This window comes from Micromonospora sp. NPDC092111, assembly GCF_044755745.1.
In the GTDB taxonomy this organism is placed as follows: Bacteria; Actinomycetota; Actinomycetes; order Mycobacteriales; family Micromonosporaceae; genus Micromonospora.
In genome coordinates, this window is record NZ_JBIVRQ010000001.1 from 1,044,005 (window position 1) to 1,268,841 (window position 224,837).

Consider the following 224,837-nt stretch of genomic DNA (forward strand, 5'->3'; position numbering starts at 1 on the left):
GTGCCCGGGCCGGCCTGGACCAGGACTTCCTGCTCGCCCGCCTCAAGGAGGACGCGCACGCCGCGTACGACCGGCGCGAGGAGACCCTCGGCGAGGAGGCCACCCGCCAGTTGGAGCGGATGGTGCTGCTCCAGGTCATCGACCGCAAGTGGCGCGAGCACCTCTACGAGATGGACTACCTCCAGGAGGGCATCAGCCTGCGGGCGTACGCCCAGCGCGACCCGGTCATCGAGTACCAGCGCGAGGGCTTCGACATGTTCGCCACCATGATGGACGGCATCAAGGAGGAGACGGTCGGCTTCCTCTACAACCTGGAGGTGCAGGTCCAGGAGCCGGAGGCCGAGGAGGTCCAGCTCCTGGAGAAGCCGGTCGAGATCCGTGCCAAGGGTCTCAACCGCGCGCCGCAGCAGCAGGGCCTGCAATACTCCGCCCCCACCATCGACGGCGAGGCCGGTGCGGGTGCGGTGGCGGTGGAGCGGCCCGAGCAGGAGGCGCCCGCTCTCGGCGTCGGGCGGGGGCAGACCCAGGCGCGGCCGGCCACCACGCCGCGCCGGCCGGCTGCCGCCGGGGCGAGCGGCCAGGCCGCCGCGGCCAGCACCGCCGGGCGTACCGCCCCGGCCGACCGGGCCGAGGCCGGCAACGGACCGTCCCGTAACGCGCCCTGCCCGTGCGGCTCCGGCCGCAAGTACAAGCGGTGCCACGGCGCGCCCAACGGCGGCGCCTGATCCGATCGCCGGGGTCGAGTGCCCCGGCCGGACGACATGACGTTGAGCCGCGGTCCCGCCCGGGACCGCGGCTCACGCCGTCCCCGTCCCCGTCCCCGTCCCGTCCCCGTCCCCGTCCCGGTCGGGGGTGATCGACTCCGATTCGGCGATGTGGCGGTGTCCACGTCGGTTCGATGCCGCCATGTCGCCGATGCGGAGTCGATCATGCCCCGCAGTCCGGTGAGAGCGGATCGGATGCCGACCGGAGGTGGTGTCGACGGCCCCGCCGGGGCGGGGCGGGACGGCCTGGGGCGAGGTGGCGACGGCCCGGGCCATGGCGTGGCGGCCCGGGGCGGGGCGTCGACGACACGGGGCAGGGCGTCGACGGCCCGGGCCAGGGCGTGGCGGCCCGGGGCGAGGCGTCGACGGCCTGAAACGTGGCGGCCCAGGGGGAAGGCGGTGGCGGCCTGGGGGGCGGGACGGCCTGGGACGTGCCGGCCTGGGGACGGTGGCGGCCTGGGGGCGGGACGGCCGGGGGCCTGGGGGCGTGGCGGCCTGGGGCGGGGCGGTGGTGGCCTGGGTCGGCTGGGTCAAATGACCTGGAGGGTCGTGCAGAGCCAGTTGCCCCGCCGGTGCTCCAGGCGCAGTGCCATCGCCCAGCACCGGCCCGCGCCAGCGACCACGGCGGCCACCTCGACTGCGGCGGGGCGGGGCTCGCAGACCCGGATCCGGCGCAGGTGTACGGCGGGCCGGGTCGAGCGGCGGCGTACCGGCCCGGTGCGGGCGGCGGCGCGGGCGAGCTGCTCGGTCACCTCGACGGTGCTCCCCGGCTCGACCAGGGCCCGGATCTGTGCGGGTGGCCGGTAGCCGTTGAGGATCTCCAGGCAGGTGCCGACGAACCGGTGTGCCGCGCGGGTCGCCTCCGGGGTGACGGTGGCCGAGGCGGGCAACGGCGGGGCGGGTGGACGCCCCGGGCCGGGCCGGGGGTCGTGCCGTCGGCCGGCCGGTCGACCGACGGGCGGCTGCCCCGCGCCGAACAGGTCGAGGGCGAGCTGCCCGGGTGGCCGGGGCCAGAGATCCGGTGCCTCGTCGAGGTAGGGCGGGTCGCTCACCGGCGCCGGACGCAACCGGATCGGCGGCCGGGACGGCCCCGGACGGCGAGAGTCGGCCATCAACGCACCCCTGATTCCCTTGCGTTTACCTTCGTTTGCCTCCGACAGCAACGATTGTCCGGCATGGCGCTGCCCAGGGTCAATGGCTCAGTGGTGCCGGTCGGTCACTCCGGGTCGCGGTCGATGAGCGGGTTCCCGCGTACCCACTCGGCCGTCTCGGCGTACTTGCGCTGGATGTACTCCTCCAGCCGGGCGCGCTCGACTCGCCACTGGCCCCGCCCGCCAATCTTGATCGCGGGCAGCTCGCCGCTGCGGACCATGTGGTAGACCTGCGAGTCCGACACGTTCAGCTCGGCGGCCACGTCGGAGAGCAGGAGAAACCTCGACTCCACGGAAACCCCCGGGGTTGGCATCGTTTGACTCAGTTTGCCACCGACCGGCACGCCGGCCCAGCATCGGCCGCCACTCCGGCGCCACTCCGGCCCCAGCATCGGCTGGCGCTCCGGCCCGGCACCCGGCCGTCATCCCGGCCCAGTCCGGTCTAGGCCCACAAGACGCCGGAGCACCGGGCCTCAGGGTGGGTGCGCCGTCCGCCCCGACCGCCGGCGTCGGCCCGCCGGTGGCGGCCCCAGCATTGGCCGGCACTCCGGCCCGGCCCCGGCTGGCCCTCAGCCCGGCACCGCCCGGCACCGACTGGCACCGACCGGTACCGCCCCAGCACCGCCCAGCACCGACCGGTACCGCCCAGCACCGACCGGTACCGCCCAGCACCGACCGATACCGCCCCAGCACCGCCCAGCACCGACCGGTACCGCCCCAGCACCGACCGGTACCGCCCCAGCACCGCCCAGCACCGACCGGTACCGCCCCAGCACCGCCCAGCACCGCCCGACACCGGCCGGCACTCCGGCCCGGCGCAAGCCGGCACCCCGCTCCGCGCCGGTCGGGTCCGAGGGCTGATCCGGGGCCGGGCGGCGGTCCGGGCCCGGTGCCGGCCGGGCCGGCGTACGGTGCGGCAGCTTCCACCGGGGCGGGTGCGGGGTGTATGACGGTCTCGGCGTACGGCATGATCGGCGCCCGGGACCGGCCCGCCGGCCGGTCCCCGAACGATCGGGGGAGACGACGGTGAGCGACGAGCTGGTCCGGGTGTACGTGCCGGCGACCGTGCCGATGCTGGCCCGGCTGCGGGAACAGGGGTTGCCGGCCACCGGCGCGCACGCGGTCACCCCCGCCCTGCGCGAGTGGTACGCCGAGGGCGACGAGGAGGAGTTGGAGTACGTCGCCTTCACCCGCGCCGCCCAGGACGCCCTGTACCTGCTGCGCGAGGACCCGGCCGCGCCCCGCCGCCGGGTGGTGATCTCGGTGGACCTGCCTGCCACGGCGGTCGGTCGGGGCGACGGCGAGCTCGGCTCCAGCGCGGTACGGCTCGACGGGCCGGTGCCGGTGCCGGCGGTGGCCGCGCTGCACGTGGACGGGGCCGAGGCGGTCGAGGACGTGGCCGCCGCCGCCGACGTGGTGGCCGAGGCGGTCGACGGTGACCCGGACGCCCAGTTCACCGTCGACGGGGCGGAGGACCACGAGCTGGAGTGGTACGACCCCTCCGAGCTGGAACTGCTGCTCCGCGCGGCCTCCTGACCGACGGTCGCCCGGCGGCCGGTGCCGGAGGTGGTGGGGCTCAGCCCTCGACGGGGTCGGGCTCGTCGTCGTCGCGCGGGGTGGGGCCGAGGGTGCGGCCGAACAGGATGAGCGCGGTCAGCGCGCCGACGAAGAGCACCCAGATGCCGTTGTCGACCCGCGAGGTGCCCATGCTGGTCTGGGCCACCGCGTCCGCCTCGCTCAGCGCGCCGGCCAGGTCCAGCAGGGTCCGGCCGCCGATCCGGATGATCACCTCGGCGAGCAGCAGGAGCAGGCCGGGGCCGGCCCCGGCGAGCAGGTACCCGGGCCAGCGCGGGGCCGGCGTGGCCGGGTCCTGGCGGACGGCCCGGCGGCGGGCCCAGGTGAGGTAGCCGAAGGCGAGCAGCCCGGCGACCAGGCCGGCGAGCAGCGACTCGGTGCGGGAGACCCACTTGGCGGCACCGACCAGCGATGCCTGGGAACCGTCGGAGCCGAACAGGTCGAAGAGCGGGTCGCGGGCCCGGCTGAACGCCACCACGAAGACCAGGGTGCCGAGGGCGGCGGTGACGACGGCACCGACCGGCCCCGGAGTGCGTGCTCCGGCGATCGCCCCGCCGATGATGGCCGCCGCCGCGCTGGTGCCGGCGATGGTGTTGGTGGTGGCGTTGTCGGCGTACGTCAGGTTGATCGTGATGGCGGTGCCGAGGCCGGTCAGCATGCCCGCGCCGATCGCCGCCGCGAAGCGGAGCGAGGCGCGGTCGCCGAGCCGGCGGGCGGCCAGCTCGCTCGCCGCCAGCGCGACGGCCGCCCCGGCGACCAGCGCGGCGGAGATCACCCCGGGGAGGGCGAAGGCGGAGAGGCTGATCGCGGTGAGGCCGGCCGCCGCGGAGTGGATCGCCTCCCGGGTCGACCAGAGCATCGCGGCCAGCCAGCCGACCGCCAGCAGGGCCAGCACCGGTGCCGCCGGGGCGTGCGCCGCCGACGTTGCCGGCCCGGTGGCGGTGTCGTCCCCGGCCGGGTCGGTGATCGCCGGCTGGTCCGGCTCCGCAGCCGTGGAGCTGCCGGGCTGGTTGCTCATCGTCTCCCCTTCGACCCCGCGCCCGTCCCGGCGTCGGGACGGGGCCTCCCATCGGCAACCCAGGGTACGCGGGCGCGCGGGACCGGCACCTATCGCAACGGCTCCGTCCTGCGGGCGATCCCAGGGTACGCGGGCGCGCGGGACCGGCCCCGCGCGCCGGGCGGCCCGGTCCCTCCGCGCCGGGCGGGGCCGGCCGGGTCGGCCGACGGACGCCGTGCGCCGGCTCGGGGCCGCGCCGCCGGTGCCGGCGGGCCCGATCGCGGTGACGGCCGGCGACGAGGCCGACTCCTGGGTTTCTTCGGCAGAACGGCGCATCAGGGTACGGATCAGTGCCGAACGGGCGTCCCCGCTTCTTGATCAATGGCGCGCGGCGGGCGGGGCGCGAGCCGGCCGGAACGGGCGTGGGAGAATCCCCGGAGGTCCCGCCGCCGCGACGGTCCGCCGCGCGGCGCCCGGCGTCCGGCCGTCCGGTCGGTGCCTGCGGGTCCGATTTCGCCACCGCCGTCGAGATCGCACAGGAGCCTGTGATGGACGCCGTGTTCTCCGTACCCGAGCCGCACAACGAGCCGGTACGCACCTACGAGCCGGGCAGCGCCGACCGGGATCGGCTCCAGCGGCGGCTGACCGAGCTGGCCGCCGAGCGGATCGACCTGCCGATGACCATCGCCGGCGAGCAGCGGATGGCCGGCGGCGACCCGATCGAGGTGGTCCAGCCGCACCGGCACGCGCACGTACTCGGTGTCACCGGCCACGCCACCCACGACGACGCCCGCGCCGCGGTCAGGGCCGCCCGGGACGCCGCCCCGATGTGGCGGGCGCTGCCGTTCGAGGAGCGGGCCGCGATCTTCCTGCGCGCCGCCGAACTGCTGGCCGGCCCGTGGCGGGACACCCTCAACGCGGCCACCATGCTCGGCCAGTCCAAGACCGCCGTCCAGGCGGAGATCGACGCGGCCTGCGAGTTCATCGACTTCCTCCGGTTCAACGTGCACTTCGCCCGGGAGCTGCTGGAGGCGCAGCCGAAGTCGTCGCCGGGGGTGTGGAACCGGTTCGACCACCGTCCCCTGGAGGGCTTCGTCTACGCGGTCACCCCGTTCAACTTCACCGCGATCGCCGGCAACCTGCCCTCCGCGCCGGCCCTGCTCGGCAACACCGTGGTCTGGAAGCCGGGCCCGACCCAGCAGTTCGCCGCGCACTTCACCATGCGGCTGTTCGAGGCGGCCGGCCTGCCGCCGGGCGTGATCAACATGGTCACCGGTCGGGGCGAGGAGGTCTCCGACGTGGTGCTCGCCGACCCGGACCTGGCCGGCATCCACTTCACCGGCTCGACCAAGGTGTTCCAGTCGCTGTGGCGCACCGTCGGCGAGAACATCGCCTCCTACCGGGGTTACCCCCGGCTGGTCGGCGAGACCGGCGGCAAGGACTTCGTCGTGGCGCACCCCAGTGCCGACGCGGACGCCCTGCACACCGCGTTGATCCGGGGGGCCTACGAGTACCAGGGCCAGAAGTGCTCGGCCGCGTCCCGGGCGTATGTGCCCCGGTCGCTCTGGGAGGGCGGGCTGCGTGACCGGCTGGCCGCCACCGCCGACTCGCTGACCTACGGCGACGTCACCGACTTCCGCAACTTCGGCGGCGCGGTGATCGACGACAGGGCGTTCGCCCGGCACACCGCCGCACTGGAGCTGATCAACTCGGACGACGCCTGCCGGCTGATCGCCGGCGGCACCGCCGACGACTCGGTTGGCTACTTCGTCCGGCCGACCCTCTTCGAGTGCTCGGACCTGGCGCACGAGACCTTCACCACCGAGTACTTCGGCCCGATCCTCGGCGTGCACGTCTTCGACGACGCCCGCTTCGACGAGGTGGTGACCCAGGCCGAGTCGATCGCCCCGTACGCGCTGACCGGTTCGATCTTCGCCACCGACCGCCGGGTGGTCGACGCGGTGGCCGAGAAGATGCGGTACGCGGCGGGCAACTTCTACATCAACGACAAGCCGACCGGCGCGGTGGTCGGGCAGCAGCCCTTCGGCGGGGCCCGGGCCAGCGGCACCAACGACAAGGCGGGCTCCTGGCACAACCTGGTCCGCTGGATGTCGCCCCGGACGATCAAGGAGACGTTCGTGCCGCCGACCGACCACACGTACCCGCACATGGGCTGAACCGGCGACGGCCGCCGGTGGCGCGACCCCGCGTCACCGGCGGCCCACCCCGGCCCGTGCCGGTCGGGCCCACCCCGGCCCGTGCCATCGGCGGTGCCGGCCCGCGCCGGCCGTGCCCTGGGCGGTGTCGGGACCGGGTCGGGACGCCCGTTCGGTGGGCGGGGTGCGCTGGTGGGGTGCCCACCGGGACGGGTGGCGGCGGGCCTGGTCGGCCGTCCGGCCGGGCCGGCGACGCCGTCCGGCCGGTAGCCATCGATAGTCCTGGCGCCACTGTCGTCGGCCGACAGTGCACATTGGAAATCCTCCCGGGTGGCAAATCCGGAAATCCTGGACGCCGCGACGGCAAAGTGGCAGCTTAGAGGGCATGGCGGATTCCGGAGTCAACCCCACCGCGGCGGCCCTGTTGGGGCTGCTGCACGAGGGGCCGATGACAGGCGGCCAGTTGATGGCCGCCGCTGAGCGCCGACTGGCGCCGTACTGGTCGATGACCCGCAGTCAGGTCTACCGCGAGTTGCCGGTGCTGGCCGAGCGGGGTTTCGTGCGGCTGGGCAAGCCCGGTCCGCGGATGAGCCAACCGTACGCGATCACCGCGTCCGGCAAGCGGACGTTCTCCCGCTGGCTGGCGGAGAACCCCGGCCGGGACACCATCCGCAACCCGATCGCCCTGCGCATCGCCTTCGGTAACCTGCACTCGGCCAGCCAGCTCAAGAACCTCTACGCCTCGGCGAACGACTACCACACCGAGGCCCTGGCGTACGTCCGGGAACAGGTCAAGAGCGCCAAGAAGGAGGGCGACGACTACGACGCCAGCGCGTTGGAGTTCGCCGTCGCCTACCACAAGGCCGCCCTGTCCTGGCTCAAGAGTGCCCCGGTCGGCTGATCATCCGCGCTGGTCGGTGGTGTGACGTGAGCGGACCGCCGCACGCACAGTACGCTTGTCTGTCGTGACCGCTGCCGATTACGCCGAACAGCTCAAGGAACTCGACGCGACCCTGCGCAACATCGAGTCGGTGCTCGACCTCGACCGCCTGCGGGAGGAGAAGGCCCGGCTGGAGGAGCAGGCGTCCGCGCCGGATCTCTGGGACGACCAGGCCAAGGCACAGCAGGTGACCTCGCAGCTCTCGTACGTCAACGGCGAGATCAGCAAGCTGGGCAGCCTGCGCGCCCGCCTGGACGACGCCCGGGTCCTGCTGGAGCTGGCCGAGGCCGAGAGCGACTCCGGGGTGCTGGGCGAGGTCGAGTCGGAGATCGCCGGGCTGGGCAAGGCCATCCAGGAGATGGAGGTCCGCACCCTGCTCTCCGGCGAGTACGACTCCCGGGAGGCGCTGGTCGCCATCCGGGCGGGCGCCGGTGGCGTGGACGCCGCCGACTTCGCCGAGATGCTGCTGCGGATGTACCTGCGCTGGGCCGAGCGGCACGGCTACCCGACCGAGGTCTACGAGACCTCGTACGCCGAGGAGGCCGGCCTGAAGTCCGCCACCTTCACGGTGAAGGTCCCGTACGCCTACGGCACCCTGAGCGTCGAGTCGGGCACCCACCGGCTGGTCCGGATCAGCCCGTTCGACAACCAGGGCCGCCGGCAGACCAGCTTCGCGGGGGTCGAGGTGCTGCCGGTCACCGAGCAGACCGACCACATCGACATCCCGGAGAACGAGGTCCGGGTGGACGTCTACCGCTCCTCCGGCCCCGGCGGGCAGAGCGTCAACACCACCGACTCCGCGGTGCGGCTCACCCACATCCCCACCGGCATCGTGGTGACCTGCCAGAACGAGAAGTCCCAGTTGCAGAACAAGGCCTCCGCGATGCGGGTGCTCCAGGCCCGGCTGCTGGAGCGCAAGCGGCAGGAGGAGCAGGCGAAGCTCCAGGGTCTGAAGGTCGACACCACCGGCTCGTGGGGCGACCAGATGCGCTCGTACGTGTTGCACCCGTATCAGATGGTGAAGGATCTCCGAACCGAGCAGGAGACCGGCAATCCGTCCTCGGTCTTCGACGGTGAGCTGGACAGCTTCATCGAGGCCGGTATCCGCTGGCGCAAGCAGCAGCAACTCGCCAACGACGCTGCGTGATCGACCGTGGACGGGGCGCGTCATCGATCTACGGTTGACCGGGTGAATCGATGACGCGCCTCGCTTCGGTGGGGCGTGGCACTTGGCTCTGCGGTTACACCGCGTAGACTCACCACCCGTGATTCAGCTTGAGCAAGTGACGAAGACGTACCCGAAGGCGTCCCGGCCTTCGCTCGACAACGTGTCCGTCTCGATCGAGAAGGGCGAGTTCGTCTTCTTCATCGGGCCATCCGGCTCCGGCAAGTCCACGATCATCAAGATGCTGCTGCACGAGGTCAGCCCCAACAAGGGTCGGGTCGTCGTGAACGGCAAGGACGTCACCTCGATGCGTTCCTGGAAGCGGCCCCACTTCCGGCGTTCGATCGGGTGCGTCTTCCAGGACTTCCGGCTGCTGCCGAACCGCACCGCCTACGAGAACGTGGCGTTCGCCCTGGAGGTGATCGGCAAGACCAAGGCGGTCGCCCGCCGGGTCGTGCCCGAGGTGCTGGAGTTGGTGGGTCTCGGTGGCAAGGAGCACCGTTACCCGCACGAGCTCTCCGGTGGCGAGCAGCAGCGGGTCGCGGTCGCCCGGGCGTTCGTGAACCGCCCGCTGATCCTGCTCGCGGACGAGCCGACCGGTAACCTGGACCCGGACACCTCGATCGAGATCATGCGCCTGCTGGACCGGATCAACCGCACCGGCACGACCGTCGTGATGGTCACGCACGACTCCAACATCGTGAACCAGATGCGCCGTCGCGTGGTCGAGATCGAGAGTGGCCGCATCGTGCGCGACCAGGCCCGCGGCGTCTACGGGTGAGCCGGCGCTCCACCCCTGCCGTACACCCTGACGATCACCTCACGCCGGAGAGCCGGAGGAACACCCGATGCGGATGAAGTACGTCCTGTCCGAGGTACTGGTCGGACTGTGGCGCAACGTCACCATGACCGTCGCGATGATCATCACGATGGCGGTGTCGCTGACCATGCTCGGCGCCAGTGGCCTGATGTACAAACAGGTCGGCGACATGAAGGACCTCTACTACAAGAACGTCGAGGTCTCGATCTTCCTGAAGACCGAGGTCACCGAGCAGCAGCGCACCGACCTCGACGCCAAGTTGAAGGGCGACCCCCTGGTCAAGGAGGTCATCTACGTCAACAAGGACGAGGCGTACAAGACCTTCAAGGAGATGTACCAGGACGCTCCCGACCTGGTGAACGCCGTGAAGGCGGACCTGCTCCCCGAGTCGTTCCGGCTCAAGCTGGTCGACCCGGAGCAGTACAAGGACATCTACGACCAGTACAAGGACTCCGAGGGCGTCGACGTGATCGTCGACCAGAGCCGGCTGCTGGACAAGATCTTCAACGTGCTCACCGCGATCCAGAACATCGCGCTGGCCGCGGCGGTGGTGATGGCGATCGCCGCGCTGCTGCTGGTCGCCAACACCATCCAGGTGGCCGCGTACAGCAAGCGGCGTGAGGTCGCGGTCATGAAGCTGGTCGGCGCGTCGAACTGGTTCATCCAGGCGCCGTTCGTGCTGGAGGCGGTGGTCGCCGGCCTGGTCGGGTCGCTGCTGGGCCTGGTCGCGCTGATCGGTGCGAAGCAACTCCTGTTCAACGGGTCGCTCAAGGCGCTCCAGGGGCTGCTCTCGCCGGTCCAGTGGTCGGACATCTTCCTGATGTTCCCGCTGATGGCCGGCGTCGGCGGGCTGGTCAGCGCGGTGACCGCCTGGGTCACGCTCCGCTTCTACCTGCGGGTCTAGTCACCGTAGGGCTCTCCGTCAGGACCCTCCCGTGCCGGAATAAACGGCGCGGGAGGGTCCTTGTCGTTCGGGTAGCATGATCTCCGCTCGCCGGCCGGTCGGCCGGTGCGCGTACCGGAAGGGGGGTGGCGCCGGATGCCACGGGAAAAGGGTCGCAAGGTGGTCGCCTCCAACAGGAAGGCCCGGCACGACTACGCCATCCTCGACACCTACGAGGCGGGCATGGCGTTGACCGGCACCGAGGTGAAGTCGCTGCGGGCGGGGCGGGCCTCGCTGGTGGACGCCTTCGCCCAGGAGCGTGACAACGAGCTGTACCTGCACGGGATGCACATCCCGGAGTACACCCAGGGCACCTGGACCAACCACGAGCCCCGGCGGACCCGCAAGTTGCTGCTCAAGCGCCTGGAGATCGACCGGCTGATCGGCAAGACCCGCGAGGGCGGCCTGACCATGGTGCCGTTGCAGGTCTACTTCTCCGACGGCTGGGCCAAGGTGGAGATCGCCCTGGCCAAGGGCAAGAAGTCGTACGACAAGCGACAGGACCTCGCCAAGCGGGACGCCGACCGGGAGATCGCCCGGGTGTCGGGCCGGCGCGGCAAGGGAATGGACGACTGATTCGTCCCTTTCGTCCGGGTCGGCGCGCCGGCTCGGGGCTCGGGATGAAACCCGTTGCGGGAGGCGTTAGGCTTGTCGGTGCCGCCACAGGGGCGGCCGATCGAGGGGGTGACTGGTTTCGACTTCGTACGCAGCGACAGGGGAAGCGAGCCGAGGAAGCCGACGTCGTCTCGAGAATCGTTCGTCGGAAACCAATAAGCGCCAAGAACAATCGCGCTGACTTCGCTCTCGCCGCCTGAGGCGAGTAGTGAGTCTGTCGGCCTGGGAGCGCCTTCGACCCAGTTAGCCGGCATCAGCTAGAAGGCTGGCCAACCGGACCCGGTCGCGGGGTCCGTGCGGCGAGATCAATCAGCGACTGGGCCCGTCACACCAACTCGCTCGCGTGAGCGGTGGGGCCGAGTAGAGGCATAGCGAGCTGCGCTCGGAGAAGCCCTGACAAACCGGCGAAGGACCCGGGTTCGATTCCCGGCACCTCCACCACCTCGGGTGCGCCCCGGTCCACCGGACCGGGGCGCACAGTCGTATCCGGCCCCGGTTCGCGCGCCGGCCCGGCGGGTGGCCCGCGGAACCGGCCGGCGGTGGGCGGCGTCCTACTGGCATGCGTCGACGTCTCGCCCTGCTGGGCCTGCCCCTGGTGGTCACCGCGGTCGGCTGTGCCCCGGCCGGTTCTTCGCCCGGCGGCGGCCCGGACCACCGCTGGGCGGCCTTCGACCAGCGGGCCGGCGAGGTCGCCGAGGCGTGGCGGCCCGGTCCGGCCTGGTCGACCGGGTACGTGCCGTTGCAGGATGCCACGGTGCTCGTCGGCGACCCCGGCTTCACCCCGGACACCGAGGCCGCGTTCCGCGCCGGGTGGTACCGGGAGCAGGTCGAGGTGCCGGGGGCCACCCCCGCCGACGCGGCGATCCGTTTCCCGGACGGGGCCCTGACCGTGCCGCTGGTCAGCGCGACCGAGGCGTACCGGCAGCTCGACCAGGGTGATCCGCCGACCTGCGACGGGCGGCCCCGGGAGCCGCAGCGGCCCGGCCCGGACGGCGCGACCTCCACCCAGGCCGCGCAGCCGTGCGTCCCGCTCACCGTCACCGGGGTGCGGCTCGGCAGCGCCGAGGTCCGCACCAGTCGGGGGGTGGCCGACGTGCCGGCCTGGTTGTTCACGGTGGAGGAGCTGACCGCCCCGGTCGCCCGGCTCGCGGTGGACCCGAGCGCGGTCACCGCCGTGCCCGAGCCGACCGCCCCGACCTGGCCCGCCACCAACGGCGTGGTCGGCGCCGACCAGCTCCAGCGGGTGGACGGCGCCCGGCTCACCTACACGGTCGCCATGGGTGCCTGCGACAGCGGGCCCACCGCCCTGGTGCGGGAGCGCGACGACGTGGTGGTGGTCGGCGGTGGCGTGGTCCGGGGCACCGGCGACTGCGTGGCGATGGCGGTGTTCAAGCCGGTCACCGTGACGCTGAAGGCGGCGCTCGGCGGTCGCCCGGTGCTCGACGTCGGCACCGGTGCGGTGCTGACCCAGCGGAGCCGCTGAGGATCACAGGAGCCGGGGCACGTCGGTGCTGATCGGCGCGGGCAGCACCGTCGGCCCGTCGGCGCGCAACGCCTCGGCCAGCGCGTCGCCCAGCTCGTCGAGCGGGTCGACCACCCGGGTGGCGCAGCCGTAGCCCCGGGCGATCGCGGTGATGTCCAACCCGGGCAGGTCCAGTCCGGGTACCCCGGGGGTGGCCTTCAGCTCGGCGAACGCCTTGAGGATGGCGTACTGCTGGTTGACCGGGACCAGCACGACCACCGGCAGCCGCAGCCGCGCGGCGGTCCACAGCGCCTGCACCGAGTAGTGGAACGAGCCGTCCCCGATCACCGCGACCACCGGCCGGCCCCGCCCGGTGTCCCGCTCCGCCAGGGCGATGCCGACCGCGGCCGGCAGACCGTAGCCGAGCCCGCCGCTGGCCATGGTGAAGTACGACGCCGGTCGGGTCACCGGCAGCCGGCGGCGCAGCGCGGCCAGGTTGGACGGCGACTCCTGGACCAGCACCCCGTCGGCCGGCCAGTGGGCGGCCAGCGCGGCGAAGAGCGCGTCCGCGTCCGGCGGGTCGGCCGGCTCCGGCGGCGGTGGCGCCGCCCGGGGCTGCGGCGGCGGCCGGTCGGCCGCCGGGAGCAGGTCCAGCAGGGCGGCCAGGGTCAGCCCGGCGTCGCCGAGCAGGCTGTCGCCGACCGGGGCCCGGGCCGCCTCGTCCGGGTCGTCGGTGACGTGCAGCAGCCGGGCCCCCGGCGGCAGGTGGTCGCCGGGTACGTGCGGGTAGTAGCGGAACACCGGCGCGCCGACCACCAGCACCGTGTCGTGCCCGGTCAACTTCTCGGCCAGCGGGGCGATCGCGTAGGGCAGCACCCCCCGGTAGTGCGGGTGGTGCTCCGGGAAGGCGGCCCGCTCCGGCGCCGGGGCGGACCAGACCGGCGCGGCCAGCCGCTCCGCCACCGCCGCCGCCACCGGCCACGCCGTGGCCCGGTCCACCGCCGCCCCGAGCACCAGCACCGGGTTGCGGCTGGCGGCCAGCAGCGCGGCGAACTCCCGCAGTCGCCGGGGGTCGGGGGCGAACCGGGTGGACACCGTCCGCACCTGCGGCGGCGGGTCGGCCGGCTGGTGCCAGTCGTCCAGCGGCAGGGAGAGGAAGACCGGGCCCGTCGGGGGTTGCGCCGCCGTCGCGTACGCCCGCATGAACGCCGCCGGGATGTCCTGCGCCCGGACCGGTTCGTGGCTCCACTTGACGTACGGGTGGGGCAGCTCGGTCGCCTGCCGGCTGGCCAGCCGGGGCTCCATCAGCAGCATCTCCCGGCTCTGCTGCCCGGCGGTGACGATCAGCGGGGTCCGGTTGTGCCAGGCGGTGACCAGGTTGCCCATGCCGTTGCCGGTGCCCGGTGCGGTGTGCAGGTTGACGTGCGCCGGCCGGCCGGTGGCCTGTGCGTACCCGTCGGCCATCGCCACCGCCGACGCCTCGTGCAGGGCGTGCACGTAGTGGAAGTCGGCCGGGAAGTCCTGGAGGAACGGCTCCTCGGTCGAGCCGGGGTTGCCGAAGACCGTGGTCAGGCCCAGGGCACGGAGCAGGTCGTAGGTGGTCTCCTGGACGGTCGCCATCGCCCCCCGCCTCCGTGTCGCGGCCCGTGCCGCTGCCCGCCGGACCACGGTGAGCCGTCCCCGACCTGCCGAATCTATCCAGCAAGAGGGGACGACTCGGGTGCTTTGCCGCGTACCGGGCCGGTCGGGTGCCGGCGGGCAGCCGCTCAGGGCAGCGGGAACGGGGTCCTGATGCCGTCGAGGGCGTGCCCGCACGGGCAGTCCCGATCGGTCGGCAGCGCGGCCACCGCGTCCAGCAGCACTCCGCGCAGCCGGTCGGTGTTCTCCGCGAAGACCCGGAACACCTCCTCCTGGGTGACCGACTCACCGGCCTCGACCCCGGCGTCCAGGTCGGTGACGAGCGCGATGGAGGTGTAGCAGAGGGCCAGTTCGCGGGCGAGCACCGCCTCCGGGTGGCCGGTCATGTTCACCACCGTGCCGCCCATCGAGGCGTACCAGCGGGACTCCGCACGGGTGGAGAAGCGGGGCCCCTCGACCACCACCACCGTGCCGCCGTCCACCGCCGGCACGTCCCGGCCGGCCGCCGCGCCGAGCAGGGTACGCCGCCCCACCGGGCAGTACGGGTCGCCGAACTGCACGTGCACCGCGCCCTGGTCGTAGTAGGTCTGGGTACGACCGCTGGTCCGGTCGACGAGCTGGTCGGGCACCACGAACGTGCCGGGACCCAGCTCGGGGCGGAGCCCGCCCACCGCGCACGGGGCGAGCACTTGGCGCACCCCGAGCGCGCGCAGCGCCCACAGGTTCGCCCGGTACGGGATCAGGTGCGGCGGGTGGCGGTGGTCGCGTCCGTGCCGGGGCAGGAAGGCCACCGGGCGACCGCCCACAGCGGCGATGGTGACCGTGTCGGAGGGAGCCCCGTACGGCGTCTCCAGCTCGTGCTCGGTCGGGTCGTCGAGCAGGGCGTACAGCCCCGAACCGCCGATCACCGCGATGTCTGCCGTCGGACCCATCGAGCCTCCCGCATCCGCTCTCGATCACCTGTCGGTCAGACCTTAGCCACCGCACCGGGTGCAGGCTATGGTGCCAGGCATGGCGGTGAGAGCACGGATGGTCGGTGGTGCCCGGTTGTCGGACCCGGTGCACGGCTGACGATGTCCGAGACGCAGGGGGAGGGACCGGCGATCGGCGGTCGTGCCATGGAGTCGATGACCGGGCGGCTGCTGGTCGCGGCGCCGGGCCTCAAGGATCCGAACTTCGACCGTACGGTGGTGCTGCTGGTCGCCCACGAGGCCGGCGGGGCCCTCGGCGTGGTGCTCAACCGTGCCACCGAGGTTCCGGTCGCGGACGTGCTCGGCGACTGGAGCGATCTCGCCCGCCATCCGGCGGTGCTCTTCGAGGGCGGTCCGGTGCAGCCGGACTCGGCGATCTGCCTGGCCCGGATGCGGCACCCGATGCGGCGGCTGAAGGGCTTCCAGCAGATCTCCGGCGCGGTCGGCACCGTCGACCTGTCGGCCGACCCGGAGCAGATGCGGGACGGCATCGGTGGCATCCGGGTCTTCGCCGGCTACTCCGGATGGGGCTCCGGCCAGCTCGAACAGGAGATCGAGGACGGGTCCTGGTTCGTGCTCGACGCGCTGCCCGGGGACGCCTTCGTCGACCGCCCGGACGACCTCTGGCCGATGGTGCTGCGCCGGCAGGGCGGCATGATGGCGGCGGTCGCGCATTTCCCGCCGGACGTGGCGCTGAACTGAATCCGGGGGTACCCCCGCGAGATGACCATGCCGCGCGGCGTGTGTATAGTTCTCTCCGTGCCCGGGTGACCGGGACGACCGCAAGGGGCCGTGGCGCAGCTGGTAGCGCACCACACTGGCAGTGTGGGGGTCAGGGGTTCGAGTCCCCTCGGCTCCACCTTGTGTCTGTGCAGGTCAAGCGGCATTTCTCATTGAGGGATGCCGCTTTTCTTGATCTTTTGGTCACAGATTTGGTCGCAGATGCGCCCCACACTCGCCTCCAGGCGACAAGATCGACAAAGGGGCCGGGACCACGCTCTACCTGGTGTTTCATGTGGCTCGTGGTGCAAGAGCTTGCGGGAGTGAAAATGTGGGGCGTGATCACGCCGTGAAGGTGTCAGCCGAGTCGAGTTGAGCAACCTGTGTCAGATGCGGCTTTGCCCCCTTGCTCTCGATGGGAAAAGGTCGTTCCGACCCGCTTTGGCCAGAGATAGCCGGTGCCGCGAGAAGAGACCAGCTACACGGGCCGAGGGTGCCCTCGATGTCGAGGTACTGCCGCACGGCGCCGACCACCGCAGATGACGGCACGCCGGCTCCAGCGACGTTGAGGTGCACCGGGCTGCGTCCGGCCATTGACGAGAAGGCGCTCATCCGCTGATGCCTCCCACGTTGACGGGCGTTTTCTCGTCACTGGTCCACAGGTGCCTGACCGAGCTGAGCGCGGCGACCGAGATCAGGCCGAGGGCGACGAGACCGGCTGCCAGGCCCCAGGAGACCCGTGGGTCGGTCCTCGCCATGAGCGGCAGGAACAACAGGGGAGCAAACCAACACGCCGATGTTCACGCCGGCGGCATACAGGCCGATGTTGCGCGCCTTCAAGGCGGCGGAGACCGGCACGACGGTACTGTTCGTGACCCATGACATCGACGAGGCCGTGTACCTCCCCGACCGGGTGGTCGTGCTGTCCCAGGGCCCCTCCGTCGTCGTGGCGGACCTACCGGTAACCCTCGACCAGATCGCGACCAAGCAGACCCTGCTCTTCGGTGAACTCCGCGAGCACGTCTATTCCCTGGTCAATGGCGTCGCAGTGGCGGACCTCCCTGTCGGGAGAGCCGAGCTGACCGGCCGGCCGGGCCGCGCCGGCGCGGCCGGCGGCGGGACGGGCCTCTCGGGGAGGCCCGTCCCGCCGCCGGCGTCCCTGACCAGCCCTGCCGCTCAGGACGCACCAGGACCCGCCACGCGGGAAGGTCCCCTTCAGGGCATGGGAGCCGAGGCTGAACTGCGGACGAATTGCCTGCTTGGCGATCCCCCGAGGCGTTGGGGCGATAGCTGGCGGCTGTAGACCTGGATCAGGTCGTCGGTGTTCCGGAAGATGATGATGTAGGACGTTCCGTTGGGTCCGGTCACCGGTGTCATGGTTGGATCGGTCGCTGCGTTTTCGGCTTTATCGGGGTCAGGGTTCAACTGCTGCCACTGGCCCCAGCTCGACGATCCCGGCGCCGTTTCAAAGATGTGGTACAGCGTGTTGTCAGTTCCGCGAACGGCGATGGCGGTACGGCCGGACGGTGGGTCCAGAATGGTGTCGGGTGATCCGATGGCAGTGCGGCTTCCCACCTGTTGCCAGGTTGTGGGCCAGGTGCCGTCCAGGTTCTGGAACTTGGTCGAGATGTGACCGCTAGCGTTACGGATCACGATGCGCAGGCGATGCGCGGTCGAGAGCAGCACCGCCGGAATTCCCTCTGCAGTGCCACCTAGATCGGTCCAGCTCGACAGCGCGCCATCGGCGAAATACAGGGCTGTCTTTACCGTGCCGGTGGCGCTGACCGCCACCAGCCGAGCATCCTCGCCGTCCTTGACTACGGAAACTGTGCCGGTTAGGTCAGCGTCACCGAGGCTCTTCCAGAGGGGTGCTGCTCCTTCCTGACGATAGTTCCACAGCCGCCCGTCTGTCGATGTGTTTAACTCTAGGATATTGGATTTTAGGAGAATGGATGATTGGTGATGCTTCCAGGGAATGATGCCGCGCTTGCTGAGGCGGTAGACTCTCACCTCGCTCGGGGGCCTGTTACTGATGAGGTTGCCTACGCGGTCCAGCGGCGATTCCCTGGAGCCGTCGACTCTGTGGAGCGCTGGATTCGCGTCGCGGTAGCGGCATGCGACTGGGGTAAGGTCGGGCGTTTCGCGAACTTGGGCGCGAAATTGCATGCTCCCGGTCTCGGCCGGGTGATAATGGACCTGCTTGAGGCGAACCATGCTGGCCTCAATGAGGAGGATCTTGTTGATATCCTCGGCGAGGTAAGGGTGGTCGATGCGGCAGGTGTGATATTCCGAGTCGTCAAGCGTTCCCTTGAATCTGATGCTCCCGCCTACTGGTTATGCCAGAAGGCGATACTTGCCCTGAGTGAGCTTGAATCCGATGAGGCGAATCGGTATCTGTCGGAGATGACGACTGATTCGTGGCCAAGCCCGATTCGTTGGCATGCTGCAGTGGCGCTGTGTATCGAAGATGAACTCGGTTTCGACGAAGACTCGATGATGGCGTAAGTAATCCGATGTTCTGAGTGGAAGTTGTGTTGCGCCTGACAGCTAAGGTTGGCGAACACTGCCTTGATGGTTACCGCCATCGACCAAACTGAGTCGATACATTTTCGATGCCGAATCTCCGAGAGCGCTTGGGATGTGTGTTGGTCGGGTGTGTCGCACGGTGGGTGCGATCGATGAAGTGGACTCGGTCGGTAGATGGGTATGGACCGAGTGCGGCGGTATCCGTCCGATCTGACCGATGGCGAGGTGGCTGTTGACACGAATGCTGTGACAGATGCCTTGTCTGGTGCAAAGACTACTGCAGTAGATACCGCCTTGGCGGGACGTTCCCGGTCCTCTCGCCCACTGCTCATCGCGAACTACTCGAAGGCGGTCACTCGACAGATGCGATCGGTAATTGGTTGTCGGGGCGAGGAGGACGGCTTCCACCGGTGAAGGCATTGCATCCCTACAGGCTCAACTCAGAGGGATGTGGAAGGGAAAGTTATTTAATCCGATGATTGCCGACGATGATGCTTCGGTCCTACACTCGGCGATTCAGGATGGATTGTCGATCATTACAAATGATAAGAGATTTTACAAAATATTGAAAGGCTAGGATATTCAAGCGAAAGATATTGATTGTCGCTTGACGTTTGGCATACCTGTTGCCTTCAATTCAGTTCAAGAGGTAGCTTTGGGGGGCAGATGAATGCGTGACAGTGAACTTGATGAGATCGAAGAGTTGTGCTCTGCGGCCACTCCGGGCCCTTGGTTTGTCAGGACTTTGGATGACGAATCTGCCATGAATCTTGTTGCAGTGAGCACTGCTCCCGACACTGGTGCTGCGGAGAGGTGGCCAAACTTTGACTGTCGAGAAATAGTTGCCGCTACGTTGGTGCAGCATCCGCGTTACGTTGACTCTGCTGACGAGTGCTGGGACGAAAACGCCGCCTTTATTGCTATGGCGCGGGATTCTGTGCCGCGCCTTGTGGAAGAAGTCCGGCGCCTTCGGGCTTTGCTCACGAGTAAGGATCATTTTCAATGAAGTGTTTTCCGCAGTGCGTGTCAAATTATGCGTGTGGGATGTGCCGATTTGTTGACTCGGTAGCAGGGCAGGTATATGAAGTCATTCTGCGACGGGTCCGTGCGGCAGCAACGCAGTTCTGAATTTGGCCGGTGACGGTCGGCCCGCCAAGGCAACGGCATCCGACTGCTCTCGGTGTTCTTGCACTGCGGGTGGGACGCCGTGGCCGGTGAGCTGATCGCCGTCGGCAACATAATGCTCCCGGAGCGGCTACCTCATCTCACCTGGGCCGGCAGGCTGATGGGTCGGGGTGGCTCGTTTGTCCCAACAGCTTCACGGGCGACACGAAGGTCCTGATGGCCGATGGCAGCCACAAGCCTATCCGTGATGTGAATCTCGGCGACAGGGTTCTGGCCACCGACCCCACCACGGGGCGGACCGCGCCGCGAGTAGTCACCGCTCTGATCGTCGGCAGCGGCACCAAGCAACTCGTCGACATCACCGTCACCGTGGACGGCCCCCAGGGCAGCCGCGCCGAAACGATCACCGCCACCGCCGGACATCCCTTCTGGATCGCCGACCAGCACCAATGGCGCGAAGCCAAGGACCTCAAGCCGGGTTACACCTTCGAAACCGCCGACCATCGACCAGCAGCCGTAGCGGCCACACACCACCGCACCCAACCCGAGGTGGTACACAACCTCACCGTCGACACCGTCGACACCCTCCACACGTACTATGTGCTAGCCGGCAACACGCCGGTCCTCGTCCACAACTGTGGCGAGGCGGCTGATGATTTGCTGGACTTTGCGGATGAAGCTCTGAACATGGCTCCAGAAGTGCGCCCGAATGTTGCGACTAGTATTACCTCTGCGGACGGATCGCAAGTCAGGTTCGCCTACGCAACGGATACGCGGTCCGGAGTTATGCCTCCGCAAACCGCGCGAGCTGTGGCTAACTCAGGTCATCATGGTGGGTGTGGGGAAGTTGGGTGCGCTATTCAGTTCGAGAAAGCGGGTATTCCTCTTGAAGGATCGACATTTCAGTCGGTCAGGATCGGTGGAGGTGGCAGGGGTAACGCCTACCCGCTTGAGGACCACGGTAGCCTGATTGGCCCTTGTCCAGCCTGTCAGCGGTTCTTGCCCCTTATAGGTGGAAGAGGGTAGGCAATGTCACTTCCGTCGGAGCTGCGGGCAGCGCTACAGAACTTGCGCAGGATTCGTTCAGAAAGGCCGGTTGGTGATTGTGATCCAGAATCGTATGCCGTCTGGCGAGACCGGATTGCGGATGCCCTGGAATCGCTGTCCGCTGTCCTGTTGTATGACGAAGATCGTCGCAAGGCCGTTGCCGAATCGGTCGCGGCGCGCAATGAGGCGGCGAATATTCGAGCTAAACTGAATAAGCCAGCCTGACTTGTTGGTGATTTGTTGTGAGCCGGCGTTTCGGGCCCACCAAGTGCAAGCCGGAGCGATTACGCATGGTAGTGACCGACTATCACGGGATGCTGACGGGCGCTCGGGTTGCCGTCACGTTGCCGTCACGAGCTTGGGCAGTATGCGCACGTATCGATGTCCTCGGTGGCACGGATCGTCGCTGGCACGCCTTCCGGTGGTGTGCCGCGCAGCGGTGCGGCGTCGATCTGAAGAACCGGCCGTCGTGGGTGGTTGGTGAAGGGATCGTTACGGCCTCAGCCAACTGGGTTGATCTTGCTCTTGGTCGGTGGCATGGCCTTGGTGGACGTGTGCGCGGGGCCTTAACCTCGGTCTTTCATCTCGGTCCGCCTTGATGGGCGCTCTGAACAGCAAGGTCGGGTTGGACCATGGGGCAAGCCGGTTCCTCGACGGCGCGGACGGATTTGAGGGGCTCTCGTTCTGGCCTCGGGCGCTCGGCTTCCTCGGTAGCTCATCCGACACGGCGGCCCCCACACTCTACCGCGTCACAGAAGGTGTCACAGAACAAGATCAAAAAGCCGACATCGGCCGGCAGTGTGCGATATAAGCCGGCATAGCTGTAGACCTATATCCCCACTTCCTGGCAGGATTCGGCATAGCTGGATATTGATCGTGACAAGGATCACCTTTCTGGCAGTGTGGGGGTCAGGGGTTCGAGTCCCCTCGGCTCCACTTGCGTTTCTGCAAACAAGCCGGCATCAGTCATCGACTGGTGTCGGTTTTTTGTGGCCTCTGGTCGCCGTTGTGGTCCCACGACCGCCGCACACCGGTCCCTCCGGAAGGCCGGGAGAAGTGGCGGCGAAAGGCGTCCTCCAACTGCGGATTCGGGCCGTCCGGGTCGTTTGGCTCGGCTTGGGCGAAGACGTGCGGCGTACCGGTGCCGTCGAGCGGCGCCCGTGGTCGGTGGGACAATGGGTTCATGCCCCTTGACCAGGTACGCGACCTGATCGCTCGGCACGTCAGGCCGGATCTTCGTACGGCCATGGATGACGTGCTGATCTTCAAAGCCGACAAGCCGTTTCCCCCCAAGCCAACCACATATGGGAAGGTCTTCGCATTCGTCGCTCAAGGGACGAAACGCTTCGGACTCGGTGACCAGATTTACGAGTACCGGGCGGGGCAGTACCTCGTGGTGTCGGTGGACCTGCCGGTCACGGCGCACTTCAGCGCGGCGAGCCCGGACCAACCGGGGCTCGGCGTGGGGCTGACGCTCGATCCCACCGCCATTGCCGACCTGCTGCTGCAAGCGCCGGCCGACCTCGTGCCCGGCGGCGACGAGGGCGCGCCTTCCGGGCTGGCCATCAGCACGGCCTCCACCGAGCTGCTCGACGCGGTGTTGCGGCTGTTGCGGCTGCTTGACACCCCACGCGACATTCCCGTGCTGGCGCCGATGATCAAGCGCGAGATTCTCTGGCGGCTGATCACCAGCGAACAGGGCCCGGTCATCCGGCAACTCGGGCAGCCCGACAGCATTCTGAGCCACATCACCCGCGCGGTCCGTTGGATACGCGACAACTACCGCGAGCCGTTCCGGGTCGAGATGGCGGCACAGCAGGCGGGCATGAGCGTCTCGGCGTTCTACCGCAACTTTCAGGCGCTCACCTCGTTGAGCCCGATCCAGTATCAGAAGCAGATCCGGCTCCATCAGGCCCGGCTTCTGCTCGCCTGCGACGCCACGGACATCGCGGGCACCAGCCGCCTCGTGGGTTACGACAGCCCGTCGCAGTTCAGCCGCGAGTATCGTCGCCAGTTCGGTGCGCCGCCGAGACTCGACGCGATGCGTCTGCAACAGCCCGTGCTGGCGCCACTTTCCTGACGAACCGCCCGCACCCGGCTGGGGTGGTGCAGCCTGGCGTCGCCTGCCACCGGCCGGGGCGACTGGATTAGGCAAGAACGCGAGAGGATTGCCGATTCACTCGCATGCTGGCTCGTGTTTGTCTGGGGGGCAGGCAACGTGAGGTGTGTGTGGGTGAGATCGGGCTTTACGGTCGAGATGCTGAACTAGAGCAGCTTTCGACGTTTCTGGGGGAGGCGGGGCGCGGCGGCGGCGCGCGGCTGCTGACGGGTGAGCCCGGCGTGGGCAAGTCCTCGCTCATGGCCACGGTGGCGGAACGTGCCGTCGAGGACGGCATGCAGGTGCTGCGCGCCTCGGGGTCCGAGTTCGAGGCCGATGTCAGCTACTCGGCCCTCAACCAGTTGCTGCTCTCCGTTCAGGGTGGCATCTCGCGGCTTCCCGTCGGTCCGCGGGAAGCGTTGGAGGTGGCCCTGGGCTTCGGTGCCGGTACGGCGCCGGACGCCCTGTTGGTCTGCAACGCCACCCTTCTGCTCGTGCAAAGTCTGGCCGCCGAGGCGCCGGTGCTGCTTCTGGTCGACGACGTCCACTGGATCGACCGGGCCAGCGCGGTCGTTCTCGGCTTCGTGGCTCGCCGCCTGGCGGGTTGCCGGGCCGGTCTGCTGGTGTCGACGCGAACCGGCGCGGCCAGCTACCTCGACCGGCGCGGGCTGGCCGAGATCGTGGTGGCCCCGCTGGACGAGGCCGCCGCGGAGCAGTTGGTGGATGCCGCCTTTGCCCGGCTGCCGTCGCGGATCCGGCGGCGGCTGCTGGATCTCGCCCAAGGCAATCCGTTGGCGTTGATGGAGCTGCCGTCCACGTTGACGGGTGCCGTCCAGCGGGGGGCGGCTCCGGCCGAGGTCGTTCCGCTCAACGACCGGCTACAGGCGTTGTTCGCGACGCGCATCGCGGACCTGCCGGAGCCGACCCGACGGCTGCTCCTGCTGGCCGCCTACGAGGGCGCTGGTGACGTGCGGGTGCTGCATGCCGCCTGTGCCGACCGTGGCGGGTTGGCCGACCTGGCTCCCGCCGAGCGGACGCAGCTCGTGCATGTGGACGACGCGACCGCCCGGATCGCATTCCGACATCCGCTCATCCGATCGGCGATCGTGGCGATGACGACGCACGAGGAGCGGCGCACCGCGCACGTCGCCCTGGCCCGGGTGCTGGTCGACGACGAGGAGCGCCGGGCGTGGCACCTGGCGGCAGCCGCCGTCGCGCCGGACGAGGGCGTCGCGCAACTGCTCGAAACCGCCGCGCGTCGGGTCATGCTGCGCGGCGACGCGGTCGCCGCGATCGCCACCCTGGTGCGCGCCGGTGAACTGAGCGTGACCAGCGCCGACCGGGGCCGGCGGCTCGCCGAGGCCGCCTACATCGGCGCGGAGGCGGGCGGAACGACCGCGGACGCCCGCACCCTGCTGGCCGACGCCCGCCGGGCGATGCCGGACTCGACCGGATCGCTGCACGCGGCCAACGCCGCCGCGTTCCTGATGCTCAACGGCGAGGGTGACGTGAACACCGCGCACCGCCTGCTCGTCGGGGCCATCGAGACCGGCGACCACGGGTACCGCGCCGACGATCCGGCGTTGATCGAGGCAATGCACACCCTGCTGCTGTTGAGCTGGTACGGCAGCGCGCCGCAGTACTGGGAGCCCTTCTTCCGCGCGTTGCGGCGGCTGCGGCCGACCCCGCCGCCGATCCTCGCCCTGGCCAGCAGGACCTTTCCCGACCCCGTACGCACCGGCGGGTCCGCGCTCGCCGACACGGAAGCGGTTCTGGGCGCCGCCGCCGAGGAGACCGACCCCACGCGCGTCATGCGGATCGGCACCGCCTCGGTGTATCTGGACCGGCTCGGTGACGTCCGGGAAGGGTCGTGGCGGCTGGTGCGTCAGGGACGCGACGGAGCGGCGGCTCGCCGGCACATCGGCGCGCTGATGCACCTGTGCCTGGACGACTTCCTCATCGGCCGATGGGACGAGGCGCAGGAGTTGGCCTCGGAGGGTCAGCGGATCTGCGACACCGACGGCTTTCCGTTCTTCTCCTGGTATTTCTGGTACAACAGGGCGATCGTGGCGGCCGGGCGGGGCCAGGCCGACGAGGCGGGCAAGCTGGCCGACGAGATCACCAACTGGGCGCATCCCCGTGGGGTGTCGGCCGCGGTCCTGTTCGCCCACCATCCGCGTGCCCTCGCCGCCGCCGCGGCCGGAGACTTCGACGCCGCATACGTCCACGCCGCCGCGATGAGCCCGCCGGGGACGCTCGCCCCGTTCGTGCCGCACTGCACCTGGGTGGCATTCGACCTGGTCGAGGCGGCTGTGCGCAGTGGCCGGACGGTGGAAGCCCGGGCCCACGTCGAGGCGATGCGCACGGCCCGACTGTCCCGGCTGTCCAGCCGGATGGCGCTGATCCAAGCGGGTGCCGAGACCCTGGTCTCCGACGACCCCGAGCCCGCGGAGCGGCTTGAGCAGCTACTCGGCGGCACCGCCGTCGACCGGTGGCGGTACGACGCGTCCCGCGTACGGCTGGCGTACGGGGAGAAGCTCCGGCGCGCCGGACAGGTCACGCAGGCCCGGGTCCACCTGCTCGCCGCGCGTGACGGGTTCGCCGCGATGGCGGCCGGGCCGTGGCTCGACCGCGTGCACGGCGAGCTGCGCGCCGCGAAGTACCGGCTTGCCGACGCTCCCGCGCCCGGCGTGGCCGCGTTGACGGCGCAGGAGGCGCAGATCGCTCAGCTCGCCGCCAGCGGCCTGACCAACAAGGAGATCGCCGGCCGGCTGTTCCTCTCGCACCGCACCGTCGGCGCGCACCTGTACCGGATCTTTCCCAAGCTCGGGGTGACGTCCCGGGCCGGTCTCAGGGATGCCCTCTCGTCACCTCCTGATCACCAGTGATCTGCTCGGCCGGACGGTCCGGAGCAGACTCGGCGGCGAGCACGCGAGCCTGCGCCTCCTTGGCTTCGAGCAGCCGTTCCAGCAGGCGGCGGGTGGTCGGGTCAGCGTCGCCCAGCCAGCGCACGGCCTCCTGCAGGGTCTGGACGAGGATCCGCGCCGCCACGAGATTCTGCGTCACGATCCCGGTGAGGTCGCCGGCGGCGAAGGTCTGAAAGCTGATCCGTGACCGTCCGGCAAGGTGCCGTGGATCGTGGTCGGCGGCGAACCCGAGGTCGCGGATGCGGGCCGCCAGCGTACGGGCCCCGACCCGGTCGTCGTCGGCGCAGCCGAGCAGATAGTCGGCGACCGGCTGCGTCGACAGGCCCCGCACCAACAGGGCGTGGTGTTCGTACTGGAGCGACGACACGATCACGCTCGACAGCAGGACGTTGAGCAGCCCCGCCACCGCGCTCAGGTCGGCCCGATTCGACGGCGTGATCGGCCCGTCGTCCGGGTCGTACACCGCACGGTCGCGTACCTCGCGTCTGCGCAATCCCGGTTGTCCCGTCATGCCCCCATGGTCGGTCAGCCGACCGTCGGGCACATCTGTCAAACAACCTAACGGTCGGCGCTGAGGCGTGGGCCCGGCGGTGGCGTCGCCGGTCTCCGCGCGGACGTCGTCCAGCGGGCGTCGCCGGCCGTGACGTCGTCGACGGCTAGGTAACCGGCCGCCGCCCGGCGCTGACCTTGCGGTTGTATGACAGATGTGCCGCCCCGGTGTGGCGACGAGATTGGTTCTCGTCCTGAACGAGCACGACCCACCAGGGAGCACCCACCATGACCATCGGACACGGGTTCCACGCCACCTTGACCGCCAAGCCCGGCAAGGGGGACGAGGTCGTCGACCTCCTGCTCCACGCGCCGTCGCTGGCCAACGACGACTGCGTCGTGTTCCTGGTCGGCCGGTCCGCCGCCGACCCGGAGACGATCTTCGTCACAGAGGGCTGGACCAGCCCCGAGGCCCACAGCGGCTTCTTCACCAGTACGGCCGCGCAGACCCTGGTCGCCCGGCTCCAGACACTGCTGGCGGCCGAGTCGTCCTACACCGACGAGGTTCCCGTCGGTGGCAAGGCCGATTTCTGAGAGGGACGAACTATCGTGATCACCATTACCTCGCGTCCCGGCGTCGATCCCGAACTGGCGGCGCTGCTCGCCGAGATGCCGCTGACCTCCATCCAGAACGCCGACGCCCTCGCGCAGATGCGTCCATACTCCTCGGCTCCGGTCGAGCCCCTGCTGGACGGCCGTCCCATCGACCGCAGCGAGTTCGTCACCCGCGCTGACGACGGCGTGGAGATCGCGCTGTCGGTCTTCCGCCCGACCGGTGACCGCACCGCGTCCGCGCCGTGCGTCTACTGGATCCACGGCGGCGGCATGATCATGGGTGACCGGTTCGCCAACATCGACATCCCGCTGGAATGGCTCGACCGGTTCGGTGCCGTGGTCGTCGCCGTCGAGTACCGGCTGGCTCCCGAGGCGCACGGCGCGACGCTGGTCGAGGACTGCTACCGGGGCCTGTTGTGGACGGCCGAGCACGCCGACGCGCTCGGCGTCGACCCGAGCCGCATCATCGTCGCCGGGGCCAGTGCGGGCGGCGGTCTGGCGGCCGGGGTGACGCTGCTGGCCCGCGACCGGGACACCGTCCCGATCGCCGCGCAGATCATGATCTGCCCGATGCTCGACCACCGCAACAGCACGACCTCCAGCCGCCAGTTCACCGGCGTACCCAGTGTCTGGACGGGGCAGACGAACGAGTTCGCGTGGCGGTCGGTTCTCGGCGACCGGCCCGCCGGCGTCTCCGCGTACATCTCGCCGGCACTCGCCGAGGATCTGTCCAACCTGCCGACCACCTACATCGACGCCGGTACGGCCGAGGTCTTCCGTGACGAGGACGTCGACTACGCCAGCCGGATCTGGGCTGCCGGCGGTCAGGCCGAGCTGCACGTCTGGGCGGGTGGCGTCCACGGGTTCGACGCGCTGTTCCCGCAGACGCGCATCGGCGCCATCGCCCGGCGGGCCCGTACGGAATGGTTGGCCCGCACCCTGACCGACGTGTCCGCCGAGCGCGGGGACTGACGATGACCGTCGACCATCGCAGCCGATTCCTCCGGGAGTTCATCCGGGATCCGCTTACCGTCGCGTCGGTCGCGCCGAGCAGCCAGGCACTCGCCGACGTGATCGTCGCGTCGGTTCCGCTCACCGGCGACCCCGTCGTGGTGGAGCTCGGCCCCGGCACCGGAGCGTTCACCCAGGCCATCCAGCGGCGGCTGGCCGGTCGCGGCCACCACCTGGCCGTGGAGATCAACGAACGGTTCGCCGATCTGCTCGCCGCCCGCTTCCCGGGCGTCGACGTCGCCGTCGCCGACGCCCGCGACCTCCGCGAGATCCTGACGGTACGCGGGCTCGACCGGGCCGACGTCATCGTCAGCGGGCTCCCGTGGGCGGCCTTCACCCCCGGGCGGCAGGACGACCTGCTCAGCGCGGTCACCGAGGTCCTCGCCCCGCACGGCGCCTTCACCACCTTCGCGTACGCCCACACGCGGTGGATGCCGCCGGCCCGGCGGCTCCGGCACAGCCTCGGTGCGCGGTTCGAGGAGGTGGTACGGGGCCGGACGGTGTGGGCGAACGTGCCACCCGCGTTCGTCTACTCCTGCCGCCGGCCGCACCTGCCGGCGCGCCGGATGACGGCCGGGCTGGCGCCGCACCTGTCGTGGCACCGGCCCAGCCGGACGCCGCAGATCACCCGGCCACCGAACCGCTGACCGCAGACGGGGGCCACGCGTCGACCTCGCGTGGCCCCGTCGCCTCCCGGCTCGGGACCGTGAACAGACCGGCCAGCCCCACGAACGCGCCGAGCAGCGCGGCCAGCCAGTCGGACCACATGCGCGCATCCTGTGGCCGGCGGCGGCGCGGGCGGGGACCCGACTGTCTCGTCGCGGGCGTGGGGTCTGCCGGCGGCGACCGGACATCGTGCCTGGTTGCCGGGTAAATGGTGGTAATCGGGGCAAGCTTCTTGAAACTGCTCGGGTCCGGATGTGTCGCCCGCCGAGAACGGACCCGAATTTGATGGTTCTCCATCGGTTGCATGGCGGTTGTGTGACACCTCGCAGACATCGATCGACCTCATTCGGTCGAATCGGGCGGACCGGCGGTGCGATTCATGGTTCTCCGCCCGTTACTGCCCGATCCGGAGATCGATGAAGCGCTGTTGCCTCGACGATCGTCGCGCCCGTACGGTTCTCCCGATTTCGTGGCGGAGCAACGGGGGTAGCTGCCATGCAGCACGAGCGTGCGCACATCTTCGGTCGGTTCAATTCGAGCCCGTACCTCGGCTGGCTGCGCCGGCTGAGCCTGGTGCTGGTCGTGGCGTTCGTCGTCGGGATGACCGACGTCCCATCGCCCCGGACCGCGGCGGCGGCCCCGGCCGGGCAGGCCCCGGCGGCCGGGGCGACGTGTCCGCAGGACCGGATGAACGTGGCTTCGGCGGCGGTCGCCGCGAAGCTGTGCGGCGGCCCGGTGGAGGCCGTGGGGGAGCGGACCGAGACCACCCAGGTCCTGGTCAATCCCGACGGCACCCGCACCGAGCACCGGGCGCTCGCACCGGTGCGGGTACGGTCCGGCGGTGGCTGGCAGGACGTCGACCTGACCCTGGTGCCGACCGCCGACGGCGCGGTCGAGCCGCGGGTGCACCCCCGCAACCTGCGGCTCAGCGGTGCGGCACCCGGGTCCGGCGAGCACGAGATGGTGTCGCTCGGCAGCGGTGACCAGCGGACCAGCATCTCCTGGACCGGCGCGTTGCCGGCACCGGTGCTGGACGGCCCCACCGCCACGTACCCCGAGGTGATGCCCGGCGTCGACCTCGTCATCAAGGCCCGCGGTACCGGCTACGAGCAGTACTTCGTGGCCAGGGACCGGGCGGCGCTGCGGCGGGCGGCGAAGCTGACGCTGCCGATGTCGACGGGCAAGCTGACCGCCGCCGACGACGGCATGGGCGGCCTGACGTTCACCGACGCGAAGGGCCGTGCCGTGGGGCGGGCCCAGGCGCCGGAGATGTGGGACGCGACGGTGGCGCCCCGGTCGCAGGAGCGGGTGAACCGGGCGCCGGTCGGTCTGCGTACGGTCCGCAAGGGCGCCGGCCGGGCGCTGATGGAGCTGACCGCGGACCCGGACTTCGTCGCGCGTACGGACCTGACGTTCCCGGTGACGATCGACCCGCCCGCGTCGCTGCCGGTGGCGTTCGACGCGTTCGTGCAGAACAGCTACTCCAGCGACCAGTCCGGTGCGGACGAGTTGAAGCTGGGCCACGTCCAGGACGGCGGGTCGTTCACCGCCCGGTCGTACCTGCGCTTCGGCACGTCGGGGATCTGGGGCAGCCGGATCATGTCGGCGAAGCTGCGGCTGTGGAACTTCCACTCGTACTCGTGCGCGGCCGCGTCGTGGGAGGCGTGGCGCACCGACCGGGCGGACTCGTCGACGCGGTGGACCAGCCAGCCGACCGCGCGGGAGAAGGTCGGCACCTCGACCGAGACCAAGGGCTACAACTCGTCCTGCGGTGACGGCTACGTCTACGTCGAGGTCGGCAAGGCGCTCCAGTCGGCGGCCGACAACAGGTGGAACGACGTCACGGTGATGCTGCGCGGCACCAGCGAGACCGACTCCAAGAGCTGGAAGAAGTTCGACTCGGCCGAGGGCGCGCACCCGCCGGTCGTGTCCATCACCTACAACGCCGCGCCGGGCACGCCCACCGCCCAGGCCGTCGCGCCCTGCTACTCCTCGTGCGGCGCCGGAGCGCGGACCTCCGCGGTGCGCCCGACGCTCTCCGCGAAGCTGGCCGACGGCAACGCCGGGCAGGCGCTGCGGGCCGAGTTCGAGGTGCGGAACAAGGCCACCAGCGCGGTGGTCGCCACCTCCGGTGCGCTCGTCGGCAACCCGGGCTGGACGAACGGCTCGACCGCGTCCTGGCAGGTGAACGCGAACCTGGCCAACCAGACCGGCTACCAGTGGCGGGTACGGGCGAAGGACCCGTACGACGACGGCGCGTGGACCGGCTGGACCGACCTGACCGTCGACACCGACAAGCCGCTCGTGCCGTTCGTGTCGGCGACGATCTACCTCGACGACGGTCAGCCGCACGGCGGCGCCGGGCAGTCCGACACCTTCACCTTCACGCCGGCGTCGGGCACCGACGACCTCGCCGCGTTCGTCTACCGCCTCGACACCGACGCGTCCGCGACCACGGTCGCCGCCACCGGGGCGATCACCCGCAGCATCAGCCCGCCGGACGGCCAGCGCACCCTGACCGTGCAGGCGAAGGACCGCGCCGGCAACCTGTCCAACGCCAAGGTCTACTCGTTCTCCGCCGGCAACGCCGCGCTCGCGCAGCCGCTGGCCGGCGCCACCATCGTCAAGCGCACCAGGCTGCAGATCACCACGCCGGTGGCCGGCTACACCCGGGCCTACTACGAGTACCGGCGCGGGCCGGGCGGGGCCACCCTGCCGGTGCCGTCGGCGAACCTGACCTCCGCCACCGGTGCGCCGATCACCGCCACCGCCGCGTCCCCGGTCGTCCTCGCCACCCTCGACGGGCACGCGATCTGGACCGCCTCCGACACCCTGGGCGCGGTCGGCGGCGTGGTCGAGCTGCGCGCCCGCATTTACACGGCCACCTCCACGAGCCCTGTCTACGACACGCCCTGGGTCCGGGTCACCGTCGACTCCGGCGGCGACGGCGGCGCCACCGAGGAGATCGGACCGGGGGAGGTCAACCTCCTCACCGGCGACTTCGGCCTGAACGCCACCGACGTGGACGTGCTCGGGCTCACCGTCACCCGGGCCACGTCCTCCCGGACCACCACGGACGGCTGGCTGCCGATGCCGCAGAAGCTGACCGCCAACCAGCAGCAGGTCTCCACCGACCTCACCGGTTTCACCGTGCCCGCCTCCTCGACCGCCGTCCGTTCGACCGCCCGGGGTCAGGGCGACGTCACGCCGGTGGACTCGATCGAGATCACCCCGGCCGGGTCCGGCACCAGCACCAACGACACGTACGTGGCGGTCGGCGGTGACACCGGTGGGCTGCGGCTGGGCATGCAACCGGGTAGGACGTACCGGGCGACGGGTTGGATCTTCGTGCCCGCCGCCACCACCCTCGCGCCGCACAACGTCGAGCGCGGGCTGCGGATCGTCGGTTGGTACCGGACCGGCAGCACGTACACCCCGGTGGCGTCGTCGATGGCCGCGTACACCGAGGGCTGGCAGGAGCTGTCGGTCGACATGACCGTCCCGGCCGGCGCCACCGAGGCGCTGTTCCGGTTCTACAACGGCAACCTGACCGGCAGCGGCCGGAAGGTCTACTGGGACAACATCTCGGTCACCGAGATCGTCGCGCCGTTCGGCCCGTCCTGGAACGGCGGAGCCAGCGGCGGCGCGGCCGAGAGCGACTACACCACCCTGTCGTTCCCGTCGCCGTCGGTGGCCCAGCTCAGCACGATCGACGGGGGCTGGACCACCTTCTCCCGCAACGCCGACGGCAGCTTCACCCCGGAACCCGGCAACGAGGGCATGGTGCTGAGCCGGCCGGACTCCTCGACGTACCGGGTCACCGAGATCGACGGCGCGGTCAGCGAGTTCACGCAGCAGGCCGGGGTGTGGGCGGTCAGCAGCACCTGGACCGGTGAGGACAACTCCACCACGAAGTACGTCTACGACACCGGCGGCGGACGGCTGCTGCTGAAGAAGGTCGTCAACCCGGTCGAGCCGGGCGTGGACGACGCGAACGGTTGCACCGGCGGCACCCTGCCGCGCGGTTGTCAGGTGCTGGAGTACGTGTACGCCACCAGCACCGGGGCCGGACTGAGCCAGACGGTGTTCGGCGAGCACACCGACCGGGTGTCCGCGGTGCAGGTGTGGAACTGGGACCCGCAGGCGAACGCCGTCAACGCCGTCGAGGTGGCCAGGTACGCCTACGACGACCTCGGCCGGCTGCGCGAGGTGTGGGATCCCCGGGTCACACCGGCGTTGAAGACGGCCTACGAGTACGACCCGGCCGGCCGGGTCACGAAGACCACCCCGTCGGGCGAGCTGCCGTGGATGTTCGACCACGCCAACCCCGACGTCGACGCGGCGGTCCTGCGGTGGGACCTCGACGGCACCGCCACCGACACCTCCGGCGCGAACCGCCACGGCACCGCCACCGGCGTCACCTGGGGAGAGGCGAACGACCCGGGCAATCCCGGTGACCGGGCCGCGGTCTTCACCGGCACGGGCACCGCGCAGATCGGGGCCGCCGGCACCGCGCTGTCCAACACCGCCTCGTACACCGTCTCGGCCTGGGCCCGGATCACCGACACCACTGTCAACCGCACCATCGTCTCCAAGGACGGCAGCCGCACCAGCGGCTTCTTCCTCAACTACGTGGCCGCGGAGAACAGGTGGGCGTTCTCCCGCACCACGGCCGACACCGACAGCTCCAGCGCGCTCCGGGCCACCTCCAACCTGCCGCCGGTGCTGGGCCAGTGGACCCACCTCGCGGGCGTCTACGACACCGCCGCCGGGAAGATGAAGCTGTACGTCAACGGCGTGCCGCAGACCACCACCGCGGCCACCGGCGGCTGGAACGCCACCGGCAACTACGTGGTCGGCCGGGCGAAGTGGGCCGGCGCCAACACGAACCCGTGGGCCGGGAGCATCGACGACGTCCGGGTCTACGGTACGGCGCTGACCGACGCGCAGGTCGCCACGCTCGCCGGGGACGAGAACGGCGGCCGCCTCACCAGGGTGCGGCGGGCCGGCCTCCAGCAGGGCAGCCGGACGGTCACCGACGGCGAGACCACCGCCGGGGTGGTCTACCACGTCCCGCTGACCAAGGCGGCCGGTGGCCCGTACGACCTCAGCCACGCCGCGATCTCGACCTGGGGCCAGCGGGACCTGCCGGTCGACGCGACCGCGATCTTCCATCCGGAGGAGCCGCCCACCCGGCACCGCGCGTCGCCGTCGGTGCCCGGCGTCAACGGCTACCGGTACGCCACCGTGCACTACCTCAACGCCAACGCCCAGGAGGTCAACACCGCGGTACCGGGCGGACACATCGACACCCAGGAGTACGACCGGTTCGGCAACGTGGTCCGTTCCCTGGCGGCCACCGACCGGCTGCTGGCGCTGGGCACCCTGCCGGACGCGGCGACCAGCCTGGCCGAACTGGGCCTGCTCGACTCGGATCCGGCCACCCGCGCCCTGGCCCTGTCGACGGTCCGCAGGTTCAGCAGCGACGGCACCGACGAGGTGGAGTCCGTCGGGCCGACGGTGACGATGGTGCTCGAACGCGGCCTGGCCGACCCGGATGGCGCGGGGCCGCTGGAGGCGGTACCCGCCGGGGGCACGGTCATCGGCCGGGCGGCCAGCACCAAGGCGTACGACGAGGGCAAGCCGGACGGCGCGACGTACCACCTGGTCACCACCGAGACCCAGGGTGCCCGGGTGGACGGCTACCCGGAGGCCGACCGGCGCGTCACCCGGTACGGCTTCGACGGCCACCACGGGGGCACGTCCGGCTGGAAGCTGGGCACGTACACCAGCATGACCGCCGACGCCGGGGACGGCGGCGCGCAGGTCACCGCCTCCGGCGTGTACGACGCGTCCGGCCGGGGCCTGCGCTCGTGGGGCTTCGACTCCAGCGGTGACGATGCCCGTACCCGGGTGAACGTGTACTACACGGCGGGTGCCAACCCGCAGGACGCGGCCTGCGGCAACCGTCCGGAGTGGGCCGGGCTGGCCTGCGTCAGCCGGACCGCCGGGGCCGTCACCGGGCACGACCCGGCCCGGATGAGCGGTGACCTGCCGGTGCGCCGGGTCACCCGGTACAGCCGGTTCCGCGATCCCGAGGTGACCGTGGAGAGCACCGCCGGGGCCGCCCGCACCACCACCAACGGGTACGACGCGGCGGGGCGGATCGTCTCGGCGTCGATCACCGCCGACGACGGGGTGGCCGTCCCGACCACGACCACCAGCTACGACCCGGTGACCGGTGAGGTGGCGGAGACCCGGGCGGGTGGCACCGTCATCTCCCGGACCCGGGACCTGCTCGGCCGGATGAGCAGCTACACCGACGCCGACGGCGGGGTCACCACGCACGAGTACGACCGGTTCGGCCGCCCGGTCCGGATGAGCAACCCGACCGGCACGACGACGTACGGCTACGACCGCGCCGCGGAGCCGCGCGGCCTGGTCACCAGCGTCACGGACAGCGTGGCCGGAACCTTCGGCGCCGGGTACGACGCGGACGAGAAGCTGGTCCGCCTCACCTACCCGGGTGGCCTGACCCGCACCGACCGACTCGATGCCAACCAGCAGCCGGTGGAGCGGGTCTACACCCGCGACTCCGACGGTGCGGTGATCTACTCCGAGGCGGTGGTGGAGAACAGCGCGGGGCAGACCGTGCTCAACGACTACACCGGTGGCCGGGTGGCCTACTCGTACGACCGGCTGGGACGGCTGGTGCGCTCCGAGCGGGCCACCGACGGCGATGCCGGCTGCGTCACCAGGACGTACGGCTACGACGCCCGGACCAACCGGACCGCCCGCGCGACGTTCCAGCCCGGCGCGGACGGCGGCTGCCAGGACACCACCGCGTCGACCACCGAGCAGCACACGTACGACTCGGCGGACCGGCTCACCGACGCCGGCTACCGCTACGACGCCTTCGGCCGTACCACCGGCCTGCCGGGCGGGCTGTCCCACAGCTACTTCGTCAACGACCTGGTCCAGGGCCAGACGCTGGCGGACGCGCGGCAGCGGTGGACCCTGGACCCGGCGCTACGGGCGCGCGGTTTCAGCACCGAGACGCTGGTCGACGGGGCGTGGACGCCCTCCACGTCGAGGCTGAACCACTACGGTGACGAGACCGACGAGCCGCACTGGATCGGCGAGGACGCCGAGGGCGTCGTCACCCGCATGGTCACCGGCCCGGACGGTGACCTGGTCGCCACCACGTCCGCGACCGGCGACGTGCGGCTGCAACTGGGCAACCTGCACGGCGACGTGGCCGCCACCATCGACCCGGCGATGACCGAGCCCGAGCTGCACGACTACGACGAGTTCGGGGTGCGGGCCGAGGGGCAGAACGACGAGCGGTACGGCTGGCTGGGCGCCAAGCAGCGGTCGAGTGAGGCGTTCGGCGGCGTGGTCCAGATGGGGGTGCGGTTGTACTCGCCGGCGTTGGGCCGGTTCCTCCAGGCCGACCCGGTGGACGGCGGCAACGCCAACCCCTACGACTACTGCTCCGGTGACCCGGTCAACTGCGCCGACCTCGACGGCAAGCTGTGGGGCCGGATCAAGCGGGCGGTCAAGGGCGCGGCCAGCTTCGTCCGGAACAACCCGGCGCTGGTCGCGGGTACGCTGTCCATGTTCACGCCGCCGCCGTTCAATGTGGCCTTCGGTGTGCTGGCGGTGGGCTTCTCGGCCTACTCGGCCTACAACAACATCCGGGCCAAGCGGTACGGCGCGGCGGCCTTCGACCTGCTGGGCGCGATTCCCGGCGGCGGCAGCGCCTTCCGGGGCGTCCGGGCCCTCCAGGCCGGGTCCAAGGCGAGGAAGCTGGGCCGGGGCGTCAGCAAGTTCAAGTACCAGCGTGGCGCCCGTAAGGCGAAACGCGCCCACCTGAACCGCATGCACCGGTCGCAGTCGTCGTCGAAGCAGCACTGGCGGTCGTCGAACCGCTGGGGCCGGGCGGACCGGCGGTACGCCTACCCGGCGGCGGTCAGCTACACCGCCTGCAAGTACCACCGGTCGTGCAAGCGCCGGGCGAGCTGGATCTACTAGGGACGGGGTACCGAATGGATCTGCTGTCGCTGCCGGCCCGGCTTCTCGCCAGGCCGGCAGCCGCCGCGCTCGGGGTGGAGGGGGACACGCCGCAGGAGCGTGCCGCGAACCTGCGTGCCCAGCTCAACGTCACGGCCGACGACGACCTCGACCTGACCGACCGGCACCTGGCCCGGGCCGCCCTGTGGGGGGTCACCCTGGCCGTGCTGCTCCCCCTCGCGCTGGCCGGGTCCTTCCTGCTGTCCCGGGTCGGGCTGGGCCAGTCGGTCGCGGTGCCGATCCTCTGGGGGGTCGGGTTCTTCACGTTCTGGATGGCCTGCCTGCACGGCCTCAAGGCGATCCTGGCGTACCACCTGCTCGAAGGGCGGTGGAATCCACGCTCGCGGTGGTGGCGGGTGGCCATGTTGAGTCAGACGGTGGACGTGCTGGTCGCGCTGACCATCACCGTGCTGCTGCAGGTCCTCGTCGACTGACGCCGGCCGTGGGGGGGGGGGGGGGGGGGGCGGGGGGGGGGCCCGGGGGGGGGGGGGCGGGGCGGGGGCGGGGGGGGGGGGGGGGGGGGGGGGGGGGGGGGGGGCCTGGGTTCCTCCGCGGGTGGCCGGGGGGGCGGGCGTCCCCCACCCGGGGGGGGGCGGGGGCCCCCGCCCCCCCCCCCCCCGCGGGGGGGGCCCCCCCCGCCGGGGGCCCGCCCCCCGACGGGTCAGCGCGGGGTACGACGGGTCTTCGGCAGGTCGAACTGGTCGGCGGCCTTGCAGTCCTTCTGCCCGCCGATCGCGCGCGGGCCCAGCCGGTCCAGCTCCGCGCGGGCCCGGGTGCGGCCCAGGTTCCAGGCGTACCACGGGTCCGGCTCGGCGAGGTCGTCGTCGATCCAGCTCAGCGTGCAGCGGCGGACCCGGTCCGGCAGTCCGGCCAGGGCGGGCGTGGCGTCGGCGGAGAGCGCCCGCAGGTACCAGGCGTCGATCTTGCCGGTCTGCTCGTACCGGGCGATGTTGCGGCGGGCGGCGTAGTCCTCGGGGTTGAGCACGGCCAGGCTGAGCAGCATCACCACGGCCAGACCGACGGTGGCCCCGGGGATCCACCGTCCCCGCCAGCGCAGGCCGGCGGCCAGGAGCATCAGGAAGACCGCGCCGAGCAGCAGCTCGAAGGCCATCACGAAGATCCGCTCGCCAGTGAAGCTGTACACCTTCTGGTACGTGTACAGCCGGGACAGCGCCGAAATCACGATCACCACGCTGAGCGCGCTGAGCAGCCCGAGCAGGATCCGCAGCAGGGTGCGTTCGGCCGGCGTCTCCCGCCGTGCCCAGCGGCTGACCCCACCGAGCACCGCCAGGGTCAGCAGGGTCACCACCACCAACTGCCAGAACCCGCTGCGCGCGTACTCGGCGTAGCTCAGGCCGGCGGTGCGCAGGACGTGCCGCTGGCCGCCGAAGAGCACGGTGAACTGCACCGCGACGAAGCCGACGAAGAGCACCGTCAGGGCGGCGATGGCCGGCGCCCACTCCAGGGTGCCCAGTCGCCGCCGGCCCTCCCGGTCGACGGTCGACAGGTCCGGCGGCGCGGCCAGGGTGTAGGTGGCGGCGACCGCGATCAGGCCGCCCAGGGCGGCCAGGAAGATCCAGCGGAACACCGTGCCGAGGTTGATCTCGGGCACGATCGCCCCGAGGAACTGGGAGAAGGCGGCGTCGGCGGAGGACAGGAGCGGTCCGAAGACGAGTAGCACCACGACGGTGGCGACGACCGACCCGGCGACCCGACGGACCGTCCCGCCGGCACCGGACGACGTGACGTGCCGGCGTACCCAGGGCAGCCCCCGCAGCGCCGCGAACGGGGCCGCGACCATGCTGAACAGGATCGAACGGACCTGTCGCCCACCCACGATGGCCAGCGCCGCGCAGCCCAACGCCCCCAGCACGCAGAACGTCACCAGCCACCAGGCGTTGCGGAAGGCGAGCACGGACAGCAACGCCAGGGCGGCCACCGCCCAGCCGCCCCGGATCAGCCGGTCGGTGCGGGGCAGCGCGCCGGCGCTCGGCCGGACGGCGGCGACCACCCCGACGGTGAGGATCAGCCAGCCGAGGAACCAGCCGATGCCGGTGCGGCTGAGCGGGACGAAGAACGCCACGCCCAGCGCGCCGGCCAGGACCGCGGCCGGTACCGCCCAGCCGGTGCCGGGCCGGGGACCCGGCCAGCGGGTGCTGAGGAACGACGGCTGCGCAGGGCCCGGGGTCCAGGTGACCGGCGGGCCGCCCCAGTGCGCTGCCGGCGGCCGGCCGGGCAGCGGCGCGGACCCGGCCGGTGCGGCGGGCGTGGCGCCGGGGCCGGCCGGTGCGGCGGGCTTCGCTCCGGGGCCGGTCGGCGCGGCCGGGGCCGGGTCGACAGCGGCCGGTCCGGCGCCGGTGCGGGGGGACGGGATCGTGGTCGGCTGCCCCGCCGCGCCGGCCGCCGGAGCGGCCGTCCCGGCGGGAGCGGTCCGGGGCGCATCCGGGTCGGTCCGCTCGGTGGGGGTCGCCGCGTGGCCGGTGTCCGCCACGGCGGGCCCGGTGGGGCGTCCCGGGGCCGGAGTCGGTCCGGGCGGCTCGGGCAGGTCGGCGGTCCGGGTCGGGCCGGCCGGGGTGGGGCCGGCCGCGCCGCCGGCGGTGGGGTCGTCGGCCGGCACCAGGGGCAGGAAGAGCGCGTAGCCGAGGGTGCCGGCCGGGACCCGGACCGGGATGGCCCAGGCGGGTTCGTCGTCCCCGCCGGGCCACACCAGGGGAGTCATCCCGTCGATGGTCGGCACCGCCAACAGGTACGGCGTGCCGTCGGCGGGGGGCGTCCCGGGCGGCGGTGTGGTGGCCCCGGGAGAGTCTGGCGTCGGTGGCGGCTCTGACACGGCGCGCTCCTTGATCCTGGAAAGTGCGGTCACTGTAGAGCGAAGCGACCGTCGTCCGCCGCCCCGCGCCGGCCCCTCAGCCGGAAACGTCCGCCGTCGGGCGAATCCGCCCAGTGGAAACAGTCTGTGACCGCGACGCGGGTGGGCGGCCCCGACACCACGACGGAAGACCGACAAGTTCGCGGCCGGTCCGCCCCACGGTCGAACCTTTACCGGCCCGCGTCCGTACCTGTGGCGGGAGGTCCACGAGATGACCGCACGCCGAACGCTCGCCACCCTCGCGGCCGTCGCCGCGACCGTGCTGCTCACCGGTGTACCCGCCGCCGCGCACGGCGCGCCGACCAGTCCGCTGAGCCGTTCGGCGGCCTGCGGTCCGGAAGGTCCGCACGCCTCGTCACCGGCCTGCCGGGCGGCCGTCTCGGCCGGTGCGGCGCTGCGGGAGTGGGACAACATCCGGGTCTCCGGTGTCGACGGCCGGGACCGGGAGCGCATCCCCGACGGGGAGCTGTGCAGCGGTGGGCTCTCCGCGTACCAGGGGTTGAACCTGCCGCGCGCGGACTGGCCGGCGACGGAGCTGACCGCCGGGGCGAAGTTCACCTTCCGCTACCGGGGAACCATCCCGCACCGGGGCACCTTCCGGCTCTACGCCACCCGGACGGGGTACGACCCGCGTAGCCGGCTCGGCTGGGCCGACCTCGCGGCGCGCCCGTTCCTGACGGTGACCGACCCGCCGCTGCGCGACGGGTCGTACCGGCTCCCCGGGCGGCTGCCCACGGGGCTGACCGGGCGGCACCTGATCTACACGGTGTGGCAGAACTCCGACACCCCGGACACCTACTACTCCTGCTCGGACGTGGTGTTCCGGGAGGCCGGGGCGCGGGCCGCCACCCCGACCGGTGCCGGCCCGGCCACCGCCGCCGGGGCAGCACCGGCGGCGGCCGGGTCCGCGTTGTCGGCACCGGTGGAGAGTGCCGGCGTACCGGTGGCGTCGGTGACCCGGATCGGCGGTGGCAGTCTCCGTCTGGTGCTCGGCGTGGTGGCGGCGGTGGCCGTCCTGGTGGTGGTGACGGTGGCGACCCGGCGGCGTCGGCCCGCCACCGTTCCGCCGGGTCGTCCCTGCGGGGTACGCAACCACCGCGCCGGTCGCCGCCGGATCTGGTGACGACCGGCGCGGCGCGTCAGCCGAGCAGGCGGTCGATCTCGGTCAGCTCGTCGGCGGCGAAGTCCAGGTTGCGCACCGCGGCGACGTTGCCCGCCAACTGCGCCACGCTGCTCGCGCCGATGATCAGGCTGGTCATCCGGGGGTCGCGCAGCGCCCAGGCGAGGGCGAGCTGGGCCAGCGACTGCCCCCGGTCCTCGGCCACCCGGCCCAGCCCCCGGATGGTGGCCAGCTTCTCGTCGGTGACGTCGCTCTCGTCGAGGAAGACGCTGGTGCGTACCCGGGAGTCCGCCGGGATGCCACCGAGGTAACGGTCGGTGAGCAGCCCCTGGGCCAGCGGGCTGTACGCGATGCAGCCCGCCCCGACCTCGGCCAGCGTGTCGAGCAGGCCGTCGGCCTCCGTCCAGCGGTTGAGCATCGAGTACGACGGCTGGTTGATCAGCAGCGGGGTACCCAGGTCGCGCAGGATCGCCGCGGCCCGGGCGGTCTGCTCCGAGTCGTAGTTGGAGATGCCGACGTAGAGCGCCCGGCCGGAGCGGACGATGGCGTCCAGCGCGCCCATCGTCTCCTCCAGCGGGGTGTCCGGGTCGAACCGGTGCGAGTAGAAGATGTCGACGTAGTCGAGGCCGAGCCGGCGCAGCGACTGGTCCAGTGAGGAGATCAGGGACTTGCGGGAGCCCCACTCGCCGTACGGGCCGGGCCACATCAGGTAGCCGGCCTTGCTGGACACCACCAGTTCGTCCCGGTACGGCTTGAGGTCGGTGGCGAGCATCCGGCCGAACGCCTCCTCGGCGGCGCCCGGCGGCGGGCCGTAGTTGTTGGCCAGGTCGAAGTGGGTGATGCCCAGGTCGAACGCCCGGCGGACGATCTCGCGCTGCCGCTCGAACGGCCGGTCCGGGCCGAAGTTGTGCCACAGCCCGAGCGAGATGGCGGGCAGTCGCAGGCCGCTGTGCCCGCTGCGTCGGTAGGTCATCTGGTCGTAGCGGTCGTCCGCGGCGAGGTAGGTCACGACCCTGACCCTAGCGTCGCCGCCCGGCCGGCTGGCCGTGCGTCCGCCTCGGCTCCGGTCCGGTCCGGCCTTGCCGGCCCGGGGCGGGGTGCGCCGCACCGGGCCGGCAAGGGGTTCAGGACGCGGTGCAGGTGGGGGTGGGCGCGGGGGTGGCCGGGCCGGTGCCGGTCAGGCCGAGGGTGGTGCTCGCGCCGGCGGTCAGGGTGCCGTTCCAGCCGGCGTTGCGGGCGGTGACGGCGGTGCCCGCGCTGGTCAGCGTGGTGTTCCAGGCGCTGCTGACCGCCTGGCCGGTGGCGAACGTCCAGCGGACCGTCCAGCCGGTCAGGGTGGTCGGGCCGCCGTTGCGCACGGTCACCTCGGCCTGGAATCCGCCGGGCCACTGGTTGACCAGCTTCCAGGTGGCCGTGCAGCCGCCGGTGCTGGGCGTCGGGGTCGGGGTGGGGCTGGGGCCGGTGGGCGTGGGGCTCGGGGTCGGGCCGGTGGGTGTCGGGGTCGGGCCGGTGGGCGTCGGGGTGGGGCTGGGGCCGGTCTGCTTCCAGGCGCCCAGCTCGTCGAGGGTGAGCACGTGCGGGTCGTCCCGGTAGATCCGGCGCAGGAAGTCCGACGAGTTCGACTGCCCGTCGGTGAGGAAGTCGCCGGACCAGGTGACGAACCAGCTCCAGTCCGCCCGGTAGGCCCGGGTCAGCTCCGGGTCGGGAATCGAGCCCACCTCGCCGAGTGCGACCAGCTTGCGGTCCGCGCCGAGGGCGACCAGCTTGTCGTACGAGGCGCTGACCGGGCTGTGGTCGCCGGCGGCCGGGTACGAGTCGACGCTGAGCACGTCCACCACGTCCGCGCCGGGGTACCAGTCGGGGGAGACCGAGTTCCACACCCAGATCAGGTTGGTGAGCTGGTGGTGGTTGGTGAGCCGGTCGTACATCAGCCGGTAGAGCGCCTTGGCCGGGCCGGGGCCCCTGGCGCCCCACCAGAACCAGCCGCCCTCGGCCTCGTGCAACGGCCGCCAGAGCACCGGCACCCCGGCGTCGCGCAGCCGCTTGAGCTGGACGGCGATCGCGTCGATGTCCCGTACCAGCAGCCGGTACTCGGCGGAGGCCGGGTCGGCCATCGCCTTGGCCACGTCGAAGGTGGTGGCGTCGGTGTAGAAGCCGCGCCACCACTCCTTGCCGGGGGTGTCGATCAGGCCGCTGGGGGCGTTCCAGTGCCAGCAGAGGGTGACGATGCCGCCCCGGGCGTCCCAGGCCAGCGCGTTCTCCACCTCGGTGGAGGAGGTGCCGCGTTCGACCCGGCTGGGCGAGTAGTCCATCAGGTCGAGCCCGGCGATGGCGGGGGCCTTGCCGACGTTCTGTTCCAGCCAGCGGATGCCGCTCATGTCCTGCTGGCCGGAGAGGACGTCGGTGCCGTAGTGCGCGGTGAGGTAGCGCAGCAGGGCCCGGGCCGGCGGGTCGGCGTTCGGGTTGACCGGGACGGCGGTGACCTGGTGCGGGGGCGGGGCGGCGACCGGGGTGAGCCGGATCGCGTCGATGTCGTACCAGCCCCAGTTGCTGCGGATGGTGACGGTGTTGCCGCCGGGTCGCAGCAGCACCTTCCCGGCCGGCGCGGTGGCCCAGGTGGTGCTGGCGGCCAGCACCACGTCGCCGTTGCCGGCGCCGTTGAGCAGCAGGGACGCGGTCTTCTGCCCGTTCGGGGCGCGGTAGACCACGGCCAGCTCGTGCAGTCCGCCGGGGGAGTTGGGGATCGCGATGGTGACGCTGTCGTCGGCGGCGTCGAAGCCGGTGACGTAGCCGGTGCCGGTGTAGCCGCTGGCGGCGGTGTCGACGGTGACGCCGGTCAGGGTGCCGGTCTCGGCCTCGTAGACGGTTGGCGGGGCGGCTGCGGCCGGATGCAGCGGCCCGGCGAACAGCGGGGTGAGCAGCAGGAGGGCGGCGGCCGTGGCCAGCCACCGGGTACGGGGACGGTTCATCGGGGCTCCCGGTGCGGTGGGGTTGGAAGCGCTCCCACCATCGATCATTCCGAATATCTTTGTCAAGTTGGCGGCCTGCCCGGAACGGGCGTGCCGGCCCGCCGGGCGGGGTAGCTTCGACCGCATGCGCTTCGTCCCGCTCGACACTCCCAAGCCCATCTCCAAGATCGGTCTCGGCACCTGGCAGTTCGGGTCGAGGGAGTGGGGCTACGGCCCCGACTACGAGCGGCGGGCGGCCGACATCGTCCGCCGGGCGCTCGACCTCGGGGTGACCCTCTTCGACACCGCCGAGGTCTACGGCCTCGGCCGCAGCGAGCGGATCCTCGGCCAGGCGCTCGGCGCCGACCGGGACCGGGTCGTGGTGGCCAGCAAGATACTCCCGGTGCTGCCGCTCGCCCCGGTGGTGCAGCAACGGGCGGTCGCCTCGGCGGCCCGGCTCGGCGTCCGTACCATCGACCTCTACCAGGTGCACCAGCCCAACCCGGTGGTCGCCGACACCACCACCATGCGGGGCATGCGGGCCCTGCAGGACGTCGGCCTGGTCGCCGAGGTGGGGGTGAGCAACTACAGCCTGCGCCGCTGGCGCTTCGCCGAGGCCGCCCTGGGCCGCCGGGTGCTGAGCAACCAGGTCCGCTACAGCATGGCCGACCGCGCCGCCGAGGAGGAGCTGATCCCGTACGCGCAGCAGGCCGGCCGTCTGGTCATCGCGTACAGCCCGCTCGCCCAGGGATTCCTCTCCGGCCGGTACGACGCGAGGAACCCGCCGACCGGGGCCGTCCGCCGGGCCAACCCGTTCTTCCTGCCGGAGAACCTGGCCCGCGGCACCGCGCTGATCACCACGCTGCGCGAGGTGGCTGAGGCGCACGACGCCACCCCCAGCCAGATCGCCCTGGCCTACCTGCTGCGCCACCCCAACGTGGTGGCCATCCCCGGCGCGTCCGGGGTGGAGCAGATGGAGCGCAACGCCGCCGCCGCCGAGATCGACCTGACCGACACCGAGTACGCCGCCCTCGCCACCGCCGCCCGCCAGTTCCGGCCGGTCACCGGCCTGGCGGCGGTGCCGAGGCTGATCCGCGCCCGCGCGGGGAAGTGAGCCGACCATGGACGACATCACCGCGCTGATCCTGGACGACCACGCCGCCTTCCGGCGCGGCTTCGCCCGGCTCGACGACGCCCGCGACGACGCCGAGCGGCTGGCGATCTGGGAGGCGCTCGCCCTGCACCTCGACATCCACGCCGAGGCGGAGGAGACGATCCTCTACCCGCATCTGGTGCGGCACGGCGACGACGGCGCGGAGGAGACCGAGGACGCCATCGGCGACCACAACAAGATCCGCGACGCGATCGCCGAGTCGAAGCTGCACCCGGTCGGCTCGGACGAGTGGTGGGCGGCGGTGTGGAAGGCCCGCCGGGAGAACAGCGAACACCTGGCCGAGGAGGAGGACGAGGCGCTGCCCGACTTCCGCCGGCACGCCGCCGTCGAACTCCGCGCCGAGCTGGGCGCCCGCTGGCTGACCTTCTACGGCGAGCACAAGAACGGCCGGAACCTCCGCTTCGCCGACAAGGACCCGCAGCGGTACGTGGCGGAGCACCGCTGAAAGCGGGAGCGGCGGCGTGCCGGGCCGCGCTAGCGTGGGTCGGGTGACTGCGCCCAACCAGGTTCCCCCGGTCCCGCCCGCCGACCTGCCGGGCACGCTCGGCGCGCTGCGCGCCGCCGGGCACCGGTACCGGACCGTCAAGCAGGAACTCCGTGCCAACCTGCTGGCCCGGATGCGGACCGGCGAGGACCGCTTCCCCGGCATCGTCGGCTACGACGACACCGTGCTGCCCGAGGTCGAGCGGGCGCTGCTCGCCGGCCACGACATGGTGCTGCTCGGCGAGCGCGGCCAGGGCAAGACCCGGCTGATCCGCTCGCTGGTGGCGCTGCTGGACGAGTGGACCCCGGTGATCGCCGGGTCGGTGCTCAACGAACACCCGCTGCACCCGCTCACCCCGGCCGCCCGCGCGCTGGCCGACTCCGCCGGCGACGACCTGCCGGTCGGCTGGCTGCACCGGTCGATGCGGTACGGCGAGAAACTGGCCACCCCGGACACCAGCGTCGGCGACCTGATCGGCGACGTCGACCCGATCCGGATCGCCCAGGGCCGTACCCTCGGCGACCCGGAGACGATCCACTTCGGGCTGGTGCCGCGCACCAACCGGGGGATCTTCGCGGTCAACGAGCTGCCCGATCTGGCCGAGCGGATACAGGTGGCGCTGCTCAACGTGCTGGAGGAGCGGGACATCCAGGTCCGTGGCTACCAGTTGCGGCTGCCGCTGGACCTGTTCCTGGTGGCCAGCGCCAACCCGGAGGACTACACCAACCGGGGCCGGATCATCACCCCGCTGAAGGACCGGTTCGGCGCGGAGGTCCGTACCCACTACCCGACCGATCTGGACCTGGAGCTGGCCCTGGTCCGGCAGGAGTCCGAGCTGGTCGCCGAGGTGCCGGAGCACGTGCTGGAGGTGCTGGCCCGGTTCGCCCGGGCGGTGCGCGAGTCGTCCTCGGTGGACCCCCGCTCCGGGGTCTCGGCCCGGTTCGCGATCGCCGCCGCCGAGACGGTCGCCGCCGCCGCGCTGCGCCGCTCCGGCCTACTGGCCGCCGGCTCCGCCGCGTCGCCGGCCGCCGGCGGGGGATCCGGTGCCGGCGACGCCACGGTACGCCCGGAGGCGCCGGTGGCCCGGGTCGGTGACGCGGTGTCGGTGACCTCCACCCTGCGCGGCAAGGTCGAGTTCGAGAGCGGCGAGGAGGGGCGGGAGATCGAGATCCTGGCCCACCTGCTGCGGACCGCCACCGCCGAGACGTTCCGGGCCCGGCTGGCCGGGCTGGACCTCTCCGGCTTCACCGACCTGGTCGCCGAGGACACCGTCGTCGAGACCGGTGAGCTGGTCTCCTCGGCGGAGCTGCTGCGTCAGGTCGGCACCGTGCCGGGCCTGGCCAAGGTGCTGGACCGGCTCGGGATGGGCGACGCGCCCACCCCGGAGCAGGCCGCCGCCGGGGTGGAGTTCGTGCTGGAGGGGCTGCACCTGACCCGCCGGCTCGGCAAGGACGTCACCGAGTCGGGCCGGACCGTCTACGGCGGCCGGGACTGACCATGGCCGGCAACCGGTTCCGGTACGGCCAGTGGCGCGGCGGCCCCGACCCGCTCGCCCCGCCGTACGACGTGCGCGCCGCGGTGGACGCCGTCGGCGCGGAGGTGCTGGCCGGCGGCAGCCTGCGGGAGGCGCTGCGCGACCTGCTGCGGCGCGGCCCGGCGGGCCGGGGCGGCCTGGACGACCTGGCCGCCCGGGCCCGGCGGCTGCGTCGGGAGGCGCTGCGCCGGGGCGACCTGGACGGCCCGGTGACCCGTTCCCGGGCGCTGCTCGACCAGGCCCTCGCCGCCGAGCGGGACGCGCTGCGCGGGCGCGCCGACGACGACGCGCGGTTCGCCGAGGCGGTGCTGGACAACCTGCCCCGGTCCACCGCCCGCGCGGTGCGGGAGCTGGCCGAGTACCGGTGGACCAGCGACGAGGCCCGGCAGACGTACCAGCGGATCCTCGACGGGCTGCGCGGCGAGGTGCTGGAGCAGCGGTTCGCCGGGCTGCGGGACGCCGCCCGGGCGGCCGGTGACCCGCAGGTGCAGCGGCAGCTCGCCGAGATGATGCGCGACCTCAACGACCTGCTGGCCCGGCACGCCCGGTCGGAGGACACCACCGACGCGTTCGCCGAGTTCATGCGCCGGCACGGCGAGTTCTTCCCGGAGCGGCCGAACGACGTCGACGAGCTGGTCGACGTGCTGGCCCGCCGGTCGGCCGCCGGTGAGCGGCTGATGCGGTCGCTGTCGGACCGGCAGCGCGAGGAGCTGTCCGGGCTGATGCGCCAGTCGCTCGGCGACCGGCTGTCCGGCGAGCTGTCCGCGCTCGACGCCCACCTGCGGGCCCTGCGCCCCGACCTCGACTGGCAGCGCGGCGAGCGGGTCCGGGGCGACCGGCCGTTGGGCTACGGCGAGGCGGCCGGGGCGCTGGACGAGATCGCCGAGCTGGACGAGCTGTTGGACTCCCTCGACCAGGAGCATCCGGGCGCCACCCTGGACGACGTCGACGTCGACGCGGTGGCCCGGACGCTGGGCCGGGACGCGGCCGACGACGTGCGCCGGCTGCGGGAGCTGGAACGCGAGCTGCGCCGGCAGGGCTGGGTGAGCCGGGACGCCGACGGGCTGACGCTCAGCCCGAAGGCGCTGCGCCGGCTCGCCGGCACCGCGCTGCGCCGGGTCTTCGCCGACCTGACGGCCGGCCCACGCGGCCAGCACGACCTGCGCTCCGCCGGGGCGGCCGGCGAGGTCAGCGGGGCAAGCCGGCCATGGGAGTACGGCGACGAGCAGCCGCTGGACGTGGTGCGCACCCTCACCCGGGCGGTCCGCCGGGCCGGGCCCACCGTGCCGGTGCAGCTCACCGTCGACGACTTCGAGGTGGTGGAGACCGAGCGTCGGGCGTCGGCGGCGGTGGCGCTCTGCGTCGACCTGTCGTACTCGATGATCTCGCAGGGCCGGTGGGGGCCGATGAAGCAGACGGCGCTGGCGCTGTCCCACCTGATGGCGACCCGGTTCCCGCAGGACGCGTTGCAGATCGTCGGGTTCGGCCGGGAGGCGATGCCGTTGACCCAGCAGGAGCTGGCGGCGGTGGAGCCGGACATGCAGCAGGGCACCAACCTCCAGCACGCGCTGCGGCTGGCCGGCCGGCACCTGCGCCGTCACCCGGGGGCGGAGCCGGTGGTGCTGGTGGTGACCGACGGCGAGCCGACCGCCCACCTCGACCCGGACGACGGGCAGGCGTACTTCCACTGGCCGCCGCTGCGCGAGACGGTCGAGGCGACCATCCGCGAGGTGGACCGGCTGACCCGGGCCGGTGCCACGCTCAACCTGTTCCTGCTCGGCGACGACCCCGGCCTGCGGCGTTTCATGGACGCCGTCGCCCGCCGCTCCCACGGCCGCCTCTTCACCCCCGACCTGGACGACCTCGGCGAGTACGTGGTCTCCGACTACCTCCGCTCCCGCCACGGCCGCCACTGACCCACCCCCGGCGGTGGGGTGGGACGAAAGCCGCCCGTCCGGGTGATCCGGGCACGATAACGTGCTGGTCGACGGCGCGGTGCGGGGTTGACTGAGGGTGTGGAGAGCGGGGGGTTGCGGGGGGTCTATCGGGAGGTCCTCGCCGAGCTGGAGGCGGGCGGGTTCGGGGCGGCCGGGCCGGGGGAGTGGAGCGCGGAGCAGATCGTGGCGCACCTGGTCGCCAACGACGAGCTGATGGCCGAGACCACCGAGGCGGTGCTGGCCGGGTCGCCGTTCGCCTTCTACGACCTGGCCGGCGTGCACCGGCCGGAGCTGGACGTCCTGATCGCCGAGTGCGGCGGGCTGCCCGGGCTGGCCACCCTGCTGCGGGCCACCAGCCAGCGGCTCTGCGCGCTGGTCGACCGGCTCGGCCCGGCCGCCGACACTCCCGTCGAGACGCACCTGCGTGAGGGCTTCGACCTGGTCGTCGACGAATCGCTGCCCTGGTCCCGCACGCTCGACCTGCACACCCGCGTGCACCTGCCCAAGCACCTGGCGCAGCTACGGACGCTCCGTGACCACCCCCAGCCCGCCTGACAGCCCACCCGCCTGACAGCCCACCCGCCCCGCCCGGCCTCGCCGCGACTCGCTAGGCGTCGGGGTGGCGTACCACGTCAGGGGTGTGGCGGAAGGTGCGGCGGTAGGCGGACGGGGACACCCCGATCCGGGTGTGCAGGTGCTGGCGCAGGGCGGCGGTGGTGCCGAAGCCGGCCTGGCGGGCCACCTGGTCGACGCTCAGGTCGGTGGTCTCCAGCAGCAGCCGGGCGTGGTCGGTGCGCTGCCGGAGCAGCCACTGCGCCGGACTCAGCCCGGTCTCCGAGCGGAAGTGCCGGGTGAAGGTGCGGACGCTCATCCGGGCGTGCGCGGCCAGCTCCCGCAGCGCCACCGGTTCGTGCAGCCGCTGCCGGGCCCACTCCCGGGTGGCCGCGGTGCCGCTGGCCGGGGTCCGGGGCACCGGCCGTTCGATGTACTGGGCCTGGCCGCCGTCCCGCCACGGCGGCATCACGCAGCGCCGGGCGGACCGGTTGGCCACCTCGCTGCCGTGGTCGGTGCGGATGACGTGCAGGCAGAGGTCGATCCCGGCGGCCACCCCGGCCGAGGTGAGCACCCGGTCGGAGTCGATGAAGAGCACGTCCGGGTCGAGGTCGACGTCCGGGAACAGCCGGCGGAAGCGGTCCGCGTACGCCCAGTGGGTGGTGGCCCGGTGACCGTCGAGCAGCCCGGCGGCGGCGAGCACGAACGCGCCGGTGCAGATCGACATGACCCGGGCGCCCCGCCGGTGGGCGGACCGGAGCGCCCCGGCCACCGCCGGCTCGACCGTCCCGTCCGTCATCGGCGGGCCGCCGTGCAGGCCGGGCACCACCACCGTGTCGGCGGTGGCCAGCAGATCGAGGTCGTGGTCGGGGAGGACCCGGAAGCCGGCGGTGCTGCGGACCGGGCGGCCACCGGGCGTGCAGGTGTCGACGGTGTAGAGCGATCGCCGGTCGTCGGTGCGGGCGGTGCCGAAGACCTGGGCCGGGGTGCCCAGGTCGAGGCCGACCACCTCGTCGAGGGCGAGCACGGCGATCCGGTGCGGGACGGCGGTCATGGCCCGATTATTGCGTACGATGGCTTTCCGGCCACTCGTCCGACGGGCACCCGCCGCCGAGACTCGGAGCGTGACCCGACCCCGTCGCCTCCACCCGGCCTGGACCGTGGCCGCCGTCGCCTTCGTCGCGCTGGTCGGCGCGGCCGGTTTCCGTGCCACCCCGTCGGTGCTGCTGCACCCGCTGCACGCCGAGTTCCACTGGCCGCTGGCCACCATCTCCGCCGCCGTCTCGGTCAACCTGCTGCTCTACGGCCTGACCGCGCCGTTCGCCGCCGCGCTGATGGACCGGTTCGGCATCCGCCGGGTGGTGGCCGGCGCGCTGGCGCTGGTGGCGCTCGGCAGCGGGCTCACCGTCCTCATGACGGCGAGCTGGCAGTTGATCCTGTGCTGGGGTGTCCTGGTCGGGCTGGGCACCGGGTCGATGGCGCTGGCCTTCGTGGCCACCGTCACCGGGCGCTGGTTCGTCCACCGGCGGGGGCTGGTCACCGGGGTGCTCACCGCCGGTGGGGCGGCCGGCCAGCTCGTCTTCCTGCCGCTGCTGGCCGTGCTGGTCCGCGACCACGGCTGGCGTACGGCGGCACTGGTCGTGGCCGGGGCCGCGCTGGCGGTCGTACCGCTGGTGGTCTGGCTGCTCCGGGAACATCCGGCGGACCTGGGCCTGCCCGCCTACGGGGCGACCGAGGTGACGCCGCCGGCCCGGCCGGCTGGCGGGGCGGCCGGCCGCGCCGTCGGCGCGCTCGCCACCGCCGCCCGGACCCGCCCGTTCTGGCTGCTCGCCGGGGGCTTCGCGATCTGCGGCGCGACCACCAACGGCCTGGTCGGCACCCACTTCGTGCCGGCCGCCCACGATCACGGGATGCCGGAGACCACCGCGGCGGGCCTGCTCGCCCTGGTCGGGCTCTTCGACATCGTCGGCACCATCGCCTCGGGCTGGCTCACCGACCGGGTGGACAGCCGGCTGCTGCTCGCCGCCTACTACGGGCTGCGTGGCCTGTCGCTGCTGGTGCTGCCCGGCCTCTTCGCCGGCACCGCCGAGCCGAGCATGCTGCTCTTCATCGTCTTCTACGGCCTGGACTGGGTGGCGACCGTGCCGCCGACGGTGGCGTTGTGCCGGGAGTACTTCGGCACCTCGGCGGCGGTGGTCTTCGGCTGGGTCTTCGCCGCCCACCAGTTCGGCGCGGCTGCCGCCGCGACCGGTGCCGGCCTGGTCCGGGACCAGCTCGGCGACTACGCGCTGGCCTGGTACGTCGCCGGGGCGCTGTCGATCGGCGCGGCGTTGCTGTCGCTGCGGCTGCGTCGCCGGCAGCCGGTGCCCACGCCGGCCCCGGTGCCGGCCCCCGCCGCCCCGGGGTGGAGCTACCGGGGCTGACCGGTCAGCCGACGGTCCACTGCTGGCCGGCCGCGCCGGTGCAGGTGGCCTGCACCAGGTCGTCGCCGGCCCCGGTGCCGTCGTCGCGTACCTGGGCGCACTTGCCGGACTGCACGCCGACCAGCAGGACCGGGCCGGTGCCGACCGGAGTCAGTCGCCACTGCTGGTTGGCCTGCCCGTGGCAGCCGAACTGCTGGAGCTTCGCGCCGTCGTCGCCGCTGCCGCCCTCGACGTCCAGGCACTGCCGGTGCGCCGTGTTGGTGAGCGTCACCAGGTCCGGCGCGACGGGGTTGGCCACCCACTGCTGCTCCGGCCCGCCGGTGCAGACGGCCAGCTCGGCGGCGGCCGTCTCGCCGTCGCCGTCGGTGCCGACGCAGAGGCCGGAGGTGACCGCGCGGAACACGGTCGGTCCGGCGACCGCCGCCGGGGTGGTGGCCGCCGGGGTCGGCGACGGCGGCGGGGTGGTGGCGGCCGGCTCGGTGGCCGCCGGGGTCGGCGGGGCGGCCGAGGCGGGTGTCGGCGCGGCTGCCGGCACCACCGGCTGCCCGCCGCCGCCACCGAGCACGCCGGTGGCGAAGAAGACCCCCAGCAGTACGCCGGCCAGCCCGGCGGCCAGCGCGAACCGCATCAGCGGGTCGCGGGGCAGCCCGGGGCGGGCGGCCCGGCGGGCACCGTACACGGTGCCGGACGGGTCGTGCTGCGCATCGGGGACGGCCATGGGGGAATGGTGACCCACCGGGTGGCCCGAAGGCCACCCGGCCTGCGGCGTGGTGACTCAGTCGACGACCCGGACGTCCTTCCAGAACGCCACCCGGTCGCGGACCAGCTCCGCGTCGGGCTTCGGGTCCGGGTAGTACCAGACGGCGTCCGCGCTGGTCCGATCGCCGTCCTTCAGGCTGTAGTAGGAGGCGGTGCCCTTCCACGGGCAGACCGTCTCGGTGGTCGATTCGGTGATCAGGTCGTCGCGGAGGGTGTTGCGGGGGAAGTAGTGGTTGCCCTCCACCAGGACGGTGTCGTCGCTCTCGGCGACGACGTGGTCGTTCCAGACGGCTTTCGGCATGTCATCCACGCTACGCCCCGCGCCGCGCCGGTTCCCGTCCGGTGTCGCGGGTGGTGGGTCGGCGGGTCCGTGACGTCGGCGACGGTCGCCCCGAGGGTGATCTGAAATGGCCAGTTGGACGTCCCACCAGCAGGCCGGTTCGCGCGTAAGGTGATCTCATGCGCGCGCTGCGTGATCATGATCTGGCGGTGGACGCGCTGCGGCGGTCGTATGCCGCGGTGCCTCCCGGACAACCCGTGCGTCTCGCCAAACGCACCTCCAATCTGTTCCGTCCCCGTTCGGCCACCGCCAGCCCCGGGCTGGACGTCAGCGGCCTGGGCGGCGTCCTCTCCGTCGACGCCGCCGCCCGCACCGCCGACGTGCAGGGCATGTGCACCTACGAGAACCTGGTCGACGCGACCCTCCCGCACGGGCTGATGCCGCTGGTCGTGCCGCAGTTACGCACGATCACGCTGGGCGGCGCGGTCACCGGGCTGGGCATCGAGTCGACGTCGTTCCACAACGGCCTGCCACACGAATCCGTCACCGAACTCGACATCCTCACCGGCGCCGGGGAGATCGTCACCGCCCGCCCCGAGGGTCGGCACGCCGATCTCTTCGCCGCCTTCCCCAACTCGTTGGGCAGCCTCGGCTACGCCACCCGGCTGCGCATCGAACTCCAGCCGGTACGCCGGGCGGTCGCCCTGCGCAACGTCCGCTTCACCCGGTTGGCGGAGCTGACCGACGCGATCGGCGACGTGATCGCCAAGGGTGAGTGGGAGGGGCAGCCGGTCGACGCGATGGACGGGGTGGTGTTCAGCCCCGGCGAGGCGTACCTGGTGCTCGGCTCCTTCACCGACGACGTGGAGCAGCTCAGCGACTACACCGGCCAGGACATCTACTACCGCTCGCTGCGCCGGCGGGTCCGGGACGCCCTGGGCACCTACGACTACCTGTGGCGCTGGGACACCGACTGGTTCTGGTGCTCGGCGGCGTTCGGGGTGCAGCACCCGGTGGTGCGCCGGCTCTGGCCGTCCCGCTGGCGGCGCAGCGACGTCTACCACCGGCTGGTCCGGCTGGAGCACCGGCACCAGGTGGCCGCCCGGGTCGACCGCTGGCGTGGCCGGCCCGCCCGGGAGCGGGTGGTGCAGGACGTGGAGGTCCCGTTGGAGGGGACGGCCGACTTCCTGCGCTGGTTCGACCGCAACGTGGGGATGACCCCGGTGTGGCTCTGCCCGTTGCGGCTGCGCGAGCCCGCCGGGCCGGGCTCCAGTCGGGCCTGGCCGCTGTATCCGCTCCGTCCCGGGCAGAGCTACGTCAACATCGGCTTCTGGGGAACGGTGCCGATCGCGGAGGGTGCCGCGGACGGCGACGTGAACCGCTCGATCGAGCGGGCGGTGTCGGAGGCGGGCGGGCACAAGTCGCTCTACTCCGACGCGTACTACGACCGAGCGGCCTTCGACCGGCTCTACGGCGGGGAGACCTGGCGTGCCGTGAAGGACCGCTACGACCCGGACCACCGGCTCACCGGACTCTACGAGAAGGCGGTTGCACGAGAATGAGCCTGACCGACCGAGAACCGGGGGCGGCGAGCGCCCCCGCCGACCCACCGGCGGGAGGCCGCCGTACCGGACCGACGGTCGCGGACGTCGTCCGCGCCGTCACCGACCGGGATCTCCCGGTCCGCATCGTCGGCTACGACGGCAGCGCGATCGGCCCGGCCGACGCCGGGATCACCCTCGCCATCCATACCGAGCGGGGCCTGTCGTACCTGCTCACCGCGCCGGGCGACCTGGGCATGGCGCGGGCGTACGTCAGCGGCGACCTCGGGCTGGACGGGGTGCACCCCGGCGACCCGTACGAGGCGTTGCGGGTCCTCAAGGACGACCTGCGGCTGCGCGCGCCCTCGGTCGCCGAGGGGCTGGCCCTGGTGCGCGGGCTCGGCTGGGAGCGGCTGCTGCCGCCACCGGCCCCGCCGCAGGAGGCCCAGCCGCGCTGGCGGCGGGTGCTGGGCGGGCTGCGGCACTCCCGCTCCCGGGACAGCTCGGCCATCTCGCACCACTACGACGTGTCGAACGCCTTCTACGAGAAGGTGCTGGGCGAGTCGATGACGTACACCTGCGCGGTGTTCCACAGCCCGACCGACACCCTGGAGCAGGCCCAGGCGGCCAAGTACGACCTGGTCGCCAACAAGCTGGCGCTCCGGCCGGGGATGCGCCTGCTGGACGTCGGCTGCGGGTGGGGCGGCATGGTCCGGCACGCGGCCCGGGAATACGGCGTGCGGGCGCTGGGGGTGACCCTGTCGAGGGCGCAGGCGCGGTGGGCGCAGGCGGCGATCGAGCGGGAGGGGTTGACCGGGCTGGCCGAGGTGCGCCACCTGGACTACCGGGACGCCCCGCGCGAGCAGTTCGACGCGATCTCCTCGATCGGGCTGACCGAGCACATCGGGGTGCGGAACTACCCGACGTACTTCCGGGCGCTGCGGGACCGGCTGCGCCCCGGGGGCCGGCTGCTCAACCACTGCATCACCCGGGCCGACAACCGGGCCCCGCACCGCTCCGGCGCGTTCATCGACCGGTACGTCTTCCCGGACGGTGAGCTGGCCGGGCCGGGCCGGCTGATCAGCGAGGTGCACGACGCCGGGTTCGAGGTGCACCACGAGGAGAACCTGCGCCGGCACTACGCGCTGACCCTGGCCGGTTGGGGCCGCAACCTCGTGGCGAACTGGGACTTCTGCGTGGGTGAGGTCGGTCCGGGCACGGCCCGGGTGTGGGGTCTCTACATGGCCGGGTCGCGGCTGGGCTTCGAGCGCAACGAGATCCAGTTGCACCAGGTGGTGGCGACCCGCAACGGTCCGGAGGGGACGAACGACTACCCGCTGCGGCCGGACTGGACGCCCTGACCCGTCCGACGCGACGACGGAGAGCCGCGTCGGGAACGGCGCGGCTTTCGTCGTCCTCATTGACAAACAGATTTTTTACGTACAGGATTGTTTTTGCCATGAGAGACGTCCTGTACCTGGAGCAGATCGAGCAGGCCGAGACCCTGCTCAAGCCGCAGCGCGTCGACGTGCTGCGGCAGTTGGCCGAGCCGCGCACCTGCACCGAGGTGGCGGCCCGGCTGGAGCAGACCCCGCAGCGGGTCTACTACCACGTCAAGCAGCTCGCCGCGGCCGGCCTGGTCGAGCAGGTGGCCAGCCGGAAGGTGCGCGGCATCAGCGAGGGCATCTGGCAGGCGGCGGCCCGGTCGTACTGGCTGTCGCCCCGGCTGGTCGGCCGGATCGGCGGGCTGCGCCGGGCCCGTGACGAGCTGAGCCTGGGCTACCTGCTCGACCTGATGGAGGAGGTCCAGGCCGACGTCGCCGCGCTCGACCGGGCGGCTCCGGAGCTGCCCTCGATCGGGGTCTCCGGCGAGATCCGGGTGCCGGCCGAGCGCCGGCAGGAGTTCCTGCACGACCTGCAGTCGACGCTGCGGGACCTGTTCACCCGCTACGGCGGCGTCGAGGGCGACGCCTTCAAGCTGGCCGTGGCCTGCTATCCCAAGGGGGAAGACCGTGACTGAACCGTTGACGATCGGTGCCCGACTCGCCGCCCCGGTCGAGGCCGTGTGGCGGGCGCTCACCGACCCGGCCGAGCTGCGCGTCTGGCTCACCGAACACGCCGAGGTCGAGCTGCCCGACCGGTACGAGTTCTGGGGCCGGCACACGCCGGAGGGCGACGCGCCGCACCAGCGGCTGCTGTCCGCCGACGACCACACCCTGCGCGTCGCCTGGCTGCTCGACGGCGTGGAGACCACGAGCGAGATCCGGCTCAGCCCGGAGGGGGCGGACAGCACCCTGCTGACCCTCAGCCAGAGCCACTTCGACTTCGCCGAGGCGATGGACGGCAGCAGCATCCGTGGTGTCCTGCAAACCTGGTGGAGCCTGTCGATCGCCAACCTCGCCGCCCGGCTGGAGGACCGGCCGCTGCTGCCGAGGACCGACTTCACCTCCGCCGACCTGCGCGGCGAGCTGACCATCGCGGCGTCGATGGACAAGGTCTGGCAGTCGCTGACCGACTCCGCCCAGGCCAGCGCCTGGTTCGGCTACCCGATCGGCATCGAGCCCTGGGTCGGCGGCCGGTACGCCATGGGCGGCTTCGACGCCGGGTACGCGGCCAAGGTGATCGACCTGGAGCCCGGCCGGAAGATGTCGGTGGACTGGGGGCCGACCGGGATCAGCACCTGGGAGCTGGCCGAGTCCGGCGGAAGCACGAAGCTGACCTTCGTGCAGAGCGGCTTCGACGAGAGCCACCCGCCGTACGCGGCGTGGAGCGGTTCGGTGGCCGGCCTGGCCGAGCTGCGCCGCTTCCACGAGATGGACGACTGGAAGCCGATCTGGGTGGCCGAGGAGATCCGCACCGGCGCACCGTCGGCCTGAGCCCGACGCCCGGGGCACCCTCGTCCGGGGTGCCCCGGCGTGCGCGCCGTCAGCCGGGCGGGGCGAGGTCGGCGGCGCGGCGGAGCAGCGCGCGTCGTTCGGCGTCCGAGGTGACCAGGCCGGCGGCGGCCCGGAACAGCGCGGCGGCCCGGACCGGGTCGCCGCGCCGGGCGGTCAGCTCCGCCTCCGCCGCCAGGGCCGGCGGGTAGCCGTCCAGTGCCCCACGTGAGCGGGCCTCGGCGAGCAGGGCCAGCCCGGCCGTCGGGCCGTACGCGTAGCCGTGGGCCACCGCGCGGTTCAGCCCGATCACCGGGGTGGGCCGGAGCCGGAGCAACTCGTCGTACCAGTGGGCGATGGCCGCCCAGTCGGTGCGGCCGGCGTCCGGCGCGGTGGCGTGGCAGGCGGCGATCCGGGCCTGGAGGACGTACGGGCCGGGGCGGTCGGCGCGGGCCAGCACCGCCAGGCCCTCGGCCACGGCGGCGTGGTCCCAGCGGGACCGGTCCTGCTGGTCGAGGGTGAGCAGTTCGCCGTCGGCGTCCCGGCGGGCCGCCCGGCGGGAGTGCTGGAAGAGGAACAGCGCCAGCAGGCCGGCGACCTCCGGCTCGGCCGGCATCAGCGCGTCGAGCAGCCGGGCCAGCCGGATCGCCTCGGTGGCGAAGGCGGGCTCGCCGTCCGCGTCGTACCCCCGGGTGAAGAGCAGGTAGAGCACGGCCAGGACGCCCGGCAGGCGCTCGACCAGCGCGGGCCCGGTCGGTACCCGGTAGGGGACGCCGGCCGCGGCGATCCGGACCTTGGCCCGGGTGATCCGCCGGGTCATGGTGGATTCGCCGACCAGGAAGGCGCGGGCGATGTCGGCGGTGGGCACCCCGGCCACGGTCCGCAGGGTCAGCGCCACCCGGGCCTCCAGCGAGAGCGCCGGATGGCAGCAGGTGAAGACGAGTCGCAGCCGGTCGTCCACCATGTCCCCCTCCGGGCCGGCCGGGGCCGGGTCGGTGAGCAGCGCCAGGTCGCGGAGCCGGCGACGTTCCACGGTGGCCCGGCGCAGCACGTCCACCGCCCGGTTCCGGGCGGCCGTCATCAGCCAGCCGCCCGGATTGCCGGGTACGCCGTCGTCCGGCCAGCGTTCCAGCGCCGCCGCCAACGCGTCCTGGGCACAGTCCTCGGCGAGCGTCCAGTCCCCGGTGACCCGGATCAGCGCGGCCACGATCCGCGGGTACGCCTCGGCACCCGCCACCGCGACCGCGCCGACCGGATCCGGCATCCCGCCCGCGTCCGGCGGATCCGACGCCCCGCCCGGGTCGACCGGGTCGACCGGTCCGGTCACCGTCAGCGGTCGACCAGGGGCCGCAGTTCGAGCCGCCCCACGTAGGCCATCGGGTGGTTGCGGGCCACCTCGATCGCCTCGTCCAGGTCGGCGCACTCCAGCAGGTCGAAGCCCACGATCACCTCCTTGGTCTCGGCGAACGGGCCGTCGGTGAGCAGCAGCTCGCCGTCGCGTACCCGGACGGTGGTGGCCGCCGACGGCTCCGCCAGCCGGCTGCCCATCAGGCGCTGCCCTTTGCCGTCGCGCTCGGCCACCCACCCGTCGATGTCGGGTGCGGCGTCCGGGTCGGTGTCCGGCGCGGTGTCGGTGCAGACCAGCATCATGTACTTCATCGTGGTGCTCCTCGGTGTCGTGGTCCTCAACAGCGTGACGAACGGCGGACCCGCTTTCGGACAGCCAGCCGTGGGAATTCCGTCCCGGAACCGGCCGGCGAGCGTTGACCCCGTGATCTTCCCCTCGTGGCCGGCCGGTCACCAGCGGTCCGTTCTAGGCTGAGCCGGCCGCGAAGAACGGGGGAATCGTGCGCAACCACCCGGCCGTCGTGCTGGTCGCCGTCCTGCTGTCCACCCTCTCGCTGCCGATCTCGCTGACCGGCGCGTCGGTCGCCCTGCCGGAGATCGGCCGGGACCTCGACGCCGGACTGGCCGGCGTGCAGTGGGTGGTGAACGGCTACAACGCCACCTTCGCCAGCTTCATGCTGGCCACCGGCGCGCTGGCGGACCTGCTCGGCCGACGCCGGGTCTTCGCCACCGGGGTGGCGCTCTTCGCCGGCTCCGGGCTGCTCGGCGCGGTCGCCGGGAACATCGTCCTGCTCGACCTGCTCCGCGCCCTCGCCGGAGTCGGCGCGGCGGCTGCCGCGACCAGCGCCTCGGCCATCCTGGCGCACACCTTCACCGGCCCGGCGCGGGCCCGCGCGTTCAGTGTCTTCGGCACCACCATCGGCGTGGGGCTGGCCTTCGGGCCGTCCATCGCCGGGCTGCTGATCGGCACCTTCGGCTGGCGGGCCGTGTTCGCCGCGCCCGCGCTGGCCGCCCTGGTGGTGCTGGCGCTGACCCCGCTGCTGCCCGAGTCCCGGCAGCCGCACGCCGGTCGGATCGACACGCCGGGAACGGTCACCTTCACCGGCGCGCTGCTGCTGCTCATCTTCGGCTTCGTGCAGGGTCCCGAGCTGGGCTGGTCCGCTCCGGTGATCGTCGCCGCGTTCGTCGGCGCCGTCGTGCTGCTGGTGCTCTTCGTCCGGGTGGAGCGGCGGCGGGCCGAGCCGATGTTCGACCTGGCCCTGCTCGCCAGTCCCCGGTTCGTCGGCATCTGCCTGGCGGCGGCGACCGTCGTCGCGGTGCTGGTGCCGCTGCTGGTCTACCTGCCGTCGTACCTGACCACGGTGGTCGGGATGGGGCCCGGCGCGGCGGGCGCGACGCTGATCCTGCTGACCGCGCCGACGCTGGTGCTGCCGCTGCTCAGCGGGGCGATGACCCGGCTGGTGCCGGCCCCGGCGGTGATCGTCACCTCGGTCGTGGTGGTCGCGGTGGGGGCCGGCTGGGCGACGATCCTCGGTCCGGGCAGCAGCACCGCCGCGCTGGCCGGCCCGCTGCTCACCATCGGGGTCGGGGTGGGGCTGTCGATCGGGCTGCTCGACGCGCTCGCCATCGGCAGTGTCGCCCCGGAACGGGCGGCCACCGGCGCCGGCATGATCAACACTGCCCGGCTGGCCAGCGAGACGGTGGCCATCGCGGTGGTCGGCGCGGTGCTCGCCAGCACCACCGCCGGCCGGCTCGCCGACCCGGGGTTCACCGGCGGGCTGCACACCGTGCTCTGGGCGATGGCGGTGCTGGCCCTGCTCGCGGCCGTGGTGACCGCCCTGCTGGTCCGCCGCGCCCGGGTGCGCCGGCCCCAGCCCGCCCCGCCGGCCTGAACCCACCCGGCGGGCCGCCACCCAGGTCCGGCCGCCACCCCAGGCCCGCCGGCCGCCACCCACGCCCGCCGGCCCAGCCGGGTCGCGGGCTGAGCCTGCCGGCGGGGTCGGTCGGGGCGGCTATCGTGGCCTGTCGTGACGAGCACCGCGCAGCGCCTGGCCGAGATCCGGGGCGACGCGCCCCCGAAACGGCACAACGCCCGGACGATCGCCGCGCTCAGCGGGAACCCCGGGTGCGCCCGTCGGGCCGTGCTGGACGGCGCCGGGGTGGACAAGCCGGCGCTCGCCGAGCGGGTCGGCTTCCCGGCCCGGTTCGGCCAGTCCCGGTTCGCCATCACCCGGGGCAACGCGTTCGAGGCGCAGGTCAAGGCGGACGGCGGGGCGGAGCTGCTGCGGCTGGTCGCCGAGCGGCTGGGCGTACCGGTGCCGGAGCGGGCCGGCTGGACGGACCTGGGCGGCGCGGACGACCTGCCGGACCGGCGCGAGCGGTCCCGGGTCGCGCTGACCGCCGGCGGGCCGGAGGCGGCGCTGTTCGACCATCCGCTGCTCGGCCTGACGGTGGCCGGTCAGCGGGTGCACCTGGAGCCCGACCTGGTGGCCGCCCGGCTGGGCGGCCGGTTCCACGTGGTGGAGATCAAGTCGTTCCCGGTCGTCGACGGTCAGGCCGATCCGGCGAAGGTGTCCGCCGCCGCCATCCAGTCGGCCGTCTACGTGCTGGCCCTGCGGGAGCTGCTGGCCGCCGAGGGCCGGGACCCGGAGTCGGTCTCGCCCGACGTGGTGCTGGTCTGCCCGCGCGACTTCGCCAACCGGCCGGTGGCCAGCCTGCTCGACGTGCGCAAACAGTTGCTGGTGCTGCGCCGTCAGCTCGACCGGATGGCCCGGCTGGACGACCTGCTGGCCGCCGTGCCGGCCGGGTTCACCGTCGACCCGACCGTCGACCCGGCGACGCTGACCGCCGCGCTGCGTACCGTGCCGGCCCGCTACGCGCCCGAGTGCCTGGCGAGCTGCGAGCTGGCGTACTTCTGCCGGGACGAGTCGCGGGGGCAGACCGGCGCGCTGGGCCGGCCGGTCCGGGAGGCGCTCGGCGGCCTCGCCGAGGTCGCGGAGGTGCTGGCGCTGGCGGCCGGCGAGCGGGTCGCCGACCCGGCGCGGGAGGAGGCCGCCGCGCTGCTGCGGGCCGCCGCCCGGCTGCGCGCCGACGCCCTCGCCGGGAACCCCGGGTGAGTACGCTGCGCGCGCTGGCGAAGGCGCAGGCCCTCGCGGCCGGGGTGGCCCAGCCGGTGGCCACGGTCCGGCACCTGCACCTGGCGGAGCGCCCGCTGGTGCTGGTGCCGCTGGCGATGGCCGGTGAGGCGCACGCCCCGCTCGCCGCGCTGGTCGGCACCGCCCCGGACGATGCCCGGCTGCTGGTCGTGCCGCAGCCCCGCAACCGGGACCAGCGGTTCCGGTTCGTCGCCGAGTTGGCTGGGATCGTGCTGCCGTACCTGGACGGCTTCCGGGGCGTCTCGGAGGCGGTGCCGGTGGACCGGGGTCGGGACGTCCGGTACCGGTACGTCGACGCGCCGCAGCTACTGGTGCCGAACCCGGCCGGGGTCATCTTCCTGCGGCTGCTGGGCCGGTCGACCCGGTTCCGCCGGCCGGACGGCGAGTACCCCGTGCACCCGGCCGTGCCGCTGCTCGGCCGTTGGCTGACCTTCTTCGCCGAGCGGGCCGAGCATCCGGGCTCGTCGGCGCTGGTGGCGCTGACCGACGCGCTGACCCTGCACTGGGCGACCGGGCAGAGCGCGGTGGAGGACCTGCACCTGCCGGCGCTGCTCGGCTGGGTCGACCCGCCGGCCGGGCGGTCCGGTGCCGAGGCCGCCGCCCGCGCCGAGGATCCCCGGGTCTGTCCGCCGGCCGGGCCGGCCACCGACCCGGAGTTCGACAACACCGTGCTCGCCCCGGCGATGGCCGGGTACGCGGCGAGCGCCGACGACCCGGCCGCGCGGCGGGTCGCGTACGCGGAGCTGGAGCGGGTGCTGCGCGGGCAGCTCACGCCCACCTGGGAGCTGATGTGGCGCGGCGTCGGGCTGCTGCGCGCGCTGCCGCCCGGTGCCCGGGTGGCCGGCCGGTGGGACGGCGACCGGGACGCGTTCACCGGTCACGCCGAGCACCTGGACGCGGGGGGCGGGCCGCAGCCCAGGCGCGACGGCGCGGTGGCGGCGGCCGTCCGGCTGCACCGGCTGGAACGCGCGCTGACCTCGTACGCGGTGCAGCGTGCCTACGACGACCCGTTGGTGATGGCGGAGCACCGGCTGACCGGTGAGGCGTTCGTCGGGGACGTCACGCTGGCGGACCCCGGGCGGGTGGACGACAGCGGTAAGCGGCCGGTGCTGCGGCCGAGGATCCAGGTGGTGACCACCGAGCCGGTGCGGGTGCCGGTCGGGGCGACGCTGTGGTCGACGGCCCGGCCGGCGCAGAAGGCGAAGGTGGTCTTCCTGACCCCGGCGGCGGACGGCAAGACCGAGGTGGTGCTGGAGCTGTCCGGGGGGATGGGCCGGGGGCTGACCGCGCCGCCGGGGACGGTGCCGGAGGCGGGGGAAAGGCTCTGCCTCACCACCCTGTCGGACGCGTTCCTGCCGGTCGGGGCGTTTCCTGCGGCGGAGGAGACGCCGTGGACGCACGGCGGCCCGCCGGTCCGCGCCGCCGACGGCACGCCGCCCGAGGTGGACGGTGACCCCGCCGAGGAGTGGACCTGAGCCGGTGGGAGCGCGCCCGGCGGTCGGATACCTGACGGGCCGACCCTGGCGGCCGACGGTACCGCTGGCTACGCTTCGATGGTTCGCCGTCCCGTGGCCGGTCCTCACCGTCGAGGTGCGCACAGGAGAGAGAGCCGGAGCGATCACCGTGCTGCCCCAGGACGCCGCCTCCGTGGCCGGCGCACCGATCCGACCGCTCCGTGTCCACCGGGTGGCGGCGGTCGTCGCGTCGGCGGCCGTCCTGCTGGAGCTGGGCTGGCTGGTCGCGGCGCTGCCCGGGGCGGCCCTGGCCAGCGACCTCACCGCGACTGCGGTGGCGGGCTGGGCCACCGTCGCCTGCACCCGCGCCGCCCGCCGGCACCCCGCCGCGCTGCGCCGGTTCTGGACGCTGCTCGCGGTCACCATGGGGCTCGCCGCCGTCGGCCGGCTGCTGTGGACGGTGGCCCGGCTGGGCGGCGGGGAGCTGCCGCACACCCCGCTGGTCGGGGCGGTCTTCGGCGCCGGCATCGTCACCGGCACCGCCGCCCTGCTCTGCTCGCTGTCCGCCCCGCGCAGCGTGGTCGGCCGGGCCCGCACCGTGCTGGACGGGGTGATCGTCGGGCTGGCGCTGATCCCGATCGGCTGGGTGGTGGTGTTCCGTGGTGTCGCCGCCGCCCACCTCGCCGATCCGGTGCGTACCCTCGGCCTGCTCTACCCGATCATCGACCTGATGCAGCTCACCATCCTGGTGGCGGTGGCCGGGCCGGGCCGGCCGGTGTGGCGGCCGTTGACCCTGATCGGGGCGAGCCTGGCCACCCGGGCCGGCGCCGACGCGGTCTACGTCTCGCTCGCCGCGCACGGCAGCTACACCCCCGGGAACCCGATCGACGTCTGCTGGCCGTTGAGCTACCTGCTGATCGGCATCGCCACCACCTGGTCGCCGCCGCCGTCCTACGACGGCGCGGAGGAGGTCGGCGAGTCCCCGCTGCCGCCGTGGTGGCGGGTGGCCCTGCCGTACCTGCCGGTCGGTGGGGCGATCATCGCGGTGGTGCTGGCCAGCCGGCCCACCGGGCAGACCCCGCCGCTGATCTTCGTGGGCATGATGACGCTGCTCGGGGTGCTCGCCCTGCGCCAGGGGCTGGCCGCCAACGAGAACCTGCGGCTGGTGGCCCGGCTGCGCCGGCTCGCCTACACCGACCAGCTCACCGGGCTGCCGAACCGGCTGATGTTCAACCGGCGGCTGCGCGGGGCGCTGCGCGACGGGCCGCCGGTCGCCGTCCTGCTCCTCGACCTGGACGGCTTCAAGCAGGTCAACGACCGGTTCGGGCATGCCACCGGTGACGCCCTGCTGACCACCATCGCGGCCCGGATGCGGGCCGCCGTCGACGGCGACGGGACGATCGCCCGGCTCGGCGGCGACGAGTTCGCGGTGCTGGTCGACGGCGACCGGCCGATCGCCCCGGAACGCCTCGCCGAACGGCTGCTCACCGCCCTGCAACCCGCCCCGGGCGAGGAGGACGGCGGCGTCCACCCGTCGGCCAGCATCGGCATCGCCGAGTACGGCCCGCAGCACACCTCCCACACCGACCTGCTCCGCGACGCCGACATCGCCATGTACGCGGCGAAGGCCGCCGGCAAGTCCGCGTACCGCACCTGTACCCCGGCGCTGCGCGAGTCGGCGGTGACCCGGGCCGAGCTGATCGCCGACCTGCGCCGGGCGGTCGACGAGCAGCAACTGCACCTGGAGTACCAGCCGATCGTCGACCTGGCCACCGGCGCGGTACGCAGCGCGGAGGCGCTGGTCCGCTGGCGGCACCCCCGGCTCGGCCTGCTCGCCCCGGCGGCGTTCCTGCCGCTGGCCGAGGAGACCGGGCTGATCGTGCCGATCGACCGCTGGGTGATCCACGAGGCGTGCCGGGCCGCCGCGACCTGGCGGGACCGGGCCCCCGAGGCGACCGTCGCGGTCAACATCGCCGCCGCGCACCTGCGCCGTCCCGACCTGATCGCCACCGTCACCGCGGCCACCGCCAGCGCCGGCCTGGCGCCCCGCGCGCTCACCCTGGAGCTGACCGAGTCGGCGCTGATCGACGGCAGCGAGTCGGTGCTGGAGCGCCTCGCCCAGCTCCGTGAGCTGGGCATCCGGATCGCCATCGACGACTTCGGCACCGGCTACTCGTCGCTGAGCTACCTGCACCGCATCCCGGCCACCGAGTTGAAGATCGACCGGTCCTTCGTGGCCCGACTGGACTCCGACGCGCGGGCGTACGCCACGGTGGAGATGGTGACCCGGCTGGCCGGGGCGTTCGACCTGGCGGTGGTGGCCGAGGGGGTGGAGACCGAGGGGCAGCACGCGGCGGTCACCGCGATCGGCTGCGTGCACGGCCAGGGTTACCGCTACGGCCGCCCCGGTGGGCTGGCCGCCCTGCACGCCCGGTCCGCCGTCCGCTGATCCCACCGCCCGCCGGTCCGCTGTGCGCCGCTCCCGCTCGCCGGCGGTCCGCTGTTCGCGGCTCCCCCTCTCCGGCGGTCCCGCCGTCCCGGGGAATTCCGGGTTGACCCTCACGCGGCGGGAGGCGGGAACGTTGGTTCCGGAAGGGAGGGAACCATGGCGTACACGGTGGGTCAGGTGGCGCGGGCGGCCCGGGTGACGGTCCGCACGCTGCACCACTACGACGAGATCGGGCTGCTCTCGCCCGGCGGGCGGACGGCGGCCGGCTACCGCCGCTACGACGACGCGGACCTGGAGCGGTTGCAGCACATCCGCTACTACCGGGAGCTGGGGTTCCCGCTGGAGGAGATCGCGGCGATCCTCGACGACCCGGCCGCCGACCCGGCGGCGCACCTGCGCCGGCAGCACGAACTGCTGACCGGGCGGATCGGGAAGCTCCAGGAGATGGTCGCGGCGATCGAACTCGCGATGGAGGCGAGACGGATGGAGATCAGATTGACCCCGGAGGAGCGGTTCGAGGTGTTCGGCGACTTCGACCCGGACGCGCACGCGGAGGAGGCGGAGCGCCGGTGGGGCGGCAGCGAGGCGTACCGGGAGTCGCACCGGCGGGCGGCCGGCCACTCGAAGGACGACTGGCTGCGGATCAGGGCGGAGCAGGAGGACTGGAACCGGCGGTTCGTGGCGGTGCTGGCGGCCGGGGCGTCGGCGGACTCGACGGCGGCGATGGCGCTGGCCGAGGAGCACCGGCAGCTCATCGTCCGCTGGTTCTACGACTGCTCGTACGAGATCCACACCGGGCTGGCCGACATGTACCTGGCCGACCCCCGGTTCACCGCGTACTACGAGGCGATCGCGCTGGGAATGGCGGCGTACCTGGCCGAGGCGATCCACGCCAACGCGATCAGCCGGGCCTGAGCGGGAGCCGAGGGTGCCGCCGCCGGCCCGCCGGGGTGGGCAGGCGGCACCCATCCAGCGGAGGTGACCGGCGGGCGGTGGGGCTAGGCTGGCCGGACGCTCTGTCATCAGCGTCGATCGGCTTGCCGGCGGGCGCACCGTACCGGGGAGACGTCCGTGAAGCACCCGAAGCTGGCTGCCGCCGGCGTCGCCCTCGCCGCGCTGCTGGCCGTGGGCGGCTGCACGTCGGACGCCGGTGACCAGCCGACCCCGGCCGCCGACGGCACCGCCACCGGGCCGGCCGCCGACGCCGAGCCGGCCGTCGTCCTGGCCGCCGCCGCGCGGAAGGTCGACGAGCAGTCCTACCGGCTGACCGTCAACGACGGCGCGGCCGGCGACGGCACCACCCTGGTCTGGGACCCGAAGGGCCGTCGGGGGCTGGAGACCACCTCGCTGGCGGTGGCGAACGGCAAGGTGACCATCGAACGGCTCACCACCGGGGCCGACGTCTACGTGAAGGTGACCGCCCCGGACCGCCGGGTGCCGGTCTGGGACGGCCGGACCTGGTGGCACATCGGCACCGCCGGCAAGGCGTCCACCGCCGCGACCGCCGGTCTGGACATGACCCGGGTGGCCAGCACGTTGAGCGCGTCGGGCACGTCCCGGCGCACCGGGGAGCGGGCCTACGCCGGCACCCTCGACCTGCGGGGCCGTGCCGACGTGCTGGGCAAGGGCGTCGACGGGGTGCTCGGCGACCGGGCCGCCGCCGTGCCGTTCACCGCCGAACTGGACGGGCAGGGCCGGCTGGTCCGCTACCGGCTGGAGGTGGCGGCCGAGCAGGGCCGCACGGCGGCGCTCGACCTGACGTACGCGGACTTCGGTCTGCCGGTGTCGGCGGAGAAGCCGGCGGCGGAGCTGATCGGCGAGGACCCGCCGGGCAACATCCCGGGCGTCTGACCGGCGGGACCGCCACCAGGCCGGGGCCGCCACGGGTCGACGGGTCACCGCCGTTTCATCCACCGATCGGGTGAAACACGCGCATTGCCGGTTCCGCCACGCCCATTCCCCTGTTAAGCCGTACGACACCCCGGTTGGTGGCTCGCGCGGCGGAGGGATCGGCGTGGCGATGACTGATTCGACGGGTACCACCTGGCGTTACACCTGGGCACGGCGGCAGAACGAGCGGCGGCGACGGTCGTACCGCGACGCCGAGCGGGCATGGCGACGCCGCGACGACGAACTGCGGCGACTCCGTGGCCTCGCCGTCAGCCTCAGGGGATCGGCGGCGGCGGGCGGCGGCCTGCCGTTGGCGCTCAGCCCCGGTGAGGCCGTCCTCTGGACGATGCCCGGCACCCAACTGGTCGAGGTGCGACACACGGGGGTGCTGCCCGCCCCCGACCTGGTGGTCGAACCGGACCTGCCGCCGCTGCGCCACCGGCTCCCCGACGGGGTCCGGGTCACCGACGCCGGCATCGCGGTGGTCACCAACCGCCGGCTGGTGCTGGTCGGCGGGCGCGGCCGGCGCGACTGGGCGTACGGGAAGATGACCGGCCTGTCCCACGACCCGGCGGCCCCGGTGACGCTGATCGGCGTCCTCGACCGGCGGCAGACCTCCGGCCTGCTGCTGCCGCAGGCGGCGGCGGCCGAGTTCCGGTTCGTCCTCACCCTGGCCTTCGCCGACGCCATCGAACAGCGGGCCGTGGTGGTCGCCCAACTCGACGACCTGATCGCCGAGCACGCCGAGGCCGCGCCGTTCCGGCCGGCCATCGCCACCCCCGGGCAGGCCCGGATCAGCGGCCGGATCCCCGGCGGCCGGCGCACCGTCGCCGTGGTCGCCGCGCTGACCCTGGCCGTGCCGGCGGTGCTGCTCGAATCCGACCCGCCGGTCACCCCGGAGGTGGCGGTGGCCGCCACCCCCGCCGCCGCGCCGTCGCGCACCGCGAAGCCGTCGCCGTCGCCGCGCCGGCCGTCCCCCTCGCCGTCGGTGGTGCGGGAACGGCGCTGCGGGGCACCCGCCAACCCGCTGGGGTACGACTACTGCGGGGGCGAGCGGATCCGCAAGCCCGATCACCGGGTCTGCGACTGGTTCGACTGCGTGCCGCAGTTCTGGGCCGGGCGTGGCTACCTGGTGCAGTGCGCGGACGGGGCGGTGAGCCTGACCGGCGGCCGGGCGACGGCCTGCGCCGGGCACGACGGCGTGCGCCGCACCGTCCACTCCTGACCAGCCAGCCTGACCGGCCGGCCGGCCGGGCGGTCGGCCGGGCCGGGCGATCGGGCCGGGTGATCGACACGGGTTCGGCGAAGTGGCGGTATCAGGACCAGCCCGAAACCGCCACCTCGCCGAAACCGTGTCGATCACCGGCGCGGGGCCCCGGGCGGTAATGCGCTCGCCCGCCTCGTGGGCCGCGGCTACCGTCCGGGGCATGTCCCGCACCGTGACCCTGGTCCTGGTCGACTGCGCCGGCCGGCCACTGGGCACGCTGCCGGCCTTCGACGTGCCGGTGCCCTGGTGGCAGGACGCCGCAGCGGTCGTCGCCGGGGCACGGCAGGCACACGGCGTCGAGGTGACCGTGCTGCGGTTGCTCGCCGGGCAGGGCAGCACGCCGCCCGGCGGCCAGGTCAGCTACCTGGCGGAGGCGGCCGGCCCGGTGGGCGTACCGCTGCGGCCGGTGGAGGTGGCGGGCCTGGCGGCGCATCCGCTGCGCGCGCCCTACGCGGAGCCGGGCGGGCCGGCGGCGAGCCTGGCCTGGGCCACCGGGCAGCTCGACCGGCTCGGCCGGCCGGCGACGGAGGTGACGCAGCAGCGCACCTGGAACCTGTCGGCGATCTGGCGGCTCGACGGGCCACACGGCACCGCCTGGCTCAAGCAGGTACCGGCGTTCTTCCGGCACGAGGCGGCGGTGCTGCGGCAGTTGCGCGACGAACCGGCCACCCCGACGCTGCTCGCCGACGACGGCGACGGGCGGATGCTGCTCGACCACGTGCCGGGGGAGGACCGCTACGGCGCCGACACCGCCGAACGCGACGCGACCGCCGCCGACCACCACCCCCTCCAGGTACGCGCGGTGCGCGCCACCGACCAGCTCGTCGCCGCCGGGGTGCCGGACCTGCGCGGTGCCGCCCTGGCCCGGTGGACCCGGTCGGCGCTCGCCCCGCACGCCGCCGACGGCCAGCTCGCCGGCCTGGACGACCGACTCGACGAGGTGGCCCGCTGCGGGCTGCCGGACACCCTCGTGCACGGGGACCTGCACCCCGGCAACGTACGCGGCGACGGGCAGCGGCGGACCATCATCGACTGGGGAGACTCCTTCGTCGGGCACCCGGCCTTCGACATCCTCCGGCTGACCGAGCGGCTACCCGCCGAGCCAACCTCCGCCCTGCTGGCCGCCTGGTGCGCGCGCTGGCGGGCCAGCGTGCCCGGCTGCCGGCCGGAGCGGGCCGTGGCGCTGCTTCGGCCGGTGGCCTGGCTGCGGATGGCGGCGGTGTACGCGACGTTCCTCGCCGGCATCGAGCCGAGCGAACGGGTCTACCACGCCGACGACGTGCCGGACTGCCTGGCGCGGGCGGCAGCCGAGGCAGACTGACCGTCACTCCGGCGCGTGGCAGACCGCCTCGACGTTGTTGCCGTCCGGGTCGCGGACGAACGCGCCGAAGTAGGTCGGGTGGTATTCCGGCCAGACCCTCGGGGCGTGCAGCACCTCCGCCCCGGCGGCCACCGCGGCGTCGTGGAACGCCCGGACGGCGGCCCGGTCGCGGGCGGTGAAGGCGATGTGCGCCTCGTGGCCCTCACCGGGTTTCGTCACCGGGCTGAGCCAGAAGTCGGGCCGCTCGGTGCCGTAGCCGACCACGTCGCCGAACTCCATCATCCGGCGGGCGCCCAGCGGGGCGAGGACGGCGTCGTAGAAGGCGAGGCTGGCGGGGATGTCACGGGCCTGGATGCCCAGGTGGTCGAGCACGGCGGTCTCCCTCGATGTGGTTGCCGGATCAGGCTAGAACCGGACTACGACACTCTGGTTCGTCCACCGGCTCCGGCACGGCCGAGCCGTCATGCGGCGATGGTCCGGGCGGCGGCGTACATGTCGGCAGGCAGTGGGTGGGTCAGCTCCCAGACGATCCGCATCGGCCGGTCCCCGCTGTGCTTCCGGTACGTCATCGGCCCCGCGTACAGGTAGGCGGGTGCGCCCAGGTCCCGGTCCGGCACCCGGGTCTCGCGCACGAACAGGTGCACCGTCGACCCCCGCTCCGCGTGGTGCACGTACCGCCGCCCGGTCGCCGACACCGCCGACGTGGTGCTCTGCGACTCCCACTGGAACAGCCGCTCGGTGATGGCCCGGTCGGCGTACATGGTGGTGGGAGAGTAGTGCTGCGCCGACTTGACCAGGGTGACGAAGAAGAGGTCCGCCTGTTCGGATTCCAGCCACTTCACCCCTTCCCGCAGCGACCCGGGGTTGGCCATCCCGAACGCCGCGCACGCCTCGTTGCGGCTGTACCGGGCGTGTACCCGCAGTGCGCCGACGGGTGCGGTGACCCGGTGGATGCGGTCCCGCAGCACCTCGGTGAGCTGGCGCAGTTCTACGCAGCGCGCCGGCTCCGCCCACAGCCGCGCCAGCCGCTCGCCCTGCGAGGTCAGCGGGGCGTTCGGCCCCCACAGGTCGAAGTGCAGCAGGTGCCACAGCCGCCCGTCCGGCGGTGGGTCACCGGCGGCGACCCGGGCCAGCAGGTCGAGCCGGTCGACGTCGTCCAGGTGCAGCATCCGTCCGATGGCCCGGCCCAGCTCCCGGTCGTCCGCACCGGCGGTCGAGGTGTCCAGGCCGGCGAGCCGCCGCAGCCCGGTCCATCCGCCGACCGAAGCCGATCGGTACACGTCCTCCACCTCAAGGCCGGTCTCCCGCAGGAACCCGGCGAGGTCGACGTCCCCGAGCTGCCGTAGCTCCGCGACCAGGCCCTTCTTCGAGGTCGGCAGGGCCGCGCGCAGGTTGCCGAGCACGATGTCCTTGGCGACCCGGTCCAACTGGACGTGGCAGCCGCTGGGCAGCGACGGAAAGTCCTGCTCGACCGCCGCCGTGATGGCCCGGCGGCTGACCCCGGTCAGCGCCCGCCACCGCAGGTCGAAGCGGAAGTTCGCGTGCTGCCCGCCGATGAAGTCGAGCACCGTCAGGCAGGGCTTGTCGTCGTCCAGGCGCAGCCCACGACCGAGCTGCTGGAGGAAGATGGTGGCGCTCTCGGTGGGCCGCAGCATCAGGATCGTGTCGACCATCGGCAGGTCGACACCCTCGTTGAACAGGTCGACGGTGAACAGCACCCGCAGCTTCCCGGCCTTGAACTCCCGCAGCAGCGCGTCCCGTGCCGCGCGGTCCGCCCGCGAGGTCACCGCCGCCGACGGTACGCCGTGCCGGGTGAACCAGGCGGCCATGAACTCGGCGTGCCCGATGCTCACGCAGAACCCGAGCGCCCGCATCCGCCCCACGTCGACGGTGTCCTGGGCAGCCTTCAGCACCATCCGGGCCCGCGCGTCGTTGCCGGTGTAGACGCCGTCCAACTCCGCCGGGTCGTACCCCTGCCCGCGCTTCCACCGCAGGTGCGACAGGTCCACGTCGTCGTGCGCCCCGAAGTACTGGAACGGTGCCAGCAGTTGCCGCTCCAGCGCCTCCCACAGATGCAGCTCCACGGCCGCGCGTCCGTCGAACCACCGCCGCACGTCGCCGCCGTCGGCCCGGTCGGGGGTCGCCGTCAGCCCGAGCAGTACGCGTGGCCGAAGCCGCTCCAACAGCCGGGCGTACGTTGGCGCTTCCGCGTGATGGAACTCGTCGACGATCACCATGTCGTACGCCTCGGGGTCGATTTCCCGGCGGTGTAGCGACTGGATGGAGGCGAAGACGTGCGTCCAGTCCTTCGGCACCTGGCCGCCCACCAGCGTCTCGCCGAAGCTGCCGTCCCCCATCACCTGCCGGAACGTCGACATGCTCTGCCGGAGGATCTGCTCCTGATGGGCGACGAAGAGCAGCGAGTCGACCTGCCCGGCGCGGCGCAGCCGCCGGTAGTCCAGGGCGGCGACGATCGTCTTGCCGGTGCCGGTCGCCATCACCACCAGGTTGCGGTGCCGCCCGTGCACCTGCCGCTCCGCGTCCAGGTCGGCCAGGATCTCCGCCTGGTACGGGTACGGCCGCACATCCAGGTTCGCGATCCGCGTCGGTGCGTCGGTGGGGCGCTCCCCGCTGAGCGCCTGCCGGAGCCGGTCGGCGTCCCTGCCGGGGTCGTAGTCCTCGAACGCCGGGTCGTTCCAGTAGTCCTCGAAAGTGGCGGTGAACGTGTCGATCACGTGCGGCTGCTCGATGTTCGAGATCCGGACGTTCCACTCCACCCCGTCGACCAGCGCCGTCCGCGACAGGTTGGACGAGCCGACGTACGCGGTGGTGGTGCCGGTGGCGCGGCCGAACAGCCACGCCTTGGCGTGTAGGCGGGTCGTCCTGGTCTCGTAGGAGACCTTGATGTCGGCACCCAACTCGGCGAGACGGTCCAGGGCGCGTTGGTCGGTCGCGCCCAGGTAGGTGGTGGTGATGACCCGGAGCCGACCGCCGCGCTGGATCAGCTCGCGGATGGCCGGTTCGACGATGCGCAGGCCGTGCCACTTGATGAACGCACAGAGCAGGTCGACGCGCTGCGCCGAGGCCATCTCGTGGGTGACCTCGTGGCCGATGCGCGGCTGGTGCCTGCCGTTGACCAGCAGCGCGCCGGTGGAGAGCGGGGTGGTGGGGCGCTGCGGGAAGGCCGGTGGTGCGGCAGGGGGTGTCGGTGGGGCGGCGATGGCGTGCAGCAGGTTCCTGGCGTCGGCGACGTGGTCGTGGTGGTCGGTCGCGGCAGGGCTGAGGGTGGCGATGGCCTCGGCGATGCGGTTGGTCAGGTCGACCTGACGGCGGAGCTTGTCGTCGCCGTTGGGGACGGCTTGCAGGGCACGGCTGACCAGGCCGGCAACGTGCCGGGTCAGCGGGTGGTGGGAGTCGGCGGGGTCCAGGGGGTGGTGCTGGACGTGGGCCGGGTCGAGGTGATGGAGATGGGTGGCGAGCTGGCGAGTGATCAGGTGCTCGTAGATGCCCCGCTCGTAATCCGTCACCCAGGTAAGTTAGCTGCCTCGGCCGGCTGTCACAGACCTGCCTGTGCTGGTGCGGCCCAACGCCACATTCCCTGGGAACTCTGAACCGCCAGTGCGATCGGGAAGTGTCTGTCTCTTGTGCCGCTCGGTCGAATCCCCATCGAGCTGAGCGTCGGTTAGGCCATGCCTGTGTCCCTGCCTGGCCTGGTGAGATCGACGAATGGTGTCCAGCGTAGGTCATGGTCGTGATCCCGCACCGATTGGAGACGCTTGGCGAACTCGGCGGCCACGTGCGCCGAGGTGGCCAAGAGTGGTACCGCAGCGGCAATCATCTTTAGTTCGCGGGCATCGCGGAGAATAGGCCAGCACGGGTCTGCGGTGACGTCGAAGCCGTAAGCATCGGCCAGAGCGCGGTGTAACCCTGAGCTTCCGAACCGGGCCTCGCCCACCGCGACCGCTACCAGATCAACCTGCCACGGGCCGAGGCACGTGGCGTCGAAGTCACACATCACGGCCCGGCCCGATGGCTCGCGAAGCAGGTTGCCGACGTGGGCATCCCCATGGATGAGCTTCCGGTCGGTGGTCCCGTTGAGCGCGGTGATCGGAGCGTCGAGGCGGTCGCACCACTCGATCAGGAAGTCACGGTCGCGACTATCAAGCCCCTCTGCGTCAGCCAACCGTCGACGTGCGTCGCCCACCGGATCCCACACGGGAAGCGGGAAGCGGGGAAGGGCGAGAGTGTGCAGCTCGCGTAGCACCAGGCCGAGGTCTTCGACCGTTGGTGCGGGCGGCTGTGGCGGAACGTATCGCCATACGGAAGCGGACATGCCACCGACCACGACCTGCCGATCGACGTTCGGTGCCAAGCGGATCGTCGGCGCGTCGATCTCGGCGAACCAGTGCGCAAGACCAATAACCTTCGTTACCCGATCGCGGAGGTTATGGGTGCGTGCGATCCGGATGACGATCCCCGCCCGGGGGAGGGCGAAAACGGCATTGTTGGTCAACTGCAACAACTGAGCGTCCTGGACGGGGAGCCCCAAACCCGTGGCGACTGCCCGCATGGCTTCGGTCATCGCTTCCGCAGAGAAACGGCCACTCACGCTGTTGTCCACGAATGAGCGGCTGGGCGGCGCTCGAACTCGGTCACCTCATGCAACGCTGACCCAGTCACCGGCTCAGCCCGCAGCCGATCTCGGAGGCGATCGACTTGCCCGGCGGAGGACGTCGACCACTGCCGGCCATCGTTCCGCCGCCATCTCGTCGTCGGGGCGGGGAAGTGGGCATCGTGGAAGACGACTCCCGCCGCCTGGTGCCGCCGGAGGCGTCCGGCGTCGGCGGGGTGGGCGGCAAGCGTCGCCTCCACGCGGGGGAGTCCGACGAATTCGCCGATGCGTTCCGCCGGCGGAGCGGCGCAGACCACGAGATGCATTGTTTCGGTCAACCTTTCATGCCCGCAGTATCATCCGCGTGTAGGACTACTCAGACCACATCCTCGACGGTAACCAACTGTCCAGCGCCGATGAACCGGCGTGCTACCAGCAGGCCTGCGTCGTGGGCGGCTTCGCCGCCATGGCTGCCACACGCATCCACGACCAGCCAGGGGTTGAAGTTTTGCTCAAAGGCGTCCACGGCCGATTTCAGCACACAGCTTTCCGTGGCGATTCCGCAGAAGACCAGATCCGTCCAACCCTCGCGCTCCACCAGCGCTGTCCCCTCTGGTGAGAAGTACGAGTAGATCCTCTTGTCGATGACTCGTTGCGCCCGACCTGCGTGCAGGGACAACTCCGGCACGATCTCTGTCTGAGGTGGACCCTGTAGGGCGGACCAGTGGATCAGCCGCTCGAAGGGCTCCCGGCATAGTTGTGGTAGCGGGTGAAGACCACCGGCCGTCCGGTCGCCTCCCAGCGGTCGACCAGTTCGACCACCTTGGGGATGACGCGCCGGCTCCGGTCGTTGATGAAGCCGTTCTGCATGTCGATGACGATCAGGGCGGCCCGCGTCTCGATCATGTGCTGAGGTCGCCAATCAATCCTGTGGTGTGGCCGCGCCGACCAGCGTCAGCATCTGTTCAGCCGGGCCGGGAGCGATGCCAAGGGTCACGGACGAGTGAGGGCAGTGGGCTGCTTCGATCACGGCCGATGACATGGCATCGGCCTCCCGGGCGATCGCCGTTCCGCCTGTCATCTCCCACGATTGCCGGGTCGAGTTAGGACGTCGTATAGGGGAGCACCGCTCCAACTCGGCTGGAGCTTGGCGACCTTTTGCCAGCCCCATGAACGGTAAGCCGCCTGAGCGGCGACATTGTCCGGCTCAGCGAGCAGAGTCGAACGCTCCTCGGCCCGGTTGCTCAGGAGTTCGTAGTGCAGCGCCCTACCGACGCCCCGATGCTGCCAGGCCGGATGTACAAGAAGCTCGCTTAGCGCGAAGGTGCGCGTCCCGTCCTCCTCCGTGAAACCGGCCGGGGCGGGTTGCTTGATGCCACCCCACCATCGCGTCTGCGCAGACAACGGGAATCCGTAGGTGTATCCCACCAGCTCGCCTTTGACCGTCGCCGTGACCAGATCCCACCCGGAAGACTGCATGTGTCCCGCGAGTTGTCGGCGGTAGCGGTCTTCACTGTGGAATTCACTGCCGCCGGGGTAGACCTTTAGGTAGAGGGCTACAAGCTCATCGACGATTCGTTGCGCCTGGCCGGCATCGTAATGGTCTAGCTGTGCGACTGCAGTCATAGCCTCACCGTCTGATCGTATGCGTCCATGAACTCGCGGGTCACCGAAGTCGCCTGCCGATGTTGCCCGACGTTCCTCCGAACCTGTGCCAGCAGTCGGTTCACTCGTCCCGAACTCATCTGGCTCACCGCGAGCAGTGCGTCCTGGCCGTGTTGGGCAGCTCCGTTGACATCTCCTTGGCGGTACATGGCGTCAGCGAGTTGGACCGTGTAGTAAGTCTGGTTGCGCCGGAAGACAGGGGATGGGCTCGTCGTGATTGCTCGAAACGACTCGATGGCACAATCGGGCCTGTTCAGAGCAAGGTAGGACAGGCCCGCGATGCCATTCAATTCCTGAGCAGTGACGAACTGAAGGAACGGAAGGTCGTCTTCATCGGTTCCGCGCTCGAAGGCGTGCTTGGCCTTGGTCAGCTCGCGGTTGAAACCACTCCCATCCCGTAGTGCGGCATAGGCGCGGGCAGTGCGCAGGTGTAGCAGGGTAGTCAATCGAGGCGTGGCCCAACCGATGGATGCCCGAAAAGCGGCGTCCGAGCAGTGTAACGACTCGCTCGGTCGGTCGTCCCGGATCAGCAACATGGAAAGGCAGGCCAGGGCGCCCACCTCGGCCTGCTGGTCGTCAGCCATTCGGGCGCGGGTGATGGCTTCGTTGAGGTAGGGCCTTGCCTCCGGCCGCCGATCGGCGTCTATTGCGAGCCAGGCGGCCTCGACGGAGAGGTCTGCCAGTGCGCTTTGGAGGGCGTTGCCCACCTGCCTGCTGTAGGTAGCCTTCGCCGCCCAGAGGGACATCCGGGCGTGTACCTGCATGGCTACGTCGCATAGAGAGTCGGCACCGACCGCCGCATCGACCCGTCGCAACTCCTCGACCAACGAACTGGCGAAGTGCACATGCTCCAACTCAATGCTCCTGGGAGCGTCCGACTGCGTCGACAGCAGGCCGAGGTAGCCGGTCGCGCCGATCCCCGCGAGCGCGGCCAGTGTGTTGAACCGTCGTCGGTCCGTGGTGCCACCCCCGGTGCCTGCCGTGACGGGTGCTCCGGCCGCAGCAGCTACCTCGCTGCCGATCCTGCTTGATTCGCTGGCGATACCGCTACGACTGGCTAGGCGTCTGCGGCCGGGCAGCTCGAACCACAGGTGCTCGGCAGGTATTCGTAGGAGTTGCGCCCAGTATGTAAGCCGGTCCAGGTGCACCAGCGGCGGCCCGTTCTCCACTCGGCTCAACTGCGCCTGCGTGATTCCCAGCCATCCCGCCACCACCGCCTGCGGGAGCGGGTGCCGCCCGTGGTACGGGTGGCAGCGGTATGCCCGGATCACCCGTCCGAGATGCCGTTCGGCAAGCGCCTGCCGTACCGGATCGTGCTCCCAGAAGGAAGCTGGCACCACCGGTGGTGCGCCGAGCCGGTCCCGCTCGGCGGCCTGGCAGGGCGCGCAGCGTCCGGTGCCGTTGTCGCGGGCGAGGCGCCCGCCGCACCGTGGGCAGTTCGCGTGTGTCACCGGCAACCTCGCCATTCGCGGGCGCTTGCGTCCGAAGTCGAGCGTAACCATTCAACTCGCTCTGTCGAGGATCGGTATACGTAGCGCGCATATCGAGGACGCTCCCGCTCATGTCCCGCCGGCCGGATGGCCTGCCCGCCGGAGGGTGTCGACCACGACCGCCCATCGGTCGGCCGCCATCTCGTCGCCGGGGGGCGGAGGAGGTCGCCGTCGTGGAAGACAACGCCCGCCTCCTGAAGCAGCCGGACGTGTCCGGCGTAGGCGGGGTGGGCGGCGAGCGTCGCCTTCACCCGGGGAAAGACGTGGATCGGCAGCCCGCTGCCGACCGCCTCGTTGAGGATCCCCAGCGCAAGGGTGTCGCTCGCCCCCACCGCCCACTTGTTCACCGTGTTGAAGGTGACCGGGATGACCAGCATCGCGTCGGCGGGCGGGTGCGGCTCAGCACCCGTTGATCGTCCATGCCAGCAGTGTCACCCATCCCCGATTGTCGGGCGTGAGTAGTCGAACGGATGCGCGGGGTGCATGCCACGCACGATCACCGCCACATAACGGAACCCCTGGTCAGCGGCGATTGTCGACCCCATGGCCCGGGGCGGGTGCGGGGTTCCCGGGCTGCGTCGACCCGAACGACGCAGACCCGTCCCCGCCCGCCCCGGCCCCACTCCACCCTCCGCGACGTCCAGGGGCGCAGACACCATGAGTATCGCCGTAGCAGACTTTCCCGTCTCCATTCCGGTCACCGACGAGGACCTGGCCTACGCGGTCAGGGCCGTCCGTACCCACGTACCCGAATCCTGGCCGGCGGGGTTCCTGTGCCGCAGCGAGCGGGTCCCGTACCCGTGCCGGCTGGCTCGCTGGGGTGTGGCCACCCTGGCGGCGGCCGGCCGGACGGGGCAGGCCGGATGAGCGTGACGTCGGAGGAGATCGTGCGCCGGTGGCTGCGGCTGGTGGTGGCGGATGCGGAGCTGTCCCCGTACCTCGTCGGGGTTGATCTGGATCGGCTCACCGCGCACCTCACGGCGAGCTTGACCGCCGCGCTCGTCGGTGAGCCGACGGACGCCTGGGGTGGGCTCGGCCTGTCGGAGGCGCAGCGTCGGCGGGTCGGCGACTACCTGGTCGGGGTGTGCTGGGCGGGCGACCTGTCCGACGAGCGGATCGCCCAGGTGCGCCGGGCGGTGGGGCCGTGAGCGACGCCGACGACCTGCGGGTGGCGCTTCCGGGCCGGCTCTCCGCCCCCGACGCCCCGCTGCTGCTCGCCGCGCTGCGCCAGCTCGCCGTCGACGCGGAGCCGGCGGCGCGGGCCGCGCTGCTGACCGTGCTGGGCCACGCCTACCGCCGGTACGACCTGCTGCCGCACGCCGCACCGATCGGCGAGCTGGCCGGGGTCGACATCCCGACGGAGGTGATCCGGCAGGCGGCGGCGCGGGCCGGCGACGGCGCGCCCTGGCGGCCCGCCGAGGTGGTCGCCCACGACCGCCCCTGCGACAGCGTCGCCATCCTGACGGTACGTCCCTGGCGGCGGCTGCCGTACCGCCCCGGCCAGGCGGTACCCGTCAACACGCCGCGCCACCCCGGCCACTGGCGCTGGTACTCCCCGGCCAACAACCCGCGCCCCGACGGCACCGTCGAGCTGCACGTCCGTGCCGTCGCCGCCGGCACCGTCTCTCGCAGCCTCGTCCACCAGGTACGCCCTGGCGAGTTGCTGTGGCTCGGCCCGCCCCGCGACACCGGCCTGCACCTGCGCGACGGCGACCTGCTGCTGGCGGCCGGCGGCACCGGGCTGGCCCCGCTGCGTGCCCTGGTCGAACAGGTCGCCGCCGCCCCCGCCGGCCGCCGGGTCACCCTGGTCGTCGGCGCCCGCACCTTCGTCGAGTTGTACGACGCGATCGCCCTCGACAAGCTCCAGTGCGCCCACGACTGGCTGACCATCGTGCCCACGTTCTCCCACGACCCGCACGCCGAACCCGCCGAGCAGGGCGACGCGATCACCCTCGCCGTCCGCCACCATCAGCCCCACCATCAGGTGTACGCCTGTGGCCCGCCCGCCATGGTCGACGCCGCCCGCCGCTGGCTGACCGTCGCGGGGGTGCCCGAGGATCGTCTCCACCTGCCCGGTCCGGTGGCCTGGTGATGGGGGTCTACCGCAGCGCGCACGCCCTGGCCGGCCCGCTCACCCCCGAACAGGTCCGCGCGGTGGCGGTGCCCCTCGCGCCCCGCCACCGGCGTGGCTACCGGACCGACGAGGTCGACGCCCTGCTGCACCGGCTCGCCGCCGAGCCCACGTCGGTCACCAGCCTTGCGCCCACGACGCTGTCCGCGACGAGCCGTCCGGCGGTCAGGATCGCGGGCAGGTTGTCGACGTGGGTGAAGTGCATGATCAACGCTCGTTCGGGTGGACGCTGCCGGACCATGCCTCAGTCCAGATCGCCTGGGTCGATCCCGGATTTCCTCCGGCATGCTCGCCGGATTGGTGGAGGTGCCACTGTGCGGCGGCGTGAGCCTGCTTCTGGGCGCGTACCTGTCGCTGGTGCCCGCTGCATCTCGTTGAGGATGCCCACATCGGTCCTATGTGTAGCGAGGGATGGTGGAGTCGACACCATAGCCACCGCGCGATCGGTCGGACACCCTGCGCAACGGTCGGTCGCCGCTCTGTCGGCGGTGAGTTGAACGCTTTATCCCGGATAAGGGGTTTTCCATTGTCAGATCCTGAACAGGAAGCGGTAGGGTGCCTGGCGATCGTGGGAGGTGACGTCGATGATGCTCGGGCTGGAGGTGCCGCCCGCCGTCGAGGCGGAACGGGTCGTCACGGCTGTCCTGGCCGACCTGCGCTCCGGGGACCACCGTGGCGTGGTGGTCGACTCCCCGCCCGGGGCCGGCAAGTCGACTCTCGTCGTCCGCGCCGCCGTCGAGCTGGCCGCCGCCGGTGAGCCGCTGATCATCGTCGCGCAGACCAACGAGCAGGTGGACGACCTTGTCGACCGGCTCGCCCGGAAGGCCCCCGAGCTGCGTATCGGCCGGCTGTCGGCGACCGACTACCAACCGTCCGAGCGGGTCCGGGGCCACCACACGGTCCGGGTCGCCGCGAAGGTCGCCGACCTGGGTGGTCCGGCCGTCATCATCGGTACGGCCGCGAAGTGGGCCACGGTCACCGAGGGTTGCTGGCCATGGGCGATCGTGGACGAGGCGTACCAGATGCGCTCGGACGCCCTGCTGCGGGTGGCCGGCAGGTTCGAGCGGGCGCTGTTCGTGGGTGATCCCGGGCAGCTCGACCCGTTCTCCACCGTCGAGACCGTACGGTGGACCGGCCTGACCTGGGATCCGATGCAGGCGGCGGTGGCGGTGCTGCTGCGCCACAACCCGGAGCTGCCGGTGCACCGCCTGCCGGTGTCCTGGCGGCTGCCGGCGTCGGCGGCGTCGGTGGTCGCGGCGGCGTTCTACCCGTTCACCGGTTTCCGGGCCGGCACCGGCCCGGCCGACCGGGCGTTGACGCTCACCGGACCCGGGCCGGGCGACGCGCTCGACGCGGCGGTGGAGTTGGCCGCCGCCACCGGCTGGGCGCTGCACGAACTGCCGGCCCGGCACACCCTGCGTACCGACGCGGAGGCCGCCTCGGCGTGCGCCGCCCTCGCCCTGCGGGTGCTGGACCGGGGAGCGGTCGCCGTCTCCGAGCACGCGCCGGCCGGGACGCCGGTCACCGCCGACCGGATCGCCGTGGGCGCCGCGCACCGCGACCAGGTCGCCGCGATCCGCGCCCACCTCGGCGAGGCCGGGGCGGGCATCACCGTGGACACCGCCAACCGCCTCCAGGGCCGTGAGTACGACCTGACGATCGTGCTGCACCCGCTCTCCGGCCGACGGGACGCGACGAACTTCCACCTGGAGTCGGGCCGGTTGTGCGTGCTGACCTCCCGACACCGGCACGCCTGCCTCGTGGTGGCCCGCGCCGGCATCGGTGAACTGCTGGACGCCCACCCGTCGACGGAGTCGGTGCACCTGGACGTGCCGGTGAAGTTCCCGGACGGCTGGGCCGCCAACCACACCATGCTAACGCATCTCGGCGCGCGGTGAATTGCGCTCAGGAGTCGGAAGCTTTGATCGGGTTCAATTGCCGCCGTATGGAACTTCCATCTGATTGCAGCCTGAAGATCCGGCCCGAACTGGTCGGTTTGGCGACAGGAATGACGAGCCTCCGAGCCTGGTGATCAGGAAGAAACATTTCCTATCCTGGTCGTGGCGGAGAAGTTTATCTATTTCTTGTCGCCGCTCCGGTGGCCGCGCCGGGGTTGCCGCCTTCCGTTCTGCGCGCTAACACCGCGAGGTGCCGAATGGTCTTGTCCCACTCCTTCCGTATCGGGCTCGCCGCCGCGCTCGGCGGGCTCCTGACGATCCCCGCAACCCCCGGTCCGGCAGTGGCCGGCGTCGTCGCGCCCCGGGCGGAGGTGGCGGCCTACCTCGCCACGCATCCCGGCGGCCTCGCGGTCAACGACAACGAGATCAGCTACGGCGGTGGTGCCCTCGTCGTCACCCTGCGGGCACCCGAGCGCGACTACGCCGTCGCGGACTGCCCGATGGGGTGGTACTGCTTCTACGAGCGACCCAGCTTCGGCTACCCCCGGGGCAAGCTCTCCACCTGCGGCCGACAGAACCTGGCGACCTGGCAGTGGCAGTTCCGGGTCGAGTCGGCCCACTACAACATGGGCAGCGGCTCGGTCACCTTCTACTACTACGACACCGCGCTGTTCAGCATCGGCGCCGGCAACCGGATCCGATCCGACGCCGCGCCCTACCGGAACTGGGCCAACTACGTCGGGCGGTTCTGTTAGGAACCACCGGCTCCCCGGGGGTCGGCGCACCGCCCGCCCGTCGTCGTGGCCGTCCTGGTGCCGGCGAGGAACAGGTAGTAGCTGAGTGCCGAGTCGCCCGCTCCGGTCGTCTCGTGGCTGAGCAGTCTGCCGCTCTTCTCGTCGAAGGTCAGGGCCTCCCGGCGTCCCTCGCCGTCGTCGGCGCTGATCACGTGTCCGAACCGTTCCGCCCGGTCGGGGTACCTGCCCCGGTAGGTGATCCCGGGCGTTTCGGCGAGCAGGCGGAGTAGGGCGGCGCGCTGGCGCGGGCCGAGCGGGCGGTACCGGTGGAGCTGCCCGACCAGTTGCAGGAGGCCGGCGGCGTTGTGCAGTTCGGGCGGCCCCTCGCCGCGCAACTCGACGAAGTACGCCCGCAGCCCGGCCGGGTCGTCCGGCGGGCTCGGCGGGACGTCCATAAGCTCGTTCGCGGCGTAGTCGGTGACGGTCGGCCTGCCCGAGCGGCGTCCGTCGACGTTGACCACGGTCCGGCGGCCGGACCGCTGGGCGGTCCACCACAACCGCTCCTCCTGGTAGCGGCCCAGGTCGTCGGAGTGCGGCTCCAGGTCCCTCGGCGACCACACGTGCAGGCAGGTGAACGTGTACCTGCCGTTGGCCGTCGGCTCCGGTAGCTCCTCGACGACCTCCGCGAGCTGCTGGAGCTTCACCAGCGGACCGGCGTTGCCGACCGGTGACGCCTCCTGCGGCGTACCGCCACTCGACTCCTCAGCCGGCTCCCTCGGGCCCGGGGGAAAAGTCCACCCCTGCGGTTCGCGCTCAGCCGTGCTACCGGGCAGGGCCAGGGACGCCAGGCAGGAGCAGAGGACCGCGACGGCGAGCCGGGCGAGCCGTCCCCTGCGCGGCGTGCCGTCCTGGACGGGCGGAGGGAACGGGCGGGTGGTCATCCCCCGCCGAGGATGCGGGATCCGCCCCGACCAGCCCGGGGTGGGTTGGCGCAGCGCGCTGTCCGGCGGGTGCGCGGTGATGGTGGACACCCGTCGGCCCGTGGCCGGACCGGTGGCCGCCACCGGGTCGTGTCGGAACCCGGGCAGCGACGGCCCGGATCGGGGCGCGAGTGCCGACACCCGGTGCCGGCCCGGCCGGGCCGGCACGACGGTCGGCTCCGGCGCATGCGAATACCCGGACACGACCACCGGGTGGGCGGGCCACACCCCGCACCACGGCGACACCTCCTCGTCGGTGGGGAAGTGCCTCGCGCCGGCCGGTGCGGGTGACATCGGGGGCGCGGGCAGCGCCGCGACCGCGTCGGACGGGGTGGGTGTGCACGTGGGAAGCAGTTCCTTGCGGCACGCCTCCGCCGCGTGGGCAGCCAACCGGAGGCACCACCGGTGGCCGGCGTCACCGAGGTTGTCGAAGGTGGTGCAGACGATGGCTTGGCCGACCAGCGAGAGTAGCTGCTGGACCCGCCACTCCAGCTTCCAGTTGCCGGCCCCGGCGTACGCCATGCCCGCCTCGTGGGCGATCCTGATCAGCTCGGTGAGTTCCGGGGGCAGCGACTCCGACGGCGGGCCTTCGGGTGCGACCAGCAGGCGCAGCAGCGCCTCGGCCTGGTCGCTCGGCAGCGGGTCCCGCGACGACCCGTCCTTGCCCGGCGTCGGCGCCACCCACCGCAGTAGCGTGGTGAGGAGCAGGAACACCGGGTCGCGCGTCAGCGGCGCCCGGTCCTCGTAGGCGCCCAGGTCGACCAGCCAGAATTGGCTGGGGTCGACACCGTCACCGACGGCGGCGACGAGAATGTTGCCGCCGTGCAGGTCGCCGTGGGAAAAGCCGTGGACGTGGTCCAGCGGGGCGGAGCCGAGAGGAGCGTCACCGCTGGTCATCCGCAGCGGGTTCGGCAACACCGTCCCGTCGACGTCCAGCCAGTCCGCGTCGAGGTCGGCCACGCCCAGCCGCTCCGCCCGGACGCGGGCCTCCGGCAACGCGCCGGTCACCGCCAGTTCGCGCCGGAGGTAGTCGGCGACCGTGGTGGGGCTCGTCGGCAGCCCGTCACGCTGGGCCTCGCCCCGGCCGTTCCAATCCTGTAGGAGGGCCGCCACCACCTTCCCGAAGGACTGGACGAGGGCGTTGCCGGTGAGTTCGCCCAACTCCTTCACCCGGTCGCCGCCGTTGGCGACGTCCTGGAAAGTCAACCAGCGGCCGTCGCTCACCGGGTGGCAGCCGTGGTGCGACTCGACCAGGTGACGGTCGGCGAAGCCGGGGGAAGCCTTCCGGGCCAACCGGTGGCGCGCGACCTCGTCGGTGTCCGGCGCCGCCGGCAGGACCTTGACGAGCAGTTTGCGGCTGCGATCGCGTTGCAGCTCGTCGGGGGTGGTGATGGCGACGGTGAACAGGAACGCCTCCGTGTGTCCCGCCGCGCGACGGGCGTTCGACACTTTCCCGGCCCTGCTACCGCGTTTCCTGGCCCACTCATCGAGCGCGGCCGTTACCTTGCTGTCCTGCACATGCCCTGCGAGGCCGGCGTCGGGACCCTGGTTCATCGTCGTCGTTGAACCTTCTGCTGCGAGGGGTGGAGCGGGTGAGGGCGACCTGATGTGCCGCCGGGGAATGGGTACGTGGGTGCACGCGGGACTGAAGCTACCGCAAGTCGCACCGAAGCCTTCACTAATTCGCGTGTCAGCGAAAATGCCTACTTAGCGGTAGCTATCCGATCACTTCAGGGTGTCGTCCGGCTACCTCCCGTCACATCTAGCGGGCTGGATATAGACTCGGTCACCGAACCGGGAGGTCGATGTGACCGAGCGTACTGATTCTCTGCTCAGTCGGCAGAACGATCCGGAGATGATGTCGTTGCTGCGGGCCATGTCGGTCTGCCACGCTCGCGCCCAACGGCTCGACGGCCTGCGGATGTGGATCTCCATAGGAGTCGGGGTCGCCGGTGCGGTGGTCGCCTTCACCGGCGTGTCGGGGACAGCGGTCACCGCCGTCGGCGCGCTCTGGGCAGTGGCCAACGCCGTCGGGCTCGGCTCCTGGTCCAATGGGCAGATCCGGCGGGCGGCCACCCTCCAGGAGATGTTCGACGTGGACCTCTTCGGACTGCCGTGGAACACCGTGGCGGTCGGGGAGCGGATCAGCGCACACGAGGTCAGCCGCCTCGACCGTGCCTACCGGGGCGGGGAGCGCTACCTACGCGACTACTACGAGGTACCGCCCCTGCCCACCCCGTACGACGTGCTGGCCTGCCAGCAGCAGAACCTCGGCTGGGGTGCCCGGCTCCGCCGCCGCTACGCCCACGCCGTGCTCGCCGGGGTGGCGGTCTGGGTGCTGCTCGGGATGGTCTTCGGAGTGGTGGCCGAGCTGACCGTGGCGCAGTTGCTGCTCCAGTGGTTCGTCCCGTCCCTGGGTGCGCTCCTGTTCGGCGTGGAGATCTACCGGGGTCAGCGGGACGTCGCCGTCGACCGGGACCGGGCCATGGCGATCCTGCAGAGCTGCGTCACCTCGGCCGTGCGACGAAACGACACCCCGTCCGCCGCGACCGAACTGCTGACGGTGGCCCGCCAGGTCCAGGACGTGATCTTCCATAGTCGACGGGGGCAGCCGAGGGTGCCCAACTGGTTCTTCCGCCGGTTCCACGCCGCCGACCGGGTCGACTTCCAGTCCGCTATGACCCACCTCGCCGAACTGCTCAACGCGCCGGCCCCGGTTGCCCGCCTCGACGCCTGACGGGTCGACCCGCGCGGCCCCTGCCGCCGCGTGCCTGATCATCTCCGCCTGGCGGCGGCTGGGGCTGACCGACGAGCAGCACTGGCGGGTGCTAAATGCCTCGCCGCCGTGCTCTGGGGCCTAGATCTGCCGGTCGACACGATCGTCGCGGCCCAGCGCGTCGCCGCCGGTGAGGCCCACGGATGACCCGGCCCGCCCGTCAGTCTGGCCGGCGGGCGGGGCCGACATCGGGTCGTTGTCGGTGCTGGCTGCTTGAATGGGCGCCGCCGACACCGAGGAGGGGCAGGGATGACCGAGGTACGCATCGCCCGCTGGGACGCCGACGACCTGGATCTGCTGCGCCGGCTCAACGCCCCGGAGATCCGCGACCACACCGGCGGTCCGGAGACCGACGAACAGGTAGTCGCCCGGCACGAGCGATACGTACGCGGCCCCGGCCCCCGCAGCGGCCACATGTTCACCGTCGTACTGCCCGACGGGCGCAAGGTCGGCAGCGTCGGCTACTGGGAACGGGTCTGGCACGGCGAGCCGGTCTACGAGATGGGCTGGGCCATCCTTCCCGCGCACCAGGGCCGGGGCCTGGCCACCGCCGCCGTGCTGGCGACCGTCTCCGACGCCCGCGCCCGGGGCCAGCACCGGTGGGCGCACGCCTACCCGTCGGTGGACAACCCGGCCTCCAACGGGGTCTGCCGCAAGGCCGGCTTCACCCTGCTGGGCCCTACCGAGTTTGAGTACCCGCCGGGCCGGCTGATGCGCTCCAACGACTGGCGGTTCGACCTGACCGCCCCGCACTGAGCGGCCCGGCCGACGACGGTCACCACCTCACCAGGGCAGCAGCCCGTACGAGTCGTCGGCGGCGAGGTGCCCCCAGAGCTGCCCGCTCGGCCCGTCCGCCGGCAGCGTCGCCAGGTGCACGCTCACGTCGGCGCCCTGCTCGGCGGTGCGGTACCCGGCGTGGCCGTTGAAGTCCGTCGCGCAGTAGCCCGGGTTCGCCGCGTTCACCAGGACCGGAGTGTCCCGGAGCTCCTTGGCGTACATCGCGGTGACCATGTTCAGCGCCGTCTTCGACGACGGGTACGGCACCGAGGTCAGCGGCCACAGCGGGCTCTTCGGATCGGTCAGCGAGGCGATCGAGCCGACCTCGCTGGAGACGTTGACGATCCGCCCGGCCCGCGCGCGCAGCAGCAGCGGCAGGAACGCGTTCGTCACCGTCACCACCGCGAAGACGTTCGTCTCGTACACCTCGCGCAGGGTGGCCAGGGTGGTCTCGCTGGGCAGCGCCGACCCGTCCGCCCGGACGATCCCGGCGTTGTTGACCAGCACGTCGAGCCGGTCGTACTCCTGCTCCACCCGGTGCGCGGCGGCGGCCACCGACTCCGGGTCGGTCACCTCCAGCGGCAGCGGGTGGGCGTCCGCACCGCCGTCGCGCAGCGCCGCCACCGCCGCCGCGCCCCGGTCGGCGTCGCGGGCGCCCACCAGTACCGTCATGCCCCGTGCGGCGAGCTGCCGCGCGGTGGCGTACCCGATTCCCCTGTTGCCCCCGGTGACCAGGGCGAGCTGCGTGGTCGTCATGCGTCGAGCCTGCCGGCGGATCGGCGGGCGGGGGAGAGACCGGCGGAGGCTGGGACCAGCGGTACCACCCTGGGCATCCGCCGCTGCGGCAGGCTGGACGCATGACGTTGCGCCGGGCCGAACTGGCCACCTTCCTGCGCAGCCGCCGCGCGAAGCTGCGCCCCGCCGAGGTCGGCCTCCCCGACGGGGTACGCCGCCGCACGCCCGGCCTGCGCCGCCAGGAGGTGGCCCAGCTCGCGGGCATCTCCGTCGACTACCTCATCCGACTCGAACAGGGCCGGGGCCCGCACCCGTCCCGGCAGGTGCTGGCCGCGCTGGCCCGGGCGCTGCTGCTCAGCCGCGACGAGCGGGAGTACCTGTTCCGGGTGGCCGGGGAGAGCCCGCCGCCGGTGACCGGCCCCAGCGGGGAGGTGGCCCCGGGGGTGCGGCACCTGCTCGACGCGATGACCGAGACCCCGGCGTACCTGGTGGACGCCGCGTACGACGTGCTGGCCTGGAACCGGCTGGCCGGGTACTTCGTGGGGGAGCTGCCGGTCGGGGACCGCAACATGATCCGGTGGATGTTCCGGCAGCGTGGCCCGGAGCTGCCCTGGACCGATCCGGAGCTGCTCCGCTTCGCCCGTGACTCGGTGGCCGACCTGCGCGCCGCCTACGGCCGCTACCCCGGCCACCGGGTGCTGGTCGACCTGGTCACCGAGCTGCTCGGCGTCTCGTCGAGCTTCGCCGCCCTGTGGGCCGAGCACGACGTGGCCGACCGCCGTCCGGTGGTCAAGCGGGTGGCCCACCCAAAGCTGGGTCCGCTGGAGTTCGAGTGCCGGGTGCTGCTGGTGCCGGAGAGCGACCAGCGGCTGATCGTCTACACCGCCGCGCCCGGCTCGCCGACCCGCGAGGTGTTCCGCCGCCTCGGCGAGCGGGTCGCCGGCTGAGCCCACCCGACCGTGGTCGTGCTGCCCTACCTGGAGTCCGCGCCCCGGACCGGGCGGAGCGGAGTCCGCGTTCGGGTCCCGCTCCGCCCGGTCGCGCCGCTCAGCCGGGGACGTAGTCGAAGACGTCCGGGTTCGGGCCGCGCCGGCCCGCCTCGCCCCTGTCCAGGCTGCTGATCCGGTCCATCGCCGCGTCGTCCAGGGTGAAGTCGAAGATGCGGAAGTTCTCCTCGATCCGCTTCGGGGTGGTCGACTTGGGGAAGACGATGTCGCCGCGCTGCACGTGCCAGCGCAGGGTCACCTGGGCGGGGGTACGGCCCACCTGCTCGGCGATGTCGACGATCGTCGGGTCGTCGAGCACCTTGCCCTGGGCGATCGGCGACCACGCCTCGGTGACGATGTTGTGCTCCCGGTCGTACGCGCGCACCTCCTCGTTGGCGAGGTACGGGTGCGCCTCGACCTGGTTGACCGCCGGCACCACGTCCGCCTCGGCGGCCAGCCGGGCCAGGTGGGGCACCTGGAAGTTCGACACCCCGATCGAGCGGGCCCGGCCGTCGCGCTGGAACTCCTCCAGCGCCTTCCAGGTGGAGACGAAGTCGCCGTCGTAGCGGGTCGGCAGCGGCCAGTGGATGAGGAACAGGTCGATGTAGTCCGTCCGCAGCGCGGCCAGCGTCGACTCGAACGCCTTGCGGGCGTCGTCGGGGCGGTGGAAGCCGTTGTTCAGTTTGCTGGTCACGAAGACCTCGGCCCGGTCCAGGCCGGCGCTGCGGATCGCCTCGCCGACCTCCGCCTCGTTGCCGTACATCTCGGCGGTGTCGATGTGCCGGTAGCCGACCTCCAGCGCCCGGCCCACCGCCTCGGCGGTGTCCTCCGGCTCGATCTGGAACACCCCGAAGCCGAGCTGCGGGATGGTGTTGCCGTCGTTGAGGCTGATGTCGGGAACGGTGTTGGCCATGTCGGCTGTCTCTCCCCTCGTCCGGGGTGCCCGCCGACTGGAAACGCTTCCCCGCTGTGCCGGGCACCTGTCACCGGATTCCTCTACCCGCTCGGGCCGCCTCCTCACGGTGCCCGCAGGGGTGATCTGCGACCACCGCCCGGGTCGCCGGGAGTTCACCGACTGTTGGCTGTCCCGTTGGTCCACCGGTGCTACCAACGACCTTGATCGGCCCGAATGTGGGGTCTTCCACCGAACGGGAGCGGGGTTGAGGTGCGGGCCACGAGGTTCACGGCGCTGGCCGTGATGACGCTGGTGCTGGTCGCCGGCTGCACGAACGGGAAGGGCCCCGCCGAGCGGCCCGGCACGCCGGCCACCGGCACGTTGCGGATCGTCGCCGGCAGCGAGCAGGAGAGCGTCGTCGACACCATCGTCAAGCCGTGGTGCGCGGCCCGGCGCTACACCTGCGAGGTGACCTTCAAGGGGTCGGTGGACCAGGCCCGGATGCTCGCCGGCGGCAGCCGCGACCAGGACGCGTACTGGTTCGCCTCCAGCGTCTTCCTCCAGCTCGGCGACCGGGCCAACGCCCTGCGGGACGTCCGCCCGATGTTCCTCACCCCGGTCGTCTTCGCCGCCTGGCGCTCGGAGATGACCCGGCTCGGCTTCGCCGGCCGCACCGACGTCCCGATCGCCGACATCCTGCGCGCCGTCGAGTCCGGCGAGACCCGGGTCTGGATCACCAACCCCACCCAGTCGAACTCCGGCGCCACCGTGCTCCTCGGCTTCCTGAACCACTTCGCCGGCAACGGCCCCGGTACCCCGCTCACCCAGCAGCAGCTCGACTCGCCCGCCGTCGAACAGGGCGTCACCCGGTTCGTCAAGGCGATGGACCAGACCCCACCCTCCACCGGCACCCTGATGACCGAGTGCCTGGCCCGCCCCGACCAGTGCCGGGCCATGTTCACCTACGAGGACCTGGTCATCGAGAAGAACGCCGAGCTGGTCCGGGCCGGCCGGGAACCGCTGCTGGTGGCGTACCCGAGGGGGTCGCTGGCGGTCAGCGACGCGCCGCTGGGTTTCCTGCCGCACGACGGCAACGACGGCGCCCGGCGGATCTTCACCGAGTTGCAGGACCACCTGCTCAAGGACGCCGACGCCCAGGCCGCGCTGCTCAGGCTCGGCCGCCGGCCGGCCGCCAGCGTCGGGCTCAGCCTCGACCGGCCCGACCCGGCGGTGTTCAACCCGCAGTGGGGCATCCAGGCCACCATCAACGAGCAGGGCATCCAGTTCCCGCCCGCGCCGGTCATCCAGGCCGCCCTGGACCGCTACCAGACCCGCTACCGCCGGCCCGTCGCCGCCTGGTACTGCCTCGACGGCAGCGGCTCGATGGGCGAGAACGACGGCTGGACCGGCATCCAGGCCGCCGCCGGGCAGATCTTCGACCCCGACCAGGCGGCACTGAACTTCCTCCAGACCCACCCGCAGGACAGCACCACGGTCGCCATCTTCAACGGCGGCCTCACCGGCGGCAGCCCGTGGCAGGTCCAGGGCGACGACGGTGTCGCGCTGCGCGACCTGGCCGGCAGGGTCACCGGCTACCGCCCCGACGGCGGCACCAACATGTACGCCTGCCTGAGCGCCGCCGCGCAGGCGCTCGCCGGGCCGCAGCCCGACGACCGCAAGCGGCTGGTGGTGCTGATGACCGACGGCCAGTCCAACTCCCGGGACCGGGCCGCCGCGCTCGCCGCGCTGCGGGCCGCCGGGGTGCCGGTGGTGGCCATCGCCTTCGGCCGCGACGCCGACCCGAGCCAGTTGCAGGAGGTCGCCGCCGCCACCAACGGCACCTTCGTCCGGCAGGACGACCTGGTCGCGGCGCTGCGGCAGGCGGCGGGGTACAAGTGAGGCACCGGTTCGCCGCACCCGTGGCGCTGACCGTGGCGGTGGCCGCCTTCGCCGGGGTCTTCGCGGTCACCGGCAGCCTGCTCTGGTCGCCGCTGCTCGCCGCCGCCGCCGCGCTCGGGCTCTACCTGATGCTCGACGACCGCACCGCCGCGAAGGTCGACCGCGACAGTTACGCCGACGACGCCCGCGCCCGGGTCGAGGAGGCGCTGCGGGTGCTGCACGGCATCGAACGGCTCAGCCACGACGTCGCCCGGCCCGAGGCCCGCCGCGCCCTGGCGGATTCCTGCCGGTACGTCCCGGAGCTGTTCGACCGGGTACGGGACCGCTCGCCGGACCGTCTCTACTCCACCGCCGCCCAGGTCGGTGGGCACCTGCGCAGCCTCGACGGGGTGGTCCGGCAGTACCTGGACATCCAACGCCAGCCGGTGCTCTACCGCGACCCCGAGCGGCTGCGCCGCGACGGCGAGGCGGCCTTCCGGCGCTTCGCCGACTTCGCCCTGGACAGCGTCCGGCTGGTCAACCAGGGCGAACTCGCGCAGTACACCGCCAACCTGGACACCGTCGCCCCGCCGAGCCTGCCCGACCTGGGCCGATGAATGGAGTCACGTTGAGATTGCCGAGCATCCGGTTCCTGATCGGACTGGTCACGGTGCTCGTCGTCTGCGTCACCGCGGCGGTGCTGTGGAAGCGGTCGGCGGACACCCCGGCCACCGCCGGCCCGCCCACCACCGTCACCTGTGTCGGGGGCTCCGAGAAGTCCGAGCTGATGGCCGACGCGGAGGTACGGCGGATCCTGCGCGACGACCACCGGCTGGTGGTCGCGTTCCAGCCGCTCGGCTCGTACGACCAGGTGCAGTTGAGCACCGACGAGATCAAGGCCCGCAGGCTGGACTGCCTCTGGCCGTCCAGCGCCAGCGCGCAGGGCGTCTTCGAGGCCCAGCACCCCGGGGCGTTCCCCGACTACCGGGCGGAGAACGTGCTCCAGTCACCGGAGGTCATCTACGCCGGGCCACGGGGCACCGACGCGCTGATCCGCAAGGGCATCGTCCAGCGTCGCGGCGACCGGTACTTCGTGGTGGACCTGAAGGGCCTGCTGCTGGAGCACGTGGTCCGGCGCGGCACCTGGGAGGCGCTCGGGGCGGCCGACCTGCGCGGCCCGATCACGGTGGCCAGCACCGACCCGACCAAGTCCAACAGCGGCTTCACCCTCGCCCAGCTCCAACTGAACATCATCGCCACCCCGGACGGCTTCTCCGCGCCCAGCCTCGCCCAGGCCCGTCGGGCGCTGCCGACCATGCGGGCCCTGCACGACGCGCAGGGCCTCCAGTCGCGCAGCTCCGAATCCGGGTTCAGGGAGTGGCTCACCCAGGGCGGCGAGTTCAAGGCACCGCTCTACGCCGGCTACGAGAACCAGATCATCCAGCAGGTGGCGCAGAGCGGCGACGGCAGCACCGCGCTGCTCAAGAGCGTCCGGGTGCTCTACCCCGACCCGACCATCTACAGCGACCACCCGGTGCTCGCCCTCGACCCGGCCGCCGCCCGGTTCGCCGACGCGATGAAGGACCCGAAGATCCAGGAGATCGCCTGGAAGCGGTACGGCTTCCGCTCCGCCACCCAGGTCGGCGCGAACGACGTCGCCGACTTCCCCGGCATCGGCCTGGCCGACCAGATCCGTACCGCGCCCGCGCCCGCCGCCGACGTGACGCTCGCGCTGCTCGCCTGCATGAAGAACGCCACCACCTGCGCGTGAAGGGGACCCACGTCATGACCGAGGGACTACAGATCGACTTCGGCAGCATCGTCGGTGGCCCGGCCGACCCGCCCGCCGGTGCCGCCGATGCCGCCATCACCACCGCCCTGGCGGCCACCGCGCCCGCCACCGGGGCCGAGGCGGCCTCCTTCACCTGCCGGGAGCTGCTCACCCCGGCGCAGCTCGGCCAGGCCCGACAGGCCGCCCGGCAGCTCTACCCGACGATGCTGACCAACACCGAGGCCCTGGCGAGCTTCGGCAACCAGGCGCTCGACGAGGTCAACACCCAGGTCAGCCGGATCTTCCGGGAGGTCGGCCGGGTGGACATCCCGGAGCTGACCGGCATCATGCACGAGATCAACGATCGGATGCGCAGCTTCCGGCGCCGGTACGACCCGAGCGACCCGAGGGTGCGGGAGACCTTCACCAGGTTCTCCGACGCCGTCCGGGGGCTGTTCCGCAAGGGGCGGGACCTGCTGGAGATGCTGTTCGAGGAGGCGCGCACGGTCGAGCAGCAGCTCGACCGGGTCGCCGGGCAGCTCGCCGACAAGCAGCTACAGCTACGCCGCAACGTGGTGCTCTGCGACGAGCTGTACAAGGCCAACGAGGCGGCCATCGGCCAGCTCGTCGGCGCCATCGCGGTGATGGAGCTGATCCGCGACGAGGCGCTGGCCGACGCGCGGTCCATCGTCGTCACCCCTGGTGCGCCGGACGAGCGGGACCAGCGGGAACGGCTCTCCGTGGTCACCGAGTTCATCCAGGCCATCGAGGTGCGGGCCAACGAGTTCCAGCAGCGGCTCTTCGTGGCCTGGTCCACCTCCCCGCAGGTCCGCAACATCCGCACCCTCAACTACGGGCTCGGTCAGCGGTTGGCGCTGCTGATCAACCTGACCATCCCGACGATGAAGCTGACCATCGCCCAGTGGGCGCTGCTGTTGCAGGCCAGCCAGGCCGCCGACATGCAGCAGGTGGTCGCCGACGGCGCCAACGACGTGCTCTCGGCGTACGCGGCGGCGTCGAGGACGGCGGTGCCGCAGATCGCCCGGGCGATCCAGACCCCGACCATCCGTCCGGAGACCATCCTGGAGGTCGCCGAGTCGATCGACGCGCAGGCCCGGGGGATCGAGGAGGCGGTCCGCTACGGCCAGCAGAAGCGGGCCGACGTGGTCGGCGCCATCGTCACCGCCAACCGGTCCATGTCGGAGTCGTCGGAGCGGCTCGGCCGTACGGTGGTGGAGCTGGTCAGCCGGGCCAAGGAGCCGGTCGCGCTCCCGACCGGCCCGCAGTTGCCGGCGGCGGTGCTGGAGCAGGCCCCGGCGGTCGTCCCCGCGCCGCGCTGACCGGTCGGTGTCGCCGGCGCGGGTGGCCCCACGCCGGCGACTGCCGGGCCGTCAGCCCCAGATGGCGGTGGCCCACTCCGGGTGGTCGACGAACGGGTTGCGGTTGCCCTGCCAACGCTCGTAGATGCGCTGGTTGCGGCGCTGCTCGAAGGCGTCCGGCGGGTCCTGCCGGTTCCACTGCAGCAGCACCGACAGCCGGCCCAGGTACGGCGCGCTGCCGTTGGCGACCGAGTTGTTCATCTCCAGGTTCGGCCAGCCGTCCTCGCCCTCGTACCGGATCGCCATGTACATGATCATGCGGGCGACGTCGCCCTTGACCGCGTTGCGCGGCTCGAACGAGTCGGCGTCGGTGTAGCTACCGGGGGCCTCGGAGACCGCGCTGCCGCCGGTGTCGAAGTCCTTGTTGCCGCGCGACGAGTTGACCGACACGTCCTCCGGGCGGAGGTGGTGCACGTCGGTGCCGGGGCCGGTGGCGGTGCCGAAGTCGCCGTGCGACTTGGCCCAGACGTGCTCCCGGTTCCAGTCGTTGACCCCGCCGCCGTTGGTGGTCTTGCTCTGCGACCGTCCGCTGTAGATCAGGATCACGTTGTTGGCGTTCCCCGGGTCCTGGTCGGTGTCCTTCAGCGCCTCCCAGACCTGGTCGTAGGTGAGCTTGGTCTGGGTCTTGATGATCGAGTGCAGCGAGTTGCGCAGCGCGCTGCCGGTCTTGCCGACCGCGCTGGCGTAGTACGTCTGGTCGTACGGCCCGGTGGAGCCGGTGGGCGCGGGGGTGGGCGTGGCGGACCCGGTCGGCGTCGGGGTGCTGCCGCCGCCGAGGCTCATCGCGGTGGGGCTCTTCAGCCCGCCGTGGCTGAAGTAGGCGGTCAGCGTCCCGGTCGCGGTGACCTGCTTGCCGCGTAGCGAAGGGTTGCTCAGCAGTCCGAAGGTGTCCCGGTAGGCGGCGGTGACCTGGACGTAGAGCATCCGGCTGGTGCTGGTCTCGGTGGCCGTGTCGGCGAGGGCGATGGCGGTGTCGGCGGTGTAGCCGGAGGTGATCACCGTGCTGGTGGCGGTCGGCTGGCCGATCACGTAGCCGGTGACGGTGGCGGTCCGGCCGTCCTGGGCGGCGAGGGACTGCGCCACGGTCAGCGGGGCCGCCGCGGACGCCGACGTCGCGGCCACCGCCACCGACGTCGCCAGGGTGGCGGCGAGGGCCAGCGCGGTGACCAACCGCCCGGATCTCGGGCGGGTGATGCTCTTGGTATTCATGGTCGGCGATATTAACGGTACGGACCCGGCCGACGGGAGGTCAGCCAGGTGAATTTCCGTCCACCGGCACTCCGGTGCCGGCCTCGAAGAGCACCGGCCCGGGCCGGGCCTGCGGCGTCACCGCGGCCGGTGGTGCCGGAGCACGGCACGGCGTACCGCTGCCGACCGGAAGGGGGCCGGGACCGCCTGGTCCCGGCCCCCTCGTCGCCTCACTTGGCGAGCGGCTGGCCCTGCTTGTCGCGGAACGCGCCGACCAGGATGATGATGAAATCGATGAACGTCCAGATGCCGAGGCCGCCGAGGGTGATCAGCTGGAGGACGCCGGTGCCCACCTTGCCCACGTAGAACCGGTGCACACCGAGCACACCGACGAAGAAGCAGAGCAGCAGGGCGACGACCCAGGACTTCTGGGTGGTGACAGGAGCGGTCACTGCGGTCCTTTCTCAGGTGGAGACAGCCGCGGGAGCCTATCGACCGCCCTGGGACCACACAAGATCGAAAACGGTAGCTCCGACCGTACGGATGAGCCGGTCGGGCCGGTCAGGCCGCCGCCATGTCCCGCAGGGCAAGCACCGACTTCCAGTTGCGGGTGGTCGCCACCACGCCGAGCTGCTTCTCCAGGTACGCGTTGGTGAACCTGGTCCGACCGTACCCGCCGTCGGGGAAGTGCAGGTGGACCTCCCGACCGACCACTGTGAACTCCACGTTCTCGCCGCCGGGCACCCGTAGCGCGGCCACCGTCGCCGCCGCCGGCTCGGCCGCCAGGAACGCCACCAGCAGCCGGGTCGGGTCGTCCTGCCGGTCGGCGTACGGGCTGCCGTCGGCCACCGCCGCCAGCTCCGCCGCGCTGCGCACCAGCACCGGCACGGTCAGCCCCAACTCGTCGGCGACGGCCCGGGCCAGCCCCGCCGCCAGGGCGTCGGGGTCCCGGGACGGGCTGCTGAAGACCAGGTTGCCGGACTGTAGGTAGGTGCGTACGTCGTCGTGGCCCAGCCCGGTGCCGAGGCGGCGCAGGTCGGCCATCGCGAGTCGGACGGATCCCACGTTCACCCCGCGCAACAGCCCCACGTACCGGGTCATGCCGGCCTCCTTCGCGATCTGTGCCGGTGGCGCCGGCCGGACGCGACCGGGCGACCGACCCTCCGACACCGTCTCATGCCACCATCCCCGGTCGCAGTCCGACCACCGGGGACGCGCTGCCGGCGCGGGTTCAGAGCCGGCGGATCGCGGTGGAGGCGAGCCGGAACCCGACCGTCCGCTCGACCAGCCGTTCCACCAGGTCCGCCTTGCGCAGGCCGGCCACCCCGCGCAGCCCCAGCCGGGTCGCCAGCGCCCGCAGGTCCCGGGCCGACCAGGGTGACAGGTACGCCGTACCGTCCCGGCGGTGGTCCATCGCGGCGAGCGCCGCCACCGCCGCCTCCGGGTCCCCGACCGGCGGGACAGTCCGGGCCGGCGGGACGGTCCGGGCCGGCGGGGCGGTCCGGGCCGGCGGGACGGTCCGGGCCGGCGCGTCCCCGGCCGGCTCCACCGGGACCACGGCCAGCCGGGCGCGGCCCTGCGCCAGCGCGGCGACGTCCCCGGCCGGCAGTCCGGCCAGCAGCTCCGCGACCCGGGCCAGCACACCCGTCGCGAGGGTCCCGTCGGTCACGCCGCCACCTCCCGGGGTTGCAGGTGGGCGATGAACTCGGTGGTGATCTGGCGCAGCTCCTCCTGCACCACCGGCGAGGTGACCCGGTGGCGCAGCACCACCGGTACGCCGCGCGGCGTGTTGGCGGCGAAGAGGGTGATGTTCTCCCGCAGCGCGGTGGGGAAGACCGGCAGGCCCAGCGCCCGGACCTGGTCCAGGTAGCCCTGGTGGGCGGCGATCGGCCGCTGCGACGCCAACTGGATCATGGTGAACACCACTCCGGCGATGTCCGGGGCGACCTTGTGGTGGCGGCGGATGGTGGCGAAGCGCCGGGCGTCGGCGTTGTACCGGTCGACCAGTTCCCGGACGCTGCCGCAGAGGTGGTCGATGCCGAGCGTGGACAGGTAGTCGGCCTTCGCCGGGATGAGCAGGTGGTCGCTGGCGATGACGGCGGACTGGGTGACCACGTTGAAGTTCGGCGGGCAGTCGATCAGCACCAGGTCGTAGCCGTCGAGCGCCGCGTCGTGCAGGCCCTCGGCGAGCGCGCCGCGCACCCGGAACAGCTCCCGGTCGTAGTCCTCGCCGTCGGCCACGCCCCGGGCCAGCGCCAGGTCGATGTCGGCCAGGCCGAGGTGCGAGGCGATCAGGTCGAGCCGGCCGGCCCCGGTCAGGTGGGCGTTCGCCGGGCCGGGGGAGACCACCAGCTCGCCCAGGGTAACCGCCGGGGTGTCCCCGCGCAGCCCGTCGTACCAGCGCTTCACGGTGCGCCCGTCGCGCAGCCGCTCCCGCCAGTCGTCCGGGTCGTAGAAGCTGAACGTCAGACTGGTCTGCGGATCGAGGTCGATCAGCAGCACCTTCATCCCCCGGTTGGCCAGCTCGGCCCCGAGATTGGCGGTCACGGTGGTCTTGCCCACCCCGCCCTTGTAGTTGATCACGGACACGACGTACACCGACGGCACCTCCCCAGAGGGGGAACCGTAGCGGCCCCGGCGAAGTCTGACCATCCATGATGTCCGGTGGGCCGGTCACGGTCCGTGACCGGAAGTCGGGGTCGCCACCGCCGGCACCGGGCTCGCCGCCCTGGTCGTGGCCGGTCGGCCTGACCGGGCCGCCGCACCCGTCGGTGGCAGGGGGTGTGGGCCCGGTCACTCGACGACCGGCAGCACCACCTCGTTGCGGCGCAGGAACCACGGCTTCCACGGTGGGTCGAAGCGGGCGTACCGGATGGCCCCGGACGGGGTGAGGCCGGCGGCCGTGACCGCCCGGCCCAGCGCGGTGGCCCGCTGGTCGAACGCCCGGTCCGTCCAGCGCCCGCCGAACCGGACCGCGGCGGCGAGCTGCTCGGGGATTTCGCGGATGACGATCCGGGGATCCTCCGGCTCGGGCACGGTGGCGGTGCTGAGGCTCGCCGGCAGCACGAACCGCACCAGCCAGCAGTCGGGCCGGTCACCCTCCACCTGGACGACGGGCGCGGTCATCGCGATCCTCTCCGGCCCGGCCGGCTCCTGCACCACCGGCGCGGTCATCCCCACCGCCCGGCGGGACCGGTTGGCCCCCGAGAGGTACGCCGCCAGCGGCCGGAACGCCTCGTTGCCGGCGGTGGAGAAGGTCCCGCCCACCCGCATCTCGGCGACCAGGTGGGCCGGGTACCGACGCAGCTCGAAGCCGGGGTGCTGGCCCAGCACCCGGTACGGCTGCTGCTCGGTCATGGGGCACGCTCCCGCTCCGAGGGATCTCCTCCACCGCCACGCTACCGCCCGTCCGGGGTTTCCTCCCGGGGAAGCGGAACCCGCCGCCAGTACTGCCGCTTCCCGTCGTCCCGGATCACCACCCCGAGTCGGGCCAGCTCGCCGCGCAGCTCCCGGGCGTCGCGTCCCCGGTTCGCCTCGACCGCCCGCTGCCGGGCCCGCAGCAGCGGGTCCGCCCCCGGCGGCAGCTCCGGCAGCCCCTCCACCCACCGCCGGTACGTGTCCCGGTGCGGGTCGGCGTCCTGCCACGGCCAGCCGTGCTCCTGGAACGCGTCGCGCAGCCGCCGCCGGCTCAGGTCGGACGGCTCCCGGGTCAGCTCCTCGCCGCCCGCACCGAGCAGCACGAGGTCCTTGCGGTCGGTGAAGGCGGCGGCCACCGACCGGCGGGACAACTCCCGCCCGGCGCCGTCGCGGTGCAGCCGCACCCCGGCCCGATCCACCGTGACGATCAAGCGCTCCCGGGTGCCGACGTGCGCGACGAGCAGGCCGGCCAGTACGCCGAGCGTCACGCCCCCGGCCACCGCCCGGTGGTACGGCAGCCCGGCGACCAGCTCGAACCAGCCCTGCACCGGCGCCCAGGGCAGCCCGGCCACCCAGTCGGAGACCAGCGTCAGCAGCCAGCCCGCACCGGCACCCAGCAGCGGGAAGCCGACCCACATCACCACCAGTTCCCCGACGTCGCCACCGACCACGGTGGCGGCGCCCGGCTCCCTCGCCCGCATGGTCAGGACACCTCCCGCCGCAGCGTGCGCACCAGTCCGGCGGCGAGCGGGGCGGCCACCCAGGCCAGCAGCGACACCCCCAGCCGGGCCCACTGCCCGGCGGTCACCTCGGGGCCGAGCAGCGGCTCCATCGTGATCGAGGTGTCCAGCCAGCGGGCCGTCCCGCGCAGCGCCTCGATCATCGCGCCGAGGATCCCCCACACCATCGGCAGCAGCAGGTACGTCACGATCGCCAGCGGGGTGTTGAGCAGCAGCAACCCGAACGCGGCCCCCAACAGCACGTTGGCGACCTGGAACACGGCGGCGTGCCCGGCCAGGGCCCACCCGAAGTTCCAGTCACCCGCCCCGCCGGTGGCCCTGGACAGCAGCGTGCCGACGGCGGCGACGGCGAGGCTGACCAGCACCGACGCCAGCGCGGCGAGCACCACCGCGGCGAGCTTGGCGAGCACCACCCGGTCCCGGCGCGGCACCAGGACGAACGTGGACAGCGCGGTGCGCTGGGACCACTCGGCGGTGATCGACAGGATGCCCAGCACCGGCAGCAGCAGCCCCACCGGCAGCAGCGACGCGGTGAAGAACTGGGTGAAGGTCTGCTCGGCGTCGTCGACGAAACGCAGTTGCAGCACGACGATCGCGGCGGCGATCAGCCCGATGGTGGCCAGCAGCCAGCGACCGGCCCGGGTGTCGGCGAGCTTGCGCAGCTCCACCCCGGTCAGCCGGGCCAGGGACGGCCCGGGCACCGCCGGGCGGACGGTGCTGGCGGGTGCGGTCGCGGTGGTGGTCACTGCCCGGCCTCCTTCGTGCTCGCGCCGGCGGTCAGGGTGAGGAAGAGCTGTTCCAGGCCACCGCCGCCGGCGGGGCGCAGCTCGGTCAGGACCAGGCCGGCGTCGGCGGCGGCCTGGCCGACGGCGTCGGGCTCGGCACGGACCACGTACCCGCCGTCGGTGCCGCCGGTGGCGGCCAGGCCGGCCCGGTCGAGGGTGAGCCGCAGGGCGTGCGGGTCGCGGGCCCGGACCAGGGTGCCCGCGCCGGCCAGCAGCTCGTCCTTGCCGCCCTCGGCGACCACCCGGCCGCCGCCGATCACCACCAGCCGGTCGGCGACCGCCTCCACCTCACGCAGCAGGTGGGAGGAGAGCAGCACGGTGCCGCCCCGGTCGGCGAAGTCACGCAGCAGCCCGCGCATCCAGAAGATCCCCTCCGGATCCAGGCCGTTGGCCGGCTCGTCGAGGATCAGCACCCGGGGGTCGCCCAGCAGCGCCAGCGCCAGGCCGAGCCGCTGCCGCATCCCCAGCGAGTACGCCCCGACCCGCCGCCGCGCCGCCACCGGGTCCAACCCGACCCGGTCGAGGACGGCGGCCACCCGCCCGGCGTCCACGCCCATGGTCGCGGCGGCCAGGGCCAGCGTCTCCCGTCCGCTGCGGCCGGCGTGCTGCGCCGAGGCGTCCAGCAGGACGCCGACCTCCCGCCCCGGATTGGGCAGCTCCCGGTAGGGGCGGCCGGCGACGGTGGCTCCGCCGGAGGTCGGCCGGGTCAGCGCGCAGACCATCCGCATGGTGGTGGACTTGCCGGCCCCGTTCGGGCCGAGGAACCCGGTCACCGTGCCGGGCTCGCAGCGGAACGAGACGTCGTCCACGGCGGCGTGCGGGCCGTACCGCTTGCTGAGGTGCTCGACTGTGATCATGGCGTCGAGCCTGCCGGGGCCACCCGGTCGGGCGCTGCGGCCGGTGGTCGAGAGTCGCCGCTACCTCGGTCTACCGGCAGGGCTCGACTTTGGTAGCTGTCGGCGGATCGTCCCACTTCCTAGCATGGACGGGTGAGCGCCGCCGTCGTACCCGACCATCCCTGGCTGCTGCCGGGGGCGCTGGCCCCGGCGACCCGGCCGGTCCGCCGTACGCCCCGGGACTGGCTGGTCGACGTCGTCGCCGTCCTGCTCTCGCTCTGCTGCGTGATCGTCACCTTCGACGACTCGCTCCGGCCCGAACCGCAGTTCGCGCTGAACCACGGCCCGCCCTGGCTCAACGAGCTGGACGCGCTGCTGGGCCTCGGCGTCAGCGGAGCACTCTGGTTGCGCCGGCGCTGGCCGGTCGGGCTGGCGGTGGCCGTCCTGCCGCTGGCGTTCTTCTCGGTCACCTCCTCGGCGGCCCTGCTGATCATCCTGTTCACGGTGCTGGTGCACCGGCCGCTGCCGGTGGCGGCGACGCTGGTCGGCGTGCACCTGCTGGCCGCGCCGGTCTACACGCTGATCCGCCCCGACCCGACCATGTCGTTCTGGGCGGCGATGGTCTGGACGCTGGTCATCGTCGGCACGATGGTGGCCTGGGCGCTGTTCGTCCGGGCCCGCCGACAGTTGGTGCTGTCGCTGCGCGAGCGCGCCCACCGGGCCGAGGCCGAGCAGCAGCTCCGCGTCGACCAGGCCCGGCAGTTGGAGCGCACCCGGATCGCCCGGGAGATGCACGACGTGCTGGCCCACCGGATCTCGCTGCTCAGCCTGCACGCCGGGGCGCTGGAGTTCCGGCCGGACGCGCCACCGCAGGAGGTGGCCCGGGCGGCCGGGGTGATCCGGGACAGCGCGCACGCCGCCCTCCAGGACCTCCGCGAGGTGATCGGGGTGCTCCGCGCCGGCACTGCCGACGCCGACGCCGCGCCGGAACGCCCCCAGCCCACCCTCGCCGACGTGCCCGCGTTGGTCGCCGAGTCCCGGGCCGCCGGGGTCCGGGTCACCCTGGCGGACGAGGTCGCCGACCCGGCGGGCGTCCCGACGGCGGTGGGGCGCAGCGCGTACCGGATCGTGCAGGAGGGGCTGACCAACGCGCGCAAGCACGCCCCGGGCGCGGCGGTCGCCGTCCGGCTGGCCGGCGGGCCGGGAGAGGGGTTGACCGTGCAGATCCGCAACCCGTGGCCGGTGGGCGGGCCGACCGGGCCGGCCCTCCCGGGCGCCGGCACCGGGCTGGTCGGCATCGCCGAGCGGGTCAGCCTGGCCGGCGGACGACTGGAGCACGGCCGGGACGCCGCGACCGGTGACTTCCGGCTCGCCGCCCGGCTGCCGTGGCCGGTGTGAGCGACGTCGGGGACGCCCCGGTGCGGGTGCTGATCGTGGACGACGACGCGCTGGTCCGGGCCGGGCTGTCGATGATCCTCGGCGGGGTGCCGGACGTCCGGGTGGTCGGCGAGGCGGCCGACGGCGACGAGGTGCCCGCCGCCGTCGCCGGGTGCGCGCCGGACGTGGTGCTGATGGACATCCGGATGCCCCGGGTGGACGGGCTGGCCGCCACCGAGGCGTTGCGGGCGCTGCCGCACCCGCCCGAGGTGCTGGTGCTGACCACCTTCGACGCCGACGAGCAGGTGCTCCGGGCGCTGCGGGCCGGCGCGGGAGGTTTCCTGCTCAAGGACACCCCGCCCGCCGAGATCGTCCGGGCGGTGCGTCGGGTCGCGGCCGGTGAGGCCACCCTGTCACCGGCGGTGACCCGCCGGCTGATCAGCCACGTGACCGCGGGTCCGCCACCGGGCCCGGATCCGCGCCGGGACCGGGCGCTGCGGCTGCTCGGCGGGCTCACCGCGCGGGAACGGGAGGTGGCGCTGGCGCTCGGCCAGGGCCGGACCAACGCCGAGATCTCGGCGGAGCTGTTCATGAGCGTGGCGACGGTCAAGGCGTACGTGTCGCGGCTGCTCACCAAGCTGGCGTTGAACAACCGGGTCCAGGTGGCGCTGCTGGTCCACGACGCGGGCCTGGTCTGACGGTGAGGCTGGCCACCGGACCCGGCCGGCGGATCTGTGCACCGCCCCGGGCGGATTGAACCGCCGCCGGTCACCGTCCGTACCACTGGCCGAGGATGCGCTGTGGCGATTCAGCCGCATCGCTGCCGAGCTGCGGGAGGCCTGCCGTGCGAGTTGGTGAGCAGTCGACGGATCCCATCGATCAGATTCTAGGTGAGGTGCCGGTACCCGCCCCGCTGACGCCCGAGGACGTCCGACTCGCGGTGCGGTCGGTGGTGGTGCACGCCGCCGAGGAGTGGCCCAACGGGCCGCTGTGCCGCAACGACGGTGCGTCGTACCCCTGCCGGCTGCACCGCTGGGGGCGGCGGGTGCTGGAGACACACGGGCTGAACGAACGCCAGATCGACGCGCTGATCCGGCACGGCAACCCGTTCGTGCACGTGCCCTTCCCGTTCACCTACACCACTCCACGGTCCGGCCCGGTGCCGGCCCGGAGCACGCCGACCGCCGGCCACCCGGTCCGGGGGCAGGCCGCCCGGCCCGCCACGCCGCCGACCCGGCCCACCGGGTCGGCGATGCGGTCCGCCGCGCCGGGGCTGCGACCCGGCCTGCCCGGTCGGCCGGTGGCACCCCCCGCCACCGCGCCGCGCTGGCCCCGGGCGAGCTGAGCGGGGGTACGTCCGCCAGGCTCGGTCGGGTGCCCCCGGGGCCCGGCCCGGCCCCAGGGTCCCGCCGGGGCCGGGCCGGGCCCCGCCATGCCGGGCGCCGAGGGTGATGTCGCTTCGTGACCCGGACCCGGTAACCTCGGCGCCGGCCGACCTACCCGGGAGGTGGACGTGGCGCGGGGCGGGGTCTTCTGCGTCGAGGGGCAGTGGCACCGCGACCTCAACGAGCGCGGATCCGTGCTGCCCACCCTCGAACTGCTCGAACGGCTCGGCCGGATCCGCTACATCCACAAGGACGCCGCCACCCGCGACGAGCTGTTCTACTTCCTCGACCGCTGGCTGCTCAAGCAGTACGCCGACCACCGGGTGGGTTTCTTCGCCATGCACGGTGAGCCCAGCCGGCTCTGCCTCACCGACTGGGACTCGGTCGAGCTGGCCGACGTCGCCGAGCGGATGGCCGGCCGGTGCGAGGGGCGGCGGCTCTACTTCGGTAGCTGCTCCGTGCTGCGCGCCTCCGACACCGCGCTGCGCGACTTCCTCGACGTCACCGGAGCGGCCCTGATCTGCGGTTTCACCCGCGAGGTCGACTGGGTCGAGTCGGCCGCCTTCGAGACCGTGCTGCTCGACGTGCTCGCCAACGGCCAGCGGCACAACGCCGCCGAACTGCGGATGGGCTCGGCGCACTGGGCGCCGCTCGCGGCGTACCTCGGCTTCCGGGTGATCTATGCCAACGGCCGGGCCTGGCGGCCCGCCGCCCGGCCCCGGGTCCCCGCCCAGGGCGTGCCGGGCCGGGTCGGCGGCCGGCCCCGCTGACACCCGCCGGGCCGCCGGCCGGGCGGCCTGGTAGAACCGGGGCATGGCACGCAGCATCGCGAGCAACACCCGGGTCGACCGGGACGCCCTGATCGAGTTCGTCCGCCCCCGGCACCGGGTCATCCTGATGACCACCCGGGCCGACGGCCGGCCGCAGTCCTCCCCGGTCGCCTGCGGGGTGGACGCCGCCGGCCGGCTGGTGATCTCCACCTATCCGGAGCGGGCCAAGGTCACCAACATCCGCCGTGATCCCCGGGTGTCGGCCTGCGTGCTCTCGGACGACTGGGACGGCCCCTGGGTGCAGGTCGACGGCGTCGCCGAGGTGCTCGACCTGCCCGACGCGCTGGAGCCGCTGGTGGAGTACTTCCGCAGCATCTCCGGCGAACACCCGGACTGGGACGAGTACCGGGCGGCCATGCTGACGCAGGGCAAGTCGCTGATCCGGGTCACCGTCGACGGCTGGGGGCCGATCGCCACCGGCGGGTTCCCCGCCCGGCTCGCCGGCTGAGTCAGTACGCCGCCGTGAAGCGCATGTTCTCGAAGCGCGGGTCCTCGATCTCGTCGACGACCGCCACGGCCAGGTCCTCGTAGGTCAGCACCGAGCGTCCCCGGTCGTCGGTGACCGGGTGCTCGGTGCCGGTCCGGTACCGGCCGGTCCGTTCGCCCGGGTGGACCTCCAGCGGCGGCGGCGAGACGTACGTCCAGGTCACCCCGTCGGCCGAGGCGCGGTACAGGGCCAGCGCGTCGGCCTGGCCCAACGCCGCGTCCCGGTACTCGTCGGGGAAGTCCGGCTCGTCGAAGTACGGGGTGCCGGCCGGCGTCAGCAGGGTCGCCCCGCCACCCACGTGGATCAGCCGGGGCGGGTCGGGCAGGTCCCGCAGCACCGTCACCAGGTTCTCCGCCGCGTCCCGCCAGAGCGCGCGCTCGCCACCGCCGACCGCCACCACGGTCACGTCGGCGTCCGCCGCCAGCTCGGTGACGCTGCGCGCCGAGGTGACGTCCCCGGTCACCACGTGCACCCCGGCCGGCAGCCAGGTGACCGACTCCGGGCGGCGGACCGCCGCGGTGACCCGGTGTCCCCGACCGGCCGCCTCGGCGACGATCCGCGAGCCCGCGGTGCCCCCGGCGCCGTACACCACCACGTTGCTCATGCCGTCCAGGCTATGGACCGGCCCCGCCGCGCGTCGGCGGAACGGCTCAGCCGACCAGCGCGGCGTAGACCAACTGGCGCAACTGCGAGCGCAGCGGGTAGGCGCTCGACGGCATGAGCTGGGTGAACAGCAGGGCGGTGAGCTCCTCGGCCGGGTCGACCCAGAACGCGGTGCTGGCCAGGCCACCCCAGTAGTACTCGCCGACGCTGCTCGGCACCCGGGCCGGCACCGGGTCCTGCACCACGGCGAAGCCCAGGCCGAAGCCGATGCCGTCGAGCACCGTCTCGGCGAACCCCTCCGGCTCGAACGAGGCCAGGTCGCCGCCGCCGGGCAGGTGGTTGCGGGTCATGTAGCGCACCGTCCGGGGCCCGAGCAGCCGGACGCCGTCCAGCTCGCCGCCGCGCAGCAGGAACTGGGTGAACCGGTGGTAGTCGGCGGCGGTGGAGACCAGCCCGCCGCCGCCGGAGAACCACTCCGGCCGGGTCAGCGCGGCGGCGCCGATCCGGTCGGCGCGGAGCGTCTGGCCGGTGGTCGGGTGCGGGGTGTAGAGGGCGGCGAGCCGCTTCGCGTCGGCCTGGTCGACCCAGAACCGGGTGTCGGTCATGCCCAGCGGGGTGAGGATCCGCTCGGTGAGGAACGCGTCCAGGCTCTGCCCGGAGATCACCTCGACGAGCCGGCCCAGCACGTCGGTGGAGACCCCGTAGTTCCAGCCCGTGCCGGGCTGGAACAGCAGCGGCAGCTTCGCCATCCCGGCGGTGGCCCCGGCCAGGTCCAGCCCCGGCGGGACGCCGAGGTCGTAGCCGGCGGCCCGGTAGAGCGCGTCCACCACCGAGGTCTGCGCGAAGCCGTAGGTCAGCCCGGAGGTGTGGGTGAGCAGGTGCCAGACCCGGATCGGCTCGACCGCCGGCACCGTGTACGCCTTGACCGCCGAGCCCTTGTCGAAGACCCGGACGTCGGCGAACTCCGGCAGCCAGCGGCTGATCGGGTCGTTCAGCTCGAACCGGCCCTCCTCCCAGAGCATCATCGCGGCGACCGAGGTGATCGGCTTGGTCATCGAGTAGATCCGCCAGAGGGTGTCCTGCTCGACCGGGGCGTCCGCCTCGATGTCGCGCAGCCCGTGGACGGAGGAGTGGGCCACCTCGCCGCGGCGGGTGACCACCACCTGCCAGCCGGCGAGCCGTCCGTCGTCGACGTAGCGGCCGAAGTGTTCGTCGATCCGCGCGAGCCGCGCGGGGTCGAAACCGATGCGGTCCGGGTCGGTGCTGCGTGCCACGCTCACCCTGCCGAAACTACTAGTCGGTACGGGCCGGCGGAAGGCCGTCGGGATCGTCGTCGGGTGCCGGGGCGGGTCACCGGGTCTGTCGGTCGCCCCGCATAGGGTGGGGCGATGCCGGAGATCACCGAGGACGAGACGTTCCGCCACGTCGACTGGTACGCCGAGGAGCTGGCGGATCGGCAGTTCGTCCGCTGCGTCTTCCAGGACGTCGATCTCACCGAGGCGGTCAGCCGGGGCGCGTCCTTCACCGGGTGCACGTTCGGCGGGGTGTCGTTCAACGCGTCCCGGCACACCGACTCGGCCTTCGTCCGCTGTGTGTTCCGCCGGTGCAACCTCTTCGAGGCCGAGTTCACCGGCTGCAAGCTGGTGGGCAGCACCTTCGACCAGTGTGAGCTGCGTCCGCTGCGGGTGGCCGGCGGCGACTGGTCGTTCGTGGCGCTGCCCGGTGCCGACCTGCGCGGGGCGCACTTCGCCGACGTACGGATGCGGGAGGTGGACCTGACCGGGGCGAACCTGACCGGCGCGACGATGACCAGGGTCGACCTCTCCGCCGCCCAGCTCCACGCGGTCCGGTTCACCCGTGCCGACCTCCGGGGCAGCGACCTCACCGCGCTGGATCCGACGGCGGTCGAGCGGGCCGGCGCGGTGATCGACGCGGAGCAGGCGATCGTGCTGGCCCAGGGGCTCGGGTTCGAGATTCGCTGACCGGTCCGCCGTGACCGGTCCCGACCGTTCGCCGCTGAGCTGGGCGGACGCGACCGGTGGGACAGTTCCGTCACTACCGCTTGGTAACAAACTGGAAACGCCCACCCGTTCGCATATGGCGCATCCCGCCGTCGAAATGAAAGCGTGACAGCGTCCACGCCGCGACCGCACCCCCTCCCCGACCGGTCGCGGGCGTCGGGCGGGGGAGTGGGACACGTGAACGAGGAAGAGACCTGGCGGATCGGGCCGGGCCCGGCGACGCGCAGCGCGCAACGGCGGGAGACCCGGCGGCGGCAACGCCGCCGGTGGGCGGTCGAGGCGATGGCCGGTCTCGCCTGCCTCGCCGTGCTGGTGACCTACCTGGGGTCCGAGCCGGAACCGACGCCGCCCGGCGCGGACGCGGTGCTGCCGGCCGGCGCGCCCACCATGGCCGGCCACCCCACCGGCGCGGCGGGGCTGGGCGAGCCGGCCGGGGCCGGCGCCGCCACGCCCGGCCTGCGACCCCGGGAACGGACCCCGTCGCCGGCCGTCCCGCCGTCGCCCACCGCGTCGCCGACCGCACCGCCCGCCCCGCCGACGCTCAGCGTGACCCGGGTCGAGGTGCCGGCCCTGGTGGACCTGACCGCCCTGGGCGCCCGGGACTGGGCGCACTGGGGACTCGCCGGCCCGGACTCGCTGGTCCGCAAGCGCGGCGGCACCGGGGAGATCCGGGACGAGGGCGGCCGGGGTGGCCGCGGCCGGTACGACACCAACCCCGAACTGTTCGGCTGGCGGGACGGCTCGTCGGTGCCGGCCGTCGACGGCACCCCGACCGGGGTGTACGCCTGCGGCGTCGGCAGCGGCTTCGCGCTGGCCGTGACGGGCAGCGGCGAGCTGCGCACCGTGCACCTCTTCGCCGGGCTCTGGATGGCCCGGGGGCGGCTCGACGTCCGGCTCTCCACCGGCGGCCCGACCAGCACCGTCCGGCTGGAGGACCCGCACACCAACCACACCGCCCAGTTCGTCATCCGGTTCCGGGTGCCCAGGGGTGAGCGGCTCCTGGTGAACTGGACCACCGAGAAGACCTTCGACGGCTGCGGCAACGTCGGTCTCCAGGCGGTCGCGGTGCGCTGAGCCCTTTGCTCGCTGCCGGGGTGAATGTCGGGGTAGCGTGAGCCCGGCGACGCCCACGATCGACCGGAGGCCGACATGTCGACCAACGAGCAGGTGCTGGACAGCCCCCAGGGTTGGGTGGCCGACCACATCCAGCGGTACGTCGAGACCGGCGGTGCCGAGGGGCACGAGTGGCGGCCCGGCGTCTGGACGCTGCTGCTGACCACCCGGGGCCGCCGCAGCGGCAAGCTGCGCCGCACCGCGCTGATCTACGGCCGCGACGGCGACGACTACCTGGTCGTCGCCTCGCAGGGCGGTGCGCCGCAGCACCCCGCCTGGTACCTGAACCTGCTCGCCGATCCGGCGGCGGAGGTGCAGGTCGGCGCGGAGACGTTCGCCGTCCGGGCGCGTACCGCCGAGCCGGGCGAGAAGCCCCGGATGTGGCGCACGATGACCGGGGCCTGGCCGGCCTACGACGAGTACCAGACGAAGACCGACCGGGAGATCCCGGTGGTGGTGCTGGAGCGGCGCTGACCGCGAAGGGTGATCGGCGCCGCTGGTCCGGCGCTGCAGATCAACGAGGGCGTCCTGGGGTATCTCGACGGGATTCAGTCCACTCTCGACCCCTACCAGCCGCACCGCCGGGCTCAGCAGACGATCGGCTTGACCCAGGAACACTCCCGCCCCTCGGGTGCCCGGGGGGCCTCGGGCGCCACCGGCGGCGTCACCCGGGCCGACCCGCCGCCCGCCTCGTGGTACGACGCCAGCGCGATGGCGATCTGGTCCTCCAACCCCTTGACCGAGGCGGCGAGGTAGCTGTTCAGCACCACCGAGAAGGCCAGCAGCCGGCCGTCGGCGTCGGTGGCGTAGCCGGCGAGGCTGGACACCCCGGTCAGGCTGCCGGTCTTGGCGTGCACGTTGTTCGCCGCCGGCGTGCCGCGCATCCGGCTGCGCAGGGTGCCGCCGACGAACCGCTCGGCGTTGCCGGCGATCGGCAGGGCGGCGTACCAGGTGTCGAACCAGGGCTCCCGGCGGACGGCGGCGAGCAGGGCGACGAACTCGTCGGCCGGGATCAGGTTGCGCCGGGACAGCCCGGAGCCGTCCCGCTGGCGCAGGGTGCCGGTGTCCATGCCGGTGTCGGCGACGTACTCGCTGATCGCGGTCAGGCCGGCCGGCCAGCTACCGGCACCGGAGATCACCCGGCCGATCTCCTTGGTCAGCACCTCGGCGTGCCCGTTGTTGGAAAGTTTGAGGAAGGGCACCATCAGCTCGGCGAGGGTCATCGAGTCGTGCCGGGCCACCGGGGCGGCGTCCGCCGGGGTGGCCCGGCCGAGCACGGTCCGGCCGAGCAGCCGCACCCCGTGCCGGCGCAGCGCGTCGCGGAAGACGTCGGCGGCGTACCCGGTGGGCTCCCAGACGGTCAGCCAGTCGCTGGCCGGCGGGTCGCCGACCGCGATCTGGCCGGTGACCACCACCGTGTTGCCGCCGTGCTCCCGCTCGAAGGAGATCGTCGTCTCGCCCACGCCGACCGTCTCGGCCCGGTTGTCGATCCGCAGGTAGCCGTTGGGCGGGGTCATGGTGACCACCGGCTTCGTCCCGGCGGCGGTGGCCGGGGCGGCGTGCACGATGACGTTGCCGGCGTCGTAGTCGGTGTCCGGCGCCACGGTCAGCGCGGAGACCTGCGCCGCGTAGTAGTACGACTCGTCGTCCCAGGTCCAGTCCGGACCGAGCCGGTCGGCGTCGTACCGGGTGTCGTCGGCGACCAGGTTGCCGGTCACCACCCGTACCCCGTCGGCGGCGACCTCGGCGGCGAGCGCGTCGTAGTCGGCGGCCAGCATCGTCGGGTCGCCGCCGCCGCGCAGGTAGAGGTTGCCGGAGACGATGCCGGCCCGGCGTCGGCCGTCGGTGTGCACGTCGGTGGTGAACCGGTGCCCGGGGCCGAGCAGTTCCATGGCCGCGGTGGAGGTCAGCAGCTTGGTGGTGGAGGCGGGCACCAGCCGGCGGTCGCCGTTGCGGTCGTAGAGGGTCCGGCCGGTGGTGGCGTCCACCACGACCACCCCGGCCTGCGCCCCGGTCAGGCGCGCGTCGGCGAGCACGGCGTCGATGGTGGCGTTCAGCCGGACGGCCGCCGGGGTGGGTGACCCGGCGGTGGCGGGGAGCGCGCCGGCGGCGGCCGCGGTGGCGGCCAGCGTCACCAGCGCCAGCGTCCGGGGAAAGAGACGATGATGCATGCGCCGACGCTGCCACGGAGATTTCCGCCAGGCAAGACCCTGGCGCGAAGGTTTTCTCCGTGCCGGTGCCCTTCGGTGCGGTCAGGCCGGGCTCGGGGCCGGCGGGTTCGGCTTCTCCGGCTCACCCCGGTAGCGCGGGCTCCGCTTGACCAGCAGCGGGGCGACCAGCGCGGCCAACGCCCCGCCGAGCAGCGGGAAGACGATGAACACCCACAACTGCCGCAGCGCCGTCCCGCCCTCGAAGAGCGCCGGGCCGAACGACCGGGCCGGGTTGACCGACGTGCCGTCCAGGGTGATTCCGACCAGGTGCGCCGCGGCGAGCGCCAGACCGATCGCCAGACCGGCGAAGCCGGCGTGCTCGACCCGGGTGGTCACCACCAGCACCACCAGCACGAACAGGAACGTCAGTACGGTCTCCAGCACCGCCGCGCCGCCCCGGTTGATGTGCACGCCGTAGCCGTTGGTGCCCAGCGCACCGGTCTGGTCCGCCACGCCGCCCCAGCGGACCAGCCCCCAGATGACGAAGCTGGCCACGGTGGCCCCGACGAACTGGGCGACCCAGTACGCCACCGCGCCGAGCGGCGAGATCTTGCCGGAGAGCAGCACCCCCAACGTCACCGCCGGGTTGATGTGACTGCCGGAGAGCGGGCCGATCACGTACACCATCGCCAGCATGACGAAGCCGAAGGTCAGCGCCACGACCACCACCCCGCCCTGCACGCGGGCGAAGACCGCGCTGCCCACCCCGAAGAAGACCAGCAGCAGGGTGCCGAGGAACTCGGCGGCATACCGTCTGACGTCGTCCATCCGTCCAGCGTATGGGCGTAGTGGGCGCTGAGAAGGGGAAACGTGGGACGCACCCCGGCCGGGCCGACAGATCCCGCTCTATTTGACGGACGCCCGCGCAACGGGCACGGTGGGTGGGGAGGGCCGCGCGATGCGCCCCGATTCGCCCGGCGAGCACCGGTTCGCCGCCGGGGGCGCGTACCTGTCGTCGCGCGAGGTCCCGATTCCCGAGAATCCCGAGGAGTTCCGCCATGCTCACCATGACCGACAACGCCGTGCTGGTGATCCGTGACCTCGCCGCCCAGCAGGACGTCGCCCAGGACGGTGGGCTGCGCATCGCCGCCGACACCGAGGCCGGCTCGCTCACCATCGAGCTGGTGCCCGAGCCGGTGCAGGGCGACCAGGTCGTCGACACCGAGGGGGCCCGCATCTTCCTCGACGCCGACGCCGCCGAGCTGCTCAACGACACCTCCGTGGACGCCTCGGTGGACGACGAGGGCGTGGTGCAGTTCGGCTTCACCGAGCAGGACTGACCCGGTCAGCCGGCCCGCCGGCGTTCCCCGCCCCGGTGCGGGCGCGGGAACCGGCCGTGCCCCTCGCCGCCCGGCGGCGGGTCGGGACCACGGCCGCCGGCCGGCCCGGTCAGCGCCCCGAGCACGTGTGCCAGGTGGTGCGACGTGCTCCACGCCGTCCGGTTCGCCGGCGAACCGGCACCGGCCACCCGGCGGGCCCGACGCAGCAACTCGTGGTCGCCCCAGGAGAAACCCGCCCCGGTCGGCGGCCAGTACGGCGCGGTGACCAGGGTGCGGCACAGGTCGGCGAAGCGCTCGTCGCCCCGGCCGCCCCGGCGCGACCAGCGGTAGATCCACCACCCGCCGTCGGCGGTGTACCGCACCGTGGGCAGCCGGTCGGCCGGCTCCGCCCCGCCCGGCGGCGCGGGGACGACCCCGTAGTCGCCGTACCCGACGCCCAGGTCGGCGAGGCGTCGCCAGAGCAGCCAGTCCCAGCGGTCCAGCCGTACCGGCTCGTCGGTGGGCAGCCGGGCCAGCGAGGGCGGCATCCCGCCGGCCGCCACGGTCACCGTGCGCCAGGTGAGCCGGCGACTCCAGTCCAGCAGCCGGCGCACCCGGGGCTCGACCGTGCGCAGGTCCGCCGGGCAGCACACGTCACCCGCGTCGACCAGCAGGTCACACTGCTCCGGGACCAGCCCGGCGTGCCGCCACACCCGCTCCACCGCCGTGGTGGTCGCGTCCGGGCCGGCCCGGTCCTGGTTGACCCGCAGCCGGACCACCGCCCGCCCGGTGTACGCCCGGACCGCCGCGCCGTGCGCCACCAGCCGCCGGTCGGTGCCGGCCAGCCCGATCACCGGCACCACCGGTACGCCCCAACGGACCAGTTCGCTGCCGGGGTCGTCGGGCAGCGCCGAGACGTCGACCGCCGGCACCAGCCCGGCGGGCAGCCGACCGAGCAGTTCGGGCTGGCCGGTGTCGGCCGGGGACACGTCGAGGATCGGGGCGATCAGGGCGGCCGTGGCGCTGTCGAGATGACCCAGCGCTTCCAGCTCACCCCGTCGGCTGGCGAGGATGGGGCGGTAGACCGGTTCCGCCACCCGACCCCCGAGGGCGGGCGCCATACCTCAATCTACCGAGGCGTCCGCCCTCGCCACAGGGGTGAACGGCCCCCGTGCTCCCGGTTTCCGGCCCGGGGAACCGGGTCCCATGCCCGGGATTCCTGCCGGTGCGACGGGCGGGACCGGCGTCCACATCGGACGCCAGGCCGGTCCGGGCTCAGCGGTCGTCCCGGCCTCCACCGTGGTCGTCGCCCGACTCCCGGGTGCCCCCGTGGTCGTCGCCCGGCTCCCGGTCCCCGCCGTGGTCGTCGCCCGGCTCATGTCCGGCCCGGGTCGTCGTACCGGACCGGTCGTCGCCGGCGGACCGGTCGTCGCCGGACCGGTCCCGCTCGGTGCGCAGCACCACGCCGGTCAGCCGGTCGACGTGCACGTCCCACCCGGTCGCGCCGACCAGCACCTCGACACTCCACACCGGACGGCCGTGCTCCTGCTCGGCCTCGACCTCGACGACCCGTCCGCCGCCCACCGCCGCGCGGGCGATGGTGCCGGCCCGGGCCCGGTCCACCCGCCCGGCGTCGGTCGGCGTCGGCCCGGCCGACGTCGGGGCGTCGTCCGTCGTCGAGGTCGCCTCCGGGGTCGGGGCGTCGTCCGTCGCCGTGCTCGCCACCGCGACGGCGTCCGTGCGCCGGTCGGCGGCGGTCGCCCCGAGCGCCGCCCCGGTGAGTGCCAGCACCGCGACCCCGCCGGCCGACGCCAGGATCAGAGAGGTACGTCGCATCGTCTCCACCTTCCCTCGTACCGCGTTCGTCTGTCGAAGTCGAGGATCCGCCGGGGACGGCTAGCGGCGCGCTGCGCGAACGATAAGGGACGGTTGGGTCGGCGGCGGGCCGAGCCGCAGCCGTACCACCACGCCGCCCGACGGGCCGTCCGCGACGTCGAGCCGGCCCCCGGCGGTGTGCGCCGCCCGGCGGGCGATGTCCAGTCCGAGGCCGGTGGAGCCGGCGCCGCTGGCCCCGCGACGCAGCGCGCCGGCCGGTAGGCCCGGCCCCCGGTCGGCGACGGTGAGCAGCGCCCCGGCCCCGTCCGGGGCGAGCCGCACGGCGAAGGGGGTGCCGTCCGGGGTGTGCGCGAAGACGTTGCCGAGCAGGGCGTCCACCACCGCCGCCAGCTCGTCGGCGGCCAGCCCGACCGGGAGCGGGCCGGCCGCCAGGTCCAGGTCGACGGCCCGGCCGGTGTCCTCGGCGAGCACCGACCAGAACGCCACCCGTTCCCCGACCACGGCAGCCGCGTCGCAGGCCACCGGCCCGTCCGGGTCGGCCCGTCGCCGGGCCTGGCTGATCAGACCGGTGACCGCCCGTTCCAGGCCGTCCACGGCGGCGGTGACCCGGGCCGCGTCGTCCGGGTCGCGCAGGGACTCGGCCTCCAGCCGCAGCGCGGTCAGTGGGGTACGCAGCCGGTGCGACAGATCCGCCACCTGCTCCCGCTCCTCGCGCAGCAACACCTGGATCCGGCCCGCCAGGTGGTTGAGCGCGCCGGCCACCTCGCGTAGCTCGGCCGGCCCGGCCGGGGTGACCCGGGCGTCGAGTTCGGCGCCGGCGAGCCGGTGCGACACGGCGGCCAGCTCGCCGATCGGCCGGACCAGGGTCCGCGCCAGCCGGTCGGCGACGGCCAGCCCGGCGGCCACCAGCAGGGCACCGAGCAGGGCCAGCACGGTCCAGGCCCGGCTCACCCCGGCACCCAGCTCGGCGCGGGAGACCAGGGTGCGGATCACCGTGGTGCCGTCCGTCCGGCCCTGCACCGCGATCACCACCTCCCGGCCGGCGGCGGACTCCGCGGTCAGGCTCTGCCCGCGGGCCGCCAACTCCACCGCCGGGGTACGCGTCGCCGGTGTGCCCAGCACCGTGCCGTCCGGCAGGAACACGCTGACCGGCCGACCGGACTCGGCGACGAGCTGCTCGACGGTGAGCCGGACGGTGTCGGGGTCGGCGGTGCCGACCACCGGGACCAACGCCTGCGCGTCGGCCGTCGCGCGGACGGTGGCCCGGTCCTCGGCGACGGTGCGCACCAGCAGGGCCAGCGGCACCAGGAAGGCGATCAGGGTGAGCGCGCTGACCGAGGCGACCAGCAGCGCCAGCCGGCGTCTCACCGGTCCGCGCCGGGTGCGGTCAGCCGCACCCCGACCCCGCGCACGGTGTGCAGGTAGCGGGGCTGTTGGGCGCTCTCCCCGAGCTTGCGGCGCAGCCAGGACAGGTGCACGTCGACGGTCTTGTCCGCGCCGCCGTACGGGATCCGCCAGACCTCGGTGAGCAGTTCCCGTTTGGTCACCACCTCACCGGGCCGGCCGGCGAGGTGGTGCAGCAGGTCGAACTCGCGCGGGGTCAGCTCCACCGGAACGCCGTCCAGGGTGACCTGCCGGGCACGCGGGTCGACGCGCAGCCCGCCGACCACGAGGGCCGGTTCGCCGCCGGGCCGGCCGGGGCCGCCGCGCCGCAGCACCGCCCGGACCCGGGCGTCGAGCTGGGCGGCGGTGAACGGCTTGACCACGTAGTCGTCCGCGCCGGCGTCGAGCAGCCGGACGATCTCCCGCTCGTCGTCCCGGGCGGTGGCCACGATGACCGGTACGGCACTGACCGCGCGCAGCATCCGCAGCAGCTCGCCACCGTCCAGGTCGGGTAGCCCGAGGTCGAGCACGACGAGGTCGGGACGGTCGTCGAGGGTGTGCCGGAGCCCCTCCATCGCGGTCGACGCGGCGGCCACCGCGTGCCCCCGGTCGCGCAGCGCCCGGACCAGCGGGGTGCGGATGGTCAGGTCGTCCTCGACGAGCAGCAGACGGGCCACGGGTGCAGGCTAGTCCGGGCCGACCGTCCGGTGGCCGGGCACAACCTCGGCTTAACCTTCCGCTGGGCCTGGCACCACCCGGGCTGGGGCAGACTCGGGGCATGTCCCGACGCCCGGTCCTCGCCGTCGCCGGTTGGCTCGCCGCCGCTGTCGTCGCCCTGCTGGTCGGTCTGGGTGCGATCCGGCTGGTCGGCGAGAGCATCACCGGTACGCCCGGCGGGGTGCGTAGCCAGGACGAGGTGCTGCGGGCGTTGGCCTCGCCGGTTCCGTCCGGCCCGACGGTGGCCGTCACCGCGCCACCGACCACCGGCGCACCGACGGCCACTCCCGCCGGGACGGACGCCCGGCGGTTCTTCGCCACCACGGGTGGTACCGCGGTGGCGGAGTGCACGCCGTCCGGGGTGTGGCTGGTCTCCTGGGCGCCGGCCCCGGGCTGGCGGGTGCACGAGGTCGAGCGGGGGCCGGACGAGCGGGTCGAGGTCCGGTTCACCGGCCCCGGTGGGGAGGACGAGCTGAAGGTGCGCTGCGCCGGCGACCCGGCCCGGCCGCAGCGCCACGACTGACCCGCGTTTCACCAGCTCAGGGCGTTTGTTGTCGAATGGCAAGTGTCGGCATGCGGACAGCTACCCGAGTGGTTGCGGCCGGTGTACCCGGCATAGCGTCGAAAGCAGAGACCAGGCCGATCGGCGCGGATCGTCCCACCCCCCGCCTCATCGCTGCTGGTCCAGGAGTGGCCGGCAGGCAGGAGCACCACCATGTCCAGCACCGGTTCCCGGCGCCGCCCGGCCACCCAACCCGCTCCCGGTCGAGACGACGTGGCACTGGCCGACGCGGAGATGGCCACCGACCGGCAGGTCGGCCTGCCCACCTCGGCCCGGGTGCTCTACGCCGTGGTGCACGCCAACGGCACCCTGGTCCGGGGCCTCGGGGCAGCTTCCGCCAGCCGGCTCGCCACCGGCATGTACCAGGTCGTCTTCGACCAGGACGTGAGCGTCGCCGGTTACGTGGGCACCATCGGCCTGGCCGGCAGCGTCGGGCTCGCGCCGTACGGCTGCATCGCCGTGGTGGGGCGGACCGGGATCCCGAACGGGGTCTTCGTCAGGACGTTCACCACCGACGGCAGCCTCGCCGACCGCCCCTTCCACCTGGCGGTCCTGGCCTGAGCCGCGCCGGGTGTGCGGTCCGCCGGCCGGGCCGCAGACGGGTGCGCGGCGCCGCACGACCCGGGGGTCGTCCGTCGCCGCGCTCCGACCGTCTCCCACCACCGCAGCCATCCGGCGGTACGCCAGCGGGGACCTGGCTCGACCGGCGTCTCGCGTCGGTCGAACTCCTCGATCCCCGTTCCGGTGGCGGACAAACCTCAGTCGGGTGAGGAATTCCACCATCTGCGGGTTGCGGCGTGATCTGGTGTCCCGCCGGGTATGAGCGCGTCATGGAGCATTTCACGATCGCGACGGTCGCCCAGCAGAGCCCGGACTTCCGCCGGGTGCTCTGGACCGGCGAGCAGACCCAGTTGGTGATCATGACCATTCCGCCCGGTGGCGAGATCGGCGCGGAGGTCCACGAGGGGATCGACCAGATCCTGACCTTCGTCAGCGGCACCGGCGAGGCCCGGGTCGGCGGGGAGACCCGGGAGGTCGCCCAGGGTGACCTGGTGGTCGTGCCGGCCGGGACGAAGCACAACTTCGTCAACACCGGCCCGAACCCGCTGGTCCTCTACACCGTCTACGGACCGCCGGAGCACGCCGACCAGGCCGTGCACCGGACCAAGGCGGAGGCCGACGCGGCGGAGGCCGCCGGCCAGGACGAGCCGCCCACCTCCTGACCGGCCCCGCGCCCGCCGGCCGTCCGTGCCCGCCGGTCGTCTTGTGCCCGCCGGCCCGGTGCCCGGCGGCCGGTGAGTCGGTCTGAACCGGCGTGCGTCGGGTATCCGGCGCGGGTGGACCAGCCGGCGATCTCCGACTACGCGTTCCTGTCCGACTGTCGCTCCGGCGCACTGGTCAGTCGGGACGGGTCGGTGGACTGGTGGTGCCCGGACCGGTTCGACGCGCCCTCGGTCTTCGGCCGGCTGCTGGACCCGGCGGCCGGGCACTGGCGCATCGCGCCGCTCGCGCCGGGCCGGGTGGAGCGGGCGTACCGGCCGGACACGCTGGTGCTGCGGACGGTGCACCACACCGTGGAGGGCAGCGTCGCGGTCACCGACGCGCTCGCCGCCGAACTGGGTGCCCGGGGGCACGACCTGGGGAAGAACTCACCGGCGGTGCTGCTGCGGGTGGTCGAGGGGCTCAGCGGCCGGGTCCGGATGGGCCTGGACTTCGTGCCCCGACCGGAGTACGGCCTGCTCACCCCGTACCTGCACGAGCGGGAGGACGGGTCGGTGCTGGCCGCGGTGGGGCCGGTCACGCTGACCCTGCGGGGTGGCGGGACGCCGCTGCGCGCCGGTCGGGACCGGGTCCGGCAGGAGTTCGAGGTGTCCGCCGGGCAGCAGGTCGGCTTCGACCTGGCGTACGCGTCCACCTACGGTGACCCGCCGGTACGGCTGGACCCGCCGACCGCGCTCGCCGAGACGGTGCGGGCCTGGGAGGCGTACCGGGAGTCCCACCGGTACGACGGGCAGTATCCGGCGCAGGTCCGGCACAGCGCGAGCGTGCTGACCGGCCTGACGTACGCCCGCAGCGGCGCGGTGGCCGCCGCGCTGACCACCTCGCTGCCGGAGCGGATCGGCGGGGACCGCAACTACGACTACCGCTTCTCCTGGCTGCGCGACTTCTCGATGACGATGCGCGCGCTCTGGGTGGCCGCCTGCCCGGACGAGGCCGACCGGCTGTTCGCCTGGGCGGCCCGGTCGATCGGGCGGGTGGGGGACGACCCGGTGCCGGTGCTGTTCGGGCTGGAGGGCGAGCGGGACCTCTCCGAGCACGAGTGCGCCCCACCGCGGGGCTACGCGGGCAGCCGGCCGGTGCGGATCGGCAACGACGCCTGGCAGCAGCGGCAGCTCGACGTGCCCGGCCAGGTGATCTCGGCGGTCTGGCGGCTGCACGAGTACCTGGGTGAGACCTTCGAGGTGGAGTTGCGGGAGATGGTGGTCGGGCTGGCCGAGCAGGTCGCCGCGACCTGGCGGCTGCCGGACCGGGGGATGTGGGAGACCCGGGACGTCGACCGGCACTACGTGTCGTCCAAGGCGCTCTGCTGGGTGGCGCTGGACCGGGCGGTCGCGTTGGCGCCCCGGCTCGACGGTCAGGCGGACGTCCGGCGGTGGGCGGCGGCCCGGGACGAGATCCGGGCCACCGTGCTGCGGGAGGGCTGGAACGACCGGGTCGGCGCGTACACCGGGGCGTTCGGGTCGACCGAGCTGGACGCCTCGGCGCTCTTCCTGCCCATCGTGGGCTTCCTGCCGGCCACGGATCCCCGGATGCGCTCCACCATCGAGGTGGTGGAGCGGGAGTTGGGCACCGAGGAGGGTCTGGTGCGGCGCTGGAGCACCGATCCGGCGGGTTTCGTGCTCTGCTCGTTCTGGCTGGTGGAGTGCCTGGTGATGGCGGGGGAGCGGGCGCGGGCGCGCGGGCTGTTCGAGCGGGTGCTCGGGCACGCGAACGACGTCGGGCTCTTCGCCGAACAGGTGGACCTGCGGACCGGGGCGCAGTTGGGCAACACCCCGCAGGCGCTGTCCCACATCGGGCTGATCAATGCGGCCTGGCGACTGACGGACCCGGCCACGGCCTGAGATCGTTTGCGATCCTGCAACACTCCTGCAACCGCCAGGCATTGACGGTGATGTGTCCCCGGTCATAGCCTCGGACGTAGGAAAGCCCTTTCCTAGACATGTCTTCCCTGATCATCCCGCTGTCGGGACCGGTGCCGGCGGGACGCACCACAGCACCGCGCCGGCCCGCCGTCGTGCCCACACCTGGCGAGGCGGGCGGTCGCCGCACCCCCACCACCATCCTCCGAGGAGGGCAACCCCGTGCGCATCAGCTCCGCAAGACATCGACGTCCGATAATGCTGGCGGTCGGCGCCGGCGCCACCGCGGCCGTGCTCGCCGCCGGCATGGGCACCTCGGCCTTCGCGGCCACCGTCTTCTCCGACAACTTCGCCGACGGCGACGCGGCCGGCTGGTCCAAGTCCGGCGGCACCTGGGCCGTCTCCGGCGGCGTGCTGAGCCAGTCCAACTCCGGCAGCGAGCTGGCCCGCCAGTTCGCCGGCGACACCGGCTGGACCGACTACCAGGTGCAGGCCCGGGTCCGGCCGGACGCCTTCGGCTCGTCCAGCGGGCTGGTCGGCCTCGCCGCCCGCTCCGGCAGCAGCACCAAGATGTACCGGCTGGCCCTGCTCGGCTCCGGCCGGGCCGAACTCCAGGCGGTCAACGGCAGCCAGGTCACCGCGATCGGCTCCGCCTCGGTCGGGGCCGGCACCGGCACCTGGTACACCCTGCGGATCGAGGCCGCCGGCAGCACCATCCGGGGCTTCGTCAACGGCACCCAGATCGCCGCCGGCAGCAACAGCCTGGCCGGCTCCGGCCGGATCGGCCTGGTCACCGCGTACGCCGGTGGCAGCTTCGACGACGTGGCGGTGGACACCGGCGGCACCACCCCGACCACCCCGCCGCCGACCACCGCGCCCCCGACCAGCACCCCGCCGCCGACCACCCCGCCGCCGACCACCGCCCCGCCGACCACGCCCCCGCCGACCGGAAGCTGGCCGACCCCCACCTCCAGCGTCAAGGTGGACGCCACCATCCAGGTCTCCAGCAGCGGCCTCGACGGCGGCATGAAGCGCTACTACGGCATCGGTGACGGCGGTCAGTCCGAGAGCCAGGACCCGATGTTCGTCCTGGCCGCCGGGGCGACCCTGCGCAACGTGATCATCGGGGCGCCGGCCGGTGACGGGGTGCACTGCGAGGGCAACTGCACCCTGGTCAACGTGTGGTGGGAGGACGTGGGCGAGGACGCCGCCACCTTCCGCGGCGGCACCACCTACACCGTCGACGGCGGCGGTGCCCGGTCCGCCAGTGACAAGGTGTTCCAGCACAACGGTGGCGGCACCGTCTACATCAAGAACTTCCGGGTGGAGTCCGCCGGCAAGCTCTACCGGGGCTGCGGCAACTGCTCCACCTCGTACCAGCGGCACGTGGTGATGGACAACGTCACCGCCACCTCCACCAAGGTGCTCGCCGGCATCAACACCAACTGGGGCGACACCGCCCGGTTCAGCCGGATCACCATCCTCAACGACCCGAGCCGCAGCACCCGGATCTGCGTCAAGTACCAGGGCGTGCCGAAGGGCAGCGAGCCGACCGAGATCGGCGAGGGCGCCGACGGCGTCAACTGCTTCTACTCCGCGTCCGACATCACCTACCGGTAGACCCCACCACCAGCGGTGCCCCGCGGACCCGCCGTCCGCGGGGCACCGGCAGCATCAGAGCACGGGTACGCCGGAGACGTCGATCGTCTCCGGGTACTTCAGCCCCGCCCCGGTGTTCAGCACCACCACCCGCTCCCCGGCCCGGATCCAGCCACCGGACCGCAGGTACCGGGCGGCGGTCAGGCAGGCCGCCCCCTCCGGACAGAGCAGCAGCCCCTCCCGGGCGGCGAAGTCCCGCAGGTCGGCCAGGATCTCCGCGTCGTCGACGGCGAGCGCGGTCCCGCCGCTCTCCCGCAGCGCGTCCAGGATCAGCTCGTCGCCGAGCGGGGACGGCACGGTGATCCCGAAGGCCACCGTCCGGGCGTCCAGCCACGGCCGGGCGCGCTGCTCACCGGCGGCGAACGCCCGCACGATCGGCGCGCAGCCGGTGGACTGCACGGCCACCAGCCGGGGCAGCTTCTCCTCGACCCAGCCCAGCTCGCGCAGTTCGTGCATGGCCTTGTGGATGCCGATCAGCCCCACCCCGCCGCCGGTCGGGTAGATGATCACGTCGGGCACCTGCCAGCCGAGCTGCTCGACGATCTCGTACCCCATGGTCTTCTTGCCCTCCAGCCGGTACGGCTCGCGCAGCGTGCCGGCGTCGAAGACCGTGCCGGCGGAGCCGGCCACCAGCTCGGCCACCCACCGGCCGGCGTCGCTGATCAGGCCGTCCACCAGGCGCAGGTCGGCCCCGGCGGCCAGGCACTCCCGCCGGCAGATGGACGGCGCGTCCAACGGCATGGCGATCGTCGCGCCGATCCCGGCGCGGGCCGCGTACGTCGCCCAGGCCGCACCCGCGTTGCCGTTGGTGGGCATGGCGATCCGCTCGACGCCCAGCTCCCGGGCCCGGCTCACCCCGACCGCCGCGCCCCGAGCCTTGAACGACCCGGTCGGGGTCAGCCCCTCGTCCTTGACGAGCAGATCCGGGATGCCGATCTGGTGCCCGTACCCCGGGGCGCGCAGCAGCGGCGTCCAGCCCTCGCCCAACGTGGTGACGTGCCGCTCGTCGGCCACCGGCAGCACCTCCCGGTAGCGCCACAGGTCGGCCGGGCGCAGCCCGAACCGCTCCGGGGCGACCGCCGTCGCCACCGCGGCCAGGTCGTAGCGGGCCAGCAGCGGTGAACCGCAGTCGCAGAGGTTGGTGGGCGTGCCGGCGTCGTGCTGCCGGCCACAGCGGGGGCAGTCCAGGTGGGTCAGGTACACGATGCTCCTCGCCGTCGGCCCGGGTCGATGCTCGGCCAGCCCGGTACGGGAGGCGGGGTGCGGGCCGCGTCCCGTTTGCGCCGGTGCTCCGCCAGCCGGTCAGCCACACCGGCATTCTGCGGCATTCCGGCTCGGTTCGCCGGTTGCCGCGCATGCCCCGGCGAACGCGGGTAGAACCGTTGTCATGGACATCGACCAGCCCACCGTCCTGCTCCCCGGCGACGTCCGGATGCCGCTGCTGGGCTTCGGCACCTGGCAGGCCACCGGCCAGGCCGGGTACGACGCCGTGCTGGCCGCCCTCGACGCCGGCTACCGGCACATCGACACCGCCACCATGTACGGCAACGAGGAGGAGGTGGGCCGGGCGGTCAGGGAGAGCGGGCTGCGCCGGGAGGATCTCTTCATCACCACCAAGCTGCTGCCCGACCGGGTGGGCCGGGAACGGCAGACGATCGAGGCGAGCCTGCGCGCCCTCGGCACGGACCACGTCGACCTCTGGCTGATCCACTCGCCGCCGTCGTCGCCGTCGGACAGCCTCCTGATGTGGCGCGAGCTGCTGGCCGCCCGGGACGGGGACCTGGCCCGCGCGGTCGGGGTGAGCAACTACCGCACCGCGCAGCTCGACGAGCTGATCCAGGCGACCGAGGAGAACCCGGCGGTCAACCAGATCCGCTGGAGCCCGATGCTGTACGACCGGCAGCGGCACGCCGAGCACCGGGACCGGGGCATCGTGCTGGAGGGCTACAGCCCGTTCAAGAGCACCGACCTGGCCGACCCGGTGCTGACCCGGATCGCCGCCGCGCACGACGTCGCCCCGGCCCAGGTGGTGCTGCGCTGGCACATCGACCACGAGATCGTGGTGATCCCGAAGTCGGTCACCCCGGACCGGATCCGCGCCAACGCCGACATCTGGAACTTCTCGCTGACCGCCGAGGAGATGCGCGACATCGACGCGCTCGGGAGCTGATCCCGGCGTGCCCGGTGGCTGCCGATCTCGGTGGGGGGTCCGGCCGGACCGCGGGTGGGGGCGTGACCCGTCGGGTCACGCCCCCAGCCGGCTACGAGCGGAGGTCAGCCCCGGGCGCAGGCGACCCCGTTGAGCGAGAAGCTGGTCGGCGACGAGTAGCCGCCGCTCAGCGTCCCCTGGTAGCCGAAGCTCGCCGTACCGCCGGGCGCGATGGTCCCGTTGAAACCGACGTTGCGCGCGCTCACCGCTGACCCGCTCTGGGTGACGGTGGCGTTCCAGGCGTTGGTGACCTGCTGCCCGGCGGGCAGGGTGTAGGTGAGGTTCCAGCCGTTGACGGCGCTGGAGCCCCGGTTGGTGATCGTCACGTCGGCGGTGAAGCCGTTGTTCCACGCGTTCGCCGTGTACGTCACCGCGCAGCCGCCGTTGTTCGGCGGCGTGGTGGTCGGCGGCGGCGTGGTGGGGGGCGTGGTGGTCGGGGGAGCGGTGGTCGGCGGGGGCGTCGAGCCGCCGGTGTTGACGCTCTGCGAGAAGCTGGTGACGGCCAGCCCGGTGCCGCCCTGCCAGGGCTCGAAACCGGCCTGGACGCTGGTCAGGTACCAGTCGTTGGTGATCGCGCCCCGGTTGCGGGTGTCGGCGATGAAGTCCAGGACGTCGAAGCTCAGGCTCGGGATCGGTGCCGGCGCGACGTACGAGATGACGTTGTTGCCGCCGTTGTTGCCGCGCCACACCTCCCAGCTCCGGCCGGCCAGGTTGGCGTTGCCGACCGGGGAGCCGATCGGCTGGATCGGGCCCTGCCGGTTGAACCAGATCATGATTTCCATCTGGTTGACCCCGTCCCGCTTCGGCGACGGGTCGAGCCAGATGTCGTAGGCGGCGTCGTAGGTCGCGCCGCTGACGTAGGTGTAGGAGATGCTGCTCGGGGCGCTGCTGATCGACTTCACCTGGACCGGCAGGTTGGTCCCCGGCGAGCAGTTGGTGTAGTGGCAGCCGACGAAGATCGACGGGTACGACACCGGCGCGCCGTTGGTCGGCGCGGAGCCCTGCTGGCTGGTGATGGCGAACCCGGTGCCGGTGACGTTGATGCACTGCTGGGCGGTGGTGCCCCAGCGGTTGTTCTGTACCACGTACCGGCCGCCGATGACGGTCGAGCCGTACTGCTCGCAGATCTGGGTGTCGGCGGAGGCGGTGCCGCCGAGGGCGACGGCGACGAGGGAACCGGCGGCCAGGAGGCCGGCGGCGGCGAGGGCCCGCAAGGGACGCTTCATGATGCTCCTTGGCTTCGGCGCGGGGGCGCCGGACGGGTCGGTGGACCCGGCCGGGAGCGCTCCCAAGTTCCCCGACACATTTACATGCTTGAAACTCCGGCGCAACTGGATCGGTTCAGTGGACGGAAGATTACGTCCACATCCGTGAACTTCGTTCTACCGGTCGGGTGCCAGCAGGGCGCGGGCCGTCCGTACCTGGACCGCCGCGTCCCGCAGCGCCGCCGCCAGCCGGTTCCGCGCCTCCGGCCCCAGTCGGTCCACCGGCGCGGCCACCGCGATCGCGTCCACCGCCGGCTCCCGCAGCGGTACGGCCACCGCCACCGCCGCCAGCCCCGGGCTGCACTCCTCCCACTCCTCGGCCCAGCCCCGCCGCCGCACGGCGGCCAGCTCGGCGCGGAGCGCCTCCGGCGTGGTGACCGTCCGTCCCGTCGCCGCCCGCAGCGGCCACTGGAGCAGCCGGTCCACCTCCGCGTCGGTCCGGGTGGCGAGCAACGCCTTGCCGGCCGCGGTGGCGTGCGCGGGCAGCCGCCGTCCCACCGCGCTGACCGGCCGGACGATGTGCGCCGAGTCCCGGCGGGCCAGCAGCACCACCGACCCGCGGTCGAGGCGGTAGAGCTGCGCGGTCTCGCCCGAGTACTCGGCCAGCCGGTCCAGGGTCACGTCGTAGAGGGCCGCGGTGTCGGTGCTGGCCAGGAACGTCGCGCCGACCTCCAGGGCCCGCAGCCCGACCGAGAAGCGCGTCCCGGTGGGGTCGACGGCCACCCACTCCCGGTCCAGCAGGGTGCGCAGGATCGCGTGCAGGCTGCTCTTCGGGATGCCCAGCGCCCGGCTCAGCTCCACCGGCGACCGGGGACCCGCCGGGGCGGCCAGCGCCTCCAACACGTCCAGCGCCCGACCCGCCGACTTGACCGACCGGTACGACTCGTCCGTCGTCACGTCGTCACTGTAGTGAGCGGGGCGGCGGACAGGCGATAGCCGTCCTTCGATCGAACGGGGTTCAGCGGACTGGACAACTTTCTGTCCAGTACGGAGCACGCCGGTCGGCCGGACCGGCTGCCCTGGTGCGCCCCGAACGCGGGGAGTAGTGTCTTGCCTCCAACGCGTGCCGATCCCCTCCGGAGGCGTACACCACCATGGGTGGCTCCCCCCTGCGCATCCTCGTCGTCGGCGCGGGCATCGCCGGGCTGGCCGTGGCCCGGGCGCTGCGGATGGTGGGTCTCCGGCCGGACGTGACCGAGAAGCTCCCCCCGAACGAACTCGCTGACACCGGCATCTACCTGCCCGGCAACGCCGCCCGGGCGCTGCGCCGGCTGGACCTGGACGGCCCGGTCCGCCCGCTCGGGCAGGTGATCCACCGCCAGCGCTTCCTGGACGCCGCGGGTGACCCGCTCTGCGAGGTGGACCTCGACGCGCTCTGGGCCGGGGTGGGCGAGTGCCGGGCGCTGCCCCGCCGGGACCTCTACCAGGTGCTGCTCAGCGGCGCGGGGGGTGCGGTCCGGCACGGCGCCGAGGTGAGCACCGTCGAACTGCTGCCCGCCGGGGTGGCGGTCACCTTCACCGACGGCACCGGCGGCGAGTACGACCTGGTCATCGGCGCCGACGGCCCGCGCTCCTCGGTCCGCGCCCTGGCCGCGCTCGGCGGACCGCCCCGCCCGGCCGGCCAGGTGGTCTACCGGGGCGTGGTGCGCGACGGCCCCGACGTCGCGGACTGGACGGCGCTGCTCGGGCAGCGCGCCGGCTTCCTCGTGGTGCCGATCGGCGCCGGGCGGCTGTACTGCTACGCCGACGAGGCCGGCACGGAGGCCCCCGCCGACCCGGTGGCCCGGCTGGGGGAACTCTTCGGCTCCTACGGCGGGCCGGTGCCGGCGGTGCTGGCCGCGTGGCGCGACGTCCAGGCCGGGGTGACCGACGAGGTCGAGCTGGGTCGCTGGCACCGGGGACGGGTGCTGCTGGTCGGTGACGCCGCGCACGCCACCGCGCCGACGCTCTCCCAGGGGATCGCGATGGCCCTGGAGGACGCGGTGGTGCTCGCCGAGTCGCTCCGGGCCGCCGGCAGCGTCGAGGCCGCGCTGATGGCGTACGAGAGTCGCCGTCGGCCGCGTACCCGATGGGTGCGGGACCGGACCCGGGACCGTAACCGCACCCGCGACGTACCGCCGGCGCTGCGCGACCCGTTGCTGCGTGGACGGGGCGGACGGATCTTCCGGGAGCACTACCGACTCCTGGTCGATCCGCTCTGAGCGCACGCGGTGGCCGGACATCGTGCCAGACCACCCCGAGCGGCGCTGCCACCTGCCGGGGACTAACATCCTTTCGGATGACGGCCCGCCGATAACCAGCGCGTGCCGAGCGGGACAACCGAGAACCGGAGGCCATTCGTGACCACCGTCGCACCCAAGCCGGTCGTGACCCGGCCCTGGCCGGTCCGAGAGCCGGTCAAGGGGTCGGCCATCGCGCGGCTGCTGCGCACCACGGACGCGAAGCAGATCGGGATCATGTACATGGTCACCGCGTTCGTGTTCTTCATGATCGGTGGCCTGATGGCCCTGATCATGCGAGCCGAACTGGCGCGGCCGGGCATGCAGTTCCTGTCGCCGGAGCAGTACAACCAGCTTTTCACCATGCACGGCACGATCATGCTGCTGTTCTTCGCGACGCCGATCGTGTTCGCGTTCGCCAACTACGTCGTGCCGCTGCAGATCGGCGCGCCCGACGTCTCCTTCCCCCGGCTGAACGCCTTCGCCTACTGGCTGTACCTGTTCGGTGGCACCATGGCGACCGCCGGCTTCATCAGCCCGGGCGGCGCCGCTGACTTCGGTTGGACCGCCTACACCCCGCTGAGCACCATGGAGCACTCGCCGGGCGTCGGCGCCAACATGTGGGTGGTCGGCCTGGCCATCTCCGGTCTGGGCACCATCCTCGGCGCGGTCAACCTGATCACCACGATCCTGACCCTGCGCGCCCCCGGCATGACCATGTTCCGGATGCCGATCTTCACGTGGAACATGCTGGTCACCAGCCTGCTGGCGATCCTGGTCTTCCCGCTGCTGGCCGCCGCGCTCTTCGCGCTCGCCGCGGACCGCCTGCTCGGCGCCCACGTGTACGACCCGGCCACCGGTGGCCCGATGCTGTGGCAGCACCTCTTCTGGTTCTTCGGGCACCCCGAGGTCTACATCATCGCGCTGCCGTTCTTCGGCATCATCACCGAGGTCATCCCGGTCTTCTCCCGGAAGCCGATCTTCGGTTACAAGGGCCTGGTGGCCGCGACCATCGCCATCGCTGCCCTGTCGATGAGCGTCTGGGCGCACCACATGTTCGCCACCGGCCAGGTGCTGCTGCCGTTCTTCAGCTTCCTGAGCTACCTGATCGCGGTGCCCACCGGTATGAAGTTCTTCAACTGGATCGGCACCATGTGGCGGGGCCAGATCACCTTCGAGACGCCGATGCTCTTCGCCATCGGCTTCCTGGTGACCTTCCTCTTCGGTGGTCTGACCGGTGTGCTGCTGGCCAGCCCGCCGCTCGACTTCCACCTGCACGACTCGTACTTCGTGGTGGCGCACTTCCACTACGTGCTCTTCGGCACCATCGTGTTCGCCGTCTTCGCCGGCATCTACTTCTGGTTCCCGAAGATGTTCGGCCGGATGCTCGACGAGCGCCTCGGCAAGATCCACTTCTGGCTGACCATGATCGGCTTCCACACCACGTTCCTGGTGCAGCACTGGCTGGGCAACGAGGGCATGCCCCGCCGGTACGCCGACTACCTGCCCGGCGACGGCTTCACCACGCTGAACATGATCTCCACGATCGGCGCGTTCATCACCGGTATCTCGACCCTGCCGTTCATCTGGAACTGCTGGAAGTCGTACAAGAGCGGCCCGGTCGTCGAGGTCGACGACCCGTGGGGCCACGGCAACTCGCTGGAGTGGGCGACCAGCTCGCCGCCCCCGCTGCGCAACTTCGACCGGATGCCCCGGATCCGCTCCGAGCGCCCGGCCTTCGACCACAAGTTCCCGGAGCTGGCCGCCGGTCACAGCCTGGCCGGCCCGCCGGAGGGCGGTGCCAAGCCGCTGACCAGCGAGGCCAACGGTGGCGCCAGCTACCAGGAGGACACCGCCGGCAACCTCGACCAGCGCTGACCCCGTACCGACACCGCCGCCGGGCGCCGCACCCCACCAGGGGTACGGCGCCCGCCGCCGTCTCACCGACCTCCACCCGTGTCCCGACAGCTCCGTGTCCCGGCACCTTCCGGCACCTCCATGCCCCGGCAGCTCCGTGTCCCGCTGGCTCCGCGTGCGTGGTGTGCGCTGGACACCGTGACGACGGAGAGCGGCACGTGCCACCCCCGGTTGAACACGGACAGTAGCGGCTGTCGGGGTACTGAGTACCGGTGCTACGACCGCCGCCTGGCCAGGCTTGGTCGAGGTGACCGGCGGGTCGCGTTGGCTCGGCCAGGCGTGGTCCGCGCTCGGTCTAGCGGGCCCGTGCTCGGCGTGGCGTTGACGTTGGCGTGGTACCAGTTGGCGTGGCGTGGCGTGGCGTGGCACCGGCATGGCGTGGCGTGGCGTGGCATCCGGCGTGGCGCGATGTGGCGTGGTGCCGGCATGGCGTGGCGTGGCGCTGGTTGCGCTCGTCTGCGGGCCCGGGTGAAGGGCGGGTGGTGCTCGGCCGGGCGTGGTCCTGCCCTGGTTCGACAACGAGCGTCGGGCACTGGGGCAATCCAGTCGTCGGCTCGTGCATCAGCCCTCGTGGGCGCTGACCTGTCCCTGGTCCGGTGGGGCTCAGGTAGTGGAGGGTGCCAGCGTGGCGGCGGCAAGCTCGGTGCTGGCGCCGAGCTTGGTGCCGGTGCCGGTGCCGGTGGGGCTGGGATCGGGGTCGGGATCGGGATGGGGGTCGGGGTCGTGATGGGGGTCGGGGGCGGGGTGGGTGGGGGTTTGCCGGCGGTGGCGCAGTTCCAGCGGGAGTACCACGAGGGTCACCAGCAGGCCGACCGCGCCGGTGACGGCGAAGCCCCACAGCGGCAGTGAGGCGTCGATCACCGCGCCGGCCAGCGGTGCGCCGAGCGCGATGCCCACCGTGGCGGCGGAGCCGTGCAGGCCCATCGCCTCGCCGCGCACACTGGCGGGGGCGAGCCGGCTGACCGCGTCCGAGGTGGCCGCGATGGTGGGGGCGCAGAGCGCACCGGCCGGGAGCAGGGTCAGGCAGAGCAGCCACCAGTGGCCGCCACCGAGCCCCACCGGGATGGTGCAGAGGCTGAGCACGGCCGCCAGGACCAGCGGGGAGAAGGAGCGGCTGACCGCCCCGTACGCGAAGCCGCCGACCAGGGACGCGACCGCCCAGACGGTGAGCACCGCGCCCGTCCAGCCGACCTCGCCGCCGGCCCGCAACAGGGCGACCACCGCGACGTCGGTGCCGCCGAGCACCAGCGTGGCGGCGGCGGTCACCGCGAGCACGGCGAGCAGGCGCGGGGTGACCCACTCCCGCCGGGGCACCCGGGGCTGCGGCCCGACCGGTTCACCGGCGCTGCGGGTGGGCGGGTTGAGCAGCCAGAGGGCGATACCGGAACCGACGATGCCCACGCCGACCGCCCACAACGTGATGCGCGGCGAGACGGCGGTGGCCAGCGCCACGGCGAGCGCCGGCCCGACCATGAAGGACAGCTCCATCGACATGGAGTCCAGCGCGTACGCGGGGCGGCGTCGGTCGGCCGGCACCAGCGCGGCGATCGACTGCCGGATCACCGAGAAGACCGGCAGGGCGAACAGTCCGGCGACGAACGCGGCGGGCAGCAGCACCGGCAGGCTCAGCATCGGGGCACTCGCCCAGAAGAGCGCCTCGACGATGGTGGTGACGGCCAGCACCGGGCGCAGGCCACGCCGGTCGACCAGCCGGCCGAGCAGCGGTGAGCCGAGCGCCGTGCCGACCGTCGACGCCGCGCCGACCAGGCCGGCCGCGCCATAGCCCCGGCCCAGTTCGAGCACCACGAAGAAGGTGAGCGTCACCCCGGTCGCGGTGAGCGGGATGCGGGCCAGCACAGCCACCAGCAGCAGGGCCCGCAGGCCGGGCTGGGCGAGGGCCTGCCGGTAAGGCGTCAACGTCATGATGCTCCGTACCTCCGGCGGCCATCCTCGGCCCGGCGTACGACATCGGCAAGCGATTACCGGCTCAAGCGGCCGTGATCACAGGCTCCCCGCGCATGGTCACCCCGGCGCCGTCCATCGCCCGCAGCGCCACGTCCAGGGTCGCCGAAGCGACCGCCGCCGTCAGGTCGAGCAGTACGGTGGTGGCGAAGCCCAACCGGGCGGCGTCCAGCGCGGTGGCCCGGACGCAGTGGTCGGTGGCGATGCCCACCACGTCGACCCGGTCCACGTCGTGCCGGCGCAGCCAGTCGGCCAGGCACTCCCCGCCCTCGGCGTACCCCTCGAACCCGGAGTACGCGGCGGCGTGCTCGCCCTTGTGGAAGATCGCCTCGACCCGCTCGGTCACCAGCTCGGGGTGGAACTCGCTGCCGGCGGTGCCGACCACACAGTGCCGGGGCCACGACTCGACGTAGTCCGGTGGATCGCCGAAGTGCGCGCCCGGATCGACGTGGTAGTCCTTGGTGGCGACCACGTGGTCCCAGCGCTGCGGTTCGGCGGTGAGTAGCCGGGAGATGCCGGCGGCGACCCCCGCGCCCCCGGCGACGGCCAGCGAGCCGCCCTCGCAGAAGTCGTTCTGCACGTCCACGATGATCAGTGCGTTGGCCATCGGAGCGCCCTTCCTCTCAGCTTGCCGGTACGACGGTGACCGGGATCGCCGGGTCTCCGGCGGAGAGCTTCAGCCCTTCCCAGGGAATGGAGATGAGGCACTGCCGCAGGTGCTCGCGGGACGCCTCGATGTCGGGCAGGGCGACCGGTTCGCCGTCCACCACGAAGGAGCGCTGGAGCAGCCGGTCGTTGGGCTGCCGGTCCGGTACGCCCTGGGAAACGATGATCTCGTCGGTGGCGGTGCCGGTGGGCTTGTGCCGGCGTACCGCCACCTTCCGGCCGCCGATGGTGGCCTTGTGCTCGGAGCGCTTGACCACCGGCCGCCCCTCCACCTCGACCAGCTTGTAGACCAGGCCGGCGGTGGGTGCGCCGGAGCCGGTCACCACGGCGGTGCCCGCGCCGTACATGTCGACCGGCTCGGCGGCGAGCGCGGCGATGGCGTACTCGTCGAGGTCACCCGAGACGATGATCTTCGTCTCGGTGGCGCCCAACGAGTCGAGCAGTTCCCGGGACTGCTGGGCGATGACCGCCAGGTCGCCGGAGTCGATCCGGACGGCCCGCAGCTCCGGCCCGGCCACCTCGATCGCGGTGCGGATGCCCTGGCTGATGTCGTACGTGTCGACCAGCAGCGTGGTGTCCTTGCCCAGCGTGGCGACCTGCGAGGCGAACGCCGTCCGCTCGTCGTCGTGCAGCAGGGTGAACGCGTGGGCGGCGGTGCCGGCGGTGGGGATGCCGTAGCGCCGGCCCGCGGCGAGGTTGGAGGTGAAGCGGAACCCGGCCAGGTAGGCGGCCCGGGCCGCGGCGACGGCGGCCTCCTCGTGGGCCCGCCGGGAGCCCATCTCGATCAGGGCGCGCCCCCGGGCCGCGGTGACCATCCGGGCGGCGGCGGCGGCCACCGCGCAGTCGTGGTTGAGCACGGACAGCGCCAGCGTCTCCAGCACCACGCACTCGGCGAAGCCGCCGGAGACGGTGAGGATCGGGGAGCCGGGGAAGAAGAGCTCGCCCTCGGCGTACCCTTCGACGTCGCCGGTGAAGCGGTAGTTGGTCAGCCACTGGGCGGCCGACTCGTCCACCACTCCGGTGCGGCGCAGGAACTCGACCTCCTCGGCGTCGAACCGGAAGTCCTGGATCATCTCGACCAGTCGGCCGGTGCCGGCGACCACCCCGTATCGACGCCCGGCGGGCAGCCGCCGGCTGAACACCTCGAAGGTGCAGTGGCGGTCGGCGGTGCCGTCCCGCAGGGCGGCGCTGACCATGGTCAGCTCGTAGTGGTCGGTCAGCAGCGCGGGGCGAAGGGTGCTCACCATCCCAGCCTAGAGTTCACGTCGGTGTGCCGTCGTCGTGGCCCGGGATCGCCCGCAGCGCCGCCCGCAGCTCGGCACGGCCGGTGATGCCGAGCTTGCTGTAGACCCGCTGGAGGTGGTTCTCCACGGTTCGGGTCGACAGGAACAGCCGCCCGGCGATCACCCGGCTGGTCACCCCGGCGGCGGCCAGCACGGCGATCTCCAACTCCCGTTCGGTCAGCGTCGGGCGCAGCGCGTCCAGCGCCGGGGTGCGGATCTGGTCGCAGCGGGCGAGCAGGGCGGCCAGCAGTTCGTGCGCCGCTCCGGCGGACGTCGACCGTTCCCGCCGCAGCTCGCGCAGCGCCGTCGCCGTCGCGTCGGCGGCCCAGACCGTCAGGTCGAGCTGCGCGAAGCCGTCGGCCACCTCCAGCAGGGTCGCGCCGTCGCCCGCGACGGTGGCCCGCGCGCACCGGGCGAGCAGCGGCGCCAGCATCCCGTCGATGGACTCGGAGAGCTCGGCGAGCCGTTGCGCCACCGTGCGCCGGCTGCCGTCGGTGCAGGTCGGCCCGACCGGGGCGGCACCCTGCCCGAGCCGGACCAGGTCGTGCAGGACCAGCACCTCGTGGCCGGCGAAGCCGTCGGCGCGCAGGCGGTCGGCCAGGTCGGACAGGTGTTTGGTCGCGCCGGGCAGGTCGCCGCAGACCACCAGCACCGCGCCCCGGGCCTGCTCCAGCCACGGGTAGAGCACCGCCATGCCGGGGGCATGGGTCCGGTCGGCCTCGGCCATCGCGTCGGCCGCGGTGGCGGCCTCGCCCCGGAGCGCCGCCGCCTGGGCCCGCTCGGCGTGCGCGAGCCCGGCGTAGACCCGGCTGGTCGCGAGTACCGCGCAGGCGTCGAGGCTGGCCTTCAGCGCGTCGCCGCTGCGACCGCGCAGCCGCGCCGCGTACGCCTGGAGGATGGCCAGGTAGCCGGTGCCGAGCCGGAAGTCCCCGGCGCCGGCCAGGCCGGCGAACTCGTCCGCCACGATCGCGTCGATGCCGGCCAGGTCGCCGGCGAGTGCCAGCCGGGTGCCCCGGGCCAGCTCCATGGCCAGTTGCAGGTACGGCATGTCGGAGCGCCAGTTCGGCGCCTCCGCCTCCACCCGGGCGATGGCCACCGCGCTGCTGGCGAACCGCCCGCGTACCGCGTCGACGTGGGCGATGGTGGACCGGGCCAGTTCCCGGGCCGCGATGCTGGCCGCCGGGCGGTCCAGCACCGACCGGCCGAGCCGCAGCGCGGTGTCGGCGTCCAGCCCGTGCAACCGCATGATCGCCTCGAAGGCGCGGACCCGGGCCTGGTGTCCCGGGTCGGTCAGGGTGCCGCCGGCCGCCGCGATCTCGTCCACCGTGGACCGGTGGCTCAGCCCCCAGTAGCTGACCATCCCGCGGACGGTCAGCCAGCGGCTGCGCCGCTCGTCGTGGGCGATGTCGCCGGACACCGCGTCGAGCACCCGGATCGCCTCGTCCGGCCGGTCGCCGAACATCAGGATGGTGGCGAGCAGTTCGGCGGCGTCGAAGCCGCCGTCGGCGTCGAGCGCCGCGCGGGCCAGCCGGGTCGCCAGGGGTACGTCGTACCGGGTGAACGCCTGGACGGCCGCGCCGAGCAGCAGCGCCGGATCCTGGGCGGTGCCGGAGTCCAGTCGCCACACCGCCACCCGCAGCAGGTCGCCCCGGCGGCGGGCGCCGACCAGTTCCAGCCGTTCGGCCAGGTGGGCCTGGAGGCGGCGGGTCCGGCTGACCGGGCAGCGCCGCCGGATCACCTCGCCGTAGAGCGGGTGGGCCAGCCGGACGTCGACCCGCCGGTCGTCCTGGACCGCGGTGATCAGGCCGCGCTCCTCGGCGGTCTCCACGTCGGCCGGGTCGGCGGCCTGGTTGAGCAGGTGCAGCCCGAGCGGTTCGCCGAAGGCGACCAGTTCGACGACCGCCCGGACGCCCGGCTCCAACTGCCCGATCCGGGTGTCGATCAGGTCGGTGAGGCTGGGTGCCAGCTCCAGCCGGCCGGTCCACCGCCACACCCCGTAGGTGCGGACCAGTTCCCCGCCGGTGGCGGCGGCCAGCACCAGCTCCCGCAGCAGCAGCGGGTTGCCGGCGGAGAGCCGGAACAGCCGCTCGGCGGAGCCGGCGTCGACCGGACCGTTCAGGATGGCGGCGAGCAGGCCGGTCGTCTCGGTCGGGCCCAGCGGGGCCAGTTCGGCGTGCTCGACCAGGTCGTCGGTCCAGAGCGCCCGGATCGGCAGCGGGATCTGCTCGCCGTTGCGCAGCGTCCCCAGCACGGTGGTGTTCTCGGCCCGGGCGAGCAGGTGGACCAGTGCCGCCGAGGGCGGGTCGAGCAGGTGGGCGTCGTCGATGGCGAGCACGATCCGCCGCCCGGCGGCCTGCTCCTGGAGCACCTCCACACCCCAGCGCAGCACACCGGCGGGGGAGAGGCCCTGCGGCTGCTCGGCGGGGAGCACCGGGGCCAGCCCGCCGAAGGGCAGCGCCGCGGTGGCCGTGCTGGCGGCGACGAATGACAGCGCGTACCGATCGGTGGGCAGGGCGGCGACGCCCTCCCGCAGCAGCCGGCTCTTGCCGATCCCCGCGCTGCCGCTGAAGAAGAGCCCGCGTCCCTCGGCTCCGTCCACCGCCGACAGCAGGCGGTTGAGTTCATCCGTTCGGCCGACGAAACTCCACCGACTCATCCGTGCAGCATATCGACGGAAGTCCGTCCGAAGGGGCTTCGTCACGCTGCGAAGTTGAGTAGTGTCGCAGTTACTGCTGAGTATCCGAGATGTTCCACCGCAGACCGGCACGGCCCGTAACCTTCCGGCATCCGGATGTGATTGTGCCGGATGTCCACGCGGGTGCGGAAGCGGTGCCCGCCCCTGACCCGGAGGCCGCCGAATGAAGCCCGGTTCAGTTCCCGGGGTCGATGTGCCCGATGACGTGCCCGACGAACCGGAGGCCGTCGAGTTGCCCCGCTGCGGCCCGCTGCCGGCCCGCCTCGGCGTCACCGAGCCCGGCCCCGACGAGTCGCTCGCCGTGGTCGCCGCCGGCCCCGCCGGGGCCGCCCGGCGCGAGGTGCTCGCCGCCCTGCTCGGCGTACCCTCCGGGATGCTCGGCGTGCCGGCGGGAAGCTGCCTGCTGGTGCGGCACGCCCGGGTCGCCACCCGCGCCGCGTACGTGCCCGGCTACCGCCAGCCGCACTCCTACGGCGCCGACCAGGCGGCGGCCGGCCCGGCGTTGGCCCGCCCGCCCCGCCGGGTCGAGCTGAGCCTGCCGAAGCCGCTGCTGCGGCACTTCGCCGTGCTCGACACGCCGGACACCGACGTCCTGGGCGCGGCCGGCGGACGGCTCCTGCTGGACGCGGTGGGCCGCGCCGGCGCGCTGCTCTTCGTGATCGGCGCGGATCAGGTCTTCACCGCCGCCGAGCTGCACCTGCTCGCCGAGGTGGCCCAGGCGCGGCGACCGGTCTTCTTCGTGGTCACCCCCGGCGTGGGTGGCTGGGCGGCAGCGGAGGGCGTGGCGACGGACGGCACGGGGGTGTCCGTCCCCGCGACCCGGAGCGCCTCCCGGGCCGAGGTGCCGGTCGACCCGGTGGCGGTCACCGTCGAGGCGCACCGGGCGGCGCTGCTGGCCGCCGTGCCGGCCCTCGCCGAGGCCCGCTGGTATCCGGTGCACCAGGCCGAGCACCCGGCCCTGCGCCGGGCGCTGGTGGGCTGGGCGGCCGACGAGGGGCTGCGCCGGGCGAGCCAACAGCCACCCGTACTGCCCGGCGCCCACGGCCGGGTGACCGTGACCGCCGATCCCCCGCCGGTCGACTGGGCGGACCGGTTGGACCGGCAGACCCGCTCCTGTGCCCGCAGCATCCGCCAGCATCTCGCCCTCGAACTGGCCGCCATCCACCTGCGCGCGGTCCAGGAGATCGTGTTCGGGGTCGGTTGCGCGGGGCTGCCGCAGCTACTCGACCGGGAGCTGGAGGCGTTGTCCCTGCTCGCCACCGCCCAGCAGGACCAGGCCGTGCACGAGATCCTCGACGAGGCCGCCGCCCGGGTGTTCGGCGCGCCGCTGGCCGAGGGCGTCCGCCGGCGGATCGTCGCGGCGGTCCGGTGGGGCCTGGCGGACCACCCCTCGGCGCGGGAACTGGACCGGGTGCTCCTGGTCACCAGCACGGCCGGGGTGGCGGGGCTGCCCGGCATCGGTGCGATGGACGCGTTGGCCGGGCATCCCGGCGCGGAGCGTGCCGAGGTGCTGCCGCCGATCAGCATCGCGCTCTCCGGCGGCTGCTGGCAGCACTGGCGCAGCCCGGGCAACGACGACCCGAACGGTGCCCGCTCCTGGGCCCAGCGGGCGCTGCGCGAGGTCGAGCTGGAGTTGTCCCGCGACGTGTCCCGGCGCTTCGACGCCGTCCGGTTCTCGCTCGACGGGGTCCTCTCCGACGCCCTCGACCACGGCATCCTGCTCGCCTGATCGACCGACCGTCTCCGTGCGCATCCCCACCGCATCCTCGTCCCACCCGGTTTCCGCAGTTCGGGAGGGTGATCCGGGCCGCCCCGGCGTTCCGGTTCATCGGATCGGCGCTTCCGGTGGCACGATGGAGGGCATGGCGGCTCCACAGGTTGCACCGGTCGAGACGCCGGACACCGACGACGTGCCGGTCGCGGACCGGCAGTGGGTGACGATCGTCTGGGACGATCCGGTCAACCTCATGACGTACGTGACCTGGGTCTTCCAGAAGCTGTTTGGGTACAGCCGGGAGAAGGCCGAGAAGTTGATGCTGGACGTGCACCACAAGGGTCGGGCGGTGGTCTCCAGCGGGGCCCGGGAGCGGATGGAGCACGACGCGTCGCAACTGCACGCGTACGGGCTCTGGGCGACGGTGGACCGGTCGTGAGCATGTTCCGCCGCCAGGGCGGCCGCTACGTGGCCACGTTCGCCGTGGACGAGGTGCGGGTGCTGCGCAAGGTCGCCACCGAGGTGGTGGGGCTGCTCACCGACGGCTTCGACCACACCGACCCGGTGGTCGGCCGGCTCTTCCCCGAGGCGTACCCGGACGACCCGGCCGGTACGGCGGAGTTCCGCCGGTACACCGAGGGTGACCTCAAGACCGCCAAGATCGACCAGGCGGGGGCGATCCTCGCCGCGCTGCCCGACGAGGCCGGCGGCGAGGTGCGGCTGGACGCCGAGGCGGCCGAGGCGTGGCTGCGCGCGCTCAACGACGCCCGGCTCGCGATGGGCGTCCGGTTGGAGATCAAGGACGGCACCGACCTGGGTGAGGAGCTCGACGACGCGGTCGCCGCGGATCCGACCTCGTCCCGGGTGTTCCAACTGTCGGTCTACGCCTACCTGGGTTATCTCCAGGAGTCCCTGCTCAACGCCCTGATCGACTGAAGTGTGACGGTCGCCGCCTCGCCGGGTCCGGTGGGTGGGCGCTAGGCTGGTCGGCGTGCTGAGCATCGACCGGTCGATCGTCGAGGCGATCGTCGTCCACGCCCGCCGGGACCACCCGGACGAGGCGTGTGGCGTGGTCGCCGGTCCCGTCGGCAGCGACACCCCGACCCGGCACATCCCGATGGACAACGCGGCCCGCTCGATGACGTTCTACGAGTTCGACTCGATGGAGCAGTTCCGGGTGTGGCGGGAGATGGACGACCGCGACGAGGAGCCGGTGGTGATCTACCACTCGCACACCGCCACGGAGGCGTACCCGTCCCGTACGGACGTCTCCTTCGCCGGTGAGCCGGGTGCGCACTACCTGCTGGTCTCCACCCGCGAGCCGGGCACGGAGGAGATCCGTTCCTTCCGGATCGTCGACGGCGTGGTGACCGAGGAGCCGGTGCGGATCGTGGACGCCGGGGTGGACCCGCACGCCGTCCAGTCCTACATGTTCGGGCAGAGCCCGGCGACGGTCGACTACGAGTGTTCCGGCCGCTGACCTTCAGCGCCGCACACCGTTCCCGTCCGTCACCGAGGCACATCCGATCAAGGAGCACGACGTCATGGCCATCGAGGTTCGCATCCCCACCATCCTGCGCAGTCACACCGGCGGCGCGAAGGTCGTCGAGGGCGCCGGGGACACCCTGGGCGACCTGCTCGCCGACCTGGACTCCCGGCACGCCGGCCTGCGGGGCCGGCTGGTCACCGACACCGGCGCGCTGCACCGGTTCGTCAACGTCTACGTCAACGACGAGGACGTCCGGTTCCTCGGCGCGCTGGACGCCAAGCTCAGCGACGGCGACAGCGTGACCATCCTGCCGGCGGTGGCCGGCGGCGCGTTCGGCTTCGCGGCGGCGGCGGCGATCGCCTCGCACGCCGTGTCCCGGCGCGCGGCCGTCGCCGCCCGCTGAGGCGGCCGGCATGGCGCGGTACGACAGCCTGCTCGACGCGTGCGGTGGCACCCCCCTGGTGGGGTTGCCCCGGCTCTCGCCGACGGTGCCCGACGGGGCACCGCCGGTGCGGCTGTGGGCGAAGCTGGAGGACCGCAACCCGACCGGCAGCATCAAGGACCGGGCGGCCCTGTTCATGGTCCGCGCGGCCGAGCAGGCCGGCCGGCTCCGCCCGGGTGACACCATCCTGGAGCCGACCAGCGGCAACACCGGTATCTCCCTGGCGATGGTGGCCAAGCTGCGCGGCTACCGGCTGGTCTGCGTGATGCCGGAGAACGTCTCCACCGAGCGGGTCCAGTTGCTCCGGATGTACGGCGCGGAGATCATCTTCTCGTCGGCCGCGGGCGGCTCGAACCAGGCGGTCGCCACCGCGAAGCAGATCGCCGCCGAACACCCGGACTGGGTGATGCTCTACCAGTACGGCAACGAGGCCAACGCCCGGGCGCACTACGAGACGACCGGGCCGGAGCTGCTGCACGACCTGCCCACCATCACGCACTTCGTGGCCGGCCTGGGCACCACCGGCACCCTGATGGGCACCGGGCGTTACCTGCGGGACAAGGTCGAGGGCATCCAGGTGGTGGCGGCTGAGCCGCGCTACGGCGAGCTGGTCTACGGCCTGCGCAACATCGACGAGGGTTACGTCCCCGAGCTCTACGACGCCACCGTGCTCCACCGCCGGTTCTCCGTCGGCACCCGGGACGCGGTCCTGCGGACCCGGCAGTTGGTGGAGGTGGAGGGCATCTTCGCCGGCTTCTCCACCGGGGCGATCCTGCACGCCGCGCTGGCGGTGGCGCACGAGGCGGTGCGGGACGGCCGTCGGGCCGACGTCGCGTTCGTGGTCTGCGACGGCGGCTGGAAGTACCTCTCCACCGGCGCGTACGGCGGCACGCTCGCCGACGCCGAGGAGGCCCTGGACGGTCAGCTCTGGGCCTGACGCCCGGTCACGGACCGGCCGGTCGACCGCCGGCCGGTCCCGTGGGTGTCACGTTGATGACAACTTCCAACAGATGATTCTTGCCTCGCCGTAGCTGCGCGTAGGCTGCGCAGCGTGGCGTACGCGTCGGTAGAGATCATCAGCGATGCTGACACCGGCGTGTCGACTACGGTCGGTAATCGCGGGGCAACCGGATGAGGCTGACCGTGCTGGGCTGCGCGGGTAGCTTCCCCGGTCCCGAGTCCCCCTGCTCGGCCTACCTCGTCGAGGCGCAGGGCTTCCGTCTCCTGGTCGACTTCGGCCCGGGCTCGCTGTCCACCCTCCAGCGCTACGCCGGGCTGCACGCCCCCGACGCGATCCTCCTCACCCACCTGCACTGCGACCACATCCTCGACGCCGCGTCGTACGTGGTGGTCCGGCGGTACGCCCCGGACGGCCCTTGCCCGCCGCTGCCGGTTTACGCGCCGCCGGGCGCCCCGGACCGGCTCGCCGCCGTGTACGGCCAGGACGACGGCACGATCGAGGACGTCTACCAGTTCTACGGCCTCCAACCGGGCACCTTCCCGATCGGCCCGTTCACCGTCACCGTCGACCGGGTCAACCATCCCGTCGAGACGTACGGGGTGCGGCTGGAACACGACGGCAAGGTGCTCTGCTACTCCTCGGACACCGCCCCCTGCGACGCGCTGCTGCGGCTGGCCCAGGGGGCGGACGTCTTCCTCTGCGAGGCCAGCTACCTCGACGGCGTGGAGAACCCGCCGGACCTGCACCTCACCGGCCGGGAGGCGGGCGAGGCGGCCACCAAGGCCGGGGTCGGGCGGCTGCTGCTGACCCACCTGGTGGTGGCCTGGGGCAGCGAGTCGCACACCGTCGCGTCGGCCGCCGGGGCGTACGCGGGTCCGCTGGAAGTGGTCCGGGCCGGCGCCAGCTACGACGTCTGACCGGCCCGCCGGCCGGTCGCCGATCCACCGGTGCGGATTCGTGCGGTACTGTTCGCCGCCGCGTCGCCGGCCCGTCGACTGGCGCACCGCTGCCGCCCGCACGGTGGCACCATGCGGATCGCCATCGTGACCGAGTCGTTCCCGCCGGATGTCAACGGTGTCGCGCACTCGGTCGTCCGTACGGCGGAACACCTGGTGGCCCGGGGCCACCAGCCGCTGGTCGTCGCCCCGGCCCCGCCCGGCGCCCGGCGGCGACCGGTGGACCGGCAGCCGTTCCCGGTGGTCCGGATCCCCAGCGTGCCGCTGCCGCGCTACGGCGGTTTCCGGCTCGGCGTGCCGGGCGCCCGGCTGGCCGCCGCGCTGCTCGCGCACGACCCCGACGTGGTGCACCTGGCCAGTCCGTTCGTGCTCGGCGCGCGGGCCGCGACGCTGGCCCGGCGGCACGGGCTGCCGACCGTCGCCGTCTACCAGACCGACGTCGCCTCCTATGCCCGCGCGTACCGGGTGGGCTGGGGCGAGGCGGCGGCCTGGCGGCGGCTGCGGGAGATCCACAACTCGGCGCACCGCACCCTCGCCCCCTCCACCCGGGCCGCCGCCGACCTGATCGCCAACGGGGTGCAGCGGATCTGGCTCTGGCGGCGCGGGGTGGACGCCGACCGGTTCCACCCCGACCGGCGGTGCGCCGCGCTGCGCCGCTCCCTCGCCCCGGACGGCGAGGTCCTGGTCGGCTACGTGGGACGGCTGGCCCCGGAGAAGCGGGTTGACCTGCTGTCGGCCACCTCCCGGCTGCCCGGCGTCCGGGTCGTGGTGGCCGGTGACGGGCCGGTCCGCCGGCAGTTGGAACGGGCCCTGCCCCGGGTGCGCTTCCTCGGCGTGCAGCACGGCGAGGCCCTGGCCCGGCTCTACGCCAGCCTGGACGTCTTCGTGCACACCGGCCCGCACGAGACGTTCGGGCAGACCGTGCAGGAGGCGGCGGCGAGCGGACTGCCGGTGGTGGCCCCGGCGGCCGGCGGCCCGGTGGACCTGGTCGAGCCGGGCGTGACCGGGCTGCTGGTGCCGCCCGGGGACGCGGACGCCATCGCCGACGCGGTGGCCGCGCTCGCCGCCGACCCGGACCGGCGGGCCGGGTACGGGGTGGCGGCCCGGCTCGCCGTCGGCCGGCGGAGCTGGAGCGCCGTCGGCGACGAACTCGTCGGGCACTACGAGGCGGTCCGGCTGGCCGCCCGGTCCGCTCCGTCGACGGTCGGCCTCGGCCTCCCGGCGACCGGCCGGCCGATCGTCCCGTGACCGGCGGTGGGCTGCGGATCGTCCGGCTGGCGAACTTCGTCACCGGCCGCTCCGGCGGGCTGCGTACCGCCCTGCGGCACCTCGGCGAGGGCTACCGGGCCGCCGGGCACGACCCGGTGCTGGTGATCCCGGGGGAGCGGCCGGGGGTGCGCCGGCATCCGTGGGGGACGGTGGTCACCCTGCCCGGCCCGGTCCTGCCCGGCAGCGGCGGCTACCGGCTGCTGACCGCCCGTCGGCCGGTGGAGCGGCTGCTGGACCGGCTGGCCCCGGACCGGTTGGAGGTCTCCGACCGGTCGACGTTGCGGTGGACCGGCGGCTGGGCGCGGGCGAACGGCGTGCCCGCGGTGATGGTGTCCCACGAGTGCCTGACCGGCCTGCTGGGCCAGTGGCGGCTGCCGCCCGGCCGCGCCCGCGGCCTCGCCGACGGGCTGAACCGGCGTACCGGCGAGGCGTACGACCGGATCGTCTGCACCACCCGCTGGGCGGCCGAGGAGTTCACCCGGATCGACGCACCCGTGGAGGTGGTGCCGCTCGGCGTGGACCTCGACACGTTCCACCCGGACCGGGCCGACCGGGCCGGGCGCGAGCGGTACGCCGACGACACCGAGGTGCTGCTGGTCCACTGCGCGCGGCTGAGCACCGAGAAGCGTCCCGACCTGGCGGTCGACGCGTTGGCCGCGCTGCGCCGGGCCGGCGTGCCCGCGGTCCTGGTGATGGCCGGCGACGGGCCGTCCCGGCGGGCCCTGGCGGCCCGGTCGGCCGGGCTGCCGGTCCACTTCACCGGCTTCCTGCCCGACCGGTCGGCGGTCGCCACGCTGCTCGCCACCGCCGACGTGGTGCTCGCCCCGGGGCCGGTGGAGACGTTCGGCCTGGCCGGCCTGGAGGCGCTGGCCGCCGGCACGCCGGTGGTGGTGAACGCGGCCAGCGCGCTGCCCGAGGTGGTCGGCGCGGCCGGGGTCGCCGCCTACGGCACGCCGACGGCGATCGCCGACGCGGTCGTCCGGCTGCTGGACCGGCCGGCGGCGGCCCGGCGGGCGGCGGCCCGGGCCCGCGCCGAGGAGTTCTCCTGGCCGGCCTCCGTCACCGGCTTCCTGCGGGTGCACGGCGTCGGGTCGGGCCGGTCGACCCCGGCCGGGGAGCCCAGGGCCACCGGCTGAGGAGACCGCGGGACTGGTCGATCACCGCACCGCATAGGGTGCAGGCATGGCGCGACCTGACGGGCGGCGGCCCGACCAACTCCGACCGGTGACGTTGACCCGGGGCTGGAGCACCCACCCGGAGGGCTCGGTGCTCGTCGAGTTCGGTGGCACCCGGGTGCTGTGCACCGCCAGCGTGACCGAGGGGGTGCCCCGCTGGCGCAAGGGCTCCGGGCTCGGCTGGGTGACCGCCGAGTACGCGATGCTGCCCCGGGCCACCAACACCCGCTCCGACCGGGAGAGCGTCCGGGGGAAGATCGGCGGGCGGACCCACGAGATCTCCCGACTGATCGGCCGGAGCCTGCGGGCCTGCGTCGACCTCAAGGCGCTCGGCGAGAACTCGATCGTGCTCGACTGCGACGTGCTCCAGGCCGACGGCGGCACCCGTACCGCCGCGATCACCGGCGGCTACGTCGCGCTGTACGACGCGGTGAGCTGGCTGGCGGCCCGCAAGTCGCTGGCCGGCAAGCCGGAGAAGGTGATGCACCGGTCGGTGGCCGCGGTCAGTGTCGGGATCGTCGCCGGGGAGCCCCGGCTGGACCTCTGCTACGAGGAGGACGTCGCCGCCGAGGTGGACATGAACGTGGTCTGCACCGGTGAGGGTGACTTCGTCGAGGTGCAGGGGACGGGCGAGGCCGGCGTCTTCTCCCGGGCGCAGCTCGACGCCCTGCTCGACGTGGCGTCGTTGGGCTGTCTGGATTTGGCCGAGGCTCAGCGGAAGGCACTGGCATCGTGAACAAGGTCCTGCTCGCCACCCGTAACCGCAAGAAGCTCGTCGAGTTGCAGCGGATCCTCGACGGCGCGCTGGGCGCGCACCGGATCGCCCTGCTCGGCCTCGACGACGTCGAGGAGTACCCGGAGCTGCCGGAGACCGGCCTCACCTTCGGCGAGAACGCCCTGATCAAGGCGCGTGAGGGCTGCCGGCGGACCGGCCTGCCCACCATCGCCGACGACTCCGGGATCGCGGTCGACGCGCTCAACGGCATGCCGGGCGTGTTCAGCGCCCGCTGGGCGGGCCGGCACGGCGACGACCGGGCCAACCTCCAGCTCGTGCTGGACCAGATCGCCGACCTGCCCGACGACCACCGGGCGGCGTCCTTCGTCTGCACCGTCGCGCTGGTCCTGCCCGGCGGCAAGGAGCACCTGGTCGACGGCCGCCAGGCCGGCCGGTTGTTGCGCGCCCCGCGCGGCGAGGGCGGCTTCGGGTACGACCCGATCTTCCTCGGTGACGGCCAGGACCGGACGAACGCGGAGCTGACGCCGGCGGAGAAGGACGCGATCAGCCACCGTGGCAAGGCCCTGCGCGAGCTGGCGAAGTTGGTCGCCAAGGTGCTGCCCACCGCCTGACGGAGCCCCGGTGGCACCGTCAGGTCGGCGCGGGCGGCGGTGGGGTCAGCGCAGCGGGCCGACCTCCCGTTCGATGGCGGCCCGCAGCTCCGGCCCGGCCAGCACCGAGCGGGCCGCCTCCATCACCGGGGCGAGGAAGACGTCCGGGCCGGGCTCGCCGGCGATCGTGCCCAGCGCGGCCACCGCCGCCCGCCCGGCCGGCGACGGCGTCAGCGGCGCGCGGAGCTGGAGCCCGCGTACGGCGGCGAGCAGCTCCACGGCGAGCAGGCTGGTCAGGTTGTCCAGCACGGTGCGCAGCTTCTTGGTCGCCGCCCAGCCCATCGAGACGTGGTCCTCCTGCATCCCGCTGGTGGGCAGCGAGTCGACCGAGGCGGGCGCGGCCAGTCGGCGGTTCTCCGCGACGATGCCGGCGGCCGTGTACTGGGCGATCATCAGGCCGGAGTTCACCCCGGCGTCGGGGGAGAGGAACGCCGGCAGTTCCCGGTTGCGGGTCACGTCGAGCAGCCGGTCCACCCGGCGTTCCGCGATCGCGCCCACCTCGGCGGCGGCGATGGCCAGGTAGTCGGCGGCGAAGCCGAGCGGCGCGCCGTGGAAGTTGCCGGTCGACTCGACCCGCCCGTCGGGCAGCACCACCGGATTGTCCACCACCGAGCGCAGCTCCCGACCGGCCACCGTCTCGACGAAGTCGAGCGTGTCCCGGGCCGCGCCGGCCACCTGCGGGGCGCACCGCATCGAGTACGCGTCCTGCACCGCGTGCGCCAGGTCGTCGCGGTGCGAGTCCATCACCCGGGAGTCCTGGAGCAGCCGGTGGATGTTCGCCGCCGACGCGGCCTGCCCCGGGTGCGGGCGGATGGCGTGCAGCTCGGGCAGGAACGGCCGCTCCGAGCCGAGCATCGCCTCGATGGCCAGCGCGGCGGTCACGTCGGCCATGGCGAGCAGGTGCCGGGCGTCGTGGATCGCCAGCAGCAGCATGCCGAGCATGCCGTCGGTGCCGTTGATCAGCGCCAGCCCCTCCTTGGCGGCCAGCGCGACCGGTGCCAGCCCGGCCCGGCACAGCGCGTCGGCGGCGTCGATCCGCTCGCCGGCCGGGCCGAGCACCCAGCCCTCGCCGAGCAGCACCAGCGCGCAGTGCGCGAGCGGGGCCAGGTCACCGGACGCACCCAGCGACCCGTGTTCCGGCACCCACGGGGTGACGTCGTGGTTGAGCAGGTCGACCAGCGCCTGGGCGACCAGCGGCCGGACCCCGGAGCGGCCCAGCGCCAGCGAGCGGACCCGCAGCACCATCATCGCCCGGACCACCTCGCGCGGCATCGGCGCGCCGATGCCGGCGGCGTGCGAGCGGATCAGCGCGTGTTGCAGCTCGGCCCGGCGTTCCGGGGCGACGAAGGTGTTGGCCAGCGCCCCGAAGCCGGTGGAGACGCCGTACACCGGGCGGCCGGCGGCCTCGATGCCGTCCACGATGGACCGGCTGGCCGCCATCGCCTCGACGGCGGCCGGGTCGAGGACGACCGTCGTGGTGCCCCGCGCCACGGCGAGCACGTCGGCGGGGGTGATTCCGGTGGGCTGGATGGTCACAGTCGACATTGCGGCACTCCGTTGTGCAGAACCTGGCGGATCAGTGGGACACCTGGCCGGTAGGCCAGGTGCAGGTGGGACGGGGCGTCGAGGATCATCAGGTCGGCCCGGGCGCCGGGCCGCAGCACCCCGACGTCGTCGCGGCGCAGCGCCCGCGCGCCGCCGGCCGTCGCGGCCCACACCGCCTCCGCCGGGGTCATCCGCATCTCGCGTACGGCGAGCGCGACGCAGAACGGCATCGACGAGGTGTACGACGACCCCGGGTTGCAGTCGGTGGCCAGCGCCACGGTCGCCCCCGCGTCGAGCAGCCTCCGGGCGTCGGGGTACGGCGACCGGGTGGAGAACTCCGCCCCGGGCAGCAGGGTGGCCACGGTGGCCGCCCCCGAGCCGTCGGGCGTGGCCGAGGTGGCGAGCGCCTCGACGTCGGCGTCGGACAGGTGGGTGCAGTGGTCGACGCTGGCCGCGCCCAGCTCCACCCCGAGCCGTACGCCCGGCCCGGGGCCGAGCTGGTTGGCGTGCAGCCGTACCCCCAGCCCGGCGGCCTGCCCGACGGTGAGGATCGCCCGGGCGTGGTCGGCGTCGAAGGCGCCCCGCTCGCAGAAGACGTCCACCCAGCGGGCGTACGGGGCGGCGGCGGTGAGCATCGGCCCGCAGACCAGCCCCACGTAGTCGTCGGCGCGGCCGGCGTACTCGGCGGGGACGACGTGCGCGCCGAGGAAGGTGGTCTCGGCGGTGAACTCGGCGGCGATCCGCAGCGAGCGGGCCTCGTCGGCGACGGTCAGGCCGTACCCGCTCTTGATCTCCATGGTGGTGGTGCCCTGCCGGACCGCCTCACCGCGCAGCCGTTGGACGGTGGCCCGCAACTCGTCGTCGCTGGCGGCCCGGGTCGCGCCGACCGTGGTACGGATGCCGCCCCCGGTGTACGGCTCGCCGGCCATCCGGGCGGCGAACTCGGCCGCCCGGTCCCCGGCGAAGACCAGGTGGGCGTGGCTGTCCACGAAACCGGGCAGCACCGCGCCGCCCTCGGCGTCGATCCGCCGGTCGGCGGCCGGCGCGTAGCGCCCCGGGCCGATCCAGGCGACCCGGCCCTCCTCCACCAGCAGGGCGGCCCCGCGCCGGATGCCCAGCGGCCCGTCCTCGCCGGCCCCCGGCACGTTGGTGACCAGCTCGGCGATGTTGTCGACCAGCAGGCTGCTCACGCCGTGCCTCCCGGAGCGGCCGGCAGTGCCCGCGGCGCCCACCCGGCGCCGCTACGCACCGGTCACCGCCGCGATCGACGCGCGCAGCTCCGCCGGTACGTCCACGCTCACGTGCCGGCCGTCGCGCACCACCTGCCGGCCGTCGACCACCACGTGGACCACGTCGGCGGCGGTGGCCGCGAAGAACACCCCCACCGGTGGCACCCCGGCCGTCCGGGGGCTGTCGAGCCGTACCGTGACCAGGTCGGCCCGGTCGCCCACCGCGAGCCGGCCGGCGTCGGCCCAGCCCAGCGCGGCGTGCCCGGCGACGGTGGCGGCGTCGCGCAGCTCGGCGGCGGTGAAGTGCCCCCGCCGACGGGTGCGCAGCCGCTCGTCCAACTCCACCGCGCGGGCCTCCTCGAACAGGTCGACCACGGCGTGGCTGTCGCTGCCCAGGCTGAGCGGGATGCCGGCGTCGGCCATCCGCCGGGCCGGCCCGATCCCGTCGGCCAGGTCCCGTTCGGTGGTGGGGCAGAGGCACACGCCGGTGCGGTGCTCACCGAGCAGGGCCAGGTCGGCGCTGGTCGGATGGGTGGCGTGCACGGCGGTGACGTTCTCGCCGAGCACCCCGCGCGCGGCGAGCAGCCCGGTCGGGGTACGGCCGTGCGCCGCGCGGCAGGCGTCGTTCTCGGCGGGCTGCTCCGACAGGTGCACGTGCAGCGGCGCGGCGTGCCGGTCCGCCCAGCCGGCGACGGTGCCGAGCTGTTCCGCCGGCACCGCGCGCACCGAGTGGATCGCCGCCCCGACCCGGGCGTGCGGGCCGGCCGGGTGGAACCCGTCGACCCGCGCCGCCCAGCGCGCCGCGTCCCCGTCGCCGAACCGGCGCTGCGGCCCGGCCAGCGGCTCCCCGTCGACGGTGGCGGTCAGGTAGCAGGTGTCCAGCAGGGTGATCCGGATGCCGGCCTGCGCCGCCGCCTCGACCAGCGCCGCGCTCATCGCGTTCGGGTCGTCGTACGGGGTGCCGTCGGGGCCGTGGTGCAGGTAGTGGAACTCGCCGACGCAGGTCACCCCGGCCAGGGCCAGCTCGGCGTAGGTGGCCCGGGCCAGGGCCAGGTACGAGTCCGGGTCGAGCCGGCCGGCGACGTCGTACATGACGTCGCGCCAGCTCCAGAAGTCACCCCGGCCGCCGTGGGTACGCCCGCGCAGCGCCCGGTGGAAGGCGTGCGAGTGGGCGTTGGCCAGGCCGGGCAGGGTGAGCCCGGCCAGCGGTACCGCGTCGCCCAGCACGTCGACCCCGGCGGTGGGCGCGGTGCCGCCGGTCAGCGGCGTGAGCGCGGTGATCCGGCCGTCCTCGGCCTCGATCAGCACGTCGGGTGTCGGCTCGGCGTGGTCGGGCAGCCACGCCTGTTCGGCCAGCCAACGGGTCAGTGGCATGCCAGCTCCTCCAGCACCCGGGCCAGGGCGGTCACCCCGGCGGCACAGTCCGCGTCGGTGGCCGACTCGGCGGGGGAGTGCGACACCCCGGTCGGGTTGCGGACGAAGAGCATCGCGGTGGGCAGGTGCGCGGCGAGCACCCCGGCGTCGTGGCCGGCCCCGGTGGGCAGCACCGGCGCGGCCAGCAGCGCCGCCAGCCGGTCGGCCAGCCCACCGTCGAAGGCGACCAGCGGGGTGGCCGACTCCTCGGTCACGGTCAGCTCGGTGCCGTCCCGCCGGGCCCGCTCGGCGGCCTTGGCCCGCACCGCCTCGACCAGGCCGTGCAGCGTCTCCGGCTCGGCGGCCCGGGCGTCCAGCCAACCGGTCACCCGCGACGGGATCGCGTTGGTGGCGTTCGGTTCCACCGCCACCCGGCCGACGGTGGCGTGCGCGCCGCGCAGCCGGGCCTCCTTGTTGGCCGCCAGCACGGTGAACGCGTAGGTGAGCATCGGGTCGCGGCGGTCGGCCATCCGCGTCGTACCGGCGTGGTTGCCCTCGCCGCGCAGGTCGAAACGCCACCGGCCGTGCGGCCAGATCGCGCTGGCCACCGCGACCGGCGCACCGGCGTCGACCAGCGCGCGACCCTGCTCGACGTGCAGCTCCACGAAGGCGGTGAACCGGCCGAGCAGCGCCGGGTCGGCGCCCGCCGGCCGGTCGCCCAGCGCCTCGGCGAAGCTCACCCCGGCCGGGTCACGCAGCCCGGCCGCGCGGTCGGCGTCGATCTCGCCGGTGAGCAGCCGCGACCCCAGGCACGGTACGCCGAACCGGGCCCCCTCCTCCTCGACGAACGCGGCCACCACCACCGGCCGGACCGGGGTGACCCCGGCGGCCCGCAGCTCGTCCACGGCGAGGTACGCGCTGACGAGGCCGAGCGGCCCGTCGTACGCCCCGCCGTACGGCACCGAGTCGAAGTGGCTGCCGGTGAGCACCGCGTCGCCGGCGGCCGGGTCGCCCCACCAGGCGAACAGGTTGCCGTTGCCGTCCCCGGCGACCGGCATGCCCCGCCGGTCGGCCTGCTCGCGGAACCAGTCCCGCAGCCGCAGCTCCGGCTCGGTCAGCGCGTACCGCAGGTAGCCGCCGCTGTCGGCGTCCCGGCCGACCGGCGCGATCTCGTCCCACAGCTCCCGGAACCGGGCGGCCAGGTCGGTCACGCCGGGCCCTCCGCCATCGGCACCCGGACGCCGGTGCGGTCGGCGACCTCGCGGGCGGTGTCGTAGCCGGCGTCGACGTGCCGGATGACGCCCATCGCCGGGTCGTTGCTGAGCACCCGTTCGATCTTCTGCCCGGCCAGCGCGGTGCCGTCGGCGACGCACACCTGCCCGGCGTGGATCGACCGGCCGATGCCCACCCCGCCGCCGTGGTGGATCGACACCCAGGACGCCCCGCTGGCCGTGTTGACCAGCGCGTTGAGCAGCGGCCAGTCGGCGATCGCGTCGGAGCCGTCGGCCATCGCCTCGGTCTCCCGGTAGGGGCTCGCGACGCTGCCGCAGTCCAGGTGGTCCCGGCCGATGACGACCGGCGCGGTCAGCTCACCGGCGGCGACCATCTCGTTGAACCGCACCCCCGCCCGGTCCCGCTCGCCGTAGCCGAGCCAGCAGATCCGCGCCGGCAGGCCCTGGAAGGCGACCCGGTCACCGGCCATCCGCATCCACCGGGCCAGGGACTCGTTCTCCGGGAACAGGTCGAGGATGGCCCGGTCGGTGGCGGCGATGTCGGCCGGGTCGCCGGAGAGCGCCGCCCACCGGAACGGGCCCTTGCCCTCGCAGAACAGCGGCCGGATGTACGCCGGCACGAAGCCGGGGAAGTCGAACGCCCGCTCGTACCCGCCCAGGCGCGCCTCGCCCCGGATCGAGTTGCCGTAGTCGAAGACCTCCGCGCCGGCGTCGAGGAAGCCGACCATCGCCTCGACGTGCTTGGCCATCGAGGCCCGCGCCCGGTCGGTGAACTCGGCCGGCTTGGCCGCCGCGTAGTCCCGGGCGTCGGCCGGCTCCACCCCCTCCGGCAGGTACGACAGCGGGTCGTGCGCGCTGGTCTGGTCGGTCACGATGTCGATCTCGACGCCGCGGGTCAGCAGCTCGGGGAAGACGGTGGCCGCGTTGCCGACCACCCCGACGCTCAACGCCCGCCGGTCCCGCTTCGCGGCGAGCACCCGGGCCACCGCGTCGTCCAGCGAGTCGGCCACCTCGTCCAGGTAGCGGTCGTGCACCCGGCGGTCCAGCCGGGTCCGGTCCACGTCCACGATCAGGCAGGCGCCGCCGTTCATGGTGACCGCGAGCGGCTGCGCCCCGCCCATCCCGCCGCAGCCGGCGGTCAGCGTCAGCGTGCCGGCCAGGCTGCCGCCGAACCGCTTGGCGGCGACGGCGGCGAACGTCTCGTAGGTGCCCTGGAGGATGCCCTGGGTGCCGATGTAGATCCACGAGCCGGCGGTCATCTGCCCGTACATGGTCAGGCCGAGCTGTTCCAGGCGGCGGAACTCCGGCCAGGTGGCCCAGTCGCCGACCAGGTTGGAGTTGGCCAGCAGCACCCGGGGCGCCCACTCGTGGGTGCGCATGACGCCGACCGGGCGGCCGGACTGCACCAGCATCGTCTCGTCGTCGCGCAGCTCGGTCAGCGTCCGCACCAGCGCGTGGTACGACGGCCAGTCCCGGGCGGCCTTCCCGGTGCCGCCGTAGACGACCAGGTCGTCGGGGCGCTCGGCGACCTCCGGGTCGAGGTTGTTCATGAGCATCCGCAGGGCGGCCTCCTGCGGCCACCCCTTCGCGGTACGGGTGGTGCCACGGGCGGCGCGGACGGGCTGGTGCATGGCGTACTCCTCTCAGCCGAGGAACAACTGACGACGGGCGGCGGACGACTCGAACGCCTCCAGGCGGGTCTGCGTCTGGATCGGGGCGGCGTCGCAGATCGCCTGGAGGACCACCATCGCCAGGGTCATCGGGGCGGTGTGCAGGTCGAAGACGAGGTCGGTGCCGACGGCGGCGGGGAGCACCAGCTCGGCGTACTCGGTGGCGGGGCTGACCGGGGAGTCGGTGATGGCGACGACGGTGAGGCCGGCGGCGCGGGCCTCGCGCAGCGCGTCGAGGGTCTCCCGGGGGTAGCGGGGCAGCACGAAGGCCAGCAGCGCGGTGGCCCCGGACACGGCGGCCTGTTCGAGGCGGTCGGTGAGCAGGCTGCCGCCGTCGTCGAGGACCCGGACGTCCGGGTGCACCTTGGCGGCGAAGTAGGCGAAGTAGGCGGCCAGCGGCGCGGCGGCCCGCAGGCCGAGCACCGGCAGCGGTCGGCTCGCCGCGAGCAGCCGGCCGGCGGCGCCGATCCGTTCCCGGTCGGCCAGCTCCCCGGCCAGCCGGTCCAGGTTGGCCATCTCGGCGCGTACCGCGAGCTGGAGTTCGTTGCCGTCGTCGGGGTGGCCGTCCGGGCCGGCGGCGGTCAGCTCCCGCAGCCGGCGGCGCAGCGCGGGGTAGCCGTCGTGGCCGAGCGCCACGGCGAACCGGGTCACCGACGGCTGGCTCACCCCGGCCAGTTCGGCCACCTCGGCCGCCGACAGGTACGCCGCGGCGGCGGCGTGCTGCACCAGGCAGTGCGCGATGCGCCGCTGGGTGGGGGTGAGCCGGACGCCGTGGAACAGGTCGAGCACCCGGTCCGGGTACGCGGCGACGGCTCCGTCATTCATGCCGAGACTCTATGCATGAAAACTTTCATCAAGCAAGCGCGCGCCATCACCGGATCCGCTCCGGACCATGTCGTGACCCTGCCCGGCCCGGTGGTGACGTCGGGTCAGCCGCCGGCGCGGGCGATCTCCGTAGCCGCGTCCCGCCGGACCGCGTCGTAGAACGCCCTGCACTTCTCCTCGTCGGCGAAGACCACGCTCTCGCTGCCGACCCGGCCGGTGCCCCGGGTCGGGCTGGTGAAGAAGGCGAGGTTCCCGCCCCGCATGCCCCGCAGCTCGGTCGCCATGTCCAGCAGCGACATCTCCCGGTCGACCGAGACCGACGCCGAGGCCGCCCGGACGAAGTCGTTCAGCCGGCCCGGACTGGTCAGGATGCCGCCGGTGGCCGCCTTGTCCAGGATCGCCTTGATCACCTGCTGCTGGTGCCGGATCCGGGCGAAGTCGCCGTCCGGGAACTGCTTGCGCTGCCGGGCGTAGTCCAGCGCCGTCTCGCCGTCCATCGTCTGCCGGCCCGCCCGGAAGGTGCGCTGCGGCGGGTGGATCGAGGTGAAGTCGCGGTCCACGGTGATGTCCACCCCGCCCAGCGCGTCGATGATCTCCTTGAAGCCGGCGAAGTCGATCACCGCCACGTGGTCCACGTGCACCCTGGTGAACTCCTCCACGGTCTGCACCATCAGCGGGATGCCACCCCAGGCGTACGCGGCGTTGATCTTCGCGTCCCGGCCGCCGTGCCCGCCGTCCCCCGACCGGGGGACGTGCACCCAGGTGTCCCGGGGGATCGAGACGAGCTGCGCGCTCTTCCGGTCCTTCGGCAGGTGGGCCAGGATGATCGTGTCGGTGCGCGAGCCGGCGGTCCGCTCCGGGTCCCGGGAGTCGCTGCCCAGGATCATGATGTTCGTGGCGTCCCGGGCCAGCACCGGCGGCCGGCTCTCCTGCGGCACCCGCGTGAAGGCGTCCACCCGCTCGACGTCCTTCTCGACCGAACGCAGGTAGAACGCGCCCGCGCCGACCCCGCCCGCCCCGAGCAGGGCCAGCACCAGCAGGGTCACCAGTACGATCCGGCGACCCCGCCGGCGGGGCCGGGACCGCGCCACCTCGTCGGACCGGACCGGGGCTGTCTCCGAGACCTGCTCGCCTTCTGGCATGCGCGCATGTTACTGAGCGTCAGTCAGTCCGGGCAGCCCGCGTACGACCACGGCCGGCCGCCGAAGGGTTCCCGTGCGCCGACGTTCAGCCGCTCGTCACCTGCGACTGGTAGAACCCTCGGCGTGGACGCGACGAAGCTGCGCCGGGCCATCGCCCGTACCCCGCTGGCACCAGTGGCCGCCTTTCCCAAACGGCTCGCCCGGGTCGCCCGGCACGACGCCAAGGTGCTGCGTACCTCGACGACGTGGCTGTTCACCTCCCGGGAACACCACAACTACACCTACGAGCTGACCCGACTCAGCCGGCAGCACCTGGCCTGGCTCGTCAGCGTCGTCTGCGACGTCCCGGTGGCCCAGGTCCGGGGCTACCTCGACGAGATCGAGGGCGACGCGGCGCTGCGCCGGCACATCGAAGAGGCCACCGCCCGGTCCGCCCGCCGTGGCCTCGCCGACCGCCGGGTCCACTACGCGCGCCGGGTCGGCTGGTATGCCATCGTCCGGGCCACCCGCCCCGCCCACGTGGTGGAGACCGGCACCGACAAGGGCCTCGGTAGCTGCGTCCTCGCCGCCGCCCTGCTGCGCAACGCCGCCGAGGGGCACCCCGGCCGGCTCACCTCGCTGGACATCAACCCGGAGGCCGGCTACCTGGCCCGCAGCGCACCCTGGTCCGACGTGGTCGACCTGCGGGTCGGCGACTCCGTCGCCGCGATCACCGCCCTGGACCGGCCGGTGAACCTGTTCCTGCACGACAGCGACCACAGCCGCGAACACGAGCGGCGCGAGTTCACCGCCGTCGAGCCGAAACTGGCCCCCGGCGCCGTCCTGCTCACCGACAACGTCACCACCACCGCCGTCCTCGCCGAGCACGCCGAACGCACCGGCCGGCGCTTTCTCGCCTACCGGGAGACGCCGCTCGACCACTGGTACCCCGGCGACGGCATCGGGGTCGCCTGGTGAGGCTGACCGCCAGCCACACGTACCCGGTCAAGGGCTGCCACCGGCTCGACCACGACGCCGTCGCCGGGTAACCGGGCGGCCAGCGCGTCCTCGCCCGGCACCGCGACACCGGCCGGAAACTCCGCTCCGGCCGGCCCTCGCCGCCACGGAGCCGGGCGGGTGACCGTCGGCGACCAGGTCACGGTTGAGCGCCGACTCCGACGGGCGGGCCTTGTCGCCGGCCCCGGTCCGGATCGATGATGGCCGGAGCGCCTCACGTCGACAGAGGAGTCGAGATGCAGGTGATCCACCACCCCCGCGTGGCCTGGGACACGGCCCGCCTGATCGTCGCGGCCGTCCCCGACGACGATCTCTTCGCCTGGCTGTGCGCCGAGGTCGGGGAGCTGCTCGGTCCCGGGTACGAAGACTCCCTCCGGGACACCCACCGCCGGCTGCGCCCCCCGGTGGCTCCCGACAACGCCCAGCTCGAAGCCGGCCGCTGGCGGGTCCGCCTGGAGGAGTTGCTGCGCAGCCGGCCGGAGATCGCCGAACCGTTACGGTCGCTCACCGTGATCGCCTCCGGGCTGCACCGCAACCGGCTCGGCTAACCGCCTTAGCTTTGGCTTAGCCGCCTTGTCCCCGGCCCGGCCGGTCCGGCAACATCGACCGGCGTGACCGACGGCAGCCCTCCCCACGACCCCACCGACCGCCCCGGACCGGGCCGCCGCCGGGCCCCCCGCTCCGGTCGGCGGCGATTGCTGGCCGCCGGGGGTGTCGCCGCGCTCGCCGCCGTGCTCGGGCTGAGCCTCGCGCTGCGCACCGGCGCCGCCCCCGCCTGCGCCGCCCCGCCGGTCGCCCGGGCCGCGCCGCTGGCTCTCGCCGCGCCGCCGTCGGTGGTCGCGCCGCTGGCTCTCGCCCCGCCGCCCTGGGTGGTCGCTCCCGTCGCGCCGCCCTTGGTGGTCGCGCCCGTCGCGCCGCCCTGGGTGGTCGCGCCCGTCGCTCTCGCCGCGCCGCCGTTGGTGGTCGCGTCGGTGGCTCGCGCTGCGCCGCCGTTGGTGGTCGCGCCGCTGGCTCTCGCCGCCCCGCCCACCGGCACCGCCGTCCACAAGGGAAAGGCCACCTACTACGACTCGAAGGGCGCGGGCGGGAACTGCTCCTACCCGTCCGCCCCGGCGAACCGGCTCTACGTGGCGCTGGGCCCCACCGAGTACACCGCCGGCGCCGCCTGCGGGGGACACCTCGACGTCACCGGTCCCCGGGGCAGCGTCCGGGTCCTGATTATGGACCAGTGCCCGGAGTGCCCGCCCGGCCACCTCGACCTCTCCCGCGAGGCGTTCGCCCGGATCGCCGACCCGGTGCAGGGTGTCGTCAACGTCAGCTACCGGGCGGCGGTGGACCCGCCGTTGCCCGGCCCGCTCACCTTCCGGATCAAGGAGGGCGCGTCGCAGTACTGGTTCGCCGTGCTGGTCGCCGAGCACGGCAACCCGCTGCGCTCGGTGGAGGTACGACAGGGCTCCGGTGCGTGGCGCGCGACCGCCCGGCAGGACTACAACTACTGGCTGGTCGACTCGGGCGCCGGCCCCGGCCCGTACGCCCTCCGGGTCACCGACGTGTACGGCCACCGGGTCACCGCCACCGGCATCACCATGTCCCCCGGCCGGGTGCAGCGCGGCACCGTGAAGATGTACGGCGCTGGCGGCGCACCCGTCGCCCAGAGCGTCCCGTCCACCCGGCGGCCCTCGGCGCACCCCAGCGCCACCCCGAGCCGACCGCCGACCGCCTCGCCGTCCCCCGCCACCAGTGGGTCGGTATCGGCCCTGCTGGACGCCCCCGCCCCGACCTCCTCCCCACCGACCGCGGCGCAGGCCCCGACGGCGGCCTGCACCCCCCACCCCTGACCCCCCACCCCTGACCCCCCACCCCTGACCTCCCACCCCTGACCTCCCACCCCTGACCCCCCACCCCTGACCCCCCACCCCTGACCCCCCACCCCCGGCCTCCGCGCGCCCGGCCCTGGCCGGGCGCCCGTCGTCCCGTGCCATATCGGGGATCTGGCGGGGTAGGGGCCAGCGGGATAACGCCACCTCGCCGAACCGGAGTCGATCAGCCGGGCTCGTCGGCGACTGGCACGACCCGGTGCGGCGGTGGTGGACGCGGTGGCGGGCGTTGGGCCGGCGACGCGCGGGGCCGCTCGGTCGCCGTCATCGGTTGCGGGGGCGGCGGTGTCCCAGCGGCGTTTCCAGGAGGCTTCGGGCGCTGGTCGCGGAGTCGGCAGATGCCGGCCGCGCCGTCGGTGGATGTCGGCCGGGCGGTGGGTGGATGTCGGCCGTGCCGTCGCCGGATGTCGGGCGGGCCGTGGGTGGTGCCGTCGGGTCAGGCCGGGGTGTCCAGGTCGCGCCACATGAAGATCTCGTCGCGGTCGTCGCCGGCCGCCACCCGGAGCGCGCCGGGCAGTCGGCCCACCTCGCGGTAGCCTAGCCGGTCGTAGAAATTCTCCAGCCCCAGGCCGCCCCGCACGGTCACGTGCAGCGCCTGCCAGCCCAGTTCCGGGGCGCGACGCGCGGCCTCCCGCATCAGGGCCTGGCCGTAGCCGCGCCCCTGGGTGTCGGGGTGCACCATCACCCGCTTGAGGGTGCCCCAGTGTGGCTTCAGGTGGAACTGGTTGTCGGCCAGGACCAGCACCGCGACCGGGCGGTCGCCGGCGTAGCCGACCAGCAGCCGGTCCGGCCCGTCGGTGACGGCGGCGAAGGTCGCCTCGGCGACGGGGCGTACGTCGGCGGTGGTGACCGGGGCGACGAAGCCGACCGCCCCGCCGGCGTTGGTGACGTCGACCCAGAGGTCGACGATTCGTTCACGCAGGTCGGGGCTGAGGTCGGGGTCGAGGACGAAGCGCAGACTCACGCCGGCAATCCTGATGCCTCAGCGCGGCGTGAGCCCGCGATCGTGATGCGCCTGACAGCACCGTGGTGCGGGAGAGGGGACTTGAACCCCCACGTCCTTTCGGACAATAGGACCTAAACCTATCGCGTCTGCCATTCCGCCACTCCCGCTCGGGTCAGAGTTTAGAGCGTCGCGCGGCAACGGTGGGAACTGCCGCCCGGCGGAGGATGTTCGACACCGTCCCATGGCTGACGACGCACCGTCCGTCGGTCGCTCTTCGGACGAGTTCCGCGAGCCTGCGTGGCCCCAGGTCGGGATGGGCCAGGGCAAACCCGAGCACGGTGTCGTGGTGGATCGAGCCCGGTGCGCGGCGGGCGGGCGGCGTCAGGGTGCCCGTCGTGGCGAGTCGGCATCGGAGCCGGGTCACCTGGTTGCGGTGGCAGCCGATCCGTCGTGCGGCCTCGCTGGGGCCGATGATGCCGGCATCCACCTGTCTGATCAGCTCGGTCGCCTGCTCCGCTGCCGACGGTGCCGGCGGCGGCATCGGCGGGGCGGGTGACGCTGCCGGTTGCGGCCGGCGAAGGTCGACGTCTGGCTGTGACAGTTCGGACAGAGTAGGGGCAGGTTCGGCGGCCGGTTGTCGAGGAAGTCACCGCTGACGTGGTCGACGTGCAGGACCAGTGGCCTGCCCCGCCAACGTGGTCCGGTGCGGCACTCCTCGCACTCCTCCGGCACGCCGATGTCGCGTAGCGCCCACTTCAGGCGGCTGCCGGGCGTGCGGCGGGAGCCGGCCGGCAGCCGCCGCAGCAGTTGGGTCGAGGTGGTCCGCCGCCCGGCCGGACGGCCGGTGAAGTGGGACGTGTCAATGCCAAAGCGCCTCAACTGTCGGCTGAGGTGGGCGTGGGACCCGCCATTCAGGGGCACGCCGAGCAGCCGCAGCACCTCGGTGACCGAGTGGGCGGTGGCTGCCGCTTCGGCGAGAAGCTGGGGTGGGTGCTTGTATCGGGCCAGGTGCGGACCGTAGTGGCCCGGTGTGACGGTCTCAGTCGAGCCCGAGGTCCCGGCGCAGCTTGGCGACGTGCCCGGTGGCCTTGACGTTGTAGAGCGCCCGCTCGATCTTGCCGTCCGGGTCGATGACGAAGGTGGACCGGATCACCCCGGTCACCGTCCGGCCGTACAACTGCTTCTCGCCGTAGGCGCCGTACGCGGTGAGCACCGCCTTGTCGGTGTCGGCGACCAGCGGGAAGGTGATGGCGTCGCGTTCCCGGAAGGTGGCCAGCTTCGCCGGCTTGTCGGGGGAGATGCCGACCACCTCGTAGCCGGCGGCCTGGAGGGAGCCGAGCGAGTCGCGGAAGTCGCAGGCCTGCTTGGTGCAGCCGGGGGTCATCGCGGCCGGGTAGGCGTACACGATGACCCGGCGACCGCGCAGGTCGGCCAGGGAGAGCGTCTCGCCGGTGTCGGTGGGGAGGGTGAAGTCGGGGGCGGGGTCGCCGGGGGTGAGGCGGTCGGGCGCGGTCATGGCTGCGACCCTACCGCCGGGGTGGGACACGGCGGCCGACCCGCGCCGGTGGTTGCCGCCCCGGGTCGCCCCGGGTGCGTCGGCGACCTGCCGTCCCCCCGGAGTGCACGTGATCGACACCATGCGTTGTTGCCATGTCTTGGCAACAACGGTGTTCGGGAAATAGGCTGAGCGCGCCGGTGGACTGGGAGGTCATGTGGATACCCTGGCGATGCACATCTCGAACGGGATCATCAACGGTCCGGTGGCGGGGATCTTCGCGGCCGTCGCGCTCGCCGCCCTGACCTTCTGCGTGCTGCGCGGTCGGCGCGACCTGGACGACCGGCTGGCACCGATGGCCGGCCTGGTCGCCGCGTTCATCTTCGCCGTGCAGATGCTCAACTTCCCGATCTTCACGGCCGGTGTCTCCGGCCACCTGCTCGGTGGCGCGCTGGCCGCGCTGCTGGTCGGCCCCTGGGTGGGCGCGCTCTGCGTGGCGGTGGTGCTGATCGTGCAGGCCCTCGTCTTCGGTGACGGTGGGGTCGCCATGCTGGGGCTGAACATCACCAACATGGCGCTGCTCGGCACCGCCGCGGCGTACCTGCTGATCGCCGGCCTGCTGCGGGTGCTGCCCCGTACCCCCACCGGGCTGGCCGTGACCGCGTTCGTCTCGGCCCTGGTCAGCGTGGTGGTCGCGGCCCAGGGCTTCGTCGTCCAGTACTGGCTGGGTGGCACCACCGACCTGGGCGGCAACATCACCGGCCTGGCCGGCACGATGGCCGGCGTCCACCTGCTGATCGGCATCGGCGAGGGGCTGATCACCGCGACCACGGTGGCCACCGTCGCCAAGGTCCGGCCCGACCTGGTGTACGCGCTGCGCGCCCTGAAGCCGGTGCCCGCGCCGGCTCCCGTCCCGGCTGTCGGAGGTGTCCGGTGAGGAAGCGTTCCTGGGGTTTCGTGGCGGTCGGCCTGCTGGTCGCCCTGCTGCTGGCCGGTGTGGTCAGCAACTACGCCTCGGCCCACCCGGACGGCCTGGACTCGTCGCTGCTCAACGGCTGCACGGTGAACGCCGACGACGAGATCACCGGCGGCTCCTGCCCGGCGCAGCGGTCCAGGGACCACGAGCTGGCCGACAGTCCGCTCGCCGACTACGGCATCCGGGGCGTGGACAACGGCTTCCTCTCCACCGGCCTGTCCGGGGTGGTCGGGGTGCTGCTCACCTTCGCGCTCGGCGGCGGTGTCTTCTGGCTGCTGCGTCGGCGCAGCCCGGCCGGGACCGACGACGCCCCACGCGCGGACCGGCAGCCCGCCGGCACCGCCGGCTGAGGGGGTACGACGGTGGGTGCCGGACACCTGCACGTGCTCTACCGGGACACCTCCTCCCCGGTGCACCGGCTGGCGCCCGAGGTGAAGATCGTCGCGATGGTGCTGTTCACCGTCGCGGTGGTGGCCACCCCGCGCGAGGCGTTCTGGGCCTTCGGCGGGTACGCCCTGCTGGTCGCCGCCGTGGCCGGGCTGGCCCGGGTCGGCCCGCGCTGGCTGCTGCTCCGCGCGACGATCGAACTGCCGTTCGTGCTCTTCGCCGTCGCCCTGCCGTTCCTCGGCGCGGGCGAGCGGGTCGACGTCGCGGGGCTGAGCCTGTCGGTGGACGGCCTGTACGGGGCGTGGAACATCGTCGCCAAGGGCACCCTCGGCGTGCTGGCGTCGCTGCTGCTGGCCGCGACGACCACCACCCGGGACCTGATCGTCGGCCTGGACCGGCTGCGCTGCCCGCAGATTCTCACCCAGATCGCCACCTTCATGCTGCGCTACCTCGACGTGCTGGTCGGCGAGGCCCGCCGGATGCGGGTGGCCCGGGTCTCCCGGGGCGACGACCCGAGGTTCCTGTGGCAGCTACGCGGCTTCGCCGCCGGGGTGGGCGCGCTGTTCCTGCGGGCCTTCGAACGGGGCGAGCGGGTCTACCTGGCGATGGTCTCCCGTGGCTACACCGGCCGGATGCCGACGGTGTGGCAGGGGGCCGGCGCGGCCACCGCCGGGCAGTGGGTGGCGGCGGCCACCGTGCCGGTCGTGGCGGTGACCATCGCCGCGACCGCCGTCGTCCTGACATGATCGGGTACGTGCAGACCGCTGTCTCCCTGGACGTCCGTGGCGTCCGGTACGCGTACCCGGACGGCCACCTCGCCCTGCACGGGGTGGACCTGACCGTGCCGCGCGGCGAGCGGGTGGCCCTGCTCGGCCCGAACGGCGCCGGCAAGACCACGCTGGTGCTGCACCTCAACGGCATCCTCACCCCGACCCAGGGGTCGGTGTGCGTGGGTGGGCTGACGGTGTCGCGGGACCGGGACACCCTGGCCGAGATCCGCCGCCGGGTGGGCATCGTCTTCCAGGACCCGGACGACCAGCTCTTCCTGCCCACGGTGGCCGAGGACGTGGCGTTCGGCCCGGCCAACCTGGGGCTGCGCGGGGCGGAGCTGGCCGCGCGGGTGGACGAGGCGCTGACCGCGGTGGGGATGGCCGAGCACCGGGACCGGGCCCCGCACCACCTGTCGTTCGGCCAGCGCCGCCGGGTGGCGGTGGCGACGGTGCTGGCCATGCGCCCGGAGATCCTGGTGCTCGACGAGCCGTCGTCCAACCTGGACCCGGCGGCCCGGCGCGAGCTGGCCGAGATCCTGCGCGCCCTCCCGGTGACCCTGCTGATGGTCACCCACGACCTGCCGTACGCGGCGGAGCTGTGTGAACGCTCGGTCATCCTGGACGCCGGCCGGATCGCCGCCGACGCTCCCACCGCCGACATCCTGACCGACCCGGATCTCCTGTCCCGTCACCGCCTGGAACTCCCCTACGGCTTCACCCCGCACCGCTGACCCCACCCTGCCCTCCCCGCGATCGTGCCCGCCGGGCGGGCGGCGAGGTAGGGGCGGTTCAGCCGCCGGCACGCCCGGGCCTGCGGGGTCAGGTGCGGGTGGCCTGGAGGGTGGCGGTGCGGGAGGCGGCGTGCAGGCGTAGCACGCCGGCGCCGACCGCGCCCGCCCCGGCGACCAGCACCACGGTCAGCAGGAGCCGGGCGGTGGTGCCCGACCAGGGCACCGGGGCGACCGCGCGGGACAGCACGGTCAGGTTGGCGAACCCGACGAAGAGGGCCAGGCAGGCGCCGGCCAGCGCCAGCGCGAAGTCGGCGGCGGGCCGCCGGGCCAGCGCGTAGCCGCCCGCCGCCAGCGCGCCCAGCCCGGTCAGCATCGGCCAGACCTGCCCGGCGAGCAGCCCGAGGAGCACCCCGCCGACACCCTCGGCACCGGCGTCCAGCTCCCGGCCCACCACCATGGCGACGGCCGCCACCCCGCCGAGCGCCAGCACCGCGCCGACCGCGCGCAGGGCGCGCGTACCGCCGGGGGAGCCGGCCGGTAGCAGTCCGGCCGCCCCGACCACCAGGAAACCGAGGGCGGCGGCCACCCACCATGGGTACGGATCCGGCGGCGGCACCCAGTCGAGGGTGCCCCGGATCTCCACCGGCTCGGTGCCGTCGCGCAGCGGCACCGCCCAGTCGCGGACCCGGTGCTCCCGGGCCGGGTCGGCGGCGACCTGGGCGGGCACCCCGGACTCCCGCCACCGGGTGCGCTGGTCGTGCCAGCGCACCCGCTGGTCGTCGGCGACCTTCCGCCACTGCGGTGCCGCGGCCGGGTCGGCGGCGGCGGGCAGCGCGGTGTCGCCGGCCAGGGTCCGGTTCAGGTACGTGGCGGGAGACCGGGTGTTCTCGTACACCCCGCCCGGCCCGATCCGCAGGTACGGCTCGCCGGAGTAGCCGAACACCTCGACGTCCCGGCCGGTGTGGTTGACCAGTTCCAGCCGGGCGCCCGCCTCGACGGCCCGGACGGTCAGCCCCGGCCGGGCCGGGGTGAGGCCGACCACCTTGGTGCGGTAGTCGGTGCCGTCCGGGGCGTCCGCGCCGTGCGCGTACGCCGGGGCGGCTGCGGTGAGCAGGCTGACGAGCGCGGCGGTGACGACCAGGACGGCCCGCCGCAGGGGTGGCCGGGTCACTTGCCGGCCGCCTCCACCGCCGCGGTGATCCCCTGCGGGGTGCGGTCCGCCACGACCGTGCCGTTGACCTTGATGGTCGGGGTGCCGGTGACCCCCGACTTGCTGGCGTCGTCGGTGACGTGCTCGGTCCACGCCCGGTACGTGCCGCCGTTGACGCAGGAGCCGAAGTCGTCCCGGTTCAGTCCGACGCCCGCCCCGATGTCGACGAGCTGGTCGTTGCTGAGCCCGGCACTGCCCTCGGCCGGCTGCTGGGCGAAGAGCGCGTCGGTGAACTCCTTGAACTTGCCGCCCTTCGCGGCGCAGCCGGAGGCGGCCGAGGAACGGGTGGAGTACTCGGTGGTGGAGAAGCGGTTGAGGTAGGCGACCGGGTGGAAGACCACCTTCGCCTTGCCGTCGGCGACGAGCTGGTCGACGGTCGCGCCGCTGGTCTGCTGGAACTGCTTGCAGGCCGGGCAGAGGTAGTCCTCGTAGAGGTCGATGGTGACCGGTCCGTCGCCCAGCACCACGCCGGTGCCGGCGTCGTTGGCCCCGGGCGGGGCGGTGAAGGTGTCCGACTTCTGGCTGGAGTAGACGTTCCAGCCGATCAGGCCGGCGACCAGCAGCACCAGCACCGCGCCGACGGACGTCCAGAGGGTCCGCCTGCGCCGCTTCTCCCGGGCGAGCTGTTCGCGGACCACCCGCGCCGCCTCGTTGCGTCCCTTGCGACTACTCATCGTCGTCCTCCACGGGTGGTTCGCCCGCGAGCCAGCCGTCCACGGAGAACGGGGTGCGGGGCCAGATCAGCAGGAAGCCGGCCAGCGCCAGGAATCCCAGGTCCCGGAGGATCTCCGGGAGGTAGCTCGGGGCCTGGCCGGCGGCGAGCTGCCCGCCGCTGCCGAAGCACCCGCAGTCGATGGCCAGCCCCCGGGACCAGGCCGAGGCGATGCCGGTGACGAAGACCACCAGCAGCGCGACGGAGACGACGGCGATGAGCCGGGTGGCCAGGCCGAGCAGCAGCAGCAGGCCCAGCGCCAGCTCCACGAAGGGCAGCGCCGCGCCGATCACCGTCGCCGCCTCGTACGGCATCACCTGGTACGCGTTGACGGCCCGCCCCGAGGCGGCCAGGTCACCGACCTTGGCCCCGCCGGCGACCAGCCAGACGGCGGCCAGGCCGAGCCGGGCGGCGACGCCCAGCCAGGGGCGGACGAGGGGCCAGCGGCCGGCCGGGGTGCGCTCTGCGGTCACGGTCATTGGTCGTCCCGTCCGGTCCGGAAGTTCCATGCCTCAACCGGCCAGCGCGTCGCCGACCGCGTCGACCAGGTCGGTGCGGGCCCGGGCCACCCGGGAGCGGATGGTGCCCACCGGCACCCCCTCGACGGCGGCGGCCTCGGCGTACGACAGGCCGAGCAGTTGGGTGAGCACGAACGCCGCGCGCCGCTCGGCGGGCAGCCGGTGGACCAGGTCGGCGGCGCCGAGCTGCCCGGCCGGGTCCGGGTGGGGCCGGCCGGTGTGCGCCTCGGCGGCCAGCCGCTCGTCGAGCCGGCGGCGGCGGACCACGGTGCGCAGGTGGTCGGCGCAGGCCCGGCGGGCGATGCCGAGCAGCCAGGTCCGCACGCTGGACCGGCCCTGGAAGCCCGGTAGCGCCCGGAACGCCCGCAGGTAGGTCTCCTGGGTGAGATCGTCGGCGCTGTCCGGGTCGACCAGCGCGGCGGCGAACCGCCACACCTCGACCTGGGTGGCCCGGACGAAGGCCGCCTGGGTCGGCGGGTCACCGCCGCGGGCGGCCAGCGCCCACCGGGTCGCCTGGTCCTGCCCAGCGTCGGCCGGCGGGCCGGTACGGCCGGCGGCGGCGTCGCGCGGGGCGGGGATCACGACAGATCAGGCTACGCGGCGGAGCTGTGGTGGGCAGGGTCCTTCGGCCCTTTCCATGGCCCCGCTCACGTCGGGAACTTTTCCCCGCCCCGGCCCGACTACCTGCTCATGACGTGCGACGACGTACGCGAGGCGCTGTCGGCGCGACTGGACGGCGAGGACCCACTGGTCCCGGTGACGACGCTGGACGCCCACACCGACCGCTGCCCCGGCTGCCGCTCCTGGCTGGCCTCGGCCGAGCGGGTGACCCGGCTCACCCGGCTACGTCCGGTACGGGTGCCGGACCTCACCGTCGGGGTGCTGGCCGCGGTCGCCGCCGACCCGGTGCTGGCGGGCCGGGCCCCGGCGGCCGTGCGGGCGGCCCGCCGGCAGGTGCTGCGGGTGGCGGTGGCGGTGGCCGCGGTCGCCCAGCTCGCCATCGCGTTGCCGATCCTGCTGGCCGGTCTCGGGGTGGCGACGGACCCGCACACCAGCCGGGAGATGGCCTCCTTCGACGTCGCGCTCGCGGTGGGGTTCGCGCTGGCCGCCTGGCGGCCGGAGCGGGCCCGGGCGTTCCTGCCGGTGGCCCTGGTGCTGGCGGTCTGCCTGGCCGCCACCAGCGTGGTCGACATCGTCAACTCGACGACCGCGCTGGTGCACGAGGTGGGCCACCTGGCCGCCGTGGTCCAGGCGGGGCTGCTCTGGGCGTTGGGCCGGGTCAGCGGGGACGCCGACCGGCGGTGGTCGCCGGCCGTCGCGGTGGGCCGCGGATGAGCCGGTCCGCCGCGGGGCGGCCGGGTGGGCGTACGGGGCTCCGGTCAGCGAGCATGTCGGGATGAATGCTGTCGATCGCCGTTGGCTCGCCCGGGTGGCCGCCGCCGCCGGCCTGCTGGTCGCCCTGGTCACCCTGCTGCTCGCCCCGGCCGGGCCGGCGAGCGCCCATGCCGTGCTCTCCAGCAGCAGTCCGGTGGCCTCGGCGGTGGTGCCGAACGCCCCGTCCGAGGTGGTGCTGACGTTCAGCGAGTCGGTCCGCCAGGTGACCGGCAAGATCCGGGTCATCGCGCCGGACGGCTCCCGCGCGGACCGGGGCGAGCCGCGCTTCGAGGGCTCCGTGGTGACCATCGGCGTGGACCCGTCCGGGCCGCGCGGCACCTACCTGGTCAGCTATCGGGTGATCTCCGCCGACAGCCACCCGGTCTCCGGGGCGTTCACCTACTCGGTGGGCGCGCCGTCGTCGCCGCCGACCGACTCCGGCTCGGACAGCCGGGCCGACCCGGTGGTCGACGTGGGCGTGAGGGTGGCGAAGTACCTGGGGTACGCCGGGTTGCTGCTGGTGGTGGGGCCGGCGCTGGTGCTGGCCGCGCTCTGGCCGTACCGGCTGTCCCGGCGGGGTCCGGGCCGGCTGCTCTGGGCCGGCGTGGGGTTGCTCGCCGCCGCCACCGTGGCCGAGGTGTGGTTGCAGGTGCCGTACACCGCCGGTGGGGGGCCGCTGGACGTCACCGGGACGGGCTTCTCGGAGGTGCTGGGCAGCACCTACGGCACCGCGCACCTGGTCCGGCTGGGTCTGCTGGCGGCGGCGGCGTTCCTGCTCCGCCCGCTGACCAGGGGGCCGGTCGGCCGGACCGACGGGATCATCCTGGCCGTGCTCGGGGCGGCGGGGCTGCTCACCTGGCCGCTGGCCGGGCACCCGGCCGCCTCCCCGGCGCCGGCGGTCTCGGTGCTGGTGGACGCGGTGCACCTGGGCAGCATGGCGGTCTGGCTGGGCGGCCTGACGATGCTGGCCGGGTTCCTGCTGCGCCGGGCCGACGAGCGGGAGCTGGGGGCGATCCTGCCGATCTGGTCCCGCTGGGCGGCGCTGGCGGTGACGGCGCTGCTGCTCGCCGGCACCGTGCAGGGGCTGATCGAGGTGGCCAGCATCCAGGCCCTGACCGACACCACGTACGGGCGGCTGCTGCTCGCCAAGATCGGGCTGTTCGTGTTGGTGCTGGCGGTGGCGGCGTACTCCCGGCAGTTGGTGCGGCGGCGGACGGCCGCGGCCCGGCCGGTGCCGGTGCGCCGCGCGGTCTGGGTGGAGCTGGCGATCACCGCGATCGTCCTCGGCGTCACGGCGAACCTGGTGCAGACCCCGCCGGCCCGCACCGCCGTGGAGAACGGGGCCGGGGCGCAGGGCGGCTACTACTCGACCACGTTGACCAGCCCGCTCTACTCGCTCCAGGTGGAGCTGGACCCGGCCGAGCGGGGCAACAACTCGATGCACCTGTACGCGTACACGCCGGACAACCGGCCGCAGCCGGTGGCGGAGTGGAAGGCCACCGCGGCGCTGCCCTCGGCCGGGATCGAGCCGATCGACATTCCGCTGCTGAAGCTCACCGACTACCACGCGACGGGGGAGATCAACCTCCCGACGACCGGGGAGTGGCAGTTGCGCTTCACGGTCCGTACCTCCGACATCGACCAGGCCACGGTGACCGCCACCGTGCCGATCAGGTAAGAAGGGCACTCCATCAGATGATCCGTCTCCGGCGCTCCGCAGCCGCTGCCGCGCTCACCCTCACCGCCGTCGCCGCCACGGTGCTCGGCTTCACCGGGCCCGCAGCCGCCCACGTCTCGGTCAATCCGAAGGAGGCGACCCAGGGCGGCTACGGCCGGTTCGCGTTCCGGGTGCCCAACGAGAGCGACACCGCGTCCACCACCAAGGTCGAGGTGGTGTTGCCGGAGAACGCCCCGGTCGGTTCGGTCTCCACGATGCCGGTGCCGGGCTGGACGGTGGCGGTGGAGAAGCGCAAGGTCGACCCGCCGATCGAGGTGCACGGCAGCCAGCTCACCGAGGCGGTGTCGAAGCTGACCTGGACGGCCACCGGCGACGCGGCGGTCAAGCCGGGCCAGTTCCAGGAGTTCCCGGTCTCGATGGGCCCGCTGCCGCAGGTCGACCGGATGGTCTTCAAGACCCTGCAGACCTACTCCGACGGCAACGTGTCGCGCTGGATCGAGGAGCCCACCGCGGGCGGCGAGGAGCCGGAGAACCCGGCGCCGGTGCTGACCCTCGCGGCGGCGTCCGCGTCGCCGTCGGCAGCGGCCGTCCCGGCCGCCGGTACGGCCCCGGGCGACGACGGTGACGACGACGCCGACGGTCCGGGGACCGCGCTGGGCATCGCCGGTCTGGTGGCCGGGCTCGCCGGGGTGGTCCTCGGCGGCCTGGCGTTCGCCCGGACCCGGCGGGAGCCGACGGCGAAGAGCTGACCCGTTCCACCCGCACCGGCCCGTCGGACCCGCTCCGGCGGGCCGGTCGCCGTCGGGGCGTGGTCCCGGCCGATATCCGCAGATCAGGACGGTCGCGTCGGTAAGGTCGGCCGGGTACTCGGTCACCGAAGGAGACGGAACGGATGCGGTTCGTGCGGGCGCTCGCCGGAATGTTGCTGTTGGTCGTGGGGATCCCGACGCTGCTGGCGGGGGGAGCCCTGTGGACGGTGACCCGGCACGCCGACCCGGACGGCTCGTTCGCCGCCCGGGTGGAGCCGGTGCGCACCACCGGCCAGGCGGTGCTGGTCGACGACGTCGACGCGCTGCTGCGGGCCGAGGCCCCGTTCACCCGGCTCGGCCACGCCCGGCTGCGGCTGGAGGCCCGTACCGGGGACGGGCCGGCCTTCGTCGGCTTGGCCCCCACCGACGAGGTGCGGCGCTGGCTCGCCCCGGTCCCGTACGCCACGGTCGACCGGCTGGCGCTGGCCCGTGGCCCGCTGCCGGTCCGGCTGACCGGGCCCGCGTCGACCGCCGCCGGCACCGTCGCGGTGGAGCAGCCGTTCTGGGTACGCCAGGGAGTCGGCGCGGTCGAGTGGAGCCCGGCCGAGCTGGCCGGGCGGCGGCTGAGCCTGGTGGTGCTGCGTCCCGACGGTGGTGCCGGACTCGACCTGCGGCTGCGCGCCGAGCTGCGGGCCGACTGGTTCCGTCCGCTGGCCTGGGGGCTGCTCGGCGGTGGCCTGCTGCTGGTCGGGTCGGCGGCCCTGGTGCTGCTGCGCCCGGCCCGGCCCCGGGAGGTGGTCTTCGTGGTCGAACCCGATCAGGTCCCGGTGTTGGCCGGCCGGCTCGGGGTCAGCTCGCTGAGCGGGCTGGGGCAGCGGCGTCCCGACGCGCAGCGGCAGCTCGTGTCGGTGGGGGCCGGCGATCGGGCGGCGATCGGCCCGGCGCTGCCCCGCCGGCCGGCCAGCCTGGCCGACCTGCCGCCCTGGCCGCCGGAGCGTCCCGACGGGGCGGTCCGGTCCGCCGGGGTGGACCGAGCCTCGGCCGGCACGGCGGAGTCGGGCTGAGTGTCGGCCGGTACGGCGGAGTCGGGCTGAGTGTCGGCCGGTACGGCGGAGTCGGGCTGAGTGTCGGCCGGTACGGCGGAGTCGGGTGCGGCGGGCCGGACAGGCGACGGCCCTCCGCGCTGCCGACGCGGAGGGCCGTCTCACCGGGGGATCGGTGCGCTGGAGGTCGTGACCGACTGGAACCAGATTAGCGCCTTAAGTCGCGGAAGGGAATATCTGTCCATTTAGTGCGACTATCCGGTGATCGGGCGCGGTTCCCGTCGTACCGGGAGCGTCACCAGCAGCAGCAACGCCAACAGCACGTACGCGTTGCGCAGCAGGAACTCCCACGGGGTGTCCGTCCGCGCGGCGGCGACCCCCCAGTCGTAGAACGAGACCACCCCGTAGACGATCACCAGGCCGACGACGGTGGCGAAGGTGAGCAGCCGTCGCCGTCGCCGGGCCCCGGCCACGGTCGCCGGGTCGGCGTCGAGCGCGGCGTCCACCAGCAGCACCACCGCCGGCACGAACCAGTAGATGTGGTGGGTCCAGGTGATCGGGCTGACCAGGCCGCCGACCAGCCCGGTGAGGGTGATGCCGGTCAGTTCGTCGCCGGCGCGGGCGGCGCGGGCCGCCCGCCACAGCCCGTACCCGAGGACCACCGCGACCAGGGCCAGCCACAGTAGTTGGTTCGGCCGGGCCGGCGCGTCGATCCGGCTGAGCAGCCCGAACAGGGACTGGTTGCCGGTGTAGTCGGTGCGCCCGACCCGGTTGGTGGCCCACAGCTCGTGGGTCCAGAACCGCCACGAGTCGCGGGGCGCCACCGCCGCCGCCAGCAGCGTCGCCGCCGCCGCCGTCACGCCAGCCACCGCCGCCGCCCGCCACCGCCGGGTCACCACCAGGTAGACGATGAAGATGCCCGGGAAGAGCTTGAGCGCCGTGGCCAGCCCGACGGCCACCCCGGCCCAGCGCCGCGCCCCGGGTACGGCGAACAGCAGGTCGGCCAGGATCAGCACCACCAGCAGCATGTTGATCTGCCCGAAGGTGATCGTCTCCCGGGTGCTCTCCACCGCGAAGACCAGCAGCACCGCCACGGTGAGGGCGAACGTCCGGTGCAGGCCGTGCCGCTCGATCACCGGCGTCACCAGCCAGCGGGTGGTGACCACGACGGCGACGCAGGTCAGCGCCGTGAAGATGACGATGGTCAGGCCCAGCGGCAGCACCGCGAACGGCCGCAGCAGCAGGGCACTGAACGGCGGGTAGGTGAAGTACAGCTCGCCCTGCACCCGGTCCGGTTGCACGTAGTCGTAGAGCGGGTGGCCGGACGCCCACCAGTCCATCGCCCGCATGTAGATCTTCAGGTCGAAGAAGTCGTGCACCAGGCCGGGCAGGTAGAGCACCGGCAGGACGGCGGCCAGCGCCAGCACCGTGACGACCCGGCGGACCGTACGGCTCCGCTGGTCCTCCGGGGCGACGGCGGGTGGCGCGACGGATTCGGCTGGCACGGGGAAACCCTAGCGGTCCCGCCCCCCGACAGTGCCGAGGCGCGGGCACCTGGGCTGCGCGTAGTCTGTCCCGGTGGCTGACCTTCTCGTCTGGATCGACTGTGAGATGACCGGGCTCGACCTCGGCAACGACGCGCTGATCGAGGTCGCCGCGCTCGTCACCGACCCCGACCTCAACGTGCTGGGGGAGGGCGTCGACGTGGTCATCCACGCCGACGAGGCCGCCCTGGCGGCGATGCCGGAGATCGTCCGCACGATGCACGGCAAGTCGGGCCTGACCGAGGAGGTACGACGCTCCACGGTCACCCTCGCCGAGGCCGAGGACATGGTCCTGGAGTACGTCAGCCGCCACGTGCGGGACCCACGCACCGCGCCGCTGTGCGGCAACTCGATCGCCACCGACCGGGGCTTCATCGCCCGGGACATGCCCCGCCTCGACGCCCACCTGCACTACCGCATGATCGACGTCTCGTCGATCAAGGAGTTGTGCCGGCGCTGGTACCCCCGGGTGTACTTCGGCCAGCCGCAGAAGGGGCTGGCGCACCGGGCCCTGGCCGACATCCGGGAGAGCATCCGGGAGCTGGAGTACTACCGGCGTACCCTCTTCGTACCGCTGCCGGGGCCGGACGTGGAGACGGCCAAGGCGATCGCCGCAGAGCTGTAGGGCGGTCCGCGCCGGGTCGGTGGAACCCGCTGGACGGACCCCGGCGGGGTGTGGCTATTATTAGTCCGCACCCGCCCGGGTCGACCGGTGCGGAAGGCATGGTGGCTGTAGCTCAGTTGGCAGAGCACCGGGTTGTGGTCCCGGTTGTCGTGGGTTCAATTCCCATCAGTCACCCGGAAAGTGGATCTCGTCCACCGCAGCTCAGGCCCCCTCGAAAGAGGGGGCCTGACGCGTTGTGGGGGACGTTGTGGGGAGTTCGTCCGGGTGGCCCGGCGGAACCGCCGTCGGCCCCGCACGCGCGATGGCCCCCACCGGGCGGCGGGGGCCATCGTCGTTCCCGGTCGGTCAGGGCGTCGGCTCGACGCTCGGCTCCGGGGAGGCGTCGTCCGCGCCGGGGGTCGCGTCGGTGCCCGGCTGCCCGGCGTCCGGGTCGTACGGCAGGGCGCTGCCCTTGACGTAGTCGTCCCAGCTCATGTTCCAGTCGGTCCAGCCGTTGCCGTTCTGGAGCTTGCGCTCGGTGCCCTTGACCGTGATCGGGTCACCGATCCTGGTGTTGGCGAACAGCCACGCGCCGTCCTTCATCGACACGTTCACGCAGCCGTGCGACACGTTCACGCTGCCCTGCTTGCCCTCGGACCACGGCGCGGCGTGGATGAACTCGCCACCCCAGGTGAGCCGCTGGGCGTAGTCGATCTTCGTGCGGTAGCCCTCCTCGGGTCCCAGCTCGTCCATGGTGTCGAAGACCGTCTTGCGGAGCTTCTCGATCACCACCATCGTGCCGCTGGACGAGGGGGTGCTCTTCTTGCCGAGGCTGACCAGGATCGTCTTGACCACCTTGCCGTCCTTGCTGACCGTCATCCGCTTGGTCTTGTTGTCGACCTGCATGACCAGCGACGGGCCGATCTTGATGTCCACGGTCAGGTCGGAACGGCCGTACCAGCCACCGCCCATCGGCAGCCCGCCGGCCTGCACCCGGTACGACACCGTGCTGCCCGGCTGCCAGAACTCCTTCGGCCGGTAGCGCACCTCGGTGGGGCTGACCCAGTGCCAGATCCCCTCCTGGGCCGGGGTGGAGGTGACCGTCATCCGGCGCTGCACGTCGTCGCGGTAGTCCTCCGGGACGGCCCGGCCGAACCTGACGATCAGTGGCATGCCCACCCCGACCACCTGGTTGTCGCCCAGGAAGCTGGTGACCCGCACCTGCTTGTCCGGCTTCGCCATCACGGTGAAGGCGCTGGTCGCCGTCGCCGGCTTGCCGTCGTCGCCGGTCGCCGTCACGGTGGCGGTGTACTTCTCGCCGTACTTCAGGGCACCGGTGGGTAGCCAGCTCGCGCCGTCGGTGGCGAGCTTGCCCTCGACGGCCTTGCCGGCCGAGTCGGTGAGCGCGACGGTGGTCTCCTTGGCGTCCGTCGTGGTGAAGGTGACGCCGGTGGTGGCCGGGACGTCGGTGGCGTCGGCCTTGGGTTCGGTGATGGTCGCGGCGGCCTTCGGGGCGCTCTCCCCACCGCCCTGCCAGCTCGACGGCTTGTCGCCGCCGGAACTGGTGCAGGCGGAGGTGAGCGCCAGCGCCGCGGCGAGGAACCCCGCCGCGAGCGCCCGGCGGCGGCCGGTGCGCCGGGTCAGCTCGTCCTGGACAACTCGCATGATTACCCTCACAGTCGTGGTCCCCGATGCCCCATCGTCTCTCACAGACGCGGCGGAACGCCGGTTGGTTGCCGAGGGTGAACTGAAACACGCCGGCAAGAGATGGCCGATATCGGTAAAATGCGGATCTTTTGCGAGCGGGTTGCCCTCCCTCGCGGGCTGCTCGCGGATGCTCCGGCCCGACGCGGCACGCCGCCCCCGCCCGAGCCGGCCCGGCGAGGTCGCCCGCCGGCCACGCGCGGTCCGGACCGGCTGATCGCGCCGGCCCGGACCGCGACGTCAGATCAGCGGCCCCGAGCCGCCCTCGGGAACCGGCAACGCGCTGCCCTTGACGAACTCCGACCAGCTCAGGCTCCACGCCGTCCAGCCGTTGCCCGGTTCGAGCTTGCGCGGGGTGCCGCTGACCGTGATCGGGTCACCGATCTTCGTCTGCTCGAAGAGCCACCGGCCCATCGCCATCGAGACGTTGACGCAGCCGTGCGAGACGTTCCGCCGGCCCTGCACCCCCTCCGACCAGGGTGCCGCGTGGATGTACTCGCCACCCCAGGTCAGCCGCTGGGCGAAGTCGATCTCGGTGCGGTACTGGTTGTCCGGATCCGGCTCGTCCATGGTGTCGAAGACGGTCTTCTCCTTCTTCTCCATCACCACCATGGTGCCGCTGGACGAGGGAGTGCTCTTCTTGCCCAGGCTGACCGGCAGGGTGCGGACCAGCTTGCCGCCCTCGAAGACCTCCATCTTCTTGGTGGCGTTGTCGACCTTCATCACGAAGGACCGCCCGATCTTGGCGGTCGCGGACCGGTCGACGTTGCCGTAGCGGCCGTTGCTCAGCGGGATCCCGGCCAGCCCGATGCGGACGCTGAGCGTGGTTCCCGGCTGCCAGTACTCCGGCGCCCGGTAGTACGCCTGGGTGCCGTTGTAGACCCAGTGCCAGGTGCCCGGCTGCGGCGGGTCGGTCTTGACGAACATCCGCTTCTGGACGGCCGCCCGGTCCTTCTTGGGGATGCCCGGGTGGAACTCCACGACCACCGGCATGCCGACGCCGTACGTGCGGTCGTCGAAGAGGTACAGGCCGGAGCCGATCATCGACTTCGGCTTGGCCATCGTGGTGAAGGTGCTCACCCCCTGCCGGGGCTGGCCGTCCGAGCCGGTGCCGGTCACCGTGGCGGTGTACGTGGTGCCGTACTTCAGGGCCGCCGACGGGACCCAGGAGGTGCCGTCGAGCCGCATGTTGCCGTCGACCTGCTTGCCGTCGGCGCTGGTCAGGCTGACCGAGGAGACCTTCCCGCCGTCCGGGAGGCGGGCGCCGATCTCGGTGCTGACCGGTCTGTTCTTCGCCCCGTCGGCCGGGCTGACCGCCAGGCCGGGGGCCGTCGTCGTCGGCGTCGTCCCGTCCGGCCCCGGCGAGGCCGGCGCCCCGCCGCTCGGGGAAGCTCCGGTGCCGCTGACGAACTCGGCTGCCTTCTTCTGGTCGTCGCCGCACCCGGCCAGTGCCAGCGACGCCGCCAGGACGAGGGCACCCACCATCGCCCCGCCCCGCGTGAACCTGCCCATCCCCACCTCTGTTCTCGCGTGCCTGGCGGACATCGTGCCGTATCGCCGCACGCGGGTCGGTCCCGCACGACGTCCGGCGGCGGATTTTAGCGGTATTTGTCCGTTAAGCTCGGCCGAAGAGGGGACCCGGGTATCGGATTGGAACCCGGATCGGGGCCCGTGCTAGTGTTCTCTCCGTTGCCAACGAGCGCCGCTAGCTCAACTGGCAGAGCAGCGGACTCTTAATCCGCGGGTTCGGGGTTCGAGTCCCTGGCGGCGCACCACCAAAAAGGCTCTGACCTGGGGTTTCACCCTGGGTCGGAGCCTTTTGGTGTTTCTGTTGGTGGTTCGGCGTCTCGGTGGGTGCTCGGGAGCCGTTGGACCGGTCGCCGTTTGTCGGGACGGGGCGCGGTCGTGGTGGACGGCCCGGGTCAGGTTCTCGGCTGTGTTGCCCGTCGTGTGTGGTCGATGAACCGGTTGGCGTGGTGTCGGCTGGTGAGGGTGATCAGCCGGACGTGTGGCCCGTGATCATGGAGCAGTCTGCGGATGCGGGGTCGCATGGTGCGCCGGTAGCCGAGGATGTAGCGGAGGAAGTTCCAGGTGATCCGGTCGTAGACGCCGTCGGCTGGGTGTTGGCCGCCCCGGTAGTGCCATCGGCGTTGGAGGATGCCCTGCAGGCATGCGGCGGCGGGTAGGTCGAGGAAGATCACGGTGTCGGCGGCGGCGAGGCGGATGGGCAGGGTGGCGGCGTAGTTGCCCTCGATGATCCAGCGGTCGCGGGTGACGAGTTTCTCCTGTTGGGCGGCGAACTCGGCTGTGGGCAGCGGCGTCCAGTGCTCGTCGTAGTAGGGCGTGTCCAGGTGGGTGAGCGGGATGTCGAGGATCCGGGCGAGTTCCCGGGCGACGGTGGATTTGCCGCTGCCGCCGCAGCCGATGATGGCGATCCGGTCCACGGCTTCCACGGTAGGGGGAGCGGGTGCGTTCCGGCGGAAGGGTGAGGTCGTGGCGCTCAGGCCCTCGGGTTGGCCTCTTGCTGAACACCGTGGGGCCCCATCGTGGGGGTTCCGGATGCCGCAGTGTGCCCCGAATCTGTGGTGGGTCCGTCGAGCCGACCCGTCTTTGACTTGTCGTGACGGTGTCGATGCGCTGTGCTGGCAAGCTGGGTCGTCGTGCGATCGGGGTGGTCGTGGGTTTGCAGGTGGATCCTGACTGGTGGAGTTCGGGGGTCTGGAACGGTCGCCCGATCGGTGAGTTCCTGCGGCGGCGGGACGTTACGGCGATCTTCCGCTTCCTTCACGCTCGGGGCGTGTCCTACGGCAGGATTGCGGGTCTCGTGGACATCTCGGCCAACCGTGCCGCCGAGATCGCCAAGGGCGTGCGTCAGGTCACGGCCTACGAGGTACTGGAGCGCGTCGCGGTCGGACTGAGTATCCCGCGTCCTGCGATGGGACTCGGTCGGAATGAGGACACCCCCGCTACCTGCGGCCCTGACCTCGTGGCCGCAGGTGGCGGGGCTGGCCTTCCACTGGGCGGTGCGGGGGCCGGCGTGGAGGTCAGCGGTCTGGCGAGGCTCCGGCTGGGACTGGATGAGGCGCTGGCGTCGGCAAGTGTCGCTCCTCGGCAGCTTGAACTGGTCGAGGAGTCCGTCGGCGAGCACATGAGGGTTTACCCCTCGGCGTCGCCTCAGGTCATGCTGTCGTTGCTGGTCGCCGACTGCCGGGAGGTTCAGGCTCTGTCACTTCGGCGGCAGCCGGCGGCGGTCCAGTCCCGGCTGTCCGGGGTGGCGGCGCTGCTGGCGACGATGTGCGCCGACGCGTTGATGCGGCTCGGGGATGTGGCCGAGGCTCGACGGTGGTACGGCACGGCGATCCACGCGGCGGATGACAGTGGGCGGGCTCCGCTTCGGGTGCGGGTGAGAGCGCAGGCGGCGATGCTGCCGTACTACTTCGGGAATCCAGGCCAGACCGTCGCTCTGGCGGAGGCTGCCTTGGCCGTCACCTCGACGGCCTCGTCGGCGGGAGCGCTGGCGGCGGCGGGCCGAGCACGGGCCCTGGCCCGTCTTGGCGCCATCGAACAGGCACGATCGGCCATCGACCAGGCGCGCCGGATGTTCGACCAGGCCGGCGACGGGGACACCGATGTGGCGTTCCGGTTTCCGGCGAAGCGTCTGCTGTTCTACCTCTCCGGGGCGTACACCTGGCTCGGCGACACGAGCGAGGCGTACCGGGTCCAAGACGAGGCGTTTCGGCTGTACGGCGTGGCCCCGACCGTGCCGATCGATGTGGCGCTCATCGCCCTGGACAGGTCGCTGTGCCTCGTGCGGGACCGGCGGGCCACCGAAGCGGCTGCCACTGCCCGCGACGCCGTCGCGGACCTGCCCGAGACGCAGCGGACGGAGATCATCCTGACCAGAGCCACCGACGTGGTCTCGGCGATCCCTGAGGGGAACTGGCGCAGTGAGGTCGCCGCCTTGACTGACTACGTACGGGCATGCCGCGAGCGCGCCCGTAGTCTTGGGACCACAGCCGTACCCGGTCCCTAGGAGCCCCATGTTCGTCGAGGCGCGCACCCGGCCGGTGCTCGCCGAGGTATGTCGTCTCCTCGGCTACCCCGACTCGAACGCGATCCTGCTGCGGCACCACACCAACGCCGTCTACGCAGTCGGCGACGTGGTCGTCAAGATCGCCCCCGGCGACCATGGCCTGGAACGGGTGCGCGGGATGGTGGCCGTGGTCAACTGGCTGGTGGCCCGAGGATTCCCCACGGCGGGCCTTCACCCGGGCCTGTCCCAGCCGTTGCAGGTGGGCGGGCACGCCGTAACGGTCTGGCAGCGCCTGGACCCGGCACACGACGAACCCATCACCGTCTCCGAGCTCGGAACGCTTCTCCGGGATCTGCACGCCCTGCCCGCTCCGCCGGTGTCGCTGCCTGTACTGCGACCGATCCATGGCATCGAGCGGTCCGTCGCCCGTTCGGAGATCCTGAACGGCAAGGAACAGGATCTGCTGATGGGCCGGCTCGAGGCGCTGGCTGCCGGCTGGAACGCGATGCGGTTTCCCCACAGTACGAGCATGATTCAGTCCGATCCGCAGATCCGCAACGCGCTCCGACGCTTCGATGGCACGCCCGTACTGGCCGACTGGGACGGTGCCGCCCTCGGCCCTCCGGAGTGGGACATCGCCACGGTCGCTGTCCACTGCCGCCGCTTCGATCCACCCGGTCCCGAGGCATTCGCCGGCTTTACCGCCGCCTACGGCTGGGATGCCACATCCTGGCCGAGGTTCGAGGAACTGTGTCAGCTCCGCGAGCTGCAGATGATCGCCACCAATGCACGCAAGTCCCGACCCGGAACCGAGGCCGCCAACGAGGTGCACCACCGGATCGCGGGTCTCGTGGACGACGGCGCGGAACTCCGCCGCTGGCAGATCCTCTGAGCCGAGTCTCATAGGGGGCCGGCACCGCCTGTCCTCTTCGCGTTGACCCAGGCCGGGCACGGTGAGGCCCATCGTGGCCCACCATGCTGGGTCTATCTCCGGCCAGCGTCGCCAGCGATCGTGGACGTCAGGAACACGTCGGCGGAATGGTCCAGGGTCATCCTGACCCTCATGGCGCGCCGGCGGGCCAGCGGCAATGTCATGCCAGGGAGATCCAGATGGACGTGCCGATCGGCGGCAGGTCGGAACGCGACCCGATGCACCGGCAGGTGCTCGCGCCGGGCGCTCCGTCGACCGTACGGGTGACTCCCCGTTCGCGCACCGCCACGAGGGCTGCGGGGACGGGTGGCCGGCGGTCTGCTCCCAGCCGTAGGCCGACTGCGGTGGGCTTACCGGCAGCTCGGCAAGCCCACCGCACTCGGGTAGCAGATCCGACCGGGGGCCGGCCGTGACCGTGTACATCTCGCGCAACGTAGAGATCGCCGACCTGTCGCGAGACCGGGCGACAACTTCTCCGCCGGTAGGGACGGGACCGGCCGATCCGCCGCTCCTGACGCACGTTTGGCGGATCGTGTTCGAACGGCAGGCGGGGGAGCGGGATCCTCGATGAGCAGCGACGGAGACTGCCTCCCGGGGGCCGCCCCGCCCGTGCCGATGGAGCATCTGCCTCTGCCAGGACGATCGGTGGTGACGGCCCATGACGAGCCGCCCCGACCGCACTTGCCGATGCGGCCGCTGTGGCTGTGCCGCCCATGCGGCCAGCCATGGCCGTGCGGCGCGGCGAAGATCGCCCTGCTGGCGGAGTACCGGGACAGCCGGGTGAGCCTCTTTCTCTATCTGGCCAGATGCCTGCATGACGCGATCGGCGATCTCCACCAGCTACATCCCAGTGACACCAGCAGCACGGCCAGTGTCTTCGACCGCTTCCTCGGCTGGCCCGCCCGCTCCTATCCGATCGTTACCAGGGCCTCTCTTGATCAGGGGGAATCTTCATGAGCAGCGCTGACGTCACCAATGTGCCGTCGCAGACGGTCCGGGTGAGGATCCCGGCAGGCGCGGCAAATGCACTGTGCCAGGCGAGGCCGGTCCGCGGCGGCATGCTCTCGGCCGAGTTCGAGGTGCGAGGCCGGCGGGCCCGGATCGAGACGCCGGACGACGGGCCGGTCCTCTTTCCGACCGACGTGGGGCTCACCCTGCTGAGCGCGCTGAACGCCGACCCCGACCTGCCCGTGGCAGGTACCCGCGTGCTGGACATCGGGTGCGGCTCCGGCCTGTACACAGTGGCGCTGGCCTTGGTTGGCGCGGCACACGTGACGGCGCTCGATATCAACTCGGCGTGTGCGGACGTGACCCGCGACAACGCGGCCCGCAACGGTATCCAGCAGGCCCAGGTGGCCACGATCGTCGGGGACCTCGCCGAGCTGGCAGTCGTCGAACCGTGGGACCTGGTGGTCTGCAACCCTCCACACTTTCCGCACGATCCGGCCTACGCCGCTGACGACGGCATCGAGACGGCCCTTGTCGGCGGCAGTGACGGGCGGGCGTTGTACGACGTCCTGCTCGCCCGCCTCGACGAACTGCTCGCCCCGGGCGGGACGCTGCTGCTGACGCACTCATCTCTGACCGACATCCCCCGCACCCGTCAGACGCTGCGACGCAACGGATACGAGTACCGCACTGTCCAGATCTGTGAGCTGGACATCCCCTTGCGTCGATACGCGACGCACCGTGACGTGCTGCTTTCGCGGCTGTACCCGCTCCGGGCGGCTGAGCGGGCAGCGTTCCGTGGCCTCCGGTTCGAGGTGCACACCCTCGCCGCCACCCGCATCGATTCCCTGAACGGATCAGGTGAGTGACATGAACCAATTCGTGACCGACGTCGTGGTGGCCGGCTCCGGCCTGCTCGGGCTCGCCACCGCGTTCGAGTTGCTCAGCCGGGACCTCGACGTCACCGTGATCGGTCCTCGCACGGGCGACCACGCGGGGCAGGCGTCCCGGGCCGCCGGCGCGATGCTCACCGTCTTCAGCGAGGTCGAGGCAGACCACGATCCCCAGCGGGTCAGCCTCGAAGTCGGCGAACGGTTGGCCGCCCGGACCGGATACGAAGCCTGGCTGGACCGCGTCGGCACCGCCAGCAAGCAGGCGGTACGGCTTGTCCTGGGCGTGTGGGTGATCGGTAACGGCTACGGGCCGGACGACAACGTGAACCTCCGGGCCATCGCGAAGGCCGCCGAGACCCACGGGTGCCGGGCCGAGTTCGCCGCACCGACCGACGTGCCGGGGCTGACACCGCAGGTGCGGGCGCACGAGGCGCTATGGCTGCCGGACGAGGGCAGCGTGGACCCCGCGCTCCTGGTCGAGGCGCTGGCCACGGTGCTGAGCGCCAATCCTCGCTGTCGATGGCTCAACACCACCGTGAGCACCGTCAACGAGCGCGGCGAGCATCTGGCCGTCGACGCGGCTGACGGCAGCACTGTCCTGGCCGCTCACCTGGTGCTCGCCGCCGGTGCCGGGACGACAGGGCTGCTCGCCCCTGCGCTCGCCGAGCAGGTCGACGCACCTCCGCTGCGGTCCGGGCGAGGCGTGTCGCTGCTTGCCCGCGTCCCGTTCTCGCTACCCGCTGCCGTGCGAACCCCAAACCGGGGCTTCGCCTGTGGCAGCCACATGGTTCCGCGCGGCGACGGCACGATCTACCTGGGCGCGACGAACCGGCTCTCCACCGAACCCGACTATGGCCAACCCGCCACCCTGGACGAGATCGCCACCCTGGTCCACGACGCGAGCGCCGAGCTCAACACCACCATTCGCGAGGCCGGGTTGGTCGAGGTCCGGGTCGGGCACCGGCCGGTCACCCTCGATCACCTGCCGCTGTTCGGCCGCACCGGACACCCGATGGTCCACCTCGCGACGGGCACCTACCGATGCGGGGTGCTGCTGGCCCCGCACGCCGCCGGCATCGTCGCCGACGGGATCACCGCTCCCAGCTCCACCTCCGCCCACCCCTACAGCCCCCGGCGTGCGATGCACCTCCCGGCACTCGACGACCTCATCAGCGGTGGGACCCGCGGGCTAGTGGACATGCTGTGCCAACCGGGTGGCAGCCTCCCGCCAGGCACGCGCGAGATGCTGGAGAGGTTCCTCGAGGCGGCGTTGCACGAGATCGCCGCCGGCACCTCGACCAGGGCAGTCGCCATGCGCCGACTCTGGCAGCGTGCACCGATGGTCGAATGCCTGCCGCTGCTGCTCGACGCCGTCGGGCGGATCCGATGAGCACGCATGCTCTGGGCCGGCAGACCGTAGCCCGGCAGATCCTCGCCGAGATCAGCGGTCGGGCCGCCGAGACCATCATCACCTCCACCCGGCTGTCCGATCTCGGTCTGGACTCGCTCGGCCGGCTCACGCTCGCGGTGCTGCTGGAGGAACGAACCGGTCGTCCGTTGCCCGACGACGAGCTGATCAGCGTCAGGACGCTGGACGATCTTGAGCGGCTGCTGAGACCCACGGAGCGGTCGGCATGACCAGATTGCCAACACCGCCAGCCGGACACACGTTGGACGCGCCCTTCATCGCCGAGTCGGCCGAGGTCGCTGACGAAGCCCACGTCGGCGCGCGAACCAGGATCTGGCACCACGCCCAGGTGGACGCGGACGTCCGGGTTGGTGAGGACTGCGTACTCGGCAAGGGCGTTCACGTGGCCTCGGCAGCGGTCATCGGAAACCGGGTCAAGATCCAGGATGGGTGCGGAGTGTTCGGGGCGACTCTGGAAGACGGCGTGATGCTTGCCCCCGGCGTATATCTGCTGGAGGACCCGGCACCCCGAGCCATCAACCCCGCCGGTCATCTGAAAGGCCGCAACGACTGGCAGCGGGAACCGGTGACGATCCGCTACGGCGCCACCGTCGGCGCCAACGCGGTCATCGCCCCGGGCGTCACCGTCGGCCAGTACGCCATGGTCGGCATCGGCACCGTCGTGGGACACGACGTGCCGGACCACGGCCTCGTCATGGGCAACCCGGCCCGGCAACTCGGCTGGGCCTGCAGGTGCGGCCACCGCATCGACGACAACCTCACTTGTCCCACCTGCGGACGGTTCTACCGCCGAGGGCCGAACGGCTTGTCCCTCGCCACGTGACCGCCGCACACCACCGGCGACTGTCCCGCCCGTGCGTGCTCAACCACCTCAACCTCTGCTGAAGGAACGTCAGATGAACAGAGTTCGCTATCGCGTTCGCCCTGCCGGGCCGCTCAACGGCACCGCCGTCGTCCAAGGCGCCAAGAATGCGGCTCTGCCCATGATCGGTGCCGCGTTGCTCGCCCGACACGGCCAAACGGTGTTACGCAACGTCCCCGCGATCACCGACGTCCAGCGCGCCGTCGACCTCGCCCGGCTACTCGGCGCTCACGTCGAGTACCACCCGGCCGACCGGCTGCTCGTCATCGACGCCACCGAGATCACCAGCTCAAGGCTGCCAGCCGATCTCACCCGCCTGTTCCGAGGCAGCGTGTTGTTCCTCGCACCGGTGCTGCACCGCCGCGGCGAGGTCATCTTCGAGGGCGCCGGCGGCTGTGCCCTCGGCACCCGAGGACTCGACTTCCACTACCGGGGCCTGGCCCGCCTCGGCGCGCACATCGAGGAACAGGGCAGCACCATCAACATCAAGGCCGGCAACCTGCGCGGCACCGACCTCTACCTCGACACGCCCTCGCACACCGGCACCGAAAACCTCATCATGGCCGCAGCCCTCACGCCGGGCCGGACCGTCATCGAGAACGCCGCGCTGGAGCCCGAGGTCCTCGACGTAGTCGCGATGCTCACGGCCATGGGCGCCCAGATCCGCGGCGCGGGAACCGGTCGCATCGTCGTCACCGGAGTAGCCGAGCTGAACGCCGTGGAATACACGATCATGCCGGACCGCATGGACGCCGGCGTGCTGGCCATCGCTGCGGCCATCACCGGTGGAAGGGTCAACCTCGTCGGTGGCGCGGTGCTGGATCACTTCGGAGTCGCCGCACACAAGCTCCACCAGATGGGCGTCGAACTCGACGCCGCCGGGGCGGTCACCAACGTCACCCGACCCGGTCATTTGCATCCGATCAACGTCATCACCGACACCCACCCCGGGTTAGCCACCGACCTGCAGCCCCCACTGATGGCCCTCGCCACCCAAGCGCCCGGAACGAGCTACTTCCGTGAGCGCATCCACGACGCCCGCTACGCCCTCGCTGGTGAGCTGAGCAAGCTCGGCGCGGACCTCACCGTAGAAGGTGAGAAGGCCGTCGTGCACGGCGGTAAGCCACTGCGCGGCACCGAGGTCGTCGCCCAGGACCTGCGGACCGGCATTGGGCTCGTCCTGGCCGGACTTGTGGCCGACGGCGAAACGGCCATCGGCAACGGCGCAATGATCGATCGGGGCCACGCGGACCTGGCCAGCCGTTTCACCGCCCTCGGCGCTGACATCACCCGCGATGAGACATGAGGACCAGCTTCCCGCGACGCGGGCCGATGCCGAGCCGTTGGCAAGAATCGAGGAGGTGACCATGGGGCGCCCGATCACACTCGCCCATCCGCACGTCGGTGACGCCGAGGTCGCCGCCGCCGTCCGCGTCCTGCGAAGCCGAAAGCTCGTTCAGGGCACCGAGGTCGCCGCGTTCGAAGCCGAGTTCGCAAGCCTCGTCGCCGGTCGGCATTGTGTGGCGGTCAGCTCCGGCACCACCGCTCTGCACCTTGCGCTACGCGCCTGCGGCATCGGGCCCGGAGATCAGGTGATCCTGCCGGCATTCACCTTCGGGGCTACCGCACACGCCGTTGCCCACGCTGGCGCTGCGCCGGTCTTCGCCGACATCGACCCGGAGACCTTCACCCTCGACCCCGATGCGACCGCCGCCGCCATCACGCCCCGCACCGCCGCCATCGTCCCGGTCCACCTGTTCGGCCACCCAGCCGCGATGGAACACCTGACCGTCCTGGCCGCCCGCCACGGCCTCGCCGTCATCGAAGACGCCGCCCAGGCCGTCGGTGCCGCACTGGATGGCACCTCGGCCGGGGCGTTTGGTCACGCCGCAGCCTTCAGCTTCTATCCCACCAAGAACATGCACGCCATCGAAGGTGGCATGGTGGTCACGGGCGACGAGCAGGTGGCCAGACGACTACGGTTGCTGCGCAACCAGGGCATGTCGGCCCGCTACGAGTACGAGTTGATCGGCTTCAACGCTCGGATGACCGACGTCTCCGCCGCCGTCGGTCGCGTTCAACTCCGATCGTTGGCACCGTGGACCGCCCGCAGACAAGCGCATGCCGCCGTGCTCACCGAGCAACTCGACGGCGTTGTCACCCCGTCGGTCCGGCCGGGCGTCGTCCACGTCTACCACCAGTACGTCATCCGCCACCGCAACCGGGACGCCGTACGGCAACGGCTCGCCGACGTCCGAATCGAGGCCGGAATCCACTATCCGACGTCCCTGCACCGCAGCTCCGCCTACGACCAACCCGCAGACCTTCCGCATACGGAGCAGGCTGCCGCTGAGGTGCTCTCCCTGCCTGTCCATCCGTACCTGACGCCGCCCGATCTGGCTCGAATCGTGGCGGCGGTGATTCGATGAGCGCGCCACTGCGAGCAGGACTCGTCGGCTTGGGCATGATGGGCCGCCATCACGCCCGCATCCTCGGCCAGCTTCCCGGCGTCCAGCTCGTCGCCGCTGCCGACCCGGGCGGGGACCGATATCGGGCCGCCAGGGGCATCACCCTCTCAGCCACGCTGGAGCAGCTTCTCACGCATCGGCTCGACTACTGCGTCGTCGCGGTGCCCACCGCCCACCACGCGGCCATCGGACACCGACTCGCCGAGGCAGGTGTATCGGCGCTGATCGAGAAGCCCCTCGCTCCGGACCTGGCTACCGCACGGGCTCTTGCCCAAGCGTTCGACACCGCCGGACTGATCGGGGCCGTCGGCCACACCGAGCGGTACAACCCCGCACTGGAAGCCATGCAGGTCCGACTCGCCGACGGGGCTCTCGGCGACCTTTACCAGATCACCACCCGGCGCCAGGGGCCCTACCCGCCGCGAATCCGGGATGTCGGCGTCGTGCTCGACCTCGCCACCCACGACCTGGACATCACCACCTGGGTCAGCGGCATGCCGCTGACCCAGGTCACCGCCCGAACCATGGGCCGCAGCGGCCGGATCGCTGAAGATCTCGTCCTCATCCTCGGCGAGCTCAGCGACGGCACGCTCACCAGCCATGTCGTCAACTGGCTATCCCCGCTGAAGGAGCGCATCACCGCGGTCACCGGCGCTCACGGCTGCCTTGCCGCCGACACCGTCCACGGCGATCTGACCTTCTACGCCAACGGCTCCACGCCCACCGATCGAGCCGCCGTCGAGGTGTTTCGAGGCGTCACCGAAGGAGCCGTCACCCGATTCGCGATCCCGAAACGCGAGCCGCTACTCAGCGAGCACGAAGCCTTCCGTGACGCCATCCTCGGTCGAGAGGCACCGATCGTGACGCTCTGGCAGGCCGCCGCGACCATCGCCGCCGCCGAGGCCGTCCTCACCTCGGCGGCGATCGGGAGCTCCGCTGCGCCTGACCTGTCACGAGCGCCGCGTCCTCGGCTCAATCCGGCCGACTACCTGGTTGAGACGGTGACTCCATCTTCGAGGTAGACGCCGCCATGCCCGATCGCGGCGACGGCTGCGGCAACCCGCCGAGCCAGCTGTGGGATCAACACCTCGCTCAGGCGTTCCGGCTCGACGAAGTCGAACCGGTCGAGTTCGTCCGGGCACAGTCGTATCGCCGTGATCTGGTCCGCTGTCAGTACGCCTCCGTCGAAGACGAACATGAGCCCGCCGTCCCACGGTGGGTTCGCCGGCACCCAGTCGACGCACAGCAGCGCTCCCGTGGGCACTGGAAGACCCAGTTCCTCCTGGATCTCGCGTACACAAGCATCCGCCGGAGACTCGTCCGGCTCCACCATTCCGCCGGGAATCTCCCACATGTCCTTGTAGGTCGGGTGGACCACCAGCACCCGGCCGACCTGGTCCCGGAGGATCACGCCGGCGGCAGCGCGGACCCGCGTCACGCTGGCGATATAGGAGAGGTCGGGTTCGGTCTGTGTCTCGGCCACGCGACAGACCCTACGGGCTCGCCCCTGGCGAATGGCGCGTTACCAAAGGAGGGATGCCCGAACCGCAGCGACTGGGCCCGCTCTTGATACGGGTCTGCTGCACCGATAGGTGCAGCAGACCCCCTTCACCGTCCGCGAGACCAACTTCTGCCGTACCACCCGACAGGCCCTCGTCCGCGCCACCGCGGACCACCTCGCCCCGACCGGAGGACCAGCATGACCGCCGCCCTCGCCGCCCTTGTCAACGCCCCGCCGCAGCACCTCGACAGTCTCGGTGTCGCACCGTCCCAGGCGGTAGCGTCGATCGACGCCGCGAAGGTCGATACCCGGCCTATCTGGGATAGCCGTGGCAAATTTGACAGTCGTCGGGCTGGGACAAGAAGAAGCGCTCACAGCGAACTCCCGACACTCGGGTGGTGCGGCGGCCGGCCCGCCTCGCACCGCCCCTCGGAACAGGTAAAGGAACAGATGCGGACCACGACAGTCGGCGAGCTGCGGATACTGCTCCCGGAACTGGACCCTGACGATCTCGACACCGTCAGCGACCCGACCGACGATCTCAGCGACGCCACCATCGAGGATGCCTTGTGGCGTGGCGTCACCCTGGACGGCGTCACTGTCCGTGGTAGCCGGCTCGTCGGTGTCGATGTGAGCGAGAGTAGTTGGGAGGGTGGGTCCCTCTTCGGCTGCGAGATCACCCGTGCCGACTTCTCCGGCACCACTCTGTCCGGCATCAGCATTGAGCGCTGCGCCATCACCGTTTCCCGGTTCACCGGCATCCGCCTGGCTGATGTTCGGTTGAAGGACGTGCTGTTCGAGGGCTGTCGCTTCGACTACGCGTCGTTCACCCGGGTCGCCGCAGCCGGAGCTGTGGCCTTCGTGGACTGCCTTCTCACTGACGCCACCTGGTCGTCCTGCCGCCTCCCCAACATCGTCTTGCGGTCCTGCCAACTGGCCCGCCTGGAACTCGACTCCTGCCATCTCCATGGCGCGGACCTGCGGGGCAACGGCCTGCACGACCTGAAGACCGGTCTCGGCAACCTGCACGGGGTCACCCTCGACGAGGACCAGCTACCTGACCTCACCCACCTGGCCGTTCAGGATCTCCACCTGACCGTGCGCAAGCGGTGACAGGGCTGGTTCTCATGCCCTGCCGGTTGCCGGCTACGAGAGCACACGAACACATCGGGAGAACGACGTCGTGGCCTATCACCCAGGGCCGAACAACCTGCTTCGCGCAGCTCGGCTGGCGCTGCCGTCTTCGTCCGGTTCGGGGCGGCCGATGTCCCGGCAGGAGTTGGCTGACGCGGTCAAAGCCCACACCCACGCGCACGCGGGATGCCGCAGCGCCGTTGACGCCCGCTACATCGGCAAGCTCGAACGAGGGGAGCACCGGTGGTCGTTCGAGCCGTACCGCACGGCGTTGCGGGAAGTCCTCGGTATGACGACCAACGCTGATCTCGGCTTCTTCATCATCCAGGGACACGCCAAGGATCCTGAAGCGAGCCCGGAGAAACCAGGACCAGAAGCTAACTGGACCTCACCCTCCGGTGTCGACCCGGGCCGCCCGGTTTCGGTAGTGATCGCGGCTGGTCCGGTCATCATGGCCCGAGCGGCGGCGGTGCGGGTGACCGTGAACGTCCACGCCGAGACTGTCACGGCGCTGGTCCGTCACGACGACGCGACCGGCGCTGTCGCGGTCCTCGCGGGACCCGTCGAGGTGATGATCGAACCGTCGGATGTCGGGCGGGACCGCCTCGCGGCTCGACCGAGTGTGCCCTCGACTACGACAAGCCTCTGCCACGTGTCCCGGCCTTCGGACCGGCGGCACCGGTGACGAATGTGCGGGTCACGCAGCCGGCCGTGGACGGCCGGAGTTCGTCGGGTTTGCGCTTTCCGGGGCTGATCAGTCAGCAGCAGGTGGCCGAGGCGCGTAGGGACCTCGGCCACCGGTTGGCCGCGTGGCGTGCCGAGCAGGGGCTGACGCAGATGCAGCTCGCCAGCAGCATCTGTTACTCCCGCAGTTCGGTCGCCAACGCCGAGATCGGCCGGGACACCAGCGTCCGCCGGTTCTGGCAGGACGCCGACCGGGCGGTCGACGCACAAGGGGCGCTGCTTGCGGCGTTCGACCAGATGGCCGCACTGGTACGGGACTTCAACGCCCAGCGGGCGCAGGCGCGGGACGAGGAACGCCACCGACGCGCCGGCCGGACCGCCACCCGGGCCACTCACGCGGCGACGGCTGACTGTGGGTGTGGGACGGTGGTCGTCGGCCGGTGGACCGGACACGAGACCCGCGCGCTCCGCGAGGCGCTCCGGATGACCGTCCCCGACTTCGCCCGCCACCTCGGGGTATCGCCCGAGACGGTTTCCGGCTGGGAACACCACCACACGCCCATACCGCCACCGACGATGGCCACACAAGCAGTCTTGGACGAGACGCTCACGCTCGCCGACAGCAACGTCAAAGCCCGGTTCCTGCTGATCCTCGACACCCCGAACCACCACACGTAGGCCTGCGGTGAGAGGGCGGCATGGCACGAGCGCCACGTCGCGTGATGCGGCAAGGCTTCCCCGCCGGGCCCAGCCAACGGCAGTAAGTCCGTGCGTCCCCCCGCTACTGAACCAAGCGCCTTACCTCGATCCGGGCGCCGGGCGTTTCGTCGCTGCGAACGGTGCGCTTGGTCGCCTCGAGATGGTCGACGCGGTCGTCGGCCGCTTGCGATGGTCCGCGCCATTCTCGAAGCCCGAAGACGCCTTCCATCGCATCCAACGTCGGCTTGATCAGGTTGTCGAGGTCCCACACCTCGTTGGCGTTGCGCGCTTCTGGCGTACGAAACTCGACGAGAACCGAGAAGCGCTCCGCCCAAGGCCCCAAGCCACTCCTGGTGAATGCCTCGCGGACCGCGGCCTTCCACGCAGGCTCGGCTGCCGACGAGTAGCTTGCCGGCCGACCCACCACCTCCACGATGACGAGCGTCTCGAACCTCATGACAGACCATGATGATGGCAGCCCGCAGCCCCTACAACGAAAGGCTCCCGCTCTCGTCGCGGCAAATCCGGATGTCAGATCATGACGGTGCCAGGCATCATCGCGTGGATGCCCGTCGAACGATCGTCCTGGTCGATGACCTCCGTTCGTTCGTGGATGGCCGTTGCGCGGCGGTGGCCCGCACCAGCGCCGCCGGAGTGGAACTCCTCGATCGGTATCGCGACCGGCACCTGGACGAGCTGTGGCTGGACCACGACCTCGGCGGGGGCGACACGATCTGGCCGGTCGTGGAGGTTCTGGAGCGGGCTGCCTTCGACAACCGCCCCTTCGATGTCGGCGTCATCAACGTCCACTCCGCCAATCCGGCCGGTGCCGCGAAGGTCGCCCAGGTCCTCCGGCACTGGGGGTATCGGGTCCGCGTCGCATCGGGCTCCACGGACGTCGGCTACCTCGACAGCCTCGTGTGAGCTGACCGACTCGAACGCGCCGCCCGACGGTTGTCACATCCGGGGCGGCAGATCCGAGCGCCGGTGGGAGATGTCACGCTGATGCTGCGACGACGTTGAATAATCCGCAGGTGGATGGTGCCGATGCGCTCGCCCGTGCTGCGGCCATGGTCCCCGCTGATGTCGTCAATGAGGCCGGCGTGACGGTGGTGGACGTCCGCGAGTACCTCGACCACGACGAGTGGGAGGTCGCGCTCGACCTCCTTGCGGACCTCGACACGGGTTGGCAACCGCCGACCGCTTGGTGGGATCTGCTGATCGACAGCGCCGAGCTGATGGGGGTCTCTGATGCCGCCGCGTGGTGCCGCTGGGGTCGGTGGGAGAGCATCCACGGGATCGTCCGCGCAGAGTTGCGGCTCCTGTCGCCCGCCGAAGGAGGACGGCGAACGCCGATCCCGGGCAAGGGCGTCCTCCGACCGCTGTGGGATGTCGGCAGGCGCACGGCCGCGGGCGACCCCGATCTGCTCGTGGCACGCATCTGGGTGGAGTCGGCGCCGGCGTTGCCACCAGGCGCCACCGGGTCGGTCCGCCTTGGCCCGCTGTCCCCAGCCCTCTGGAGGCACCTACAACCGGGCATGACGATCACGATGCACGAGGGTCGGCCCATGGTAGGAACGGCCACCATCATCGAGGCGTCGAACACGCGCTGACATCGGCAGGACCGAAGGCGTGCTCGATCGGGTTTGTGGCGTCGCTGCGCAGCATGCGTGGTCTGCGGCAGATCGGTTGCTGGCGGGTAGATCGCCAGGTAGACAACCGCGTACCTTGGTCTATTCGTGGCCGCAAGGCTCGGCACAAGGACCCGCTGTTCCACTCTTATCGTTCAGGGACGTGGACGGTGGCAGGTGCCTCCCGGCCCGACCTGATGGGAACACAGCGCGCACCACAGCGTCGGTACGGTCTCGTGGATTGTTGCTCCGAAGACGACGGGGTTCGCGTCGGCGGTCTGCGCCGGTGCCCGGGTGAAGTACCGGATGGTCCACACGTCTCGGTCGTTTGGCCAGGCGCTGAGCTGGACCTGGACAGCCACACCGGCATCGTCGTCCAGCCACCAGGACTCGGTCGGGCCGGTCGCTTCGGGCACGCGCCGCGGTAGACGCCGCTCGTCCACTACCGGGACCACCTCGCGCGGCGTGTGGCAGGTGAACGTCCGATGGAACCAGCCGCTGACCGTCACGAGCATGGCGTGGCTCTCCAGACGCTGGTCGACGGAGCGGTCGATCACGCGGTAGGACCACTGGCCGGGTCCCATAGCGGTGCGGCCGTCAGCAAGGATGTCGATGCCCCAGGTCCAGTCGCCGTCCACGATTCCGGTGAAGGCCAGCCCGAGCGGGCCGCGATGGACCACCACACCACCATCAAGGCCGTACTCCATACCGTTGGAGCCGATGACCGGGTACCAAAGCCCACCGAACCGCTCCTCGAACCCGATCATCGCCTCGATCAACTCATCGGGTGCCGCCTCGATCCGGTTATCGACGCGGAGGACGGCCATCGAGCGGATGTCGGTAGTTGCCATGCGCGGTATCCGGGGGCGGGACCGTCGGGCGAGAACTGCCCGAGCACGGCCAGACAAGCTTGGATCATCAAGAACGTATACCCGGCAATCTATCACCGGAGCTCACCCACGAACCCGCTCACGGACTGCCCGATCAGGCCGAGGTCGAAGGCGTGCCGCTTGAGCACGCCTTCGCGCTGCAGGTGGGATGCTGTCGGGGCGGGGCGCATTCACCGGTCTGCCCATGCTGTTGCTGGCGAGCTCTGCATGCGGTGTCGGCGGCTGGAAGAACGGCGACGTGGCTCTGAGCGGTCTATCGGCGAGGACGCCCTCTCATGATGTGAGACAGTCGATCCGGCTGGCCAAGATTCTTCTGCCTATTTCGGCCGGGAATCCGTCCCATTCGAGACAAGTACGGGTCAGCGGGTACTACTGCGTCCAGCTGGGTCCGTAAGCGTCATGATCGACTGCCGGTGATGCTGGTTGACATGGTGCTGCCGACGGAGGCGTACTGGTACACAGACGACCGAGTGGCGGCCTACCCGCCGGGTCCGATCGATCGGTGTGGTGACGCTCCCTCGGGAGCGTCGCCGATCGTTCGAGGCTCGGGAGGGGCGGGCCGTCGATGGTTCTGAGTGACAGGGGGTTCGCCATGAAGGATGTTTCTCCGGCGGGTTGAGTCGACGCCCTACCGGACCGTCGTGATGTCGACGGCTCCCGGAGCATCTGTCCCAGGCTGAGACGATCCCACTACCGGCGCGGCGCTATGCCACCCGGCTCGCCGCACCTGTCACCGCTGTAACCGCTGCCGCGACCGCCCTTCTGGTGGTCGTGGCGGTCGTTGCTGCCCTCATCCGTTCTCGGGTCGGCCGGTGCACCGGTCGACGTGTTCGTTGAAAAGTCCACAGTGCACATACTCGCGGTCTTTTGGTTTCTGCAGGCGGCCGCTACGGCGTCCCGACGTTCGATGTTTCCTCATGTTTCGATCAAGGAGTTGCTGTGTTCCTCGTGCATCTCGTCTCTGCGCTTCGGTTTGGTGCCAGTGGCGGTGGCAGATCCCGTCTCAGTCCCCGTTGCGGGGTCCGGCTTGGCGTCGGTGTTGAGGTCAGTCTTCAACCGGACGCCCGAACGGACCCCCTGTCGTGTCTTACACCGCAGGCCTGGCCGGCTGTCTGCGCTATCGGCTTGTCCTGCGACAGACCCTGCCTGGTCTCGGGTCTCTCCCCCTGGGGCTGGCATCCGCACCGGGAAGGAGGTGATGACCGGTGGATGATCCGGTTCTTCGGGTCCAGTCCCAGCTGACGGCTCGTGACCGTGTGCTGTTGGGCTGGCTCTACGACCACGGTGTGTTGACGTCGTTCCAGGTCGCGCATGCCCGCGTGGCGGTCTGCCTGCCGAATCCGATCGGCCGGTCTGGTGACGCTTCTTCGGGAACGTCGCCGGTCGTTCGAGCTCGGGAGTAGGCGGATCGTCGTCGGTTTTGAGTGGCAGGGATCCCTGGCTGCCAGGGTGAGTTGAGGCCAGCGGTTCATGGCAAGCCCTTCCCTACGGGCAGGGGGAGCCGTTGAGGGAAAAGCTCGTGGGGGTCGCGTTGCTGCCGCTCCACGTACCCTGGAAGCCGAACGACACGCTCGCGCCGGCCGCGATCGTGCCGTTCCAACTGGCGTTGCGGACCGTGACGGCGGAGCCGGACTGGGCGTAGGTGGCGCTCCAGAGCGTGGTGATCCGCTGGTCACCCGGGAACGTGAAGGCCAGTGTCCAGCCGTCGACGGCGGTCGTGGCGGTGTTCTTGATCGTGACGTCGGCGACGAATCCGCCGGGCCATTCCGACTGCTTCTGGTAGGTCACCGCGCAGGTGGGGCTGGCTGGCGGAGTGGTGGGGCCGGTCGGCGGGTCGACCCGGACCTCGTTGGTCGCGATCGACACGTTGCCCGCCGCGTCCCGGGCCCGTACGTAGTAGTGGTTGGGCACGGACGGCCCGAGTGACACCGGGTAGCTGGTGCCCGGCACGGTGGCCACCAGCGTCGAGGCGAACACCCCGTCCCAGCGGTAGACGTTGTAGCCGGTCACCCCGACGTTGTCCGTCGAAGGTGTCCAGTTCAGCTTGGCGGACGTGGTGGTCACGTCGCTGACGGTCAGCGTCCCCGGGGTGCTCGGCGGCACGGTGTCGGGGCCGGTGTCGGTCGCCGGGGTGACGATGGTGAGCGGATCCGACCACTGTGAACTGTGCCCGCCCGAGTCACCGGCCTGCACGATGAAGCGATACTGCGTGGCCGGCTTGAGGGTGATCGTGGCCGTGGTGACGTTGCCGACCCGGACGGAATCCCCCAGGTCGTAGAACGCCTGGAAGTATCCGATCGTGTATCCGGTGACGTCGCAGCAGCCGGGCTCGGCCGCCGTCCAGGTCAGGGTGACCGACGTCGAGGTGATCCGGCTGACCGCCAGGTTCCTCGGCGCGGTCGGCGGCAGGTCGGCCGGGGGCGTCGAGCTGGTCGCGTCGACCGTGTTGGACGCGGCCGACAGGTTACCCGCGGCGTCCTTGGCGCGTACGTAGAACTGGATGTGTGGGCCGGGTCCCGTCGTGGCCGAGGGCGGCAGCTGGTACGTCGTCGACGTGGCGGTGCCGAGCAGCGTGGAGGTGTACCAGCCGTCGAACCGGTAGACGTGGTAACCGGTCACGCCGACGTTGTCCGGCGCGGCCGACCAGTACAGCGTGCCGTTCCGGTTGGTCAGGTTCGTCGGCGAGCCCGGTGGCACGGTGTCCGGGCCGCTGTCGGTGGCCGGAGCCACCACGATGATCTGGTTCGACCAGGGCGAGGTGTGTCCCGCCGAGTCCCTGGCCGCCACCCTGATGCTGTACTGGTGGGTCGGCGAGATGTTGATCGTGGTCGTGGTGACGTTTCCGACCGTCGCCGTCGGGACCACGTCGTTGAACGGCTCGGGGTACATGATGGTGTAGTTGGTGATGTCGCAGCAGCCGGGGATGGCGGCGGTCCAGCTCAGGGTGACCGCCGTCGAGGTCACCTTGGTGGCCCTGAGCAGCGCGGGCGGGGCCGGTGGCGCCGGTGTGCTGGGCGGGGTCGATGGCGGGACGGTGCTCGCCAGCGTCGACACGGTGTCGGCGCCGGCCGCGGGTGTGGTGACCAGGCCCATACCCAGGACCGCGACCGGCAGCGCGGTGGCGGCCACGACGGCCGGCCACAGGCGACGGAACAGCGATCTGAGGTCGACGTCCATCATGTAAGGACGATGACGTTACAGATAGATGTACGTCAAGGTGATGTTCGATAGCTGGGATGCGCGACGGTGTGGCGTGGGATGCATCCAATGGCGCCGGCGTGCTGCCCGGATTGGTGGGTCGACCCGATCATTGTTTCGTCGATCGCGGACATCGATTGACTGTATATAGACGGATAGTAATATGTGTGCGAGTTCGGTCCGTCCTGGGCTGATCGGCGGCAGGAGTCTCCGATGGGTGTGAAACGACGGCGCAAGCCACGACCGGCCACGGCGATCGGGGTGGCCGGATCTCTCGTGGCGGGGCTGCTGACCTCTCAGGTCGCCGCCGGCCCGGCGGCGGCCGCCGCCGGCCTCACCCTGGCCGTGGACGTGTCCGCCGCCCGGCACGTGATCAGCCCCGACATCTACGGCATGAACGGGGGCGACCCCGCCCTCGTCACTGAACTCGGTACGCCGGTGGCCCGCTGGGGCGGTAACGCGAGCAGCCGGTACAACTTCAAGAACCACACCTACAACACGGGCAGCGACTGGTACTTCGAGAACATCGTGGCCGGCCCCGACAACACGGTCGAGGCGTTCGTCCAGCGAAACCGGGACCAGGGGACCAAACAGGTGGTCGCCGTGCCGTTGATCGGCTGGGTGGCGAAGGACTCGCCCTCGTCGCACCCGTTCGCCTGCGGCTTCCCGGCCACCCGTTTTCCGGAGCAGGACTCGTTCGACCAGTGGGACCCCAACTGTGGCAATGGTCGGCACGCCGACGCGAACCTGGTCGGGGCGGTCCCCTCGGACACCTCGATTCCGGCCGACGCGTCGTTCGCGGGCGAGATGGTGTCCCATCTCGTGAACCAGTTCGGTCCGGCGTCACATGGTGGTGTGCCGATCTACGAACTCGACAACGAGCCGGTGTTGTGGAACTCCACCCACCGCGACGTGCATCCCGAGCCGGTGAGCTACGACGAACTGGGTGGCAAGGGTACGGCGACCGCCGCGGCCATCAAGGCCGCTGACCCGCGTGCGGCGGTGCTCGGCCCGTCCGGCTGGGGCTACTGCGAATGGGTGGCGTCTGGTATGGACGGCTGCGCGCCAGGCGCGGACGCGGCGGCGCACGGCGGGCTCAACCTGTCCCAGTGGTATCTGAAGAACATGAAGGACTTCAGCGACGCCCACGGCGGGAAGCGCTTCCTCGACTACTTCGATCAACACTACTATCCGCAGATCAGCGGGGGTAAGGACCCGGATGCCAACGCGCTGCGGCTGCGCTCCACCCGGTCGTTGTGGGATCCGACGTACGTTGATGAGTCGTGGATCGGTCCCGGCGGGGTGAATGCGCCGCCGTTGCAGTTCATCCGCCAGATGAAGGCGTGGGTCACGCAGTACTACCCCGGTACGAAGGTCGCCATCACCGAATACAACTGGGGCGCGCTGGACGACATCAACGGCGCGCTCGCGCAGGCTGACGTGCTCGGTATCTTCGGGCGCGAAGGTCTGGACCTGGCCACCATCTGGGGCGAACCGCGACCGACCGACCCCGGTGCGTACGCGTTCCGGATGTACCGGAACTACGACGGAGCCAGGAGCAGGTTCGGGGACGTGAGCGTGTCGGCGGCCAGCAGCGACCAGGGGAAACTCGCGGTCTACGCCGCACAACGCTCGTCCGACAAGGCGCTCACCGTCATGGTGGTCAACAAGACGGGCCAAGATCTGACATCACGGATGGCCCTCGCCGGATTCCACGGCGGGCACAAGGCGCAGCGGTTCACCTATGGTCCGGCCGATCTCACCTCGATCATCCGGGGTGAGGATCTCCCGGTGACCCGTGGCGGCGTCAGCGCGACGTACCCGGCGAACTCCGTGACGCTGCTCGTTCTGCCGCAGCGCCGACACTGAGCGGGTGGCAGGGGCGGCCCAGGATGGAGGCGTGGCGGATGCCGTGCTGCCGTCCGGGCCGCCCCTGGGCATCGTCGGGGCCGACCCGCCGGAGGCCGGTGACGTGGCGGTGGGCGGCGCACTGATCGGCGGCCGCGCTGGTGGGCGGCACGAAGGTGAGCTTCCAGCAGCCTCGCCAGGGCTGACCACATCTTGTCCACGACAAGGCGGATGACGGTGTCGATCACCAGCCGGGGCAGCCTCGAATCGAACCGCCGCCACAATGTCCACCGCTTCGAGTAGCGTGGCCGGCCAAGCACTGAGTTCCACTACGACGCGGCCGGCAACGTGACGCTGATGCGTCGCTACGACACCGACGACGGCGACTGTCTCTCGTTGGAGGTGGAGCATCGGCCGGACGGCACGCGCGCCGAGCGCCGATTCCACCGCAACGGTGCCGTCGCGGTGGAACGCCTGACGCGCGACGACCGCCTGCAGGGCGAGGTGTGGTCCACTGCGGATGGCCTGCGCTACGCGGAGGTCAGCCCCTGCGACGAGCCGTACGTTACCAAGAAGGGCAAGTCCCGCGTGGTCGAGCGGTGGCGCTGCGTCGATACCGACGGTCGCGGTGTGGCGGAGGGTTTCGTCCGCCCCGGACTCGACGGCGGCCCGGTCGGCAGGTGGCGCCTGCTCGACGCCACGGGCGCCGTGAGGGCGACCGTGAAGTTCAAGCCGCTTCGGGTGGACCGGTCGGAGCTGTCCGCGGCGTTCGTCCAGGCGATGCACACCTGGCGGGAGATGCCGTTGCCGGCGGCACTGTCCGGCGTGGACGGCGTGCCCTGGAAGAAGCTGGATACCTGGGAGGGGGACGCGCGGAACGTCCCGTTCCTGCTCAAGGGACTCGCCGTGCCGCATGGGGAAGCCTTCGGCACCGCGCTGAACGAGCTGTGGAACCCGATCCTGCGCCAGAACACCGTCTCGGAGGCAGCCGGTCCGGCGTTTCGCTACCTGGTCGCGCTGGCCGGTGCGATCACCGACGCCGGCCGGCTGACCGACCTGTTGGACTTCCTGGTCCGCATCGCCACGCGCGAGGGGATGCTCGGCGGTGCCCACGAGATCAAGCGCCTCCACGCCGGCATGCCCGCCAACGTCCGCAACCCGGTGAAGTACTTCCACGACAACGGCACCGAGGGCGCGTACCACGAGATCTACGCCGCCATCGACGCTGCCACGCCCACCTGGGCGGCGCTGAGCACCCACGACCACGCCGGCGTACGCCGCTGCGCCCTGCACCTGCTGATGTGCGCGGCCGGTGAGCCGGCGGCGCAGGAGCTGCGCGACCGGCTCACCACCCCGGACCGCCTCGCCCGGGCCGAGATCCTGGTCGGGCTGGCGCTGCACGACACCACCCCGCAGAACCGGGCGGTCCTGGAGACGTTCCTGTCCGGCGACGACGACATGCTGCGGTTCTGCGCGGCGCTGACCTGGGTACGGCTGCAGCTCGAACCCGGCGAGCCGGCGGTACGCGTGCTGATCGACGCGCTCGCCGGCACACTGGAACTCGACGGGTTTCAGCAGATCTTCCTCGTCTCCGGCAGCGCCTCGGCCGAGGCGACCATGACCCTCGCGCTGCTGCCGGAGCAGCAGGCCGCCGGGTACTCGACGAGCTGTGCGCCACGCTGGACAAGACCGATCCGGTCAGCGCGGTGTCGGTAGGTAAGGCCCTGCTGGACCTGGTGTTCCCGGTCGAGGCGTACGCCGAGGGCAACCCGCTCACCGGAGCGCAGCGAGGCGTCGTGGCCGCGATCGCCGCCAGCGACACCGTCTGGACGTTCGACGTCAACCTCCGGGAGGTGCTGCGCTGCAACGGTCTGCCGACCGACCGCGACCGGCTGGGCGCGCTCGCCCGCGACGAGAGCAGCGACCCGGACCCCGGCCAGGACGGCACCATCACGACGACGATGTCCGCCTTCGGCGGGCCGGAGAACACGCTGGACTCGTTCCGCGCCCGCCGGGACGGCGACGTGGCCTGTCAACGCGGCTGAACTTTGACCAGTTCGTCTTGCCGGCGGCCGGCGTGATGGGCATCGGCGAGGCGGGACACCCATTGGGCGTGGCGGAGAGGCCCGGCCGCCCCCGCCAGCCGGGACGGCCGTGTACGTCTCGTTCTGCCTCAACGATCGATTCGCCGATCTTGGCACTGCCCGCGTCCGACGCCCCCGACCCCCGTGCCGACGTCGGGAGTCCGCCGCAGCCGCCGTCGGACCGTGCCGAGCGTCCGGTCCAGCGGGAAGTACCCGAGCTGGCGGGAGTCGAGGCTGGCCGAGGTGTTGTCGCCGAGCAGCACCAGCCGGCCCGGCGGCACCCGCTCACCGGCGACCGCGCGCAGGGCGGGCACCGGCGGCACCGGGTCGCCTGGCACCGCCGCCACCCGCTTGATCATCCAGCGCCGGCCGCTCACCGCCGCCGGGCCGGCCGTCGGTGACAACGGCGGCCGTCGCCACCGACCGTGCGGTGCCGGCTGCTCCACCACCACGACCTGCCCCACGGTCGGCGCCGTGGTGCGCCGGACCAGGACCCGGTCTCCGTCGTGGTAGGTCGGCTGCATGCTCGCGCCACGCACCGTCACCGCGACCAGCCGCCGGGCCACCAGCGCGACGGCGGCCAGCCCGGCCCCCAGTGTCGCGGTCGGCAACGCGAAGGCCAGCGCCCAGCCGTTCCGGGCGCCGACCAGCAGCGCCGTCGTGGTGCCGGCCAGCAACCCGAGGGCGAGCGCCAGTGACAGCGTTGCCGGCGCGACCCGGGTACGTCGGCGGCCCCGCACCACCTGCCCGGTGGTCGGCGGGGGACCGGGGCGGCCGACGGTCGTGGCCCGGGCTTCCGGGCCGTGCGGTCGGCCCGACACGTCGTCCATCAGTGCTCCCCGGCGCTGTTCACCAGGCCCGTAGCGGCGTCCTGGTAGCCGGTGGACTGCAACCGGAACAGCCGGGCGTATTCGCCGTCCACGGCCGTCAGTGTTGCGTGATCGCCCTGCTCGATCACCCGCCCGTCGGCCAGGACGACGATCAGGTCGGCGTCCCGGACGGTGTTCAACCGGTGCGAGATGAGCAGGCTCGTACGCCCGGTCCGGTGTCGCCGGAGCATGCGATGGATCTCCTGTTCCGCCTCGGCGTCGAGGCCCGCGGACGGCTCGTCCAGGATCATCAGCTCCGGCCGGTGGCGCATCAGCGCCCGGGCCAGGGCCAGTCGTTGCCACTGCCCCTCGGACAGTTCCACCCCGGGCTGGTCGGGTGTGCCGGTGGCGTCGAGGAAGAAGGTCCGCGACAGCAGGGTGTCGAAGCCGTCCGGCAGTTCGGTCAGCCGGTGGTGGATGCCAGCCCGTGCCGCGGCCCGCTCGACCCGGTTCCGGTCGTCGATGGCGTCGAGGTCGCCGAGTGCGATGTTCTCGTGCGCGCTCAGGTCGTAGTGCATGTAGTCCTGGAACACCGCGCCGATGCGGCGGCGCAGTTCGGCGGCGTCGACGCGGCGCAGGTCCACGCCGTCCCAGTGGATGCTGCCCCGGGTCGGGTCGTAGAACCGGCACAGCAACTTCACCAGCGTGGACTTCCCGGCGCCGTTCAGCCCGACCAACGCCACCGTCGCGCCGTACGGGACCCGCAGGTTGACCCCACGTAGCACCCAGGGGTGGTCCGCCGAGTAGCGGAACCACACGTCGCGCAGCTCGATGCCGCCGCGCAGGTGCGGCAACGGATCCGGCCGGGCGGCCACCGGCAGGTCGGGCGGCGCGGTGGTCACGGCCAGGTAGTGGTCGAACATCAGCATCGCCTGGTGGCCCCGGGCTAGCTCGCGCGCCATGGTGACGAGCGCGCTCTGCACCCCGGCCACCGCGGCGACGAAGATCGTGACGTCGCCGACCGAGAGCGTGCCGCGCCGGGCGGCGGTGACCGCCCACACCACCCCGGCACCCGACACGGTCGCGGCGAGCAGCCCCAGACCGCCCTGGACGACCAGTTCACGCCGGTCGACGGCGCGGCGCGCGGCGTCGGCGCGGCGACGGTCGGCCAGCATCCGCCCGCGCAGGAAACAGCCGAGGTCGAACAGCCGGATCTCCTTGGCGGCCTCCACCGTGGACAGCAGGTTGCGGTAGAAGAACTCGCGGCGCTCGGTCGGGCCGATCGCCCAGAGCATCCGGGCCCGGCGTCGGGCGAGCAGCAGTTCGGCGATCACGGTCGGTGCGGCGGACACCAGCACCAGCCCGGTCATCGCCGGACTGAGCACGAACAGGGAACCGAGGAATCCGGCGATGGTGACGGCCGCCCGGGTTACCCCGAGCGCCCCGTCCACCGCCTGCATCGGGCTGGTCCCACCGGCCTGCTGGGCCAGCCGGAGCCGGTCCAGGAAGGCCGGGTCCTCAAACCGCCGTAGCCCGACGAAACCGGCGACCGCGCGGAACAGCCGGTCGTGTGCGCGCAACCCGATCGACCGGTTCAGTTCCGCCCGCAGAAAGTCGGTGAGCTGCGGGGTGACCCCGGCCAGCAGGCCGGTCAGCGCCAACCCTCCGGCCAGCAGCGCGAGCCCGGTGAGCGCGGCGTCGCCGACCAGACCGTCGAGCACCAGCTTGGTCAGCCAGGCGGCGAGCACCGGCAACGTGCCGCCCAGCAGGGTGAGTACGGCGTACCCGGTCAGGCGCAGCGGCGCCGCCCGGGCGGTGAGCGTCGCCGCGGCGCGTGCCCGGGCCAGCCCCCGGGGTCCGGGTGCCGGAGCCGGCGGTGGACGCCTCATCCGACCGCCACCGCTGCCGGCCGGTCCACCTCCACCTGGTTGGCGCCGACCACCAGCCGTCCCGCGTCGTCGCGGTCGACTCGCAGCAGCGTCGGGTACGCCCGTACGCCGAACGCGCTGCTCACCGCTCCGTCGCCGCGTTCGACCACCACGCGGGCGACCGGGCTCAGTTCGGCGAGGAAGTCGCCGGCCTGCTCGGCGTCTCCGATCACCACCGCCAGCGGAGCTTCCTGCCCGGCGGGCAGCCCACGCGTGTGTGCGACGAACTTCGGCAGCTTGTCCTTGCAGGGGCCGCAGGTGGGTGAGAAGAAGGCGACCAGGGTGCCGGAGCCGAGTCGGTCCGTGGTGACCGGCTCGCCGGTCACCGTCACTGCCTCGAAGGTGCCGACCTCCTGGCCGACCTTGACGGCGGGCGACGGCGGGACGACCTCGGCGAGCAGCGCGGTGTGCTCGCGCAGCCGTTTGACGACGCCGAACGTCAGGACGAGATCGAGCAGGCAGAGCAGCCCGACGAGGGCGACCGCCGCGATGAGGATTGACATGGTGTCTCCCGGAATGCTTCCCGAGGGTCCGCCGGCGGGGCCCGCGGACCCGGGTGGACTGGGGGTGAGACCCGGCCGGCGGGCCATCGCCGGCCGGGTCGGGCCGGTCAGTAGCAGACGATGGTCGAGCAGCCAGCCCCGTCGCAGCAGTACGCGTCGCAGGCGCCGTAGCCGCACTGCCAGCAGCTCGAGAAGTACTTCCATCGGCAGGCGTTCGCCGAGGCCGCCGCCTCCACCTCCGGCACGAACAACCCGAGGAACTTGCCACCCACCTTCTCCATGAGCCGGTACATCCCGATCTCCCTTCCGTCGATGGCGGTACGCGTGGGGTCGCTCCGCACGCTGGTGACCACCGTGGTCGGGACGGGTGCAACGGCCGTGGAAGCCGGGTGGAAGACGACGGCCGCCCGCCGGGCGCAACCCGGTGACCACCGGCAACGGCGCGTAGAGAAACGTCGATCCGGCCGGCTCGGCTGCCGGGCCGCCGGCGGCCCGTCCACCGGGCTTCCACCGGCCTTACACACCCGACGGGGAGGCTGGGGGACCGGCGTTAATTCGTCGCCGACGCCCTCGACCGTGGCTGACGGCAGCCGCTGCCGCGCGGGGGCACCGGATGCACGGGCCGGCGCGTCTCGCCGGTGGCCTGGACGGCTCGGCCGGCGGCGCGGCCCCGGCGACCGGGCGCGGTGTGGACTGGTCGGCGGGCCCGTCGCCGCCAGAAGATTCAGGGAGGCGAGGTCGGATGCGCTATCTGGAGGTCGGAACGAGAGCCCTGCTCGCTGTCGTCTTCGTGGCGGCGCTGGTCGGCAAGGTGTCGGGCCGGGCGAGCTACGCGGCCTTCGTCCGGTCGCTGCGGCAGATGGACGTGGTGCCGGTGCGCGTCGTGCGACCCGCGGCAGCCGCGACCGTGGTCGCCGAGGCGATGGTGGTGCTGCTCCTGCTGGTCCCGGCCCGGTGGGGTGGGATCGCCGGATCGGTGCTGGCCGGGGTCCTGTTGGCGGCGTTCACCGCTGCCGTGCTGGCGACCGTCCGCCGTGGACGGCGCGCCCCGTGCCGCTGCTTCGGCGCCTCGGACACCCCGCTGGGCTGGCGGCATGTGGTCCGCAACCTCGGGCTGACGGCGGCTGCGGCGCTCGGCCTGGCCGCGTCGGTGTCGTCCGGTGAGCTGCAACTCGCGGCGGCGTCACTGGCCGTGTTCGCCGGCCTGCTCGCCGGTGCGCTGGTGGCCGCGCTCGACGAACTGGTCGCCCTGTTCCGGTCACCCGCCTGAGCGGTGCGCGGTAGGGCGGTGGGCGCCAGGCTCCTCGGCCCGGTGAGCCAGGGGCGGGTCCGAATGTCCGCGCCCTCCGGTCCGGCCCGACTCCGGCAGGCGCAGGGCGCCGTTGATTGATGTCCATGCATAACTGAAACCTTCCCTGACGCTGGCCGCCCGCTGGGGAGCGTGATGGACAGGCCCCGGTGTACAGGACGCAACGGGCACCGACGCTCACCGCCTCGCGTCGCCGGGTCACCGCAGTGGGCACCGGGCGGAATTCGGGCGACCGCCAGCCGGCCGGCGGACCCGCAGGTGTCGTCGAACGCTCAGAACAGGGTCAGCGGCTCGACCGGGATCGGCTCCGGCAGGGCCTCGACCCCGGGCACGCGCGCCCGTACCTCGGCGTGGAAGCGGCGGGCGAGCACGGGCGCGTCGGCATTGTCCGGGGTGTGGACGAACACGGTGGGCGAGCGGCCCTCGCGCAGCCAGCCGACGACGGTCTCGACCCAGTGCTGCCAGCCCTCGACCGTCCGCGCGTCGGAGTCGCGGCCGAGGTACCGGACGATCGGCCGATCGGTCAGCGCGCGCGACCGTAGCGGCACGCGCGGCTTCTTGGTCCAGGCGTCGCGTTCCGCGTCGCTGGTCGGCGGGCTGGCGAAGAACGCGGTGGTGTCGAAGGGCACCCACTCGGCGGTCGCGGTGGCGAGCACTGCCTCCAGCAGCCGCGTCGAGCCGGGATCGTCGAAGAACGCGGGGTGCCGGACCTCCACGGCGTACCGGTGCGAGTCGGGGAGCCGGCGCAGGAAGCGGGCGAGCGTGGGGACGTCGGTGGGGGCGAACGATCCCGGCAACTGGATCCAGAGGGCGTGCGCTCGCGGGCCCAGTGGCTCGATCGCGTCCAGGAAGGCGCGCAGCGCGTCGTCGGCGTCGGTGAGCCGGCGTTCGTGCGTGACGACCTTCGGCAGCTTCACCACGAACCGGAAGTCGGGGTCGGTCTGCTGCGCCCACGAGACGACGGTGTCCCTGGCCGGGGTCGCGTAGAAGGTGGTGTTTCCCTCGACCGCGTTGCACCAGCCGGCATAGTGCCGCAGACGCTCGGGGGACGGGAGCGGATGGGCCAGCAGACGCCCGTGCCACGACCGGTGGGTCCACATCGCGCAGCCCACGTGAAGACGCATGGCCCCGACCCTCTCACACCGGCGGGCCACCACGCCGTACGCCTGCGGCGGCCCGGCCGACGCCGGGCGGCGTCACCCCGGGCCGGTGGCGACCGACGGGTGACCTACCGGTCAGGACAGGCCGACACAGGTGGCGCAGAAGCCGGAGCCGGGCTCGGGTGACAGCGCGTCGTCCTGATAGAGCACCGGCTTGGTCACCAGCGGGTCGTCCACCGGCAGTGGCCGCGAGGTGATCCGGTACTGCGCGTCGACGTCGACGGCCAGGCACGCGATCCGCACGGTGCTGCTCCGCATCAGGCAGATCCCCGTACTGCCCACGGCCGGCGGGGTGACGAACGCGGCGCGTACCGGGGTGGGGCCGGTCGGGTCGTAGGAACGCAGCCTGGAGGAGAAGGCGAAGGCCAGCTCGCGGTCGGGCCGGAAGGCCACGACGGTGAAGGCGTACTTGCCGGCCCACCTGCCGCACAAGGTGACCTGGCCCGGGATGACGACGTTGAGTTGGGCGTCGACCTCCAGCGGATCGAAGCCGCCGGTGGCGCAGGAAGCCGGGATCCACTCCCGGTACGGGCCCGGTGTGGCCGTGGTGGCCGGGGTGGGCGTGGCCGACAGGCTGGGGTCCACGGTCAGGTGGGCAGCGGTGCGTCCGGTGTCGGTGGCGGCCGGTGCCCGGCTGCCGGCCAGGGTCGGCGCCGCCGCGAGAGCGACGAGCAGGGCGGACCCGGCCGCGAGGGTGGCGGCGGAACGTAGCTGGCGGATCATTGGTCTCCTTGGCGGTGCTTCTCCGTGGGGCGGTCGCCGGTGGGCGGGTCGTCGGCGCGGGTGGGTGCGGTTCCGCCGGCCGGCGGCGTGGCGTCAGGTGCCGGCACCTCCTCGGGGCCCGTCGCGGCACCGGTTGGCAGTGGCGCGGCACCGGCGGCGCCGAGCAGCAGGGCGAGTTGGAACCGGTTCTCCACACCGAGCCGGTCCATCAGGGCGCGCAGCGTGTAGGCGACGGTGCGGAGACTGACATTGAGTCGTTGGGCGGCGGTCGTGTCGGTGTGACCGGCGGCCAGGAGAGCCACCAGGGCCCTCTCCCGTGGTGTGAGGCTGATCGGACGTACTCCCTGGTGGAACGGATCACGACCACGTGACCACAGCCGGTGGAACAGATTGCACAGCGCCTGCACCACCGGCGGGTCGGCGACCTCCACGAAACCGGCCTCGAAGTTCATCGGATCGGCGGGGAAGAGGGCGACCCGTCGATCGAAGACCATCAGCTTCAAGGGCAGCTCGGCGAGCTGCCGGTACATCCCCTCGCCGCCGCCGCTGCTCTCCTCGGTGGGCGGCACCTGCCGGTCGCCATCGCCCGTCGGCCGGCTCAACACCCGGACCCGGACGCCGCGGTCCAGCAGGTTGCGGTCCAGCGGCAGGGCGGCTGCCCAGGACTCCGAGCTGATCACCTCCTCGGTGTTGACCGCGAGGTGCTCGTGCTGTTCGGCCGCGACCAGGTGGGCGACCCGCCGCCGGGTCACCGCCCGGCTCGGCCACCGCCGGACGGCGGCGGTGTCCACGGCGGGCAGGTCCAGTCCGTCGAGGGCGCGCAGGTGGTGCCGCCAGCGGTCCTGATCCGTCAGGACCGACGGCGGCCGACGCAGCCGGGCCAGCAGTGCCGGTAGGGCGGCGGGTGACCAGATCCGCCCGCCGCCCGACCCGACCGTGCCCGGGATCGCGCCGCCCAGTGCCGCGAGTTCGTCCAAGGCGGCGGTGACCCGGCTGCCGGGCAGGCCCAACTCCCGGCTCAGCTCAGGCTCACGTCGTGAGCCGAGCAGGGCCAGCGCGCGATAGACGAGGTCGGCGTCCGCCGACACCCCCCACCGGGTCAACTGCGGGATCACCCCCGTGGACTCCGGCATGTCACTCCTTCCGTCCGTGTTCCCGCCCCCTGCCCGCCCGGTACCAGCCGGCCGTGTCGTCGCCCGGCCAACCGGCCGCGCGGCCCGCCCAGCAGACCATCTGCCTGGCGGGCGACGGAAGGGCCTCAGGCCACGGTTGCAGGAACGTGCAATCGATGGCCGTCTCCACTCTTGTCGGCCCGCGGGGTCTGCCGGATCGTCGGTCCCGTCGTCCCCGGGGTCCGACGACATCGCCAATCGGAAATGAAGGGTCGATCAACGATGATGCGTTCGACAATCGCCCGGCGGCTGTTCGGTCTGCTGGCCACGCTGATGCTGGTCACGGTGGGGGCGACGGTTCAGGCCGCGCCCGCCGTCGCGGCCGTCACCGTGCCGTTCGGCAGCAGTGACGGCACGGTCTGGGGCACGGTGACGTTCAACAACGGGTATTCGGTCGTCGTCAAGGGATCGGTCTACGGGCTGAGCAGCAGTCCCGGCTACATCGCGCAGGGCCAGTACTTCGAGGGGAACGCCCGGATCAACTGCCGGACCACCCCGACCCGCAGCAACGGGGTCGACGGAACGGTCCGCAACTTCTCGGACAGCATGAACTGCTCGGTGGCCAACATCCAGCTCGTGGCCGTGCACTACTACAACGGCGGGTACCGGTACACCCAGTACGTCGACAACCCCTACGTGTGACGGTCCCGGTCGCCGGGGCGGATGCCAGGACGGCCTGGCCCCGGCGACCCGTCCCGCTCCGCCGGCCGGCGGTGGCAGGTGCCACCCGGTTCACCGCAACGATCGGCGCGGCTCACGCTCCGCCGGACCGGGCCCGCCGCCGACGTACGCCGTAGCCGATCAGCAGCAGCACCAGGACACCCTCGGCCACCAGGATCAGCACCGCCCAGCCGCCGCCGACCCAGCCGGCCAGCGAGGTGTACCACAGGCGGACCAACAGGGTGCAGACGGTGACCGCGAACACCGCGCTGGCCAGCCCGTACCCGGCGTACGCCGCGCGGTCCCGACGTGGATAGCCGGCCACCGCAGCCGGGCCACCGCGCAGCAACCGCCCGTAGAAGCGGTAGCTCTCGCCCCGCAGGTCGGCCAGGTTGAGCGCGTGGGTGAGCATGTAGTAGCCGTCGAGCCGGAGGAAGGGCACCAGGTTGATCCCCGCCGTCACGGTGCCGAAGAGCAGGATCGAACCGGCCAGGCTGTGCAGGGTGTGCCCGTCCGGGGCCAGCGCCCAGAGCCCGGCGAACGGCAACAGGGCGAGCATGCTGACGAACACCCCGGCGAACGCCGTGGCCACCCGCCGACCGGGCGGCAGCAGCACCACGTCGTCCACCTTGCAGTACGGGGCGAGCATCGGGAACCGCCACATCAGGCCGATCTCCTTCGCCCGTCCGCCGAAGTGCCAGCAGGTCAGCCCGTGCGCGCACTCGTGCAGGAAGATGATCGCCCAGGCGACGAGCACCCCCAGCACCACGGGTAGCGGCCCCCGCCGGCCGGCGAAGGCCGCGTCGGTCAACTGCGGCCAGGCGTACGCCACGTAGCCGGCGAGCGCCAGCACCGCGGCCAGCGCGGGTACCACGAACCCCCGGTGGAACAGCCCGGACAGCCGTGGCCCGACGCGCTGGAACAGGGCGTCCGGGTCGAACAGCGGGAACCGCGCCTGCAACGGTCCCCGCTTGGCCCGTTCCGCGTTCTCGGCGGCGGAGGCGGTCAGCCGGGCCAGCGCCTCGTCGTCGGTGGCGCCGGCCAGAAGCTGCCGCTTGTACAGCATCCCGAACAACTGCTGCCAGCTCTCCGGCCCGAGGCGGCGGCCGAACGTCTCGGCGTAGTCCGCGCCGAGGTCGTCCAGCGACCGGGTGCCGTCCATCCGGGACAGCAGGAAGTGTTCCCGGGGGCCGATCCGGTAGAACCAGCCGGTCAGCGGGTCCTTCACGTGGTGCACCACGCCCTCGCCCCGGCGCTGACCGGGTCCGAGCACGATCTCGGGCCGCAGCCGGGGCTGCCGCCCGGCGTCAACGGTGGTCACGGCATCCCCCCACCCGTCGGCGCACCCGTCACGCCGTCCCGGCCGTGGCCAGGTCGTCGAGCAACGCGCTGCGCACCAGGTACGACAGGTAGATCTCGTCCAGGATGCTCACCCCGAGCCGGTTGTTGGTCATGTGCACGTAGGAGCTGAGCAGCACCGGCAGCGCCACGTCCAGGTCGGTGGTCGGCACCGGCTCACCGCCGCCGCGCTGGAACCAGACCTGCCCGGAGGCGACCAGGTCGGTGACCCGGTCGCGCAGCTCGCGGCAGTGCGCCAACCAGCGGGCCTCGACCCCGCTGACCGCCACGCCGTCCTCGCCCCGGGCCCCCCGGCGCAGCTCGGCGAGCCGGCGCCGCAGCGCGGCGTCCATCCGCTGGTAGCTGGTGTCGAAGCTGGTGTGGTAGTCGTCGCTCGGCTCCTGGTACGAGGTCTCCCAGAACCGGCGGTACTCGTCGAGGAAGTCCGCGATCCGCCGCTCGTCGCTTAGGAACACCGCGCACATCATCATCGACAGTTGGGTGGACAGGCCGAGCAGCACCGGCCGGACGTGCACGTTGGTGGTGGCCAGCAGGCGCAGCACGATGTCGCTGGACTGCTCGAAGTGCCACTCGGCGAGCCGTACGCCCGCCGGCCCGCCGTACCGGCCGTACTCCCGCTCGTAGGGCAGGTGCGCGAAGCTGTTGTTGGGGCGCATCGGCATGACGCCGTCCACGCCGTACGCCTCGTTCCAGCGCTGCTCGCCGTACTCGGCGAGGAACATCTGCTTGTAGAGGCCGGCCAGCCCCTCGGTGTCCGCCTCGTACAGGGCCGGTCGGCGGCGTAGGAACCCCTCGATCGCCGCGTCGACCTCGGCGCGTACCACCGCCGGGTCGACGCCCGGCGCGGGCAGCACCCGCAGCCGCACGTGCGGCCCCTCCATCCAGTACTTGATGAAGAAGTAGCCGCTGATCAGCCCGTCGGCGCGGAGCCGGTCGGCCAGCGGTTGCACGCACTCGACGAGCATCGGGTTGGCGTTGCTGGCGTAGAACACGTGGACGCTGAGCCACTCGTGGTCGAGCGGGGACGGTACCTCAGTCACGTTCGCCCCTTCCGGTGCGGATGCCGTTGAGTTCGACGGTGAGTTCGGTGACGCGGCTGCCGTGCGCGTCGCGCAACATCTGCTCGTCCCGGCCGGGCAGCATCTCGGTGAGCACCAGCCGGCTGCCGGCCCGGTGGCCCATCGCGTCGAGCAACTGGACCGACAGGTAGCTGTCGAAGTCGACGTACAGCGGCTTGTGGTCCGGCCGCCCGCCGGGCTCGGCGGCGGTGCCGTCGTCGGTCGGCGCGGTGAGACGGCTGCCCTCGGGGGTGGCGAACACCCGTCGCGGCAGGTCGTTGTCGCGTCGCCAGCGCGACCAGGTGAGGAACCACTCGACCGCCGACTGGTCGGGGGTGCGGGCCGGTGGCAGGTAGTCCGGGTGCAGTTTCCACATCCGCCGTTGCAGCACCACGTTGCCGTGCCGGATGCGGGGGTAGCCGGCGATCGTCCGGCCGGGCAGCGGCACGGTGGTGCCGGCCCACAGGTCGGGCTGCGCCATGCCCAGGTAGGCGAAGTTCAGCAGCACCTGCTGCACCTCGGGCAACGCCATCGGCAGCAGGAACCCCAGGTAGACCGGGATCACCTCGGCGTCCAGCCGGCGGGACCGCAGCACCAGCCGGTCGGCGGCCGGGTCGTGCTCGATGACCAGGTCGTCCATGTGGATCTGCTCGGCCGGCGGGCGGAAGCTCATCTCGCCGGGACAGACCAGCTCGTACGGGGTCACCGCCGGATGCAGGTTGAGGTTGGTCGCGTCGTACCCGCCCTTCAGTTCGGCGAGCACCGCGCCGGGCGGTTGCAGCCGGGCCAGTTCGGCGCGCAGCGTGCCGGCCAGGTCGGCGTCGTCGAACAGGTACGCGAAGCGGGAGAACAGCAGGGTCATCCCGGAGTAGATCCGGTTGACCACCACCCGGGGCGCGGTGCCGTCGTCGGCGATCTGGAGGAAGAACGACCGGGGGTCGAGTTCGCCCAGGTTCTCCGGGACCAGCGCGGCGACGTCGGCCATGAAGGCGTCGTCGAGGACCAGTTCGGTGGCGTCGGCCGGCAGGTCGCCGTACGCCCGGTTGATCCGGGTGGCCAGCTCCGTGCGGGCGTCGTCCAGCGCGGTAATCTCGTCCTGCCGGAACCAGTTCTCCTGGCGGACGTAGCGGTTCTCCTCGTCGAACGGCCGGCGGCGCATCGACCGGGCGCTGTAGTGCTCGAAGAAGTCCTGCTGGAACTCGTGGGCGAAGGTCAGCAGGTCCTCGCAGCGCCCGCCGACGCCGTGCCGGGCCTTGAAGAAGCCCCGGGTGACCAGCCGCCGGGGCAGGTTGATGTCGAACAGGGGCATGAGCCCGGCCAACGCCCGCAGTCCGGGCAGGATCTCCCGCTCCCAGCGGTCCCGGTCGGCGGTCACCGGCGTGAGGGTGTCCAGCGTGCTGTCCTCGTACAGCAGGGTGCGCGGTGCCGGCACGTCGGCCCGGCCGAGGTCGTCGTGCGCCCCGGCCAGCTCGGCCCGGACCCGGGCCAGCACCCGACGGCGGCCGTCGAGGTCCTCGTCGGGGAACCCGGTGGCCAGCTCGTTGGCCGTCTCGATCCGGGCGGCGAGCCGGTCGGCCCAGTCGGTGCCGATGGCCCGCAGCGCCCGCTGGTAGCCCGCCACCGGGTCGGCGGCGTGGATGTCCAGGTGCAGGTTGGGCACCACCAGCAGACCGACCCGGAGCAGGTGGTGCAGGTACTGTTCCACCTCGACCGCCGGCCGGTCGTCCGGCCCGGCGAGCGTGGCGACCAGGTCGGCGAGCCGGACCACCCGGCCCCCGTCGAGCGCCGCCAGGACGTCCGCCAGCAGCCGGCCGCTGGGCAGCACGAACAGCGACTCGTGGATGGACTCCATGGTGACGGCGGCGTCCCCGTCGTCGCTGCTGGTGCGCCGGCGGCGCAGGTACCGGATCCGGCCGTGTTCGATGCGCCACCCGGTGGTGACGGTGACCGGCAGGTCCGCGCGCAGCTTCTCGTCGGCGAGCACGATCGCGGAGATCCGGCCGAGGGCGGCGAGGTTGAGCCGGGCCCGGCCGTGCTTGTCGGTGCCCGGTTCCCCGCCGGCCGGTTCGACCCGCAGCAGCTCACCGGTGCCGGTGCCGAAGGTGCCGACGTTGACCGTGGTCAGCCGGCTGAACGGGCTGGTCTTGCCGGCGGTGCGGAAGGCGTACTCCAGCAGCGACCGTTCGACCCGCCGGGCCCGCTTGCCGGAGCTGGAGCCCTTGCCCAGGTACGCGGTGAGGTACTGGTCCAGCGACGGGGAGGCGAGCAGGATGCCGCCGCGCAGGTCGGGGTGGTCGGCGAGCCGGCGCAGCAGGGCCTGGCGGTCGGCCAGTTCCCGGTCCAGCAGCGCCGCGCCGGCCGCCCGCTGCCGCTGGTACGCCGACCAGGTGTCCAGCCAGTCGCACAGCAGCCGGTGGGTGTCCGCGCCGAGCGCGTCGGCCGGCCAGGCGTCGGGGTCCGCCGGGCGGGGCGCCCGCAGGTTGTAGACGTCCCGACGCAGCCGGATCAGGCGCTGCCGCAGCCGGTCGTCGGCGAGGTGCCGGCCGATCGTCTCCTGCAACGCGTCGGCCAGCGTCTGCCCGGTGCTCCGCAGCCGGGTCTCCAGGTCGAGCACCTGGGCTGCCCAGGCGGCGGTGACCGGGAAGGCCAGTTCGTCGGCGACCTCGATCGGCAGTCCCGCCGTGCGCAGCATGAACACGTCGGGCATGTGCCAGGTCACGTCGGTGGCCCGTGCCGCGGGCACCGTCGCCGTCACGGTCACGGCAAGCTCCTCTCCTCCGGCTGGCGCGCAGGCGCTGCCGGTCACAGGTGGTACGCCAGGTCGGCGGGGATGTCCGGCTGCCCGCCGAGGAGCAGGAACAGCACGGTCCGCTCGTCGGTGGTGTCGATGCCGAGCGCCTCGTTCATGGCGACGTTGTCGAAGCCGAGCACCGCCCCGCAGCCGATGCCCTGGGCGGTGGTGGCGCAGTAGGCGTGCTGGGCGACGGTGCCGACCTCGGCGTTGAGGATCCGGTACCCGCGCGGGCCGTACGCGGCCAGCACGGCGTCGAGCCGGCCGGAGATGGCCAGCACCGCGCCGACCTGTCCCATGGTGTAGTTGGTCAGGAAGTACTGCTGTTGCAGGAAGGCGGACATGCTCGGCTCAGGTGCCGGCCCGGCCGGCAGCAGAGCGTGTTCCTCCGGCCGGTAGGCGTAGGTGCCCGGTGCCAGCCCGTCGACGTGGTTGGCGAACAGCCACAGCCGGGTCAGCTCGGGGGTGCCGTCGGGCAGTTTCACGTCGGCCGGGTAGCGGCGGCCGGCGGCGGCGAACGCCAGGGTGGTGCCGACCTGCGCGGCGGTCAGCTCGGGTGGCCGCCGGAACCGGCCGAAGCTGCTCCGCCTGGCCCGCAGCACCGTGGTCAGCGACTGGTCGAGCCGGTCGAGTTCGGGTGCGGGCAGCGGGGTCGGCGGCCCGGCCAGCTCGGCGGGGGCGAGGTCGTGCGACCGGTCGGGGTCGGGGATCTCGGCCGGTGCCATGGCTGCCCGGTGCACGGTGGTGATATGCGGAAACGCGAGTACGGTCCGGGACCGTTCGAACGGCTGGTGCCCGACGCGTGGCCCGTTGCCGGCGGCGGCCGGATCGGTGGACCGGGGGTCGGCTCCGGCGGCCCGCTGCCGGTCGGCGGCCTCCGGCGGGTCCGGTGGTTCGCCCGTACCCGCCCAGGGCAGCGGGACGACGGCGAAGACGCTCTCGGCGTCGCTGTCCAGGCCGAGCAGGTGGTCCAGCGGTCCCGGGTCGAAGGAGAGGGTCCGCCGCAGCGGAACGCCGAGCGCCCGGCCGAGCAGGTCCCACGAGCCGAGGAGCGCGCCGAGGTCCTGGGTGACCACGTGGTAGCAGAAGCTGTTGTACTTGAACGAGTTCTTCCAGAACCTGATGCTGGCCAGCAGGTAGTGGTCCGGACCGTCGGCCGTGCCGAGCGCGGCCCGGACCGTCGGCGTGACATCCCCGGTGAGCAGCCGTTCCAGCGCGTGGTGCCCGGTGGCGTAGTGGTAGACGCCGGGCAGCAGCGGGCCGGACGGGCCGGCGACGAGGTAGATCTCCACCGGGTACATGCCGCCGCCGGACGCGGTGCCGCGCCCCCACACGGTGTGCGGGAAGTGCACCCGCTTGTCGATGTCCTGGTTCCAGTTCACCACCAGCCGCCGGTCGAGCACCCCGTACGACAGGCGCAGCAGGGTGGCCAGCCGGTCCAGCGTCCAGCCGCCCCCGGCCGGCGGCTCGGCACCGGTCAGCAGCTCGCGCAGGGTGGCCAGGGTCGGCGGGTCACCGGCCAGCGGCAGCCGACGGGCGCCGGGGTAGGTCTTGTGTCGGGACGGCTGGTCGGTCCAGTTGACCTCGTACCCGAGGGGTTCCATCGGCTCGCGGGCGCGCCGGAACACCGCTTCGGCGTAATCCCGGACCACCTCGATGGCGCTGTGCTGCATGGTGGCTCCTAGGGGAAGGGGTGCGGGTGGTGGTTGCGGCCGGTGGCACCGAGCCGGTCGGGGCCGCGCTGGCCCCGGGCCAGGTGGCGGGCGAGCCGGTCGGTGTGCAGCACCCGCTGCCGCTGCCAGCCGAAGTCGATCGGGACCAGGGCCGGAGCCACCACCGCCATCGTGTGCACGCCGGCGACGGCCTGCTCGGGGCAGGTCTGGTCGACGGCGAGCACGTCGCCGCCCAGCCCGGCGATCAGGCCGGTCAGGTACTCCACGTCCGCCCGCAGGTCGGTGTTGTCGGGCCGGGCGGCCAGCCAGTCGCCGTACAGCTCGGTCATGGACCGCAGCGGCGGGTCGTCGAAGAGGAAGTCGGCGTACTTCGCCATCTCCGGCAGGCCGTACAGCAGCGCGTGGTGACTCAGCTCGGTCACCTTCGTGTAGTCCTCGACCATGATCCGCAGGTCCGGTTCGCTGGCGGCCACCCGCTCGTCGAAGCCGGGCACGTACGAGGCCGTCTCGCAGAGCGCGGCGCGTACCGCGTCGTCGGGGTCGAGGCTGGCCCCGGCGGCGAAGCAGAGCTGCCCCAGCCCGCCGTCCCGGCGTACCGCCACCGCGGTGACCACCGGGATCGGCAGGTCGGCGCGGGTGTCGAAGAGCCGTACGTCGTAGCCGAGCAGGTTGACCCGGTCGAGCATGAAGTGCACCCGCTCGTCGCGGCAGGTGGCCGGGTCGATCTCGGCGAGCCGGGCCGAGCCGTACCAGGCGAGCAGGAAGGCGTCCCGTTCGACCAGTTCGAGCATGCCGTGCAGCAGCGCCTCCTCCGGGCAGCTACCGCTGGCGCAGCCGTTGGAGCACTCCTGCACGAACTTCCGCTGCTCGGTACGCCGGTCCAGGTAGTAGACCAACTGCTCGGGGACCAGCCTGGGCGCCTCGTCCCGCAGCGAGTAGCCCCAGACCCAGTGCATCCGCTCGGTCGGCGAGTACGGCGTGTAGTGGAGCCCGTGCCCGTGGTAGAACGCCGGGTGGTAGCCGAGCCCGGCCGGGTCCAGGGCGTGCGGCGCGAGGTTGGCGTAGCTGTCGTGCACCACGGTCCGCTTGGCCCGGGGGAACTGCCCGGCGTACCGCTCCAGCCCTTCCAACAGGGCGTACGTCTCGCTGCTGCCGTAGCTGTTGGCGTGCCCGCTCCACCACATCTCGTGCAGGTCGAACCGGCTGCGGACCCGGAAGTAGCCGGTCACCGGGGCGGTGGCGGTGGCGTTGTAGGCGCGCAGCGCGCCGCCGCCCAGCGCGCCGGCGACCGGGTTGCTGAGCGCGGCCACCGGCAGGCCCAACTCCTCGGCACGGCGCAGCCGGTACGTGGTCGGGCTGGGCTTGGGCCGTGCGGTGAGCGTGATGACGGCGTCCTCGGCGCTGTCCGGGCGCGGCGCGGCGCAGGTCGGGCACTCCGAGTCGAGCAGCACCTCCACCGCCGTGACCTCCAGGGTGTCCATCCGCAACTGGTGCAGCCGGCCGACGCCCGGCCGTACCGGCGGCTGTCCGCAGGCGCGCAGGACGAGCTGCCACACCGCCTCGACGGCGAACGGGGTGAGGTGCGGCAGCGTACCGGTGACCGCGGCGCGGGCCCCGTGTTCCAGGGCGTGGCGCTCCTCGCGCAGCCGGATGGCCTGCCAGCGTCGTTCCACGCAGACCGGGCAGGGGCCGCCGCGGTCGGGGTGGAACGGCGGGCCGACCAGGGCGGTGGCGCCGTGCAGCCAGATCGGCACGACGGTGCCGGCGGGCCGGTCGGACCCGGGCGGGTCCTGGTACGCGTCGGTCAGGCCCAGGGCCGCGATGCGCACGCTGACCCCGTCCAGGTCGCCCGGGTGCGCCGCGCGGTGTTCCGCGGTGCGCTGGTCGAAGACCTCGCCGAGGTGCTGGAGATTGGTGTCCCAAACCGTGTCGGTGGTGCGGACGTCGACGATCATGGTTGTGCCTCATCTGTCGGGACGATCGGCATCCGGAGGTCCCCGCCGGCCGGATGGCCGGCGGGGATTGGTCACGGCGGATCAGCCGCCACCGCAACCGGTGCTGGTGCTGCTACTGCAGCAGCTCGACGTGCTGCACGAGCAGCAGCTAGAGCACGAGCAGCTGGAACTCGACCAGGCCATGACCATGGAGTCGATCGCGTCGACGTCTTCGATCTCGAACGTCTCGGTCTCCAGGGCGCGTAGCTCCTCCAAGAATTCGGGCATCTTGCCTACCTCCCCTCGGTGGGTCGGGCCGGGACGGCGGGCGTGCCGCCGGCGGCGATGCCGCGCCGTCTGCCGGCCATCGGTCAACTGGTGCTGCTGCAGCTTGACGAGGTGCAGCTACAGCAACTGGAGGTGCTACAGCTCGACGTGCTCGTGCTGCTGCTGCACCGACTCCGGGAGTACGGTGGGATGCGGGTGCTGTGCCGGCACGGACCTTCCCTTCGTTCCGGACCTGACAACCGTGACGCTGGCCGGTGCCGCACCACCGAGGGTGACCCGCTGGAGGCGCGCTTGGTGCTCGTCGGCCGGGGATGCGCCCCCGGCCGGCGGCGAGTCGTGCTGCGGCACCGGCGTACGTGGTTGCTCTCGTTACCGGGTTCTCACCCGAGCGGTCAGCCGCAGCTCGAGCAACTGGTGCTGGTGCTGCAGCAGCTCGACGTGCTGCACGAGCAGCAGCTCGACGTGCTGCAGCTCGAGCTGGTCGCGGCGAGCGCGTCGCCGCCGTCCTCGATCTCTTCGATCTCGAAGGTCTCGATCTCAAGCTGGCGCAGTTCGTCGTTCAGCGTGATCGGCATGTCTTTCCCCCCTCTCCAGGTCGCGTGCCTCCGCCCGGGTTTCGCCGGGTGGTCTCAGTGCGCCGCACCAGCGGTACGACGCCACAGCAGGACGACCCCGCCCACCAGCGACCCGGTGGCCCGGATGTCCGGCGTGGTGTGGTCGACCAGCAGCGCGGTCAGCCCCCGGGGGGTGAGCGAGGCGAGGACCTCGGCGACGCTCGGGTCGGCCGCCGGCCCGTCGGTCGCCGGCTCCGTGGTCGTCCGCAACGCGGTACGCGGGTCGAAGTCGGCGAGCAGCGGTGCGCCGGTGTCGGCCGGCGCTCCCTCGAAGTGCTGGACCTGGATCGTGCCGACCAGGTCCCGCAGCGCGGCGAGACGGGCCTCGCGGGCGGACAACCCCGCCGCCGTCGTCCAGATCGGACGGTCCCCGTCGAGCGACTCCGACACGGCGAGCACCGCGTGCGCCGGCGCGGCCCCGGCCAGGGCGTACAGCCGGTAGGGCCGGCCGAACCGGTGGGCCGCTTTGACCACCAGTGCGGTGTCGTCGTCGGTGGTCAGGTCGGCCTCCGGCACCGGGGTGAGGGTCGCCCCGCCGCGTACCGCCGCCACCAGCGCGTGGTAGCCCAGGGCGCTGGCGAGTCCGTCCGCGACGACCGCGTCGACGGAGGCGCCGACCGCCGCGCCGGCCACGGTGCGTTCGGCGTAGCCGTCCCGGTTCGCGGCGCTGAACGGCAGCGCCAGGGCGGCGGGGACCCACACCGTGGCGTCGTCCCCGCCGAGCACCCGGGCCGGCAGCCAGCTCAGCCGGCGGTCGGGGTCGTAGGGCAGCGCACCGGAGGTGGTGTCGAGGGCCGTCCACGGCACCGGGGTGCGCCCGCTCCGGGTCAGTTCGGCCGCCGAGGCGGTGACCGCCCCGTCCAGGTCGGCGAAGCCGCCCAGGTAGTCGCGGACCGCGAGTCGGTAGGCGGCGAGTCGGGCGCCCATCACGGTGTGCACGTCGAACGCGCTGAGGTCCCGGGGGCCGGGCACCCGCAGCCGCGCCGTCTTCAGTGGCGCCTGTTCCAGCGGGTCGTCGACGAACCGGGTGAAGACCCCGGTGTGGGGGGACACCAGGATCTCGGCCCGCTGGTAGACCTCCTCGTCGGTCTCGGGCGCCGCGACCGGGGCCGGGCTCGGCGACGGGCTGTGCCGGCACACCGGGCAGCTCGGGTGCGCCAGCAGCCGTTCCCGGGTCGACTCCAGCGTGTCGACGTCCAGCAGCACCACCGAGGACGAGGTGTCCGGTGGCAGCGCCCCGGTCAGCGCGCGGAACACCTCGAAGGCGGCGGCGTTGCCCACCATCCGGGCGGCCACCGTGTCGACCGGGCCGGCTCCGGGGACGACCGGCCCGAGGGCGAGCTGACGCCAGACGTCGGCGGCGACCGTCGGGTCGGCGCTGGCGGTGAGCCGCAACTGGGCGCAGAGCCAGCACGGGCTCGCCGCCCGGCCGGTGGTGGGTCCGAGCACCGCGCGGCCGTTGCTCCAGACGACGGGTACGAACACCGGACCGGCGGACTGGCAGGCCCGGGTGAGGTCGAGCACCCTGGGCAGGTCGCCGTGCTCGGCGCAGTAGACGAGCGCGTCGGCGGTGGTGTGGTCGAGCGGGCCGGTGCTGATCTGCACCTCGGCCGGCACCCCGGCGGCGCGGAACTGCTCGGCTGCCGCCCCGAGGACGTCGCGGTAGGGCCGAGGATCGTCCTCGGGGTGCAGGGTGATCCGGGCACAACCGTTGCTGAGCAGGCCGGACGCGGCGGCCAGCAGCGTCGGTCCGGCCCCGCCGAGCACCACGTGGGCGGTGTGGAAGCGCAGGAAGCGCCCGGCGGCGTCGTCGGCGAAGTGGTCGACGAACTCGATCTGACCGGCGAACCGGCGGGCCACCGGTTCGGGGACCTCGGTGCCGTCGGCCGCGTCCTTGGCGAAACCCCGGCTGACCAGCGCCCGGACCAGGGTGGCGACCGTGCGCTGCTGCCCCTCGTCCAGGCTGCCGCACAACTGCCCCACCGAGTTCTGGCCGGTGAGGTAGGGGCTCAACGTGCTCAGCCAGCGGAACGCCGAGCGACCCTTGAGCAGGAACGCCGTGTCCGACCCGCGCAGGTAGGCGCCGCTGGGTGCCTCGAGGAAGACGACGTCGTGACGGAGTTTGGGGCGCATCTCCCACACGTCGGCCAGATCCCGAGGCAGACTCATCACGGCTCCAATCGCGAACGACTCGCGTCTATCGAAAAAGTCCCTTCATGGTCCACATGGCACGGAGGATCGTCAACAAGTTGTTTCACGCTCGTTTAGTCACGCAAGGTGACAGTCGGTTTTGACCAGCTTGTCGCTAAGCGTTCGACGCTCATCAGTGGGACTACCCTTTTCCCGTGCCGCCCGCTAGCCTGTGGGCTGCCGGTGCAGGTGCCAGTCCTGGAAGGCCAGGTCAGGGGGCTGAGTGTCGTGCCGGCTGCCATTCGGCGTGCCCGGCGGGCGGGCCGAGGGTGCCGGTGCGTGACGTTAACAATTGTAGTTGGTCAATTATTCGGATAACCGGCACGTGCTGTTAACGGGCAGGAAAGGAATCGGGTGGACCCGAGAGGAATCTGTCGTACCGCGCCCACCCGCGATGCGCGTTGCAGGTGATGGCGTGCGGTCAGCGATAACGGAATTCCCCATTGCCGTCGACGGGGTCACCAAGCGCTTCGGCGGCGGCGTGCTCGCCGTGGCCGATCTTGACCTGCGGGTTCGCGCCGGCGAGGTGTTCGGCTTCCTGGGCCGCAACGGGGCGGGCAAGACCACCACGATGCGGATGCTGGTCGGGTTGGTCCGGCCGACCGCCGGCACCATTCGGGTCCTCGGCCAGCCGCCGGGTACGCCCGCCGCGTTGGCCCGGATCGGCGCGTTGATCGAGACGCCGGCCTTCTACCCCCACCTGTCCGGGTTGGACAATCTGCTGCTCGCCGCCCGGTACGCCGGAGCGCCCGCCGGGGCCGCGCGGCGGGCCCTGGCCGAGGTGGGGCTCACCGACCGGGCCGGCTCCCGTTTCCGCACCTACTCGCTCGGCATGAAGCAACGCCTCGGTGTCGCCGCCGCCCTGCTCAAGGACCCCGACCTGCTCATCCTGGACGAGCCGACGAACGGGCTCGACCCGGCCGGGGTCGCGGAGATGCGCGAGCTGCTCCGGGCGATCGGCCAGGGCGGACGCACGGTGCTGCTCTCCAGCCACGTGCTGACCGAGGTGGAGCAGATCTGCGACCGGGTCGCCGTGATCGACGCCGGGCGGCTCGTCGCCGAGGGCGCCCCCGGCGAGCTGCGGTCCGCCCTCGGCACCGGCGCCGTGATCATCGATGCCGACCCGGCCGACCGGGCGACCGCCTGCCTGCGCGCCCACCCCGCCGTGCAGGCCGTGGAGCCCGCCGACGGGATGCTGCGGGTGACGGTGGATCCGGAGCACGCCGCCGAACTCAACCGGGCGCTGGTGAACGCCGGCGTGGACGTCCGCGAGCTGCGACCGGTCCGGCACTCGCTGGAGGAGGCGTTCCTCGAACTGACCGGTCCGTCCCGGCCGGAGCGGACCTCGCCCGGGGCCGGGCCGACACTGGAGGAGGTGCGGTGATCGCATCCGTACGGGCCGCGCTGTTCGCCGATCGCAAACGGCCCGGGGTGTGGTCGATCGGGGCCACCTGGCTGGGGCTGGCGCTCGCCTTCGGGCTGGGCATCCCCTACGTCGTCTACCAGGCGATCTCCGGCGACCCGGAGCAGGCCGGCTCGGCGGAGGAGCTGCTGGCCGTGGTGCTCCCCGACCAGCTCGTGCCGACCGGCATCGGGCTCTTCCCCCTCTTCGGCGGCGCCATCGTGGTGATCCTCGGCGCGCTCGTCATCGGCAACGAGTTCCGGTGGGGCACCCTTCATCTGATCTTCACCCAACGTCCCCGCCGGGCCCAGGTCCTCGGCGGCCACGCCGTCGCCCTGGTCCTGATCGCGCTCGCGCTGGTCGTCGCCACCTTCGTGGCGATGGCCGGGCTGACCGCCCTGCTGGCCACCGTGGAGGGACGCGACATCACCTGGCCCGGGCCGGGCGCGCTGGCCGGCGCGGTGGGTGCCGGCTGGCTGATCTGCGCCGCCCACGCCAGCCTCGGGTTTCTCCTGGCGGTGGTGTTCCGCAACACCGCGACCGCCATCGCGGTCGGTCTGGTCTGGACGTTGGTGATCGAGAACGCGGTCAGTGGGCTGGCCCTGGTGCTCGCGCCGTTCGAGGTCGTCCAGAAGATCCTGCTGGCCCCGAGCTCGGGCGCGCTCGCCGGGGCGCTGGGGGCCCGGTCCCAGTTCGAGGGTGGAACGCCCGGGGTGGTGGCGGCGTCGAACTGGTGGCTGCCGGTGGTCGTCCTGCTCGGTTACGTGATCCTGTCCATCGGTGGTGCACTGTGGGTGGCAGGCCGACGAGACGTGGGCTGACCCGGCGAGGGGAGACGTGGTGGAGTTCCTGTTGGCCTTCGTGGTGACCGGACTGGCGGCCGGCGGCGGCTGGCTGGTCTGGGGCGCCGGACGCCAGTGGACCCGGTATCGGCGTCGACGGCACGAACTGCTTGTCGCCCGCACCTACGCCGAGGGCGAGATCCGCCGTGCGGAGATCGCCGCCGAGCTGCGGGAGCAGGAGCTGGCCAACCAGATCTACCAGGACTTCAGCCGGCGGCACCCGCCCAGTCCGTGACCACCTCGGACGGCTGACCGCCGGGCGGCGCGGCCCGGCGTCAACCCAGGGTTGACGATGGCATATCGTCAACCTATGGTTGACGCATGACGGAACCTATCCAGATGTCGAACCCGGTCCGCCTCGACGACCTGATCCAGGCCATCAAGAAGACCCGTCCGGACGCCCTCGGCCAGCTCACCGACGCGGTGATCGTCGCCGACCACCTCGGCGAACTCGCCGACCACCTGATCGGCCACTTCGTCGACCAGGCCCGCCGCTCCGGCGCCTCCTGGGCGGAGATCGGCAACAGCATGGGGGTGAGCAAGCAGGCCGCCCAGAAGCGCTCCGCCGCGAAGGTCGACGCGGCGGCCACCCTGGCCCCCAGCGCCGACTTCGGCCGGTTCACCCCGCGCGCCCGCAACGTGGTGATGGGCTCCCAGGAGGAGGCCCGGGCCACCGGCCACCCGGAGATCCGGCCGGAACACCTGGTCCTCGGCCTGCTGGCCGAGCCGGAAGCGCTCGCCGCGAAGGCGCTCGTCGCCGAGGGGGTGAGCCTGGCGGCGGTCCGGGAGGCGGCCACCGCGGCGCTGCCGACGCCGACCGGGCAGGTGCCCGACCTGATCCCGTACGACCCGCAGGGCAAGAAGGCGCTCGAACTCACCTTCCGGGAGGCGCTGCGACTCGGACACAACTACATCGGCACCGAGCACGTCCTGCTCGCGCTGCTGGAGTTGGAGGACGGCGCGGGCGTCCTGTCCGGCCTGGGCCTGACGAAGGACGGCGTCGAGGCCCGGGTCGCCGCCGCGCTCGCCGAGGTGGCCCGGGGGGCGTGACCCTCCGGGCGGCCCCGGAGCTTGCGGCTGGCGGCGGCGGTGATCGTGACGGATGCCTCGCGGTGGCCGGTTGACCGTCCGCCGGTGGTCGCCCGCGCGCGGGGGAGTGGACGACCACCGGCGGGTCGGTCTCAGTCGGCGGTGGGGAAGCCGTAGCGGGCCGCGTGCTCCGGGTCGGTCGGGTCGACCTGCCGGAGGCCGGCGTCGGCGAGGCGCTTGTTGACCTCGTCGAGTTGGTCGCGTACCAGCCGGGCCTCCTCCTCGGTGACCCGGCCCCGGTGCGGCTTCCCGGCGTGCTCGACGGTGCCGTAGTCGATCTTCTCGGCGCTCTTGCGGGCCTTCGGCGGGCGGACCCGCTCGGCCGTCCTCAGCAGTCGGGTCATCGGCACGTCGGTGGCCATCGCGTCGAACTCACTGGCGGTCAGCACCACCCGGCGCGGCTCGCCGCCGCCGTGCCGGTCGTGGATCTCGACCACCGCCACGTCCAGCGCGGCGTCGTCGATGCTCTCCACCTCGGTCACGGTGCCGTCCAGTTGCACGGGCCCGGCCACCAGGTCGGGGTGCTCCAGTACGACGACCCGGACCACCTCGTCGTCGGGGCGCAACACCGTGCCGCTGAAGTCGGAGACGTGGATCGTCTTCTTGCCCATGCGCGGAGCTTCTCCTGTCGTTGGCCGGGAATCGACCACAAGACGCTACCCGACAGGTGTGCGAACGCCTCGGCTGGACGGCCCGGTGTGTCGCCGGCTGCCGACCGGATCCGGCGGGTCAGCGGGCGGTGAGGCCGCGCCGCGAGGAGACGCCTGCGGGAAGGCTGTTCAGGTCGCCCCAGGAGAGCGGGGCGTTGGTGCCACGACCGCACCGGGCCCCCCGGTACGGCGACTGGGCCGGGAACCGGCCGGCGGCCTCCGCCGCGCGCCACACCTGCGCGGTGTCCTGCTGGTACCGGTCATTCGGCTGCTTCGGCATGACCATTACCGTCCCAGAGAAAGTTGTACATGTATGGAAATAGATATGACGCTCGGTCGATGTCACTGGTTCCGGTGAACCGCGTTCCGGCTCGGTGTACCACTACCCACGGCGGCCGGCTGCCAACCGAACGGCACGCCCCCGGATGCGCTCCGGCGTACCGTGATCATGGGCGTACCCGGACGGGTGGAAGGGACGGGCGGTGCTGGACCGGAGGTTGTATCTGCATCTGGTGACCTGGCTCGGCCAGTGGCCGGCCGGACCCGGCCGGCACGTGGTCGGCTCCCGGCGGCGCGCCCGCCCGTCGTGGGACGGTCGGCTCCGCCCGGCCGTGGCGGTGCAGGCCGGCGGCAGCGCCGTGCTCTCGGTGCCGCCGGATCGGGTCGAGGCCATCCGGGCGCTGACCCGGGCACCGGAACGCGACCTGCTCGCGGCCCTGCCGGCGGCGGTCGGCGAACCCGGCTGGGTGGTCCACGACGACACCTTCCGGTGGTGCCTCGCGCCCGCGCCGCTGCCCGACGTCGGGGAGTGGACCGCCCCCACCGATCCGACCTTCCCCGACTGGCTGCACCTGTTCGACACCGACGTGCTGGTGGTGCGGGACGCCGACGGCGGCTACCTGGCCGGCGTGGGGGTCAAGCGGCACGACGCGCACGGGCACGAACTGGCGGTCGGCACCGCGCCCGCCGCGCGCGGCCGGGGGCTGGCCCGACGGCTGGTCGCCCAGGCCGCCCGCCGGGTGCTCGACGAGGGCGCGGTCGCCACCTACCGGCACGACCCGGCGAACCTGGCGTCCGCCCGGGTCGCGGCGGCGGCCGGCTTCCCGGACCGGGGCTGGCGGTCGTACGGGGTCTACCCGCCCTGACCGGCGTCGGGACTGATCCGCCCGGCCGCCGGAACGAGCCCGGCGGCCGGGCGACGACGTCGGGGCGGACACCCGGACCGCCGACCCCCGGGTGTCCGCCCCTCGCCGACCGGGCGGCGGACCGCCGGTGCGGCAGGGCGCGGACCGTGGATCCCGGGCCGGATCCACGGTCCGCGGCCTTCCCCCAGGTCCCGCCGTGGCCGGCAGCCGCCGGCCGGGCCCGATGGCGGTGACGCTACGTACTTCACTGGCCACCGGGCA

Annotated in this window: 208 protein-coding genes, 4 tRNA genes, 1 other RNA gene and 1 pseudogene (1 of these 214 cut by a window edge); 121 read left to right on the plus strand and 93 right to left on the minus strand. The window is 72.7% G+C overall.

Annotation, left to right across the window (positions count from 1 at the left end; genetic code table 11):
* On the plus strand, positions 1 to 725 hold the end of the coding sequence (secA, locus tag ACIQG9_RS04360) for a preprotein translocase subunit SecA (RefSeq protein ID WP_400398317.1). Its footprint begins 2,176 nt before the window's first position; the window shows 725 of its 2,901 coding nt (coding positions 2,177-2,901); its start codon lies beyond the left edge, outside the window; the stop codon is at positions 723 to 725.
* A 569-nt stretch (positions 726 to 1,294) separates the two neighbouring features.
* Here secA and ACIQG9_RS04365 read toward each other — a convergent pair.
* Together ACIQG9_RS04365 and ACIQG9_RS04370 are read right to left on the minus strand one after the other, a co-directional pair.
* On the minus strand, positions 1,295 to 1,876 hold the full coding sequence (locus ACIQG9_RS04365; protein WP_400398319.1) for an Rv3235 family protein: 582 nt from the start codon (positions 1,874 to 1,876) through the stop codon (positions 1,295 to 1,297).
* Between the two features lie 104 nt (positions 1,877 to 1,980).
* On the minus strand, positions 1,981 to 2,229 hold the full coding sequence (locus ACIQG9_RS04370) for a helix-turn-helix domain-containing protein (protein WP_400398321.1): 249 nt from the start codon (positions 2,227 to 2,229) through the stop codon (positions 1,981 to 1,983).
* A 712-nt stretch (positions 2,230 to 2,941) separates the two neighbouring features.
* Between ACIQG9_RS04370 and ACIQG9_RS04375 the strand changes: the two genes are divergently transcribed.
* Positions 2,942 to 3,451, plus strand: coding sequence for a DUF6912 family protein (locus ACIQG9_RS04375; protein WP_400398323.1), 510 nt, complete (start codon positions 2,942 to 2,944; stop codon positions 3,449 to 3,451).
* Positions 3,452 to 3,491: 40 nt separating this feature from the next.
* Here ACIQG9_RS04375 and ACIQG9_RS04380 read toward each other — a convergent pair whose 3' ends face one another.
* Positions 3,492 to 4,508 (minus strand): hypothetical protein, encoded by a 1,017-nt coding sequence (locus tag ACIQG9_RS04380; RefSeq protein WP_400398325.1) that lies wholly within the window; start codon positions 4,506 to 4,508, stop codon positions 3,492 to 3,494.
* A gap of 527 nt (positions 4,509 to 5,035) precedes the next feature.
* Here ACIQG9_RS04380 and pruA point away from each other — a divergent pair.
* The 8 genes from pruA to ACIQG9_RS04420 all read left to right on the plus strand — a co-directional run bounded on the left by pruA (position 5,036) and on the right by ACIQG9_RS04420 (position 12,609).
* A complete protein-coding gene (gene pruA, locus ACIQG9_RS04385) occupies positions 5,036 to 6,664 on the plus strand; it encodes an L-glutamate gamma-semialdehyde dehydrogenase (RefSeq protein WP_400398327.1) in 1,629 nt (542 codons plus the stop codon).
* A 364-nt stretch (positions 6,665 to 7,028) separates the two neighbouring features.
* Positions 7,029 to 7,544 (plus strand): PadR family transcriptional regulator, encoded by a 516-nt coding sequence (locus ACIQG9_RS04390; RefSeq protein ID WP_400398329.1) that lies wholly within the window; start codon positions 7,029 to 7,031, stop codon positions 7,542 to 7,544.
* Positions 7,545 to 7,608: 64 nt separating this feature from the next.
* Positions 7,609 to 8,730, plus strand: coding sequence for a peptide chain release factor 2 (gene prfB, locus ACIQG9_RS04395; RefSeq protein ID WP_400398331.1), 1,122 nt, complete (start codon positions 7,609 to 7,611; stop codon positions 8,728 to 8,730).
* Between the two features lie 118 nt (positions 8,731 to 8,848).
* The gene (ftsE, locus tag ACIQG9_RS04400; protein WP_109802316.1) at positions 8,849 to 9,529 is read left to right on the plus strand and encodes a cell division ATP-binding protein FtsE; all 681 of its coding nucleotides are present in this window, start codon (positions 8,849 to 8,851) and stop codon (positions 9,527 to 9,529) included.
* 67 nt (positions 9,530 to 9,596) lie between these two features.
* Positions 9,597 to 10,472 (plus strand): permease-like cell division protein FtsX, encoded by an 876-nt coding sequence (gene ftsX / locus ACIQG9_RS04405; RefSeq protein WP_400398332.1) that lies wholly within the window; start codon positions 9,597 to 9,599, stop codon positions 10,470 to 10,472.
* A gap of 135 nt (positions 10,473 to 10,607) precedes the next feature.
* Positions 10,608 to 11,087, plus strand: a complete 480-nt coding sequence (gene smpB, locus ACIQG9_RS04410; RefSeq protein WP_400398334.1) for an SsrA-binding protein SmpB — start codon at positions 10,608 to 10,610, stop codon at positions 11,085 to 11,087.
* Between the two features lie 104 nt (positions 11,088 to 11,191).
* Positions 11,192 to 11,567: a transfer-messenger RNA gene (gene ssrA, locus ACIQG9_RS04415) on the plus strand.
* A gap of 118 nt (positions 11,568 to 11,685) precedes the next feature.
* Positions 11,686 to 12,609 carry a hypothetical protein gene (locus ACIQG9_RS04420; RefSeq protein ID WP_400398336.1) on the plus strand — a complete coding sequence of 308 codons (924 nt, stop codon included), beginning with the start codon at positions 11,686 to 11,688 and terminating at the stop codon, positions 12,607 to 12,609.
* Between the two features lie 3 nt (positions 12,610 to 12,612).
* Here ACIQG9_RS04420 and mdlC read toward each other — a convergent pair whose 3' ends face one another.
* The gene (gene mdlC, locus ACIQG9_RS04425; protein WP_400398338.1) at positions 12,613 to 14,208 is read right to left on the minus strand and encodes a benzoylformate decarboxylase; all 1,596 of its coding nucleotides are present in this window, start codon (positions 14,206 to 14,208) and stop codon (positions 12,613 to 12,615) included.
* A gap of 146 nt (positions 14,209 to 14,354) precedes the next feature.
* Positions 14,355 to 15,158, minus strand: coding sequence for an S-methyl-5'-thioadenosine phosphorylase (locus ACIQG9_RS04430; RefSeq protein WP_400398340.1), 804 nt, complete (start codon positions 15,156 to 15,158; stop codon positions 14,355 to 14,357).
* A 141-nt stretch (positions 15,159 to 15,299) separates the two neighbouring features.
* On the opposite strand from ACIQG9_RS04430, the gene ACIQG9_RS04435 reads away from it, so the two are divergent.
* Both ACIQG9_RS04435 and ACIQG9_RS04440 read left to right on the plus strand, forming a co-directional pair.
* Positions 15,300 to 15,899 (plus strand): YqgE/AlgH family protein, encoded by a 600-nt coding sequence (locus ACIQG9_RS04435; RefSeq protein WP_400398342.1) that lies wholly within the window; start codon positions 15,300 to 15,302, stop codon positions 15,897 to 15,899.
* 84 nt (positions 15,900 to 15,983) lie between these two features.
* A tRNA-Ala gene (locus tag ACIQG9_RS04440) sits at positions 15,984 to 16,056 on the plus strand.
* Positions 16,057 to 16,259: 203 nt separating this feature from the next.
* Here ACIQG9_RS04440 and ACIQG9_RS04445 read toward each other — a convergent pair.
* The 3 genes from ACIQG9_RS04445 to ACIQG9_RS04455 form a co-directional block, all read right to left on the minus strand.
* On the minus strand, positions 16,260 to 16,529 hold the full coding sequence (locus tag ACIQG9_RS04445; RefSeq protein WP_400398344.1) for a hypothetical protein: 270 nt from the start codon (positions 16,527 to 16,529) through the stop codon (positions 16,260 to 16,262).
* A complete protein-coding gene (locus ACIQG9_RS04450) occupies positions 16,526 to 16,690 on the minus strand; it encodes a hypothetical protein (RefSeq protein WP_400398346.1) in 165 nt (54 codons plus the stop codon). Before ACIQG9_RS04450 ends, ACIQG9_RS04445 begins: the two co-directional genes overlap by 4 nt.
* Before the next feature lie 442 nt (positions 16,691 to 17,132).
* A complete protein-coding gene (locus tag ACIQG9_RS04455) occupies positions 17,133 to 18,131 on the minus strand; it encodes a hypothetical protein (protein ID WP_400398348.1) in 999 nt (332 codons plus the stop codon).
* On the opposite strand from ACIQG9_RS04455, the gene ACIQG9_RS04460 reads away from it, so the two are divergent.
* From ACIQG9_RS04460 to ACIQG9_RS04475, 4 genes are all read left to right on the plus strand, one after another.
* Positions 18,108 to 18,422, plus strand: coding sequence for a hypothetical protein (locus tag ACIQG9_RS04460; protein WP_400398350.1), 315 nt, complete (start codon positions 18,108 to 18,110; stop codon positions 18,420 to 18,422). The genes ACIQG9_RS04455 and ACIQG9_RS04460 overlap by 24 nt on opposite strands.
* 1,362 nt (positions 18,423 to 19,784) lie before the next feature.
* Positions 19,785 to 20,594 carry a polymorphic toxin-type HINT domain-containing protein gene (locus tag ACIQG9_RS04465; RefSeq protein WP_400398351.1) on the plus strand — a complete coding sequence of 270 codons (810 nt, stop codon included), beginning with the start codon at positions 19,785 to 19,787 and terminating at the stop codon, positions 20,592 to 20,594.
* 1,204 nt (positions 20,595 to 21,798) lie between these two features.
* On the plus strand, positions 21,799 to 22,695 hold the full coding sequence (locus ACIQG9_RS04470; protein ID WP_400398353.1) for an AraC family transcriptional regulator N-terminal domain-containing protein: 897 nt from the start codon (positions 21,799 to 21,801) through the stop codon (positions 22,693 to 22,695).
* A 104-nt stretch (positions 22,696 to 22,799) separates the two neighbouring features.
* Positions 22,800 to 25,601, plus strand: a complete 2,802-nt coding sequence (locus ACIQG9_RS04475; protein ID WP_400398355.1) for an ATP-binding protein — start codon at positions 22,800 to 22,802, stop codon at positions 25,599 to 25,601.
* On the opposite strand, the gene ACIQG9_RS04480 is transcribed toward ACIQG9_RS04475, so the two are convergent.
* Positions 25,564 to 26,151 (minus strand): ferritin-like domain-containing protein, encoded by a 588-nt coding sequence (locus tag ACIQG9_RS04480; protein WP_400398357.1) that lies wholly within the window; start codon positions 26,149 to 26,151, stop codon positions 25,564 to 25,566. The two genes, ACIQG9_RS04475 and ACIQG9_RS04480, sit on opposite strands and share 38 nt — an antisense overlap.
* A gap of 266 nt (positions 26,152 to 26,417) precedes the next feature.
* Here ACIQG9_RS04480 and ACIQG9_RS04485 point away from each other — a divergent pair, with 266 nt between their 5' ends.
* Genes ACIQG9_RS04485 through ACIQG9_RS04495 form a run of 3 tightly spaced genes read left to right on the plus strand, consistent with a single transcriptional unit; the run spans position 26,418 to position 28,402 of the window.
* Entirely contained in the window at positions 26,418 to 26,723 is a 306-nt protein-coding gene (locus ACIQG9_RS04485) for a putative quinol monooxygenase (RefSeq protein ID WP_400398359.1), read from the plus strand.
* Positions 26,724 to 26,738: 15 nt separating this feature from the next.
* Complete coding sequence (locus ACIQG9_RS04490) at positions 26,739 to 27,716, plus strand: alpha/beta hydrolase (RefSeq protein WP_400398360.1); 978 nt, start codon at positions 26,739 to 26,741, stop codon at positions 27,714 to 27,716.
* Positions 27,717 to 27,718: 2 nt separating this feature from the next.
* Entirely contained in the window at positions 27,719 to 28,402 is a 684-nt protein-coding gene (locus tag ACIQG9_RS04495) for a class I SAM-dependent methyltransferase (protein WP_400398362.1), read from the plus strand.
* Here ACIQG9_RS04495 and ACIQG9_RS04500 read toward each other — a convergent pair.
* A complete protein-coding gene (locus tag ACIQG9_RS04500) occupies positions 28,380 to 28,523 on the minus strand; it encodes a hypothetical protein (protein WP_400398364.1) in 144 nt (47 codons plus the stop codon). The genes ACIQG9_RS04495 and ACIQG9_RS04500 overlap by 23 nt on opposite strands.
* A gap of 393 nt (positions 28,524 to 28,916) precedes the next feature.
* Between ACIQG9_RS04500 and ACIQG9_RS04505 the strand changes: the two genes are divergently transcribed.
* The gene (locus tag ACIQG9_RS04505) at positions 28,917 to 36,455 is read left to right on the plus strand and encodes a LamG-like jellyroll fold domain-containing protein (protein ID WP_400398366.1); all 7,539 of its coding nucleotides are present in this window, start codon (positions 28,917 to 28,919) and stop codon (positions 36,453 to 36,455) included.
* A gap of 14 nt (positions 36,456 to 36,469) precedes the next feature.
* Entirely contained in the window at positions 36,470 to 36,928 is a 459-nt protein-coding gene (locus tag ACIQG9_RS04510) for a hypothetical protein (protein WP_400398368.1), read from the plus strand.
* Positions 36,929 to 37,155: 227 nt separating this feature from the next.
* Here the strand turns inward: ACIQG9_RS04510 and ACIQG9_RS04515 are convergent, their stop codons facing one another.
* A complete protein-coding gene (locus ACIQG9_RS04515; protein WP_400398370.1) occupies positions 37,156 to 39,213 on the minus strand; it encodes a DUF4153 domain-containing protein in 2,058 nt (685 codons plus the stop codon).
* Positions 39,214 to 39,574: 361 nt separating this feature from the next.
* Between ACIQG9_RS04515 and ACIQG9_RS04520 the strand changes: the two genes are divergently transcribed.
* Entirely contained in the window at positions 39,575 to 40,486 is a 912-nt protein-coding gene (locus ACIQG9_RS04520) for a lytic polysaccharide monooxygenase (RefSeq protein ID WP_400398372.1), read from the plus strand.
* Between the two features lie 16 nt (positions 40,487 to 40,502).
* Here ACIQG9_RS04520 and mgrA read toward each other — a convergent pair whose 3' ends face one another.
* Both mgrA and ACIQG9_RS04530 read right to left on the minus strand, forming a co-directional pair.
* Entirely contained in the window at positions 40,503 to 41,492 is a 990-nt protein-coding gene (mgrA, locus tag ACIQG9_RS04525; protein ID WP_400398374.1) for an L-glyceraldehyde 3-phosphate reductase, read from the minus strand.
* 115 nt (positions 41,493 to 41,607) lie between these two features.
* The gene (locus ACIQG9_RS04530) at positions 41,608 to 43,452 is read right to left on the minus strand and encodes a glycosyl hydrolase (protein WP_400398375.1); all 1,845 of its coding nucleotides are present in this window, start codon (positions 43,450 to 43,452) and stop codon (positions 41,608 to 41,610) included.
* Between the two features lie 124 nt (positions 43,453 to 43,576).
* Here ACIQG9_RS04530 and ACIQG9_RS04535 point away from each other — a divergent pair, with 124 nt between their 5' ends.
* From ACIQG9_RS04535 to ACIQG9_RS04555, 5 genes are all read left to right on the plus strand, one after another.
* Positions 43,577 to 44,545, plus strand: coding sequence for an aldo/keto reductase (locus ACIQG9_RS04535; RefSeq protein WP_400398377.1), 969 nt, complete (start codon positions 43,577 to 43,579; stop codon positions 44,543 to 44,545).
* 7 nt (positions 44,546 to 44,552) lie between these two features.
* On the plus strand, positions 44,553 to 45,050 hold the full coding sequence (locus tag ACIQG9_RS04540) for a hemerythrin domain-containing protein (protein WP_400398379.1): 498 nt from the start codon (positions 44,553 to 44,555) through the stop codon (positions 45,048 to 45,050).
* Between the two features lie 34 nt (positions 45,051 to 45,084).
* Complete coding sequence (locus ACIQG9_RS04545) at positions 45,085 to 46,584, plus strand: magnesium chelatase (RefSeq protein WP_400398792.1); 1,500 nt, start codon at positions 45,085 to 45,087, stop codon at positions 46,582 to 46,584.
* 2 nt (positions 46,585 to 46,586) lie between these two features.
* Positions 46,587 to 48,539, plus strand: coding sequence for a VWA domain-containing protein (locus tag ACIQG9_RS04550; RefSeq protein ID WP_400398381.1), 1,953 nt, complete (start codon positions 46,587 to 46,589; stop codon positions 48,537 to 48,539).
* Between the two features lie 99 nt (positions 48,540 to 48,638).
* A complete protein-coding gene (locus ACIQG9_RS04555; RefSeq protein ID WP_400398793.1) occupies positions 48,639 to 49,115 on the plus strand; it encodes a hypothetical protein in 477 nt (158 codons plus the stop codon).
* 52 nt (positions 49,116 to 49,167) lie between these two features.
* Here the strand turns inward: ACIQG9_RS04555 and ACIQG9_RS04560 are convergent, their stop codons facing one another.
* Positions 49,168 to 50,166 (minus strand): GlxA family transcriptional regulator, encoded by a 999-nt coding sequence (locus tag ACIQG9_RS04560; RefSeq protein ID WP_400398383.1) that lies wholly within the window; start codon positions 50,164 to 50,166, stop codon positions 49,168 to 49,170.
* A 70-nt stretch (positions 50,167 to 50,236) separates the two neighbouring features.
* On the opposite strand from ACIQG9_RS04560, the gene ACIQG9_RS04565 reads away from it, so the two are divergent.
* Complete coding sequence (locus ACIQG9_RS04565) at positions 50,237 to 51,535, plus strand: MFS transporter (protein ID WP_400398384.1); 1,299 nt, start codon at positions 50,237 to 50,239, stop codon at positions 51,533 to 51,535.
* Positions 51,536 to 51,539: 4 nt separating this feature from the next.
* Here the strand turns inward: ACIQG9_RS04565 and ACIQG9_RS04570 are convergent, their stop codons facing one another.
* Together ACIQG9_RS04570 and ACIQG9_RS04575 are read right to left on the minus strand one after the other, a co-directional pair.
* A complete protein-coding gene (locus tag ACIQG9_RS04570) occupies positions 51,540 to 52,253 on the minus strand; it encodes an RICIN domain-containing protein (RefSeq protein ID WP_400398386.1) in 714 nt (237 codons plus the stop codon).
* A 57-nt stretch (positions 52,254 to 52,310) separates the two neighbouring features.
* Positions 52,311 to 52,595: a DUF427 domain-containing protein gene (locus ACIQG9_RS04575; protein ID WP_400398388.1), complete on the minus strand. Its 285-nt coding sequence runs from the start codon at positions 52,593 to 52,595 to the stop codon at positions 52,311 to 52,313.
* Between the two features lie 158 nt (positions 52,596 to 52,753).
* On the opposite strand from ACIQG9_RS04575, the gene ACIQG9_RS04580 reads away from it, so the two are divergent.
* The 4 genes from ACIQG9_RS04580 (at position 52,754) to ACIQG9_RS04595 (ending at position 56,991) form a co-directional block, all read left to right on the plus strand.
* Entirely contained in the window at positions 52,754 to 54,136 is a 1,383-nt protein-coding gene (locus ACIQG9_RS04580) for an FAD-binding oxidoreductase (RefSeq protein ID WP_400398389.1), read from the plus strand.
* Positions 54,133 to 55,476: a class I SAM-dependent methyltransferase gene (locus ACIQG9_RS04585; protein WP_400398391.1), complete on the plus strand. Its 1,344-nt coding sequence runs from the start codon at positions 54,133 to 54,135 to the stop codon at positions 55,474 to 55,476. Before ACIQG9_RS04580 ends, ACIQG9_RS04585 begins: the two co-directional genes overlap by 4 nt.
* A gap of 98 nt (positions 55,477 to 55,574) precedes the next feature.
* Positions 55,575 to 56,135 carry a helix-turn-helix domain-containing protein gene (locus ACIQG9_RS04590; protein WP_400398393.1) on the plus strand — a complete coding sequence of 187 codons (561 nt, stop codon included), beginning with the start codon at positions 55,575 to 55,577 and terminating at the stop codon, positions 56,133 to 56,135.
* Positions 56,128 to 56,991 carry an SRPBCC family protein gene (locus tag ACIQG9_RS04595; protein WP_400398395.1) on the plus strand — a complete coding sequence of 288 codons (864 nt, stop codon included), beginning with the start codon at positions 56,128 to 56,130 and terminating at the stop codon, positions 56,989 to 56,991. Before ACIQG9_RS04590 ends, ACIQG9_RS04595 begins: the two co-directional genes overlap by 8 nt.
* A 49-nt stretch (positions 56,992 to 57,040) precedes the next feature.
* Here ACIQG9_RS04595 and ACIQG9_RS04600 read toward each other — a convergent pair whose 3' ends face one another.
* Positions 57,041 to 58,252: an RNA polymerase sigma factor gene (locus ACIQG9_RS04600; RefSeq protein WP_400398794.1), complete on the minus strand. Its 1,212-nt coding sequence runs from the start codon at positions 58,250 to 58,252 to the stop codon at positions 57,041 to 57,043.
* A gap of 65 nt (positions 58,253 to 58,317) precedes the next feature.
* Positions 58,318 to 58,647 (minus strand): YciI family protein, encoded by a 330-nt coding sequence (locus ACIQG9_RS04605; protein ID WP_400398397.1) that lies wholly within the window; start codon positions 58,645 to 58,647, stop codon positions 58,318 to 58,320.
* Positions 58,648 to 58,835: 188 nt separating this feature from the next.
* Here ACIQG9_RS04605 and ACIQG9_RS04610 point away from each other — a divergent pair, with 188 nt between their 5' ends.
* The 8 genes from ACIQG9_RS04610 (at position 58,836) to ACIQG9_RS04645 (ending at position 69,871) form a co-directional block, all read left to right on the plus strand.
* Positions 58,836 to 60,227, plus strand: a complete 1,392-nt coding sequence (locus ACIQG9_RS04610; protein WP_400398399.1) for an MFS transporter — start codon at positions 58,836 to 58,838, stop codon at positions 60,225 to 60,227.
* Between the two features lie 135 nt (positions 60,228 to 60,362).
* The gene (locus tag ACIQG9_RS04615; RefSeq protein ID WP_400398401.1) at positions 60,363 to 61,451 is read left to right on the plus strand and encodes a hypothetical protein; all 1,089 of its coding nucleotides are present in this window, start codon (positions 60,363 to 60,365) and stop codon (positions 61,449 to 61,451) included.
* Entirely contained in the window at positions 61,448 to 62,965 is a 1,518-nt protein-coding gene (locus ACIQG9_RS04620) for a hypothetical protein (protein ID WP_400398403.1), read from the plus strand. Before ACIQG9_RS04615 ends, ACIQG9_RS04620 begins: the two co-directional genes overlap by 4 nt.
* 115 nt (positions 62,966 to 63,080) lie before the next feature.
* Positions 63,081 to 65,393 (plus strand): putative bifunctional diguanylate cyclase/phosphodiesterase, encoded by a 2,313-nt coding sequence (locus ACIQG9_RS04625; RefSeq protein WP_400398405.1) that lies wholly within the window; start codon positions 63,081 to 63,083, stop codon positions 65,391 to 65,393.
* A 156-nt stretch (positions 65,394 to 65,549) separates the two neighbouring features.
* On the plus strand, positions 65,550 to 66,308 hold the full coding sequence (locus ACIQG9_RS04630; protein WP_400398407.1) for a MerR family transcriptional regulator: 759 nt from the start codon (positions 65,550 to 65,552) through the stop codon (positions 66,306 to 66,308).
* A 156-nt stretch (positions 66,309 to 66,464) separates the two neighbouring features.
* Positions 66,465 to 67,244, plus strand: a complete 780-nt coding sequence (locus ACIQG9_RS04635) for a hypothetical protein (protein ID WP_400398409.1) — start codon at positions 66,465 to 66,467, stop codon at positions 67,242 to 67,244.
* A gap of 163 nt (positions 67,245 to 67,407) precedes the next feature.
* Positions 67,408 to 68,508 carry a hypothetical protein gene (locus ACIQG9_RS04640; protein WP_400398410.1) on the plus strand — a complete coding sequence of 367 codons (1,101 nt, stop codon included), beginning with the start codon at positions 67,408 to 67,410 and terminating at the stop codon, positions 68,506 to 68,508.
* 202 nt (positions 68,509 to 68,710) lie between these two features.
* Positions 68,711 to 69,871: a phosphotransferase family protein gene (locus ACIQG9_RS04645; protein ID WP_400398412.1), complete on the plus strand. Its 1,161-nt coding sequence runs from the start codon at positions 68,711 to 68,713 to the stop codon at positions 69,869 to 69,871.
* A gap of 3 nt (positions 69,872 to 69,874) precedes the next feature.
* Here the strand turns inward: ACIQG9_RS04645 and ACIQG9_RS04650 are convergent, their stop codons facing one another.
* The 8 genes from ACIQG9_RS04650 to ACIQG9_RS04685 form a co-directional block, all read right to left on the minus strand.
* Positions 69,875 to 70,243 carry a VOC family protein gene (locus tag ACIQG9_RS04650; RefSeq protein WP_400398414.1) on the minus strand — a complete coding sequence of 123 codons (369 nt, stop codon included), beginning with the start codon at positions 70,241 to 70,243 and terminating at the stop codon, positions 69,875 to 69,877.
* Positions 70,244 to 70,332: 89 nt separating this feature from the next.
* Positions 70,333 to 73,398 carry a DUF3427 domain-containing protein gene (locus ACIQG9_RS04655; protein WP_400398415.1) on the minus strand — a complete coding sequence of 1,022 codons (3,066 nt, stop codon included), beginning with the start codon at positions 73,396 to 73,398 and terminating at the stop codon, positions 70,333 to 70,335.
* Positions 73,399 to 73,553: 155 nt separating this feature from the next.
* Positions 73,554 to 74,453 (minus strand): phosphotransferase, encoded by a 900-nt coding sequence (locus tag ACIQG9_RS04660; protein ID WP_400398795.1) that lies wholly within the window; start codon positions 74,451 to 74,453, stop codon positions 73,554 to 73,556.
* A gap of 406 nt (positions 74,454 to 74,859) precedes the next feature.
* Positions 74,860 to 75,285: an isochorismatase family protein gene (locus ACIQG9_RS04665; protein ID WP_400398796.1), complete on the minus strand. Its 426-nt coding sequence runs from the start codon at positions 75,283 to 75,285 to the stop codon at positions 74,860 to 74,862.
* Positions 75,213 to 75,389: an isochorismatase family protein gene (locus tag ACIQG9_RS04670; protein WP_400398416.1), complete on the minus strand. Its 177-nt coding sequence runs from the start codon at positions 75,387 to 75,389 to the stop codon at positions 75,213 to 75,215. Before ACIQG9_RS04670 ends, ACIQG9_RS04665 begins: the two co-directional genes overlap by 73 nt.
* A gap of 171 nt (positions 75,390 to 75,560) precedes the next feature.
* Complete coding sequence (locus ACIQG9_RS04675) at positions 75,561 to 76,109, minus strand: GNAT family N-acetyltransferase (protein ID WP_400398418.1); 549 nt, start codon at positions 76,107 to 76,109, stop codon at positions 75,561 to 75,563.
* Entirely contained in the window at positions 76,106 to 77,599 is a 1,494-nt protein-coding gene (locus ACIQG9_RS04680; protein WP_400398420.1) for a hypothetical protein, read from the minus strand. Before ACIQG9_RS04680 ends, ACIQG9_RS04675 begins: the two co-directional genes overlap by 4 nt.
* The gene (locus ACIQG9_RS04685) at positions 77,596 to 78,015 is read right to left on the minus strand and encodes a hypothetical protein (RefSeq protein WP_400398421.1); all 420 of its coding nucleotides are present in this window, start codon (positions 78,013 to 78,015) and stop codon (positions 77,596 to 77,598) included. Before ACIQG9_RS04685 ends, ACIQG9_RS04680 begins: the two co-directional genes overlap by 4 nt.
* Positions 78,016 to 78,295: 280 nt before the next feature.
* On the opposite strand from ACIQG9_RS04685, the gene ACIQG9_RS04690 reads away from it, so the two are divergent.
* The 4 genes and pseudogenes from ACIQG9_RS04690 to ACIQG9_RS04705 form a co-directional block, all read left to right on the plus strand.
* Positions 78,296 to 78,505, plus strand: a complete 210-nt coding sequence (locus ACIQG9_RS04690; RefSeq protein ID WP_400398423.1) for a hypothetical protein — start codon at positions 78,296 to 78,298, stop codon at positions 78,503 to 78,505.
* Positions 78,502 to 78,786: a hypothetical protein gene (locus ACIQG9_RS04695; protein WP_400398425.1), complete on the plus strand. Its 285-nt coding sequence runs from the start codon at positions 78,502 to 78,504 to the stop codon at positions 78,784 to 78,786. The genes ACIQG9_RS04690 and ACIQG9_RS04695 overlap by 4 nt, the downstream gene beginning before the upstream one ends.
* Positions 78,783 to 79,730 (plus strand): FAD-binding oxidoreductase, encoded by a 948-nt coding sequence (locus tag ACIQG9_RS04700; RefSeq protein ID WP_400398426.1) that lies wholly within the window; start codon positions 78,783 to 78,785, stop codon positions 79,728 to 79,730. Before ACIQG9_RS04695 ends, ACIQG9_RS04700 begins: the two co-directional genes overlap by 4 nt.
* Positions 79,730 to 79,831 (plus strand): annotated as a pseudogene (locus ACIQG9_RS04705) (hypothetical protein); the annotation flags it as partial. The gene ACIQG9_RS04700 and the pseudogene ACIQG9_RS04705, both read left to right, overlap by 1 nt.
* On the opposite strand, the gene ACIQG9_RS04710 reads toward ACIQG9_RS04705, so the two are convergent.
* Positions 79,828 to 80,010, minus strand: coding sequence for a DarT ssDNA thymidine ADP-ribosyltransferase family protein (locus tag ACIQG9_RS04710; RefSeq protein ID WP_400398428.1), 183 nt, complete (start codon positions 80,008 to 80,010; stop codon positions 79,828 to 79,830). The pseudogene ACIQG9_RS04705 and the gene ACIQG9_RS04710 overlap by 4 nt on opposite strands.
* A gap of 343 nt (positions 80,011 to 80,353) precedes the next feature.
* Between ACIQG9_RS04710 and ACIQG9_RS04715 the strand changes: the two genes are divergently transcribed.
* Both ACIQG9_RS04715 and ACIQG9_RS04720 read left to right on the plus strand, forming a co-directional pair.
* On the plus strand, positions 80,354 to 81,667 hold the full coding sequence (locus tag ACIQG9_RS04715; protein WP_400398429.1) for an AAA family ATPase: 1,314 nt from the start codon (positions 80,354 to 80,356) through the stop codon (positions 81,665 to 81,667).
* Between the two features lie 257 nt (positions 81,668 to 81,924).
* Positions 81,925 to 82,422, plus strand: a complete 498-nt coding sequence (locus ACIQG9_RS04720) for a hypothetical protein (RefSeq protein ID WP_400398431.1) — start codon at positions 81,925 to 81,927, stop codon at positions 82,420 to 82,422.
* Here the strand turns inward: ACIQG9_RS04720 and ACIQG9_RS04725 are convergent.
* Complete coding sequence (locus tag ACIQG9_RS04725) at positions 82,419 to 84,830, minus strand: hypothetical protein (RefSeq protein ID WP_400398432.1); 2,412 nt, start codon at positions 84,828 to 84,830, stop codon at positions 82,419 to 82,421. The genes ACIQG9_RS04720 and ACIQG9_RS04725 overlap by 4 nt on opposite strands.
* Positions 84,831 to 85,188: 358 nt before the next feature.
* Between ACIQG9_RS04725 and ACIQG9_RS04730 the strand changes: the two genes are divergently transcribed.
* Together ACIQG9_RS04730 and ACIQG9_RS04735 are read left to right on the plus strand one after the other, a co-directional pair.
* Positions 85,189 to 86,118, plus strand: coding sequence for an S-4TM family putative pore-forming effector (locus tag ACIQG9_RS04730; protein ID WP_400398433.1), 930 nt, complete (start codon positions 85,189 to 85,191; stop codon positions 86,116 to 86,118).
* A gap of 288 nt (positions 86,119 to 86,406) precedes the next feature.
* Positions 86,407 to 86,913 carry a GNAT family N-acetyltransferase gene (locus ACIQG9_RS04735; protein ID WP_400398435.1) on the plus strand — a complete coding sequence of 169 codons (507 nt, stop codon included), beginning with the start codon at positions 86,407 to 86,409 and terminating at the stop codon, positions 86,911 to 86,913.
* A 27-nt stretch (positions 86,914 to 86,940) separates the two neighbouring features.
* Here the strand turns inward: ACIQG9_RS04735 and ACIQG9_RS04740 are convergent, their stop codons facing one another.
* A complete protein-coding gene (locus tag ACIQG9_RS04740) occupies positions 86,941 to 87,690 on the minus strand; it encodes an SDR family oxidoreductase (RefSeq protein WP_400398436.1) in 750 nt (249 codons plus the stop codon).
* A gap of 101 nt (positions 87,691 to 87,791) precedes the next feature.
* On the opposite strand from ACIQG9_RS04740, the gene ACIQG9_RS04745 reads away from it, so the two are divergent.
* Entirely contained in the window at positions 87,792 to 88,616 is an 825-nt protein-coding gene (locus ACIQG9_RS04745; protein ID WP_400398438.1) for a helix-turn-helix transcriptional regulator, read from the plus strand.
* Positions 88,617 to 88,716: 100 nt separating this feature from the next.
* Here ACIQG9_RS04745 and ACIQG9_RS04750 read toward each other — a convergent pair whose 3' ends face one another.
* Positions 88,717 to 89,568 (minus strand): aldo/keto reductase, encoded by an 852-nt coding sequence (locus ACIQG9_RS04750; protein ID WP_400398440.1) that lies wholly within the window; start codon positions 89,566 to 89,568, stop codon positions 88,717 to 88,719.
* A 252-nt stretch (positions 89,569 to 89,820) separates the two neighbouring features.
* On the opposite strand from ACIQG9_RS04750, the gene ACIQG9_RS04755 reads away from it, so the two are divergent.
* Genes ACIQG9_RS04755 through ACIQG9_RS04770 form a run of 4 tightly spaced genes read left to right on the plus strand, consistent with a single transcriptional unit; the run spans position 89,821 to position 94,539 of the window.
* A complete protein-coding gene (locus ACIQG9_RS04755) occupies positions 89,821 to 91,449 on the plus strand; it encodes a VWA domain-containing protein (RefSeq protein ID WP_400398441.1) in 1,629 nt (542 codons plus the stop codon).
* Positions 91,446 to 92,045 (plus strand): hypothetical protein, encoded by a 600-nt coding sequence (locus ACIQG9_RS04760; RefSeq protein ID WP_400398442.1) that lies wholly within the window; start codon positions 91,446 to 91,448, stop codon positions 92,043 to 92,045. Before ACIQG9_RS04755 ends, ACIQG9_RS04760 begins: the two co-directional genes overlap by 4 nt.
* Positions 92,046 to 92,056: 11 nt before the next feature.
* The gene (locus tag ACIQG9_RS04765) at positions 92,057 to 93,199 is read left to right on the plus strand and encodes a hypothetical protein (protein WP_400398444.1); all 1,143 of its coding nucleotides are present in this window, start codon (positions 92,057 to 92,059) and stop codon (positions 93,197 to 93,199) included.
* 14 nt (positions 93,200 to 93,213) lie between these two features.
* Positions 93,214 to 94,539, plus strand: a complete 1,326-nt coding sequence (locus ACIQG9_RS04770; RefSeq protein ID WP_400398446.1) for a toxic anion resistance protein — start codon at positions 93,214 to 93,216, stop codon at positions 94,537 to 94,539.
* Positions 94,540 to 94,590: 51 nt separating this feature from the next.
* Here the strand turns inward: ACIQG9_RS04770 and ACIQG9_RS04775 are convergent, their stop codons facing one another.
* From ACIQG9_RS04775 to ACIQG9_RS04815, 9 genes are all read right to left on the minus strand, one after another.
* Entirely contained in the window at positions 94,591 to 95,787 is a 1,197-nt protein-coding gene (locus ACIQG9_RS04775; RefSeq protein WP_400398447.1) for an endonuclease, read from the minus strand.
* 209 nt (positions 95,788 to 95,996) lie between these two features.
* Positions 95,997 to 96,218 (minus strand): TM2 domain-containing protein, encoded by a 222-nt coding sequence (locus tag ACIQG9_RS04780; RefSeq protein WP_400398449.1) that lies wholly within the window; start codon positions 96,216 to 96,218, stop codon positions 95,997 to 95,999.
* Between the two features lie 109 nt (positions 96,219 to 96,327).
* Positions 96,328 to 96,867, minus strand: a complete 540-nt coding sequence (locus ACIQG9_RS04785) for a DUF1697 domain-containing protein (protein ID WP_400398451.1) — start codon at positions 96,865 to 96,867, stop codon at positions 96,328 to 96,330.
* 130 nt (positions 96,868 to 96,997) lie between these two features.
* A complete protein-coding gene (locus ACIQG9_RS04790) occupies positions 96,998 to 97,435 on the minus strand; it encodes a hypothetical protein (RefSeq protein WP_400398452.1) in 438 nt (145 codons plus the stop codon).
* Entirely contained in the window at positions 97,432 to 98,364 is a 933-nt protein-coding gene (locus ACIQG9_RS04795) for a ParA family protein (RefSeq protein WP_400398454.1), read from the minus strand. Before ACIQG9_RS04795 ends, ACIQG9_RS04790 begins: the two co-directional genes overlap by 4 nt.
* A 195-nt stretch (positions 98,365 to 98,559) precedes the next feature.
* Positions 98,560 to 99,123 carry an SOUL family heme-binding protein gene (locus tag ACIQG9_RS04800; RefSeq protein WP_400398456.1) on the minus strand — a complete coding sequence of 188 codons (564 nt, stop codon included), beginning with the start codon at positions 99,121 to 99,123 and terminating at the stop codon, positions 98,560 to 98,562.
* A 41-nt stretch (positions 99,124 to 99,164) separates the two neighbouring features.
* Positions 99,165 to 99,884 (minus strand): hypothetical protein, encoded by a 720-nt coding sequence (locus ACIQG9_RS04805; RefSeq protein ID WP_400398458.1) that lies wholly within the window; start codon positions 99,882 to 99,884, stop codon positions 99,165 to 99,167.
* A gap of 2 nt (positions 99,885 to 99,886) precedes the next feature.
* Complete coding sequence (locus tag ACIQG9_RS04810) at positions 99,887 to 100,669, minus strand: ABC transporter permease (protein ID WP_400398460.1); 783 nt, start codon at positions 100,667 to 100,669, stop codon at positions 99,887 to 99,889.
* Positions 100,666 to 101,565, minus strand: a complete 900-nt coding sequence (locus tag ACIQG9_RS04815; protein WP_400398462.1) for an ABC transporter ATP-binding protein — start codon at positions 101,563 to 101,565, stop codon at positions 100,666 to 100,668. Before ACIQG9_RS04815 ends, ACIQG9_RS04810 begins: the two co-directional genes overlap by 4 nt.
* A 132-nt stretch (positions 101,566 to 101,697) precedes the next feature.
* Here ACIQG9_RS04815 and ACIQG9_RS04820 point away from each other — a divergent pair, with 132 nt between their 5' ends.
* The 5 genes from ACIQG9_RS04820 (at position 101,698) to ACIQG9_RS04840 (ending at position 105,584) form a co-directional block, all read left to right on the plus strand.
* Complete coding sequence (locus ACIQG9_RS04820; RefSeq protein WP_400398464.1) at positions 101,698 to 102,942, plus strand: sensor histidine kinase; 1,245 nt, start codon at positions 101,698 to 101,700, stop codon at positions 102,940 to 102,942.
* Positions 102,939 to 103,619: a response regulator gene (locus ACIQG9_RS04825; protein ID WP_400398465.1), complete on the plus strand. Its 681-nt coding sequence runs from the start codon at positions 102,939 to 102,941 to the stop codon at positions 103,617 to 103,619. The genes ACIQG9_RS04820 and ACIQG9_RS04825 overlap by 4 nt, the downstream gene beginning before the upstream one ends.
* Positions 103,620 to 103,816: 197 nt before the next feature.
* Positions 103,817 to 104,266, plus strand: a complete 450-nt coding sequence (locus tag ACIQG9_RS04830; protein WP_400398466.1) for a hypothetical protein — start codon at positions 103,817 to 103,819, stop codon at positions 104,264 to 104,266.
* A 168-nt stretch (positions 104,267 to 104,434) separates the two neighbouring features.
* Positions 104,435 to 105,076 carry a DUF6642 family protein gene (locus ACIQG9_RS04835; protein ID WP_400398468.1) on the plus strand — a complete coding sequence of 214 codons (642 nt, stop codon included), beginning with the start codon at positions 104,435 to 104,437 and terminating at the stop codon, positions 105,074 to 105,076.
* Positions 105,077 to 105,119: 43 nt separating this feature from the next.
* The gene (locus ACIQG9_RS04840; protein ID WP_400398469.1) at positions 105,120 to 105,584 is read left to right on the plus strand and encodes a PPOX class F420-dependent oxidoreductase; all 465 of its coding nucleotides are present in this window, start codon (positions 105,120 to 105,122) and stop codon (positions 105,582 to 105,584) included.
* A 1-nt stretch (position 105,585) separates the two neighbouring features.
* On the opposite strand, the gene ACIQG9_RS04845 is transcribed toward ACIQG9_RS04840, so the two are convergent.
* Both ACIQG9_RS04845 and ACIQG9_RS04850 read right to left on the minus strand, forming a co-directional pair.
* Positions 105,586 to 106,227, minus strand: coding sequence for an NAD(P)-dependent oxidoreductase (locus ACIQG9_RS04845; RefSeq protein WP_400398471.1), 642 nt, complete (start codon positions 106,225 to 106,227; stop codon positions 105,586 to 105,588).
* Positions 106,228 to 106,273: 46 nt separating this feature from the next.
* Entirely contained in the window at positions 106,274 to 107,506 is a 1,233-nt protein-coding gene (locus ACIQG9_RS04850) for a serine hydrolase domain-containing protein (protein ID WP_400398473.1), read from the minus strand.
* A 108-nt stretch (positions 107,507 to 107,614) separates the two neighbouring features.
* On the opposite strand from ACIQG9_RS04850, the gene ACIQG9_RS04855 reads away from it, so the two are divergent.
* From ACIQG9_RS04855 to ACIQG9_RS04865, 3 genes are all read left to right on the plus strand, one after another.
* On the plus strand, positions 107,615 to 108,208 hold the full coding sequence (locus ACIQG9_RS04855) for a pentapeptide repeat-containing protein (protein ID WP_400398475.1): 594 nt from the start codon (positions 107,615 to 107,617) through the stop codon (positions 108,206 to 108,208).
* A gap of 216 nt (positions 108,209 to 108,424) precedes the next feature.
* Entirely contained in the window at positions 108,425 to 109,321 is an 897-nt protein-coding gene (locus tag ACIQG9_RS04860) for a hypothetical protein (RefSeq protein ID WP_400398477.1), read from the plus strand.
* Between the two features lie 75 nt (positions 109,322 to 109,396).
* Positions 109,397 to 109,834, plus strand: coding sequence for a nitroreductase family deazaflavin-dependent oxidoreductase (locus tag ACIQG9_RS04865; protein ID WP_400398479.1), 438 nt, complete (start codon positions 109,397 to 109,399; stop codon positions 109,832 to 109,834).
* A 113-nt stretch (positions 109,835 to 109,947) separates the two neighbouring features.
* Here ACIQG9_RS04865 and dacB read toward each other — a convergent pair whose 3' ends face one another.
* Entirely contained in the window at positions 109,948 to 111,531 is a 1,584-nt protein-coding gene (dacB, locus tag ACIQG9_RS04870) for a D-alanyl-D-alanine carboxypeptidase/D-alanyl-D-alanine-endopeptidase (RefSeq protein WP_400398481.1), read from the minus strand.
* An 81-nt stretch (positions 111,532 to 111,612) separates the two neighbouring features.
* On the minus strand, positions 111,613 to 112,338 hold the full coding sequence (locus ACIQG9_RS04875) for an MIP/aquaporin family protein (RefSeq protein ID WP_400398482.1): 726 nt from the start codon (positions 112,336 to 112,338) through the stop codon (positions 111,613 to 111,615).
* 230 nt (positions 112,339 to 112,568) lie between these two features.
* On the opposite strand from ACIQG9_RS04875, the gene ACIQG9_RS04880 reads away from it, so the two are divergent.
* A complete protein-coding gene (locus ACIQG9_RS04880; RefSeq protein ID WP_400398483.1) occupies positions 112,569 to 112,850 on the plus strand; it encodes an iron-sulfur cluster biosynthesis family protein in 282 nt (93 codons plus the stop codon).
* 5 nt (positions 112,851 to 112,855) lie between these two features.
* On the opposite strand, the gene ACIQG9_RS04885 is transcribed toward ACIQG9_RS04880, so the two are convergent.
* From ACIQG9_RS04885 to ACIQG9_RS04900, 4 genes are all read right to left on the minus strand, one after another.
* The gene (locus ACIQG9_RS04885) at positions 112,856 to 113,950 is read right to left on the minus strand and encodes a beta family protein (RefSeq protein ID WP_400398485.1); all 1,095 of its coding nucleotides are present in this window, start codon (positions 113,948 to 113,950) and stop codon (positions 112,856 to 112,858) included.
* A 154-nt stretch (positions 113,951 to 114,104) separates the two neighbouring features.
* Positions 114,105 to 114,665, minus strand: coding sequence for a PepSY domain-containing protein (locus tag ACIQG9_RS04890; protein ID WP_400398487.1), 561 nt, complete (start codon positions 114,663 to 114,665; stop codon positions 114,105 to 114,107).
* Between the two features lie 60 nt (positions 114,666 to 114,725).
* Entirely contained in the window at positions 114,726 to 116,033 is a 1,308-nt protein-coding gene (locus ACIQG9_RS04895; protein ID WP_400398489.1) for an ATP-binding protein, read from the minus strand.
* Positions 116,030 to 116,725 (minus strand): response regulator transcription factor, encoded by a 696-nt coding sequence (locus tag ACIQG9_RS04900; protein ID WP_400398491.1) that lies wholly within the window; start codon positions 116,723 to 116,725, stop codon positions 116,030 to 116,032. Before ACIQG9_RS04900 ends, ACIQG9_RS04895 begins: the two co-directional genes overlap by 4 nt.
* 101 nt (positions 116,726 to 116,826) lie before the next feature.
* Here ACIQG9_RS04900 and ACIQG9_RS04905 point away from each other — a divergent pair, with 101 nt between their 5' ends.
* From ACIQG9_RS04905 to ACIQG9_RS04925, 5 genes are all read left to right on the plus strand, one after another.
* Positions 116,827 to 117,288 carry a septum formation initiator gene (locus ACIQG9_RS04905; protein WP_400398493.1) on the plus strand — a complete coding sequence of 154 codons (462 nt, stop codon included), beginning with the start codon at positions 116,827 to 116,829 and terminating at the stop codon, positions 117,286 to 117,288.
* 192 nt (positions 117,289 to 117,480) lie between these two features.
* A complete protein-coding gene (locus tag ACIQG9_RS04910) occupies positions 117,481 to 117,888 on the plus strand; it encodes a hypothetical protein (protein WP_400398495.1) in 408 nt (135 codons plus the stop codon).
* Positions 117,889 to 118,157: 269 nt separating this feature from the next.
* Complete coding sequence (locus ACIQG9_RS04915) at positions 118,158 to 118,550, plus strand: cupin domain-containing protein (protein ID WP_400398497.1); 393 nt, start codon at positions 118,158 to 118,160, stop codon at positions 118,548 to 118,550.
* Between the two features lie 114 nt (positions 118,551 to 118,664).
* Positions 118,665 to 120,449, plus strand: a complete 1,785-nt coding sequence (locus tag ACIQG9_RS04920; RefSeq protein WP_400398498.1) for a glycoside hydrolase family 15 protein — start codon at positions 118,665 to 118,667, stop codon at positions 120,447 to 120,449.
* A 276-nt stretch (positions 120,450 to 120,725) separates the two neighbouring features.
* Positions 120,726 to 122,087 carry a pectate lyase gene (locus ACIQG9_RS04925; protein WP_400398499.1) on the plus strand — a complete coding sequence of 454 codons (1,362 nt, stop codon included), beginning with the start codon at positions 120,726 to 120,728 and terminating at the stop codon, positions 122,085 to 122,087.
* 54 nt (positions 122,088 to 122,141) lie between these two features.
* On the opposite strand, the gene ACIQG9_RS04930 is transcribed toward ACIQG9_RS04925, so the two are convergent.
* Positions 122,142 to 123,329 carry a threonine synthase gene (locus ACIQG9_RS04930; protein ID WP_400398500.1) on the minus strand — a complete coding sequence of 396 codons (1,188 nt, stop codon included), beginning with the start codon at positions 123,327 to 123,329 and terminating at the stop codon, positions 122,142 to 122,144.
* Positions 123,330 to 123,513: 184 nt separating this feature from the next.
* Between ACIQG9_RS04930 and ACIQG9_RS04935 the strand changes: the two genes are divergently transcribed.
* Positions 123,514 to 124,296, plus strand: coding sequence for an aldo/keto reductase (locus ACIQG9_RS04935; protein WP_400398501.1), 783 nt, complete (start codon positions 123,514 to 123,516; stop codon positions 124,294 to 124,296).
* 104 nt (positions 124,297 to 124,400) lie between these two features.
* On the opposite strand, the gene ACIQG9_RS04940 is transcribed toward ACIQG9_RS04935, so the two are convergent.
* Positions 124,401 to 125,561, minus strand: a complete 1,161-nt coding sequence (locus ACIQG9_RS04940) for a cellulose binding domain-containing protein (protein ID WP_400398502.1) — start codon at positions 125,559 to 125,561, stop codon at positions 124,401 to 124,403.
* 156 nt (positions 125,562 to 125,717) lie between these two features.
* The gene (locus ACIQG9_RS04945; protein WP_400398504.1) at positions 125,718 to 126,497 is read right to left on the minus strand and encodes an IclR family transcriptional regulator; all 780 of its coding nucleotides are present in this window, start codon (positions 126,495 to 126,497) and stop codon (positions 125,718 to 125,720) included.
* A gap of 197 nt (positions 126,498 to 126,694) precedes the next feature.
* On the opposite strand from ACIQG9_RS04945, the gene ACIQG9_RS04950 reads away from it, so the two are divergent.
* Both ACIQG9_RS04950 and ctaD read left to right on the plus strand, forming a co-directional pair.
* A complete protein-coding gene (locus ACIQG9_RS04950; protein ID WP_400398505.1) occupies positions 126,695 to 127,801 on the plus strand; it encodes an FAD-dependent monooxygenase in 1,107 nt (368 codons plus the stop codon).
* Positions 127,802 to 127,939: 138 nt separating this feature from the next.
* A complete protein-coding gene (gene ctaD / locus ACIQG9_RS04955; RefSeq protein ID WP_400398507.1) occupies positions 127,940 to 129,697 on the plus strand; it encodes a cytochrome c oxidase subunit I in 1,758 nt (585 codons plus the stop codon).
* Between the two features lie 642 nt (positions 129,698 to 130,339).
* On the opposite strand, the gene ACIQG9_RS04960 is transcribed toward ctaD, so the two are convergent.
* The 4 genes from ACIQG9_RS04960 to ACIQG9_RS04975 all read right to left on the minus strand — a co-directional run bounded on the left by ACIQG9_RS04960 (position 130,340) and on the right by ACIQG9_RS04975 (position 136,303).
* Positions 130,340 to 131,659, minus strand: a complete 1,320-nt coding sequence (locus ACIQG9_RS04960; protein WP_400398509.1) for an MFS transporter — start codon at positions 131,657 to 131,659, stop codon at positions 130,340 to 130,342.
* A gap of 64 nt (positions 131,660 to 131,723) precedes the next feature.
* Complete coding sequence (locus tag ACIQG9_RS04965) at positions 131,724 to 132,305, minus strand: isochorismatase family protein (protein ID WP_400398511.1); 582 nt, start codon at positions 132,303 to 132,305, stop codon at positions 131,724 to 131,726.
* Positions 132,306 to 132,321: 16 nt separating this feature from the next.
* Complete coding sequence (locus ACIQG9_RS04970) at positions 132,322 to 133,608, minus strand: nicotinate phosphoribosyltransferase (RefSeq protein ID WP_400398513.1); 1,287 nt, start codon at positions 133,606 to 133,608, stop codon at positions 132,322 to 132,324.
* 16 nt (positions 133,609 to 133,624) lie between these two features.
* Positions 133,625 to 136,303, minus strand: coding sequence for a LuxR C-terminal-related transcriptional regulator (locus tag ACIQG9_RS04975; protein WP_400398514.1), 2,679 nt, complete (start codon positions 136,301 to 136,303; stop codon positions 133,625 to 133,627).
* Positions 136,304 to 136,505: 202 nt separating this feature from the next.
* On the opposite strand from ACIQG9_RS04975, the gene ACIQG9_RS04980 reads away from it, so the two are divergent.
* The 11 genes from ACIQG9_RS04980 (at position 136,506) to rdgB (ending at position 145,695) form a co-directional block, all read left to right on the plus strand.
* Positions 136,506 to 138,071, plus strand: a complete 1,566-nt coding sequence (locus ACIQG9_RS04980; protein ID WP_400398516.1) for a hypothetical protein — start codon at positions 136,506 to 136,508, stop codon at positions 138,069 to 138,071.
* A 133-nt stretch (positions 138,072 to 138,204) separates the two neighbouring features.
* A complete protein-coding gene (gene clpS, locus ACIQG9_RS04985; RefSeq protein WP_400398518.1) occupies positions 138,205 to 138,495 on the plus strand; it encodes an ATP-dependent Clp protease adapter ClpS in 291 nt (96 codons plus the stop codon).
* A gap of 2 nt (positions 138,496 to 138,497) precedes the next feature.
* Positions 138,498 to 138,992, plus strand: coding sequence for a DUF2017 domain-containing protein (locus ACIQG9_RS04990; RefSeq protein ID WP_400398797.1), 495 nt, complete (start codon positions 138,498 to 138,500; stop codon positions 138,990 to 138,992).
* Between the two features lie 55 nt (positions 138,993 to 139,047).
* Entirely contained in the window at positions 139,048 to 139,536 is a 489-nt protein-coding gene (locus tag ACIQG9_RS04995; RefSeq protein ID WP_400398520.1) for a Mov34/MPN/PAD-1 family protein, read from the plus strand.
* 64 nt (positions 139,537 to 139,600) lie between these two features.
* A complete protein-coding gene (locus tag ACIQG9_RS05000) occupies positions 139,601 to 139,948 on the plus strand; it encodes a MoaD/ThiS family protein (RefSeq protein ID WP_400398522.1) in 348 nt (115 codons plus the stop codon).
* Positions 139,949 to 139,958: 10 nt separating this feature from the next.
* Entirely contained in the window at positions 139,959 to 140,924 is a 966-nt protein-coding gene (locus ACIQG9_RS05005) for a PLP-dependent cysteine synthase family protein (protein ID WP_400398524.1), read from the plus strand.
* Positions 140,925 to 141,118: 194 nt separating this feature from the next.
* On the plus strand, positions 141,119 to 141,865 hold the full coding sequence (locus ACIQG9_RS05010; RefSeq protein ID WP_400398525.1) for an MBL fold metallo-hydrolase: 747 nt from the start codon (positions 141,119 to 141,121) through the stop codon (positions 141,863 to 141,865).
* 111 nt (positions 141,866 to 141,976) lie between these two features.
* Complete coding sequence (locus ACIQG9_RS05015; RefSeq protein ID WP_400398527.1) at positions 141,977 to 143,152, plus strand: glycosyltransferase family 4 protein; 1,176 nt, start codon at positions 141,977 to 141,979, stop codon at positions 143,150 to 143,152.
* On the plus strand, positions 143,149 to 144,309 hold the full coding sequence (locus ACIQG9_RS05020; protein WP_400398529.1) for a glycosyltransferase: 1,161 nt from the start codon (positions 143,149 to 143,151) through the stop codon (positions 144,307 to 144,309). Before ACIQG9_RS05015 ends, ACIQG9_RS05020 begins: the two co-directional genes overlap by 4 nt.
* 46 nt (positions 144,310 to 144,355) lie before the next feature.
* The gene (gene rph, locus ACIQG9_RS05025; RefSeq protein ID WP_400398530.1) at positions 144,356 to 145,084 is read left to right on the plus strand and encodes a ribonuclease PH; all 729 of its coding nucleotides are present in this window, start codon (positions 144,356 to 144,358) and stop codon (positions 145,082 to 145,084) included.
* Positions 145,081 to 145,695, plus strand: coding sequence for an RdgB/HAM1 family non-canonical purine NTP pyrophosphatase (rdgB, locus tag ACIQG9_RS05030; protein ID WP_400398532.1), 615 nt, complete (start codon positions 145,081 to 145,083; stop codon positions 145,693 to 145,695). The genes rph and rdgB overlap by 4 nt, the downstream gene beginning before the upstream one ends.
* A gap of 45 nt (positions 145,696 to 145,740) precedes the next feature.
* On the opposite strand, the gene hutH is transcribed toward rdgB, so the two are convergent.
* The 7 genes from hutH to ACIQG9_RS05065 form a co-directional block, all read right to left on the minus strand.
* Positions 145,741 to 147,279 carry a histidine ammonia-lyase gene (gene hutH, locus ACIQG9_RS05035; RefSeq protein ID WP_400398534.1) on the minus strand — a complete coding sequence of 513 codons (1,539 nt, stop codon included), beginning with the start codon at positions 147,277 to 147,279 and terminating at the stop codon, positions 145,741 to 145,743.
* Positions 147,267 to 148,469: an imidazolonepropionase gene (gene hutI, locus ACIQG9_RS05040; protein WP_400398536.1), complete on the minus strand. Its 1,203-nt coding sequence runs from the start codon at positions 148,467 to 148,469 to the stop codon at positions 147,267 to 147,269. The genes hutH and hutI overlap by 13 nt, the downstream gene beginning before the upstream one ends.
* A 51-nt stretch (positions 148,470 to 148,520) precedes the next feature.
* A complete protein-coding gene (locus tag ACIQG9_RS05045) occupies positions 148,521 to 149,876 on the minus strand; it encodes a formimidoylglutamate deiminase (RefSeq protein WP_400398798.1) in 1,356 nt (451 codons plus the stop codon).
* On the minus strand, positions 149,873 to 151,072 hold the full coding sequence (locus tag ACIQG9_RS05050) for an allantoate amidohydrolase (protein WP_400398538.1): 1,200 nt from the start codon (positions 151,070 to 151,072) through the stop codon (positions 149,873 to 149,875). Before ACIQG9_RS05050 ends, ACIQG9_RS05045 begins: the two co-directional genes overlap by 4 nt.
* Positions 151,069 to 152,724: a urocanate hydratase gene (gene hutU / locus ACIQG9_RS05055; protein ID WP_400398540.1), complete on the minus strand. Its 1,656-nt coding sequence runs from the start codon at positions 152,722 to 152,724 to the stop codon at positions 151,069 to 151,071. Before hutU ends, ACIQG9_RS05050 begins: the two co-directional genes overlap by 4 nt.
* A gap of 12 nt (positions 152,725 to 152,736) precedes the next feature.
* Entirely contained in the window at positions 152,737 to 153,588 is an 852-nt protein-coding gene (locus ACIQG9_RS05060; RefSeq protein ID WP_400398542.1) for a MurR/RpiR family transcriptional regulator, read from the minus strand.
* A gap of 104 nt (positions 153,589 to 153,692) precedes the next feature.
* Positions 153,693 to 154,730: an LCP family protein gene (locus ACIQG9_RS05065; RefSeq protein WP_400398544.1), complete on the minus strand. Its 1,038-nt coding sequence runs from the start codon at positions 154,728 to 154,730 to the stop codon at positions 153,693 to 153,695.
* A 123-nt stretch (positions 154,731 to 154,853) separates the two neighbouring features.
* On the opposite strand from ACIQG9_RS05065, the gene ACIQG9_RS05070 reads away from it, so the two are divergent.
* The 3 genes from ACIQG9_RS05070 to ACIQG9_RS05080 all read left to right on the plus strand — a co-directional run bounded on the left by ACIQG9_RS05070 (position 154,854) and on the right by ACIQG9_RS05080 (position 157,564).
* Positions 154,854 to 155,687, plus strand: coding sequence for a class I SAM-dependent methyltransferase (locus ACIQG9_RS05070; RefSeq protein WP_400398546.1), 834 nt, complete (start codon positions 154,854 to 154,856; stop codon positions 155,685 to 155,687).
* A gap of 275 nt (positions 155,688 to 155,962) precedes the next feature.
* Positions 155,963 to 156,274: a hypothetical protein gene (locus tag ACIQG9_RS05075; protein WP_400398548.1), complete on the plus strand. Its 312-nt coding sequence runs from the start codon at positions 155,963 to 155,965 to the stop codon at positions 156,272 to 156,274.
* Positions 156,275 to 156,337: 63 nt separating this feature from the next.
* Positions 156,338 to 157,564: an expansin EXLX1 family cellulose-binding protein gene (locus ACIQG9_RS05080; protein WP_400398549.1), complete on the plus strand. Its 1,227-nt coding sequence runs from the start codon at positions 156,338 to 156,340 to the stop codon at positions 157,562 to 157,564.
* A gap of 475 nt (positions 157,565 to 158,039) precedes the next feature.
* Here the strand turns inward: ACIQG9_RS05080 and ACIQG9_RS05085 are convergent, their stop codons facing one another.
* From ACIQG9_RS05085 to bcp, 3 genes are all read right to left on the minus strand, one after another.
* The gene (locus ACIQG9_RS05085; protein WP_400398550.1) at positions 158,040 to 158,567 is read right to left on the minus strand and encodes a GNAT family N-acetyltransferase; all 528 of its coding nucleotides are present in this window, start codon (positions 158,565 to 158,567) and stop codon (positions 158,040 to 158,042) included.
* Positions 158,568 to 158,630: 63 nt separating this feature from the next.
* Positions 158,631 to 158,716, minus strand: a tRNA-Leu gene (locus ACIQG9_RS05090).
* A gap of 872 nt (positions 158,717 to 159,588) precedes the next feature.
* The gene (bcp, locus tag ACIQG9_RS05095; protein ID WP_400398552.1) at positions 159,589 to 160,065 is read right to left on the minus strand and encodes a thioredoxin-dependent thiol peroxidase; all 477 of its coding nucleotides are present in this window, start codon (positions 160,063 to 160,065) and stop codon (positions 159,589 to 159,591) included.
* Between the two features lie 196 nt (positions 160,066 to 160,261).
* Here bcp and ACIQG9_RS05100 point away from each other — a divergent pair, with 196 nt between their 5' ends.
* The 4 genes from ACIQG9_RS05100 to ACIQG9_RS05115 are packed head-to-tail and all read left to right on the plus strand — an operon-like array spanning position 160,262 to position 162,908.
* On the plus strand, positions 160,262 to 160,981 hold the full coding sequence (locus tag ACIQG9_RS05100) for an energy-coupling factor ABC transporter permease (RefSeq protein WP_400398554.1): 720 nt from the start codon (positions 160,262 to 160,264) through the stop codon (positions 160,979 to 160,981).
* Positions 160,978 to 161,370, plus strand: a complete 393-nt coding sequence (locus ACIQG9_RS05105) for a PDGLE domain-containing protein (protein ID WP_400398556.1) — start codon at positions 160,978 to 160,980, stop codon at positions 161,368 to 161,370. The genes ACIQG9_RS05100 and ACIQG9_RS05105 overlap by 4 nt, the downstream gene beginning before the upstream one ends.
* A 12-nt stretch (positions 161,371 to 161,382) precedes the next feature.
* Positions 161,383 to 162,153, plus strand: coding sequence for a cobalt ECF transporter T component CbiQ (cbiQ, locus tag ACIQG9_RS05110; protein ID WP_400398558.1), 771 nt, complete (start codon positions 161,383 to 161,385; stop codon positions 162,151 to 162,153).
* Positions 162,150 to 162,908, plus strand: coding sequence for an energy-coupling factor ABC transporter ATP-binding protein (locus ACIQG9_RS05115; RefSeq protein WP_400398560.1), 759 nt, complete (start codon positions 162,150 to 162,152; stop codon positions 162,906 to 162,908). Before cbiQ ends, ACIQG9_RS05115 begins: the two co-directional genes overlap by 4 nt.
* Positions 162,909 to 162,996: 88 nt before the next feature.
* Here the strand turns inward: ACIQG9_RS05115 and ACIQG9_RS05120 are convergent, their stop codons facing one another.
* From ACIQG9_RS05120 to ACIQG9_RS05135, 4 genes are read right to left on the minus strand one after another with little or no spacing between them, the layout of a single operon-like run.
* Positions 162,997 to 164,079, minus strand: coding sequence for a hypothetical protein (locus ACIQG9_RS05120; RefSeq protein ID WP_400398562.1), 1,083 nt, complete (start codon positions 164,077 to 164,079; stop codon positions 162,997 to 162,999).
* On the minus strand, positions 164,076 to 164,792 hold the full coding sequence (locus ACIQG9_RS05125; RefSeq protein ID WP_400398564.1) for a DsbA family protein: 717 nt from the start codon (positions 164,790 to 164,792) through the stop codon (positions 164,076 to 164,078). The genes ACIQG9_RS05120 and ACIQG9_RS05125 overlap by 4 nt, the downstream gene beginning before the upstream one ends.
* Positions 164,785 to 165,309 (minus strand): MauE/DoxX family redox-associated membrane protein, encoded by a 525-nt coding sequence (locus ACIQG9_RS05130; protein WP_400398565.1) that lies wholly within the window; start codon positions 165,307 to 165,309, stop codon positions 164,785 to 164,787. Before ACIQG9_RS05130 ends, ACIQG9_RS05125 begins: the two co-directional genes overlap by 8 nt.
* A 33-nt stretch (positions 165,310 to 165,342) precedes the next feature.
* Entirely contained in the window at positions 165,343 to 165,930 is a 588-nt protein-coding gene (locus tag ACIQG9_RS05135) for a sigma-70 family RNA polymerase sigma factor (protein ID WP_400398567.1), read from the minus strand.
* A 108-nt stretch (positions 165,931 to 166,038) separates the two neighbouring features.
* Between ACIQG9_RS05135 and ACIQG9_RS05140 the strand changes: the two genes are divergently transcribed.
* The 4 genes from ACIQG9_RS05140 to ACIQG9_RS05155 all read left to right on the plus strand — a co-directional run bounded on the left by ACIQG9_RS05140 (position 166,039) and on the right by ACIQG9_RS05155 (position 170,213).
* Positions 166,039 to 166,683, plus strand: coding sequence for a zf-HC2 domain-containing protein (locus ACIQG9_RS05140; protein WP_400398568.1), 645 nt, complete (start codon positions 166,039 to 166,041; stop codon positions 166,681 to 166,683).
* Positions 166,684 to 166,744: 61 nt separating this feature from the next.
* Positions 166,745 to 168,400 carry a copper resistance CopC/CopD family protein gene (locus ACIQG9_RS05145; protein ID WP_400398570.1) on the plus strand — a complete coding sequence of 552 codons (1,656 nt, stop codon included), beginning with the start codon at positions 166,745 to 166,747 and terminating at the stop codon, positions 168,398 to 168,400.
* Positions 168,401 to 168,417: 17 nt separating this feature from the next.
* Positions 168,418 to 169,149: a DUF1775 domain-containing protein gene (locus ACIQG9_RS05150; RefSeq protein ID WP_400398572.1), complete on the plus strand. Its 732-nt coding sequence runs from the start codon at positions 168,418 to 168,420 to the stop codon at positions 169,147 to 169,149.
* 143 nt (positions 169,150 to 169,292) lie between these two features.
* Positions 169,293 to 170,213: a hypothetical protein gene (locus ACIQG9_RS05155; RefSeq protein WP_400398573.1), complete on the plus strand. Its 921-nt coding sequence runs from the start codon at positions 169,293 to 169,295 to the stop codon at positions 170,211 to 170,213.
* Positions 170,214 to 170,446: 233 nt separating this feature from the next.
* On the opposite strand, the gene ACIQG9_RS05160 is transcribed toward ACIQG9_RS05155, so the two are convergent.
* Entirely contained in the window at positions 170,447 to 171,697 is a 1,251-nt protein-coding gene (locus tag ACIQG9_RS05160; protein WP_400398575.1) for a glycosyltransferase 87 family protein, read from the minus strand.
* Between the two features lie 73 nt (positions 171,698 to 171,770).
* On the opposite strand from ACIQG9_RS05160, the gene orn reads away from it, so the two are divergent.
* Both orn and ACIQG9_RS05170 read left to right on the plus strand, forming a co-directional pair.
* Positions 171,771 to 172,361 (plus strand): oligoribonuclease, encoded by a 591-nt coding sequence (gene orn, locus ACIQG9_RS05165; protein ID WP_400398576.1) that lies wholly within the window; start codon positions 171,771 to 171,773, stop codon positions 172,359 to 172,361.
* Between the two features lie 101 nt (positions 172,362 to 172,462).
* Positions 172,463 to 172,535, plus strand: a tRNA-His gene (locus ACIQG9_RS05170).
* Positions 172,536 to 172,706: 171 nt separating this feature from the next.
* Here ACIQG9_RS05170 and ACIQG9_RS05175 read toward each other — a convergent pair.
* On the minus strand, positions 172,707 to 174,005 hold the full coding sequence (locus tag ACIQG9_RS05175; RefSeq protein WP_400398577.1) for an Ig-like domain-containing protein: 1,299 nt from the start codon (positions 174,003 to 174,005) through the stop codon (positions 172,707 to 172,709).
* Positions 174,006 to 174,284: 279 nt separating this feature from the next.
* Positions 174,285 to 175,556, minus strand: a complete 1,272-nt coding sequence (locus ACIQG9_RS05180; RefSeq protein WP_400398579.1) for an Ig-like domain-containing protein — start codon at positions 175,554 to 175,556, stop codon at positions 174,285 to 174,287.
* Between the two features lie 187 nt (positions 175,557 to 175,743).
* Between ACIQG9_RS05180 and ACIQG9_RS05185 the strand changes: the two genes are divergently transcribed.
* Positions 175,744 to 175,819, plus strand: a tRNA-Lys gene (locus tag ACIQG9_RS05185).
* Between the two features lie 147 nt (positions 175,820 to 175,966).
* Here ACIQG9_RS05185 and ACIQG9_RS05190 read toward each other — a convergent pair.
* On the minus strand, positions 175,967 to 176,488 hold the full coding sequence (locus ACIQG9_RS05190; protein WP_400398581.1) for a topology modulation protein: 522 nt from the start codon (positions 176,486 to 176,488) through the stop codon (positions 175,967 to 175,969).
* 227 nt (positions 176,489 to 176,715) lie between these two features.
* On the opposite strand from ACIQG9_RS05190, the gene ACIQG9_RS05195 reads away from it, so the two are divergent.
* The 11 genes from ACIQG9_RS05195 to ACIQG9_RS05245 all read left to right on the plus strand — a co-directional run bounded on the left by ACIQG9_RS05195 (position 176,716) and on the right by ACIQG9_RS05245 (position 186,630).
* The gene (locus ACIQG9_RS05195) at positions 176,716 to 178,077 is read left to right on the plus strand and encodes a hypothetical protein (protein WP_400398799.1); all 1,362 of its coding nucleotides are present in this window, start codon (positions 176,716 to 176,718) and stop codon (positions 178,075 to 178,077) included.
* Between the two features lie 7 nt (positions 178,078 to 178,084).
* Positions 178,085 to 178,969, plus strand: coding sequence for a phosphotransferase (locus tag ACIQG9_RS05200; protein ID WP_400398583.1), 885 nt, complete (start codon positions 178,085 to 178,087; stop codon positions 178,967 to 178,969).
* Between the two features lie 454 nt (positions 178,970 to 179,423).
* Positions 179,424 to 179,579, plus strand: a complete 156-nt coding sequence (gene amcA, locus ACIQG9_RS05205) for a multiple cyclophane-containing RiPP AmcA (RefSeq protein ID WP_400398800.1) — start codon at positions 179,424 to 179,426, stop codon at positions 179,577 to 179,579.
* Positions 179,580 to 179,695: 116 nt separating this feature from the next.
* A complete protein-coding gene (locus ACIQG9_RS05210; RefSeq protein WP_400398801.1) occupies positions 179,696 to 179,965 on the plus strand; it encodes a hypothetical protein in 270 nt (89 codons plus the stop codon).
* Positions 179,962 to 180,825, plus strand: a complete 864-nt coding sequence (locus ACIQG9_RS05215) for a 50S ribosomal protein L11 methyltransferase (RefSeq protein WP_400398585.1) — start codon at positions 179,962 to 179,964, stop codon at positions 180,823 to 180,825. The genes ACIQG9_RS05210 and ACIQG9_RS05215 overlap by 4 nt, the downstream gene beginning before the upstream one ends.
* A 1-nt stretch (position 180,826) precedes the next feature.
* Entirely contained in the window at positions 180,827 to 182,239 is a 1,413-nt protein-coding gene (locus ACIQG9_RS05220; protein ID WP_400398587.1) for an NAD(P)/FAD-dependent oxidoreductase, read from the plus strand.
* On the plus strand, positions 182,236 to 182,487 hold the full coding sequence (locus tag ACIQG9_RS05225; RefSeq protein WP_400398589.1) for an acyl carrier protein: 252 nt from the start codon (positions 182,236 to 182,238) through the stop codon (positions 182,485 to 182,487). The genes ACIQG9_RS05220 and ACIQG9_RS05225 overlap by 4 nt, the downstream gene beginning before the upstream one ends.
* 32 nt (positions 182,488 to 182,519) lie before the next feature.
* Positions 182,520 to 183,101, plus strand: coding sequence for an acyltransferase (locus tag ACIQG9_RS05230; protein ID WP_400398590.1), 582 nt, complete (start codon positions 182,520 to 182,522; stop codon positions 183,099 to 183,101).
* A 73-nt stretch (positions 183,102 to 183,174) separates the two neighbouring features.
* Positions 183,175 to 184,446 (plus strand): UDP-N-acetylglucosamine 1-carboxyvinyltransferase, encoded by a 1,272-nt coding sequence (murA, locus tag ACIQG9_RS05235; protein WP_400398592.1) that lies wholly within the window; start codon positions 183,175 to 183,177, stop codon positions 184,444 to 184,446.
* A gap of 61 nt (positions 184,447 to 184,507) precedes the next feature.
* Positions 184,508 to 185,569 carry a DegT/DnrJ/EryC1/StrS family aminotransferase gene (locus tag ACIQG9_RS05240; RefSeq protein WP_400398802.1) on the plus strand — a complete coding sequence of 354 codons (1,062 nt, stop codon included), beginning with the start codon at positions 184,508 to 184,510 and terminating at the stop codon, positions 185,567 to 185,569.
* Positions 185,566 to 186,630 (plus strand): Gfo/Idh/MocA family protein, encoded by a 1,065-nt coding sequence (locus tag ACIQG9_RS05245; RefSeq protein WP_400398594.1) that lies wholly within the window; start codon positions 185,566 to 185,568, stop codon positions 186,628 to 186,630. The genes ACIQG9_RS05240 and ACIQG9_RS05245 overlap by 4 nt, the downstream gene beginning before the upstream one ends.
* Here the strand turns inward: ACIQG9_RS05245 and ACIQG9_RS05250 are convergent.
* The gene (locus ACIQG9_RS05250; protein WP_400398596.1) at positions 186,594 to 187,091 is read right to left on the minus strand and encodes an NUDIX domain-containing protein; all 498 of its coding nucleotides are present in this window, start codon (positions 187,089 to 187,091) and stop codon (positions 186,594 to 186,596) included. The genes ACIQG9_RS05245 and ACIQG9_RS05250 overlap by 37 nt on opposite strands.
* Positions 187,092 to 187,559: 468 nt before the next feature.
* On the opposite strand from ACIQG9_RS05250, the gene ACIQG9_RS05255 reads away from it, so the two are divergent.
* The 3 genes from ACIQG9_RS05255 (at position 187,560) to ACIQG9_RS05265 (ending at position 189,605) form a co-directional block, all read left to right on the plus strand.
* On the plus strand, positions 187,560 to 188,222 hold the full coding sequence (locus tag ACIQG9_RS05255; RefSeq protein WP_400398803.1) for a pentapeptide repeat-containing protein: 663 nt from the start codon (positions 187,560 to 187,562) through the stop codon (positions 188,220 to 188,222).
* Between the two features lie 70 nt (positions 188,223 to 188,292).
* The gene (locus tag ACIQG9_RS05260; RefSeq protein WP_400398598.1) at positions 188,293 to 188,928 is read left to right on the plus strand and encodes a hypothetical protein; all 636 of its coding nucleotides are present in this window, start codon (positions 188,293 to 188,295) and stop codon (positions 188,926 to 188,928) included.
* 26 nt (positions 188,929 to 188,954) lie between these two features.
* A complete protein-coding gene (locus ACIQG9_RS05265; protein ID WP_400398600.1) occupies positions 188,955 to 189,605 on the plus strand; it encodes a helix-turn-helix domain-containing protein in 651 nt (216 codons plus the stop codon).
* Between the two features lie 103 nt (positions 189,606 to 189,708).
* Here the strand turns inward: ACIQG9_RS05265 and ACIQG9_RS05270 are convergent, their stop codons facing one another.
* Complete coding sequence (locus ACIQG9_RS05270) at positions 189,709 to 190,083, minus strand: hypothetical protein (protein WP_400398602.1); 375 nt, start codon at positions 190,081 to 190,083, stop codon at positions 189,709 to 189,711.
* A gap of 104 nt (positions 190,084 to 190,187) precedes the next feature.
* On the opposite strand from ACIQG9_RS05270, the gene ACIQG9_RS05275 reads away from it, so the two are divergent.
* Both ACIQG9_RS05275 and ACIQG9_RS05280 read left to right on the plus strand, forming a co-directional pair.
* Positions 190,188 to 190,550, plus strand: coding sequence for a cyclic-phosphate processing receiver domain-containing protein (locus ACIQG9_RS05275; protein WP_400398804.1), 363 nt, complete (start codon positions 190,188 to 190,190; stop codon positions 190,548 to 190,550).
* Positions 190,551 to 190,660: 110 nt separating this feature from the next.
* Positions 190,661 to 191,239 (plus strand): hypothetical protein, encoded by a 579-nt coding sequence (locus tag ACIQG9_RS05280; RefSeq protein ID WP_400398604.1) that lies wholly within the window; start codon positions 190,661 to 190,663, stop codon positions 191,237 to 191,239.
* A 173-nt stretch (positions 191,240 to 191,412) separates the two neighbouring features.
* Here the strand turns inward: ACIQG9_RS05280 and ACIQG9_RS05285 are convergent, their stop codons facing one another.
* Both ACIQG9_RS05285 and ACIQG9_RS05290 read right to left on the minus strand, forming a co-directional pair.
* Positions 191,413 to 192,108, minus strand: a complete 696-nt coding sequence (locus tag ACIQG9_RS05285) for a hypothetical protein (protein ID WP_400398606.1) — start codon at positions 192,106 to 192,108, stop codon at positions 191,413 to 191,415.
* 1,524 nt (positions 192,109 to 193,632) lie between these two features.
* Entirely contained in the window at positions 193,633 to 195,327 is a 1,695-nt protein-coding gene (locus tag ACIQG9_RS05290; RefSeq protein WP_400398608.1) for a cellulose binding domain-containing protein, read from the minus strand.
* A gap of 231 nt (positions 195,328 to 195,558) precedes the next feature.
* Between ACIQG9_RS05290 and ACIQG9_RS05295 the strand changes: the two genes are divergently transcribed.
* The 3 genes from ACIQG9_RS05295 (at position 195,559) to ACIQG9_RS05305 (ending at position 199,238) form a co-directional block, all read left to right on the plus strand.
* Positions 195,559 to 197,214 carry a glycoside hydrolase family 44 protein gene (locus ACIQG9_RS05295; RefSeq protein WP_400398612.1) on the plus strand — a complete coding sequence of 552 codons (1,656 nt, stop codon included), beginning with the start codon at positions 195,559 to 195,561 and terminating at the stop codon, positions 197,212 to 197,214.
* 336 nt (positions 197,215 to 197,550) lie between these two features.
* Positions 197,551 to 198,909: a HEAT repeat domain-containing protein gene (locus ACIQG9_RS05300; RefSeq protein WP_400398614.1), complete on the plus strand. Its 1,359-nt coding sequence runs from the start codon at positions 197,551 to 197,553 to the stop codon at positions 198,907 to 198,909.
* The gene (locus tag ACIQG9_RS05305) at positions 198,900 to 199,238 is read left to right on the plus strand and encodes a hypothetical protein (RefSeq protein WP_400398616.1); all 339 of its coding nucleotides are present in this window, start codon (positions 198,900 to 198,902) and stop codon (positions 199,236 to 199,238) included. Before ACIQG9_RS05300 ends, ACIQG9_RS05305 begins: the two co-directional genes overlap by 10 nt.
* Positions 199,239 to 199,366: 128 nt before the next feature.
* Here ACIQG9_RS05305 and ACIQG9_RS05310 read toward each other — a convergent pair whose 3' ends face one another.
* The 4 genes from ACIQG9_RS05310 to ACIQG9_RS05325 all read right to left on the minus strand — a co-directional run bounded on the left by ACIQG9_RS05310 (position 199,367) and on the right by ACIQG9_RS05325 (position 202,858).
* Positions 199,367 to 200,107 carry a S26 family signal peptidase gene (locus ACIQG9_RS05310; RefSeq protein ID WP_400398618.1) on the minus strand — a complete coding sequence of 247 codons (741 nt, stop codon included), beginning with the start codon at positions 200,105 to 200,107 and terminating at the stop codon, positions 199,367 to 199,369.
* On the minus strand, positions 200,107 to 201,975 hold the full coding sequence (locus ACIQG9_RS05315) for an ABC transporter ATP-binding protein (protein WP_400398619.1): 1,869 nt from the start codon (positions 201,973 to 201,975) through the stop codon (positions 200,107 to 200,109). The genes ACIQG9_RS05310 and ACIQG9_RS05315 overlap by 1 nt, the downstream gene beginning before the upstream one ends.
* On the minus strand, positions 201,972 to 202,517 hold the full coding sequence (locus ACIQG9_RS05320) for a TlpA family protein disulfide reductase (RefSeq protein ID WP_400398620.1): 546 nt from the start codon (positions 202,515 to 202,517) through the stop codon (positions 201,972 to 201,974). The genes ACIQG9_RS05315 and ACIQG9_RS05320 overlap by 4 nt, the downstream gene beginning before the upstream one ends.
* A gap of 107 nt (positions 202,518 to 202,624) precedes the next feature.
* Positions 202,625 to 202,858, minus strand: a complete 234-nt coding sequence (locus ACIQG9_RS05325; protein ID WP_400398621.1) for a hypothetical protein — start codon at positions 202,856 to 202,858, stop codon at positions 202,625 to 202,627.
* Between the two features lie 401 nt (positions 202,859 to 203,259).
* On the opposite strand from ACIQG9_RS05325, the gene ACIQG9_RS05330 reads away from it, so the two are divergent.
* Positions 203,260 to 203,787 carry a MauE/DoxX family redox-associated membrane protein gene (locus tag ACIQG9_RS05330; RefSeq protein WP_400398622.1) on the plus strand — a complete coding sequence of 176 codons (528 nt, stop codon included), beginning with the start codon at positions 203,260 to 203,262 and terminating at the stop codon, positions 203,785 to 203,787.
* Positions 203,788 to 204,098: 311 nt separating this feature from the next.
* On the opposite strand, the gene ACIQG9_RS05335 is transcribed toward ACIQG9_RS05330, so the two are convergent.
* From ACIQG9_RS05335 to ACIQG9_RS05345, 3 genes are all read right to left on the minus strand, one after another.
* Positions 204,099 to 204,926 carry a DUF72 domain-containing protein gene (locus ACIQG9_RS05335; RefSeq protein ID WP_400398805.1) on the minus strand — a complete coding sequence of 276 codons (828 nt, stop codon included), beginning with the start codon at positions 204,924 to 204,926 and terminating at the stop codon, positions 204,099 to 204,101.
* 135 nt (positions 204,927 to 205,061) lie between these two features.
* On the minus strand, positions 205,062 to 205,709 hold the full coding sequence (locus ACIQG9_RS05340; RefSeq protein ID WP_400398623.1) for a hypothetical protein: 648 nt from the start codon (positions 205,707 to 205,709) through the stop codon (positions 205,062 to 205,064).
* Complete coding sequence (locus ACIQG9_RS05345; RefSeq protein WP_400398624.1) at positions 205,706 to 206,842, minus strand: LuxR C-terminal-related transcriptional regulator; 1,137 nt, start codon at positions 206,840 to 206,842, stop codon at positions 205,706 to 205,708. Before ACIQG9_RS05345 ends, ACIQG9_RS05340 begins: the two co-directional genes overlap by 4 nt.
* A 261-nt stretch (positions 206,843 to 207,103) precedes the next feature.
* Here ACIQG9_RS05345 and ACIQG9_RS05350 point away from each other — a divergent pair, with 261 nt between their 5' ends.
* Entirely contained in the window at positions 207,104 to 207,523 is a 420-nt protein-coding gene (locus ACIQG9_RS05350; RefSeq protein ID WP_400398625.1) for a hypothetical protein, read from the plus strand.
* Between the two features lie 112 nt (positions 207,524 to 207,635).
* Here the strand turns inward: ACIQG9_RS05350 and ACIQG9_RS05355 are convergent, their stop codons facing one another.
* The 8 genes from ACIQG9_RS05355 to ACIQG9_RS05390 form a co-directional block, all read right to left on the minus strand.
* Complete coding sequence (locus tag ACIQG9_RS05355) at positions 207,636 to 208,862, minus strand: hypothetical protein (protein ID WP_400398626.1); 1,227 nt, start codon at positions 208,860 to 208,862, stop codon at positions 207,636 to 207,638.
* Positions 208,863 to 208,890: 28 nt separating this feature from the next.
* The gene (locus tag ACIQG9_RS05360) at positions 208,891 to 209,940 is read right to left on the minus strand and encodes a lantibiotic dehydratase C-terminal domain-containing protein (protein ID WP_400398627.1); all 1,050 of its coding nucleotides are present in this window, start codon (positions 209,938 to 209,940) and stop codon (positions 208,891 to 208,893) included.
* Positions 209,933 to 212,719 (minus strand): lantibiotic dehydratase, encoded by a 2,787-nt coding sequence (locus tag ACIQG9_RS05365; RefSeq protein ID WP_400398628.1) that lies wholly within the window; start codon positions 212,717 to 212,719, stop codon positions 209,933 to 209,935. The genes ACIQG9_RS05360 and ACIQG9_RS05365 overlap by 8 nt, the downstream gene beginning before the upstream one ends.
* Positions 212,720 to 212,760: 41 nt before the next feature.
* Positions 212,761 to 214,422, minus strand: coding sequence for a SagB family peptide dehydrogenase (locus tag ACIQG9_RS05370; protein WP_400398629.1), 1,662 nt, complete (start codon positions 214,420 to 214,422; stop codon positions 212,761 to 212,763).
* Between the two features lie 8 nt (positions 214,423 to 214,430).
* Positions 214,431 to 216,377, minus strand: coding sequence for a TOMM precursor leader peptide-binding protein (locus ACIQG9_RS05375; protein ID WP_400398630.1), 1,947 nt, complete (start codon positions 216,375 to 216,377; stop codon positions 214,431 to 214,433).
* A gap of 81 nt (positions 216,378 to 216,458) precedes the next feature.
* Positions 216,459 to 216,644 carry a thiazolylpeptide-type bacteriocin gene (locus ACIQG9_RS05380; RefSeq protein ID WP_400398631.1) on the minus strand — a complete coding sequence of 62 codons (186 nt, stop codon included), beginning with the start codon at positions 216,642 to 216,644 and terminating at the stop codon, positions 216,459 to 216,461.
* 392 nt (positions 216,645 to 217,036) lie between these two features.
* Positions 217,037 to 217,219 carry a hypothetical protein gene (locus ACIQG9_RS05385; protein WP_400398632.1) on the minus strand — a complete coding sequence of 61 codons (183 nt, stop codon included), beginning with the start codon at positions 217,217 to 217,219 and terminating at the stop codon, positions 217,037 to 217,039.
* 54 nt (positions 217,220 to 217,273) lie between these two features.
* Positions 217,274 to 219,427: a TOMM precursor leader peptide-binding protein gene (locus ACIQG9_RS05390; protein ID WP_400398633.1), complete on the minus strand. Its 2,154-nt coding sequence runs from the start codon at positions 219,425 to 219,427 to the stop codon at positions 217,274 to 217,276.
* 436 nt (positions 219,428 to 219,863) lie between these two features.
* On the opposite strand from ACIQG9_RS05390, the gene ACIQG9_RS05395 reads away from it, so the two are divergent.
* The 4 genes from ACIQG9_RS05395 (at position 219,864) to ACIQG9_RS05410 (ending at position 222,742) form a co-directional block, all read left to right on the plus strand.
* Positions 219,864 to 220,832: an ATP-binding cassette domain-containing protein gene (locus ACIQG9_RS05395; protein WP_400398634.1), complete on the plus strand. Its 969-nt coding sequence runs from the start codon at positions 219,864 to 219,866 to the stop codon at positions 220,830 to 220,832.
* Entirely contained in the window at positions 220,829 to 221,671 is an 843-nt protein-coding gene (locus tag ACIQG9_RS05400; RefSeq protein WP_400398635.1) for an ABC transporter permease, read from the plus strand. The genes ACIQG9_RS05395 and ACIQG9_RS05400 overlap by 4 nt, the downstream gene beginning before the upstream one ends.
* Before the next feature lie 19 nt (positions 221,672 to 221,690).
* On the plus strand, positions 221,691 to 221,927 hold the full coding sequence (locus tag ACIQG9_RS05405; RefSeq protein ID WP_400398636.1) for a hypothetical protein: 237 nt from the start codon (positions 221,691 to 221,693) through the stop codon (positions 221,925 to 221,927).
* Between the two features lie 86 nt (positions 221,928 to 222,013).
* Positions 222,014 to 222,742 (plus strand): Clp protease N-terminal domain-containing protein, encoded by a 729-nt coding sequence (locus tag ACIQG9_RS05410; RefSeq protein ID WP_400398637.1) that lies wholly within the window; start codon positions 222,014 to 222,016, stop codon positions 222,740 to 222,742.
* 131 nt (positions 222,743 to 222,873) lie between these two features.
* Here the strand turns inward: ACIQG9_RS05410 and ACIQG9_RS05415 are convergent, their stop codons facing one another.
* Both ACIQG9_RS05415 and ACIQG9_RS05420 read right to left on the minus strand, forming a co-directional pair.
* Positions 222,874 to 223,392, minus strand: a complete 519-nt coding sequence (locus tag ACIQG9_RS05415) for a hypothetical protein (protein ID WP_400398638.1) — start codon at positions 223,390 to 223,392, stop codon at positions 222,874 to 222,876.
* 118 nt (positions 223,393 to 223,510) lie between these two features.
* Positions 223,511 to 223,711 carry a DNA repair protein gene (locus tag ACIQG9_RS05420; protein WP_400398639.1) on the minus strand — a complete coding sequence of 67 codons (201 nt, stop codon included), beginning with the start codon at positions 223,709 to 223,711 and terminating at the stop codon, positions 223,511 to 223,513.
* Positions 223,712 to 223,913: 202 nt separating this feature from the next.
* On the opposite strand from ACIQG9_RS05420, the gene ACIQG9_RS05425 reads away from it, so the two are divergent.
* A complete protein-coding gene (locus ACIQG9_RS05425; protein WP_400398640.1) occupies positions 223,914 to 224,576 on the plus strand; it encodes a GNAT family N-acetyltransferase in 663 nt (220 codons plus the stop codon).
* Positions 224,577 to 224,837 lie beyond the last annotated feature (261 nt).

What these genes read in the sequence shown, in the direction of transcription:
- ACIQG9_RS04365 (WP_400398319.1), bottom strand. Translation starts at nt 1,876, where the DNA reads ATGGCCGACTCTCGCCGTCCGGGGCCGTCCCGGCCGCCGATCCGGTTG.
- ACIQG9_RS04370 (WP_400398321.1), bottom strand. Translation starts at nt 2,229, where the DNA reads ATGCCAACCCCGGGGGTTTCCGTGGAGTCGAGGTTTCTCCTGCTCTCC.
- ACIQG9_RS04380 (WP_400398325.1), bottom strand. Translation starts at nt 4,508, where the DNA reads ATGAGCAACCAGCCCGGCAGCTCCACGGCTGCGGAGCCGGACCAGCCG.
- pruA (WP_400398327.1), top strand. Translation starts at nt 5,036, where the DNA reads ATGGACGCCGTGTTCTCCGTACCCGAGCCGCACAACGAGCCGGTACGC.
- ACIQG9_RS04390 (WP_400398329.1), top strand. Translation starts at nt 7,029, where the DNA reads ATGGCGGATTCCGGAGTCAACCCCACCGCGGCGGCCCTGTTGGGGCTG.
- ftsX (WP_400398332.1), top strand. Translation starts at nt 9,597, where the DNA reads ATGCGGATGAAGTACGTCCTGTCCGAGGTACTGGTCGGACTGTGGCGC.
- smpB (WP_400398334.1), top strand. Translation starts at nt 10,608, where the DNA reads ATGCCACGGGAAAAGGGTCGCAAGGTGGTCGCCTCCAACAGGAAGGCC.
- ACIQG9_RS04420 (WP_400398336.1), top strand. Translation starts at nt 11,686, where the DNA reads ATGCGTCGACGTCTCGCCCTGCTGGGCCTGCCCCTGGTGGTCACCGCG.
- mdlC (WP_400398338.1), bottom strand. Translation starts at nt 14,208, where the DNA reads ATGGCGACCGTCCAGGAGACCACCTACGACCTGCTCCGTGCCCTGGGC.
- ACIQG9_RS04430 (WP_400398340.1), bottom strand. Translation starts at nt 15,158, where the DNA reads ATGGGTCCGACGGCAGACATCGCGGTGATCGGCGGTTCGGGGCTGTAC.
- ACIQG9_RS04435 (WP_400398342.1), top strand. Translation starts at nt 15,300, where the DNA reads ATGTCCGAGACGCAGGGGGAGGGACCGGCGATCGGCGGTCGTGCCATG.
- ACIQG9_RS04445 (WP_400398344.1), bottom strand. Translation starts at nt 16,529, where the DNA reads ATGAGCGCCTTCTCGTCAATGGCCGGACGCAGCCCGGTGCACCTCAAC.
- ACIQG9_RS04460 (WP_400398350.1), top strand. Translation starts at nt 18,108, where the DNA reads ATGGACCTGCTTGAGGCGAACCATGCTGGCCTCAATGAGGAGGATCTT.
- ACIQG9_RS04455 (WP_400398348.1), bottom strand. Translation starts at nt 18,131, where the DNA reads ATGGTTCGCCTCAAGCAGGTCCATTATCACCCGGCCGAGACCGGGAGC.
- ACIQG9_RS04465 (WP_400398351.1), top strand. Translation starts at nt 19,785, where the DNA reads ATGGCCGATGGCAGCCACAAGCCTATCCGTGATGTGAATCTCGGCGAC.
- ACIQG9_RS04470 (WP_400398353.1), top strand. Translation starts at nt 21,799, where the DNA reads ATGCCCCTTGACCAGGTACGCGACCTGATCGCTCGGCACGTCAGGCCG.
- ACIQG9_RS04475 (WP_400398355.1), top strand. Translation starts at nt 22,800, where the DNA reads ATGCTGGCTCGTGTTTGTCTGGGGGGCAGGCAACGTGAGGTGTGTGTG.
- ACIQG9_RS04480 (WP_400398357.1), bottom strand. Translation starts at nt 26,151, where the DNA reads ATGACGGGACAACCGGGATTGCGCAGACGCGAGGTACGCGACCGTGCG.
- ACIQG9_RS04485 (WP_400398359.1), top strand. Translation starts at nt 26,418, where the DNA reads ATGACCATCGGACACGGGTTCCACGCCACCTTGACCGCCAAGCCCGGC.
- ACIQG9_RS04495 (WP_400398362.1), top strand. Translation starts at nt 27,719, where the DNA reads ATGACCGTCGACCATCGCAGCCGATTCCTCCGGGAGTTCATCCGGGAT.
- ACIQG9_RS04500 (WP_400398364.1), bottom strand. Translation starts at nt 28,523, where the DNA reads ATGTGGTCCGACTGGCTGGCCGCGCTGCTCGGCGCGTTCGTGGGGCTG.
- ACIQG9_RS04505 (WP_400398366.1), top strand. Translation starts at nt 28,917, where the DNA reads ATGCAGCACGAGCGTGCGCACATCTTCGGTCGGTTCAATTCGAGCCCG.
- ACIQG9_RS04510 (WP_400398368.1), top strand. Translation starts at nt 36,470, where the DNA reads ATGGATCTGCTGTCGCTGCCGGCCCGGCTTCTCGCCAGGCCGGCAGCC.
- ACIQG9_RS04515 (WP_400398370.1), bottom strand. Translation starts at nt 39,213, where the DNA reads ATGACTCCCCTGGTGTGGCCCGGCGGGGACGACGAACCCGCCTGGGCC.
- ACIQG9_RS04520 (WP_400398372.1), top strand. Translation starts at nt 39,575, where the DNA reads ATGACCGCACGCCGAACGCTCGCCACCCTCGCGGCCGTCGCCGCGACC.
- ACIQG9_RS04530 (WP_400398375.1), bottom strand. Translation starts at nt 43,452, where the DNA reads ATGAACCGTCCCCGTACCCGGTGGCTGGCCACGGCCGCCGCCCTCCTG.
- ACIQG9_RS04535 (WP_400398377.1), top strand. Translation starts at nt 43,577, where the DNA reads ATGCGCTTCGTCCCGCTCGACACTCCCAAGCCCATCTCCAAGATCGGT.
- ACIQG9_RS04540 (WP_400398379.1), top strand. Translation starts at nt 44,553, where the DNA reads ATGGACGACATCACCGCGCTGATCCTGGACGACCACGCCGCCTTCCGG.
- ACIQG9_RS04550 (WP_400398381.1), top strand. Translation starts at nt 46,587, where the DNA reads ATGGCCGGCAACCGGTTCCGGTACGGCCAGTGGCGCGGCGGCCCCGAC.
- ACIQG9_RS04560 (WP_400398383.1), bottom strand. Translation starts at nt 50,166, where the DNA reads ATGACCGCCGTCCCGCACCGGATCGCCGTGCTCGCCCTCGACGAGGTG.
- ACIQG9_RS04570 (WP_400398386.1), bottom strand. Translation starts at nt 52,253, where the DNA reads ATGGCCGTCCCCGATGCGCAGCACGACCCGTCCGGCACCGTGTACGGT.
- ACIQG9_RS04575 (WP_400398388.1), bottom strand. Translation starts at nt 52,595, where the DNA reads ATGCCGAAAGCCGTCTGGAACGACCACGTCGTCGCCGAGAGCGACGAC.
- ACIQG9_RS04580 (WP_400398389.1), top strand. Translation starts at nt 52,754, where the DNA reads ATGCGCGCGCTGCGTGATCATGATCTGGCGGTGGACGCGCTGCGGCGG.
- ACIQG9_RS04585 (WP_400398391.1), top strand. Translation starts at nt 54,133, where the DNA reads ATGAGCCTGACCGACCGAGAACCGGGGGCGGCGAGCGCCCCCGCCGAC.
- ACIQG9_RS04590 (WP_400398393.1), top strand. Translation starts at nt 55,575, where the DNA reads ATGAGAGACGTCCTGTACCTGGAGCAGATCGAGCAGGCCGAGACCCTG.
- ACIQG9_RS04600 (WP_400398794.1), bottom strand. Translation starts at nt 58,252, where the DNA reads ATGCCGGATCCGGTCGGCGCGGTCGCGGTGGCGGGTGCCGAGGCGTAC.
- ACIQG9_RS04605 (WP_400398397.1), bottom strand. Translation starts at nt 58,647, where the DNA reads ATGAAGTACATGATGCTGGTCTGCACCGACACCGCGCCGGACACCGAC.
- ACIQG9_RS04630 (WP_400398407.1), top strand. Translation starts at nt 65,550, where the DNA reads ATGGCGTACACGGTGGGTCAGGTGGCGCGGGCGGCCCGGGTGACGGTC.
- ACIQG9_RS04645 (WP_400398412.1), top strand. Translation starts at nt 68,711, where the DNA reads ATGTCCCGCACCGTGACCCTGGTCCTGGTCGACTGCGCCGGCCGGCCA.
- ACIQG9_RS04660 (WP_400398795.1), bottom strand. Translation starts at nt 74,453, where the DNA reads ATGACCGAAGCCATGCGGGCAGTCGCCACGGGTTTGGGGCTCCCCGTC.
- ACIQG9_RS04670 (WP_400398416.1), bottom strand. Translation starts at nt 75,389, where the DNA reads ATGATCGAGACGCGGGCCGCCCTGATCGTCATCGACATGCAGAACGGC.
- ACIQG9_RS04675 (WP_400398418.1), bottom strand. Translation starts at nt 76,109, where the DNA reads ATGACTGCAGTCGCACAGCTAGACCATTACGATGCCGGCCAGGCGCAA.
- ACIQG9_RS04685 (WP_400398421.1), bottom strand. Translation starts at nt 78,015, where the DNA reads ATGCTGGTCATCCCGGTCACCTTCAACACGGTGAACAAGTGGGCGGTG.
- ACIQG9_RS04690 (WP_400398423.1), top strand. Translation starts at nt 78,296, where the DNA reads ATGAGTATCGCCGTAGCAGACTTTCCCGTCTCCATTCCGGTCACCGAC.
- ACIQG9_RS04695 (WP_400398425.1), top strand. Translation starts at nt 78,502, where the DNA reads ATGAGCGTGACGTCGGAGGAGATCGTGCGCCGGTGGCTGCGGCTGGTG.
- ACIQG9_RS04710 (WP_400398428.1), bottom strand. Translation starts at nt 80,010, where the DNA reads ATGGTCCGGCAGCGTCCACCCGAACGAGCGTTGATCATGCACTTCACC.
- ACIQG9_RS04715 (WP_400398429.1), top strand. Translation starts at nt 80,354, where the DNA reads ATGATGCTCGGGCTGGAGGTGCCGCCCGCCGTCGAGGCGGAACGGGTC.
- ACIQG9_RS04720 (WP_400398431.1), top strand. Translation starts at nt 81,925, where the DNA reads ATGGTCTTGTCCCACTCCTTCCGTATCGGGCTCGCCGCCGCGCTCGGC.
- ACIQG9_RS04735 (WP_400398435.1), top strand. Translation starts at nt 86,407, where the DNA reads ATGACCGAGGTACGCATCGCCCGCTGGGACGCCGACGACCTGGATCTG.
- ACIQG9_RS04740 (WP_400398436.1), bottom strand. Translation starts at nt 87,690, where the DNA reads ATGACGACCACGCAGCTCGCCCTGGTCACCGGGGGCAACAGGGGAATC.
- ACIQG9_RS04745 (WP_400398438.1), top strand. Translation starts at nt 87,792, where the DNA reads ATGACGTTGCGCCGGGCCGAACTGGCCACCTTCCTGCGCAGCCGCCGC.
- ACIQG9_RS04750 (WP_400398440.1), bottom strand. Translation starts at nt 89,568, where the DNA reads ATGGCCAACACCGTTCCCGACATCAGCCTCAACGACGGCAACACCATC.
- ACIQG9_RS04770 (WP_400398446.1), top strand. Translation starts at nt 93,214, where the DNA reads ATGACCGAGGGACTACAGATCGACTTCGGCAGCATCGTCGGTGGCCCG.
- ACIQG9_RS04775 (WP_400398447.1), bottom strand. Translation starts at nt 95,787, where the DNA reads ATGAATACCAAGAGCATCACCCGCCCGAGATCCGGGCGGTTGGTCACC.
- ACIQG9_RS04785 (WP_400398451.1), bottom strand. Translation starts at nt 96,867, where the DNA reads ATGACCCGGTACGTGGGGCTGTTGCGCGGGGTGAACGTGGGATCCGTC.
- ACIQG9_RS04800 (WP_400398456.1), bottom strand. Translation starts at nt 99,123, where the DNA reads ATGACCGAGCAGCAGCCGTACCGGGTGCTGGGCCAGCACCCCGGCTTC.
- ACIQG9_RS04805 (WP_400398458.1), bottom strand. Translation starts at nt 99,884, where the DNA reads ATGCGGGCGAGGGAGCCGGGCGCCGCCACCGTGGTCGGTGGCGACGTC.
- ACIQG9_RS04815 (WP_400398462.1), bottom strand. Translation starts at nt 101,565, where the DNA reads ATGATCACAGTCGAGCACCTCAGCAAGCGGTACGGCCCGCACGCCGCC.
- ACIQG9_RS04840 (WP_400398469.1), top strand. Translation starts at nt 105,120, where the DNA reads ATGGCACGCAGCATCGCGAGCAACACCCGGGTCGACCGGGACGCCCTG.
- ACIQG9_RS04845 (WP_400398471.1), bottom strand. Translation starts at nt 106,227, where the DNA reads ATGAGCAACGTGGTGGTGTACGGCGCCGGGGGCACCGCGGGCTCGCGG.
- ACIQG9_RS04855 (WP_400398475.1), top strand. Translation starts at nt 107,615, where the DNA reads ATGCCGGAGATCACCGAGGACGAGACGTTCCGCCACGTCGACTGGTAC.
- ACIQG9_RS04865 (WP_400398479.1), top strand. Translation starts at nt 109,397, where the DNA reads ATGTCGACCAACGAGCAGGTGCTGGACAGCCCCCAGGGTTGGGTGGCC.
- dacB (WP_400398481.1), bottom strand. Translation starts at nt 111,531, where the DNA reads ATGCATCATCGTCTCTTTCCCCGGACGCTGGCGCTGGTGACGCTGGCC.
- ACIQG9_RS04875 (WP_400398482.1), bottom strand. Translation starts at nt 112,338, where the DNA reads ATGGACGACGTCAGACGGTATGCCGCCGAGTTCCTCGGCACCCTGCTG.
- ACIQG9_RS04880 (WP_400398483.1), top strand. Translation starts at nt 112,569, where the DNA reads ATGCTCACCATGACCGACAACGCCGTGCTGGTGATCCGTGACCTCGCC.
- ACIQG9_RS04885 (WP_400398485.1), bottom strand. Translation starts at nt 113,950, where the DNA reads ATGGCGCCCGCCCTCGGGGGTCGGGTGGCGGAACCGGTCTACCGCCCC.
- ACIQG9_RS04890 (WP_400398487.1), bottom strand. Translation starts at nt 114,665, where the DNA reads ATGCGACGTACCTCTCTGATCCTGGCGTCGGCCGGCGGGGTCGCGGTG.
- ACIQG9_RS04905 (WP_400398493.1), top strand. Translation starts at nt 116,827, where the DNA reads ATGTCCCGACGCCCGGTCCTCGCCGTCGCCGGTTGGCTCGCCGCCGCT.
- ACIQG9_RS04910 (WP_400398495.1), top strand. Translation starts at nt 117,481, where the DNA reads ATGTCCAGCACCGGTTCCCGGCGCCGCCCGGCCACCCAACCCGCTCCC.
- ACIQG9_RS04915 (WP_400398497.1), top strand. Translation starts at nt 118,158, where the DNA reads ATGGAGCATTTCACGATCGCGACGGTCGCCCAGCAGAGCCCGGACTTC.
- ACIQG9_RS04925 (WP_400398499.1), top strand. Translation starts at nt 120,726, where the DNA reads ATGCTGGCGGTCGGCGCCGGCGCCACCGCGGCCGTGCTCGCCGCCGGC.
- ACIQG9_RS04935 (WP_400398501.1), top strand. Translation starts at nt 123,514, where the DNA reads ATGGACATCGACCAGCCCACCGTCCTGCTCCCCGGCGACGTCCGGATG.
- ACIQG9_RS04940 (WP_400398502.1), bottom strand. Translation starts at nt 125,561, where the DNA reads ATGAAGCGTCCCTTGCGGGCCCTCGCCGCCGCCGGCCTCCTGGCCGCC.
- ACIQG9_RS04950 (WP_400398505.1), top strand. Translation starts at nt 126,695, where the DNA reads ATGGGTGGCTCCCCCCTGCGCATCCTCGTCGTCGGCGCGGGCATCGCC.
- ACIQG9_RS04960 (WP_400398509.1), bottom strand. Translation starts at nt 131,659, where the DNA reads ATGACGTTGACGCCTTACCGGCAGGCCCTCGCCCAGCCCGGCCTGCGG.
- ACIQG9_RS04965 (WP_400398511.1), bottom strand. Translation starts at nt 132,305, where the DNA reads ATGGCCAACGCACTGATCATCGTGGACGTGCAGAACGACTTCTGCGAG.
- ACIQG9_RS04975 (WP_400398514.1), bottom strand. Translation starts at nt 136,303, where the DNA reads ATGAGTCGGTGGAGTTTCGTCGGCCGAACGGATGAACTCAACCGCCTG.
- ACIQG9_RS04980 (WP_400398516.1), top strand. Translation starts at nt 136,506, where the DNA reads ATGAAGCCCGGTTCAGTTCCCGGGGTCGATGTGCCCGATGACGTGCCC.
- clpS (WP_400398518.1), top strand. Translation starts at nt 138,205, where the DNA reads ATGGCGGCTCCACAGGTTGCACCGGTCGAGACGCCGGACACCGACGAC.
- ACIQG9_RS04990 (WP_400398797.1), top strand. Translation starts at nt 138,498, where the DNA reads ATGTTCCGCCGCCAGGGCGGCCGCTACGTGGCCACGTTCGCCGTGGAC.
- ACIQG9_RS05000 (WP_400398522.1), top strand. Translation starts at nt 139,601, where the DNA reads ATGGCCATCGAGGTTCGCATCCCCACCATCCTGCGCAGTCACACCGGC.
- ACIQG9_RS05005 (WP_400398524.1), top strand. Translation starts at nt 139,959, where the DNA reads ATGGCGCGGTACGACAGCCTGCTCGACGCGTGCGGTGGCACCCCCCTG.
- ACIQG9_RS05010 (WP_400398525.1), top strand. Translation starts at nt 141,119, where the DNA reads ATGAGGCTGACCGTGCTGGGCTGCGCGGGTAGCTTCCCCGGTCCCGAG.
- ACIQG9_RS05015 (WP_400398527.1), top strand. Translation starts at nt 141,977, where the DNA reads ATGCGGATCGCCATCGTGACCGAGTCGTTCCCGCCGGATGTCAACGGT.
- rph (WP_400398530.1), top strand. Translation starts at nt 144,356, where the DNA reads ATGGCGCGACCTGACGGGCGGCGGCCCGACCAACTCCGACCGGTGACG.
- hutH (WP_400398534.1), bottom strand. Translation starts at nt 147,279, where the DNA reads ATGTCGACTGTGACCATCCAGCCCACCGGAATCACCCCCGCCGACGTG.
- hutU (WP_400398540.1), bottom strand. Translation starts at nt 152,724, where the DNA reads ATGCACCAGCCCGTCCGCGCCGCCCGTGGCACCACCCGTACCGCGAAG.
- ACIQG9_RS05060 (WP_400398542.1), bottom strand. Translation starts at nt 153,588, where the DNA reads ATGAATGACGGAGCCGTCGCCGCGTACCCGGACCGGGTGCTCGACCTG.
- ACIQG9_RS05065 (WP_400398544.1), bottom strand. Translation starts at nt 154,730, where the DNA reads ATGCCAGAAGGCGAGCAGGTCTCGGAGACAGCCCCGGTCCGGTCCGAC.
- ACIQG9_RS05075 (WP_400398548.1), top strand. Translation starts at nt 155,963, where the DNA reads ATGCAGGTGATCCACCACCCCCGCGTGGCCTGGGACACGGCCCGCCTG.
- bcp (WP_400398552.1), bottom strand. Translation starts at nt 160,065, where the DNA reads ATGACCGCGCCCGACCGCCTCACCCCCGGCGACCCCGCCCCCGACTTC.
- ACIQG9_RS05115 (WP_400398560.1), top strand. Translation starts at nt 162,150, where the DNA reads ATGATCGGGTACGTGCAGACCGCTGTCTCCCTGGACGTCCGTGGCGTC.
- ACIQG9_RS05125 (WP_400398564.1), bottom strand. Translation starts at nt 164,792, where the DNA reads ATGAGTAGTCGCAAGGGACGCAACGAGGCGGCGCGGGTGGTCCGCGAA.
- ACIQG9_RS05130 (WP_400398565.1), bottom strand. Translation starts at nt 165,309, where the DNA reads ATGACCGTGACCGCAGAGCGCACCCCGGCCGGCCGCTGGCCCCTCGTC.
- ACIQG9_RS05140 (WP_400398568.1), top strand. Translation starts at nt 166,039, where the DNA reads ATGACGTGCGACGACGTACGCGAGGCGCTGTCGGCGCGACTGGACGGC.
- ACIQG9_RS05145 (WP_400398570.1), top strand. Translation starts at nt 166,745, where the DNA reads ATGAATGCTGTCGATCGCCGTTGGCTCGCCCGGGTGGCCGCCGCCGCC.
- ACIQG9_RS05150 (WP_400398572.1), top strand. Translation starts at nt 168,418, where the DNA reads ATGATCCGTCTCCGGCGCTCCGCAGCCGCTGCCGCGCTCACCCTCACC.
- ACIQG9_RS05155 (WP_400398573.1), top strand. Translation starts at nt 169,293, where the DNA reads ATGCGGTTCGTGCGGGCGCTCGCCGGAATGTTGCTGTTGGTCGTGGGG.
- ACIQG9_RS05175 (WP_400398577.1), bottom strand. Translation starts at nt 174,005, where the DNA reads ATGCGAGTTGTCCAGGACGAGCTGACCCGGCGCACCGGCCGCCGCCGG.
- ACIQG9_RS05180 (WP_400398579.1), bottom strand. Translation starts at nt 175,556, where the DNA reads ATGGGCAGGTTCACGCGGGGCGGGGCGATGGTGGGTGCCCTCGTCCTG.
- ACIQG9_RS05200 (WP_400398583.1), top strand. Translation starts at nt 178,085, where the DNA reads ATGTTCGTCGAGGCGCGCACCCGGCCGGTGCTCGCCGAGGTATGTCGT.
- ACIQG9_RS05210 (WP_400398801.1), top strand. Translation starts at nt 179,696, where the DNA reads ATGCGGCCGCTGTGGCTGTGCCGCCCATGCGGCCAGCCATGGCCGTGC.
- ACIQG9_RS05215 (WP_400398585.1), top strand. Translation starts at nt 179,962, where the DNA reads ATGAGCAGCGCTGACGTCACCAATGTGCCGTCGCAGACGGTCCGGGTG.
- ACIQG9_RS05220 (WP_400398587.1), top strand. Translation starts at nt 180,827, where the DNA reads ATGAACCAATTCGTGACCGACGTCGTGGTGGCCGGCTCCGGCCTGCTC.
- ACIQG9_RS05225 (WP_400398589.1), top strand. Translation starts at nt 182,236, where the DNA reads ATGAGCACGCATGCTCTGGGCCGGCAGACCGTAGCCCGGCAGATCCTC.
- murA (WP_400398592.1), top strand. Translation starts at nt 183,175, where the DNA reads ATGAACAGAGTTCGCTATCGCGTTCGCCCTGCCGGGCCGCTCAACGGC.
- ACIQG9_RS05240 (WP_400398802.1), top strand. Translation starts at nt 184,508, where the DNA reads ATGGGGCGCCCGATCACACTCGCCCATCCGCACGTCGGTGACGCCGAG.
- ACIQG9_RS05245 (WP_400398594.1), top strand. Translation starts at nt 185,566, where the DNA reads ATGAGCGCGCCACTGCGAGCAGGACTCGTCGGCTTGGGCATGATGGGC.
- ACIQG9_RS05255 (WP_400398803.1), top strand. Translation starts at nt 187,560, where the DNA reads ATGCGGACCACGACAGTCGGCGAGCTGCGGATACTGCTCCCGGAACTG.
- ACIQG9_RS05270 (WP_400398602.1), bottom strand. Translation starts at nt 190,083, where the DNA reads ATGAGGTTCGAGACGCTCGTCATCGTGGAGGTGGTGGGTCGGCCGGCA.
- ACIQG9_RS05285 (WP_400398606.1), bottom strand. Translation starts at nt 192,108, where the DNA reads ATGGCAACTACCGACATCCGCTCGATGGCCGTCCTCCGCGTCGATAAC.
- ACIQG9_RS05290 (WP_400398608.1), bottom strand. Translation starts at nt 195,327, where the DNA reads ATGATGGACGTCGACCTCAGATCGCTGTTCCGTCGCCTGTGGCCGGCC.
- ACIQG9_RS05295 (WP_400398612.1), top strand. Translation starts at nt 195,559, where the DNA reads ATGGGTGTGAAACGACGGCGCAAGCCACGACCGGCCACGGCGATCGGG.
- ACIQG9_RS05300 (WP_400398614.1), top strand. Translation starts at nt 197,551, where the DNA reads ATGCGTCGCTACGACACCGACGACGGCGACTGTCTCTCGTTGGAGGTG.
- ACIQG9_RS05310 (WP_400398618.1), bottom strand. Translation starts at nt 200,107, where the DNA reads ATGGACGACGTGTCGGGCCGACCGCACGGCCCGGAAGCCCGGGCCACG.
- ACIQG9_RS05315 (WP_400398619.1), bottom strand. Translation starts at nt 201,975, where the DNA reads ATGAGGCGTCCACCGCCGGCTCCGGCACCCGGACCCCGGGGGCTGGCC.
- ACIQG9_RS05320 (WP_400398620.1), bottom strand. Translation starts at nt 202,517, where the DNA reads ATGTCAATCCTCATCGCGGCGGTCGCCCTCGTCGGGCTGCTCTGCCTG.
- ACIQG9_RS05330 (WP_400398622.1), top strand. Translation starts at nt 203,260, where the DNA reads ATGCGCTATCTGGAGGTCGGAACGAGAGCCCTGCTCGCTGTCGTCTTC.
- ACIQG9_RS05335 (WP_400398805.1), bottom strand. Translation starts at nt 204,926, where the DNA reads ATGTGGACCCACCGGTCGTGGCACGGGCGTCTGCTGGCCCATCCGCTC.
- ACIQG9_RS05340 (WP_400398623.1), bottom strand. Translation starts at nt 205,709, where the DNA reads ATGATCCGCCAGCTACGTTCCGCCGCCACCCTCGCGGCCGGGTCCGCC.
- ACIQG9_RS05345 (WP_400398624.1), bottom strand. Translation starts at nt 206,842, where the DNA reads ATGCCGGAGTCCACGGGGGTGATCCCGCAGTTGACCCGGTGGGGGGTG.
- ACIQG9_RS05350 (WP_400398625.1), top strand. Translation starts at nt 207,104, where the DNA reads ATGATGCGTTCGACAATCGCCCGGCGGCTGTTCGGTCTGCTGGCCACG.
- ACIQG9_RS05370 (WP_400398629.1), bottom strand. Translation starts at nt 214,422, where the DNA reads ATGCAGCACAGCGCCATCGAGGTGGTCCGGGATTACGCCGAAGCGGTG.
- ACIQG9_RS05375 (WP_400398630.1), bottom strand. Translation starts at nt 216,377, where the DNA reads ATGATCGTCGACGTCCGCACCACCGACACGGTTTGGGACACCAATCTC.
- ACIQG9_RS05380 (WP_400398631.1), bottom strand. Translation starts at nt 216,644, where the DNA reads ATGCCCGAATTCTTGGAGGAGCTACGCGCCCTGGAGACCGAGACGTTC.
- ACIQG9_RS05385 (WP_400398632.1), bottom strand. Translation starts at nt 217,219, where the DNA reads ATGCCGATCACGCTGAACGACGAACTGCGCCAGCTTGAGATCGAGACC.
- ACIQG9_RS05390 (WP_400398633.1), bottom strand. Translation starts at nt 219,427, where the DNA reads ATGAGTCTGCCTCGGGATCTGGCCGACGTGTGGGAGATGCGCCCCAAA.
- ACIQG9_RS05410 (WP_400398637.1), top strand. Translation starts at nt 222,014, where the DNA reads ATGACGGAACCTATCCAGATGTCGAACCCGGTCCGCCTCGACGACCTG.
- ACIQG9_RS05415 (WP_400398638.1), bottom strand. Translation starts at nt 223,392, where the DNA reads ATGGGCAAGAAGACGATCCACGTCTCCGACTTCAGCGGCACGGTGTTG.
- ACIQG9_RS05420 (WP_400398639.1), bottom strand. Translation starts at nt 223,711, where the DNA reads ATGCCGAAGCAGCCGAATGACCGGTACCAGCAGGACACCGCGCAGGTG.